Source organism: Pseudomonas sp. Pseusp11 (assembly GCF_047304405.1).
Classification (GTDB): Bacteria; Pseudomonadota; Gammaproteobacteria; order Pseudomonadales; family Pseudomonadaceae; genus Aquipseudomonas.
The window spans coordinates 115343-284560 of sequence record NZ_JBGLZF010000003.1; the positions used below are offsets into that span (position 1 = coordinate 115343).

Genomic DNA, 169218 nt, shown 5'->3' on the forward strand with positions numbered 1-169218 from the left:
CGTCGACTCGATGCCCTGCTGCAGGTTGGCCCACTGCCATTCCTGATTGGAGTCGACGCGGGAGAAGTCCTTCAGGTCCTTGACGATCTGCCCGACCCGATTGATCCCGTCCTTGGATTCCTTGATCAGCAGCGGAATGTCTTCGCGCAGAAACTCCAGCTCGACCTTTTCACGGAGCTGGCCGAGACGTTCGAGAACCTCGCTTGAGGTAATGGCCGCCTCCGCCTCCCGATAGGCATCAAGCATGGCCTGCAGTTGTTTGAAATAGCCATCGAGGGTGCCGAGGTTGGAGGAAATGAAACCGATGGGGTTATTGATTTCATGGGCGACCCCCGCCGCCAGTTGCCCCAGCGAGGCGAGTTTTTCCGACTGCACCAGTTGGCTTTCCAGTTGTTTGCGCTCGTCGATTTCCCGCTGCAATGCTTCGCTGGCCTGCTTGAACTGGGCCGTGCGCTGGTCCACCAGATGCTCCAGATGGCTCATCTGGATAGACGCTCGTTCGGTCATGTCCCATTTGGTGAGCAGGGTGTTGGCCATCTGCTGGACTTCAATGTTGTCGAACGGTTTTTTCAGAATCAGCAGGCGGTCGTGGGCGTGCAGGCGCTCCAGCAGTTCATCCCACGAATAGTCGGAATAGGCGGTACACACCACCACTTGCAGGCTCGGGTCTTCCTGCCACAGGTGTTCGATCGTCTGTGCACCGTCCCAGCCCTCGGGCATGCGCATGTCGACGAAGGCCAGGGCGTAGGGGCGGTTTTCCTGTAAGGCCTGGACGAGTTTGCCCAGGCCCTCCTGACCGCCATAGGCTGAATCCAGCTCGAACAGAAGCTGGGTGGATTTCACTTCGCTGCCGAACAGCGCGGCCTCCATTTCGTCCAGTTCCGCATGTTTGGCCGATGTCGGGGTGAGGATCTTGCGAAAGTCATCATGGATGGACGGGGTGTCGTCGATCAGCAGAATGCGGCGGTTCGAAAGGTCGCTCATGCTTCCTCCATGACGGGTTTCAACGGGATCTGCAAGGTGAACAGGGCGCCCTTGCCCGGTCCGTCGCTGTGGGCGGTGAGATGGCCGTTCATTTCGATCGCGGCCAGCGCGCAGCTGTGCAGGCCGAAGCCGTGGCCTTCCTTGCGGGTGGTGAAACCGTGGGCAAAGATCCGCGTCATGTTTTCCGGCGCAATGCCTTCGCCGTCATCCTTGACGCTGATTTGCAGGATCGTGTCCTCGACGACTTTTACCCCAAGGGTGATCTGTCGGGCTCGGTTGCTGAGGTCGGACATGGCGTATTTGGCGTTGCTGATCAGGTTGATCAGGATCAGCAACAAGCGGTGCTTGTCGCCCATCACTTGCGGTACGTCGCCGTACTCCTTGACCACTGTGACGTGATGCCGGGTCAAGGCGCCTGCGTTCATGCGCAGGGCGTCCTCGAGTAGTTCGCTGATGTACAGCGGTTCCACCAGGTTGTTGGCCCCCGCGTAGGACTGCTGGGTGGCGACGATGTCTTTGATGTGATCGACGCTTTTGCTCAGCTGCGCGAGTTCCTCGGTCATGCCTTGCTGTTCGAGGGCAATCGCCTCCACCAGTTGATTCAAATAGCCGGGCAGTAATTTTCCTTTCTCGTTCTGGGTCAGAAAGGTCCCGAGGTCGCTTTGATGCTCGTTGATCAGCTGCATCGCCTTGCCCAGCCCCTGGGCCTTGCTGCTACGCAGCCGGCGGCTGACCAGATCGGCCGAGATGTTCACGCTGTTGAGCACGTTGCCGACGTTGTGCAGCACGTTGGTGGCGATTTCGGCCATGCCGGCCTGACGCGCGGTGTCGAGCAATTCGCTCTGGGTATCCTTGAGTTCGCGGGTGCGCTCTTCGACCCGTTGTTCGAGGACTTCGTTGGCGTTTTGCAGTTCCTTGTTGACCCGCTGAGTCTCCCCGAAGCTGCGCATCAGGCGAATTGCCAGGTACACCAGCACCAGCACCAGCAGCGTCGAAAACACCAACATGTAGAAGTGGTAGCGCTGGTCGATGGCATCGGATTGCTGCTGGTCTTTGTTCAGCAGGCCGGTAATGTCGTCCAGTCGTTCGGCCACGGGAATGGCCTCGATGTTTTCCAGTAACCGATTGACCACCGGTTGTTCACGCAGGATCAGCGCGATGTGGTTGCTCAAAATATCGATCGGGCTGTGAAACTGCTCCGGCAATCGCTGCTTGTTCACCCCCAGTTTGTTCAGCCCCAGCAGAATATCCGCCGCTCTATCGTCGGAGGTGACCTGGGCGAACTCCAGGCTGCTGAGCAGCAAGTCGTAGGTGTCGGTGGCAATGTTCTGCAGTTGCAGTTTGTCTTCATCGGGCAGTCGGGTAAGCGGTTGCTGGATGTCGTCTTCGGCCGTGGGCAGGAACGCCAGTGAGTTGCGCAGCACCGCGTTGTGGGATTTGAACTGCTCCACCAAGCGGGTTTTTTCCTGGATGGCGGCAAGGTATGCCTCATGACTGGCACGCCAGGTCGGCGTGTCGTTGCGGCCGTGACTGGACTCCATGCTCTCGAACCGCTGCCACAGGCGCGTCATCTCGCTCAACGGTGTCACCAGTGGATCGTAGTTGTGACTGATGGCGATCCTGGCCTTGAGAATCTCGGTTTCCCATTGCGCGTTCAACTGTTTGATCCGGCCGATCAAGTCCCGGGACTCGGCGTAGGTCGACGTCTCGCTCGAACTGGATTTGAGGTACAGGAACAACAGCGTCGAGGCCAGCAGCACGGCCACGGCACCGAGCAGTGCCAGGTTGCGGCGGGGGAACGTTTTCATAAAGGTTTGCCTCCCCATTCACCGGTCAGGGTCTTGAGGAATTTGATGATCAGGTCCTTGTCCTTGTCGGAGGGCACACGGCCGAGCTGGAACTTGAACATCACGTCTACCGCCTCTTCGAGGGTTTTAGCCGAGCCGTCGTGAAAGTACGGCGCGGTCACCGCGACATTGCGCAGGCTCGGCACCTTGAACACGTTGCGGTCCTCTTCGGCCTTGGTGACCAGATAGCGGCCCAGATCGGCTTCGGTGGGGTTGCCACGAGCCTGAAAGTAATCACCCATGACCCCGAATTTCTGGAACATGTTGCCGCCGATGTTCACCCCCTGATGGCAGGCAATGCAGCCGTAGTCCTTGAAGCGTTGGTAACCGTACTTCTCGTCAGTCGTGAGAATGTCGGTATTGCCCGACAGGTATTGGTCGAAACGCGAGTTGGCGCTGATCAGCGTGCGCTCATAGGTGGCCAGGGCACTTTGCACATTGTTCATGGTGACGCCGTCCGGGTAGGCCTTGGTGAAAGCGCTTTTGTAATCCGGGTCGGCGGACAGCATCTGGACCACATGCTCCCAATGACTGCCCATTTCACTGGGGCTCTGCACCACTTCGTGGGCTTGGGTTTCCAGAGAATCGGCGCGGCCATTCCAGAATTGCCGGAAGTTCAGGCTGGCGTTGAACACGCTCGGGGTATTGATCGTCAAGGGATCGCCCTTGAAGCCAGTGGACAATGCCTTGTCGTCGGCGCCGCCGATTTCCAGGCGATGGCAACTGGCGCAGGACAGGCTGTTGTTGACCGACAGCCGTGGTTCGTTGAACAACCGGCGACCGAGTTCGACTTGCAAGGGATTCTGCTCGGGCACTGCGGGCAAGGGTTTGAGCGGTTCGTCCAGCGGTGCGCCACTGGCTATCAGACAACAACCGAGTAGAGGCGCAAGGAGCAAGTAGCAGAAGGAACGTGACATCTTATGATTCCTTGGCTCAGGGTCTGTGTGTCGTTGCACATCGTTCAGGAGATTGGCTTTACGGAGGTCAGGTATTGCACGAAGGCGTCCGGCTCCACGGCTTTGCTGAAGTAGTAGCCCTGGCCTTCCTCGCAATGGAGCGCCTTGAGAAAATTCAGTTGTTCGAGGGTTTCCACCCCTTCGGCAATGACCGTCAGATTGAGGCTTTTGCCCAGGCTGATGATGGCGCCGACCAGGGCCGCGTCGTTGCTGTCACGGCCCAGGCCACGAATGAACGATTGGTCGATTTTCAGTACATCGATGGGAAACCGTTGCAAGTAACTCAGGCTGGAGTAGCCGGTGCCGAAGTCATCGATGGCCAGCCGTACGCCCAAAGCCTTGAGCCGATTCAGCGCGACCATCGTGGCATCGACGTTCTGCATCAATACGCCCTCGGTGATCTCCAGCTCCAGCAACGCGGGGTCCATACCGGTTTGCTGGAGTATCTGTTCGATGCCTTCGACAAAATCCCGCTGGCGGAAATCAATGGCCGACACGTTCACCGACATGCACAGATTCGGCAGGCCATTTGCCTGCCAGGTACGGGCTTGCCGACAGGCCTGGGCCAGCACCCATTTGCTCAATGGCACGATCAAGCCGCTGTCTTCGGCCACACCGATGAAGTCTGTCGGGTAGATCCAGCCTTGCCCCGGTTTTTGCCAGCGGATCAACGCCTCGGCGCCGACCACCTTGCCGCTGCCCAGGTCGAGTTTCGGTTGGTAGTGCAGGACAAACTCGTTCCGCTCCAGTGCCAGGCGAATCCCCGACTCGATGGTCTGCTGTTCCCGCGCGCGCTGGTTCATCTCATCGATGAAAAAGCTGAAATCGTTGGGGCCGCTTTCCTTGACGTTGCGCATCGCGGTTTCGGCTTTCTTGATCAGAGCGATGGCATCGAAACCGTCATCGGGATAGATGCTGATGCCCAGGCTGGCCGTCACGCTCAGGTCATGTCCGGCGACGTGCTGGGGCGCACGTATGGCGTTCAACAGTTTTTCGGCGATGCCCTTGGTCTGTTGGGGGTGGTGGATGTCGGCCAGGATCACCACAAATTCGTCGGAGCCGTAGCGAAACACCGAGTCGGAGGCGCGCACGCAGGCCACCAGGCTTTGCCCGACACGCTTGAGCATCTCGTCACCGGTCGGGTGACCCAACGCATTGTTGATCCGCTTGAAGCGGTCGAGCCCCAGAAACATCACCGCCAGTTGTTTGTCATGGCGCCTGGACAAGGCCAGGGACTGGTTCAGCCGGTCACCCAGCAAGGTGCTGTTGGGCAGCTCGGTCAACACGTCGTACTGCAACAGATGAGACACCTTGAGCAGTTCGTGGACCCGGGCTTCGATGGTTTGCTCCAGGCTCAGCACTTTCATCGCCGCATCCTGCGCCATCTGCCACTTCCAGGTCAGGGCGCTAGCCATCTGGCGGATTTCCAGGCTGTCGAAAGGTTTTTTCAACACCAGCAATTGATCGCCGAACTCCAGCCGTTCGGCCATGGCTTCCCAGGTGTAGTCGGAGAACGCCGTGCACAGCGCGATTTGCAGGTTAGGATCGGCTTTCCAGAGCCGTTCGATGGTTTCCAGGCCATCCCAGCCAGGCGGCATGCGCATGTCGGTGAACGCCATGGCGTAAGGGCGACCTTCTGCCTGGGCCCGCTTGACCAGTTTGAGTGCTTCCTGGCCTTGATAGGCGGAGTCGAGCTGGAAGACCAGCCGAGTCGTTTGTGGGGTGTCGAACAGCGCGGCTTCAGTGCCGGCGAGGGTGAGTTCATCGTCGGTATCGGCGCCCAGAATCTTGCGGAAGTCCTCATGGATCGAGGGCGTGTCATCGATGATCAGAATGCGCCGGTTGGCCTGGATGAACGAAGTTTTCATTCCTTGTCCTCCGTGGCACGTTGCGAATCGCCCGGCATTGCTCCGGGATTTTGATTCGCGTGCACGATGCTCCCGGCCTTCAACAGTTCGGCGGCCTGCTGGCTGCTGACCGCTTTGCTGAAGTAGTAGCCCTGGGCATTCATCGGTGAACCGGTGGCCATCAGCGAAGTACGTTGCTCCTGGGTTTCGACACCTTCGGCGATGATGCCGATCCCGACGTCGCGGGCGAAATTGATAATGGCCCGCAAGGTGGTGGCGCTGGCCGCGTCGTGGGCGGCAGTGTCGATGAACGCCTGAGCGAGTTTCAGGTGATTGACCTGGTAAGTCCTGAGGTAGTCGAACGAAGAGTATTCGGTGCCGAAGTCATCGATGGCGATCTTCACCCCCAGCTCATGCAGGCGCGGCAGGATATCGTTGTGCGTCCACTTGGTCTGGGCAAGGGTCGCTTCGGTGACGTCGAAACGCAGGTCCCACGGGCACAAATCCCAGCGGGCAGTGGTGCGCAACACGTCATAGATCAGCTCGGGACCACTCTTGAGCTGGGCCAGGGACAGTTTTATCGCCACCACCGGTGGTGCCATGCCTTCGTCGCGCCACTGGTGCATTTGCCGACAGGCGCGCTCCAGCACCCAGTGACCGAGGGCGATGATGATGCCGGTCTTTTCCGCCGCGGGCAGGAATGCCGGGGCTTCCAGTAAACCGCGTATGGGGTGATTCCAGCTGACCTGCGCTTCCATGCCGAGGATCTTGCCACTGCTCAGGTCTACTTCCGGCCAGTAACGCAGTTCGAGCTCGTCGCGTTCGATGGCGGTTTTCAAGTCGTTGGCGATGGTCATGCGCTCGACCACTTCCTGATTGATTTCCTCGGAGTGGAAGTGGTACTGGTTGCGGCCCTTTTCCTTGGAGCGATACAGCGCCATGTCGGCCTGGGTCAACAGGCTGTCGGCGCTGAGGCTGACCTGGGTGTAGCTGCTGATACCGATACTGACCGAGACCCGCACGTCGTTGCCGGCCAGGGAGTAGGGCAGCACCAGTGCATCGCGGACCTTGGCGGCCAGGGCCGCTGACTGGGTCGGATCGCCGACGTCCAGTTGCAGGATCGCGAACTCGTCGCCCCCCAGGCGGGCGACCACGTCGTTTTCCCGCACGCAGGTTTTGATCCGTCGGGCGACTTCCTGCAGCAACAGGTCACCTACCGGGTGGCCCAAGGTATCGTTGATGCGCTTGAAGTGATCCAGGTCCAGGTAAAACATGGCGAACGGGGTGGCCCCTCGCCGGGCGGCGGCGAACGCCTGATGCAGGCGCTCGATCAGCGTCGCGCGGTTGGCCAGCCCGGTCAGCCCGTCGGTGCGGGCCAGCAGGGCAATCTTTTCCTCGGCCAGTTTGCGTTCGGTGATGTCGATGATGATGCCTTCGACTTCCAGCAAGCGGCCTTCATCGTCGCGCACCGGGATGTAGCGGTTTTCGACCCAGCGCCAGTCACCGTCGCCGGTGCGCATCCGGAATTCGATGGAAGCACCGGCTGCATGGCGGTCCAGCACCCGCGCCATGGCGGTGTCGACTTTCTCTTGATCGTCGGGATGGATCAGCTCCTGAGCCCAGTTGGACGAAGCCACCAGGGCCGCCGCGATGTGGCCGTATTTGGTGATGTTGTGGGAGATATACATCAACGGAAACGACGGTTCGCCCCGCAGCCGATACAGAATGGTCGGGCTGTTCTGCACAATGATGTTGGCGTCGGACAGCTCTCGGGTGCGCTCCTCGACCGCTTGCTCCAGCAGGGACATCTTCAGCGCCGCGTCTTCGGTCATTTGCCACTTGGCGGTCAATGCGCTGGCCATCTGGCGGATTTCGATGGCATCGAACGGTTTTTTCAGGATCAGCAGGCGATCGCCCAGATCCAGGCGCTCGTCGATGTCTTCCCAGGAATAGTCGGAATACGCGGTGCAGAGCGCCACTTGCAGCTTGGGATCGACCTGCCACAGGCGCTCGATGGTTTCCAGGCCGTCCCAGCCCGGCGGCATGCGCATGTCGATGAAGGCCATCGCGTAGGGCGAGTCATTCGCCAGCGCGGTCTCGACCTTGTCCAGCGCCTCACGGCCCTGAAACGCGGATTCGATGATAAAACCTTGCGACGATACCGACACGGGGGTGCCGAACAGGGCGTTTTCAGCGCTGGCCAGACTGTCGTCTTCGATCGATGACGGGCTGAGAATCTTGGCGAAATCCTCGTGGATCGACGCGGTGTCGTCGACGATGAGGATCCGACGATTAGTCCGCGCAAGCAGCGTATTCACTGACATGCGCCTGTACCGACAGCAGTTTGGTGCGATGAGCTCATAGAGGGTATCCCTTCCCTGAGTGCTGGACGGAGCGGGCATCGTTTGGATCCGAGTGACCTGAGCATAGTCGTCCGGTCGGATATTCGCCCGGTTGACTGAAACGAATCATTTGCGGAGTCGGTCGGAAAATCATCTAGCCTGTAGCTCAGGCTCGGGAAAGTCAGAGGAAGTTTTTTCGCGCCTGACATAAAGAGGCTGGTTTCACTTGAGGTATCGCCATGGAAGAGCAGCTCCCCACGACTGTGACCGATAAACCCACGTTACTGCTGGTCGACGATGAGGAGTCGATTCTCAACAGCCTGCGCCGCCTGCTGCGCAGCCAGCCCTACGAGGTGCTGCTGGCCACCAGCGGTGCCCAGGCCCTGGAAATCATGGAGCAGCGGTCGGTCGATCTGGTGATGAGTGACGCGCGAATGCCCAATATGGACGGCGCCACGCTGCTGGCCCACGTCCATCAGCGCTACCCCGACACCACCCGGATCATGTTGACCGGTTATGCCGACCCCTCGGCTATTATCAAAGCCATCAATGAAGGGCAGATCCATCGTTACATCAGCAAGCCCTGGCACGACGAGGAAATGCTGCTGACGTTGCGACAATCGCTGGCCTATCAGTATTCCGAGCGTGAGCGGTTGCGTCTGGTGCAGGAAACGTGGGACCAGAACGAAAAACTGAAGCTGCTCAACAGCACCCTGGAAAAACACGTCGCGGCCCGCACCTCTGAGCTTCAGCAAACCGCTGACATGCTGGACCTGGCTTACGAAGAGCTCAAACGCAGCTATGTCACCGGCACGGAAGTGTTTTCGTTGCTGGCCAACCTGCGCCTGCCACCCGCCAAACAGACCAACCGGCAGATCATCGAACTGGTGCGGGTGTACTGCAAACTCCATCGCCTGGACGAAGGCACCAGTCGAGACCTGACCATGGCGGCGGCGCTCTACAACATCGGTAAATTGAGCTGGACCGACAGCATGATGAGCACGCCTTCGGATCTGCTGCATCACAATGACCGCGAGCGCTATCGGGGTTATCCGAAGCAGAGTGAGTCGCTGCTGATGACGCTCGACCCGATGAAAGATGCCGCGCGGCTGATCCTGCACCACCAGGAGCGTTGGGACGGCAGCGGTTTTCCCGATCGGCTCAAGGGCGAGGCCATTCCGCTCGGTTCGCGGTTGCTGAAACTGGCGGTGGATTTCATCGAGTTGCAGCGCGGGCTGATCCTTGAACGGCAGATGAACAGCGATGAAGCCCTGGTGTATATCCGCCAGTACGCCGGCCGGCTCTATGACCCGGAACTGGTGGAGGATTTCATTCAGGTCTGCGCGGCTTACCTGAGCGATGTGACGCTGGCCGACCCGACGATCAAGGTGCTGACCACCCGGGATCTGGCGGCGGGCATGATCCTGGCGCGCAACCTGAATGCCGACAACGGCATGCTGCTGCTCAACGCCGGCAAGGTGTTGAACGGGCCGCTGGTGGAGAAACTGATCGCGTTCGAGGCGATGGAAGGTGCCAAGTACAGCATTTTTGTGAAAGTGCCGGAGGAAGTGGCGATTCTCGAGACGAGTTGAGACGCATAACCTCGCTCCTACAGGGCAATGCTGTTCACTTAAGGGAGTCTTGAGTCAGAGAAACCTGTGGCGAGGGAGCTTGCTCCCGCTTGAGTGCGTAGCACTCACAAAAATCGGCAATGGTTGTCAGATTTCTGGGGCCGCTACGCAGCCCAGCGCGAGCAAGCTCGCTCGCCACAAAGGTAGGCATGACTGAAGAGTGTGTTTAAGTGAACAGCATTGCGCTCCTACAGGGAGGGCTGCGGAGATTTTTTCGACGTGACGCAGAACCGGCGCTCATGTGATCCTTGCGCCTTTTACCCAAGGCCGATCCTGATCCATGACGCTTTCATCCACCGCTTCGCCCCGCATCATCCACATTGCCGCTGCCCTGTTGATCGGCCCCGACGGTCGCACCTTGCTGGTGCGCAAGCGCGGCACCCAGGCGTTCATGCAGCCGGGGGGCAAGATCGAGGCTCATGAGCAACCGGTCCACGCCCTCGCCCGTGAGCTGGAGGAGGAGCTGGGACTGGTCATCGATCCGGCGCACGCCACCTACCTGGGGCCATTCTCGGCACCGGCCGCCAACGAGCCGGGTTTTGTCGTACAGGCCGAACTGTTTCAGCTGACTATCGATTCTGACGTTTGCCCGGCGGCGGAAATCGAAGAGGTGCGCTGGATCGACCCGGCTACCGACGGCGATCTCACCCTGGCGCCATTGACACGCGACCTGATCTTGCCGTTTTATCGAGCTTCACTGATCGAAACCGCCTGATTACCCAGACGGTCTGACTTCAAGGACAGGATGCCCATGATCCCACTTCAAGACTTGCTGATTTTTGCCGCCGCGGCGTTGCTGATGGTACTCACGCCGGGGCCGAACATGATCTACCTGATCTCCCGTTCCATCTGCCAGGGACGCAAGGCCGGGGTGACGTCATTGCTGGGCGTGGTCGCGGGATTTCTGGTGCACCTGTTCGCCGCCGCAGCGGGTTTGACCGCGGTGTTCATGGCCGTGCCGGTGGCTTACGAGGTGCTGAAGTGGGCCGGTGCTTTGTACCTGCTGTGGCTGGCCTGGCAGGCGGTCAAGCCCGGTGCGCGTTCGCCGTTCGAGGCGCAGCAGTTGCCAGCGGACTCGTCACGCAAATTGATCACCATGGGTTTTCTCACCAGCGCTCTGAACCCGAAGATCGCGGTGTTTTATCTGTCGGTGTTTCCGCAGTTCATTTCCCCTGAGCACGGTTCGGTGTTCAACCAGAGCATCATCCTCGGCCTGACCCAGATCAGCGTGAGCTTCAGCGTCAACCTGCTGATCGCGCTGTTCGCCGCAGGCATCGCCTCCTGGTTCGTCAACAACCCGAACTGGCTGGCGATGCAGCGCTATTTCATGGGCTTCGTCCTGTCCGGGCTGGCGGTGCGGTTGATGTTTGAGCAGCGGCGAGTGGCCTGAACATGTGGATTCAGCGGCTTGATGCCAGTCATGCCCTGGATTATCGGGCGCTGATGCTCGAAGCCTACGACTCGCATCCCCAGGCGTTCACTTCCAGCGTGCGCGAGCGCGCCACGATGCCGCTGGGGTGGTGGGAGTCGCGCCTGACCAGCAAGCTGGACCGGGTGCTCGGGGCGTTCGAGGAAGGGGAACTGGCAGGCATCGTCGGCCTGGCCTTCGAGTCTCGGGAAAAGGCCCGGCACAAGGCGACGCTGTTTGGCATGTACGTGACCGGCAAAGTGCGCCAGCGCGGGCTCGGTTATCAACTGGTACAGGCCGCATTGGCTGAAGCGCAGGCCCATGAGGGCCTGAGGCTGATCCAGCTGACCGTCACCGCCGGCAACGAAGCCGCCTTCAGGCTGTATCAGCGCTGCGGCTTCATGCAGTTTGGCCTGGAACCGTTGGCGGTGCGGGTCGGCGAAGACTACTTCGACAAGATCCACATGTGGCGCGAGCTCACCCCAAAACTTGAAGCGTAGGTTTCTTGTGGCGAGGGAGCTTGCTCCCGCTGGGCTGCGAAGCGGCCCCAAAACCATTCAACCCGGTTGTATCTGAATAAACCGCAGTTCGGCAGCTTCTACAGGAAATCGGTCGCTCTATCGCACCGCACTAACGCCATCCAGCGTCGAAAACGACGTGTCCTTGGCCGTCAGCAAAAAGTCGCGCATGTACGGCGCATCCAGCATGTCGGCGCGGATCCCGGCATACAACGTCGCGAACAAGCCTTTCTCCCCCAGTCGCTTGGCCTTCACATAACCCCGTGAACTATACTCATGCAGCGCCCAATGGGGCATGCCGCAGACACCGCGACCGCTGGCCACCAGTTGCATCATCATCACCGTCAGTTCCGAGGTGCGCACCTGCGCCGGTTCGATGTCGGCCGGCTCCAGGAAGCGGGTGAAGATGTCCAGCCGATCGCGTTCCACCGGGTAGGTGATCAAGGTTTCCGTGAGCAGGTCTTCGGGCACGATGTACGGCTTGCTCGCCAAGCGGTGTTGGTTCGCCACCGCGAGCATGGCTTCGTAGGTGAACAACGGCACGTAAGTGATGCCCACCAGTTCCAGCGGATCGGAGGTCACCACCAGGTCCAGGTCGCCTCGGGCCAGCGCCGGCAGCGGGGCGAAGGAGAAACCCGAGGCCAGGTCCAGCTCGACTTCCGGCCAGGCATCGCGGAACTGGTCGATGGTCGGCATCAGCCACTGGAAGCAACTGTGGCACTCGATCGCCATGTGCAGACGCCCCGCCGTGCCACCGGCCAGCCGTGCAATGTCGCGCTCGGCACTGCGCAGCAACGGCAGGGTGGCGTCGGCCAGCTGCAGCAGGCGCAAGCCGGCACTGGTGAAGCGCACCGGTTTGGTCTTGCGCACGAACAGCGGCATGCCCATGCGTTCTTCCAGCTCCTTGAACTGGTGGGACAGCGCCGATTGGGTCAGGTGCAGGCGGTCGGCTGCATCCACCAGGCTGTCGGCTTCGCGCAGGGCGTGGAGGGTTTTCAGGTGACGGATTTCAAGCACCGAGGGCTCCATGAGGAAAACTTGTGATCAACACGAAAAGGTTGAGTTTGTCTCATGTTGGCTGAGCTGTCGACAATAGCAGCATGTTTTACAGCATCCTTTATAGAGAGAAATTCACCATGGCCCTGGCCCACACACTTGGTTTTCCGCGCATCGGTGCCGACCGCGAACTGAAAAAAGCCCTCGAATCCTACTGGAAGGGCGACCTCGACCAGGACGCATTGAAAAGCGTCGGCCGCCAATTGCGCGCCACCCACTGGCAATTGCAGAAAGACGCTGGCATCGACCTGCTGCCCGTGGGCGACTTCGCCTGGTACGACCAGGTGCTGACTCACTCGTTGACCTTCGGCGTGATCCCCGAGCGTTTCGACAGCGCCAAGGATGAACGCGGCCTGCCGACCCTCGACACCTTGTTCGCCATGGCGCGTGGTGCCACCGCGACCTGCTGCGGCGGCGAACATGCCAAGGCGCAATACGCCCAGGAACTGACCAAGTGGTTCGACACCAACTACCACTACCTGGTCCCGGAGTTCAGCGCCGACCAAGAGTTCAAACTGAGCTGGGAACAGTTGTTCGATGAAGTCGAAGAAGCCAAGGCCCTCGGCCACAACGTCAAACCGGTGATCATTGGCCCGCTGACTTACTTGTGGCTGGGCAAAGCCAAAGGCAACGACTTCGACAAGCTCGACCTGCTGGAACGCCTGCTGCCGATCTACGGCGAAATCCTCGGCCGCCTCGCCGCCCAAGGCGTGGAGTGGGTGCAGATTGATGAGCCGATCCTGACCCTCGACCTGCCGCAGGCCTGGAAAAACGCCTTCGAGCGCGCTTACCACATCCTTCAATACTCGCCGCTGAAAAAGCTCGTGGCCACCTACTTCAGTGGCCTGGAAGACAACCTCGGGCTGGCCGTCGGCCTGCCTGTACAAGGTTTGCACATTGACGCGGTGCGTTCGCCGGATCAGCTCGGGCAGGTGCTGGATCGACTGCCGACCTACAAGGTTCTCTCGGTGGGGCTGGTCAACGGCCGCAACGTCTGGCGCTGCGAACTGGAGCAAGCCCTGGCACAACTGCAATTTGCTCAGGAGCGCTTCGGCGATAACTTGTGGGTCAGCAGTTCTTGCTCGCTGCTGCACAGCCCGGTGGACCTTGCGCGTGAAGACAAGCTCGATCCCGAACTGAAAAGCTGGCTGGCGTTTGCCGTGCAGAAGTGCGGTGAGATCGCCGTGCTGCGCGATGCCCTGAACGATCCACAAGCGCCTAAGGTGCAAGCCGCCCTGGCCGAAAGCCGTACGATCCAGGCCAGCCGCGCCCAATCGCCGCGTATCCACAAGGCGGCTGTTCAGGCCCGAATCAACGCCATCGGTGCGGCGGACAGCCAACGCCGCTCGCCGTTTGCCAAGCGCATCGAGCAACAACGGGCGCGGCTGCAACTGCCAGCGTTCCCGACCACCACCATCGGCTCGTTCCCGCAAACCGGTTCGATCCGCCTGGCTCGTCAGGCCTTCAAGCAAGGCAAGCTCTCGGCCAACGATTACACCGATGCCATGCACAGCGAAATCCGCCACGCCGTGAAAATCCAGGAACGCCTGGGGCTGGATGTGCTGGTGCACGGCGAAGCCGAGCGCAACGACATGGTCGAGTACTTCGCCGAACAGCTTGAGGGGTATGCCTTCACCCGGTTCGGCTGGGTCCAGAGCTACGGTTCGCGTTGCGTCAAACCGGCGATCATCTACGGCGACCTGAGCCGCCCAAACGCCATGACCGTCGACTGGATCACCTATGCCCAGAGCCAGACCGACAAGGTCATGAAAGGCATGCTTACCGGGCCCGTGACCATGCTGATGTGGTCGTTTCCGCGCGAAGACGTCTCGCGCAAAGTCCAGGCGCAGCAGTTGGCGTTGGCCCTGCGAGACGAAGTGGTCGACCTGGAAACCGCCGGCATCAAGATCGTGCAGATCGACGAAGCTGCGTTCCGCGAAGGTCTGCCGCTGCGTCGGGCACAGTGGCAGGAGTATCTGGACTGGGCGGTGGAAGCGTTCCGCCTGAGTGCATCGGGTGTGCGTGACGAAACCCAGATCCACACCCACATGTGCTACAGCGAATTCAACGACGTAATCGAGTCCATCGCCGCCATGGACGCCGACGTGATCACCATCGAAACTTCGCGTTCGGACATGGAATTGCTGGAGGCCTTCGAAGCCTTCGACTACCCGAACGATATCGGCCCGGGTGTCTACGACATCCACTCGCCACGGGTGCCGGACACGGCCGAGATGGTCAAGTTGATGAGCAAAGCGGTGAAGCGCATTCCGGCCGAGCGGCTGTGGGTGAACCCCGATTGCGGGCTGAAGACCCGGGCGTGGCCGGAGACCGAGGCGGCGTTGGTCAACATGGTGGCGGCGGCGCGGCAGTTGCGCAGTCAGTTGGCTTAAGGACGCAGCAGGCTCTCTCCAACATTAAACGGGGCCGTGCGCAGTGATATTCGCTGGGCACGGCCCTACTGTTTTGGTGAGACTTCGGTCTAGCCATAGGTCACCGACTGAGTGAAGACTTTTGAGATTGGATAATTCCCGTATATCCCTTGAACACTGATTTGGTATACGCCCGAACCCACTCCAAATAGTCCCGACTGCCAGAATCCATTTGCACCTACGTAAATTCGGTCTAGAACGATCCCTCCATTAAGCAGTACCCGCACCTGGGTGCCGGGGGCGGCAACGCCATTGACACGGAGGCCATAGGTAGTCGTGTGCTCGTTGTCATACAGGTTCTGACCTATGGCATTAAGTGCCAGCAAGATATGGGGTGTGACGGGCTGAGGTTGAGGCGCCAGGACACTGAACGTCCATAGGTTCGAGGACTTCCCGTCAGGTTGCACTTGAACGGTCAGCCGATGAAACGACGAGGCCGTCACGGTGAAGGTGTAACTCCAGTTGCCGCTGGCGGGCACTTTGAATGTGCCGATGGGTTTCGGGACATTATCGTTTTGGAACAGCGTAAGTGTGCTACCCGGTTTACCCGTGCCGGACAACGTCACACGATTGGTTTTGGTGCTGCCGCCGTTGAGAATCCGAGCGCCTGTGTTGGCGTCGATCGCTTTATTGATGCGCAGCCTCCATGTCTTGTTCAGGATGGTCAAATAACGAACAGGGAGAAACGAGTCGACGCCACCCTTGTCACTGAAGTTCGCAATCGACAATCCCATCGCCTGCGAGCCATCCTTGAACAGCTCCAGTTGTTGACGGTTAATGACACCGCTCAACCCACTTTTCACATGATCCGCAGTAATCACGCCATCGAACAACATGATGAGGTGGTCAGTCTCGGCCGCATTGCTTCCACCCAAGGCTACGCGCATTCGCGTCCCGACAGCGATAAACAGCCAGGGCGCCAGACTCCAGCGCGCATCGCCTTCAAACGTGCTGAGGTCCAGTGTCTTGTGATCCGGCGCTTCTGCAATGCTCAGGCTCGGAAAGACGATGGCTTCATCGGGTACGGCGGTGACTTCATAGGTGGTGACGCCGGAGAATTGGTCAGGTAGCCCAGGCTGCGAAACACGGTAGTAGAGCTTCATACTGTGGCGGAGGTTGGCGGGTACGGTCGTCAGTCGTAAGCTGATTCGCAGCGTGCCGCTGGCATTCCCTTGTTGTGTTGGCACGACCGGGCTACCAAAGCCTGGGCGCCCAACGACGATTAAGGTGACTTTATGGACGGTGGACATGCCCTCGTAGGCGATCTCGACAGTCGTGCTTTTTTCGGTGTCCCGCGGATTGATTCGGGTACCGGCAGGTACTTCAACAAGTCTCGGAGGTGCAAGTCCCAGAGCCACATTCCCAATGCGCAATTCCAATTCGGGTGCCGTCAGCGGCAGTGCCCGGTTGCGTTCAATGTGCCAGTCGATACGGATGACCTGGTGGTTCAGCGAGTTGATCAGTTCGAATGTCAATCTGAACTCAATGTCTTTACCGATGTGAGCGGCGGTAATCGGTAGCGAGTCGACCCAGACAAGTCTGTCATCAGCGGTCCACACCTGAAGGTAAACCGTGTCGCCAACCTGGGTATGGGCTTTTGCCGGGCAAATGGCCGGCGTGCCGAAAGGAATGTCCTTGGGATCGAGTACACCGTTTTCGTCCTTGCCGACATCGACGACGCCCAAGGTGTTTTTGACGGGGCCGATGTGCAAAAGCAACGCATGAGATTCCAGAGGGGCGAGGTGATTTCCCCCGGTTACAGTGTAGGTAACCCGGAATGAGCCACTCCGGTACGTGTCAAAGTGCCTCGTGTCGATCTCGAACGGCACGACGGTTCCCACTCCTGGGATCACCATCGATCGCGTGACAAATCGCTCACAGGTTTGCAGGCGATTGGTGCCGCCTGCGCTCGTGCTCAGGCAGGTCAACGTTACCTTATCGCCAATTTCCAGCCCCTCGATCCCCGGGCCGACATACACCACTGTCTCTGCAAGGTCTGGCGATAGCACGCCGCCTCGGGCTTGCGGTGCAGTAGGTGCTGGAGCACGGTATTTTTCGCCGACCAGCTCCAGAAAATAGGAGAAGGACGGGGTGCGCTCCTCTACGCCCGACACCTTTCTTATACGTTCGTAGTAGAGCTCTATAGTTGCCGGTGCCAGATTTTTCACCGTTTCGTAAGGTACCTCGATCACGAGGGTGCCTCTTTTGTAATCAAACGGACCATAGGATCGGGTGACTCCGGTCGTGGGGTCGTAGAGAAAGCATTCCACTTTATCTCCAGCGACGGCGTCGGCGCGTTCCACGAAGATTTCGACTTTCATGGGGGCCTGGTCGAGGTGGTCGATGTGGAGAACATCTTTTATTGAACCAGGCACTGAAGGTGCTTCTAGATAGGTAACTTCCGGAATCAGCGTTCCTTTACCTGTTTCGGACGTGAGGCTGCTGTTGTGTACCTGGTCACGGATTTTGTAACGCACCAACAACGGGTCAGCGGGACCGATCCGCTTGAGGATGGCAGACGACACGAACATCACAACGTTCTGGCCCACCTCATCATTCTTGAGGGTGTATTCGACGATTTGATTGCCGATCGTCAGGGTAATAACGTCACCGACGGTCATGATTGGCCAGGCAGGAACAATGACTTTAATCCCAGCCTCTACCATCGCCTGATCGATAATCGATGGGAACTCAGGGGCTTGCAAAGGCACTCGTTCGCTGGAGTTGCCCGTCGGATCGAGGCTGTCCGGAAAGGTTGTCTTGAACCATACGACGATTCCGTCCGAGGGTTCGGGACCATTGCCACTGGTGCGCTCGACGGTGTACCACATCCAGTGGATGCCCGGTCTTTCAACGGCGGCTCTGGGAATGAAACCGACTATGTCCTGGCTGTCGTGATCGGAAGGGACCACGACTGTCTTGATCAGGGTTCCTTCCTCTGTCGGATCCGGGACCTGGCCCGGCTCAAGGCGTTTGCCCATGTACAGCCGTATCGTGTCTTGCGCCGCCATCAATTCGTAGGAGAGGAAGAGAATCAGCCAGCCAATTCCGGCGCCAGCCGTTTCGTCAGCGTTGACCCCGTACGATGCCACGGGATAGTCGACCTTGTGCCAGCCAGGAATCAGGGCAGGAAACAGATTGAGTATTCCATCCAGCGTAAATACCCCCTCTGACTTGATCTCGGCGAACGGATCGACCCGTTTCTGTGAGCCTTCCTTATTCACATAGGTCATCAGTTCTACTGGATAAATAAAAGCGCTCATGGCGTGCCCCGATTTTGAGATGGTGCCTGAACAGCTGCGGCATTGGTGCGTCAGAGGATTGAAGTCTCTAAGCTGGAGGCTGGCTACTGTCAGAAATAACAGGTACGGGGTGTTTTCCGATGAGTGGTAGATTTCTCATGCTCCACGACCGCTCGGCACTCTTCATCAAACTGTCACGTAACTGTGGCAGCGCGCTTGAACAAACTTCATCAGACTCGCGCTCTACTGGAGTTCTGCGTTTCGGTGTTTTTCATGCGTGCACGATTTTTATCCACAGCGGTCTTTCTGATCGCTGTGTTGTTCAATTTCCCGTCTTTGGCGGCGTCTCGTTGCGATGTCAATGTTCCGACCGAACGGGTCGATCTGGATCAGGTGAGTCTGGCGTACCAGAGCATCGGCCGTGCGTCCGACCCTGCGTTGTTGCTGGTGATGGGCCTGGGCGGGCAGTTGATTCACTGGCCGGACGAAGTGGTGGTCGCGTTGTGTCAGCAGGGTTTCCGGGTGATTCGTTATGACAATCGTGATGTCGGCCTGTCCACTTGGCGCCAGGCGCCGGTTGAGGCCAACCTGACGTTCGAAGTGCTGCGCTACAAGCTCGGTTTGCCGGTGGCCGCACCTTATACGCTGACGGACATGGCCGATGATGCACTGGGGTTGATGGACGCGTTGCACGTCGAGCAATTCCACGTTTTGGGCGCGAGTATGGGTGGCATGATTGCCCAGCATATGGCAGCGATGGCGCCGCAGCGGGTCGAGAGCCTGACGCTGTTGATGACCAGTTCGGGGGCCGAAGGCTTGCCGGCGCCGAGTGCGGCGCTGGTGCAGTTGCTCGCGCGACGCGGCGCGCCGAATCGTGAAGTGGCGCTGGAGCAACAGGCTGATTTGCTGGCGGCGTTGGGCAGTCCTTCGGTCACTGATGATCGGCAGGCGTTGCTGCATCAAGCGGCGCTGTCTTATGACCGGGCGTTTAACCCTGAAGGCGTGAAGCGCCAGATCATGGCGATCCTTGCCGAGCGCAGTCGTGTGGATCTGCTCAACCAACTGCGCGTGCCGACGCTGGTGGTTCACGGCACCGCCGATCCATTGTTGCCGGTGATGCATGGCGTACACCTGGCGGCACACATTCGTGGCAGTCAGTTGAAGTTGATTCCGGGGCTGGCCCATCGTTTTCAAGAGGCGTTCAAGGCGCCGTTGCTGGCGGCGGTGTTGCCGTATTTGCAGGCCCATCGCGAAGATACTTCGCACTGGGCGCAGATCGATCCGGTGGCAACTCCCAATCTTCTGTAGTTCCCCATCCAAATATGGGAGCGGGCTCTTGTGGCGAGGAAGCTTGCTCCCGCTGGGCTGCGAAGCAGCCCCAATAACAGCGACTGTTTCCGTCAGAGATACCAGGTACACCGGTTTTGCGGCTGCTGCGCACCCGAGCGGGAGCAAGCTCCCTCGCCACAGTTCACAGTTCACAAGTCACAGATTTCAAGGAAAGGGGGTTAGCCGTGCAGGCGCACCCACACGCTGACCAGCACCGTCGCCGCCATCAACCACGCCACCGCCGCCACCGCCAACGAAGCCTCCAGCCGCATCCGGTCGACCATCACATACAGGGTCGCCAGGTAGACGAAGTACGGAATGATCGACCACATGCCAAACACGATGGTGGTCTTCAGATCATCCAGTGAACGTCCTTTGCCGACAATGTAGTGAGCGATCAGCGCAAAGGTCGGAAACAGCGGCACCAGGCCTGCGATGTAATAGTTTTTGGTCTTGGCCAGCATGGCGAGGATCACCACTACCGCCGCGCCCAGGGTTGCTTTGAAAATCAGGTCCATCAGTGGCTCAGCCCGTATTTCTTCACTTTGTCGAACAGCGTGGTCTTGGCCATTCCCAGCTCCTGGCTGGCTTGGGTCAGGTTGCCGCCGCTGCGCTGCAAGGCATCGCTGAGCAGGTTGCGTTCGAAAGCTTCCACCGCTTCGGCGAAGGCCAGGCCCTGATTGCTGCCGCTGGCGCCGGTCTTCTTGAAGGCCGGCAGGCCGAGGGCGAAGCGTTCGGCGACGTTGCGCAGTTCGCGCACGTTGCCTGGCCAGTCGTGGCTCATCAGAATCGACACGGTCTGGTTGTCCAGTTCAGGCAGCGAGCGGTCGAAGCGCAGGGATGACTGCTGCAAAAAGTGCTCGAACAATTGCAGGATGTCTTCGCGGCGTTCGCGCAGCGGTGGCAGTTCCAGGGTGACCACGTTCAGGCGGTAATACAGGTCGCTGCGAAACTCGCCAGCCTTGCTCGACTCATCCAGATCGGACTTGGTCGCGGCGATCACCCGGCAATCCACCGCCACGCTCTGGTTCGAACCCAGGCGTTCGAGGGTGCGTTCCTGCAGCACCCGCAGCAGCTTGATCTGCAACGGCAGCGGCATGCTTTCCACTTCGTCGAGGAACAGCGTGCCGCCATCGGCATGTTCGATCTTGCCGATCCGCCGTTTGCCGGCACCGGTGAAAGCGTTGGCCTCGTGGCCGAAGATTTCGCTTTCGAACAGATTCTCCGGCAGGCCACCGCAGTTCAGCGCGACGAACTGTTTGCTGTGCCGGCGGCTGAAGTCGTGCAGGCAGCGCGCAACCAGTTCCTTGCCGGTGCCGGTCTCGCCTTCAATCAGCACGTTGGCCGACGTATCGGCGACGTTGGCGATCAGTTCCCGCAGGTTTTGCATGGCCGGCGAGCGACCGATGATCCGGCCTTCGAGGGAATCGCGTTCCGCCAATTGCCGGCGCAACGAAGATACTTCCCGCGCCAGGCTGCGTTGCTCCAGCGCGCGGCGGGCGACGTCCACCAGGCGTTCGGGGGAGAAAGGTTTCTCCATGAAATCGTAGGCGCCTTTCTGCATCGCGCCGACGGCCATCGAGATGTCGCCGTGGCCGGTAATCAGCACCACCGGCAGGCTGCGATCACGGGCCTTGAGCCGGGTCAGCAGTTCCAGGCCATCGATGCCCGGCAGGCGGATGTCGCTGATGACGATGCCGGCGAAGTTATCGCCCACCCGCTCCAGCGCTTCTTCGGCGCTGCCGACGCCGATGCAGGGAATGTCTTCGAGCGTCAGTGCCTGTTGGCAACCGAGCAGCACATGGGGGTCGTCTTCGACGATCAGCACACTAAGGTCGTTGTTCATATTGGCTCGGCGGGAGTGGGGCTTACCAACGGTAAACTGAGGACGAAGGTGGTGCCACCGCTGGCCGGGTGTTCGACACCCAGATGCCCGCCCGTGGCGGCTGCCAGGCTCGCCGACAGGGTCAGGCCGAGGCCCAGGCCCTGTTCGCCGGGCTTGGTGGTGAAGAACGGTTCGAACAGATGCTTGCGTGCTTCGGCATCGATGCCGTGGCCGTTGTCGCGCACCCGCAGGCGATACTTGCCGTCGTATTCCTCGCCTTCGAGCCACAACGTCGGTTGGGGCTGCGACTGCATGGCATCGAGCGCGTTGCCGATCAGGTTGACCAGGATCTGCTCCAGACGGGTCTGGTCGATCTGCACCTGCACGTCGGCAAAGTCGCGATGCAATTGCAACGGCACGTTCTCCATCCGGCTGCCCAGCAATTGCAGGGCGGCGTCCACGCCTTTGCCGAGGCTGGCCTGGCCTTGGTCATCGCCACGCCGGGCGAAAGAACGCAGGCTGGCGGTAATCCGGCCCATGCGGTCGATCAGTTCATTGATGGTCTTGAGATTGGTGCTGGCCACATCCAGCTGACCGCGCTCCAGAAAGCGCACGGTATTGCCGGACAAGGTCCGCAAGGCTGCCAGCGGTTGGTTCAATTCGTGGGCGATGCTGGTGGACATCTGGCCGATGGCCGCCAGTTTGCCGGCCTGGACCAGTTCATCCTGAGCGCGGCGCAAGGTTTCTTCAGCCTGTCGACGCTCACGAATCTGCCCCTTGAGCCGTTCGTTGCTGGCACGCAGGTCAGTGGTGCGTTCGGTAATCCGACGCTCCAGTTGATTGTTGGCTTCCTGCAAGGCTTCCCGCGCCGCGAGGCGGGTGGCGATCACTTTGCGCCGCTCGTTCCAGGCGATCAGCAGGAAGGCCACCAGGGCAAACGCCACCGCCACCAGAATCCCCTGATTGATCGCTTCACGCCGCAGGTCTTGCAGGGGCGTGAGCAGGGTGAAATTCCACGGGGTGTCGCTCAGCGGCCGGGTTTGCGACAGGTAGCTGATGTTCTCTTCATCGGACACCAGTTCGCTGTTGGCGGGGAAGGTCAGTTTTTCCTCGCCTTCAGCCAGTTTCTCTCGGGCCAGCGGTTGCAGTTCATTCAGCGGATACCAGTAGTACTGAAGGCTGCGGGCCAGGCGTTCCTTGGTGTCGTCACTCAACGGCAGCACCGACTTGAGCCGCCGCGCCGGATCGCTGGAGAGAATGATGATGCCGTTCTCGTCGCTGACGAACGCTTCCAGGCGCGCGCGCTGCCAGCGTTCTTCCATGGCTTCGAGGCGCACCTTGACCACCGCGACGCCGGTGATCTTGCCGTGCTCTTCCAGGCCATGAGCCAGGTAATAGCCGGGTTCGCCGCTGGTGCTGCCGATGCCGTAGAACCGCCCCGGCTGGCCGCGCACGGCGTTCTGGAAGTAGGCACGGAAGGACAGGTCTTCGCCCAGATAACTGTCGACATCGCGCCAGTTGCTGGTGGCCAGTACGCGACCTGTGGTGTCCATCACATAAATGGCCCGACTGCGGCTGCGCCGGTTCAGGCCTTCGAGGTATTCGTTGACCGTCTGCCGGTGTTCCGGCGACGGGTCTGCCAGCAGCTTGGAAACACTCGATTCGAGTTCCAGCAGGCTGGGCAGGTAGGTGTATTTGCTGATCTCGCTTTCGACGGCGCGCGCGTGCAGTTCCAGCTGACGCTGGCCGTTCTCGCTGAGGCTGCGAATGCCGTAGTGTTCACTGACCCAGAAGCCGATGTAACCCAATCCGATCATCAGGGCGATGATCAGCGGCGGCAGGAACAGATGGCGAATCAAACGGGGTTTCACGGCGAGTGATGGCGGCGCGGCGCGATAGAGAGTGGAGTCGCATTTCATCACAGATGCCTTGGGTCAACCACAACACAAATATCCATATCCCCACGGGTTCTGTGGGAGTTGCTGTGTGGCGAGGGGGCTTTTGTGGCGAGGGGGCTTGCCCCCGTTGGGTCGCGAAGCGGCCCCAATATCTGGATTCGGGTTGTATCTGACAATCCGAGTATTCAGGTATTGGGACGGCTACGCAGTCCAACGGGGGCAAGCACCCTCGCCACAGCAGCCCCCTCGCCACAAAAGCCCGCTCCCACAGGGGGAGCGGTGTCTTCCTTCTTAGTGCTGCAGAATCTTCTCGAGGAAATGCTGTGCACGCTCGGAGCGGGCGCTGATATCACCGAAGAATTCTTCTTTCTTGCAGTCTTCGATAATCTTGCCGGCGTCCATGAAGATCACCCGGTCCGCGACCTTGCGGGCGAAGCCCATTTCGTGGGTCACGCACATCATGGTCATGCCTTCGTGGGCCAGTTGCACCATCACGTCGAGTACTTCGTTGACCATTTCCGGATCCAGCGCCGAGGTCGGTTCGTCGAACAGCATGACGATCGGGTCCATCGCCAGCGCACGGGCAATCGCCACACGCTGTTGCTGGCCACCGGAAAGCTGGCCAGGATGCTTATGCGCATGGGCAGACAGCCCGACGCGCTCAAGCAGTTGCAGGCCTTTCTTGGTGGCTTCTTCCTTGCTGCGGCCCAACACCTTGATCTGTGCGATGGTCAGGTTTTCGGTGATGGTCAGGTGCGGGAACAGTTCGAAATGCTGGAACACCATGCCCACGCGCGAGCGCAGTTTCGGCAGATTGGTCTTCGGGTCGGCGATGGAGGTGCCGTCGACCACGATGTCACCTTTCTGGAACGGTTCCAGGGCGTTGACGCACTTGATCAGGGTGGATTTGCCGGAACCGGACGGCCCGCACACCACAATCACTTCGCCTTTTTTGACCTCGGTGCTGCAATCAGTCAGTACCTGGAAGTCCCCATACCACTTGTTGACGTTCTTGATAGAGATCATACGGCGAACCTTTTTTGCAGACGCTTGACCAGCTGCGAGGCGGCAAAGCTGATGATGAAGTACGTGAGACCTGCGAAGATCAGGAACTCATTGGAGCGGCCGATGATGTCACCACTGGCACGCGAGGCATTGAGGAAGTCCACCAGGCCAACCGCGTAGACCAGCGAGGTGTCCTGAAACAGGATGATGCTCTGTTGCAACAGCAGCGGGGTCATCTTGCGGAACGCTTGCGGCAGGATGATCAACCGCATCATCTGGCCATACGTCATGCCCAGGGCCTGGGCAGCGCCCATCTGGCCCTTGGGAATCGACTGCACACCAGCCCGGACGATTTCGCAGAAGTACGCGGCTTCGAACATCATGAACGCCACGATGCATGAGGCAAACGCGCCGATCGGGGTGTCTTCGCCGGTGATCCAGCGCAGTACGAACGGCACCGCCAGGTAGAACCAGGTGATGACCAGCAGCAGCGGAATCGAGCGGAAATAGTTAACGTAGGCGCCGGCAATGTTCGACAGCAGTTTACTGTGGGACAGGCGCATCAACGCCAGGATCGTGCCGAGGATGATCCCGCCGCTCACGCCCAGGGCCATCAGCTGGAGGGTCATGACCATGCCGTTCCACATGCCCGGCAGGGACGGAATGATGCCCGAGAAGTCGAATTCCATCATTTACCCCCTACGGAAATCAGGCCCGGTACGGCGACTTTTTTCTCGACCGCGCGCATCAGCAGCATCAGGCTCATGTTCAGCGTGAAGTAGATCAGCGTGGCCAGGGTGAAGGCTTCGAACAGGTTGGCGGAGAACTCGGCGGTCTGTTTGGTCTGCGCGAGCAGCTCCATCAGGCCAATCAGCGACGCGACGGAGGAGTTCTTGAACACGTTCAGGAATTCCGAGGTAAGCGGCGGAATGATGATGCGATAAGCCTGGGGCAGCAGCACGTTCCAGTAGATCTGCGGCAGCTTGAAACCCATGGCGCGGGCAGCGGATTCCTGGCCGCGGGGCAGCGCCTGGATACCGGTGCGCACTTGTTCACAAACGCGAGCCGTGGTGAACAGGCCCAGGCACACGACGACGCTGAGGAAGGCCGAGGTGGTCGGGTTCAGGTCCTGCTTGTACCAGTCCTGCAGGTTTTGCGGCAGCAGGTCGGGCACCAGGAAGTACCAGATGAACAGCTGAACCAGCAGCGGCACGTTACGGAAAAGTTCGACGTAGCAGGTCGCGATGCCCGATACGATGCGATTCGGCACCGTGCGCATGACGCCCAGGATCGAGCCCAGCAGCAGCGCGATGATCCAGGCGGCGACGGCGATGGCGATGGTCCAGCCCAAACCGGAGAGGTACCAGTCGAAATAAATTTCGCTACCCACGCCGGTGGACTTGAAGAACACGCCCCAGTCCCAGTTGTAATTCATTAGGGTCTCCCCTCGGATTCGATCGATGTACAAGTGCCCGCCTGGGGAAGCTCCGTTCCCGCCTGAGCATGACGCACAGGCACACGCGAACGGCTCGACAGCCACCGGTTCGAGTGTTTCCAAAAATGCCAGCAGGGAGTGACAACCCCTGAAAGGGCAGAGGCCTTTTCAGGGGATAAGGTTAGTCAGAAATCAGGATTTCTTTTCGTCAGCCGCTTTGTCGGTCGGATTGGCGAACAGGGCCTTGAGCTCGGGGCTCATCGGGAACATCAGGTTCAGGCCTTTTGGTGGAATCGGCGACTGGAACCATCTGTCGTAGATCTTGTTGATCTCGCCCGACTTGTAGGTCGCGATGATTGCGTCGTCGACGGCTTTCTTGAATGGCGCGTCGCCCTTGCGAACCATGCAGCCGTAGATTTCGAAGGACTGTGGTGTGCCGGTCACGGCCCAGTCATCCGGCTTCTTGGCCTTGGCCATTTCACCGGCCAGCAAGGCGTCGTCCATCATGAAGGCCACGGCACGGCCGGTTTCCAGCATCTGGAAGGATTCGCCATGGTCTTTGGCGGAGATCACGTTCATGCCCATCTGCTTGTCGGCGTTCATCGACTTGAGGATGCGCTCGGACGTGGTGCCGGCGGTGGTCACGACGTTCTTGCCTTTCAGATCGGCGAAGTCTTTGTAAGGCGAGTCTTTCTTGGCCAGCAGCTTGGTGCCGATTTCGAAGATGCCGACGGAGAAGTCAACTTGTTGCTGACGCTCGACGTTGTTGGTGGTGGAACCGCACTCGACGTCCACGGTGCCGTTCTGCACCAGCGGGATACGGGTTTGCGAGGTCACCAGGTTGTATTTGACCTGGAGGTTGGGCATGTCCAGGTCTTTCTTGATGGCTTCGACGATTTTCAGCTGGATATCGTGGGAGTAGCCAACCGGTTTGCCGGAAGCGTCCGCGATGTAGGAAAACGGAATGGAAGCGTCACGATGCCCGAGGGTGATGGTGCCGGACTCTTTGATCTTCTTCAGTGTGCCGGTGAGTTCGGCGGCGAAAACTGGAGTGCTAATCAGAGCGGCAGCAATGGCTGCGCCCAGGAGATGGGGAACGATGCGCATCAAATTTTCCTCGACATTGTTTTTATATGGAGCCAGTTCATCGGCCCTTTTTGGTGCTTCGAATGCCTGACGGCTCTTGAAGGAGTAGCACAACAAACATTCGTCCGAGAGTGTAGAGCATGACTCGTGCCAGACCGGGCGATATGGAACAAGTTGTTGATTTTTAAGGGTATTAAATATTTATGGCGTAGAAATTGTTGTCGGGCGATCCGGTTTACCGAACCGACCGACAAGTCGCGTTCGGAAAACCGAATGGATCACGGGGTATGAAAAAGCCCCTGAATCGTGAGATTCAGGGGCTTTGGTTTAACCGGATATCCGATCAGGCCGCTTCGATCTTGCTGCGGTTCTGTTCGAGCTTGTTCAGGTAATCCTTGAGCTTCTGCTGTTCCGCCGCAGTGGTGAACAGCCCAAGCTTGCTGCGGCGCCACAGGATGTCATCGGCGGTGGTCGCCCATTCTTCGCTGCACAGGTAGTCGACTTCGCGGGTGTAGAGGCCGCCGCCGATGTGTTCACCCAGGTCACCGAGGTTTTCCACGCCTTCGAGCATGCGCCAGGTGCGGTTGCCATAAGTGGTGGACCAGCGACGGGCGATTTCGGTGGGGATCCAGTCGAACTTGTCGCGGATCCGCGAACTCAATGCCTGCGGAGTCGTCATGTCTTCGCCACCGGGCAGGGGCGCGGTGGCGGTCCAGCTTGGCTTGATGTGCGTGAAGTACGGGGCCAGTTGCGCCAGCGCCGACTCGGCCAGTTTGCGGTAGGTCGTCAGCTTGCCGCCGAATACCGACAGCAACGGCGCTTCTTCGCCAGAGCCCGACAATGCCAGGGTGTAGTCGCGGGTGACGGCCGACGGGTTGTCGGATTCGTCGTTGCACAGCGGACGAACGCCGGAGTAGCTGTGCAGGATGTCCGCGCGGCTGAGTTGTTTCTTGAAGTGGGCATTGACCACTTTGAGCAGATAATCGGTTTCGCCTTCAGTGATCGCCACTTTTGCCGGGTCGCCGGTGTACTCGCGGTCGGTGGTGCCGATCAGGGTGAAGTGGTTCAGGTACGGAATGGTGAAGACGATGCGCTGATCTTCGTTTTGCAGAATGTGCGCGTGTTCGCCTTCGTACAGTTTTGGCACGATCAGGTGACTGCCCTGGATCAGACGGATGCCGTACGGTGATTCCATCTTCAGGTCGTCACGAATGAACTGGGCGACCCATGGGCCGGCAGCGTTCACCAGTGCCTTGGCGCGGATCGAAAACAGGCTGCCATCGGCGCGTTCCAGGTTCATGTGCCACAGGCCCTTGGTGCGACGAGCGCTGACGCAGCGGGTTTGCGTATGAACGTGGGCACCTTTCTCGCGGGCGGCCATGGCGTTCAGTACGACGAGGCGTGCGTCATCGACCCAGCAATCGGAATATTCGAAGCCTTTGGTGATTTCGCTTTTCAGCGGGCTGTCCGGGCCGAACTTCAGGCTTTTCGAGCCTTCGAGTTTTTCCCGTTTGCCGAGGTGGTCATAAAGGAACAGGCCGGCGCGGATCATCCAGGCCGGACGCAGGTGCGGGCGGTGGGGCAGCACGAAGCGCATCTGTTTGACGATGTGCGGCGCCTTGGCCAGCAGCACTTCGCGCTCGGCCAGGGCTTCGCGCACCAGGCGGAATTCATAATGCTCCAGGTAGCGCAGGCCACCGTGGATCAGCTTGCTGCTGGCTGACGAGGTGTGGCTGGCCAGATCATCCTTTTCGCAAAGGAACACCGAAAGGCCGCGACCGGCGGCATCCGCTGCGATCCCCACGCCATTGATCCCACCACCAATGACGGCGATATCGTAGACCTCGGCGAGAGGGGGCGTAGGCAAGGTAGAAGTGGGCATCGGCTGGCCTCGGTTTTTTTGGATTTCTATATTTGAATTCGAACATTAATGTTCATTTGCGAAAATACTAGCCCATAAAGACGCCCACGACCAGTCAGCTTCGATTGAAAATACTGATCGAAGGGCGGTTAAAGGAAAATTTTCGAACATTGAATGATGGTGGGGAGTGCTTTTGTGGCGAGGGAGCTTGCTCCCGCTGGGCTGCGAAACAGCCCTAAAACCGGCAACCGCAGTATTTCAGGACGAACATGTTGTCTGATTGGCGTCTGCTGTGCAGCCGAACGGGGGCAAGCCCCCTCGCCACAGGGGGGATGTGCTTACACGACCTCCAGCCGGATCTTGTGCTGGCTCAACAACTGCGCCAGGGCCGGCGAAGGCGGTTGGTCGGTGACCAGGCAATCGATCAGGCTGATCGGCCCCAGGCGAATCATGGCGTTGCGCCCGAATTTGCTGGAGTCCGCCGCGAGAATCACCTGTCGGGCGTTGGCGATGATCGCCTGGGATACCCGCACTTCCTGATAGTCGAAATCCAGCAAGCTGCCGTCTTCATCGATACCACTGATGCCGACCAGGGCGAAGTCGACCTTGAACTGGTTAATGAAGTCGACGCTGGCCTGACCGACCACACCACCGTCACGCCGTACGTTGCCACCGGTCAGCAGCACGTCGAAGTCGTCCTTGGCGCTGAGCATCGAGGCCACATGCAGGTTGTTGGTGATGATTTTCAGGTGGCTGTGGTTGAGCAGCGCCCGGGCAATGGATTCGGTGGTGGTGCCGATATTGATGAACAGCGAGGCGTGATCGGGAATCTGCGCCGCAATGGCTTCGCCGATACGCTGCTTTTCATCGCGCATCTGATCGGCGCGCATGGCGTAGGCGGTGTTTTCGACGCTGGAGTCGTAGGCTGCGCCACCGTGATAGCGACGCAACAGATTCACTTCCGCCAGTTGATTGATATCGCGGCGGATGGTTTGCGGTGTAACGACGAACAGCTGGGCCATTTCCTCGATGCTGACATAGCCGCGTTCGCGGACCAGTTCAAGGATTTGCTGCTGACGGGGAGGCAGATTCATGGGGCTTCCTTTGGGCTGCCGTGCAAAATTTGCCCATGATGCCGCAGGAATCCGCTCCCTACCAGTTACAACCGGATACGAGTCCGGTCCGTGGCTTATTCAGCGCCTTCGTGCGGTTCCCAATCGCGAGTGCGGCTGACGGCTTTTTTCCAGCCGGCGTAGAGTTTTTCCTTCGCGGTTTCGTCCAGCGCCGGTTCGAACTCGCGCTCGATCACCGCCTTGCCGCGCAACTCGTCCAGGCTGCCCCAGAAACCGCAGGCCAAGCCTGCCAGGTAAGCAGCGCCCAACGCAGTGGTTTCGCGCATTTTCGGACGCTCGACTTGAGTACCGAGGATGTCGGCCTGGAACTGCATCAGGAAATTGTTCGCCACTGCGCCGCCGTCCACGCGCAGGGCTTTCAGGCGTTCGCCGGAATCCTGCTGCATGGCGTCCAGAACATCGCGGGTCTGGTAGGCAATCGACTCAAGCGCGGCACGAATGATGTGATCCACGCGTACGCCACGGGTCAGGCCGAACAACGCGCCACGGGCATACGGGTCCCAATACGGAGCACCCAGGCCGGTGAAGGCTGGCACCAGGTACACGCCGTTGCTGTCCTTGACCTTGTTGGCGAAGTATTCGGTGTCGTGGGCGTCGTTGATGATTTTCAACTCGTCACGCAGCCACTGCACGGTGGAGCCACCGTTGAACACCGCGCCTTCCAGCGCATAGGCCACTTCGCCACGCGGGCCGCAAGCGATGGTGGTCAGCATGCCGTGTTTGGACTTCACTGCTTTGTCGCCGGTGTTCATCAGCAGGAAGCAGCCGGTGCCGTAGGTGTTTTTCGCCTGGCCTGGCTCGACGCACATTTGGCCGAACAGGGCGGCCTGTTGGTCGCCGGCGATACCGCCAATGGCGATGCCGCTTTTGGTGTGGCCGTAGATTTCGGACGAGGACTTAACTTCCGGCAGCATCTCGCGCGGGATGTCGAGGACGTCCAGCATCTTCGCGTCCCACTCCAGCGTGTGGATGTTGAAGAGCATGGTGCGCGAGGCGTTGGTGTAGTCGGTGACGTGCACCTTGCCGCCGGTAAATTTCCAGATCAGCCAGCTGTCGACGGTGCCGAACAGCAGTTCACCCTTGCGCGCCCGCTCACGGCTGCCTTCGACATTGTCGAGGATCCACTTGAGCTTGGTGCCGGAGAAGTACGGGTCGGTGACCAGGCCCGTGGTGTCGCTGATGTATTGCTCGTGGCCATCGCGCTTGAGCTGCTGGCAGATTTCGGTGCTGCGGCGGCACTGCCAGACGATCGCGTTGTAGATCGGGCGGCCAGTGGTCTTGTCCCAGACCACGGTGGTTTCGCGCTGGTTGGTGATGCCGATGGCCGCGACCTGGTCGTGATGCAGGCCGGCTTGAGCCAGGGCCTCGACCATCACGGCGCTTTGGGTGGCGAAGATTTCCATCGGGTCATGTTCGACCCAGCCGGCTTGCGGGTAATGCTGTGCGAATTCACGCTGGGCGGTGCAGACCACGTTCGCGTCGCGGTCGAAAATGATCGCGCGGGAGCTGGTCGTACCCTGATCGAGGGCAATGATGTAGTTCTTATTCTGAATGTCGGTCATGTCGATTGCCTTGGACGAAATAAGGAAGTGAAGTCAGGCGCGGGACCAAAATGGGCAGGATCACGCGCCAACGGTTTCAAGACGTTCTTGGTTTGCCGTCAATGGCCAGTGTTGCGTCCTTTGTAGCAGGTATGGCGCCGGGCAGATGACGGGCAATCAGCCCGCGATAAGCCGCAGCACCGAGACAGGCACCGACAATCGGTGCAAAAACCGGAATCAGGAAGTACGGGATATCGCGTCCGCCAGTGAAGGAAATTTCACCCCAGCCTGCGAAGAAAGTCATCAGTTTAGGACCGAAGTCGCGGGCCGGGTTCATCGCGAAACCGGTCAGCGGCCCCATCGAGCTGCCGATCACGGCAATCAGCAGGCCGATCAACAACGGCGCCAGCGGTCCTTTGGGCAGGCCATTGTTGTCGTCGGTAAGCGACATGATCACGCCCATCAGAATGGCGGTGATGATCACTTCAACCAGAAAGGCCTGGCCCGTGGACAGGGCAGGGTTCGGGAAGGTGGAGAACACCGAGGCCAATTCAAGGCTGGCTTCGGTGCCACGAACCATTTGGTGAGTTTGTTCGAAATCGAAGAACAGGTTGCTGTACAGCGTGTAAACCAACAATGCCCCGCAGAAGGCACCGGCGACCTGGGAGAAGATATAGAAAGGCAGTTTGCGCTTTTCGAAGTCAGCGAAAATGCTCAGCGCGATACTCACGGCAGGGTTGAGGTGCGCACCGGAAACGCCGGCGGTGAGGTAGATCGCCATGCTGACGCCAACCCCCCAGATGATGCTGATTTCCCACAAACCGAAGCTGGCACCCGCCACCTTGAGCGCGGCAACGCAGCCGGTACCGAAAAAGATCAGCAGTGCAGTACCCAGAAACTCGGCCATGCATTGGCTCGAGAGCGACGGTTGTTGTAACGCAGTTGTCATTGAAAACCTCGTTTTTGTTGTTGTCTGGCGCTTTTCCATCGAGGTCAAAGCGCGATTTTCACCGAGGCAGGATCCCCATCCTGTGCTCGGCTTACTGCCGGGTGCTGCGGTGAGACGTTCGTGCTGTGTTCACATTCGAAAAAATATAGACAAGAAGCACTGCTGTCAAAGGTCGAAAGTGAACCATCAGTCATATTTAAACTATTAGTCCTGTGAATGATCGCATCGTTCATCTGGCGAGAGGCGTGTGGACGAACGACCGAAAGCCCGGCCAATCCTTGGAAATAGCAGCGCAATAGAGCCTTTTATCGATCAATGACCTAGAATCCTGCGCAGTATTTTTCTTCTGCCGCCAAGTCTGGAGCTGTCATGACCCCCGCATTGGATTTGTTGAAAAAAGTTCGTGCCGAACATCGCGTGCACAGTTACGAACATGATCCGAAGGCAGCGTCCTATGGTCTGGAGGCCGCGGAAAAACTGGGCCTGGATCCCGCGCAGGTGTTCAAGACGTTGCTGGCGGCCAGCGAGAAGGGGGAGTTATTGGTAGCGGTGGTGCCGGTCGTCGGAAGTCTGGACTTGAAAGCGCTGGCGCAGGCTGCAGGCGTGAAAAAAGTTGAAATGGCCGATCCTGCCGCCGCGCAGCGTTCGACGGGGTATCTGTTGGGCGGTATCAGCCCGCTCGGGCAGAAGAAGCGCCTGCGCACGTTTATCGATCATTCGGCCCAGCCGTTTTCCAGCATCTTCGTCAGCGCCGGGCGGCGCGGTCTGGAAGTCGAACTGGCGCCTGCCGTGTTGGCCGAACACACCCAGGCGAAGTTCGCCGATATCGGTCGTGCCTGAGCAAAAGGTCTTGGGCTTACAACCCGGCGCTGTATGGTGGAAATTGGTTCGTTCTGTCACTGGTGAAGGGCTATGCCAGACTTCATGCTCGGCGACCTGAAGAAAGGGAGAAGTGCCATGCAGCTTGAGTTTCATCAGATCGATGCGTTCAGTGATCGGCTGTTCAGTGGCAACCCGGCGATGGTTTACCGGCTCGACAGCTGGCTCGATGATGAGCTGATGCAAAAAATCGCCGCCGAACACAACCTCGCCGAAACCGCGTTCCTGGTGCGTGAAGGTTATGTCTGGCGCATCCGCTGGTTTACCCCGACCACTGAAGTCCCATTATGTGGCCATGCGACCCTGGCCAGTGCCTACGTGCTGTTTGAACTCTATAAAGAACCGGTCGAGCGACTGGACTTCATCTGCAAGTCCGGCCCGTTGAGTGTCACCCGAGAGGGTGGGCGCTTGTGGCTGGATTTCCCGGCAGTCGTGCCGTCGGAAGTGGGCGTGACCCGGGATGTCGAGCGCGCCTTGGGCGTCGAGGCGGTCGATGTGCTGGGCTCGAAGGAATTGTTCGTGGTGCTGGAGTCCGAGCAGGCGGTGCTCGATTGTCAGCCGGACATGATCGCCCTGGCGAAACTGCCGTGGCCGGGCGCCATCGTGACAGCCAAAGGCAACAAGCATGACTTTGTGTCGCGCTACTTTGCCCCGGCGATCGGCATCAACGAAGACCCGGTGACCGGTTCAACCCATTGCAGCCTGATTCCGTACTGGTCGAAACGCTTGAGCAAGTCGAGTCTGACGGCTTATCAGTGCTCGGCGCGGGGCGGGGAGTTGTTCTGCCGGCTGGAAGGGGATCGGGTGAGTATTGGCGGGAATGCGACGCTGGTCGCGAGCGGAACGCTAATGCTGGGTTAAACGAAAATCCAATAGGTGGGAGCGAGCTCCCACCTATGTCCGCATTGTTCAGCTGGCGGCGCTGTAGCGCCGAACCCCGGACTCGATCGTCGGAATCTGCGCCGCTGTGCTGCCGGAGGCCTGGAACAGCACCAGATGTTCCGCCGCCACCCGAATGCCGACTTCAGCACCGACCAGATGATCGGCATGACTCGGGAAAATCGACTCCAGCTGTGCGCCCGTAGGCAACTGCAAGCGGTACAGCGTTGATGCACCCTGGAAGCTCTTGCCGACAATCTGCGCCCTCAGTGGGCTGGACGGTGCATAGACGATATCGTCCGGACGCAGCAATACGTCCACGGCGCCACCGATCGGCCAGGTGTAGGCACGATTGCCGCGCAATTCCCCCAACTCGGTCTGCACCGACTCCGGGCTGCTCAACTGACCGCGAATGAAGTAACCCTGGCCAATGAAACTGGCCACATATGGTGTCAGCGGTTCGTGATAGAGGTTGTAGGGCGTGTCCCACTGCTCCAGGCGACCTTCCTTGAAAACACCGACATGGTCGCTGACCGCGAAGGCTTCTTCCTGGTCGTGGGTCACCAGAATCGCACTGGTGCCGCGAGCCTTGAGAATGTCGCGTACTTCATGGCTGAGCTTGCGTCGCAGTTCACCGTCGAGGTTGGAGAACGGTTCATCGAGCAACAACAGTTGCGGCTCCGGCGCCAGGGCGCGGGCCAGTGCAACCCGCTGCTGCTGGCCACCGGACAGCTCATGGGGAAAGCGCTTGCCGAGGTTTTTCAGGTTGACCAGTTCGAGCAATTCTTCAGTGACGCGATCCTTTTGCGGATGCTTGCGGATCCCGAAGGCGATGTTCTCGGCCACGCTCAAATGCGGAAACAGCGCGTAATCCTGGAACACCATGCCGATCCGGCGTTTTTCCGGGGCGAGGGTGAAACCGGCGCTGGAGATGGTCTCGCCCGCCAACTGGATCTCACCCTCGTGCACCGGTTCGAAACCGGCAATGGCCCGCAGAGTGGTGGTTTTGCCGCAGCCCGAAGAGCCCAGCAGGCAACCGATATCGCCGGCATTCAAATGCAGGTTGAGGTTCTGCACAACCCGCTGGTTTTGATAACCACAGGCCAGATTGCGCAGGTTCAGCAGTAATGGCTGGCTCATGCGTGATGGTACGAAGGTGGGACGAGAAACTCGAGCAGGGCCTTTTGTGCATGCAGACGGTTTTCGGCTTGATCCCAGGCCACCGAGCGCGGGTCGTCGAGCAGGTCGAGGCTGATTTCCTCGCCACGGTGGGCCGGCAGGCAATGCATGAACAGCACGTCCGGTGCGGCCAGGTCGAGCAGGGCACGGTTGACCTGGAACGGTGCGAACAGCTTCAGGCGCTTGGCGGTTTCCTCTTCCTGGCCCATGGAGGTCCAGACGTCGGTGCTCACCAGATGCGCGCCGCGCACGGCTTCCTGAGGATCGCGGACGATGCTTACCCGATCGCCGGCCTTGGCCACGAATTCAGGGTTGGGTTCGTAACCCTCCGGGCAGGCGATGCGCAGCTGGAAGTCGAACTGGATCGCCGCTTCTATATAGCTGTTGCACATGTTGTTGCCGTCGCCGATCCAGGCCACGGTCTTGCCTTGGATCGAACCGCGGTGTTCGAGGAAGGTTTGCATGTCGGCCAGCAACTGGCACGGGTGCAGATCATCGGACAGGCCGTTGATCAGCGGGACTCGCGAATTGGCGGCGAATTCGGTCAGAGTGCTGTGCGAAAACGTACGGATCATCACTGCATCGAGCATGCTCGACATGACAATGGCGGCGTCGCCGATCGGTTCGCCACGGCCCAGCTGAGTGTCGCGCGGCGACAGGAAGATCGCCTGGCCACCGAGCTGGATCATGCCGGCTTCGAACGAAATACGGGTACGGGTCGAGGACTTCTCGAAAATCATCCCCAGGACGCGGTTTTTCAAAGGCTCGAACAGTACGCCGCGGTTACGCAGGTCCTTGAGCTCAACGCCTCGACGGATCACGCTGACCAGCTCTTCGGGCGTGCAATCCATCAGGGAGAGAAAGTGCCTTGCGCTCATCATTGACTACCTTTTTGCAACAGACCGCAGATACTCAAAGCCTTGTTTAACTGAAAAACGGGCGAGACCTGCGGCGTAAGCCGCACGGGGCGACGAAATAGGGGAAGGCGCGATATTGACATTAAATGTCGCGTTTTTCCAATAGGCTACGGTGTTTAGAGGATTTCAGAGAGGCTACGGGGTGACTGAGGTAGCGCTTTTGAAGCCTGTTTCCTGACAGCAGCTGAGCATTTGTACACTGGGCTCGCCGGGCTTGGCAATCAGACAGGGCGCGGGCGACATATTGGCAGTCGGTTTTTGACCTGTCATTCGAGCCTTTGGCGGGCAATGTGTCTGCTCTGAAACATTTGCTAATGCAAAGTGCTGGGTTATAACTAAAGCACGAGCGACGCAGGAAGCCTCAGGAATGGAATCGAAAGAACAGTTATTGATGGAGCTACTCGGCCTCACGGCTCGCTCTCTGACCCACCTCACTGCTTCCATGACCTCGATGTCTTTCGAGTTGTTACGCAGTGAAGACGAAGTCACCAAGGCGGCTGGCCGTCGCATGATCGACCGCATGGCCACCATCAGTGCCGGGCTCGACGAGCATTGGCGGCTGATCGGCGAGCTCACCGGCGTGCATGTCGCCCACGAGCAGATCGAAACCATCGAGGAAATCCAGCTGCAGGCGCCGCCGAGTCAGCCGCCGAACTGATCCCCTTGCTGCCATCGGCCGGCCTGATGGTCGTCGATTCACAAGACGAACGTCGCTGGCGCGGTGGCAAGTCACGCGCCATAGTTTTGTTCCCGCGGCCGACATTGCCCGCCCAGAACAAAACAGAGACTGGCCATGACCAAGACTCTCCATCACCGTGCGTGCCACCTGTGTGAAGCCATCTGCGGCCTGACCATCGAAACCACCGAGGTCGAAGGCAGCGGCGTGCAGATCACCTCGATCAAGGGCGACCCTCAGGACAGCTTCAGCCGTGGGCATATCTGCCCCAAGGCGGTGGCCCTGCAAGACATTCAGAACGATCCGGACCGCCTGCGTCAGCCGATGCAGCGAGTGGGTAGCGAGTGGCAGCCTATCGAGTGGGAAGATGCGTTCAGCCTTGTAGCCGAACGCCTGGCGGCGATTCAGGAGCGTCACGGGCAGAACGCGGTGGCGGTCTATCAGGGCAACCCCAGCGTGCACAACTACGGGTTAATGACCCACAGCAATTATTTCCTCGGCCTGTTGAAAACCCGTAACCGGTTTTCCGCGACGTCGGTCGATCAGTTGCCCCACCACCTGACCAGTCATTTGATGTACGGCCACGGCTTGCTGTTGCCGATCCCGGACATCGATCACACCGATTTCATGTTGATCCTGGGCGGCAATCCACTGGCCTCCAACGGCAGCATCATGACCGTGCCGGATGTGGAGAAGCGCCTCAAGGCGATTCAGGCCCGGGGCGGCAAAGTGGTGGTGGTCGATCCGCGCCGCAGCGAAACGGCGGCGATTGCCGATCAGCATCTGTTCGTGCGCCCTGGTGGCGATGCGGCGCTGCTGTTCGGGCTGCTCAACACGTTATTCGCTGAAGGCCTGACCCGCGACAGTCATTTGCCGGTCGATGGTCTGGATGAAGTGCGTAAGGCGATCGCAGGTTTCACTGCCGAGGCCATGAGCCCGCTGTGCGCAGTACCCGCCGAACAGATCCGTCAACTGGCGCGGGACTTCGCGGCAGCCCCGACGGCGGTCTGCTATGGCCGCATGGGCGTCTCGACCCAGGCCTTCGGCACTCTGTGCCATTGGCTGGTGCAATTGATCAATCTGGTGACCGGCAACCTTGATCGTGTCGGCGGTGCGTTGTGCACCGAACCGGCGGTGGACCTGGTGGCGTCCACGTCGGGCGGCCATTTCAATCTGTGGCAAAGCCGCGTGTCCGGGCGTCCTGAATACGGCGGCGAGTTGCCGGTGTCGGCGCTGGCCGAGGAGATGCTCACCGAAGGGGAAGGGCAGGTCCGTGCGCTGATTACCGTGGCGGGTAATCCGGTGCTGTCCACGCCCAATGGCCGACAGCTGGAGCAGGCGCTGGACGGACTGGAGTTCATGGTCAGCGTCGACCTGTACATCAATGAAACCACGCGTTATGCCGACCTGATCCTGCCGTCGACTTCGGCGCTGGAAAACGATCATTACGACACCACGTTCAATATGTTCGCGGTGCGCAACGTCACCCGTTTCAACCGGGCGATTCTCGCCAAACCACAAGGCGCGTTGCATGACTGGGAGATCTTCGTGGGGCTGGCCAAGGCCTTTGCGGTGAAGACCGGCAAGGAGCTGAAACCGACCATTGCGCCGGCGCAGATGATCGACCGGGGGCTGCGGATGGGCCTGTATGGCGATGCTTCAGAGCACAAACTGTCGCTGGCAACCTTGTTCGATCACCCTCACGGTGTCGATCTCGGCGCGCTCAAGCCCAATTTGACGCCTCGTCTGAAGACGGCCAATCAGCGCGTCCAGGCGGCGCCTGTGGAGATCCTCGCCGATCTGGCGCGCTTTGCGGCGTTGCAAGCACCAGCCGCCGATGAGTTGCTGATGATCGGTCGCCGCCATGTGCGCAGCAACAACTCGTGGATGCACAACTATCACCGCCTGGTGAAGGGCAAGCCGCGCCATCAACTGCTGATGCACCCGGACGACCTGGCCAGCCGCGGGCTCAGCGATGGGCAGCGGGTACGCGTCAGTTCGCGGGTCGGCGTGATCGAGGTTGAAGTGGTCGCCAGCCTCGATATGATGAAAGGAGTGGTCAGCCTGCCCCACGGTTGGGGCCATGCGCGACCGGGCGTGCAGATGACGATTGCCAGTGGCCAGCCAGGTTCCAGCGCCAATGACCTGACTGACGAATGTCAGCTCGATGAGTTGTCGGGCAACGCGGCATTGAACGGCGTTCCGGTGACCGTGGCGGCGGCGTGAACATGTCTGTCGGGGAGGCCGAGCATGGCGCTCGGGTTTCCGTTACAATGCGCCACCGTGCCGACCACTGAGTCGGAAAGTTCAGCCGAGGTGCTCCATGGATATCATCGAAACGATTAAAGAGCAGATTGCCAACAACACCATTCTGCTTTACATGAAAGGCTCGCCGAATGCCCCGCAGTGTGGGTTCTCCGCGAAAGCCGCCCAAGCCGTCATGGCCTGTGGTGAAAAGTTTGCCTATGTGGATATCCTGCAGAACCCGGAAATCCGCGCCAACCTGCCAAAGTACGCCAACTGGCCAACCTTCCCACAACTGTGGGTTGCCGGTGAGCTGGTTGGTGGTAGCGACATCATGACTGAAATGTCTGCCGACGGTTCGTTGCAGGCACTGATCAAAGACGCCGCCGCCAAAGCCGCCGCTGCCAAGACCGAAGCCTGATTCGGTTCCCGCAGGAGCTGCCGCAGGCTGCGATCTTTTGATCTTCAGCATGTAAAAAGCCCCGCCTCTATAAAGAGAGCGGGGCTTTTTATTGCGTCGGGGTTAGCGGCGTAGAGCTTACTCTTCGCCCATCTGCGATTGCAGATAGTTCTCAAGACCGACTTTATCGATCAGGCCCAGTTGGGTTTCCAGCCAGTCGATATGTTCTTCTTCGGATTCAAGAATGTCTTCGAGCAGTTCACGGCTGCCGAAGTCGCCGACGGTTTCGCAATGAGCGATAGCGACTTTCAGGTCGGCATGGCCGTCGCGCTCAATCTTCAAGTCGCACTCAAGCATTTCCTTGGTGTGTTCGCCGATGTGCAGCTTGCCCAGGTCCTGGACATTCGGCAGGCCTTCAAGGAACAGGATGCGCTTGATCAGCTTGTCAGCGTGCTTCATCTCGTCGATGGATTCGTGGTACTCGTGCTTGCCGAGCTTGTTCAGGCCCCAATCCTCATACATGCGCGCATGCAGGAAGTACTGATTGATCGCGACCAGTTCATTGGCAAGGATTTTGTTGAGATGCTGGATGACTGTAACGTCGCCTTTCATGGTGGGAGTCCTGCCCTGTATTAGCTGTATATAAGGCAGAGTTTGAGCCGCGTAATTAACAGTGTCAAACCTAAGTTATTGAAACTTAAATGAAAATTAATCGGAATAAGAATGTTTGTGTTCCGCGTCTAGGGCCTAAGCGATTGATTTTCAGACATAAAAAAACCGGACATCAAGTCCGGTTCTTCGAAATACGGTAGTTATGCGGCTGTAAATTCTACGGGGTAGGGGATCGCCGCCTGGGCCGTTTGCAGTTTGCCCAGTGTTTCACGCACTACTTCCTTGGCCAGGCAAGCGCATTTGCCGCATTGGCTGGCTACGCCGGTAGCCTGACGGACTTCTTTGTAGCTGCAGCAACCTTCATAGATTGCATCGCGGATTTGACCGTCGGTGACGCCGGTGCAGAGGCAGACATACATAAGTGAGAACCGTCGCTGGTTGTGACTCAATTGCGATGGATCTTAATGTTAACGAGAATGATTGTCAAAGTGGTTTCTGAAGGGTTTTTGTCATGAGGGCCTTTGACTGACGAACGGTTTCCTCTCGCGCCTTGTGAAAAAAATATAGCAGCGGCCATTTTGCCCGTCAGAAAAAAACCGCTAAGGACAGGCGAAAAACGCGGTGTATGATGGTCGGCCTTTTGCGAAGGAGGTTCGTGTCACAGGGCTGTCGCCTGAGGGTGACAGGCTGGCATGAGCCCTGTTCTTCAACGTTATTACACCAGGAGATATCCAATGAGCGTACTCGTAGGCAAACAAGCCCCTGACTTCACCGTACCGGCCGTACTCGGCAATGGCGAAATCGTAGACAGCTTCACCCTGTCCTCGGCCATCAAAGGCAAATACGGCCTGGTGTTCTTCTACCCACTGGACTTCACCTTCGTTTGCCCGTCCGAGCTGATCGCTCTGGACAACCGCATGGCTGACTTCAAGGCACGCAATGTTGAAGTGGTCGCCGTTTCGATCGACTCGCACTTCACCCACAACGCATGGCGCAACACCCCGGTGAACAATGGCGGTATCGGCCAGGTTCGTTACACCATGGCTGCTGACATCAAGCAGGAAATCATGAAGGCTTACGACGTTCAGTCCGCTGACGGCGTGGCTTTCCGTGGTGCGTTCCTGATCGACGACAAAGGCGTTGTCCGCTCGCAGATCATCAACGACCTGCCGCTGGGCCGTAACATGGAAGAGCTGATCCGTCTGGTCGACGCTCTGCAATTCCACGAAGAGCACGGCGAAGTTTGCCCTGCCAACTGGAAAAAAGGCGACAAAGGCATGAACGCTTCGCCAGAAGGCGTTGCGGCATACCTGACCGAGCACGCTGCTGCGCTGTAAGCCAGGCGTCCGGCAATAAAAAACCGGCCTCACTGAGGCCGGTTTTTTTATGGGCGGGATAAACCGGCGACCAGACTCAGTCGTTGTAGTCTTCCCAGCCGCCCATCTGTTTCCAGCGATTGACGATGCCGCAGAACAGCTCAGCGGTCTTCTCGGTATCGTAGCGAGCCGAATGAGCCTCGCGACCGTCGAAGTCGATGTCCGCTGCCTGACAGGCCTTGGCCAGTACGGTTTGGCCATAGGCCAGACCGGCAAGGGTCGCGGTGTCGAAGCTGGAGAACGGATGAAACGGGTTACGTTTCATGTCCAGGCGCGCGACTGCCGCGTTGAGGAAACCCAGGTCGAAGCTGCTGTTGTGGCCGACCAGAATCGCCCGTTTGCAACCGTTGGCCTTCAGGGCCTTGCGAATGCCACGGAAGATATCGGTCAGCGCCGCTTCTTCACTCACTGCCATGCGCAACGGGTGATCGAGCTTGATCCCGGTGAACTCCAGGGCTGCTGCTTCGATGTTGGCGCCTTCGAATGGCTCGACCCGGAAGAAGTAGGTGTGATCGGGGTACACAAACCCTTTTTCATCCATGGCGATGGTGGTTGCAGCAATTTCCAGCAGGGCGTCGGTGGCCGAGTTGAAGCCACCGGTTTCTACGTCGACGACAACCGGCAGGTAACCACGGAATCTGGCAGCCATTGGATGACGAGGACCACCTCCACCGCCTTGACCGTCCTGTTCGTCGTCGAAATGGTCTTCACTCACGCGTGTTCCTCCAGCAGGCGCCAGCGCAGTTTTTCACCGGCGCGCAGCGGGATAACGGTCAGCTCGCCAAATGGCAGGCTGGTTGGGGCGGTCCACTCTTCGCGGACCAGGGTGATGCGATCGGTGTTCGCCGGCAGACCGTAGAAACGCGGGCCATTGAGGCTGGCGAAGGCTTCGAGCTTGTCCAGCGCATTACGCTGTTCGAAGGCTTCGGCATACATCTCGATCGCGGCATAAGCGGTGTAGCAACCGGCACAACCGCAAGCCGCTTCTTTGGCGTGCTGGGCATGGGGAGCCGAGTCGGTGCCGAGGAAGAACTTGTCGCTGCCACTGGTGGCGGCGTCGAGCAGGGCTTCCTGGTGGGTATTGCGCTTGAGGATCGGCAGGCAGTAGAAGTGCGGCCGAATCCCGCCTACCAGCATGTGGTTGCGGTTGTACAGCAGGTGATGCGCGGTGATGGTGGCGCCAACGTTGGCCGAAGCCGCGTTGACGAACTGCACGGCATCGGCGGTGGTGATGTGTTCGAACACCACTTTGAGCGTCGGGAAACGCTCGACCACGCGACGCATGTGCTCATCGATGAAGATTTTTTCCCGATCGAAAACGTCGACATCGCCACGGGTGACTTCACCGTGAACCAGCAAGGGCATCCCGACTTCGGCCATGGCCTCCAGTGCAGGGAAAATCTTGTCGATGCTGGTGACGCCAGAGTCCGAGTTGGTGGTCGCGCCGGCCGGGTACAGCTTGGCGGCGTGAATGAAACCGCTGGCCTTGGCCTCACGAATTTCTTCGGGCTGGGTGCGGTCGGTCAGGTACAGAACCATCAGCGGTTCGAAACGGCTGCCGGCCGGACGTGCGGCGAGAATCCGCTGGCGATAGCCATCGGCTTCAGCAGCGTTGCGCACCGGAGGTACCAGGTTGGGCATGATGATGGCGCGACCAAAGGTGCGCGCGACATCCGCGACGGTATTGGTCAACACGGCACCATCGCGAAGATGAATGTGCCAGTCGTCGGGACGCAGCAGGGTCAGGCGGTCGGACATGAGGGAATTCCAGGCGGGTCAAACTCAGGGGAATGCTACCGGAAAAGACTCTTCCAGGCACTCGCTATCAAGTTTTACGACAAGCTTCCGATACCCAACAGGCAGGCCGTGAATATGTGTGTCGGTCTTTTTGTCGTAGAAGCCAGTGGAGCCTCCCGTGCGCCAGCGTTATTTAGCCTTGCTCAGTGTGTTTGCCAGCCTTCCCGCGATGGCGCTCACTTTCCAGACTCGCCTGGAGAGCATCGAGTGGACGGTCGAAGGTGACAAATTCGAATGCCGCCTGACTCAACCGATCACCGATTTCGGTTCGGGTGAGTTTGTGCGTCGCGCCGGCGAGCAGGCGACATTTCGTCTGAAGGCCTACAACTCAATGATCGGTGGGGGTTCCGCGACCTTGCTGGCGGCGGCTGCGCCATGGCAGCCGGGGCGTGGCGACATAAACCTGGGGTCGGTGAGAATCGGTAGTGGCAACGTACTGTTCAACAGCTCGCAAGTGCAGGCCGGGCGCCTGATCAGCGGGTTGATGGAGGGGCGCAGCCCGGTCGTTCGACACTCATCGGGCGACGGTCGGGTGTCTGAAGTGCGTCTGCTGCCGGTCAAGTTCAACAAGGCCTACGGTGACTATCAGGGTTGCGTGGCCAAGTTGTTGCCACAGAATTTCGAGCAAGTGAAGCAATCCGAGGTCGGCTTTCCGGGGGAGGGTATCGATCTCGATGCCAGGGCCAAGGCCCAGTTGCAGGTCATGCTGGAGTTCATGAAGGCCGATCCGACGGTCAACCACATTGAACTCGACGGCCATTCCGACAACAGTGGCAACCGCCTGACCAACCGTGAACTGTCACGACGCCGGGCGCTGGCGGTGATGGATTTCTTCAAGGCCAATGGTGTGCAGGAATCGCAGATCACCCTGCGTTTTCACGGTGAGCGCTATCCGCTGGCGCCCAACAACAATGCCGCCAACCGGGCTAAGAATCGCCGGGTTGCCGTACGCCTCGAACGGGTCGCACCGACCGAAAAACCGGCGCCTCAAGCCACCGCCGCCGCGAGCAGCGCGACGACCTCCTGAACCTGCTGAATTCGTCGCTCGCTCGACATAATCTGTCGCTTCGTCGTCATAAGCTGTCGCGCCTCTGTAAATTATCCTGCATGAGCGGTAGACTTGACAGCTTTCCGTAGAACCCCGTGGAGTGATGGCATGGCGGACGTAAACAAGGTCGTTCTGGCGTATTCCGGCGGCCTGGACACTTCGGTGATCCTCAAGTGGCTGCAGGATACATATAACTGTGAAGTAGTGACCTTCACCGCTGACCTGGGTCAGGGCGAAGAGGTCGAACCGGCCCGCGCCAAGGCACAGGCCATGGGCGTAAAAGAAATCTATATCGACGATCTGCGCGAAGAATTCGTGCGTGATTTCGTATTCCCGATGTTCCGCGCCAACACCGTTTACGAAGGCGAGTACCTGCTGGGTACTTCCATCGCTCGTCCGTTGATCGCCAAACGCCTGATCGAAATCGCCAACGAAACCGGTGCTGACGCCATTTCCCACGGCGCGACCGGCAAGGGCAACGACCAGGTTCGTTTCGAACTGGGCGCCTACGCCTTGAAGCCAGGCGTAAAAGTGATCGCTCCATGGCGCGAATGGGACCTGCTGTCCCGTGAGAAGCTGATGGACTACGCCGAGAAGCACGCGATTCCGATCGAGCGTCACGGCAAGAAAAAATCCCCGTACTCGATGGATGCCAACCTGCTGCACATCTCCTATGAAGGCGGCGTGCTGGAAGACACCTGGACCGAGCACGAAGAAGACATGTGGCGCTGGACCGTCTCCCCGGAGAACGCTCCCGACAAACCGCAGTACCTGGAACTGACCTACCGCAACGGCGACATCGTTGCACTGGACGGCGTCGAAATGACCCCGGCCACCGTGCTGGCGACCTTGAACCGTATCGGTGGCGAACACGGTATCGGCCGTCTGGACATCGTCGAAAACCGCTATGTGGGCATGAAGTCCCGTGGCTGCTACGAGACGCCTGGCGGCACCATCATGCTGCGCGCTCACCGTGCGATCGAATCGATCACGCTGGACCGCGAAGTGGCTCACCTCAAAGACGAGCTGATGCCTAAATACGCCAGCCTGATCTACACCGGTTACTGGTGGAGCCCAGAGCGTCTGATGCTGCAACAGATGATCGATGCTTCCCAGGCCCACGTGAACGGCGTAGTGCGCCTGAAACTGTACAAGGGCAACGTGATCGTCACCGGACGCAAGTCCGACGAGTCGTTGTTCGACGCCAATATCGCGACCTTCGAGGAAGATGGCGGCGCCTACAACCAGGCCGATGCGGCGGGCTTCATCAAGCTCAATGCCTTGCGCATGCGTATCGCGGCGAACAAAGGCCGCAAGCTGTTCTGAGACCTTTGATGCGGTAATGGAGCTGTGGCCTTGTCGATGACAAGGCCACAGTTCTGAAAAAGGGCTGCTGCATATTACGTTTCGCTTTCTGCTTGTTTCTTCCAACCGTTCCTTCTGCTGCCTGCCTTTGATCTCACTTCAAGGGCTGCCTTGCTCTGTGCGACGGGTCAAAACCTAGCCCATGATCGTCACGTCATGTGAGCTCAAATTGTAAGAAATACAGAACGTTGCGTTGCTGCGTTTCTTTAGTTGTTTCCAATGTTTGGGTGCGCTGTCCTTCAGCACTACCTCCGAATCGGCGCATGTGAGAAATACGATCACTTGTGCAGGATTATCCGGAGCGTGCTGGATACTCTCCATCAGGGCGCTGAACGCCATATTTTTGGTTATCCAGCGTGCATCAATGATGTGCAGATCCTTTAGCGGTGCGGGCAGCTGCACATGGTGTTGGGCCGAGCGTTCAGGCGATACTCTGGAAGTGCTGTTTCCCGACTGATCAGCGTTGTCCAGGACTTTTATAAAATGCTTTCCCTTCTCGAAATCGGAGGGCGCGTAAAGCGACCGATAATTGAAGTTAAGTGTGGCGAAGAAAAGAAAAAGCAAATAAAAGGGAAAGCTGATTAGAAACCAGACATAGAGCTCTCTCTCCTTGTTGTCAAGAAAGGGCAGTGATACAGCGGCTGATGTTTCGGACAGTGCTGCAAATATTGCAATTATTGTCATGGGGTTGGTGATTCTTTTTTTGAGTTTTATCATGTTTTTTACTCATTGGATATTATCTTTTTCTCTGTTGGTTTATAGAGCGTGTTTTGCTGGTGTGTGTATGAGTGTTTTTTTTGTTTTTATTATTTTAAGTTTCTTTCTGTTGTGTGGTTGAGATTGATATAGTAACTGCATTGTTCTGGAGCTGTGTATGGCTGTTTATTTGTTTTGAAGTTGTGTGGGTTTGTTTTACTTGTGAAGTGTTGCTGTGTGTAAGGATTTTTCCAGCAGTTTGGGCCGGGCTATGTAAGACTCTGCAAGATACTCGTTACCTTTAAGGGTAGCTTAATAGTCGCGGTCTGTCGGACCAAGGGCGTTGAACCCTGTTTTTTTGGGTGTGAATTGTTACAAAGAAACTGTCGAAGCGTTTAGCAGTGTTCGGCCAATAAAGTCACTGGCTCATCGTGTGCAATGATTTCTTGTAGGAATAATCCGTGTTGTTTGTAGGTGATGTCTCTCGGTGCGAGTGGTCGAGGGGGACGGCATGCCATGGGTGAAACGACTAGGCTATGGTGCGGGCTCTAAAAATTCGAACAGCGAAAATTGGACTTGCCCATGAATAAAGTGCTGATCGTGGATGATCACCCCGTCATTCGTCTTGCGGTACGTATGCTAATGGAGCGTCATGGCTACGAAGTCATTGCAGAAACAGATAATGGCGTGGATGCATTACAAATTGCCCGTGAACTTATGCCGGATATTGTCATCCTGGATATTGGAATACCAAAACTGGATGGGCTGGAAGTTATCGCGCGCCTGACATCGGCGGCGATGCCTCTTAAAGTGCTGATATTGACGTCCCAGGCTCCAGGGCATTTTTCCATGCGTTGTATGCAATCGGGTGCCGCCGGATATGTCTGTAAACAACAGGATCTTACTGAGTTGCTCAGTGCAATAAAGGCCGTACTGTCAGGTTATAGCTACTTTCCTAATCAGGCGCTGCATACTGTGCGCTCCAGTCTTGGGAATGCCAGTGAAGCCGACATGGTAGATCGGTTGTCCGGGCGGGAAATGATGGTCCTGCAGCAGTTGGCCCGAGGAAAGACAAACAAGGAAATCGCCGATGGAATGTTCCTCAGCAATAAAACCGTCAGTACTTACAAGACTCGCCTGTTGCTGAAGCTCAATGCTCGCTCACTGGTCGATCTTATTGAATTGGCTCAACGTAATGGCCTGGTATGAGTACGCCAGCGTTTGACGAGGGGCGATGAGCGGGCGTTTGTCGGGGATGGGCACTTAGTAAAAAGCCTCCGTTTCGGGAGGCTTTTAGGTGTCATAGGTCAAAATCGTAATCGGCCAATTGCTTTTGCAGTCGGCGCTCCTCCAGCAGATTGTCGATGGTGCGGCGTTTGCTCAGGTTGGTCTTCGCTACTTCCACCACCGGTTCTGCGTCATCGGCCTCAACGGGGGTGAAGTCGTCTTCTACGTCCAATTGCTCTTTGCCAGTGCTCATAAGGTTAACTCCAGGCTAAGACTGCCTTTGGCGCTCCTTATATCGACAATTTCCCGGCGGGTAAAAAAGATTTTTTCAATCGGCTAATCAAGAAAACTAATAGAGCCTCAATCGTCCGAGGTCTTTTGCTTGTATTCGCATAAGTCCTCGATCCGGCAGCTGCCACAACGTGGCTTGCGGGACAGGCAAACGTAGCGTCCATGGAGAATCAGCCAGTGATGGGCGTCGAGCAGATACTCCTTCGGCACGAATTTCATCAGTTTCTGCTCCACCTCGACCACATTCTTGCCCGGAGCAATGCCGGTACGGTTGCTGACCCGGAAAATGTGGGTGTCCACGGCCATGGTCAACTGACGAAAGGCGGTATTGAGCACCACATTGGCGGTCTTGCGGCCGACGCCGGGCAACGCTTCCAGCGCTTCGCGGGTCTGCGGTACTTCACCGCCATGGCGCTCTACCAGCAAGCGACAGGTTTCGATCACGTTTTTTGCTTTGCTGTTATACAGGCCGATGGTCTTGATGTACTCCGATAATCCTTCAACGCCCAAGGCATGAATCGCCGCCGGCGTATTGGCCACCGGAAACAGTTTGGCGGTGGCCTTGTTGACGCCGACATCGGTCGATTGCGCCGAGAGAATCACGGCAATCAGCAGTTCGAACGGCGAGGAATAGGCCAGCTCGGTCTTCGGTTCAGGATTGTCTTCGTGAAACCTGCGGAAAATTTCCAGACGTTTTGCGGCATTCATGGGCGATGCGTTTCCTCGAAGGAGGTCAATGTGGGGGAGGGGCGGGTCCAGGCCTGACGTGCGGCGATCAGCAGCCCCAGCAGAATAAACCCGCCGGGGGCCAGCGTGGCCAAGCGCAAGCCACCGTCAGCGGTGAGCACCCAACCTTGCCAGTCCGGTTGCATGGCACCGGTCAGCCAGGGCAGATGGCTACCCAGTGTCCCGTTGCCGATGAGCTCGCGCAGCAGGCCCAGGCCAATCATCAAGGCGCCGAACAGGCCGCACAGGCGCAGGCGGTCACGCCTTGTGCCCTGGAAAAAACCGTTATGTTCCAGCACCACGCATTGCAAGGCGATCAATCCGGTATAGAACCCCAGATGCTGGTGCCATTGAAGCGACCAGGCTTGTGTGGCGAGTTCTACACAACTGGTCAGTGTGGCAGCCAGCAGGAGGCAGGCCAGTAAATGGGTTGCCGGAATCAGTCGTGAGCGCAAGATACCCATGCTCACGTCATAAACACTGAGCACCAGAGCGAACGTCAGCCACAGGCCCAGGGCCGTTACCAACGAATCAGTGACGCCGATCAGCGGCGCAAGCATCAGCGAGTTCTGCAGGGTTGATGACTTATTCATGGGCACTGCTCCCGATCAGCGATTGCCGGTGTTCGTCGAAGTAGCGCAATGCATCGTGAGTGGCATTGATCACCGCTCTTGAGGTGATGGTCGCGCCGGCGATCTGATCGAATTGCCCTTGGTCCTTTTTCAAGGCCCAGCCCGTGTCGCCTGGTTCGCCTAGAGACTTGCCGGTAAACACTTGCAGCCAGGCATTGGGCCAGTCGGCGAGCTTGCCGCCCAGCCCCGGGGTTTCCGATTGCTTGAGGGTTTTGACCCCCAGCAACTTGCCATGCGGGTCGATGGCGATCAGCAAATCGATGGCGCCGGCGTAGCCCAGTGTCTGGCTGCGCAGCAACACGGCGCTCGGTTGGCCGGCCTTGGACGCCAGGTAGCCACTCAGCAGCATGCTGTTGGGCAGGCGAGTGTTTTCGACGCTGAGGGGGTGTTCCAGTGGCTGATTGTCGTAGCTGTCGGGCGCTAGCAGATCCAGCAAATTGCGGCTGTCGATCAGGCGTTGCTCGGCGGCAATGCGTGCGGCGCTGGTGTGCTGCACGAGGTAAGTCGCGCCTGTCCCCAGGACTGCCAGTACTACCAGGGTCACAACGCTTGTCGCTCGGTTCATGGGCTAACCTGCGCTTGCCTGGAGGCGGCAAACCGCTCCAGCGCCGGTACACAGAGGTTCATCAGCAGGACGGCAAAGGCCACCCCGTCGGGATAGCCGCCCCACGTGCGGATCAGGTAAGTCAGCAGCCCCACTCCGGCGCCGAACAGCAACCGGGCCGTGGGGTTTTTCGCGCCGGATACCGGTTCCGTCACGATGAAGAAGGCACCCAGCATGCTCGCGCCGGTGAGCAGATGGAAGAGTGGCGAGCCATGGGAATCGGAGCCCGAACCGTTCCAGCACAACAGGCTGATGACGAACAGGCTGGCGAGCATGCCGACCGGCGCATGCCAGCTGAACACTCTCCGTTGCAGCAGAAATGCGCCTCCGGCCAGGAAGGCCAGGTTGACCCATTCCACGCCCCGGCCGCCGAAATGGCCGAATGCCGGGTTGCCGGCAAACAGTTCGTCCATGGTCAGGCTTTTGTTGATTCGCAGGCTGTCCAGCGCGGTGGCCTGGGCCCACGCGTCTGGCGTCTGGCCGAGACTGAAGCCGAACACTTGTTGCAGGCCTGCGAGCAAGTCCATGCCATGGGACGACGGCCAATGGGTCATTTGCTGGGGAAATGTCACTAAAACCAGGGCGAAACCGAGCATCGCCGGGTTGAACGGATTCCTGCCGACGCCGCCATACAGGTGCTTGCCGAAAAAAAGTCCGAATGCCGCAGCGCTGACCGTCAGCCACCACGGGCAATAAGGCGGCAAGGCCAGGGCCAACAGGGTCGCGCTGACCAGCGCACTGCCATCGCTCACTGTCGGTTTTACAGGTTGCTTGCGCAGCTGCAACACCGCTGCTTCGACGGCCAGTGCGGTAGCTGCCGTCAGAATCAGGTTGATCAACACGCCCCAACCGTACAGCCAGAACAACATCAGCATTCCCGGCAGGGTGGCCAGCAACACCAGCTTCATGGCCTGCTGAAGGCGTTCGTCCACCGATTCAAGGGGCGGCATAGGCATCCACCTGCCGCTCGGCTTCGCTGAGCGCATGTTGCAACGCTGCGATCTGTTCGGCCGACGCTTCGCTTGTTTGAGCCTTTTTCAGTTCGGCGCGGCGCATGGCCAACTGGATCTTCGCCCTTTTCAGCTCGGCATCGTTCGCCGGAGTCGGTGTCGCAGCGACTTGCGGCGCACTGCTTTCCAGCAGCAACAGCGCCTGTTCGGCGGCTTCGAACTGTTGTTGCAACACGATCAGTTGCGATTGCTGTTCGAAGGTCGGTGGATGCCCGAAGGCCTTGAGCGATTTGTTCAGCTGCGCCCGACTCATCGCCAGATCGACCTTGGCCTTTTTCAGCGCCGCATCGGCATTGGCGGCCTTCTGTGCGCGCACGCGTTCCAGCGCGGCCTGAACCGGGTCGAGCGTCACTTCACTGTGCTGCACGGCACGTTGGGCGCGGGCCTGGCGTTCGGCGAGTTTCTGTTGCTCTTCGCGGTGTAAGCGGGCATTGCGCTGTTCGAAGCGACGGCGCGCACGATTGCGCTTGGCGGCCCGGGCCTGTTGCTCCTCCAGGCTGAACGCCAGGCCACCGACAATCGGCAGCGTGGCCAGCGGTAGCGGATGCATCTCGATGCAATCCACCGGGCAGGGCGCCACGCAGAGGTCGCAACCGGTGCATTCGTCGACGATGACCGTGTGCATGAATTTCGCCGCGCCGACAATCGCGTCGACCGGGCAGGCCTGAATGCATTTGGTGCAGCCGATGCATTCAGCCTCGCGGATGTACGCGATTTGCGCTGGTGCCGAGCCGCGACTGACGTCCAGTTCCAGCACCGGCACTTTCAGCAGCTCGGCGAGGGCCGCGATGGTTTCGCTGCCGCCCGGTGGGCACTTGTTGATCGGCTCGCCGCTGGCGATGCCTTCGGCGTACGGTTTGCATCCAGGGTGGCCACACTTGCCGCATTGGGTCTGCGGCAAGAGGGCATCGATGCGTTGAATCAGACTCATGTTTTGATCAGCCCGCTGAATCCGAGAAAAACCACCGCGATCAATCCGGCGCCGATCAATTCGATCGGCAGGCCGCGAAAGGGCAGGGGGACATCGTTATCGAGTGTGCGTTGGCGCAAGTCGCTGAACAGGCTCAGCACCAGCCAGAAACCCAGCCCGGCACCGAGGCTCAGGGCTATGGCGTGGAAAAGTCCCTTGTCGTCCTGAGTATTGAGCAACGTCAGCCCAAGCACGCCGGCATTGCCCAGCAGCAGAGGCCAGAGACCCTCGAATGAAAGCTTGGCGAATAACCGTGGAAGCAGCTTCAGCAGTGGGCCGATCAGCAGAACGCTCAGCGGCAGGAATGCGAACAGTCGCAGCGACGTCAGCCCCAGCGGCACCAGCAGCCAGTAGTAGAGCGCATGGCCGAGCGTGCCGACGATCAGCATCAGGCACGTCGTCGCGATGCCCAATGCATGCACCTGTCGCCGCTCGCTGCCCAGTACCGGATCGACGCCCAGCGGCCAGTGCAACACGAGGTTGTTGATCAGGGCAGCGCTGATAAGCGTAAGAAGCAGTTCGGTCATGATCGTGCCGGTAAGAACAGGGCTTTCTTAAGGGGCTCTCTAGAAAGGGCTCTCTAAAAAGAACTCTCTAAAAAGAGATTAGGCATTATCCGGCAAGGAAGGAGGGTGGGCCAGATATGAAAATCCCACAGTCGCGCCGGGCACGACTGTGGGATCGGTTTAGCGCAGGACCTTACTTGATGCGCTGACCTGGCTTGGCGCCACTGTCGGGGCTCAGCAGGTAGATTTCTTCGCCACCAGGTCCGGCTGCCATCACCATGCCTTCGGAGACGCCGAATTTCATTTTGCGCGGCTTGAGGTTGGCAATCATCATGGTCAGGCGACCTTCAAGCTTGGCCGGGTCCGGGTAGGCGCTCTTGATGCCGGAGAGCACGTTGCGTTGCTCGTCACCGATGTCCAGGGTCAGGCGCAGCAGTTTGTCGGCCCCTTCGACGGCTTCGGCCTTGAGGATCAGGGCGACGCGCAGGTCGACCGCGGCAAAGGTATCGAATTCGATCTCCGGCGACAGCGGATCCTTGGCCAGTTCGCCGTTGCCTTGAGGCGCGGCAGCTTCGCCGGTGTCGGTCTGGCTGGCGGTCAGGTCTTCTTTCGAGGCGTCGGTCATGGCTTGCACTTTTACCGGGTCGATGCGGGTCATCAACGGTTTGAACTCGTTCAGCTGATGGTTGCTGAGCAAGGTGGCGTGGTCGTTCCAGGTCAGCGGTGCGACGTTCAGGAACGCCTCGGCATCGGCGGCCAGCAGCGGCAGCACCGGCTTGAGGAAAATCACCAGTTGGCGGAACAGGTTGATGCCCAAGGCGCAGATGGCCTGGACTTCATCCTGCTTGCCTTCCTGTTTGTTCAGCGACCACGGTGCCTTGTCGGCGATCCAGGCGTTGGCACGGTCGGCCAGGCCCATGATTTCGCGCATGGCCCGGGCGAAGTCGCGCGCCTCGTAAGCTTCGGCGATGCTCGGTGCTGCGGCCAGGAACGCTTCGGTCAGCTCCGGCGCGGCGTTGCCGGCCACCAGCACGCCAGCGTTGCCTTTGTTGATGAACCCGGCGCAACGGCTGGCGATGTTGACGACTTTGCCGACCAGGTCGGAGTTGACCTTCTGCACGAAGTCTTCGAGGTTCAGGTCCAGGTCATCGACGCCACGGCTCAGCTTGGCCGCGTAGTAGTAGCGCAGGTATTCCGGCGACAGGTGATCCAGATAGGTCCGGGCCTTGATGAAGGTGCCACGGGACTTGGACATCTTCTGACCGTTGACGGTCAGGTAGCCGTGCACATTGATGCCGGTCGGTTTACGGAAACCGGCGCCTTCGAGCATCGCTGGCCAGAACAGGGCGTGGAAGTTGACGATGTCCTTGCCGATGAAGTGGTACAGCTCGGCGGTGGAGTCCTTGCCCCAGAACGCGTCGAAATCAAGTGCAGGCGTACGGTTGCACAGGTTCTTGAAGCTGGCCATGTAGCCGATCGGCGCGTCCAGCCACACGTAGAAGTACTTGCCTGGCTCATCAGGAATTTCGAAGCCGAAGTACGGCGCATCGCGGGAGATGTCCCACTGCTGCAGGCCGGCGTCCAGCCATTCAGCGATCTTGTTGGCCACGGCCTCTTGCAACGTGCCGCTGCGGGTCCAGGCTTGCAGCATTTCCTGGAAGTCCGGCAGCTTGAAGAAGAAGTGCTGGGAATCCTTGAGCACCGGCGTGGCGCCGGAGATTGCCGACTTCGGATCTTTGAGGTCGGTCGGCGCGTAGGTTGCACCGCATTTTTCGCAGTTGTCGCCGTACTGGTCTTCGGTGCCGCATTTCGGGCAAGTGCCCTTGATGAAGCGGTCGGCCAGGAACATTTTCTTTTCCGGGTCGAAATACTGCGTGATCGAGCGCGTGGCGATGTGCCCGGCGTCGCGCAGCTTCAGGTAGATCTGGCTCGACAGCTCACGGTTTTCTTCGGCGTGAGTGGAGTGGAAGTTGTCGAAGTCCACCAGGAACTCGGCAAAGTCGGCGCTGTGTTCAGCCTGGACGTTGGCGATCAGTTGTTCCGGGGTGATGCCTTCCTTTTCTGCGCGCAGCATGATGGCCGAACCGTGGGCGTCGTCGGCGCAGACATAAATGCATTGGTTACCGCGATGCTTCTGGAAGCGCACCCACATATCGGTCTGGATGTATTCCAGCATATGGCCGAGGTGGATCGAACCATTGGCATAGGGCAGGGCGCTGGTGACGAGGATCTTGCGTGGCTCGGACATGGGGCTCGGCTACTTGATGAAACGGAGGTCGGCCACTATAAAGCGCCGGCGCATATTTTTCACCCCCACGGCCAGCCTCCACGGACCTTTGTACCCGCCGGCCATAAGATATTTGTCATATTCTGAAAGCATCCCGTCCAGGCGACAGAACGGTTAGGATACCCGCCTGATTTTCCAGTCTTGCTATCGGAGTTGCCCATGAGCGCCGTCAATCGCGCAGCGGTGGAAGCCGTCCTTCGCCAATATACCGACCCTTATCTGAACCAGGACCCGGTCAGCGCCGGGTGCGTGCGCAGCATCGATATCCAGGGCGATCGCGTCAGCGTCCAGCTGGAGCTGGGTTACGCCGCCGGTCTGTTCAAGAGTGGCTGGGCGCAGTTGTTGCAGCTGGCCATCGAGGGCCTGGACGGCGTGGTCACTGCCCGCGTCGAGATCACCAGCGTGATTGCCGCACACAAGGCCCAGGCACAGATTCCGGGGTTAGCCAACGTCAAGAACGTTGTAGCCGTGGCGTCTGGCAAGGGCGGTGTGGGCAAGTCCACCACGGCCGCCAACCTGGCGCTGGCGCTGGCTCGTGAAGGCGCCAAGGTGGGGATTCTCGACGCGGACATTTACGGTCCGAGCCAGGGCATCATGTTCGGCATCCCTGAAGGCACCCGCCCTCAGGTCAAGGATCAGAAATGGTTCATTCCGATCGAGTCCCATGGCGTCGAAGTGATGTCCATGGCGTTCCTGACCGACGACAACACGCCGATGGTCTGGCGTGGGCCGATGGTGTCCGGCGCCTTGTTGCAACTGGTCACGCAAACGGCCTGGGGCGACCTGGATTACCTGGTCATCGACATGCCGCCAGGCACCGGCGACATCCAGTTGACCCTGGCGCAAAAAGTCCCGGTGGCCGGTGCGGTGATCGTGACCACCCCGCAGGATCTGGCATTGCTGGATGCGCGCAAGGGCGTGGAAATGTTCCGCAAGGTCAACATCCCGGTGCTGGGCGTGGTCGAAAACATGGCCGTGCACATCTGCTCCAACTGCGGGCATGCCGAGCATTTGTTCGGTGAGGGCGGTGGTGTGAAGCTGGCCAACCAGTACGGTGTCGAACTGTTGGCTTCGTTGCCGCTGTCGATGCTGATCCGCGAACAGGCCGATGGCGGCAAGCCAACGGTGATCGCCGAGCCCGACAGCCAGATTGCGATGGTTTATCAGGAACTGGCCCGCCATGTCGGCGCGCGGATCGTGTTGCAGGAAGCTGCGACGCCGGCGATGCCGAACATCACCGTCAGCGACGATTAAATCGCTGAAAAGAGATCGCAGCCTCGCTTCGCTCGACAGCTCCTACAGGTGTAAGCCAATCCATTTGTAGGAGCTGTCGAGCGAAGCGAGGCTGCGATCTTTTGATCTTGCTTTAGATACGCAACCCGCCATCCAGCTCCAGAATCCGACCGGTGTAGTAGTCATTCTCGAAAATGTAGGCCGCCGACTGGGCGATCTCTTCGGGTTTGCCCATGCGTTTGAGCGGGATCCCGGAGGTCATTTTCTCCAGCGCTTCAGGTTTCATGCTCAGGGTCATTTCAGTTTCGATGAAGCCCGGCGCAATGCCCGCCACGCGAATCCCGTAGCGCGCCAGTTCCTTGGCCCAGGTCACGGTCGCCGCAGCGACACCGGCCTTGGCGGCGGAGTAGTTGGTCTGGCCGATATTGCCGGCGCGTGAGATCGACGAGATATTGATGATCGCGCCGCTGTTGTTCAGCTCGACCATTTTTGCCGCGACTTCACGGGTGCACAGGAACACGCCGGTCAGGTTGACGTCGATTACCGCCTGCCATTGGGCCAGGCTCATCTTGGTCATTTCGCCGTCCTTGACCTTCAGCAACAGGCCGTCGCGCAAAATGCCGGCGTTGTTGATCAGGCCATGGATCGCGCCGAAATCGTCGGCCACTTGGCTGACCATGTGGGTCACTTGCTCTTCATCGGCGACGTTGCACAGGTAGGCGCGAGCCTCGACACCCTTGGCCTTGCAAGCGGCGACGGCGGCGTCGAGTTTTTCCTGGTTCAGGTCCACCAGGGCCAGCTTGGCGCCACGACCTGCAAGATACTCGGCCATGGAACGGCCTAAACCCTGGCAACCGCCGGTGATAATGATTACTTTGTCAGTGAGTTGCATTCGCATAGCCCCATAGCCGATCGGAGTGTTTCTCCTTCTAGAGGGCCTCTCGATCTGAGCCTGATGTGGCCTGGCTGCACATGAGAACTGCCCCTGTGGCGTACTGGAACTTTCACCCAGACGCCTGTCCGTTTTTTCGACGGAATCTATATAAGGAGTCATAAATTGAGCGTTGTAGTGGCTAAGCATGCCCGAGAATTGCTTCTCAAGGAATACCGTGGAGTGCTCTCGACGCACTCCAAAGCGATGCCCGGTTTCCCGTTTGGCTCCGTGGTTCCGTACTGTCTGGACGAACAGGGCCGGCCGCTGATCCTTATCAGCCGCATCGCTCAGCACACTCACAACCTGCTGAAGGATCCGAAATGCTCGCTGCTGGTGGGTGAACGCGAGGCCGAAGACGTGCAAGCCGTTGGTCGGCTGACCTACCTGGCCGAAGGGGAAAAGCTTGCGGACGCCGCAGCCATCGAAGCGGCAGCCGAGCGTTACTACCGCTATTTCCCGGATTCGCAGAACTATCACAAGGCCCACGATTTCGATTTCTGGGTGCTCAAACCGGTACGCCACCGTTACATCGGCGGCTTCGGCGCGATTCACTGGGTCGACCAACTGACCCTCGCCAACCCGTTCGCCGGCAAGGCCGAAGTGAGCATGGTCGAGCACATGAATGCCGATCACGCCAAAGCCATCGCCCACTATGTCGACTTGGCGGGCCTGCCGAAAACCGTGCCGGCGCAATTGGTCGGCATCGACAGCGAAGGCATGCACTTGCGCATCGGTCAGGGGCTCTACTGGCTGCCGTTTCAAGTGCCTTGTAATACGCCGACACAAGTCCGGGAAGCCTTGGTTTTCCTGGCTCACGCCGAGCATTGGCCGAAAAATCAAGTGGCCGACGCTTGAATTCACGAAACGGCGACGTCATCTAAGGAACACTGGCAAGGCTTACTTGCGTTGAGGAACCATTTGATGCGCCCTTTTTTGTTGCTCTTTGTACTGTTTCCGGTGTTGGAGCTGTTCGTATTCGTCAAGGTCAGCGGGGCGATCGGGTTTTTCCCGGCCCTGCTGCTGATCATTCTCGGCTCGATGCTCGGCGTATTCGTGCTGCGTATCGCCGGTCTGGCTACTGCGCTGCGCGCTCGTGAAAGCCTGAGCCGCGGCGAGTTGCCGGCCCAGACCATGCTCGAAGGCCTGATGCTGGCCCTGGCGGGTGGTCTGTTGATTCTGCCGGGCTTCGTCACCGACGTACTGGGTCTGATTATGTTGCTGCCGATCTCTCGTCGACTGCTGGCCAATAAAATGCGCCAGCGCGCCGAGGAACAAGCGATGCGCCAGCGTGCGTTTGCCGATGACCTTCAGCCGCGGGGCGGTCCTGCGCCACGTCAGCCGTTGGGCCGTGAGCCCAACGTGATCGAAGGCGAGTTCGAACACCGCGACTCCAAGTAACATGTCCATCGACACGGCACCTTCGGGTGCCGTGTTCGTTTTCAGGGGATCGACGTAAAAATTTCGCTCACGGCCCTTGAAATAGGCTCGCGCGCCCTTATGTAACGGTCACCGCAAGGTTTCTGGCAATTGCGCCAGACAGACTTCCGCGGTTCGCTCGACGAACCGCACCCGGCGCCGCCGGATTTGTTAAACCCGCCGGGACTACACCGGCCGATGAAAACCACAATTAGGAGAGATCGACAATGAAGCTTCGTCCTCTGCATGACCGCGTCGTTATCCGTCGCAGCGAAGAAGAAAAGAAAACCGCTGGCGGTATCGTCCTGCCAGGTTCGGCTGCTGAGAAGCCAAACCAGGGTGAAGTCCTAGCTGTAGGCCCAGGCAAAGTGCTGGACAACGGCGAAGTGCGTGCACTGTCCGTGAAAGTGGGTGACAAGGTGGTGTTCGGCCCGTACTCCGGCAGCAACACTGTGAAAGTCGATGGCGAAGACCTGGTGATCATGGCTGAGAACGAGATTCTCGCTGTTGTCGAAGGCTGATTCCCCGCTCATTTTCCCGCTACTACAAAGTATTTAAGGAATATCGATCATGGCTGCTAAAGAAGTTAAATTCGGCGACTCCGCCCGCAAGAAAATGCTCACCGGTGTCAACGTTCTGGCTGACGCAGTAAAAGCGACCCTGGGCCCGAAAGGCCGTAACGTGATCATCGAGAAGAGCTTCGGCGCTCCGACCATCACCAAGGACGGCGTTTCCGTAGCCAAAGAAATCGAACTCGAAGACCGCTTCGAAAACATGGGCGCGCAGCTGGTCAAAGACGTTGCCTCCCGTGCCAACGATGACGCAGGCGATGGCACCACCACCGCTACCGTTCTGGCTCAGTCGATCGTCAACGAAGGCCTGAAAGCCGTCGCTGCCGGCATGAACCCGATGGACCTGAAGCGCGGTATCGACAAAGCGACCATCGCTATCGTCAAAGAGCTGAAGAACCTGTCCAAGCCTTGCGCTGACACCAAGGCAATCGCTCAGGTAGGTACCATCTCGGCCAACTCCGACAACTCCATCGGCGACATCATTGCCGAAGCCATGGAAAAAGTCGGTAAAGAAGGCGTGATCACCGTTGAAGAAGGCTCGGGCCTGGAAAACGAACTGTCGGTTGTTGAAGGCATGCAGTTCGACCGTGGCTACCTGTCCCCGTACTTCGTCAACAAGCCAGAGACCATGACTGCCGAGCTGGACGGTCCGCTGATCCTGCTGGTCGACAAAAAGATCTCGAACATCCGCGAAATGCTGCCAGTACTGGAAGCCGTTGCCAAAGCCGGCCGTCCACTGCTGATCGTGGCCGAAGACGTTGAAGGCGAAGCCTTGGCGACTCTGGTTGTGAACAACATGCGTGGCATCGTTAAAGTCGCAGCCGTCAAGGCTCCAGGCTTCGGCGACCGTCGCAAGGCCATGCTGCAGGACATCGCTGTTCTGACCGGCGGTACCGTGATCTCCGAAGAGATCGGTCTGAGCCTGGAAAGCACTACCCTGGAACACCTGGGTAATGCCAAGCGCGTGATCCTGTCCAAAGAAAACACCACCGTGATCGACGGCGCCGGCGTTGAGGCTGACATCCAGGCTCGCGTGACCCAGATCCGTCAGCAAGTGGCCGACACTTCGTCCGACTACGATCGTGAAAAGCTGCAAGAGCGCCTGGCCAAACTGTCCGGCGGCGTTGCAGTGATCAAGGTTGGCGCTGGCTCCGAAGTTGAAATGAAAGAGAAGAAAGCCCGCGTTGAAGACGCCCTGCACGCTACCCGTGCAGCCGTTGAAGAAGGCGTGGTACCTGGCGGCGGCGTGGCACTGATCCGTGCCCTGCAAGCCATCAGCGAACTGAAAGGCGACAACGCCGATCAGGACGTCGGTATCGCAGTTCTGCGTCGTGCAGTCGAAGCGCCACTGCGTCAGATCGTTGCCAACTCCGGCGACGAGCCAAGCGTGGTTGTCGACAAGGTCAAGCAGGGTGCAGGTAACTTCGGTTACAACGCTGCCACCAGCGAATACGGCGACATGATCGAAATGGGCATCCTGGACCCAACCAAGGTAACCCGTTCGGCTCTGCAAGCTGCATCCTCGATTGGCGGTCTGATCCTGACCACCGAGGCCGCTGTTGCCGAAGCACCGAAGAAAGACGGCGCAGCTGGCGGCGGTATGCCAGACATGGGCGGTATGGGCGGCATGGGCGGCATGATGTAAGCCAGCCTTACCCCTATAAAAAAGCCCCGCCTGCGTTGAGCAGGCGGGGCTTTTTATTGCCCTTCAAAAGATCGCAGACTGCGGCAGCTCCTACAGAGGAACTCGACCCCGCGTAGGAGCTGGCGAAGCCTGCGATCTTTTGATCTTTGTTCAGGCGCTGACCGGTTTTGCCTCGTTTGCCTGTTCAATCTTGGAGGCTGGCCGGTACAGGATGTAGTAGTACGCCCCCAGGCAAAACAGCCAGCAGAAAACCGCCGTCCACACGTTGTGCGAGAAGAAGTGCGCGCCCTGCATCATCCGGCCGATGGAAAACACCGAGCCCAACGTGAAAGCGAAGATAAACGCATAGCGTGCCAGCCGTGGGCGTCGGTCACGCAACACAAAGAACAACGCAAACAGGGTGAAACCGGTCGCCGCATGACCACCTGGCCAGCAGCGGCCTGGCTTGTCGGTATGCGGGCGAGGGCTCAGCAGTTCGCTGTAGGTTTCGTGCCCGCCAAATTGTTCCAGGCTCCATGGGCATTGCACCGCCGTTGCCGCTTTGAGCGGAGTGACAAAGGAGGTTGACAGCGCCAGAGACAACACCAGGCAACCCATTTCACGTTTGAACGGTTTGAGCCTTTCAATGAAAAAGGAGCCGACAAAGCCCAGGATCGAGAACACCGAAAAGGCAATGACCACTTGCTTTGCCCGGTCATGCAGGATGTCTTCCAGGAAATAACTGTGGCGCCCGATGAATGCACCGGCGACCGGATCATAGAACAGCTTGGCAAGGTCCATGTCCAGGGACGTCAATTCGAGCAGCAGCAGGGTGATCGCCGCAATGGCGGGCACTCCCAGATACAGCCAGAAGTTGAGCGGGCGGGAGATGGGACGGACAGCGGTTGATGACATGGTGGATCCTGATGAATGGAAAAACCCCGGGGCATCAGCCCGGGGCCATTCGGTTAACGGTCGCTGACTTGGCGGCTGCCCTCCGTGGGCGCTTTCCAGCCGAGCAGCTGTTGCTTGAAGCCATGACTGGCAGTTTGGTAATAAGTGATTGCGCGGGTGATCAACGGATCAACGGTGGTGGCCCGTGATTCGCGACTGTCGGTCAGTGCATCGTCGTGGCGACGCAGACCCTCACGCGGGCTCAGGATCGCTAAATCCTTGCCGTCGAACAAGCCCAGATGTTGATAGTTGCCAACCACCACTCGCGGCGGCAGTGGATTGTCCTGCAACAGGTTGCGACCGAAGAACGTCGACTGGTAATCCAGGTTCAGCAGCCCGAGCAACGTTGGCGCAAGGTCGATCTGACTGGCCAGCTGTGCGGTTTCCCGAGCGTCGATCAGCTTCGGTGCATAGATGAACAGCGGAATCTGATAGTTGCTGATCGGCAAGTCTTCTTTGCCAGCGCTGCCAGCCGTGTGATCGGCAACGAAGACGAAGATTGTATTATCGAACCAGGGTTTTTTGCGCGCCTGATCAAGGAACTGACCAATGGCGAAGTCGGTGTACTTCACCGCACCGTCGCGTCCGTTACCGGATTTGATATCGATCCGGTTATCCGGGTAGGTGTAGGGGCGATGGTTGGAGGTGGTCATCAACTGCAGCAGAAACGGCTGTTGCCTGGCGTAGTCGGCGTCGGCCAGTTTCAGGGTCTGGTTATAGAGGTCTTCGTCAGCCATTCCCCAGGCGTTCTTGAAGTGAATCTCTGATTCATCGACGCTGCTCTGGTCGACGACGCGATAGCCGTTGCCGCTGAAGAACGCGTTCATGTTGTCGAAGTAACCGCGCCCGCCATACACGAATACGCTGTCGTAACCCACGGCGCTGAGTTGCTGGCCGAGACTGGCGAAACCGCTTTCACGACCCACGCGCTTGACGATCGAGCGCCCCGGCGTCGGTGGAATGGCCAGGGTGATGGCCTCCAGGCCGCGATCGGTGCGGGTGCCGGTGGCGTAGAAATTATTGAAGTACAGGCTTTGTTTGCGCAAGGCATCGAGGTTTGGTGTCAGGTTGCGATCGTCGCCATTGCTGCCCATGTACTTGGCACTGAAGCTTTCGATGGTGACCAGCACAATGTTGGGTTTTCGTTCGGTGCCGGGATTATCGATCATCCGGCGGATGTCCTGTGGATCCTCGCCGATAAAGCGAGCATTGGGCTCGGTCAGTTCAGCGCGAATCTGTTGCGCGACGACGGAGGTCGGCAGGGTGCTGTAGAACTGCGGGTAATCCAGTTCGTTATTGCGAAAGGCGGCGAAGAACTGGTACGGGCCATTGCTCGCCAGTTCGTTCTGATAGGCATTGCCGCCCTGAGCGCGTGGCGCATCCTGGCTGAGCAGTTGCGCGCTCAGGCCCGCGACGATCAGCAGGCCGAGCGCATTCAGCAGACGCCCGCGCATGGCAGGCAATGGTGCATCCAGCGCAGCGTTGAAGTATTTGCGCAGCGCAAAGCTCAGGACTACGGCCAGCACCGCGAGCAGGCTCAGCAGCTTGCCGATCGGGTACGACTCCAGCAGGTTATTCAGCACTTCGTCGGAGTAGACCAGGTAATCGACGGCGATGAAGTTGAAACGCACACCGAACTCATCCCAGAACAGCCATTCGGCCGCCGACGTGAACAGCATGGCGAACAGGCTGACGGTCAGCAGGCCCCGGAGGAACCAGCGATGGCCACGGCGGCGCCACAAGGCCGGCGGGCATAGCAGCAGATAGAGGCCCATGGGCAGCGCCGCGTAGGCAATGAAACCCAGGTCATAAAGCAGGCCGATGCCAAACACGGACAGGAGCCCGCTGCCGGCCTCATCCAGGTGAGTGAGGAGCAGAACGCTTCGGGTCAGGAGAAAAATTACCAGCCAGGAACCGGTTACCAGCAGCAGAAGGCGCATTGGCGCCGTCTTCAAACAATCCATTATCTACATTCCCTATTTCAATCGCGCGAAAGTTTCTCTTGAACGCTGTAGTCAGGTTGTGAACCGACAGTGAAAAACTTGTTAGCACCATTATTTGGTTGAGCGCATCGATTCTACGACCGGCCGCCCTAGCCCTGAGTCACACTTGGCCTTAAGCTGCGCGGGCCAAGACGGCCGTTACTGTATACGGAGGAGGTGCCGATGCGAATTCTATTGGTTGAAGACAACCGCGATATCCTGGCCAACCTGGCCGATTATCTGGGGCTCAAAGGTTACACCGTGGATTGCGCGCAGGACGGTTTATCTGGCTTGCACCTGGCGGCCACCGAGCATTACGACTTGATCGTACTCGACATCATGCTGCCTGGCATCGATGGCTACACCCTGTGCAAGCGCCTGCGCGAAGACGCCCGCCGTGATACGCCGGTGATCATGCTCACTGCGCGCGATCAACTGGACGACCGTCTGCAAGGCTTCAAATCCGGTGCCGACGATTACCTGATCAAACCCTTTGCCCTGTCCGAACTGGCGGCGCGCATCGAGGCGGTCATGCGCCGTGCCCAGGGTGGCGGTCGCCGTGCCTTGCAGGTCGGCGATCTGAGCTACGACCTCGATACCCTGGAGGTAACGCGCGAAGGCCGTCTGCTGAAACTCAACCCGGTGGGCCTGAAGCTGCTGGCAGTATTGATGCAGAAAAGCCCGCACGTGCTGCGTCGGGAAATTCTCGAAGAGGCCCTGTGGGGCGACGACTGCCCGGACAGCGACAGCCTGCGCAGCCACGTCCATCAATTGCGCCAGGTGATCGACAAGCCGTTCGCCAAACCCTTGCTGCACACGGTGCACGGCGTCGGTTACCGCTTGGCCGAGGGCCGTGATGGAGTTTAAGCAGAGCCTTTCGCAACGGATCATCATCGCCTTTGCGTTGATGAGCGCATTGGTCGCGGGAGCCTTCGCGATAGGCATCATCGCGACCGTGCACCTGGTGGAGGAGAAACTGATTTCGTCAGGCCTGGGTGGCGATTTGCAACGCCTGTTGCTGATGGACAGCGTGACGGACTGGAGCCACCGCCCAGAGCCGGACCAGTTGTTCTATTTCAGCGGCGGGCCGGGCGACTTTGAGTTACCCAAGGATTTGCGGCACCTGGACTCGGGTTTTCATGAAGTCTTTCGCGACCATCTGTCGTATCACGCCATGGTCGAAATCGTCGACGGACGGCGCTACGTGCTGTTGCAGGACCAGAGCGATTTTGAAGAGCGTGAACGGGTGCTGTTTGCCGTAGTGCTGGTGGGGTTCGTGCTGAGCCTGGCGCTGGCGGTATTTCTGGGCTGGGTGCTGGCGCGCAAGGTGATGGCGCCGGTGGTACGACTGGCCCGCCAGGTGCGCCATCGCGATCAGCTGTTGGGCCTGGCACCGCCACTGGCGCCGGATTATGCCGCCGATGAAGTGGGCGAGCTGGCCGTGGCCTTCGACGCCACCCTCGGGCGCTTGCGTCAGGCGTTGACCCGTGAGCGATTGTTCACCAGTGACGTCAGCCACGAACTGCGCACGCCATTGATGGTGTTGGCCAGTTCCTGTGAATTGTTGCTGGAAAACCCCGGCATCGATCAGCGCGGGCGTGCCCAGGTCGAGCGGATCGCCCGGGCTTGCGCAGAGATGCGCGAGTTGGTGCAGACCTTCCTCATGCTGGCCCGCGCTCAGCATGAAGACGCCAGCATGGGCCCCCAGCAAAGCCTCAGTCAGGTGGCCGACGGGTTGCTTTGCCAATGGCGCGAACCGATCGAAGCCAAGGGCCTGACGTTGAATGTCGAGTTGGGCAACCCGCCGGACACTCGCTATAACGCGACGCTTCTGCACGCGGTGATGGGTAACCTGTTGCGCAATGCGCTGCATTACACCGAGCATGGGTTTATCCGCCTGGCCCTGACGGATACGGGGTTCGTGGTCGAGGACAGTGGTGTAGGCATTCCCGAAGAAAAACGCGAGGCGATGTTCGAGCCTTTCGTGCGCGGCAGCGAAAAGCGTGGCGAGGGCTTGGGGCTGGGGCTGTCGCTGGTGCAACGGATCTGCGAGAACCAGGGCTGGAGTGTCAGCCTGACGAACATGGAGCCCAACGGTTGTCGCTTCCAGGTGGAGTTGAGTCAGAGAAAGCGATGAATGGGTTGAAAAATAAATCGGCTCCGTAAAACCCTGAAATGATTCCGGGTTTTACCTGACGAAATTTTCACCAAGGCATGACCTGACGCTGACACCCCGCAACTTAAGGTGGTTGTCATCAGAAGCTCAGGAGATTGCAGTCATGGCTGGCCCGATAAAGCTCGGCTTCTCCGAAAAATACGACGATCAACCCGCACAGAAAAATGTGCGCAAGCACCAGGTGGGGCTCGGTCGCCGGCTGTCCCAATGGCGCGATGAACACCTGGCGCGAAAGGCCCTGGCGTTGGCCGGTGAACCTGGCCTGGTCCTCGATTTGCCCTGCGGTGCCGGGCGTTTCTGGCCGTTGCTCGCGGAAAAGCACAACCGTGTCATCATCGGGGCCGACAACTCGGTGTCCATGCTCAAGACTGCCATGCGCACGCAACCCGCCGATGTGGTCAAAAGGGTACAACCCTTGCACACGTCTGCATTCGACATTGCTTTGCCCGATAACGCGGTCGACAGCATTTTCTGCATGCGTCTGCTCCATCACATCGGTGAAGCCGAGCAACGACTGACCATCCTGCGTGAATTCGAGCGTGTCACCCGCGACAGCGTGATTGTTTCGTTGTGGGTAGACGGCAATTTCAAGGCCTGGAAACGCAAGCGCGCCGAGAGGCTGCGTGGGCAGGAAGGTTACCAGACTCGATTTGTGTTACCGGCTGCTACGATTGAAAAGGAGTTCGAGCAGGCGGGTTTCCATATTCAGGGGCAAATGGATTTTTTACCGCTCTATGCCATGTGGCGGGTCTATGTATTACGCAAGAGGTAACAGAATGACAGTGCACTATGCAGCTGCGCCCCATGACCTGAAGCAAGGGCGTCGCCACTCGTCGTTCAGCGATACAGACTGGAAAAAACTCGTCTACTTTTATAACAAGGCGTTTGGCAGCGCTATCAAAGGCTTATTGCAATGAAACTCGAAATTGCACGAGGTTTGTTTTTAGCCGGAGCCTTGGCAGTTGCTTCTTTGGCGGTGGCTGCCTGGGAGCAGCCCCGCACGCAGGTCCTCAGTTCCGTGCACGGCGACGCACATTGTCCGTTGCCCCGGGTAGCCAAAGCACCCGTGGCCACTCAACCCGATCATGACTTGTTACTGTTCATGTTCGGACTTTCTCAGGGACTGAGGCCACAGAGTTGAACAGATTGAAGCCCAAATAAAAGGCCTCGCAGTTGCGAGGCCTTTTGCTTTTTGACGTTAAGGTTTATCGGGTTTGGCCAGCAATGTGTAAATACACGGCAGCACAAACAAGGTGAACAGCGTCCCGATCGACATCCCCGTTGCGATCACCGTGCCGATGTCGAACCGGCTGACGGCCCCCGCGCCCGTGGCGATGATCAACGGCACCATGCCGAACACCATTGCCGCCGTGGTCATCAATACCGGGCGCAGGCGAATGGCCGCCGCTTCCTCCACCGCTTCGCGAGGTGTCAGGCCTTTCTCCTTGCGTAACTGGTTGGCGAACTCGACGATCAGGATCCCATGCTTGCTGATCAGTCCGATCAACGTCACCAGCCCCACCTGGGTATAGATGTTCATGCTCGACCAGCCGAGGAACAACGGGATCAATGCGCCACAGATCGACAGCGGCACAGTCACCAGGATCACCAGCGGATCGCGGAAGCTTTCGAACTGGGCCGCCAGCACCAGGAAGATGATAGCCAAGGCCAGGGCGAAGGTGACCCACAGCGCGCTGCCTTCCTGAACGTATTGCCGTGAGACACCGGCATAGTCGACGGCGTAACCCGTCGGTGCCTCTTCCCGGGCGATCTGGCGCACGGTGTCGATGGCTTCCCCCATGCTGACCAGCGGAACCCCGGAAAGAATCGCCGAGTTGAGTTGCTGGAACTGGTTCAACTGACGCGGCCGCGCGCGGTCGGTCACGGTGATCAGGGTCGACAGGGGCAGCAGTTCGCCCTTGGTGTTCCTGACGTAATAATGGTTCAGCCAGTCAGGGTTATCGCGGTAGGGCCGTTCCACCTGAGCGATGACTTTGTAGCTGCGACCTTCGATGGTGAACCGGTTGATTTCCGCCTCACCCAGCAACGTCGCCAGCGTCCCGCCCAGATCCTGCATGGACACACCCATCTGCGCGGCCTTGGCGCGATCGATATCCACCACCACTTCGGGTTTGTCGAAAGCCAGGTCGACGTCGACGAAAGCGAATTTGCCGGATTCCATCGCCCTTTTTTTCACCCGGTCCGTCACCTCCAACAACGATTCGTAGGTATTGGCCGAGTTGATCACGAATTGAAACGGCAAGCCTTCGCCGGTGCCCGGCAGGGACGGCAGGTTGAAGCCGAAGATTTGCAGCCCGGGAATGCTTTCCAGCTTGCTCTGGACCTCGGGCAGGATCTGCATCTGGGTCCGGTGGCGTTCGTTCCAGGGTTTGAGCAGGAAGCCGCCGATCCCTGATTGCACGCCGTTGAAGCCGTTGATCTGGAACGAGGAGTAGTACTCGGGGAACGCCTTGAATATCGCGACGAACTCGTCTGTGTAGGCGTTCAGGTAGTCGAGGTTGGCCGTCTGCGGGGAGTTGGCCATCATGAAGATCACGCCTTGGTCTTCGTCCGGCGCCAGTTCCGACTTGGTGAACTTGAGCAACACCGGAATCAGGCACAGCACGATCACCGCAAACACCAGCACTACCGGCCGGGTGTTGAGGGTGCCGTGAAGCACGCTCTGGTAGCGGCGCTTGAGGCCTTCGAAGATCACGTCCAGGCGATGGGCCAGGCCGCTGGGGTTTTCATCGTGGCGCAGCAACAAGGCGCACATCATCGGCGACAGCGTCAGGGCGACAATGCCGGAGATCACTACCGCCCCGGCCAGGGTCAGGGCGAACTCCTTGAACAGCGCCCCCGTCAGGCCGGTCAGGAAACCGATCGGCGCATAAACCGCCGCCAGAGTAATGGTCATCGACACCACCGGCATGGCGATTTCCCGGGCACCCTCGATGGCCGCATCTAGTGGCGTCTTGCCTTCTTCGATGTGGCGGTGGATGTTTTCCACCACCACAATGGCGTCGTCCACCACCAGCCCGATGGCCAATACCATCGCCAGCAAGGTCAGCAGGTTGATCGAGTAGCCCATCATCTGCATGAAGAACATCACGCCGATCATCGACAGCGGAATGGTGACCACCGGGATCACCACCGAACGCAGGGCGCCGAGGAACAGGAACACCACCACGATCACGATCAGCACTGCTTCAAACAGGGTTTTCAACACTTCGTCGATGGAGGCCTGGATGAACAGCGTGGCGTCGTAGGCGATTTCGCCTTTGAGGTTCGGCGGCAGCTGGGCCTCCAGGTCCGGCATGATCTTGCGCACTTCCTTGATCACGTCCAGCGGGTTGGCGCCAGGTGTGGCCTTGATGCCGATGTACACCGAGGGCGTGCCGCCGAAGGAACTGACGGAGTTGTAGTTTTCCGCGCCCATCTCGACCCGTGCCACGTCCCGCAGCAGCACACGACTGTCGCCGCTGACCTTGAGCGGGATCGCGGCAAAGGCCTCGGCGGATTTGAGTTCGGTGTTGGCGTTGATGCTGGTGACCACGTACTCGCCTTTCACTTCGCCGGCGGCGGAGAGGAAGTTGTACTGGCGCACGGCGTTGGTCACATCGCTGGCGCTCAGGCCGAAACCGGCGAGCTTCACCGGGTCCAGCCACAGGCGCATGGCGAACACCTGGTTGCCGAGAATCTCGGCTTCGGCCATGCCCGGCAGGGTCGCCAGTTTCGGCTGGATAACCCGGGACAGGTAGTCGGTGATCTGCGGGTTACTCAGCTCGTTGCTGAAGAAACTGATGTACATCAGCGCCGAGGCGCCGGCGGCTTCCTTGCTCAGCACCGGGTCCTCGGCGTCCTGGGGCAGCTGGTTCTTGACCTCGTTGGCCTTGGCCAGCAGTTCGGTGAACAGGCGGTCGGTGTTGGAGCCAATGCGCGCGTAGATCGAGATCACCGAGAAGTTCTGGCGACTGACCGAGGTCATGTAGTCGATGCCCTCGGCGCTGGCCAGGCTCTGCTGCATCGGTTGGGTGATATAGCCCTGGATGGTCTCGGCGTTGGCCCCGGGATAAGCGGTGGTCACCGTGATCAGAGCGTTTTCCATTTGCGGGTATTGGCGCAGCGGCAACTTGCTCCAGGCCTGGAAGCCCAGCAGTACAATCAACAGGCTGACCACGGTGGCGAGCACCGGGCGGCGGATGAACGGATCGGTAAAAGCCATGGGGATTCCTTGATCAGTCAGCGCGCGGCTGACTGCTCTTCTCGGCTAGGGTCTTGTCGTCGCTGATGGCGATGTGCGCGCCGTGGTCCAGTTTCATCTGGCCGCCGGTGACCACTTTTTCGCCGTTCTGCAAGCCTTTGATGATCATGACCATCCCGTCGCGGCGCTCGCCGGTTTCGACAAAGCGTCGTTCGGCGATCAGAACCGGTTCGCCCTTGTCGTTTTTTTCGAGGCTGCCGTCTTCGGCCTTTTTCTGCGCGACGACGTACAGCGAGTTGCCATAAAGGGTGTAGGTGATCGCGCTCTCAGGCACGACGATGTGCGGCTGCGGGTCGGGCAACATCACTTGCAGGCTGGCGAACATCCCCGGCAGGAGTTTGCCATCGGGGTTGGCCAGGGTCGCGCGCACCAGCACGTTGCGGGTGCTGCTTTCTACCTTCGGGTTGATGGCGCTGACGGTGCCGGGGAAAGTCTCCGTCGGGTAGGCCGAGACAATGACCTGTACCGATTGGCCGAGGGTGATCTTCGGCACGTCCTGCTCGGGTACAAAGAAGTCAACGTAGAGGCTGCTGAGGTCTTGCAGGGTGGCGATCATCGTGCCGCTGGCCACGTAGTCGCCGACGTCTACCCGACGAATACCGATGGTCCCGCTGAACGGTGCGAGGATTCGTTTTTTCTCCAGCGCCGCCTTGAGCTGATTGACCGTGGCCCGGCTCTTTTGCAATACCGCCGAGAGTCGGTCGAACTCGCCTTTGGAAATAGCCCGGCTGCCCACCAGTTGGCTACCGCGACCGTAATCCAGTTGCGCCAGTCCCAGGTCGGCCTGGGCGGTTGCCAACAGGGCGGTTTCCACGGCGCTGTCGAGTTGCAGCAGCGGCTGACCGGCCTTGACCTTCTGTCCCGACTCGAACTGAACTTCCTTGACGGTGCCGTCGACCTCCAGGCTCAGATCGACCCCTTGCAGCGCCGTAAGGGTGCCGACCGTTGGCAAACGGCTTTGCCACAGACGTTCGGTGGCGGTGGCCACGGCGACATTGATCGGCGGTTTCGGCACGGAGAAGCCTTGCATCATCGTGTAGATGGAGAAGGCTTTGTAACCGGCCAGGACCAGCACGATTAGCAGGACAACACCCAACATGATCAGCATGCGGCGGCGCAGCATATTTCCATTTCCTTGGAGAAAATCAGGTGAGACTGTCGGGAACATTACTCCCACTGAGAAGGGGATTCCAACTGTAGCAGCTGCCGAAGGCTGCGTTCGGCTGCGCAGCAGTCGTAATCCAGACACCGCGGTTTGTCTGATACAACTCGGTGTCTGATTTCACGACTGCTGCGCAGTCGAACGCAGGCTGCGCCAGCTGCTACAGGTTGCGTGTTCAGATCAGGTGAAGGTGGTTGTCCCAGAGCCCCGCAGGCAATTCCAGAGGTTTTGCAACGAGGTTTGTCTGGCGGCAATCGTAGAACCGGCAACGGCCTTGACCCGAGGTCACGACAAAACCGTCGGCCACGGCCCCGACACCGGCGCAATCGGGAAGCGGTGCATCCAGGCGTACTTCACCGCTGTCCAGGTCCCAGATAAAAAAGCGGTTGCCCCGCGGCGCGGTCAGGGCGACGAGGCGCAGTTCGCTGTGCACGGCCACGCTGGCGGTGTAATGCCCCATGGCCTGCAACTGATGCTCGGGCACCGGGAACGCCACGAACGGTTGGCCGGGACGCTTGATCGCCAGTAGCTCCGAGGACTCGTGAGCATCGCCCATGAACTGCTGACCGGCGACGATGGTGCCGTCACTGGCGATACCCAAATGCCGCACGCTGTTCATCTGTTGAGCCAGTGTTTCCTTGCTCAACAGTGTGCCGTCGCGCTTCATCAGCACCAGGCTCGGTTCCATGGCATTGAGGTTCATCTCGACCCGGCTTTCGGCCTCGGTGCGAATACCGCCGTTGGCCACCACCAGCGTCTCGCCATCGGGCATCCACGACACCTGATGCGGGCCGACGCCGTGGGTGGAAATTTCGCCGCTGTGCACCAGTCGCTCACCTTCGAACTTATACACACCGAGCAGACCTCGGCCCGGATCGGAGGTGTCGTTCTCGGTGGCGTACAACCAGTCACCGCTCCGGTGAATCACCGCGTGACCGTAGAAGTGCCGGTTCGGCTGCGACACCAAGGTTTGCAATAGCGTGCCGTCGCGCAGGTCGATCAGGTAGCTCTCGGTGCCCGGACGCCGAGCGACGAATAGCGCAATCGGCAATGTCGGGTGGTTGATGATGTCATGGCAGCGCTGACCGACCTGGGTCGCAAACACCTGGGTGCCGTCCAGCCGATAACCGACGGCATAGTGCTTGCCGTCACCGTCGTCCCGCGCCGAGAGCAGCAGCGGGCTTTTGTCCTTTTGCTTGAACAGCGTCCAGCCGCCCAGTGTCACCGCACCCAGCAGCAAACTCCCTAACGTCAGAGCCTGGCGTCGCAGCATGGCACTTGCCCTCATCAGTCGCCGTCGTTGGCGTTGAAGCCCAATTGGATGCCCAGCGCCTTGGCCAGTTCGCCTTCGTGCAAGCGGTGGACAACGTTGAGGCTGTCATAGATGTCGTTCAGCTGCTGGCGACCGGCATCGTCGGTGAGCATGTCGGTCAGCGAGCGCTGGTTGCCGGCAAGCAGTTTCAGGGACGCTGCGTAGGCCGCGTCGATCTTGTCGGCCAACGGTTTTTGCTCGCTCGGCAACAGACCGCGCAGGCCTTTGTTGTCGACACCCACCCAGACGGTTTGCGCAGCAGTCAGGCTTGCTTCCATGCCTTTGAGCGACGATTGGCTGCGCCAGGCATCGGCCTGGAATGGCTGTGGCGTACCCTTGCTCTGACGGCCCATCGGCGTGCCGAGTTTTTTCTTCAGGGTGTCCAGCGCAGTCACTTGCACACGCAGCAGATCGGCGATCGCTTCGTGGGAATCGGCGTAGCGCTGGTTGGGGAATTTGCTCATCTGCGCGAGCATGCCGTCGTTGGTGTTCCAGCGCGACAGGATCTCTTCGGCCAGTTGCTTCTGACGCTCGCCAATGGCGGTCAGCAGCGGGCAGTATTTGGCTTTCTGAGCGCTGTCGGCCATGTCGATCTTGCTGTCGAACAGGATGTATTCATAAGCCGAGAGGCCTTGCACCACGACGCTGGACTTGGCCAGGGAGGCAGCATCGATCTGCGGCTGCGCAGTGACCAGTTGCTCGACTTGACGGCCGACGAGGTTTTTCTTGTCCGGCCAGAACTGCACCTGCCACGAACGGTTGCCCTCGGCCAACGGCCCGATCAGCAGCGGTTGCAACTCGGCCCAGGCTTTCTGCGCGTGCAGGAAGTCGGCACGAGCGGTGTCCAGGGTTTCCTTGCCTTGGCAGAACGCCAGGGCGCTGACCGCCAATTGCCGGTCGGCTTCCACCCAACGACTGTAGCTCGGCAGGATCACTTGCTTGGCGATGGCCGCCGAGGTGACCGCTTGCGGATCCTGGGGCGAACAGGCGCCCAGGGCGAGGGCGGCAAGGCTGGTGAACAACAATTTGGGACGGAACATGTCGGGCTCCCGCTGAAGGAATACGTATTAAAGGGAATTCAAAAACGCCAGCAACGCCGCGCTCTGCTCGGCGTTGAAAGACAAAACCTGTTGCTGCGCCGCTTTTGCCTCGCCGCCATGCCAGAGCACGGCTTCGAGCAGGTTGCGGGCGCGGCCGTCATGCAAAAACTGGGTGTGGCCGCTGACCGTCTGCGTCAGGCCGATGCCCCACAACGGCGGCGTCCGCCAGTCGCGGCCACTGGCCTGGAACTCGGTGCGGTTGTCGGCCAGACCGTCGCCCATGTCGTGCAGCAGCAGATCGCTGTAAGGGCGAATCACTTGATTGGCCAATTCAGGTTCCGCGGCGTTGGCGGCGGTGGTGTATTGAGGGGTGTGACAGGACTGGCATCCGGCCTGGAAAAACAGATTCTTGCCGGCCAGCACCTCAGGTGCGCCAACATCGCGACGGGCCGGCACGGCGAGGTTACGGCTGTAGAACAGCACCAGACGCAAAATGTTGTCGCTGACTTCCGGCTCGCCATCGGGGCCATTGCCGTTGGGCGCCTGTTTGCAAGCGGTTTGGGCGTCGGTGCAGTCATCAATGGGTTTCAGGCTGGTCGTGAGGCCCATATCACCAGAGAACGCATGAACATTCTGCTGATTGAGGTTCGGTTGCCCGGCTTTCCAGCCAAATCGTCCGAGAACAGTCTTCTGCTGCGCGTCGTCCCAGACCCGGTTCGGCCGCCCGGCAATGCCGTTTTTTTCCCGGGCCTGGGCTTCGGCGTTGGCCAGGATGGCCTCGTCGGGAATCGCTTCAAGCAAGCCCAGGCCAATCATTGGCGGTGCAATGCGCGCCGAGAAACGTGTGTCGGGGTGCATCGGGCCGTAGCCGAGTTGGGTCATCTGCAAGATTGGTTTACGCAACTCGATTTCGCTGCCGTCCCTGAAGCGTACCGGGACTGGCGTGTAATCGACGCGCACCTTGCCTTCCGGGGCGACGCCGGGCACCGCCATGTCCTGGAACTGGCCGCCGTAGACCGGCTCCGGCACCACGCCCATTTGCTCGATGACTTTGGCGTAGGCCGGCGCATTGGGGATCGACAGGCGTACCAGCATCGACACCGCATTCGGCGCATCGGGCGTTGGCGGATGACCGCGTCCGTCCTTGATGTGGCAGTTCTGGCAGCCGTTGGTATTGAACAACGGGCCGAGACCATCGCGGGCGGTGGTGGTCGACGGCGCGATCACCCAAGGGCTACGAAAGAAACTGTTGCCGACGCTGAAGTCGACGCGCCGTGACGGCGGCAGATTGGCGGACGGCAGGGAGAATGCGTTCTGATCGGTCTTGCGCACTGTCGCGCTGCCACCGGACCGGGCTTCACCGGGTTCGGCCTGGGTAAAACGCGGGGCGTCATCGCAGGCACTCAGGCCCAGGGCCAGCAACAGTGCAGACAAGCGAAGAGGCAGCGAGGGCATCGGACATCCTGCAAGACGAGCAAAACAAGGGCGCAAAGTCTAACAGGGCAGGGGAGTTTGAATAAGAGGAATTATCGTTTGGTTGATGTGAGGCAGGGTTTGACGTCAGACCGCGTCGCCCCCATCGCGGGCAAGCCACGCTCCCACAGGGTTTTGCGCTGACCCCGTGGGAGCGTGGCTTGCCCGCGATGAGGCCATCAGCATCACCCAAAAGACAGGCATGAAAAAGGCGACCCGAAGGTCGCCTTTTTATTCGCTCAGCCAGCGTTGATCAGAACTCGTGATCAGCGTTGTCCGGGTTCAGGTCGCTGATGCCCAGTTTGCCAGCAGCGGCTTCGATCGAACCGGTCTGCTTGACCAGGGAAGCAATGGCGTCGCGCACGATCTGATTGCCTGCGGTGTTGCCGGCAGCGATCAGTTGGTCGTAGTGCTCACCCTTGTTGGCGTGATCGACCATGATCTGGATCTTGGCTTCAGTCGCAGCCAGGTCGGCTTTCAGCGCGGTGTCGGCAGCCGGGTCGGCCTTGGCCACCAGGGACGACAGGCTGGCGCCGGTCATTTTGGTGCCGTCGACACGGGTGTATTCGCCCAGGTACACGTTACGAATGCCTTTGGCATCGTAGAAGTGCGAGTTGTGGGTGTTGTCGCTGAAGCAATCCTGTTCGTCTTCCGGGGAGTTGGCTTCCAGGGAAACCTTCATGCGCTCGCCCGCCAGTTCGCCCAAGGACAGGCTGCCCATGCCAAACAGCATTTTGCGCAGGCCGGATTCAGCCGGTTCCGCTTCCAGGGTGGCGCGGTAGTTGTCGGCCACGTTGGGCTTCCAGTTACCGACCATTTCTTCCAGGTCGTTGACCAGCAGTTGGGTCACGGATTTCAGGTAAGCGCGACGACGATCATTGTGACCGCCGGTAGCGCCTTTGCCTTCCAGGTAGTCGGAGGCTGGGCGGTTGCCGGCGCCAGGGCCGGTGCCGTTCAAGTCCTGGCCCCAGAGCAGGAATTCGATGGCGTGGTAGCCGGTGGCGACGTTGGCCTCGGAACCGCCCAGCTCGTTCAGGCTGGCGAGTTTTTCCGGGGTGATGTCTTTCACGTCGACCTTGTCTTCGCCAATCTGAATCTGGGTGTTGGCGATGATGTTGGCGGTGGCGCCCGGGTTACCCAGTGCGTGTTCGTAGGATTTGTCGACGTAGTCGATCAGGCCTTCGTCCAGTGGCCAGGAGTTCACTTGGCCTTCCCAGTCGTCGATGATGGTGTTGCCGAAGCGGAACACTTCGCTCTGCAGGTAAGGCACGCGGGCCGCGACCCAGGCAGCCCTGGCGGCTTTGAGGGTGTCGGCGTCCGGCTTGGCGAGGAACGCGTCGACGGCGGTTTGCAGGGTTTTCGCGGTGGATTCGGCATCGCTGTAAACGGCAAAGACCATGTCGGCGTAATGCGCAACCACAGCCTTGGCGGCGGCTTCATCGACTTTAGCAGTGGCAGCAGGCGCCGCTGTGCTGGCAGCCGGGGTCGGCGCTTGTGGGGCGGCAGCCTTGTCTTTGCCTTCGCCGCAACCGGCGAGGGAAATAGCGATGGCCAGCAGACTGGCGGTGGCCAGAGGCATACGAATCATGGCGAACATCCTGCTTCGGTGATGGAGTGGGCGCGCACGGGCGGCGCGCAAAAGTGCGACATAATGCAAATCTTTCGCATTCTGTGTAAAGGGTTGTACCTGTAAATATTTCTTATTCACCTGTGGCGAGGGAGCTTGCTTCCGCTGGACAGCGAAGCTGTCCCAAATTCTGCAACCCGGTTCTTCCAGAAGGATCGCGTCAACCTGGTGGCGACTGCTGCGCAGCCGAGCGGGAGCAAGCTCCCTCGCCACAGGGCTCCGTCAACTGCTACAAAGGTTGTTTCAGAGGATGGCCGCGTTACTGCGCTGGGCCTGCTTGAGGTAGACGCTCAATTCCCGCGCCGGCAGCGGTTTGCTGTAGTGATAGCCCTGACCTTCGTGGCAGCCTTCGGAGATGATGTAGGCCTCTTGTTCGGCGGTTTCCACGCCTTCGGCAATCACCTGCATGCCCAGGCTTTTGCCCAGCTGGATGATGGCCCGGACGATGGTCGCGTCGTCGTCGTCATCGAGCAGGTCCTGAACGAAGCTCTTGTCGATCTTGATCTTGTCCAGCGGCAGGCTTTTCAGATAACTCAATGACGAATAACCGGTGCCGAAGTCGTCAATGGCGATCAGCGCGCCGGAGCGACGCAGGCTCAGCAAGTGCTGGGCGGCGGTGCTGATGTCTTCCATCAGGCCGGTTTCGGTGACTTCCAGCTCCAGGCTGCGCGGTGGCAGTCGGTAGATCTGCAGCAGGTTATTGACCACCCGCGGCAACTCGGCGTGGTGCAATTGCACGGTGGACAGGTTCACCGCCATGCGCAGGTCGACGAAGCCCTGATCGTGCCACTCGCGCAGTTGTTTGCAGGCCTGGTCCAGCACCCATTCGCCAATGGCGATGATGGTGCCGTTCTGCTCGGCCAGCGGGATGAACAGGTCCGGCGGCACCAGCCCATGCTCGGGATGCTGCCAGCGAATCAACGCCTCGACACCCACCACGCGATGATCGCGGTAGCTGATCTGCGGCTGGTAGACGAGGTAGAACTGGTCGCGGATCAAGGCGTCACGCAGGTCTTTTTCCAGCTCGCGACGCCGACGCATTTCCGTGTCGACGCTGGCGATATAGAACTGATAGCGGTTGCGCGAGCGCGTCTTGGCCAGGGTCATTGTCTGCTCGGCTTTTTGCAGCAGCTTCTCGGTGCTGTCACCGTCCTCGGGGAACAGGGTGATGCCGATGGTGGCGCGCAGGCGGATTTCCTGATGATCGAGGGCGAACGCCGCTTCCAGATCATCGAGAATGCTTTGGGCCAGTTCGGCGGCTTCGTAGGGTTGTTCGATGTCGGCCTGGACCAGCGCGAACTGGTCGCCACCCAAGCGGGCGAGGGCGCCGAGGCGGCCGCTGTGAGCCCGCAGGCGATCGGCCAGGGCCAGCAGCAGCTGGTCGCCGGTCTGGTAGCTGAACTGTTCGTTGACGCCTTTGAAGTCATCGAGCCCGACACACAACACCGCGACCCGACGCTGCAGTTTGCCGGCGTCGACAAGGATCTTGTCCAGCTGTTGCTGCAATTGCTGGCGGTTCGGCAGACCGGTGAGAAAATCGTACTGGGCCATGCGCAGCAGGCTGTTTTCCGCTTCATGGCGCAGGTGAGTGTTGCGCTCGATGGATTCGAGCAGTTGGTTGGCGGTATTGATCCAGACCCCCAGCTCGTTTCTTTCATGACCCTTGAGCTGTGGGATCTTGTGGGCGCTGGGCCGGTCCGGGTTGATCTCAGTCAGATGTTCGATGATCCGCGACAATGGTTTGGTCAGCAGCCAATGGTAAACCAGATACAACACCAGGCTCATGGCCAGGGCGCGCAAGACGCCAGAGATGAAGATGATCACCGAGCTGACGATGAAGCTCTGGCCGTAGGTGGCGGTGTCGAGGGTAATGCTCAGGTCGCCGTAGTACTCGCTGTAGGGACCGCGACCCACCAGTTGGGTGGTGAACGTGCGTTCCTTGCCGAGGATCAGGTCAGTCAGCCAGCGGCTGTGGGACTGCTGCAGCTCGCGGGATTTTTGCGCGAGCATGGCTTCGTGGGGGTGGCCGATGGAGGCCATGCGCACGGCGTCATCCTGGAACAGGCCTTCGATCACCTGCATGCCCATTTCCCGGTCCAGGCTGTAGACCGCCTGGGTGGAGGGGTCGCGGAACATGTCGAGGATGCGCTGGGCATCGTTGGCAACCGCCTGACGTGTTTTATAGGCATCGAAAACAATCTGTGCGCAGCTCAAGACCACGCCGACGATCAATGCCGACAGGAGCACGACCCGGAGTAACTTCACCGACAAGCTGTTCTTGAGTTCCAGCTTCAAAGGGTTATTCCTTGTTCCGTGCGGGTAGCGTCAAGTTGCCATGAGTATTGGCAATCCCGTGATGGCAGTCAAAGGGACAATCCAACCCGGGGGATATTGCCGGTAGCTTGGCCGATATGCTGCTGTTTGGAGTATTTGCCCTATTAACACTGTGTCGGTTGTCGAGGCCTTCAACTTGAGGAGGTTGAGGCAATTTTTCCTTGTGTTGATGTTAGACCGCTGTGTTGTGGGGGCAAGAGGGCGGATGCGGCTTGCGTTGTGGGAAAACACACCCCCCACGTACGGATTCTCGAGGGCATAAAAAAACCCGGCATAAAAGCCGGGTTTCTTGACTGGCGCGAAGCTTAGGCGGTGAAGGTTTTGCCTTCGAACTGCTCAGCCACGAATTTCCAGTTGACCAGGTTCCAGAATGCTTCGACGTACTTCGGACGAAGGTTGCGGTAGTCGATGTAGTAAGCGTGTTCCCAGACGTCGCAGGTCAGCAGCGGGGTGTCGCCGCTGGTCAGCGGGTTGCCGGCGCCGATGGTGCTGGCCAGGGCCAGGGAACCGTCAGCCTTTTTCACCAGCCAGCCCCAACCGGAACCGAAGGTGCCGATGGACGTTTTGCTGAACTCTTCCTTGAACTTGTCGAACGAACCGAAAGCAGCGTTGATGGCATCAGCCAGAGCGCCGGTTGGTTGACCGCCGGCGTTTGGCGCCAGGCAGTTCCAGTAGAAAGTGTGGTTCCAGACCTGAGCGGCGTTGTTGAAGATACCGCCCGAGGAAGTCTTGACGATTTCTTCCAGGGTCTTGCCTTCGAACTCGGTGCCTGGCACCAGGTTGTTCAGGTTCACGACATAGGTGTTGTGGTGCTTGTCGTGGTGGTATTGCAGAGTTTCCTCTGAAATGTGCGGCTGCAGGGCATTGTGCGCGTAAGGCAGCGGCGGCAATTCGAAAGCCATGATAATTCTCCTAATCAGGTCAGTTGCGGTGAGCGCAAGGCCGATCACGGGCGGCCAGACATGCGCCGGGGAGTTTGTACTCTTTGCGGCGCAGGGATCGGATCATAGCACCGGGGGTGCGGCATAACCACGCAACAACTGTGTGGAATAGAGGTTCCAGAGCCTTTTGGAATAATTCACCCGGCGATGACTAGTTGAATCGCTACGGTGAACATCATCACGGCGACCAACAAGTCGAGAATTCGCCAGGTACTGGGGCGTGCCAACCACGGTGCCAACCATGCTGCGCCGAAGGCCAGGGTGAAAAACCACAGCAACGATGCACTGGCCGCGCCCACGACATAAGCACCGGGCTCGGTCTGTTGTGCGCCGAGAGAGCCGATCAGCAACACGGTGTCCAGGTAGACGTGTGGGTTAAGCAGGGTCACCGCCAAAGCGCTGAGCAGCACCGCCCGCAATGAGCGCACGGTCTGGTTCTCACCTTGTTGCAGGCTCTGTTTCGAGCACGCCCGACGTAGCGCCAGGCTGCCATACCACAGCAGAAACGCCGCGCCACCCCAACGAGCGATGGCCAACAGAGTCGGGTTCTGCGCCAGCAACGTCGCCAGGCCGAACACCCCGGCGGCTACCAGCAACGCATCGCAGGTTACGCAGAGCGCCGCCACCGGCAGGTGATGTTCACGTCGAAGGCTCTGCGCCAACACAAACGCATTCTGAGTGCCGATCGCCATGATCAGCCCGGCGGCCACCAACAGGCCGTTCACATAGCTTTGCCACATAAGATTTTTACTCCGCGTTGGCCGCCAGATCCCGCAGTACCTGCAGGGCGCGTTCGGCATCGGCCTGGCCGACGAACAAATGGTCGTGGTAGTAGCCGGCAATCACGTTGCAACTGATGCCGGCCTGGCCCAGTGCCGTGGCGAACGCGGCGGTCAGGCCGACGGCTTCAAGGGCTGAGTGCACGTTCAAGGTGATCCAGGCAGCGATGTAGTCGAAGCTGAAACCGGCCTTCTCGGCGTGGGAACGTTGCAGAATCACCGTCAGCCCTTCCTGTTCGCGGAAGCTGCCGACAATCTCAAGGCCTGCGGGCAGCTTGCCGTCAGGCAACGTGCAGAACACGTATTCGCCGTCGTTGAGTTGCGGGCTCATGCTGCGCAGCAGGGTTGCCAATGAGGTTTCGCCAGCCATGTCGGTGATCCTTGTTCAAGAGTTCTTGCTGGCCATTCTCCGGTGGGAAGTTGTATAAGAAAAACCAATAGTGCTGATCGCTCATTAGGAAAACTGATGTTCGACTACAAATTACTGTCCGCGCTCGCCGCCGTGATCGAGCAGGCCGGATTCGAACGCGCCGCGCAGGTCTTGGGCTTGTCCCAATCGGCCATCTCCCAGCGCATCAAACTGCTCGAGGCGCGGGTCGGCCAACCGGTGTTGGTGCGGGTCACGCCTCCGGCCCCGACGGAGATCGGCCGGCGATTGCTCAACCATGTGCAGCAGGTGCGGTTGCTGGAGCGCGATCTGCAAAGCCTGGTGCCGGCGCTGGACGAAGAAGGCCTGCCGGAACGCCTGCGTATCGCGCTGAACGCTGACAGCCTGGCCACCTGGTGGGCTGCGGCGGTGGGGGATTTTTGCGCGCAGGAGCATCTGTTGCTCGACCTGGTGGTGGAAGACCAGACCGTCGGCCTCAAACGCATGCGTGCAGGCGAAGTGGCGGGGTGTCTGTGCGCCAGTGAGCGGCCGGTGGCCGGTGCGCGCAGCGTTTTGTTGGGGGCGATGCGCTACCGTGCGTTGGCCAGCCCGGCATTCATTGCCCGGCATTTCCCTGAAGGCGTGCGCGCCGATCAGTTGGCCAAAACGCCAGCCCTGGTGTTTGGTCCGGACGATTTCCTGCAGCATCGATACCTTGCGTCAGTTGGCGTGAATGGCGGTTTCGAACACCATTTATGCCCGTCTTCCGAAGGGTTTCTTCGTCTCACGGAAGCAGGGCTTGGCTGGGGGCTGGTGCCTGAATTGCAGGTGCGCGAGCAGCTGGCGCGCGGCCAATTGGTGGAGCTTTTGCCAGATAAGCCGATCGATGTGCCGCTGTACTGGCATCATTGGCGCAATGGCGGTCAGCTGTTGGGGTTACTCACCGATCAATTGGTGCGCTCGTCGAAGCAATGGCTGGTGCCGTTGGACTGACGGCTGGCGTCAAGACCTCACGCCCTACGCAATATGCAAAACGCAAAACGAAATATTCGGAGCAATACATGAAGATTCTGGTCACCGGCGCAAGCGGCTTCATTGGCGGACGCTTTGCGCGTTTCGCCCTGGAGCAGGGCCTGGACGTGCGGGTCAACGGTCGCCGGGCCGAGAGCGTCGAGCATTTGGTGCGCCGTGGTGCCGAGTTCATCCAGGGCGACTTGAGCGACCCGCAACTGGCGCGCGACCTGTGTTCCGACGTCGAAGCCGTGGTCCATTGCGCCGGCGCTGTCGGTTTGTGGGGGCGCTATCAGGACTTCCATCAAGGCAACGTCGAGGTCACCGAGAACGTGGTCGAGGCCTGCCTGAAACAACGGGTACGGCGCCTGGTGCACTTGTCGTCGCCATCGATTTACTTCGATGGTCGCGATCATCTGGGGTTGACCGAAGACCAGGTGCCCAAGCGCTTCAAGCATCCTTACGCCGCAACCAAATACCTGGCCGAGCAAAAAGTTTTCGGTGCGCAGGAGTTCGGCCTCGAAACCCTGGCCCTGCGCCCGCGTTTCGTAACGGGCGCAGGCGACATGAGCATTTTCCCCAGGTTGCTGAAGATGCAACGCAAAGGGCGGCTGGCGATTATCGGCAATGGCCTGAACAAGGTTGACTTCACCAGTGTGCAAAACCTCAATGAGGCGTTGTTCAGCAGCTTGCTGGCCAGCGGTTCGGCCTTGGGCAAGGCCTACAACATCAGCAACGGAGCGCCGGTGCCGTTGTGGGATGTGGTCAATTACGTGATGCGCAAAATGGATGTCCCACAGGTGACCCGTTACCGTTCCTACGGCTTGGCCTACAGCCTTGCCGCGCTCAACGAGGGTGTTTGCAAGTTGTGGCCGGGGCGTCCGGAGCCGACCCTGTCGCGACTGGGCATGCAGGTAATGAACAAAAATTTCACCCTGGACATCAGTCGCGCCCGGCATTATCTGGACTACGATCCGAAAGTCAGCCTCTGGACCGCCCTCGATGAATTTTGCGCCTGGTGGAAGGCTCAGGACATTCGCTGACACATAAGGGCTGCCCCCTACTGAACCGAGTTCGGGGTTCAGGGTCAACCGGTGCGGCAGCGAGGGTTATACTTCGCCGCATCAAGCCATCACCGCGTTTTACAAAGGTTGACTCAATGTCCATGCGTAACGATGCCAACGACGACTTCGACGATGTACCGAGCCTGCGTGCCGACAGCCTCGACGACGATGATTTTCCGACCACCGCGCGCACTTCCGTGCATTCGCGCACCACACCGGTAGTCAAGGTCAAAAGCCCGAGCACCGGCCCGCTGTGGGCGTTGGTCGGCGCGTTGTTCTTTGCCTTCGCCGGCCTTGCCTGGTGGAGTTTTCAGCAGATTTCGCTGATGGAACAACAACTGGTGGCGACCCAGGAAAGTTTCGCGCGCATCAGTGAGGAAGCGGCGGGGCGCTTGCAGGACATTTCCGGCAAGGTCGTGGCCAGCCAGTCCACGGTCAACACCGGCAGTGAAGCGTTGAAGCTGCAAATAAAACAACTGGAAGGCAAGCTCCAGGACCAGAGCAAACAGCTGGAAAGCAAACTCCAGGATCAGAGCAAACAGCAGCAAGGCGTGCTCGGCCAGACCTCCGATCTGGACAAGCGCCTGGCGCAAATGACCACGCAGGCCAGCGAACAACAAGCCGCCAATGCCCAGTTGCAGGCCCAGGTCAAAGCCTTGAGCGGCGAACTGGCCGCGTTGAAGAGCGCACCGGCCGATACCAGCAAGGTCGACGCCCAACTCAAAAGCCTTGGCGCCGACATCGCCGCGCTGAAGCGGCAAGGTAACCCGAGTGCCGCCGTCGAGCGCCTGGAGCAAGACATGATCGTGCTCAAAAGCCAACAGGACAACCGCCCGGCCGCAGCGCAAGGTGGCAACAATACCGCCGAGTTCGATGCCTTCCGCGGCCAGGTCACCCGCAACATCAACACCCTGCAGGCGCAGATCCAGAACCTGCAACAACAGCTGCACGCCCGGACTCAATAGCCCGATGCAGTGATGTTGTGTGGAGTGGGCCTGTGGAGTGGGGCTTTTGTGGCGAGGGAGCTTGCTCCCGCTCGACTGCGCAGCAGTCGCAAATCAGGCACCGCAGGTTATCTGAATAGCGGTGGTGAATGGGTTTGGGGCGGCTACGCCACCCAACGGGAGCAAGCTCCCTCGCCACAAAAAGCAACACAACGCCAGGTCGTTAGTGGTGTCCGGGCTGACGTCTTCGCGGGCAAGCCTCGGCCTTTCTATCGAACCTTGTCTTCCCGCCCGCGCAACATCCTGTTTGGCATGGCAATCGCCGCCGCCAGCCCCAGCAGCGACACCGCCGCGCTGACTATCAGCAAATGCCTGAAGGTCAGCAGCAACTCGGCGCGCAAGGCGTTTTGCGCGTCACCCGGTGCGGCGTTCAAACCATCGAGCAAGACATTCCCCGAACGGCCCTCGGCGATCAGCGACGAGCCGGCCAGGTGCGCGAAACTGGAGTCCTGCAACAACGCCAACAACAGTGCCGACATCAACGCCACCCCCACTGCACCGCCCAGAGCGCGGAACAGATTGGTGGTGCTGGTGGCAACGCCGATGTCCCGTTGCTCCACCGAGTTTTGCGTGCCCACCAACGACGTCGGGAACTGCATGCCGCTGGCGATGCCGCTGAGCAACATGAACAGGCTACTGAGCAGAAACGCCTGCGGCGCACTGAATGCCATCCCCAGAATCGAGAATGGCATGAGCAGGGCACCGGTCAAAATCATCGGTTTGTAACGACCGGTCACCGAGGTCCGGCGCCCGGCGAAATAGGCGCCTATCGGTAAACCCATGGCCAGCGGCAACAGGTGCAGTGCCGCGCTGTCGGCCCCGGCGCCGGTGACGCTCTGGAAGCGCAACGGCATCAGCACGATCAGGGAGATCGCCTGGAAACTGGTGAAGAAAATCGTGCACCAGCAAAGGATCGCATTGCGGTTGGCGAACAAATGCATCGGCAGCAACGGTTCCCGCGCCCGCCGTTCGTGCCAGACGAACACCGCCAGCACCATCACCGCACAACCGAGCAAACCCGCCACTTCGGCACTGCGCCACGAATGCCCCTGGCCAACCTGAGTGATGCCCAGCAACAACGCCGTCAGGCCAATGATCATCAGCAACGTACCGAGGTAGTCGATGATCGGCTTGCGCTGCGGAACCGGCAGCCCCACCAGCGTGTGGTAGGCCACCAGCCAGGCACCCAGGCCCAACGGCAGGTTGATCAAAAACACCCAGCGCCAGGACAGGTATTCGGTCATGTAGCCACCGAGTACCGGGCCGGCCACGCTGGCCACCGCGTACATGCTGCTGAAGTAACCCTGATAACGACCGCGTTCGCGCGGTGGAACGATGTCGCCGATGATCGCCTGGCTCACCGAAATCATTCCGCCGGCACCGATGCCTTGAAAGATCCGCGCCAGCACCAGTTGCTCCATGCTTTGCGCCATGCCACAGAACAATGAAGCCAGGGTGAACAAGCCCATGCCGAACAGCATCAACCGGCGGCGGCCATACAGATCGCCGAGCTTGCCGTAGATCGGCACCGCCACGGTCATCGCCACCATGTAGCCGGAAATGACCCAGGCCAGCAGGCTGACGTCCTTGAACTGCGCGGAAATCGCCGGCATCGACACAGCGACGATGGTCTGGTCCAGCGCACCCAGAAAGATCGCCAGCATCAGGGCGATCAGCACGCTGCGAATGGCCGGTTTGGGCGTTTCAGGCCGGTTGAGATTGGTCACGGTAAAACCTGCGGGCAGTGATGGACCCGCAAGAGGCAAGGCGAGCGGGAGTGCTCGCCAGTGTAAGTCGATAGGAGCCTATTCGATAGCCTCGTATGGAAGGCCGACGTAGTTTTCCGCGATGGTTTTTCGGCCCGCCTCGGAGTCAACGAAATAGGCCAGCTCCGATTCGCTGATGCGCTGACTGAACGCGTCGTGCTCGTCGAAGCGATGTAACATCGAGGTCATCCACCAGGAAAACCGTTCGGCTTTCCACACCCGCCGCAGGCAGATTTCGGAATACTTCTCCAGCAAATCAACACGGCCTTCGCGGTAAACCTTCAGCAGAATATTGAACAATGTACTGACATCACTGGCCGCCAGGTTCAAGCCTTTGGCCCCGGTGGGCGGGACGATGTGCGCGGCGTCGCCGACCAGGAACATCCGCCCGTACTGCATCGGCTCGACCACGAAACTGCGCAGCGGCGCAATGCTTTTCTCGATCGACGGGCCGGTCACCAGCACATCGGCGAGGGCGGCCGGCAGACGGGATTTGAGTTCGTCCCAGAAGCGTTGGTCGGACCAGTCATCGACCTGATCCTGGGCCGGTACCTGAAGGTAATAACGGGTGCGCGTCGGCGAACGCATGCTGCACAACGCAAAGCCTCGTTCATGCCGCGCGTAGACCAACTCTTCGTGGACCGGCGGGGTGTCGGCAAGAATCCCCAGCCAGCCGAACGGATACACCCGCTCGAACACCTTCAGGCAGTCGGCAGGGATCGACTGCCGCGCCACGCCATGGAAACCGTCGCAACCGGCGATGTAGTCACAATCGAGTCGATACGTTTCGCCGTCCTTGTCGAAGGTGACAAAGGGTTCAGCGGTTTTCATGCCGTGGGGGACGACGTTGCCGGCTGCATAAATGGTCTGCGCGCCAGCGTCCCGACGAGCGGCCATCAGGTCGCGAGTGACCTCGGTCTGGCCATACACCATCACGGTATTGCCACCAGTGAGCGCCTGCAGATCGATGTGTACCCGGCGCCCGTCCAGGGCCAGTTCGAAGCCTGTGTGGACCAGCCCTTCGGCGTCCATGCGCTGGCCCACTCCGGCCTGACGCAACAGCTCTACCATGCCTTGTTCGAGGACTCCGGCACGGATGCGTCCCAGCACATAGTCCGGGGTCTGGCGTTCGAGAATCAGGGTGTCGATGCCGGCGTTATGCAGCAATTGGCCGAGTAGCAAACCAGAGGGGCCGGCGCCGATGATGGCGATTTGGGTTCTTAGTGTTTTCATTGTTTTTATGACTCGCAAGCTCCACGCGACCAACGCCGGTGGATGATTTTTATGGATCGAGTGCTTGCATTTTTCACTTGCGGGTCTGTCAATTGAAGGTGAAAACTGAGCCGATACCTGTACATTCTGCCAATCGGTGCGATTATCGCCCCGTTACCTTCGAGGCCTGGATTGAAGTGATGAACAAGCCCGCCCTGCCATCGATTCCGGTGTTCAAACTCTACGGTGAAAGCCTGGATTGGCCGACCCCCGATTTGCTCCACTGTGAAACCATTTCAAAACGCAGCCGCGAACATCAATGGGAAATAAAACCCCATCGCCACGCTGATTTGTGTCAGTTGCTCTTCGTCTTCAAAGGTCAGGCAGAGCTTGAGATCGAAGGGAAACGCTCACAATTGGCTGAGCCGGCAATCATCATTCTGCCGCCGTTATCGGTGCATGGTTATCGGTTTTCCGAGGACGTCGAAGGGTTCGTCGTCACCCTGGCCGCGCCGCTGGTCGCCCATCTTCAGGCGCAGTTGGGCAATTCGGTAAATGCCCTGGCCCAAGCCGAAAGCTACCCGGCGGGCAAGGACAGCGAGTACCTCAACAGCCTGTTTTCAGCGCTGCAAAGCGAATACACCGGCCATCAACCGGCGCGGGAAATGCTCATGCATTCGCTGGTCAGCGTGATCATGGTGTGGGTCAGCCGTCAGGTGATCCAGCGCCGTGCTGCCAATCAGCGTCCGCAGCGTGCCCGGGAATACCTCAACGGTTTTATCCAGCTGGTGGAGGAGACCTATCGCCAGCACGTCAAGGTCGAGGATCTGGCCCATCGGCTGGGGATTTCCGTGTCCCACCTCAACGGCACGTGCCGTGAACTGGCGGGGCAACCGGCGTTGCAGATCATGCACGAGCGTCAGTTGCTGGAGGCCAAGCGCTTGCTGACCTACACCAGCATGACCATTTATGAAATGTCCGATGTGCTGGGGTTTTCCGATCCGACCAACTTCACACGCTTGTTCCGACGTCGGGTGGGGATCTCGCCCAAGGCTTTTCGCGACCGCTTGAAGGCCGATCAGGACGCTGCCGATCAGAAGAGCGACGCCTGACCCCTGTGGCGAGGGGGCTTGCCCCCGTTCGGCTGCGCAGCAGTCGTAATTCGGTGAATGCGGTGTTCTCATTGAAATGCTGGGGCCGCTTCGCGACCCAACGGGGGCAAGCCCCCTCGCCACAGGGTGTTCGTCAGCGGAGGGCGTTGAGGCTTGCGCTGTGGGGGATGCAGCGCTCGAAGTTGCAGCTCGCGAAGTCACGGGGCACTTTTCGCAACTGTTCGACACGCCAGGCGGCCGTGCCATACAGCGCCAGCGTCGCCGCGCAAGTGATGAAAATAGCGAGGTATCTTCTTGTTTTGATGTTCATGGCGTTGACCTCTGAACGAATACCCTTGGGTACTGTTTTGAGCATAGGTCAGCGCCGGTGAGTTGCCATCAAAACCGCCCCACATTCGCTCCGGTTAAAGGCCCACATCCCACGCCGGTTCTTCGGGGAATCTGAGCACCAGAAAATCCAGCATGCTGCGCAACGCCACCGGCATGTGCTTGCGTGAGGCATACACCGCATAGATGTTCATCTGCCGGGGCTCGGCCTGGGGCAGCAGGCGGATCAGTTCGCCGCTGTGGATATGCACGCCGGCCTGGTAACTGGGCAGCATCGCCACGCCGGCCCCGGCCATCGCCGCGCGCAACAGCGTGCTGGCTTCGTTGGCGCTGATGTTGCCCTGCACCGGCACCGAGACCGGTTCGCCATCCTGCTCGAAATGCCAGAGGCTTTTGCCGAAGTAAGAGTGAGTCAGGCAATTGTGCAGGCTCAGGTCTTCGACCCGTTGCGGCGCCGGGTGCTCGCGCAGGTAATCGGGGGAGGCGCAGATCACCGAGCGGCAGACCGTCAGCCGCCGGGCGATCAGGTTCGGGTCCAGGTCGTTGCTGGTGCGGATGGCCAGGTCGATGCGCTCATCCACCAGGTTCACCGTGCGGTCGAGCATTTGCAGATCGATACTTACACCGGGGTAACGTTTGACGTAGGCGGCCATGGCATCGGCCAGTTGCGCCTGGCCGAACGAGGTGCTGACACTGATCCGCAGCAGGCCGCGCGGTGCGTCGTCCGGCTCGCTGACGGCGGCTTGCATGTCGCTGGATAAATCGAGCATCTGCCGGCACCGGGGCAGGATTTCACTGCCAGCGGCGGTCAGGCTCAATTTGCGCGTGGTGCGGTGCATCAGGCGTGCGCCGACCCAATCTTCCAGCTCCGCCAGATACCGTGAAACCACCGGCCGCGACAGGTCCAGATGATCGGCGGCGGCCGATTGGCTGCCCAGATCCACCACCGTAACGAACACCCGCATTGCTTGTAGACGATCCATGATTTGCCCGCTTTCAGAAACAAACTATGTTCAAGCATCGCATTTTTTGTATCGAACCAGGCAACTAAGCTCTGTCCCATCGCCAAGCACGGCATTCGGACAACGGAGCAACACATGATCGGCTTCACTTCAATCAAACGCATTCTTCTGGCAACCGCCACACTGGGCTTCGCGGCCCACGCCGCTGCGGCGTCGACCCTGACCCTGGACGTCTACAACCCTGGCACCAACGCAATCTTCCCGGTGACCTCGGTACTGGTCAGCGGCGAGAAGGAAGCGATTCTGGTGGACGCACAATTCGGCAAATCCCAGGCCGAACAAGTGGTGGAAAAAATCCGCGCCAGCGGCAAGCAACTGACCACCATCTACATCAGCCACGGTGACCCGGATTACTACTTCGGCCTCGACACCATCACCCAAGCGTTCCCGAAGGCCAAAGTATTGGCCTCGCGACCGACCGTTGATCACATCAAGAAAACTGTCGACGGCAAACTGGCGTTCTGGGGTCCGAAAATGGGCGCCGATGTGCCGAACAAAACCATCGTGCCGCACGTGCTCAAGGGCGACAGCCTGATGTTGGAAGGGCAGAAACTGCAGGTGCTCGGCCTGGATGGCAAGCAGCCGGATCGCAGCTTTGTGTGGATCCCGTCGATCAAGGCAGTGGTCGGTGGCGTGGTTGTCGCCGAAAACATTCACGTTTGGATGGCTGACACCCAGACCCCGCAGTCCCATGCCGATTGGCTGACGACGCTGCACATGATCGAAGCCTTGAAGCCGAACACCATCGTGCCGGGTCACTACCTCGGTGAGAGCGCTCGCTCTCTGGCAGCTGTGCAGTTCACCGCTGATTACATCAAGGCTTTCGACGAAGAAACCGCCAAGGCGAAAGACGCTGCCGAACTGATCGGCGCGATGAAAAAACGCTACCCGACCCTGGGCGAAGAAAGCTCGCTCGAGCTGAGCGCCAAAGTCGCCAAGGGCGAGATGAAGTGGTAATCCGGCGGACCTGAAACTGAACAAGCCTTTGTGGCGAGGGAGCTTGCTCCCGCTGGAGTGCGAAGCACTCCCCGCATTTCTTCAGGCTAACCGCATTCGAAGGTTTTACGACTGCTTCGCAGCCGAGCGGGAGCAAGCTCCCTCGCCACAAAGGTTGTGCTGATTACACACACGCTATACATCACAATTACATCAACTGGAGAACGTCATGAGCAAAATCGCAATCATCGGTGCCACCGGTCGTGCCGGTAGCCAATTGTTGGAAGAAGCCCTGCGTCGCGGTCACAGCGTCACCGCCATCGCTCGCGATACCTCGAAAATCGGCCAGCGTGCCGGTGTCGTCAGCAAAAACGTCGACGTGCTCGATGCCGCTGCTTTGCAAGCCGCCGTCGCTGGCCATGATGCTGTAATCAGTGCTGCACATTTCTCCACCATCCCCGCCAGCGCCGTCATCGAGCCGGTGAAGCAGGCCGGGGTCAAGCGTCTGCTGGTGGTGGGCGGTGCCGGTTCGCTGTTGCTGCCGGGCGGCAGCCGGGTGATCGACAGCGAAGGTTTTCCGCCGGAGTACAAGGCCGAGGCCAGCGCCGGTGCCGAGTTCCTCAATACCTTGCGTCAGGAAAAAGACCTGGACTGGACCTTCCTGTCGCCGTCGGCGGAGTTTGTCGAAGGTGAGCGTACGGGCACGTTTCGAGTCGGCAAGGATGACTTGCTGGTGAGTGCCCAGGGCCGCAGCTGGATTACCTTTGCCGATTACGCGATCGCATTGCTGGATGAAGTGGAAACACCGAAGCATTCCCGCCAGCGGTTTACGGTCGGGTATTAACTTCGCAACACCACATCCCTTGTAGCAGCTGGCGCAGCCTGCGTTCGGCTGCGCAGCAGTCGCAAAACCATACACTGCGGTGTGTCAGAATAACCGTGGATACAGGGTTTACGACTGCTGCACAGCCGAACGCAGGCTGCGCCAGCTGCTACAGGGCGATTTCGGTTCAGCGTGCCTGCGCCTGCTCCACCAACCACCCCATCAATTCGCGCAACTTCGGCGAAGGCGCAGGTTTTTCGGGGAACACCAGGTAATACGCCAATCCGGTTTTCACCTTCAAATCAAAGGGCATGACCAGCCGCCCGGCGCTCAGGTCATCGCCGATCAACGACCAATCGCCAATCGCCACGCCCGTCCCCTGGGACGCCATCGACATCGCCAGGTCCAGGGTTTCGAAGTGCTGGCCCTTGCCGACATTGCTCAGATGAATATCCGCCGCTTTCAACCAGGCTTTCCAGTCCCGCTCATCCCGGGTCGGATGCAGCAACAAGTGTTGTTGCAGGTCTGCCGGTGTCTGCAAGGCCTGTGGCCCTTCAAGCATCGGTCGGGAACACACAGGCGTCAGTTGCTCATCGAACAAATGATGGGAGGCCAGTGAGCTCTCCGGCGGCGGGCCATACATCACCGCCGCGTCGAATTGTTCACGATGAAAATCCACGCCGTGTTTCACCGTGGTGGTCAATTCCACCGGCACATCCGGGCGTTCCTTTTGCCACTGCAACAGGCGCGGCAACAGCCAGCGCATCACGCAGGTCGGCGCTTTCAGTTGCAAGGTTTCGCGCTTCTCGCCGATCTGCTCCACGGCCTCGTCGATCAGGCCGAAAATCTGCTGCACCCGTGGCAACCACTCACGTCCTTCGGCGGTCAGGCTCAAGCCCCGCGCCTGGCGAATGAAGAGCTCATAACCCAGATGATCTTCCAGCCCGGCGATCTGCCGACTCACCGCGCCTTGGGTGATGTGCAGCTGTTCGGCGGCCCGGGTGAAGTTGCAGCACTGCGCGGTGATCAGAAAAGTGTGCAACGCCGGCAGGGGAGGCAGTCGTTTCATTGGGATCCAAGGTATGACGTGAGGACATGGCTAGTATGACTTTTTATCCATTGTTGCGGCTACGTGTCGCCCGTTCCAATGAGGCCATTCCCGGGCCTGCCAATCCATCATAAACACTGCGCAGGCCCGGCGTCTCAAACGAACAAAAAGGGCAAACACATGGCGACGTGCGGCGAAGTATTGGTCAAGTTACTCGAAGATTACGGGGTCGAGCAGGTGTTCGGCATTCCCGGGGTGCATACCGTGGAGCTGTATCGCGGGCTGGCCCGTTCGAGCATCAACCACGTCACTCCACGTCACGAACAGGGCGCCGGGTTCATGGCCGACGGCTATGCCCGCACCAGCGGCAAACCGGGCGTGTGCTTCATCATCACCGGCCCTGGCATGACCAACATCACCACCGCCATGGGCCAGGCTTACGCCGACTCGATCCCGATGCTGGTGATCTCCAGCGTGCAATCGCGCAGCCAATTGGGCGGTGGGCGCGGCAAGCTGCATGAGCTGCCGAACCAGAGCGCACTGGTCGGCGGCGTGGCGGCGTTCTCCCATACCTTGATGTCGGCGGCGGAATTGCCGGGCGTGTTGGCGCGGGCCTTCGCGCTGTTCCAGGCCGGTCGCCCGCGTCCGGTGCACATCGAAATCCCGTTGGACGTGCTGGTCGAAGAGGCCGATGACTTGCTCGCCAGCGTGCCGGTGAACATCGATCGTGCCGGTGCTTCGCCCAGCGCGATCAGCCGCATGACCGACCTGCTGGCCGGTGCCAAACGCCCATTGATTCTCGCTGGTGGCGGCGCCATCGATGCGGCGGCCGAGCTGACTGAACTGGCCGAGCTGCTGGATGCGCCAGTGGCCTTGACCATCAATGCCAAAGGCATGCTCGAATCCAGCCACCCATTGCTGATCGGTTCGACCCAAAGCCTGGTGGCCACCCGTGCGCTGGTGGCCGAGGCCGACGTGGTGCTGGCCATCGGTACCGAACTGGCCGAAACCGATTACGACGTCACCTTCGCCGGCGGCTTCGAAATCCCGGGCGTGCTGCTGCGCGTGGACATCGACCCAGACCAGACCGTGCGTAATTACCCGCCGAAGGTCGCGTTGGTGGCCGACTCGCGCAATGCCGCCCAGGCCCTGCTGAGCGCGCTGTCCCACAAGTCGCTGGCCGAGCGCCGCAACGACTGGGGCCAAGTGCGCGCCGCTCGCTTGCGAGAAGAGCTCGCCGCGACCTGGGACGCCCCGACCCTGGCCCAGACCCGCTTCCTGGAAACCGTGCTGTACGAATTGCCGAACGCGGTGTTCGTCGGCGATTCGACCCAACCGGTGTACACCGGCAACCTGACCTTCAACCCGGAGCGTCCGCGTCGCTGGTTCAACTCGTCCACCGGCTACGGCACCCTCGGTTACGCCTTGCCGGCGGCAATTGGCGCCTGGCTCGGTGGCAGCGTCGAAGGCGGCGCACGCCCTCCAGTGGTGTGCCTGATCGGCGACGGAGGCCTGCAATTCACCCTGCCGGAACTGGCCAGCGCGGTGGAAGCCCGCACGCCGGTGATCGTGTTGCTGTGGAATAACCAGGGCTACGAAGAGATCAAGAAATACATGGTCAACCGCGCCATCGAGCCGGTGGGCGTGGACATCTACACCCCCGATTTCATTGGTGTGGCCAAAGCGCTGGGCTGCGCGGCCGAAGCGGTCAGCAGTGTTGACGGATTGCGTGATGCGTTGCGCCTGGCCACCGATCGTCAGGGCCCGACCCTGATTGAAATCGACCAGACCCAGTGGATGAAGGCGGTGTCGCAATGAGTGTTCCCATGACCTTTCCGACGACCCTTGACGGCCTGTTCATCGATGGCCAATGGTCCGCTGGCAATGAACATCTGCGCGTGATCAACCCGGCGACCGAAGCCCTGCTGACCACCGTTAACGGCGGCGATGCACAGGCTGTCGATCAGGCCGTCACCGCTGCGGCCAACGCTTTTCAGCAATGGTCGAAAACCACCGGTGCCGAGCGCGGGGCGATCCTGCGCAGAATCGCCGCAGGCGTGCAGGCCGGGCGCGAACAGTTGATGAAGTTGCAGTCGAGCAACAACGGCAAACCGCTGTTCGAAGCGGCCATCGACGTCGACGACGTGATCGCCACCTTCGAGTATTACGCCGGGCTGGCCGAAGGGCTCGATGCCAGGCAAGACAGCAAAGTGGAACTGCCGAGCGACGATTTCAGCGCCCGTTTGCGCCGCGAACCGTGCGGTGTGGTGGGGCTGATCGTGCCGTGGAATTTCCCGATGGTCACCACCGCCTGGAAACTCGCCCCGGCCCTGGCCGCCGGTTGCTGCGTGGTGCTCAAACCGTCTGAAGTGACGCCGCTGCCGGAGCTGGAACTGGCGACGATCATTGCCGAGGCCGGTGTGCCAAACGGTGTGTTCAACCTGGTCTGCGGCACCGGCCTTGCCGTTGGCGCACCGCTGTCGGCTGACCCGCGCATCGCCAAGATTTCCTTCACCGGCAGCAACGCGGTGGGCGTGCAGGTGATGCAGCGGGCGGCGGAAACGGTGAAAGGCGTGAGCCTGGAACTGGGCGGCAAATCCTCACTGCTGGTGCTCGCCGATGCCGACATCGAGCTGGCGGTGGAAGTGGCCTGTGGCGGCGGTTTCTTCAACGCCGGGCAGATGTGTTCCGCAACCAGTCGCGTGCTGGTCGCCGATGAGTTGGCGGATGAATTTGTCGCGCGATTGAAGGCCCGTGCCGAGGCCATTCGCGTGGCCGACCCGTTTGACCCGAACGTGGAAATGGGCGCACTGGTCAATCAGGCGCAATACCAGCGGGTGCTGGGCCACATCGATCGCGGTTTGAGCGCTGGCGCGAAGTTGATCTGCGGCGGCAATCGTCCGGCGGACCTGTCGCGCGGCTATTTTTTGCAGCCGACTATTTTCATCGACGCGCCCCTCGACAGTGCGTTGTGGTGCGAAGAGATTTTCGGCCCGGTGATCTGTGTGCGCAGTTTCATCTCTGAAGCCGAGGCGATTGCCCTGGCCAACGACAGCCAGTTCGGCCTGGTCGCCAGTGTGGTTACGCGCGACAGCGAGGCCGCCGATCGGGTCGCCAACGCTTTGCAGGCGGGGCTTGTGTGGATCAACGCGCCGCAGGTGATCTTTCCGCAGACCGCTTGGGGTGGCTACAAACAGAGCAGCATCGGCCGCGAATTGGGGCCGTGGGGTTTGCAGGCGTTCCAGGAAATCAAGCACGTGATTCGGGCCGTCTGACAGCACGAAAACAGTGAGCGCATGCCTCTTGATGAGGCATGCGCCAGCGTCATGGCTTCAATGAGTTTTTATCGATAGTCAGGTGTTTTGCACGACCTCAGGATGAACCCGCCGGTCAAGCTCAAGTCCTTTGAAACCGGGGACTTCAAGCCGAACTGGCCGCGCGGATGCAACGGTTGCGACCAACCTCATACTTAAAAAAACAAAGGGAGTCCTTCATGGGCGAGCACGATCTGAACAGACGTCAATTCATCAAAACCGTGGGCGTGGCCTCGGTTGCCGCGGCAGCCATGAGCATGCCGTTCATCAAGGCCAACGCCAGCGACACGCGCTTTGCAGGCAAGACCCTGCGCCTGCTGACCTGGTCCGATGACACTGGCCTTGCAGCACTGCGCAATATCGCGGCCACCTTCGAAGACAAGTACGGCTGCAAGGTCATCGCTGACCGCACCGGCAGCACCTCGGAAATGGTCGCCAAACTCAAGGCCGGCGGTGATCGTCCGCAGTACGACATCATCACCCTGGCCGGCGTCGGCGCCGAAGGTCTGGCCGCCGCCAACCTGCTGGAAAAACCCGACCTCAACCGCATCCCCAACCTGGTGGATGTACCGGAGAAATACCGCACCGGCGCCAACGGCCACGGTATCGGTTACCTGCTGTGGTGCAACAGCCTCGTCTACAGCACCCGTACCCAGAAAGAAGCTCCGGACAGCTACGCCGCGATGTGGGACGCCGACCTGGCCCCGAACATTTTCCTGCCGCCGCCGAACTGGACCGAGGCCATGGACCTGATCATCATCGCCGCCAAACTGGCCGGTGGTGACGAACACAACATCGAGCCAGGCTTCAAGAAACTCGCCGAGCTCAAGAGCCGCGTGGTGACCCTGGGTGAAAACCCGAACCAGATCGCCGAGCTGTTCCGCACCGGGTCCCTGGACATGGGCGGCTTGTACGCGCCGGCGTTTTTCCCGAAACAGATCCGCGACCCGGCCTACGGTCTGGGCGCCACGTTCGGCATGAAGGAAGGTTTCTACACCGACCTGATGCTCTCGGTGATGCCGAAGAATCGTCCGGGCGATACCGACCTGGCCTACGCCTTCATCAACCACTCTCTGGACCCGCTGGTGCAGGGCAAGATGGCCGAAGACATCTACAACGGTCCGGTCAACGCCAAGGCGATCATCTCCGCCGAAGCCCGCAAGAGCCCGTACATCCTTACGCCGGAGCAGATTGCCGAGAAGGCGATCATGCACGACAACGCCTTCCTGGCCACCGTGCATGACCAATGGATTCGTCGTTACACGGAAATCTTTTCTTCCTGATTTCTGCGGTTTGAAGATTCATTGTGGCGAGGGAGCTTGCTCCCGCTCGGCTGCGTAGCAGCCGCAAAACCAGGCACCGCGTTCTATCTGAAAGGGCGCGGTGATTGATTGGGGGCGCTGCGCAACCCAGCGGGACGGTGCGGCGATCCGACAAGCTCCCTCGCCACAGGTTTTGCCGAATCTCAGTCTTGCTGCTTTCCATTGACGAGACCCTTGCTATGGAACACCAACCTCTGACCCATCCGGTAAGCGTCGCACCCACGCGCGCTAATCGGGGTGTCTCACCGACAGTGCGTGCGTGGTTTTTCCTCTCGCCGTCGATGCTGTTTCTCGGCGTGCTGATTGCCGCCAGCCTCCTGGTGCTGCGCATGAGCGTGGGCACCAAAGGTGCGGAGTGGTCCGGCTTCAGCCTGGCCAGTTACGCGCAATTGCTGGAACCGTACTACCTCAAATCCTTGCTGCTGACCTTGCGCCTGGCGCTGATCAGTGCGGTGATCGCGGTGCTGCTGGCGATCCCGGTGGCCTACACCATGTCGCGGCTGACCTCACCGTTTGTGCGGCGGATTTTCCTTGCGGCGGTGCTGCTGCCGTTGCTGGTCAACCTGTTACTGCAAAGCTACGGCTGGCTGGTGATTCTCGGCCCGGGCGGGATGCTCAATCAGGCGCTGATGGGGCTGGGCCTGATCAAGCGGCCGATCATGCTGCTGTACAACCAGAACGGCGTATTGATGGGCCTGGTGCAAACCGCGTTCCCGCTAGCCGTGTTGCCGATTGCCAGCGCCATGCGCGGTGTCGCCCGCACTTACGAAGAAGCCGCTGCCACCCTGGGCGCCAGTCGCTTTCAGGTGTTTCGCCAAGTGGTGTTGCCGATGAGCTTTCCGGGGATCATCACCGGCGCGACGCTGGTGTTCGCCTACAACGCCAGCAGCTTCGTGGTGCCTTTGCTGCTCGGCGGTCGGCGCGTGCCGATGCTGGCGGTGATGGTCCATGACCAGATCGCCCCACTGATGAACTGGCCTGCCGCGTCCGCTGCCGGCGTGGTGCTGATCGTCACCACTCTGGCCATCATGACCTTGTCCGAATACATCACTGGCCGTCGTCGGCGCATGCTGGAGGCTTCCCAATGAGCACCTTGATCAAGAAGCGTCAGTCGTTGTTGCCGGGCGATACCGGCAAGTTCGCCGGCATCCTCTCGGGCTTCATTTTGCTGCTGGCGGTACTGCCGATTCTGACCATGATCGTCATGTCGTTCAGCGGTGCGTCAAACCTCGACTTTCCGCCCAGCAGTTACAGCCTTCAATGGTACAAGGCCGCCTGGCACACCTTCGTCTCGCCGGACGCCAGCGACGTGCTGAGCCTGGGCAAAGCCATGAGCACCAGTTTGCTGGTGGCCTGCCTGACCATGATCTTCGCCACGATCATCGCGGTGCCGGCGGCTTACGCGCTGACCCGTTGCGAGTTCCGTGGCAAGGCCGTGGCGCTGCAATTGATGTCGCTGCCACTGGTGTTTCCGATGGTGGTGTTGGGCCTGGCCTTGCTGTTGGTGTTCGACAGCCTGCCGTTCCAGATCACCACTTCGCGGCTGGTGATCGCCCATGTGATTCTGGCGCTGCCGTTCGTGGTGAAAAACTGCACCGCAGCAATGCTCTCCATCGGCAGCGAAGTCGAAGAGGCCGCGCAAATGCTCGGTGCTTCACCGCTGCGGGCGATTGTCGATGTGGTGGTGCCGTTGATGAAGTCGGGGATTCTGGCGGGCATGCTGCTGGCGTTCATCGTTTCGTTCAACGAATTCACCGTGACCTATTTCCTCTACACCATCGACGTCATGACCGTGCCGATCTGGATGTACAGCCGCACCGTGTCATCGCTCGACCCTACCGTTTTCTCGTTTGCCGTGCTGATCGTGCTGATCGACTTCGTGCTCATTTGGGCGCTGGAAAAGTTGGTTGGCGAAGGCGGCGTTTCGTTCTGATTTCTTGAGGTGATTCAAATGACTGGTCTGATTCTGGAAAACGTTGAGAAACATTACGGCTCGGCCTGCGCGGTAAAGGATGTGAACCTGCATTTGCCCGAGGGCAAACTGGTGTGTTTTCTCGGCCCATCGGGCTGCGGTAAAACCACCTTGCTGCGGATGATCGCCGGGCTCGAAACCCTGACCGGCGGCGAGATTCGCCTGGACGGTGAAGACATCGGCCATACCCCTGCGCATCAGCGCAATTTCGGCATGGTGTTTCAATCGCTGGCACTGTTTCCGCACATGACGGTGGGGGAGAACATTGCCTATCCGCTGAAACTGCGTGGGGTCAGCAAGGCTGATCAGCAGGCGCGGGTGGTGGAGTTGCTTGAGCTGATTCAACTGCAGGAAATGATCGATCGCCCGGTGGCAAAACTCTCCGGCGGTCAGCGTCAGCGGGTGGCGATTGCCCGGGCGATTGCCAACCACCCGAAAATCCTCCTGCTCGACGAACCACTGTCGGCGCTGGACGCCAAGCTGCGCGAGTCGATGCAGGTGGAAATCCGTCAGCTGCAACAGCGCTTGAACATCACCACCATCATGGTCACCCATGATCAGCGCGAAGCCATGACCATGGCCGACATCGTGGTGGTGCTGGGTGAACATCGGGTGCAGCAAGTGGGCACGCCGATTGAGATTTATCGGCACCCGGCCAATGAATTCGTCGCGGACTTCATCGGTTCGGGGAATATTTTCCCGGCCACGGCGTTGGGCAACGGCAAGGTCAGCCTGCCCGGCGGTGATGCGCTGCAAGTGCCGATCTGCAGCAGCATTGTGGTGGGGGAGAAGGTGAAAATGCTGATTCGCCCCGAAGACCTGCAACTGTCGCAACCGCAGGCCACGGCGGGGAATCGCTTGCTGGGTAAGGTGACGTTTGTGCGGGATATCGGCGCGACCATCGAAACCACCGTCGAGTGTTCCGGGGTTTCGTTTACCGCGTTGAGCACGCCGTGCCAGGGCATTGGGTTGAGCATTGGCAACCCTGTGTCGGTGACCTTGCCGGCTGAGGCGTGCCGAGTACTGAGCGCCTAAACAACGCCATCCCCCCGTAGGAGCAGCCTTCGGCAGCTCCTACGGGTTGTGTGTGAATTTGATTACACGGTCAACCGCAACCGCGCCAAATCCCGCAGCGGCGGTGCCCCGAATAGTCGGCTGTACTCCCGGCTGAACTGCGAAGGGCTTTCATACCCCACCCGATACCCCGCCGCCGACGCTTCCAGCCCTTCGGCCAGCATCAACCGTCGTGCTTCTTGCAGGCGCAGCTGTTTCTGATACTGCAGCGGACTCATTGCCGTCATCGCCTTGAAGCGGTGATGCAGTGTCGACACACTCAGGTTCACTTCCCGCGCCAGATCATCGATGCGCAGCGGTTGCTCATAATTGCCGTTGAGCCATTTGATCGCCTGGCTGATGCGATGGCTCTGACTGTTGGCAATGGCAATCTCATACAGCCGATGCCCCTGCTGGCTGCGCAACAGCCGATACAGAATCTCCCGGCGAATCAGCGGCGCCAGCATGGCGATGTCTTTCGGTGTGTCCAGCAAACGCACCAGGCGCAGCACGGCGTCGAGCATGGCCGCGTCGATCCGCTCGACATACAGGCCGCGACCGGTGGGCCGTGTGGGCACGCCGATGGGGCCGGCGTCGGCAATCAGCGCGGTGATTTCCGCCGGGTCGATGTCCAGCCGAACGGCGAGAATCGGTTCTTCGGGCGAGGCATTCACCACCCGTCCGCTCAAGGGCATCGAGACTGACACCACCAGGTAATTCAGCGGGTCGTAATTGAAGTGCTCGTCCGCCAGCCGAACTTCCTTGCGCCCCTGGGCCATGATGCACAGGGCCGGTTGGGCCAGCCCCGGGGCGAAATCATGGGATTTGCTGTGACGCGACATGAACAGCGAACCGACGGCGGTGGCGTAGGAGCCATCGTCCAGCGTGTTGCGGCGGATCAGGTCGGCCAGTTCCGCGCGCTGTTTCTCCATGTCGGCGGGAAGCGGAGCCTGAAAGTGATCGAGCGACGACATGCAGGGAATCCTCCGTGAAGTGTTGGTCATGGGCCGAGCTTAAATTTGTGCAAGGGACAGCGGTAGACACATCCTGCCAAAAGCTTGCCTGATTCTGCACGGGGTGAATACGCGGCGCTGTTATGGCAGGACAATGCCGGTGAAACTTGCTTGAAAGTCATGTGGCAGTGGTGTGACAGGGTTTTACACATTGTTACAGGCGTTTGCTGCAGTCGCGCAGAATTGTGCAATAAGCCGGCAGAAATCGACTAACGGTGACGGTGATGCGCCGCCTAATCTTGGATCCTGTCGCAGCCCGTCCCACGGCTGCCACTCGACTCCCTGGGAGGGTTGAACATGTCTACGCAGATCCCCGTCAGTCATATGGCCTTCGTTCGCGCCCGCGCCGGGCGTTCGGCAGAACTCGGTGCGCGCCTGAGCGCCTTGATCGAGCCGTCGCGCAACGCGCCGGGTTGCCTGAGCTTCGCCCTGCAGCACTCACAATGTGATCCCGAGCTGTGGCTGGTGTCCGGTTTCTGGGCCAGCCAACAGGCGATGACTGCTTACTTCGGTAGCCCGGCGATGCAGATTTTTGCCGAGCTGGTGCAGGATATGGTGGTCAACAGCCTGGATTTCCATACCTTCAAGGATGTCTCGGCGACCCAGGCCCTCGGCCAGTCCCAGGCAGCGGTACACAAACTGGCCGGTTGAGGGTTTAATGGCGCAACTCTCCATTAGCCAGGATCCGCGACATGGCACGTAAAGCCTTTGAACACTTCGAAGCCGTTTCAGCAGTAGTACCGGGCGAGGGCGGTTACCACGCCGCGATTGCCGTCAAAGCCCTCGGTGGTTCCGGTGCCCCGGTTTTTCACAAAGTGCTGGAAGGCCAGACTTTCAAGACCGCTCATGAAGCCGACGAGGCCGCAGCCAAAGAGCTGACCCGCCTCAAAGACGTCAAACAAGACGCCGACCTGCTCTGGTAATCACTTGACCGCTCCCGGGCGGAACATCTTGAACAGTGCCTCTGGCCCCAGCTGAAAATAATCCGCTGGCCCGCCGCCGCGCAGAATCGGTTCTGCCGCGGCGGTGTCGTACACCCCATCCTTCAACAGCCATTTGGCGATATGCACGGCGACCACTTCGCCGAGAATCAGCCAGCTCGGTACCACTTCCTTGTTGGCGCGCTGCAACTGAATGATCTGCGTGACCTTGCACTCGAAGGACACCGGGCTTTCGGCGACCCGTGGCACCTGAATGATTTTCGACGCGGCGGAGGTCAGCCCGGACAGTTCGAACTCGTTGACCTGCGGCCCGACCATGGCGCAGCTCTGGTTCATCTGCTCGGCCAGCGGACGCGTCGCCAGGTTCCAGGCGAATTCACCGGTCTGCTCGATGTTGTTCAGGCTGTCTTTGCGCCCGACGCTGGAAAACCCGATGATCGGCGGAATGTAGTTGAAGGCATTGAAGAAGCTGTAGGGCGCCAGGTTCAGGTGACCGTTGGCGTCCTGGGAGGAAATCCAGCCAATGGGACGCGGGCCGACGATGGCGTTGAACGGGTCATGGGGCAGGCCGTGGCCGTTGGCGGGTTCGTAGAAATGGATATCGTCGGGCATGGAGTGAATCCTGAGGCGTTCGGGAGGTGAGCATGGTGCAAGGGCCAGCGGCAGATTTCAATCAGTGGGAGTGGGGCTTCTGTGGCGAGGGGGCTTGCCCCCGTTGGGGCGCGAAGCACCCCTAGAACCAGTCACCGCGATCTTGAATTAGAAAGCGATGACCGGTTTACGACTGCTCCGCAGTCGAACGGGGGCAAGCCCCCTCGCCACAGAAGCCCCACTCCCACAGGGCTTTGTGGCGATCACTGGGTTTTGCTTTCCCCAGAAATGACTAAGCCCGGCCAAAGCCGGGCTGTAGTGAAGCATTCAGGGATCAGTTGGTGCGGGCAGCGTCGGTGCGATCGACGCTGTCGGTAGCGACTTTGGCTGCGTCGGTGCGGCTGTCGTCAGCGGTGTTGCTTTGCGCAGTGAAGACGGCGGAACCGGTGCGGTCGTAACCATCGGCGGCGAAGGTATTGGCTGCCAGCACGGAGAGGGTCAGGGCGAGCATCAGTTTGGTTTTCATGGGTAACTCCAGTTTGCACATTGCAATGAATTGATCGACGGGGGGCAGGATGCGTGCTGGGCATTAACCAGCGATTAATCGCGCTCTTTTGCCCGAGTGACAGAATTTTCATCCTGCACTTACCTATTTTTCACTGCTCCACCGCCAGTCTGCGCACCGGTCAATAACCCGAAGAAACGACCGTCACGAACACTGGAGTTCTCCTTGAATGAATAAGCTTCCTCAGATCACCCTTGCGTTCTGGGTGATGAAAATCTGCGCGACGACCCTGGGGGAAACCGCGGGGGATTTGTTGTCGATGACCCTTAATGTTGGTTACGCCATCAGCTCGCTGATCCTGATCAGCGTCTTTGTGCTGACGCTGGTCACGCAGTTGATGTCCAAAACCTACAAGCCGGTGCTGTACTGGATCGTGATTCTGTCGACCAGCACCGCTGGCACCACCATGTCCGACTTCATGGACCGCACCCTTGAATTGGGCTACGCCACCGGTTCGATGATCCTGATTGCGATTCTGCTGGGGATTTTCGCGGCCTGGCGCTTGAGCGGCGATTCGCTGAACGTCACCAAGGTCCAGACCTTCCGTGGCGAGATGTTCTATTGGATGGCGATTCTGTTTTCCAACACCTTGGGCACCGCACTCGGCGATTACCTGGCCGACGACTCGGGCCTGGGTTTTGCCGGTGGCGCACTGTTGATCGGTTCGACCATTGCGCTGGTGGTGCTGTTGAAATACTTCACGAAGATTTCGTCGGTGCTGCTGTTCTGGGTGGCGTTCGTGCTGACTCGACCATTCGGCGCAACCTTGGGTGACTTCCTGACCAAACCCCATGCAAAGGGCGGCCTGGATTTCGGCACCATCGGTTCGTCGCTGGTGTTGGCGGGGATTCTGGTGGTGATGATTGCGGGGGCGTCTTACGTGCAGGGCAAGTACGCGAAGCAGACGGCGGCCGAGTTGACTTGAGACTGAGTCGTCCTCTTCACGGGCTTGCCTGCGAAGAGGACGGTACAGCCACTATCAATATTGCTGTCAGTCGGTCTCGATCCGCGAATGCTTGCGGGTGTCTTTCATGGTTACGTACACCAGCAACGACACCGCGATGCACGCCGTGACATACCAGTAGTAACCGGTTTCCATGCCGATGCTCTTGAACCACAGGGCGATGTATTCAGCGGTGCCGCCGAAGATCGACACGGTCAGTGCGTACGGCAGGCCAACGCCCAGGGCGCGGATTTCGGTGGGGAACAGTTCGGCTTTGACCACCGCGTTGATCGAGGTGTAGCCGCTGACGATGATCAGCGCCGCCATGATCAGGAAGAACGCGCCCCACCAGCTCTGGATGGTGTGCAGGGTGGTCAGGATCGGTACGGTGAACAGCGTCCCGAGAATGCCGAAGGCAATCAGGATCGGCCGACGACCGACTTTATCCGACAGCCCGCCGATGATCGGTTGCAGGCACATGAACAGGAACAGCGTGGCCGCGGAAATCGTGGTGGAGTCGGAAATGCTCATGCCGACGGTGTTCACCAGGTATTTCTGCATGTACGTGGTGTAGGTGTAGAACGCCAGCGTGCCGCCCATGGTCAGGCCGACCACGGTCAGCAGTTCCTTGGGATGGCGCAGCAAGGTGCGCATCGCGCTTTCTCGGGCTTTCTCTTTCTTGGTGAACGACTCGGTTTCTTCCATGCCACGACGCAGATACAGCGCGACCACGGCACACAGCGCGCCGATGGCGAACGGAATGCGCCAGCCCCAGGCGTACAGCTCTTCGGTGGTCAGGAAGTTTTGCAGCACGATTAGCACACCCAGAGCGATGAGCTGGCCGGAGATCAGCGTCACGTACTGGAAACTCGAGTAGAAGCCGCGACGTTCCTTGGTCGCCATCTCGCTGAGGTACGTCGCCGAGGTGCCGTACTCACCACCCACCGACAAACCTTGTAGCAGGCGGGCGAACACCAGCAGGATCGGCGCGCCGATACCGATGGTCTCATAGCCTGGGCTCAGGGCGATCAGCAGCGAGCCGAAGCACATCAGGTAGACCGACGCCATGAGCGCGGCTTTACGGCCGGCCTTGTCGGCGTAGAGGCCCATCAGCCAACCGCCGATCGGGCGCATCAAAAAGCCCACGGCGAAGATTGCGGCGGTGTTGAGCAGTTGGGCGGTGGTGTCGCCTTTGGGGAAGAAGACTTTGGCGAAGTACAGGGAGAAGGCGGCGTAGACGTACCAGTCGTACCACTCGACCATATTGCCGACAGAGCCGCTGAAGATCGATTTGATCCGGCTGGCGGTGCTTCTTTCTTTAGCCGGCACGGCAGCCGACCCAAGGGGCAGGGCGTTGGAGTTATCCATTGAAGGATCCTTCGTTTAATTGTTTTTGTGGAGCGCGTGTAAACGCAGCCTGCAGGGGCTATAGCAGGAGCTGTGCCAAGGGGAGGAGGGCCGGTTTAGAGGGGATGGCGGGTTTTGTTGAGCGGAAATCCGCTTATCTATTGGAGGGTGGTGAGCGGGAAACCGCCGAAAAGATCGCAGCCTTCGGCAGCTCCTACATGGGATTGGCGTACACCCGTAGGAGCTGGCGAAGCCTGCGATCTTTTGATCTTAATGGTCATTCGCCGAGAAACATCTCCCGGCTCAACCCATGCCGCTGCATCTTTTCATTGAAGGTACGGCGCGGCAGTTGCAGTTCTTCAAGCACCGCTTTCACATCGCCCTTGTGCCGGGTCAGTGCCGCGCGCAAGCAATGCGCTTCGAAGGCTTCCTGCTGCGCCGCCAGTGACTGGCCGGGATCGATCCCCACCGGTTCCGGTTCGCCGAGGCCCAGCACCTGGCGCTCGGCGACGTTCGCCAGCTCGCGCACATTGCCCGGCCAGTCGTGGCTCAGCAGATGGCTCAATTGCGGCCCGCTCAACGGTGGAAAGGTACGGCCAAGGCGTTCGGCGGCACTCTGCGCGAAGAACTCGAACAGCAGTGGAATGTCTTCACGCCGATCACGCAACGGCGGCAGCCGCAGCTCGGCGACGTTCAAGCGATACGCCAGGTCCTCGCGAAAACGCCCGGCCCGGGCTTCATCCAGCAAGTCGGGTTTGGTCGCGGCGATGATGCGCAAATCCACGCGGATGCTCTGATTGGAACCCAATCGCTCAAGCTTTTGTTCTTGCAACACCCGCAGCAGTTTCACTTGCTGCGCCAGCGGCATGCTTTCGATTTCATCGAGAAACAGCGTGCCGCCGTCGGCGTATTCGAGCTTGCCGATGCGCTTGCCCTGGGCGCCGGTGAACGCGCCGCTCTCATGGCCGAACAGTTCGGCCTCGAACAACTGCTCGGGAATCGCCGCGCAGTTCAAGGCGACGAAGGGCTTGTCGGCGCGGGGGCCGAAGTCGTGCAGGCAGCGGGCAACCAGTTCCTTGCCGCTGCCGGTTTCGCCACGGATCAGCACATTGACCGGCAGCGTCGCCAGATCCAGCACCTGCCGGCGCAGCGTCTGCAAACCACGGGACACTCCCAGCAGGGTGGCATCGAGTTTGGCGCGATTGTCGGCCTGTTCGTGCAGGGCACGGTTTTCCAACACCAGCCGGCGCTTGTCCAGCGCCCGACGCAGGCTGCTCAGCAGGGTTTCCGGGCTGAAGGGTTTTTCGAGGAAATCGTAGGCGCCATCGCGCATCGCTTCGACGGCCATTGGCACATCACCGTGACCGGTCAGCAGGATCACCGGCAAATCGGCGTCGCGGCGCTGCACTTCGGCCAGCAGCTCCAGCCCGCTCATGCCGGGCATGCGCACATCGCTGAGAATCACCCCGGGGAAGTGTTTCGGCAGTTGCGCCAGGCACTCATCGGCGCGGCTGAACAGCTGCACCTCGAACCCCGACAGGCTCAGCCACTGTTCGACGGCGCTGCGGATGCTGCTTTCGTCATCGACCACCATCACCGAATTGAGCATCAGGCAGCTACCTCCAGATCAATGGGCAACGTCAGGGTGAACACCGCGCCTTTTTCGCCATTATCGGCGCTCAGGCGTCCGCCCGCTTCGTGGACGATGGCAAAGGACACGGCCAGCCCCAGGCCCAGGCCATCACCCACTGGTTTAGTGGTGAAAAACGGATCGAACACCTGGCTCAAATGTTCTTCGGCAATGCCACCGCCATTGTCGATGACACTCAGGCGCCACAGCTGTTCATCGGCTTCGAGGCGAATCTCCAGACGCTTGCAGGTTTTGCCCTGCATGGCGTCCAGGGCGTTGCGCAGCAGGTTGATCAGCACCTGCTCCAGACGAATCGCATCGCCACGTACCCACGCCGGGCGGGTCAGATGCAGCACCAGGCTGACCTGCTCATCGCGCAGGCGCGCGTCGAGCAATTGCAGGGCCTGATCCACTACCGCCGCCAGATCCAGCCGTTCGCGCAAACCGCTGGGGCTTTTGCGCGCGAAGGTTTTCAGGTGGCCGGTGAGGGCGGCCATGCGCGTGAGCATGTCGTCCACCGGTTTGAGCGCCTTGTAGGCGTCGTCGACCCGGCCGTGATCGAGTAGCAACCTCAGCGTAGCAAGTTGCATGCGCTGGGCGGTCAGCGGCTGATTGATTTCATGGGCCAGCGCTGCGGACATTTGCCCAAGGGCCGCGAGTTTGGCCGATTGCACCAGACCGTCCTGAGCGGTGCGCAGGTCACGGGTGCGTTCTTCTACCAGTTGTTCGAGTTCTTCACGGCTGCGCTGACGCAATTTCGCCAGCCGCCAACGTTGATTAAGGAACAACAACAGAAATACCAGCGTCAACCAGGCGCCGGCAGCGGCGAGCCCGGCGTTGCGGCGGTCTTCGAAGGCGATTTGCGGGCGACGCAACAGGTGCAGCGTCCAGCCTTCGGCGGCCAGCGGCAGCGATTCCCAGAGGTAATCCGCCGTTCCATCGGGGCCATCGACCCGGGTCAGCGCACTGTTGTCGTCGAAGCGTCGCACCGCTTGATACTCAAGCGGGGTTAGCGGTTGTTTGTCGTATTGCCGGGTGGCTTTGAGCTCGGCGCGGTCGCTGTCGCTCAGCGGTTTCAATTGGCGATAGCGCCAGCCCGGCTGGTTGGCAATGAAGATGATCCCGCGTGCATCGCTGACCAGCAACGTGTCGCTGCCCTGACGCCATTCGCGCTCAAGTTCCGGGAATTCCAGTTTCACCACCATGGCGCCGAGGAACTCGCCGCTGTCGCGGGTCACCGCACTGGAGAGAAAGTAACCGGGAATGCCACTGGTGACTCCTACCGCATAAAAGCGCCCGGCGCCCTGTGTGCGGGTCTGGCTGAAGTAGGGGCGGAAACCGTAGTTGTGGCCGACGTAACTGCTGGGCAAACGCCAATTGCTGGCGGCCACGGCCAGGCCGGTGTGGTCGAGCAGTTCCAGGGTCGAGGACTGCGCGGCACCGTTGATTTTTTCCAGTTTGCGGTTCAGTGCGTCCTGTTGCTCAGGCGTTACCGGGCCATCGAGTGCGGCGCGCAACTCCGGGTCCAGCGCCAGCACGGCGGGCAGCGCACGGTAGCGGTCAATCAGGGTGTGCAGGGAATTGGCGTACAGCGCCAGTTGCTGGTTGGCGCGGGCGGCGTCTTCTTCCAGCGCCTGGCGTTCGGCGTGGCGGATGGCCAGGGAGGCGGCGAGGACGGCACCGGCGACGATCAGCAGGGAGTACAACGACAGACGCAGGGTACGGGAGGTCGGCAGCATGCTGGCGCAAACAGAGAGTAGGTCGGGCGGGCACCATACCATGCAGGTGGTCGGCTCGGCGTCCTGTTCGCGCACTCACCGATCGTTCGGGCGACTGACAGTCTTGAGAGTTGCCAAAGTACCAGGTTTTTCTATCGCGAACGGTTTGGACACTGGATAAAAAAACGGCCGGGTCATCCATAACGATGAGCCGGCCGTACGGGCAGACTGAAGCGCTTACTGCACTTCTACCGCCAGGCTTTCGCTGATCTTCTGCTGCCAGATCGCAGGGCCGGTGATGTGTACCGACTCACCCTTGCTGTCCACCGCAACGGTGACCGGCATGTCTTTCACGTCGAACTCGTAGATCGCTTCCATCCCTAGTTCGGCGAACGCCACCACGCGGGATTTCTTGATCGCTTGCGCCACCAAGTAAGCCGCGCCGCCGACTGCCATCAGGTAAACGGCTTTGTGGTCCTTGATCGCTTCGATCGCGGTCGGGCCGCGCTCGGATTTGCCGATCATGCCCAACAGGCCGGTTTGCTCGAGGATCTGACGGGTGAACTTGTCCATCCGCGTGGCGGTAGTCGGGCCAGCCGGGCCAACCACTTCTTCGCGCACCGGATCAACCGGGCCGACGTAGTAGATGAAGCGACCTTTCAGGTCCACCGGCAGGGTTTCACCCTTGTTCAGCATCTCGACCATGCGCTTGTGCGCAGCGTCGCGACCGGTGAGCATCTTGCCGTTGAGCAGGACGGTTTCGCCCGGCTTCCAGCTCTGCACTTCTTCCGGCGTCAGGGTGTCGAGGTTGACGCGACGGGCCGACGGGCCGGCTTCCCAGACGATTTCCGGGTAGGCGTCCAACGGTGGCGCTTCCAGGGAGGCCGGGCCGGAGCCGTCGAGCACGAAATGCGCGTGACGGGTGGCAGCGCAGTTCGGGATCATGCACACCGGCAGGGAGGCGGCGTGGGTCGGGTAATCCATGATCTTCACGTCGAGCACGGTGGTCAGGCCACCCAGGCCCTGGGCACCGATGCCCAGTTGGTTGACCTTCTCGAACAGCTCCAGGCGCATCTCTTCGATACGGTTCTGCGGTCCGCGCGCTTTCAGCTCGTGAATGTCGATGGATTCCATCAACACTTCCTTGGCCATCACGGCAGCTTTCTCGGCGGTGCCGCCGATGCCGATGCCGAGCATGCCCGGTGGGCACCAGCCGGCGCCCATGGTCGGAACGGTTTTCAAAACCCAGTCGACGATCGAGTCGGACGGGTTGAGCATGGCCATTTTCGACTTGTTCTCGGAGCCGCCGCCCTTGGCCGCCACGTCCACTTCCACGGTGTTACCCGGAACGATGGAGTAGTGGATAACGGCCGGGGTGTTGTCCTTGGTGTTTTTACGAGCACCCGCCGGGTCGGCGAGGATCGAGGCACGCAGGACGTTTTCCGGCAGGTTGTAAGCCCGGCGCACGCCTTCGTTGATCATGTCGTCCAGGCCCATGGTGGCGCCATCCCAACGTACGTCCATGCCCACGCGCACGAACACGGTCACGATGCCGGTGTCCTGGCAGATCGGGCGGTGGCCGGTGGCGCACATGCGCGAGTTGATCAGGATTTGCGCGATGGAATCGCGGGCTGCCGGCGATTCTTCACGCAGGTAGGCCTCGTGCATCGCCTGGATGAAATCCACGGGGTGGTAGTAGGAAATGAATTGCAGGGCGTCGGCAACGCTCTGAATCAGGTCGTCTTGCTTGATCACGGTCATCGAGTCGCGCTCCTCTAAAAGACGGGAACATTCAATAAGGTGCCTGCGGCTTGGGTGCATCGGTCGGTCGCAGACACCTTTCAAGGCACGCCGGGCATGCTGGCGCGACGCTAAAAAGGCGCGGCAGTATACCGCGCATCAAAGGCGGGTACATCCGTTGACAGTCAAACGTTGGTCGCATACCGCCCACACATGGATAGAAGGGCTTTTGTGGCGAGGGGGCTTGTCGGATCGCCGCACCGTCCTGTTCGGCTGCGAAGCAGTCGTAAACCCTGCAATCGCGATCTATCGAAAGAATGCAGGGGGCCGTTGCGCAGCCCAGCGGGAGCAAGCTCCCTCGCCACAGGTTATCCAGAGCCCAAGTCATGGGTTTGACGCCAGATTTTCGCCCCAAAAATTGAATGGTCATTTATCAGACTCGCCACTAAAGTGGCATCCGGCCTGTAGAGTAGGACACTCGATCAGCCTCCTTTCGCACGGTGAATCAACGATTGACCCATAACGCCATCCAGCGGCTTTTGCTCAAACGCTTTGCCCTCGCGGCCGGCACCTATGCCCTGGCCTTGCTGCTGGTGTGGCTGGCGTTTTTTACCGGCCATTACGACGACTCCCTTGCCGGCATGGTGATCGGCAGCGTGTTGACGGTGTTCAGCCAGGCCGTGTTGTTCGCGGTGTTTTACAGCGGCACGAACCTGCGCTGTTCCGACCCCAGCCTGACCGAAGTGCAGATACTGCTGGGGCTTGGATGGCAAACCTGGCTGATCGCCCATCTGGACGAGGCCCGTGGTGCGTTTCTGGTGTTTTACCTGCTGATTCTGTTGTTTGGGTTGTTTCATTTATCGCGCGTGGCTTTTGTGCGTTGCGCGTTGTTGGTGTTTTTCAGTTTCAGCGCCGTCACGTTATGGGAGCTCTACCACTTCCAGCTGCACGACCCGACGCAGGCCCTGTTGCAGGTGTGCGTGCTGTTTGTGGTGCTCGGCTGGCTAGTGCTCTATGCCCGCTACGTCCAACTGTCGCGCCAGCGTATGCGTCAGCGGCGGTTCGCCTTGCAGGCGCATCAGGACACCCTGCGCGGAATGATGCGCCAGCTCGAAGGCCTGGTGGCGACCGACGAACTCACCGGGCTGTTCAACCGCCGGCATTTCCTGCGCCTGGCCTCCCGCGAGTTGAGCGCCATGGAAGTCGGTGTCGTGCACGGTTTGGCGCTGATCGACCTCGACCACTTCAAACGCATCAACGATGTTCACGGCCACGCCGCCGGCGATCAGGTGTTGCAAGCATTCGCCGGGGTGGCCACGGCCTGCCTGCGCGATGGCGATATTCTGGCCCGCTATGGCGGCGAAGAATTCGTGGTGCTGTTGCCCGATTGCGATGCCGAGCGCCTGACGGCGTGTTGCGAGCGCTTGCGCATTGCCTTCATGGATGTCGAATTGGTCGGCCTGGAGGTCGCCCACCTCAGCCTGTCGGCGGGCATGACCTTATTGGAACTGGGCGACGATCTGGATCACGCCTTGCACCGCGCCGATCAGGCGCTGTACCGCGCCAAGCGTGACGGCCGTAACCGTTGCGCGGCCGCCTGGGAGAATGTCGATGCCTGAGTTACGGGTCGGCGAGCGCCAATGGGCAGTGGCGGTAGGCAGTAACCTGCTCGATGCCCTCAATCAAAACGGTGTGCCGGTGCCCTATAGCTGCCGCGCCGGCAGTTGCCATGCGTGCTTGGTCAAATGTGTCGAGGGCCTGCCCAGCGACAGCCGTCCCGATGCCTTGAGCAATGAACAGCGCCAGCAGGGTTGGCGGTTGGCCTGTCAGTGCCAGGTGGTTGACGATCTGCAAGTCGAAACCTTTGACCCGCTGCGCGATGGTCTTGCCGCGCAAGTGGTCGCCAGCGATTGGCTGAGCGCCAGCGTGTTGCGCTTGCGCCTGACCAGCGAGCGACCGTTGCGCTATCAGGCGGGGCAGCATCTGGTGTTGTGGGCGGGGCAGGTGGCGCGGCCATATTCTCTGGCCAGCCTGCCGGAAGAAGACCGCTTTCTGGAATTCCACCTCGATTGCCGTCAACCGGGGGAATTCAGTGACGCGGCGCGTCGCTTGAAAATCGGCGATCCGATTCGCCTCGGCGAGTTGCGCGGCGGGGCGCTGCATTACGATCCGGACTGGCACACCCGACCGCTGTGGTTGCTGGCGGCCGGCACCGGTCTGGGGCCGTTGTTCGGCATCTTGCGCGAAGCGTTGCGTCAGCATCACCAGGGCGCCATCCGCGTCATTCACCTGGCCCATGATGCCAGTGAGCATTATCTGGCCAAACCCCTGCAAGCCATGGCCGAGGGCCGTGAAAACCTTAATGTCGAGCTGTGGACGGCGGCCGAGTTGCCCGCGGCTTTGGCGCAACTGCGCCTTGTTTCCCGGCAAACCCTGGCCTTAGTCTGCGGAGCACCCGACAGCGTCGACGCCTTTGCCCGGCGCCTGTACCTGGCGGGTTTGCCGCGCAATCAACTGCTGGCGGATGTCTTTGTCCCCCATGGTTGAACGCTGATTTTTGTGGCGAGGGAGCTTGCTCCCGCTGGGCTGCGTAGCGGCCCCAAAAGTTTGTGAGCGCTGCGCACTGGAGCGCCAGCCCGGTCAAGCGGGAGCAAGCTCCCTCGCCACAGTGGATCCTCTCAGATCAGGACTCGCCATGCCCGACGCCATCCAGTTTGAACGTGAGCGCGGTTTACTGACCCTGCGCCTCAACCGCCCGGAAAAGAAAAACGCCCTGACCCGCGCCATGTACAGCCAACTGGCGGAGGGCTTGCGGCTTGCCGACAGCAATCCCGACATCAACGCCGTGCTGATCATCGGCAGCGCCGAGTGCTTCACGGCTGGCAACGACATCGCCGACTTCATCCAGCAACCGCCGGGCAATCTCGACAGCCCGGTGTTTCACTTCATGCTCGGCCTTCTTGAGTGCCGCAAGCCAGTGATCGCTGCGGTCGCAGGCGCGGCGGTGGGGATCGGCACGACGATGCTGCTACATTGCGATCTGGTTTATGTCAGTGCGGATGCGAGGTTGCGCATGCCATTCGTCAATCTGGGGTTATGCCCGGAGTTCGGCTCCAGCCTGATCCTGCCGCGTTTGCTCGGCCATGCCAAAGCGGCGGAGTTGTTGTTGCTCGGCGAAGGTTTCAGTGGTGAACAGGCTGCCGCGTGGGGGATAGCGACTGAGGCCTTGGGCAGTGGCGAAGCGGCATTGGCCAAGGCGCGGGAGATGGCGTTGCGTTTCGAGTCGTTGCCGCCGGAGGCGGTGCGCATCAGCAAGCAATTGATGAAAGCGCCGGGTCGGGAACAGCTGCGCCAAGCCATAGAAGAAGAGGGTGCGTTATTCACCCAACGGCTGCGTTCGCCGGAGGCGTTGGCGGCGTTGTCGGGGTTTATCAACAGGCATTGAATTTGCGGTGAGCCCGAAAAGATCGCAGCCTTCGGCAGCTCCTACAATGGATCGGCGTTCACCCTGTAGGAGCTGCCGAAGGCTGCGATCTTTTGATCTTGAAAACCAAAAAGCCCCGCCATTCACATGGCGGGGCTTTTGTTTTTCAGCGAGCGGTCACTCAGACCATCGGGTCGCCAACGTGCAGGATTTTCATCCCGTTGGTGCCGCCGGTGGTGTGGTAGCTGTCGCCCTTGGTCAGGATGACCCAGTCACCTTTCTGCACGACGCCGCGCTTGAGCAACTCGTCGATCGCGGCCTGGCTGACTTGCTCGGCCGGCAAGGATGCCGGGTCGAACGGTACGGTGTAGACGCCACGGAACATCGCCGCGCGGGCCTGGGCTTCGCGGTGCGGGGTGAACGCGTAGATCGGCACCGAGGAACGGATGCGCGACATGATCAACGGCGTGTAGCCACTTTCGGTCAGGGCGATGATCGCCTTCACACCCGGGAAGTGGTTGGCGGTGTACATCGTGGCCAGGGCGATGCTCTCGTCGCAACGTTCGAACGTCTTGCCGATGCGGTGGCTGGAGGTCTTGCTGGTCGGGTGCTTTTCCGCGCCGATGCAGATGCGTGCCATGGCTTGCACCGCTTCCAGCGGGTACAGGCCGGCGGCACTTTCCGCCGAGAGCATCACGGCGTCGGTGTAGTCGAGCACGGCGTTGGCTACGTCGGACACTTCGGCGCGGGTCGGCATCGGGTTCTGGATCATCGACTCCATCATCTGGGTCGCGACGATCACGGCCTTGTTGTGGCGACGTGCGTGCAGAATGATTTTCTTCTGAATGCCCACAAGCTCAGCGTCGCCGATTTCCACACCCAGGTCACCACGGGCAACCATCACCGCGTCGGAGGCCTTGATCAGGCCGTCGAGGGTTTCGTCGTCGGCCACGGCTTCGGCGCGTTCGATCTTCGCCACCAGCCAGGCAGTGCCGCCGGCTTCGTCGCGCAGTTGACGGGCGTATTCCATGTCGGCGGCGTCACGCGGGAAGGACACCGCGAGGTAGTCGACTTCCATTTCGGCGGCGAGCTTGATGTCGGCCTTGTCTTTCTCGGTCAGGGCCGGCGCCGTCAGGCCACCGCCGCGACGGTTGATGCCTTTATGGTCGGACAGCGGGCCGCCGATGGTCACGGTGCAATTCAGTTCGGTGGCGGTGGCGGTATCGACGCGCATCACCACGCGGCCGTCGTCGAGCAGCAGCTCGTCGCCCACGCCGCAGTCTTTCACCAGGTCCGGGTAGTCGATGCCGACCACTTGCTGGTTGCCTTCGGTCAGCGGATGGCTGGTGGAGAAGGTGAACTGATCACCGATCTTCAGCTCGATCCGCTTGTTGGCGAATTTGGCGATACGAATTTTCGGGCCTTGCAGGTCACCCAGCAGGGCGACGAAGCGGCCGTGCTTGGCTGCGAGGTCACGCACCAGCTTCGCGCGAGCCTTGTGCTCGTCGGGGGTGCCGTGGGAGAAGTTCAGGCGGGCGACGTCCAGGCCAGCCAGAATCAACTGTTCAAGAACTTCCGGCGAGTTACTGGCCGGGCCAAGGGTAGCGACGATTTTGGTACGACGGACGGACATGCAAAGACTCCTGAGTTCAAGCGCAAGCAGAGGCTACTATGGTCCTGAGGTGTAGTCATTGTTCGTTTGCACTACTTTTTTGCGAAGAACTTGGTTATTGCCTTCTTTATTGAACCCCGCAACTTTGCCGCACGCCAGCCTGAAGATTTCCGACAACGGGTCGATACAGAGCGCAAGACAGGAGATCCCCCTATGCGATTCGTGCTCATTGCCGTCCTTGCCCTCAGTGCTGCGGGCTGCACCCGTTGGTCGATGGACCATCATTTGAATAATGCCTACAGCGCCTACGAACGCGGCAACTGCGAGCAGGTGATGCTCGAACTGTCCAAGGTCGATCGCGAAAGCCGTTCCCGTCGTTACGTGCAGCCGGAAGTGACGATGATGCGCGGCCAGTGCCTGGAACGGCAGAAGCTGTTTATCGATGCGGCCCAGACTTACCAGTTCATCATCGCGGCCTACCCGCAAAGCGAGTATGCCTACCGCGCCCGTGCCCGGCTGGAAACCCTGGAGAGCCTGGGGCATTACCCGACCCGTAGCGCTACGCAGGTACGCCCGACCCGGTTCTGATTGAGGTTGTCCTACAAAGGCTGGCTGACCGGCGGTGGTGAGCTATAGTCGAATAGATCGATTTAGAGCCTTGCCTCTAATCGAGGTTACACCTGTGATCGGCAGCAGTAAGCGGCAGCGGAAGGGTGGACTGTCGCACCAGGATCGGGGAGAGCGCGCCCATGCCTCTATCAATAGAAGCAGGCCCGTTCCGAAGCATTAGTGCGGCCCTGCTTAAGGGCCTTGCATGGCGAATGACCCATGTTCACCGACCGCCGGATCGAGCGGCATCAACTGCCGTATTTTCTGAGAGTGTTCAACAGCGTCACCGACAAACCCATCGGCTTTCTGGGCAACTTGTCCAGCGACGGGCTGATGCTCATCAGCCAGTTGCCGATGATGGTGGGCGTCGACTTTGACCTTCGAATAAAAATCCCCGCCAGCGACGGCTGCCAGCAGGTCATTGACCTGACGGCGTGTTGCCTGTGGTGCCACGAAGATGCCACGCCACACCATTACGACGCCGGGTTCAGCCTGCAACGGGCACCGCCGGAGTATGGGCAGCTGATGGAGGCGTTGACGCAATATTTCAGCTTTCAGCCGTTGCCAGCCTCTGCCTGAAAAGCCCGCAGCCTTGTAGCAGCTGGCGCAGCCTGCGTTCGGCTGCGCAGCAGTCGTAAAATCAGCACTCGCGGTGAATCAGGTAGACCGTGCACCTCGGTTTTACGACTGCTATGCAGCCGAGCGCAGGCTGCGCCAGCTGCTACAGGGATTTGTCGCTACGTCGTTTTTATCGCCTTCTCGTTATCCAGCGATCGCTCCACCAGCATCAACCCCAACTCACTCATCCGATAAATCGCCATGGCCAGATGTCGCTGCTTGTCGTTCAGGCTTTCAGCCAGATCGAGCAGCAGAATGCTGACCGTCGAAAAGGTTTCGTAGGTCTCGATGTTCAAGGCTTCGGGATTGGCATCGGGGACAACGGTGAACATTTTCATGGATCGTTCCTCGGTGGGGCGCTCGTTGGCAAAACACGGCTCAGTGTTTTCCTGTTTTAGATAGTGATCTAGAGCCCTGTTGGCAGCTTCTTGGAGTTTTCTTGAGTCGAGGGTTCCGTAGGGGGAACGCGGGATGGTATTGCGTGGATTGGGTCGAGGCATTAACACGGTTAACTCCTTGTTGGAGCTACCGCCGATTCGGAGGTAGACGAATGGACGGCAGCGAGGGAAGGAGAACCTTATGTCGGGACGGACAGCACCCACAATCAGCCCGGGTCGCTGACACTTGTAGGCAGATGCGCTTCATTCTGTAGCCGTTAGCGCTGCTATTCGAGAAGTCGGGAGGAGGACAACAAGCAGATTACTGACCATGAGCGTCAGTTGTTACCCGATGAGAGGCATCGGGTAACAACCGAGGAGAATTGCGACTCTTGATGGTTAGCTAGTCATTAGGGTCATTCTTTTTTGGAACCTGTGATTCTTTAAAATCGGTGGAGATAGAAATAAGTGCCAAAGAGATGAATTCTTGGTTTCGATCTATCGTTTGCATTGCACATCGGATGTTATCCGCTACTTCGGTACCCCCTCGTTGCGCCACCCAATTCGATAGTTCTTCTATAGCGGCGCCCAAAGCCAGTTGGTTCTCATTGATCTGCGTTAGCACTGAAGCAAATAGGTTTGTCTCGTCCATGATTGATTCCTTGTGATAGAGCTTTCAGGGGATTGGTTTTCGTAAGTACCCGGATTGAAGGCCTGTCGTACGTGCTCGCACGTCATATTCATGTAGACATCGTGATATGACGATTTTATATACGATGCGACGTTACATCGTCCCAGCTTTTTTCCACCCCAAATACGCCGTCACCAACTCGGCCCCCAACTCCCCAGGCCGAGCATCCACCACCGGCACTCCATGAGCACTCAACCGCTCATGGAGTTGCGCCCGGTCATTCAAATAATCCACCGTCCCGCAATAGGCCAGCGCCTCTGGCAAGGTCTGCACCGGGGCGTGCCGTAGATTGTCGAGCAAGTCTTCACGCAGGCTCGCCACTAGCACCCGATGCAGTTTGCTCAGGCGCTTGACGGCGGTCAGTAGTTCTTCATCGTCTTCATCCCGCAAGTTGGTCACCAGCACCACCAGTGCCCGGCGTTTTTGTCGGGCCAGTAGTTGCGTGACGGCAGCCTGGTAGTCGGCCGGGCGTTGGGTGCTGTCGAGGTCGTAGACGGTGTTGAGCAACACGTTGAGCTGGCCTGTGCCCTTGACCGGGGCAAGGTAGTGCGGATGGTTGCTGGCGAAGGTGCTCAAGCCCACCGCGTCGCCCTGGCGCAACGCGATGTAGCTGAGCAACAGGCAGGCATTGAGAGCGTGATCGAAATGCGCGAGCTCGCCGTCCTGGCTGCGCATGCGGCGGCCGCAGTCGAGCATGAAGATGATTTGCTGGTCGCGCTCGTCCTGGTACTCGCGGGCGATGGGGGTGCGTTGGCGGGCGGTGGCTTTCCAGTCGATCTGGCGCAGGCTGTCGCCTTCGCGGAATTCGCGCAGTTGATGGAACTCCAGGCCCAGGCCGCGACGTTGGCGCTGGCGTACGCCGAGTTGGCTGAGCCAATTGTCCACCGCCAGCAACTGGCCGCCGTAGAGGCGGGCGAAATCGGGGTAGACGCGGGTGGTGTCGGGTATGTTGAGCAGGCGTTTGTCGGACCACAAACCCATGGGGCTCGGCAGGTTGATTTCGCAGTATTCGAAGCTGAAATGACCGCGCATGAGCGGGCGCAGGCGGTAGCTGATCTGGCTCTGTTGGCCGGGTTGCAGTTCGACCGACAGGGGCAGGTTTTCGAAGCTCAGGCCGTCGGGTACGTGGTCGAAGATCTGAATGTTCAGTGGCTGGGTAAAATTATGCTCGGCCTCCAGTCGCACTTCGCTCCATCGACCGAGCGCCAGGCTGCCGGGCATTTGTCGCTGGAGGCGCGGTGAGGGCAAACGCTTGAGGCGAATGGCGTCGAGTATCGCCAGGGCCAACAGGGCTAGCAGTAATCCCCAGTTGATCGATAAAAGGCTTGAAGGAACGGCGATGTCCAGCGCCCGTAAGGCGCCCAGCACGATGCTGATGGCCAGCAAGGCCGCAAGCCAGGCCAGTAGAAGCCGGGATGGTTTCATCGGCACACAGTTCCTGTGGCGAGGGAGCTTGCTCCCGCTCCAGTGCGCAGCGCTGGCAAGTTCTTCGCCCTATCAGAAATGTTGGGGCCGCTTCGCAGCCCAGCGGGAGCAAGCTCCCTCGCCACAGGGGTGGTCCGCATGGCCATGTTCACAGGCGTGGCGCCGGCACTTGGTCGAGCAGTTGCTTGAGCACCTGATCGACGTCCAGCCCTTCGATGTCCAGCTCCGGGGCAATCCGCACGCGGTGACGCAGTACCGCCAGGGCGCAACCTTTGATGTCGTCGGGAATCACGAACTCGCCTCCTCGCAACAAGGCGCGGGCACGGGCGCACCGTGCCAGGGCGATGGAGGCGCGAGGCCCGGCGCCGAGAGTCAGGCCTGGCCAGGTGCGGGTGGTGCGGGCCAGGCGCACGGCGTAATCGAGGACCTGATCGTCCAGCGGCAGATCGCTGGCAATGCGCTGCAAGGCCAGCACGTCCTTGGCTTGCAACACGGTGCGCAGCGGTTGTACATCGAGCATGTCGGCGCGGGTCGAGCGGCTGACCTGACGCACCATGTCCAGTTCCTGATCAGCCTCTGGGTAGTCCATGCGTACCTTGAGCATGAAGCGGTCGAGTTCGGCTTCGGGTAACGGGTAAGTGCCTTCCTGTTCGATCGGGTTTTGCGTGGCCAGCACCATGAACGGTTGGGCGATGGGCAGGGCGCGGCCTTCGAGGGTGACCTGGCGTTCCTGCATGGCTTCGAGCAACGCGGCTTGGGTTTTTGCCGGTGCGCGGTTGATTTCATCGGCCAGCAGCAGGTTGGTGAACAACGGGCCTTTGCGTAGTTTGAATTGCTCGGTCTGCAGGTCGTACACCGCGTGCCCGGTGACGTCGCTGGGCATCAGGTCCGGGGTGAACTGGATGCGGGCGTATTCGCCACCGAAGCAACGGGCGAGGGCGCGCACCAGCAACGTCTTGCCCAACCCCGGCACGCCTTCGAGCAGCACATGGCCGCCGGCGATCAGGGCGGTGAGCACATCGTCGATCACGGTGTTCTGGCCGATCACCGCTTTTTGCAGTTCCGTCCTTACCGCCTGGGCCAACTGGCTGGCGCGCTGGCGCTGCTGGGCGGCATGGGTCTGGGTGCCGGGCTCGATCTGTTCACTCATGATAAGGCGTTCCTCAAGGTTTGCAGGTGGGCGACCTGACGGCTGAATTCAGCGCTGGACAGCCGCTGTTTCGGTCGCGGGCTCATGGCCTGGCTGATGGCGCGTGTGGGTTGGCCGGTCAGGCGTGCGAGCACCAGCCATTGTTCGGCGACGCCGAGTTGTTCAAAACCGGGATGACGGTGGCGGACACGACGCAGGATGTCTTGCTGCAAGGCGTGCAACAGGCTGTGCTGACCGCTGCGGCGCAGCATGAAATCGGCACTGGCTCGCAGGTGTTCCTGAAGATGCCGACGCGCCCTTGGGGCCGGCTCCAGCAACGGGCCGCTGCGCACGCCAACGTGCCAGAAACCCAAAGCGATCAAGGCGATCAGGGCCACCAGGGCTTGGGGAAAGTAACGCCACAACAAGGTCAGCAGACTGTCGTGCTCGGTATTGAACAGCAGGGTCACATCGGTGTCGGCCGTCAGGTACCACAGCAACCAGGCGTTGTCGTACTGGTTGATGGCTGGGGTTTTCCAGAGGTCGGCGTCGGTGACCACGGTGATCGAACCCAGCCCGTGGCTCAGCTGCATCATGTGCGTGGCCTTGCCACTGTTGGCCCAGGCCTGGGCGAGGTTTTTCGGGTCGTCGAGGTGGAACGCGGTATCGAAGCTGAAGTAGGCCGGCGCCTCTTCGTTTTCCAGATAGAGCTTGGTCAGTTTGGGGTAGGGATCATCGCGCAGATCGGGAGGCGAGTCCTTGAGGTCTTTGCTCAGGAACTGGTGCAACTGCACCCGGTCGAGCAGCAGGTCATTGCTTTGGCCGGTTTTCTCATCCCACAGGGCTTCGGCGACGAATACCAGGCGCCCACCGGCCCGGGTCCAGTTCAACACCTGATCGACCTGGCGCGGCGACATGTTCGACCGGTCGCCGAGCAACAACAGGCTGTGCTGACGTGGTTCGAGGGTCGGCAGGATGTCGAGACTGTTGGCGTGGCTGACGGTCAGGCCCTGTTTGCGCAGAAAATGCTCGGCGGCCAGATAGGGATTGGCCTGGGCTTCAGGGGACGGGCCGTGTTCGATTTGTACCTGATAGGGCGTGGCCTTGAAATACAGGTAAACACCCAACGCGCCCAGAAGCACGACGATGAACACGCCGACCGCCAGCCATGCCCTGCGGTTCAACGGACCGCTCCGGGGCCGAACAACGCACGCCAGCCGTCACACAGTTCCTGTTGCAAATGCGCCGGTGGCAGGCGATGCCCGTAGGCCATGTTCTGCCAGTGTGCGGTCAGGTTTTTACTGAAGGCCAGCAACGCCGGTTGTTTCAACTGTTCAACGCGCTGAAGCACTTCGCCTTCGGTGTCGGCGGGTTTGAGCGTCATATTGAAGTCGTTCAGCAAGTGGCTGAGCAAGGCGCGATAGAGCAAGCCAAGGGCTTCACGCGGGTTGGTTTGCCAGAGGCTTTCGGCGCTGGCCGCGATATCGGCGGGCAGGGTTTCGCGGTTGAGGTCCAGGCCGAACGCCTGCTGCGGCAATGGTCGCGTCACTTTATGGTTCAACGCCGGCCGGCGGCTGACGAACGCCTGCAACCAGTCGCGGTAACGCCAGATCAACAGGCCGATGGCGCCGATCACCGCGCCCCACAGCAACACTTCGATCAGGTTGGCCAATGCGCCGAAACGTTGGCTGTCGAGCAAACTGAACAGCGCTTTCAGCCAGGCGGGTGTTTGACCACCGTGCGCGGTATCGTCGGCGGGCTTGTCTTCGCCAAACCGATAGCGGGTCACCGTTTCCTTGTTCTTGAACGGTGGCTGTTCGAGGATGGCCTTGATGCTGTTTCGGGATGCCTGACTGGTCAGCGGTTGCTCCAACAGGCGCGGGCTGTCCGGTGACATGTCCGGTTCGGCGGCCCAGACGCTTTGCCCCGTCGGCACCAGCACAAACGCCGCCAGCAGTAGCGTGATGACTGCGCTGCTCAGGCGTTGGCGCAAGCGGCGGAACACCAGTTCGATGTCCCAGGCTTCCAGCCGTGTGCGCCGGTTCAGGTAAAGGCTGAAACCACAGGCGACATAAATCGGTTCCCAGACCACCAGCACCAGGGCGTAAAAAGCATTGGTCAGGTGTTCCAGCCAGCGCCAGTCTTGTGTGGCGGCGGCAATCAAGGTCTGCCAGCCCCAGTCGATTTCGACCTGCAGTGGCAGGAGCATGTAGAACAGCACCATCAGGCCGATCCACAACGCGGTTTCCAGGTGCACGCCGATGATCGTCAGCCATTGCGCGGCACCGGCATTACGCTGCAACAGCACGCGTAAACGCTGTTGTCGTGCTTCGCCCTCCAGGCCTTCGAGTTGCACCACCGGCATCAGAAAGCTGCGGCTCAGGCTCAGGCGGCGCCAGGTCAGGCTGGCTAGTAGTTGCGGCGGGAGCAGGCGCGGCCATTGGCGCAGGGCCTGTTTCAGTGTGGGTGTTTCGCCGAACATGGCTTTGGACAGGATGTACAGCGGTAGCCGGTCGAACGCCGGTTTGAGCCACCAGAACAGGAACAGGGCGAGGGAGGGCGACTCCCACAGCATGAGGCTGAGCAAGGTAAAAATCGGTAGGGTCACGATCGCCCAACTGGTCATCAACAGGCGTCGATGGCGCTGACTCAGCAGCACCCCCAGGTCCATGGCTTCCCAGTTTGTGCGTGGGCGAATCACTGCACTGGCGTCACTCAGGCGCATGGCGGGTCCGTCCGGCAAACAGCAGATAAGTCGCGACCAACACCCAGAGCGCTGCGCCGACCAGGTATTTGGTCAGCGGCGTGACTCCGGTCCGCGACGACCAGTAGGCTTCTATAAACGCTGCAATCAACAAAAGCAGCATGACTCCGCAAATCAGCAACACACTCTTGCTCGCCGCCACTCGCAGGGCTTCGGCACGGGGCAAACGTCCCGGCGCGATCAACGCCCAGCCCAGTTGCAGGCCGGCGGCACCGGCCAGGGCAATGGCGCTCAGTTCGAAGGCGCCGTGACCGATCACGAATGACCAGAAGGTTTGCCCGTAGCCGATGTGCGTCAGGTGCCCGGCCACCGCACCGATCATCAAGCCGTTGAAGAACAGGAAAAACGCGCTGCCCAGGCCAAACAGCAAACCGCTGGCGAAGGTCTGAAACGCGATGCCGATGTTGTGCATGATGTAGTAACCGAACATCTCCCAGTCTTCACTGGCCGCCCGTTCTGCCAAGCGCCCCAGATGACCGGCGACGGGGTCGTACATGCTTTGCATCTCACTGACCTGCTCGGCCGGGATCAGGTTGTAGACCAGTTCCGGGAACAGATACACCAGCAGCCCGATGCCAATCAGGCTGCCAAAAAATATCAGGCTGGCGGCAAGCACGAAACGCCACTGTTCGCGCACCAAGCGCGGGAAATCGGCAAGGATGAAGCTCAGCACGTTGGCCCTCAGCCAACTGCGATGCCGATAAAGCTGTTGATGCCCGCGCAGCACTTGTTGCTGTAGCGAGTCGACCAAAAAGCTGCTGTAGCCACGCTCCTGAGCCAGGGCCAGGTGTTGGCAGAGCCGTCGATAATCGCTGGGGAAGCTGGCGACTCGCGAGGTTTCCTTGCCGCGTTCCAGCCGTTCGAGCATGAGTGCAAACTGCTCCCATTCGGTCTTGTGGCGGCTTTCGAATAGGCTTTGCTTCATGTCGGGCCCAACAGGCCGCGGGCGATGCCGTTGAGTTCGGCCACGGCCTGCGGCGCTGAAACGTGCAGCGGTTGCGCGAGTATCGAGGCGAGTTCGCTTGCCCGCGCCTCGGAGAGTTCACCCTGACGCTCGGCAAACCCGAGGATGGCGCGTTGCTCGGTCAGCGTCAGCGCGAAAGCGGCACGGCGCGGCGGGGCATCGGGTAACTGCGGTCGGGTGAGCGGTTGTTCGCGGTAGATCACCAGCGTGCCGGCGGCCAGATCGCCGAGGCGTTTGAAGGTGGGATGTTGCAGGCAACTGATGGCCCCGAGGAAGTAGCCGAACGGCAACATGTCGACAAATCGCAACAGGTTACGCAGCAAGGACGCGGACCAGCCGATGGGGGTGCCATCGTCGTGCACCACGCGCAACCCCATCCATTGCTTGCCCGGCGAGCGCCCCTGATTGAGCACCTCGAACAGCACCATGTACCACCAGCTCACCACGAACAGCAAAATCGAGCCAAGCCCGGCGCCGAGTTTGCCGAGGAACGCCAGCACCATGAACAGCAGGCCCAGGATCAACCCGCGCAGGCCCAGGTCGATGGTGAACGCCAGCGCACGGACCATCAACCCGGCCGGGCGCAGTGGCAAGTCGATGCCTTCGGGCGTTTCGACCTGATACCGCGTGTCCAGTGGCGGGGCCAGCGTTGCTTTCCGTGGCAGTGCTGTGGTCTCGAGCATGGGAAACCTTGATGGGCCTGGTACGTCCGATGCTAGCAGCCTCTCGGGGGAAAACGACATAACTATGTATTGCACGGTGCGTGACCAGAGGTGATTGAATGACAACATTTCTGGTCGAGGCAGCCTGTGTGCGCCTAGACTTCGCCGGTCTTCTGTTCAGGAACAACCCGTGACCTCGATCTTCTGGTACGACTACGAAACCACTGGCATCAACCCCCGTTGCGACCGTCCGTTGCAAGTGGCGGGGATTCGCACCGACTTCGATCTCAATGAAATAGACGAGCCGGTCAATCTCTACTGCCAGCCCAGTGACGACATCCTGCCGCATCCGGCAGCCTGCGCGATCACGGGTATCACGCCTGGCCTTCTGGCCGAGCAAGGTTTGAGCGAAGCCGATTTCATGACACGGGTGCATGCCCAGCTCGCTATGCCCGGCACTTGTGGCGCGGGGTACAACACGCTGCGTTTCGACGACGAGATGACCCGTTATAGCCTGTATCGAAACTTTTTCGACCCCTATGCGCGGGAGTGGCAGGGCGGCAACAGCCGCTGGGACCTGATCGACATTGTGCGCGCGGCTTATGCGTTGCGTCCCGATGGCTTCGTCTGGCCCAAGGATGACGAAGGGCGGGTGACGCTCAAGCTCGAACGCCTGACCGCCGCCAATGGCATCGATCACGGGAATGCCCACGAGGCACTGTCGGATGTTCGCGCGACCATCGCCCTGGCGCGTCTGATTCGTGAAAAGCAGCCGAAGTTGTATGACTGGCTGTTTCAGTTGCGCAGCAAACAAAAGGTGATGGACCAGATTCGGCTGTTGCAGCCGATGGTGCACATTTCCGGACGCTTTTCGGCGGCACGCCATTATGTCGGCGTGGTACTGCCACTGGCCTGGCATCCACGCAATCGCAACGCGTTGATTGTCTGTGACCTGCACCTGGACCCTCAGGGGCTGCTCGATCTGGATACCGAAACCTTGCGTCAGCGGCTTTATACCCGTCGTGACGATCTGGCCGAAGGCGAATTGCCGGTGCCGCTCAAGCTTATCCACATCAACAAGTGCCCGGTCGTGGCGCCGTTATCGGTACTTCGTCCCGAAGATCAGCAACGCTTGGGGCTGGACATGGCGCTCTATCTGGAACGGGCGCTGCGGCTAAGTGCCGCACAACAACTTTGGCAAGATAAAGTCTCGGGAATTTATGCCCGCGAGGATTTCGCCGCGAGCCTGGACCCCGAGCAACAGTTATACGACGGTTTTATCGGCGATCGGGACCGGCGTCTATGTGAGCAAGTCAGAGCGGCCGATCCTGCGCAATTAGCACAAGAGCAGTGGCCTTTCGATGATGAACGCTTGCCCGAATTATTGTTTCGTTATCGCGCACGCAACTTTCCGGATACGTTGAGCCCGGAAGAGCAAGAGCGCTGGCGAATATTCTGTCAGCAACGTTTGTCCTCACCGGAGTGGGGCGCGCCCAATACGCTGGAAAGTTTTCTGACAGCTGCCGCCCAATTGACGATTAGTCCTACATCGTTTCAGCAAGAGGTTCTGGATGAATGGCAGATTCATGTCCAGGCATTACGCAAACGTTTGAATATTTGAAAACGAAAATGACTTGCGCTTGAATTCCAGGCATAAAAAAACGCCAGCATTTGCTGGCGTTCTTTTGGTCGCGGATCAGTCTGCGACGCGCTTGCGGCTTAGCCCAGCAGGGTAGCCCAGCCTTCAACCACGTCACCGCCCCACTTGGCTTTCCACTCTTTCAGAGTTTTGTGGTTGCCACCTTTGGTTTCGATGACTTCGCCGTTGTGCGGGTTTTTGTATTGTTTAACTTTGCGAGCACGCTTGGTGCCGGTAGTTTTTACTGCGCCGCCACGTGGAGCCTTGGTTTTGGACTCTGGATCCAATAGGGCAATGATGTCACGCAGGGATTTGGAGTATTCGCCCATCAGGGTGCGCAATTTGCCTTCGAATTCCAGCTCGGTTTGCAGTTTGTCGTCTTGGGACAGGTTCTTCAAACGGGCTTGCAGCTCTTTGATAGCTTCTTCGGTGGCGCGATATTCGTTGATCAAGGACATGGGGACTACCTTATGTTGGCGCTGGATGACAGGGTGACAGTGCGACAATAATAGTCAGGGTGTTTCATCAAGTAAACATTTAACCGAAGTTTTACTTAATTTAGTTGCGATGAATAGGACACTCATTGGAGAGACAGTTAAATAGCGTCACAAATATTCACAGTTGACCTCTTGAAGACTGGCCACTAGAGCACCATGTACTGGCGTATGGCACCGCCGGAACCTGTGCCGATGACCGCAATCCGCGGCCGCGCGTCATCAATACTGCAGTTTTGCTGCGCAATCGCTAGAATGGCGGCCTTTGCGAAGTTCTGGAGTTTCCCCCTCATGCGCACTTTTCGGCTGGTGATTGCTTGCCCGGACCGCGTCGGCATCGTTGCTAAAGTCAGTAACTTTCTGGCGTCACATAACGGCTGGATCACTGAAGCGAGCCATCACTCGGACAATCTCAGTGGCTGGTTCTTCATGCGTCACGAAATTCGTGCCGATTCGCTGCCTTTCGGTATCGAAGCCTTTCGCGAAGCGTTTGCACCGATTGCCCAAGAGTTCTCGATGGACTGGCGCATCACCGACACCGAGCAGAAGAAGCGCGTGGTGTTGATGGCCAGCCGTGAGTCCCATTGCCTGGCTGACTTGTTGCACCGCTGGCACAGCGACGAACTGGACTGCGAAATCGCCTGCGTGATTTCCAACCATGACGATTTGCGCAGCATGGTCGAGTGGCACGGTATTCCTTACTACCATGTACCGGTCAACCCGCAGAACAAGGAACCGGCTTTCGCCGAAGTCTCGCGCCTGGTCAAACAGCACGACGCCGAAGTGGTGGTACTCGCCCGTTACATGCAGATTCTGCCGCCCGACTTGTGCAGCGAATATGCCCACAAAGTCATCAACATTCACCACAGCTTCCTGCCGTCGTTCGTTGGCGCCAAGCCGTATCATCAGGCTTCGATGCGCGGTGTGAAGTTGATCGGCGCCACTTGCCACTATGTAACCGAAGAGCTGGACGCCGGTCCGATCATCGAGCAGGACGTGGTGCGTGTCAGTCACAGCGACAGTATTGAAGACATGGTGCGCTTCGGTCGTGACGTCGAGAAAATGGTGCTGGCTCGTGGTCTGCGTTATCACCTGGAAGACCGGGTGTTGGTGCACGGCAACAAAACCGTCGTGTTCTGACAGCCATACGGTTGAAATCCGAAGGGCCTGGGCGTTCAATCGCTTCAGGCCCTTCGCCGTTTCTACACTGAGGACATGACCATGGCCGATCCGCTGGATAAAGCTGTTTCCAAGGCGCCCGCCACATTGGGCGAGGGCTGTTTGAGCCGCTACGATCCGGACGACCTGAGCCCCGAAGACGGCACGGAGTTTCCCGGCGCCGCCGAGTTGTGGGAACAGTTGCAGGACGATTCCGACGATACAGCCGGGGGCGCCTGAAAAGATCTTTTAGGCTTGCTTGAACTTCATCAACTTCTTCAGCAATGGCCGCCCGAGCATTAGCAGAAACACCGGGCCACCGACCACCAGATAGAAGTAATAAGTCACTGTCCGCCAGATCAGAATCGCCGCCGCCGCGGTGGATTTCCCCACCATGGGCGCCAGCAGCGCTGCCGACGTCAGTTCCGCCGCCCCGGCACCGCCCGGCAACAGACTGAATTGCCCCGCACTCAATGACAGCATCTGGATCAGAAAGCACCAGGCCCATTGCAAGTCCACGCCCAGCCCGCGTAACGCCAGATACAGCACGCTATACCGCAAGACCCAATGCAGGCAGGTCAGGGCAAACACCGTGATCAATGTTTGAAAGGGTAACTTCAGTGTGTCGGTGAACGCCGCCAGGAAGTGCAGGAGCTTTCGCGCCCAGCGAAGCCGAGTCGCTTCTTTGACATTGAGACGGGCGAGCAACCGACCGCTCAGGCGAATCAGCGAACGGTGGTAGCGAGCCACCACCGCGCAACTGAACAACCCGCCGAACATCGAGATGGCGCTGACGGTCAGCAGCCATTCCATGCGCTGACTGAGGTGCTGGAACAGGGCATAAATCAGAATCCCGCACAGCGCGCAGAGAAAAAACAGCAGGTCGCTCAACTGGTCCATGGCGAACACGGCGCTGCCCCTGGCCGGCCGTACACCGTGGCGCGCCAGCAGGGCCATGATGGTCAGCGGTCCGCCGCTGCCGCCGGGGGTGGCGCAGTAGGCGAACTCGGCGGACATCACCACCCCGAGGCTTTTGAGGCGGCTCACCTTGTCACGCTGATCGCCCAGCAACAGGCGCAAGCGCAGGGTGTTGAGCAGCCAGCACAACAGGATCATGCCGAACATGATCAGCAGCCATTCCAGCGGGAAGCGTTGCAGCCGCGACCATGTCTCGCCGCCGCCCAGCAACGACGGGATGAGCACTGCAGCGAGCAGCGCGATGACCAGCAGAATTCCCCGGCTCATGCTGCGCGACCGATGGGGTCGCGTTGCAGTTTCAACCAACCGGCCTTGGTCATCGGCACACGGCCCTCGTCGAGCAAGCGCTTGAGAGTTTGCAGCCAATACTGACGCGAGAACTCATGGCGCATGTCCACCGGGTGCAGGCCGAGACGAATCACCGGCGCCTGGCGCCAGTGCTGTTCGCGTTGATCGCTGACGATTTTCGACAGGCCACGGCGCCAGGCGCTGCGTGCGCTCCAGACCAGGCCTGGGGCATCGATCGCAGTGAAATCCGGCAGACGAATCAGGTGCTGCGAATCGCTGGTGTAGCGCAGCGGTAACTGGCGCAAGGCTTGACGGGTGCCTTCGCTCATCAGCCAGGCGGGGGCGACGAAGCCTTCGAGCGGCCAGTTGTAGCGATGGAATACCTCGATTCCGGCGCGCAGACGGGCGAGGGCGGCTTCCAGGGGCAGGTTGTAGAACTCGCCTTCGTGGGTGTAGATCCGGCGCATGAACCAGTCTCGGGGAGTGGTGGGAATCGGCCCTTCATCGCAATGATAGTAACCGTGCAGTACCAGTTCATCACCGCGAGCGACACGACGGCTCAGCACACGTCGAAATGCCGGATAGGCGTCCAGGTCGTTATGTTTATGGAAGTTCGGCACCACCAGCCAGGTCATCGGCACTTCAGCCAGCGCGTCGACAGCTTCGACGAAGGCCTGGTAATCGGGCCAGGTCTGCGGTGCAACGTCGTGTAGCACCAACAACAGGCTGGGTGTGTTCATGGGCTCAGCCATTGGCGATCAGCGGCCATTGCGTGCCGAGTACGGCGTGATAGTGCCCCAGCAGGCTGTGGACCACGGTGTCCCAGGCGTAATGTTGCTCGACATGTCGGCGGGCCTGTTTGCCCAACGCGGCGCTGCCTTGGCTGAACAGTTCGCGAACGGTGTTGGCCATCGCCACTGGATTGTTCGGCGCGCAGAGCAGGCCGCATTGATCGGTGACAATCTCCTGAAAAGCCCCGGCCGCCACGGCCACCACGGGAATGCCACTGGCCATGGCTTCGAGAACCACCAGACCAAAGGTTTCTTGATCGCCGGCATGCACCAGCGCGTCGGCGCTGGCCATCAGGCGCGCGACTTGCGCTGCCGGGCAGAACTCATCGAGAACTGTGACATTGCGCGGCACCAGGGTCGGCATCGACGAGCCCACCAGCAACAGGTGGTAACGACGGCCCAGGCGTTTCATGCAGTTGAGCAGCACCGGCAGGTTTTTTTCCTTGGAGCCACGCCCGGCGAAGATCAGCAGGTGAGTAGTTTCATCGATGCCCAATTCGGCCCGCAGGCCTGGATCCCGAACGCTGGGGTTGAACATTTGCAGGTCGACGCCCAGGGGCTGTACGAAAACGTTCTTCACCCCCAACCCGATCAGTTTGTCGGCCATGACCTGGCTTGGCGCCAGAACCCGGTCGAAGTTGCCATAGAGCTTGCTGACATACGCTTCGACATTGGGCGTAACCCAGTTGCCCATGCGATTGCTGACCAGCAACGGCAGGTCGGAGTGATAAAAACCGATTACCGGCACATCGAGCTGTCGCTTGGCGTCCAAAGCCGCCCAGGCAGTCAGGTAAGGGTCGCCGACTTCGATCAAGTCAGGCTGTAAATCCTGTAGAACATTGCGCCACGGCGCGAGACGGAGGGGGAAACGATAACCCTTGCCGAACGGCAGGGGCGGGGCCGGAACCGTGTAAACGCCATCCTGTTCACTCAAATGAGCCCCGGGGATCAACAGGCTGTGACAAATGCCCGGCTTGCTGCCCAGGCGACGGTGCTTGGCATCCAGATACGTGCGCACGCCACCGCTGGCAGGGGCGTAGAACATGGTTATGTCAGCGATATGCACGATGAACATCCCTCCGGGTCCGTTGTTCTCCCTTTGGTTGACCTATATGAAGGATAGATGTTCGGTTGGGGTTTTGCGGTGAAGCCAAGGGCTTTAGACCGTTGTGTGGCGAGGGAGCTTGTCGGAACGCCGCACCGTCCCGCTCGGCTGCGAAGCAGTCGTAAAATCAGCCGGTGTGTTCAAACTGGCACACCTTTGATCCCGATTTTGGGGTTGCTTCGCGACCCAGCGGGAGCAAGCTCCCTCGCCACAGTGTCTGTGATCAGACGTTAGATACGGAAACTGCCTACCAATTGCTTCAATCGCGAAGCCTGTTGCTCGAGGTCCGAGCACGCCCGCAGGGTCGATTGCAGGTTTTCCACGCCTTCCTGGTTCAGCGTGTTGATCTCGGTGATGTCCACGTTGATCGACTCCACCACCGCCGTCTGTTCCTCGGTCGCCGTGGCCACCGACTGGTTCATGCCGTCGATTTCGCCGATGCGCAACGTCACGCTGTTCAGGCGCTCGCCGGCCAGGTTGGCGATTTCCACGCTGTCCTGGCTGTGGCGTTGGCTGTCGCTCATGGTGCTGACGGATTCGCGGGCGCCGACTTGCAGCTCCTCGATCATAGTCTGCACCTGTTGCGCCGACTCCTGCGTGCGGTGCGCCAGGTTGCGCACCTCGTCGGCCACCACGGCAAAACCGCGCCCGGCTTCACCGGCCCGCGCCGCTTCGATGGCGGCGTTGAGCGCCAGCAGGTTGGTTTGCTGGGAGATGCTGGTGATCACTTCGAGAATCTGCCCGATGTTCACGGTTTTGCTGTTCAGCGATTCGATGTTGGTGCTCGAAGCGCTGAGCATGCTCGACAACTGATTCATCGCAGCAATGCTGCGATCCACCACTTGCTGGCCGTCTTCGGCCAGGCTGCGGGCATCGCTGGCCTGATTCGATGCCTGGGCGGCGTTACGGGCGATTTCCTGAGCCGCGGCGCCGAGCTGGTTGATGGCCGCGGCGACGCTGCTGGTACGCGAGGCTTGCTGGTCGGAATTGAACATCGACGAGTTCGAGGCCGCCACCACCCGCAAGGCCACTTCGTTGACCTGGCCGGTGGCCGAGGACACTTCGCGGATCGACGTATGAATCCGTTCCACGAAACGGTTGAACGCCGTGCCAAGGATGCCGAATTCGTCCTGATTCTGGATGGTCAGGCGTTTGGTCAGGTCGCCTTCACCGTCGGCGATGTCTTCCATGGCGCGGGTCATCACATGCAGCGGCTGGATCAGCAGGCGGATCAACATGCCGAGCAAGCCAATGATGATGGCCACGGCAATCAGGGTCGCGATGATCGCCGAGGCGCGGAACTCGCTGAGCGTGGAGAAGGCTTTGTCCTTGTCCACAGAGAGACCGATGTACCAGTTGACCGAGGACAGTCCCTTGATCGGGGTGAAGGTCACGATGCGGGTTTTGCCGTCGACTTTGATCTCGCTCGGCTGATTACCGATGACGGGCGTGTCTTGCGGGTAGACGTCCTTGAGGTTTTTCATCGCCAGCGCTTTGTCCGGGTGAACCAGGATCTTGCCATCGGCGCTGACCAGGAACGCATAGCCCATGCCGTTGAAGTCCAGCGCGTTGAGGCTGTCGGTGATCACTTGCAGACTCAGGTCGCCACCGACCACGCCGATGTTCTGACCGTCCTTGAGGACGCTGTCGACGATGGAAATCACCAACTGGCCAGACGCCAGGTCGATGTAAGGTTCGGTCAAGGCAGGCCCGCTGGTGCTTTGCGCGCTCTTGTACCAAGGGCGGACGCGAGGGTCATAGCCGTCGGGCATCTTGCTGTCCGGACGGATAATGAAGGTGCCATCCTTGTTGCCCAGGTAGGCACCCATGAAGGTCGATGTGACGGCCTTCTGTTCCAGCAGTTTGGCGACGTTATCCGTCTCGGCGTTCAGGGCAACAGTTTGTGAGAGGTTTTCGATCAACAGGCTACGACCCGCCAGCCAAGTCTGAATGTTTTTGGCGGTGACGTTACCCATTTCCTGCAGGTAATTGTCCAGATCGCGGCGTATCGCATTGCGCTGCAAATAGTCGTTGTACAGCGTGAAGGAGGCGAATGCGGCGATAACGATCAGGGCGGCGGCAAGCAGTATTTTATGGCTGAAGCGCAGGTTTTTATTCATGGCTTGTGGGTCCGCTAAGGTCTTATTGTCCAGGGCGTGCTTTTATAAAGGCACGCAAAATGGGCAGGGTTGAAAGTAAGCTGATATTTCCGTCTCTCCTTAGGGAATTACCGACGCTATTTTCAGTCTGGTCTCTCGGTTGTTATCGGCCATGAAGGATCAAAGATTAACCAGGGGTGACAAAATGCCTGACTCATCGCAACTCGTTATCGGCGCTGACCTCGCGGGCCAGCCAATCGCCCAGGCCATGCGCCTGGCGAACCGTCACGGTTTGGTAGCGGGCGCTACCGGGACCGGTAAAACCGTCACGTTGCAGCGCCTGGCCGAAGCGTTCAGCGATGCAGGCGTGGCGGTGTTCGCGGCGGACATCAAGGGCGATCTGTGCGGCCTGGGCGCCGCCGGTAACCCTCAAGGCAAGGTCGCGGAGCGGATCGCCGGTATGCCCTGGCTGAACCATAAACCTCAGGCGTATCCGGTTACCCTGTGGGACATTCACGGTCAGTCCGGTCATCCATTGCGCACCACCTTGAGCGAAATGGGGCCGTTGCTGCTCGGCAGCCTGCTGGAGCTGACCGACAGTCAGCAGTCGGCACTTTATGCAGCGTTCAAGGTGGCGGACCGCGAAGGGCTGTTGCTGCTGGATTTGAAAGATTTGAAGGCGCTGCTCAATCACCTGCGTGATAACCCTGAATTGCTGGGGGATGACGCGGCGCTGATGACCACCGGTTCCAGCCAGGCACTGTTGCGCCGTTTGGCGACGTTGGAACAGCAGGGCGCCGAAGCATTGTTCGGCGAGCCGGCGCTGCAACTGGAAGATATTTTGCAGCCGGCGATGGACGGTCGCGGGCGCATCCATTTGCTCGACGCCAGCCGTCTGGTGCACGAAGCGCCGAAGGTCTACGCGACGTTCCTGCTGTGGTTGCTGGCTGAATTGTTCGAGCAACTGCCGGAACGCGGCGATGCCGATAAACCGCTGCTGGCGTTGTTTTTCGACGAGGCGCACTTGTTGTTCGCCGGTACGCCCAAGGCGTTGCAGGATCGTCTGGAACAAGTGGTGCGGCTGATCCGTTCGAAAGGCGTGGGCGTGTATTTCGTCACCCAATCGCCGGGGGACTTGCCGGATGATGTGCTGGCTCAGTTGGGCCTGCGTGTTCAGCATGGCTTGCGTGCGTTCACCACCAAAGAACAGAAATCCCTGCGTGCGGTGGCCGAGGGCTTCCGGCCGAACCCGGCATTTGACGCCTTGTCGGTGTTGACTGAGCTGGGCATCGGCGAGGCGTTGGTCGGCACCTTGCAGGACAAGGGCACGCCGGAGATGGTCCAGCGTGTACTGGTCGCACCGCCGCAATCGCGGATCGGGCCACTGACCGAGACTGAACGCACCGTGCTGATTGCCGGTTCGCCGTTTAAAGGGCGATATGACAAACCGGTCGATCGCGAATCGGCCTATGAAGTGCTGATGGGGCGCAAGGGGTTGGCGCCGGAGCCTGAAACCGCGCCGGGCAAACCTGCACCCGAAGAGCCGAGTTTCACCGAGCAGGCCGGAGAATTCCTCGGTACCGCGGCAGGACAGGCGCTTAAATCGGCGATGCGACAGGCGGCCAATCAATTGGGCCGACAATTGGTACGCGGGTTGATGGGGTCATTGCTTGGCGGTAGCAAACGCCGATAAGCCGATAGGCCGATAAAAAGCAAAAGATCGCAGCCTTCGGCGGCGCCCACAGGCGCGTAGGAGCTGCCGTAGGCTGCGATCCTTTGATCTTTGCTTTTAAATGATCTTGCTTTTAAACCTTGGGCTTGGCGTGCGCCGCCAACCGCTCCAGCGCTGCCCTTAGATTCGGGTCGGTAATCCCGTCAGCCGTCGCCTGAATGGTCGCCGCGGCATCCGTCGACAAATCCATGGTATGCCCAGCCGCTCCTTGCTGAACGGTCGGTGGCTGCACCTTGAACAGGATCCGCGTCAGGCTGGCGAACTCGTCGAACAGCTGTAACTGGCGTTGCAGACGCTTTTGTTGATAACGCAGGCGGGTGGCCCAGTGACCGTCGGTGACAATCAGCAATAAACTGCCTTCGCGCCACGACGCCACATGGCAATGCTCGCGGGCGGCCGGTTGCAGCTGGCTTTCCACCAGGCGTTGCAAATGACCCAGGCGTTGAGCGTGGCCAAAGATGGCTTTCAGCGGTTTGGCTTCGCGAAGCAGAACGGCGGGTGCTCTGGCCGTGAGAGGGCGAAATGCCATGATCGAACACCTGAAGTAACAGAATGGCCATGGTAACAGAAAGCACCCGCTGGTCCTGACCCATTGCTTTACGAGCGCTTTACCCATTAAATCAACGAGTAACTTGTACCCTCAATGGGTTGAAGTTCAGCAAAAAGCCCTTATTTTAAGTGAGCCCCGTCACAGCGCAGTGCATGCATCGTGGAATAACGCCACTTTCCTCACCATCGTTTCCGGGTAGAATGCTCGTTCGCATGCGGCCATGAGGGCTGCACGGGCGACTCACGGGGCCGCCCTCCATCCCTTTAGTGTGGAAGATCCTGCCGATATGTTTGCGCCTTTGTTAAAGAAACTTTTTGGAAGCAAGAACGAGCGTGAAGTCAAACGCATGCTCAAGACGGTGCAGCTCGTCAATGCCTTCGAAGAGCAAATGGTGGCCCTTTCGGACGATCAATTGCGTGCCAAGACCAACGAGTTCAAGGCCCGCCTCGCCAAAGGGGAAACCCTCGACAAGCTGCTGCCAGAAGCCTTTGCGGTCGCCCGCGAAGCCGGTAAGCGCGTCATGGGTATGCGCCACTTCGATGTCCAGCTGATCGGCGGCATGACCTTGCATGAAGGCATGATCGCGGAAATGCGTACCGGTGAAGGCAAGACCCTGGTGGCAACACTGGGCGTTTACCTCAACGCGCTGTCCGGCAAGGGCGTGCACGTTGTGACGGTGAACGACTACCTGGCCCGTCGTGACGCCAACTGGATGCGTCCGCTCTACGAATTCCTCGGTATGACGGTCGGCGTGGTCACGCCATTCCAGCCGCCGGAAGAGAAGCGCGCCGCTTACGCCGCCGACATCACCTACGGCACCAACAACGAATTCGGTTTCGACTACCTGCGCGACAACATGGCGTTCAGCATGGAAGAAAAATTCCAGCGCGAACTCAATTTTGCCGTGATCGACGAAGTCGACTCCATCCTCATCGACGAAGCCCGTACCCCGCTGATCATCTCCGGTCAGGCCGAGGACAGCTCCAAGCTGTATATCGAGATCAACAAACTGATCCCGCAGCTTGAATTGCACGTCGAAGAAGTCGAAGGCGAAGTCACCAAGGCCGGCCACTACACCGTCGACGAGAAGACCCGTCAGGTCGAACTCAACGAAGCCGGTCACCAGTTCATCGAAGACATGCTCACCCGCGTCGGCCTGCTGGCTGAAGGCGAGAGCCTGTACTCGGCGCATAACCTGGGCCTGCTGACTCACGTCTATGCCGGCCTGCGTGCGCACAAACTGTTCAATCGCAACGTCGAATACATCGTGCAGGACGGTCAGGTTGTACTGGTCGACGAACACACCGGTCGTACCATGCCGGGTCGCCGTTTGTCCGAAGGTCTGCACCAGGCCATCGAAGCCAAGGAAAACCTGAACATCCAGGCCGAGAGCCAGACCCTGGCATCGACCACGTTCCAGAACTACTTCCGTCTGTACAACAAGCTGTCCGGCATGACCGGTACCGCGGACACCGAAGCGTTCGAATTCCATCAGATCTATGGCCTGCAGGTCATGGTCATCCCGCCGAACAAGCCGTTGGCGCGTAAAGACTACAACGACCTGGTGTTCCTGACCGCCGAAGAGAAATACGCGGCGATCATCGGCGACATCAAGGAGTGCATGGCTCAGGGCCGTCCGGTGCTGGTGGGTACCGCCACCATCGAAACGTCCGAGCACATGTCCGGTCTGCTCCAGAAGGAAGGCATCGAACACAAGGTTCTGAACGCCAAGTTCCACGAAAAAGAAGCCGAAATCATCGCTCAGGCCGGTCGTCCGGGTGCACTGACCATCGCCACCAACATGGCCGGTCGTGGTACCGACATCCTGTTGGGCGGTAACTGGGAAGTGGAAGTGGCTTCGCTGGAAGACCCGACCCCTGAGCAGATTGCCCAGATCAAGGCCGACTGGCAGAAACGTCACCAGCAAGTGCTGGAGTCGGGCGGCTTGCAGGTGATCGCTTCCGAGCGTCACGAATCGCGCCGTATCGACAACCAGTTGCGCGGTCGTGCCGGTCGTCAGGGCGACGCCGGTTCCAGCCGTTTCTACCTGTCGCTGGAAGACAGCCTGATGCGCATCTTTGCCTCTGACCGGGTGAAGAACTTCATGAAGGCGCTGGGCATGCAGTCCGGTGAAGCGATTGAACACCGCATGGTGACCAACGCCATCGAGAAGGCTCAGCGCAAGGTTGAAGGCCGCAACTTCGATATCCGTAAGCAACTGCTTGAGTTCGACGACGTCAACAACGAACAACGTAAAGTGATCTATCACATGCGTAACAGTTTGTTGGCCGCTGACAACATTGGCGAAACCATTGCCGATTTCCGTCAGGACGTGCTCAACGCGACCGTCAGCGCACACATTCCGCCACAATCGCTGCCTGAGCAGTGGGACGTGTCCGGTCTGGAAGCGGCGTTGCAGAGCGACTTCGGTGTGGCGCTGCCGATCCAGCAATGGCTCGACGAAGACGACCACCTGTACGAAGAAACCCTGCGCGAGAAGCTGCTGAACGAACTGATCGCCGCGTACAACGAGAAAGAAGACCAGGCCGGTGCCGAAGCACTGCGCTCCTTCGAGAAGCAAATCGTACTGCGCGTGCTCGACGACCTGTGGAAAGACCACCTGTCGACCATGGATCACCTGCGTCACGGCATCCACTTGCGTGGTTATGCGCAGAAGAACCCGAAGCAAGAGTACAAGCGCGAGTCCTTCACCTTGTTCTCCGAGCTGCTGGATTCGATCAAGCGCGACTCGATTCGTGTGCTGTCGCACGTTCAGGTGCGCCGCGAAGATCCGGAAGCCGAAGAGCAACGTCTGCGTCAGGAAGCCGAGGCGCTGGCTGCGCGCATGCAGTTCCAGCACGACGAAGCGCCTGGCCTGGAGCAACCGGAAGTGTTGGGTGAAGAGATCGATGTTGCTCTCGCCACCGCACCGGTACGCAACGAGCAGAAGCTGGGCCGCAACGAGCTGTGCTACTGCGGCTCGGGCAAGAAGTTCAAGCATTGCCACGGGCAGATCCAGTAAAACCCGTTTCAAACGCTGAAATACCCGCGCCGCGACCGGCTTCTGCCGTCGCGGCGTTTTGCCATTCAAACCACCGTCTATCGCAATGACGGTGCAGACAACATTTTTTAAGGAGCGCATTCATGGCTGTTGGTCTTGGTCCTTTGCCAACGTTGCACCCGGTTGCCGGTTTTGAACTCGGTATCGCCTCGGCCGGTATCAAGCGCCCGGGGCGCAAGGATGTCGTGGTCATGCGCTGTGCCGAAGGTTCCACAGTGGCGGGCGTGTTCACCCTGAACGCCTTTTGCGCCGCTCCCGTGATCCTGGCCAAGCAACGCGTGCAAGGCCCGGTACGTTACCTGCTGACCAACACCGGCAATGCCAACGCCGGCACCGGCGAACCAGGCCTGGCCGCCGCCGAGCGCACCTGCGCCAAGCTGGCCGAGCTGACCGGCGTCGATGCCAGCCTGGTGCTGCCGTATTCCACCGGCGTGATCGGCGAACCGCTGCCGGTCGAGAAAATCGAAGGCGCGTTGCAAGCCGCCCTCGATGACTTGTCGGAAAACAACTGGGAAGCTGCCGCCACCGGCATCATGACCACCGACACCCTGCCCAAGGGCGCGAGCCGCCAGTTCCAGCATGACGGCGTGACCATCACCGTCACCGGCATCAGCAAAGGCGCGGGCATGATTCGCCCGAACATGGCGACCATGCTCGGTTACATCGCCACCGACGCCAAAGTCTCCCGCGAGGTGCTGCAAAACCTGCTGCTGGACGGTGCCAACAAGTCGTTCAACCGCATCACCATCGACGGCGACACCTCGACCAATGACTGCTGCATGCTGATCGCCACCGGCAAGGCCGCACTGCCGGAAATCACCCGTGCCGAAGGCGAGCTGTTCGCCAAGTTGAAACAAGCGGTATTCGAAGTGTGCATGGACGTGGCCCAGGCCATCGTGCGTGACGGCGAAGGCGCGACCAAGTTCGTCACCGTTGAAGTCAACGGCGGCGGCAATCACCAGGAATGCCTGGACGTCGGTTACACCGTAGCCCACTCGCCGCTGATCAAGACTGCGCTGTTCGCCTCCGATCCGAACTGGGGCCGCATCTTGGCCGCTGTAGGCCGTGCCGGTGTACCGAACCTGGACGTGAGCAAGATCGACGTATTCCTTGGCGAGGTGTGCATCGCCAGCCGTGGCGCGCGTTCTGCCACCTACACCGAAGCCCAGGGCGCGGCGGTGATGCAGCAGGAAGAAATCACCATCCGCATCGAGCTGGGTCGCGGCGATTGCAGCGAAACCATCTGGACCACCGACCTGTCCCACGAATACGTGAAGATCAACGCCGAATACCGTACGTAAGATCGAATTGCTCCCATCGCGGGCAAGGCTTGCCCGCGATGTCGGACAACCAGACGCTAGAGATTCTGGTCTGTACCCCTCATCTAAAGGTCCCGAACATGAGCCTTCACCTGATCATCGGCGACAAACTGTATTCTTCCTGGTCCCTGCGCGCCGCGCTGGCCCTCGACCTGACCGGCGCGTCCCACACCGAAGAACTGATCAAGCTGAACCAGCCGGATACCCGCGCACGCGTGCTCAAGCATTCGCCGACCGGGAAAGTCCCGCTGCTGAAAAGCGAACACGGCACCATCGCCGATTCGCTGGCGATTGCCGAGTACCTGGCCGAGCAATTCCCCGATGCCGGCCTCTGGCCCAAAGACACCGCCGCCCGAGCCCAGGCGCGTTCGGCTTGCGCGCAGATGCACAGCGGTTTCTTCGCCATGCGCGGCAACATGCCGTTCGACCTGAGCCACAATGCGCCTCTGTCGCCGACTCCGCCTGACGTTCAGGCCGAGATCGAGCGCATGCTGGCGTTGTGGGCTGAATGTCGTGCGGCCGCGACTGAAGCCGGCCCGTTCCTGTTTGGTGGCGCGACCCTGGCCGATGCGTTTTTCGCACCGATCGCCGTCCGCCTGCGCACCTATCAAGTGAAGCTGCCCGAGGTCGATGCAGCCTATGTCGAAACCATTTACCAATGGCCAGCTTTCAAGGCCTGGCAGAAGGCAGGTCTGGAGGAGGTCGGGCAGTGAAACGAGTACACGTGGCCGCGGCGGTTATCCGCGATAGCAACGGCAAGATCCTCATCGCTCGGCGTGCCGACACCCAGCATCAGGGCGGCTTGTGGGAGTTCCCCGGTGGCAAGGTCGAGGATAACGAATCCGTCGAAATCGCCCTGGCCCGCGAGCTTCACGAAGAGTTGGGCATCGTGGTCAATACCGCGCGACCGTTGATCAAGGTTCGCCACGACTACCCGGACAAGCAGGTGTTGCTGGATGTCTGGGAAGTCTCGGCATTTACCGGCGAACCCCATGGTGCCGAAGGCCAGCCTTTGGCCTGGGTGACTGCGCGGGAACTGCTGGACTACGAGTTTCCGGCGGCCAACCAGCCGATCGTCGCGGCTGCACGCTTGCCCGGCGAATACCTGATCACCCCGGATGGCCTGGAAACCCCGGCCTTGCTGCGCGGTATCCAGAAAGCCATCGCTGGCGGCATCAAGCTGATTCAGTTGCGTGCGCCCAATGGTTACGACCCGCAATACCGCGATCTGGCGGTGGACGCGGCGGGGCTGTGTGCCGGCAAGGCGCAGTTGATGATCAAGGGGGCGTTTGAATGGCTGGGGGACTTCCCGTCTGCCGGTTGGCACATCACTGCCGCGCAGTTGCGCAAGTACGCGGCGGCCGGCCGACCGCTACCGGCGTCACGCTGGTTGGCGGCGTCCTGCCACAACGCTGAAGAACTGGCGTTGGCCGAGCAGATGGGCGTGGACTTTGTGACCCTGTCGCCGGTGCAACCGACCCAGACGCACCCGGATGCTCAGCCATTGGGTTGGGAGCAGGCGTCGACCCTGATCGAAGGCTTCAGCAAACCGGTGTTTTTGCTGGGTGGGGTTGGCCCGGTAGAGCGGCAGAAAGCCTGGGAAGCGGGCGCGCAGGGTGTGGCGGGAATTCGGGCGTTCTGGCCTGAGGCTTGATTTGCAGTGCTGTGATCATTCCCACGCTCCGCGTGGGAATGATCAGTCGATCAGTTTGAAGGTTTCGCCGCAGGCTGCCATAAAATCTCGGCAATCCCCTGGCGCTTGGCAATCAACCGTGCCGCCACAAACAACAAATCCGACAACCGATTGATATACGCCAGGCCCACCCCGGCCAACGGTTCGATCGCATTCAACTGCTGACAACGGCGTTCGGCACTACGCGCCAGGCTGCGGCACACGTGGGCCTGGGCAATCAGCGCCGAACCGCCGGGCAGAATGAAATTCTCCAGCGGCCCCAGTTCTTCATTCCACACATCAATGGCCGCTTCCAGTCGTTCGATTTCTGCCGTGTTCAGTGCCTGATACACCGGCATGGCCAGTTCGCCACCGAGGTCGAACAACCGATGCTGGCAGGGCGCCAATACCTCGATCACTTCGCCAAGCCCGGGAAACTCGCCACTTTGCGCCGCCAATCCGGCCAACAGCACGCCCACCTGGCTGTTTAGCGTATCGACCTCGCCAATGGCCTCGATTCGCGGATGGTCCTTGGGCACCCGGCGGCCGTCGCCAAGCCCGGTTTCGCCTTTGTCGCCGGTGCGGGTGTAAATCTTCGACAAACGAAAGCCCATGGTTACCTCGACAGCTGATTGAGTTCTTGAGAGTTCACCGCAGTGCCCGACAAAGGCAGGCGCAAGGTGAAACAGGTGCCTTGGCCCAGCGTCGATTGCACTTCCATCTGGCCTTTATGGTTGTTGGTGATGATGAAATACGAGACCGAGAGCCCAAGGCCGGTGCCCTGACCGATTTCCTTGGTGGTGAAGAACGGTTCGAACGTGCGTTTGCGCACGCTTTCGCTCATGCCGATGCCGTTGTCCTCGACCTGGATTTCCGCCCACGGCGGATTCAGTTTTGTACGCAGAATGATCCGCCCCGGTTCGCGGTCGTCTGTACGCTGGTGAATGGCTTGCGCGGCGTTTTTCAGCAGGTTGAGCAGCACCTGCTCCAGTTCGTTGGCGGTGCCGGGTACCGGGCCCAGCGCCGGATCGAACTGGCGAATGATCGCCTGGCCCTTGAAGTCGAAGCCAATGGCCAGGTCGAAGTCGTTGCCGGCGATTTCCACCGCTTGATCGATCAGTGCCGGCAGGTCGCATGGCGCCATTTGCCGAGTGCTGCGGCGGCTGAAGCTGAGCATGTGGGTCACGATCTTCGCCGCCCGCGCGCCAGCCTGCTGAATGCCATCGAGCAGCTGCGGTACTTCACGCGCTTTCAGGTACTTATTGACCGTTTCCAGTTCGATGCCCATTTGCTCGGCCTGTTCGAGGTTCTTCGGCAGGTCGGGGGACAGACGTCGACGAATGTTCTGCACGTTGTGCAGGATTGCGCCCAGCGGGTTGTTGATCTCATGGGCCATACCGGCGGCGAGGCCGCCGACCGAGAGCATTTTTTCCGACTGCACCATCATCTCTTCCAGGGACAGACGCTGGGTGATGTCGTCGATCCGGATGACCACGCCACGTCCGGCACCGCCCATCAACGGGTAGAACGTCAGGGCGTAATGCCGGGGTTCGTCGTCCTTGGGCCAGGTAACGCGTTCGATCTTGGCCACCGTATGCTGCTCGACGGTTTGCTTGAGCTGCGGCAGGAATGGCTTGAGGGGTTTGAAGGCGAGAAAGATCGGCTGGTTCAAGGCTTCGTCCAGGCGCGTGCCGGACAGGGCGCTGGCCTCCTGATTCCATTGGGTCACGTAAAGCTGCTCGTCGAGGGCGATCAGTGCCGACGGCATGGAGTCGATGATGCTGTTGAGGTAGTTCTGAAAACCGGTGAGTTTTTTCTCGATCTTGCTCCGCACCTGAACTTCCAGTTCCAGCTTGCGGTTGGTGTGACGGGTTTCTTCGGCCAGCCCTTGGGCCTGGTCGTAAGCCGCCTGGGAATCGTCGCGGGCACGCTTGAGCTGCTGCTCTCGGGCCTCGATGCGCGAGAGCATGGTGTTGAACGCTTCGGCGAGGCTGCCGATTTCATCGTGGTTGCCGCGAGAGGCGCGCAGGGCGTAGTTCTCTTCCCGGGTGACTTGCCGGGACAGCTCTTCGAGCTGATGGATGGGGCGGGTAATCAGGCGTTTGATCTGCCGGGCGATCACCAGCCACAACAGCACGCTGAAGATCAGAATCCCCAGGCTGGCGGTCAGGGTCCCGGTGTAGAACGCCATCGGCAATTCGCTGCTGGCCACCAGCAGCAAATGCCCGGGAGCGGTGCCGGGGCGGGGCAGGGTGATCACTTGATTGCTGCGAAACTCCGTGGCTTGCCAGGCTTCGAGGTGTCGGTAGTGTTCTGGCAGGTTCAGCGTGTCGCCGTGTTGCAGCTGCGCCAGACGCGTACCCGTGCCGTCGTAAAGGGCTGCCGCACGCAATGGTGAATAACTGTTGAGTTCGTTGAGCAGGCGTTCGGCGTTTTGCGGCGACTTCAGGGCGTCGGACACCAGGCTCGGGTTGGACACCAGTCGGCCGATGGTCTGCAGGGCCTGGGGGGCCATGCTTTCCTGGGAGATGTAATACGCGGCACTGATAAAGGTCAGGTTGGCGACCAGCAAAACGGTGGTCAACAGCACCAGCAGGGCGGCCAGCAGTTTCTGGCCGACCGGAAGGTTTTCAAGGCGCTGGCGCAATGGCATCAGGTTCATCGCTGAAAAGGAACAAGTGGCCAGCGTAGCCGCTGCTCAGTCGCTGGGCAATCCAAGGCTGTGCAGATGAGCGATCAAGCGCTGCTGCAATTGATTGAGGTGGGGCAGGTTCAACTGATGCCGCGACGCAACTTTGCAGGCATGGCCCAACAGGTAGCTGATTTCGGTGCGGCGTTGATTGGCGACATCCTGGTACATCGAGGAGAAATTGGTCGCGGTCGCCTTGATCACCCGTTCGACTTCCTCCCGGAGGTTTTCGGCTGCCGCCGGCTGGCCGCAGCGCTCCAGCAGTTCGGTGAGTTCGGCGCACAGGGTGGCCACTTCGCACTGATGTTGCTGCAAACCGCCGTTGCGGCATTCGTGCAGGACGGTCAACGGGTTGATCGCACAATTGAGCGCCAGCTTGCGCCACAGCCTGGTGAGAATGTCGGTGCTCCACTCATGGGGGATGCCGGCGTCGCTCAAGTCCTCCAGCCAGAACGGTGCCACCGGATGGCCGGCATCTCCCAGCCAGGTGTAACCATGACCGGCAAACACCACGCGCCAGTCGCCATCGCGAAACGCGCCTTCGGTACTGGAAGCGAAGATGCAGCGGGCATGCGGGACTTGCGCGGCGACGGCGTCCTGGCTGCCAAGGCCGTTTTGCAAAAGGATCAGTTCGGCGTCCGGTGTCAGGCGGTGGGCGAGCTGGGCCACGGCTGTTACGGCGTCATAGGCTTTACAGGCCACCAGCAGACGGCTGATCGGCCCGTCGCTGTCGGCTGTTTCGCCGGGCACCGGGTACAGCTGCGCTTCGCCGTGCTCGACCAGCGTCAGCCCGCCCGCCGCCTGATAGGCCTGCAGGCGGGCCGCGTCCCGTACGATCAGCCTGACCGGCACTGAGGCCCGTGCCAGACGGGTGGCCCACAACGTGCCGAGGCTGCCGGCACCCAGAACGTGCCAAGGGGTCGACATCAGCTTTTTGCTCGGTTTGATGCTGGCATGTGAGGCTCGCAGTATCGGTTGGAAAAGACCCGTTATAATGAGCCCGATTTTAACCGCAAGCCAAGCGCGCTCCATCGTTATCGAGCGCGCCTTTTTATTGGAGAAATTACATGCCGTCGTTCGACGTGGTATCCGAACTGGACAAACACGAAGTCACCAACGCGGTCGAGAACGCCGTCAAGGAACTCGATCGTCGTTATGACCTGAAAGGCAAGGGCAGCTTCGAGTTCAAGGAAAAAGACCTGACCGTCAACCTGACCGCTGAAGCCGATTTCCAGCTCGAAGCGATGATCGAGATCCTCAAGCTGGCCCTGGTCAAGCGCAAGATCGACGTGCAATGCCTTGAAGTCAAGGATGCCTATGCGTCGGGCAAGCTGATGAAGCAGGAAGCGGTCCTCAAGGAAGGCATCGACAAAGAGCTGGCGAAGAAAATTGTCGCCCACGTCAAAGATGCCAAGCTCAAGGTCCAGGCTGCCATTCAGGGTGAGCAGGTGCGCATCACCGGTAAAAAGCGTGACGATCTGCAGGAAGCCATCGCCGCCCTGCGTGCCAAGACTTTCGACATGCCGCTGCAGTTCAATAACTTTCGCGACTGATCTTTCAAGCGGGAACCTCTCGGCGATTTCGACGTCCGAGGCCCAAGCAACGGCAGAAACGACCGAGCCTTATGGGTTCGGTCTTTCTGCCGCTCATTTTTTGCGTGCCGGGTAGCCGGAAATCAGGAGAAAGTAGATGGATTTGAATACTGAAGTGGACAACCTGGTCAAGGCGTCTCAAGCCTGGATTCCGATGATCATGGAATATGGCAGCCGCGTGTTGCTGGCGGTGATCACCCTGGCCATTGGCTGGTGGCTGATCAACAAAGTCACGCAAAAACTGGGCGGCCTGTTGGCGTTGCGCAACGCCGACCTGGCGCTGCAAGGCTTCATCAGCAGCCTGGCGAACATCATCCTCAAGGTGCTGTTGATCGTCAGCGTGGCGTCGATGATCGGTGTGGAAACCACCTCCTTCGTCGCGGCTATCGGTGCGGCCGGCCTGGCCATCGGTCTGGCCTTGCAGGGCAGCCTGGCGAACTTCGCCGGCGGCGTGCTGATTCTGTTGTTCCGTCCGTTCCGTATCGGTGACTGGATCGAAGCCCAAGGTGTTGCCGGTACTGTCGACAGCATCCAGATCTTCCACACCGTACTGCGCACTGGCGATAACAAAACCATCATCGTGCCTAACGGTAATCTGTCGAACGGCATCATCACCAACACCAACCGTCAACCGACCCGCAAAGTAGTATTTGATGTGGGTGTGGCTTACGAGGCGGACTTGCAGAAGGCCCGTGAAGTGTTGCTGGAGCTGGCCAAGGATCCGCGAGTATTGGCTGAGCCGGCACCGGAAGCGGTGATTTCCACACTGGGCGACAGTTCGATTACTGTTTCCCTGCGCGTGTGGGTGAAAACCGCTGACTATTGGAATGTGATGTTCATGTTTAATGAGCATTCGCGCGATCGCTTGAAGACTGCCGGCATCGATATTCCATTTCCGCAGCGGGTTATTCGCGTGGTGCAGGAATCGGCGGCGGTATAAGGATCAGTCGATCAACTAATGTCTGACCTTTTGGTCAAATATTTTGTGAGCCCCGATCCTTTAAACACAATGCTGTAGCCAATAAAAAAGGCCCATCCGAAGATGGGCCTTTTTTTGATTACCGCGAACTAACTTTCTGCAATTACAGAATGTTGAGCGGGTAGTCGGTGATCAGGCGGAACTCAGAGATATCGCCTTCGCCTTCGTCTGCGTTGGCGGTGTGCCATGCTTGACGGATGCGGAACGACAGATCTTTAGCTGGGCCGGACTGAATTACGTATTTAACTTCCACGTTGGTTTCGTGATGTTTACCGTCTGCACCGTACAGGCCAGCGTAAGGGCTGCCTGCTGGAGTGTTGGTGCCGTCGATGTCCCAACCTTTCACGTAACGGGTCATGAAGCTCAGACCAGGTACGCCGTATTCGGCCATTTTCAGGTCGTAACGGGCCTGTACCGATTTCTCGCCAGGGGCGTTGAAGTCGGAGTACTGGATGGAGTTGGCGAGGAAGATCGAGTCGCCACCGCGGTTGTTTTTACCCACGCCGATATAGTCGAACGGAGTATCGCCATTCACTTTCTGGAAGCCCAGGGTGATGGTGTGAGCCTTCAGGAACGAGAAAGCAGCAGCGAGGGAGTAGGCGGTGTTATTGATTTCGCCTGCTTTAGCGCTACCAGTGTCCCTGGTGTTGTAGATGTTACCGTCGAAGTTGATCGACTGATCGCCACCCAATGCGAGGGTGTAGTTCGCGTTGGCGTAGTACTGGTTCCAGATGTCTTCGAGCTTGGCACCGTAGAGCGACACGCTCAGGTCTGGGGTAATGCCGTACTTGCCACCGAAGTAGTCGATGGAGTTGGCTTTCACGCCAGCGTAGGTTGCCCACAGGTCGCCATCACGGGCATTTCGGTCCTGGCTGGTCGCCGAGTAGAAGTGACCGGCTTCGAGGTCAAGGTCTTTGACTTCGCTGCTCTGCAGTTGGAGACCGCTGGCGGTTTGGTGAAGGATGCGGGAACCGCCTACAGCGAACACCGGAGAGGTGCTTGGCTGCATGTCGCCGATTTTCAGCTCGGTCTTGGAGATGCGGAACTTGGCGGCAGCGCCGGCTTTGCCCTGGTTGTTTTCGACCTCGCCATCATTGCCCACGGGCATGTTGCCGGTACCCGAATACTTGTCGGAACCGTCCAGCTTAATGGCCAGTTGGCCCCAAGCTTCAACGCCAACACCGACAGTACCTTGGGTGTAGCCCGAGCTGTACATGCCCTGGATGCCCTGGGTCCAGTCTTTGTCATCGACGGCGCCGTCTTTCTTGTTACGGTTGTAGTAGTAGTTGCGAACCAGCAAGTCGAGCTTGCTGTCTTCAACAAAACCTTTGGCTTCTGCCTGGTCGCTTACGAAAGGTGCGGCTACTGCCAACTGAGTACTGGCTGCTGCTGCAACTGCCAGTGCGATCATGCTCCACTTCATCACGCGCATCGTGATTTGCTCCTTTGGTTTTTAGAAGAGTACTGCCGTCCCACCTGTTTTATTATCTGGGCGGCTCTTTCTTTTTGTGTCGGCGCAAACTTATATCACGCCGACCCTATTGGCGATACTTGCGCATCTAACCTTTCAGCTTCTTTACGACCCTGTCGCAAATGGCTTGATCAATGTCGCAAATTCACAATCCCGACACAATCGGACTGACAACTTCAGCGCTGTTTTCCAGGGCTTGAGCATCGGTAAAAAAGAGTCCTTGGTCCTGCACTTGAATCTCCATCGGGCAACCCTGCCACTGTTTTTATTGGTCTTCAGGCTTCCACTTCCAGCGGAGCGCTTATAGACGATACGGGTGTTAATGCAACAAGCGTGCACAAACCAGAATTCTGTTGCTGTTTTTTTCTGAAAGCCTGCCTGTTGCTGTTAAAGCCTCATAAAACCGGGGGGTTCAAGCTCGTTTTTCTTAGGCTTGACGCCATGCTTTGCATCGTGGTTACCACATCGGCGTTGCGGGGGTGACAACCAAAAACGTTACCGGTTCACCCCGCCAGTGAGTAATTGGCGGATGCTGACGCACTGAGCGTAGACGCGTTGTGCGGTTTTGGTGCAAAAAATTTTATTTTCTGTACTGAATTCACACATTGTCGCTTTGCCGTGGGTTCGATCCGCTCGTTATCTATGGGGCATTTCGGCTTTTTTTCTGTGGTGGCCGGGGCCGTCATGGTGCGTCCCGGATCAAAATGGCTCATGTCGGGGCGCCCGGAGGGCGGTGCCGGCGGCAGTTCATCGTGAAGCGTGTGGCGTTCGCAGGTATGCTGCCGTCCTGTCGCTTGGTGCGCCGTCTTTCGGTAGGGGCACTAAGCTGAAAAAAGATGACCAGAGGGGAGTGTGCGCTGTGTTCGCTTTAGATCCACGACTTCAACAAGACACGTTGCCAATCGGCGATTTCCCGCTCTGCCGGTTACTGTTGTCCAATGATTCGAATTACCCCTGGTTCATCCTCGTGCCACGCCGCGAGGATATCAGTGAAATATTTCAGCTGGATGGCGCAGATCAACAGCAGCTGTGGCGCGAAACGACTGAGCTGGCGGAAATCCTCAAGGACTCGTTCGACGCGGACAAGTTGAACGTCGCGGCCCTGGGTAACGTCGTCAATCAGTTGCACATGCATGTGATTGTGCGCAAGCGCGAGGACGCCGCCTGGCCAGCCCCGATCTGGGGCAAACAGGAGGCCAAGCCATACAGTCCAGAGCAGATCGCGACGATTCGCGAACGACTGCGTCTGGTGTTGACCGACGATTTCAAGTTTCTGGAGGGCTGAATCATGAGCCTGGACGAACGCGTTACCGATCTGGAAAGCCGGCTGGCGTTTCAGGATGACACCATCCAGTCATTGAATGATGTGCTGGTGGCGCAGCAGCGTGTGGTCGAGCGTCTGCAGCTGCAAATGACAGCGATGCTCAAGCGGCAGGAGGAAATGGTCGGCCAGTTCGAGTCCTTCGAAGAAGAGGCTCCACCGCCGCATTACTGAAATGCAGGGCATAAAAAAACCGCGAACAGCCTGGCTGCTCGCGGTTTTTTTTAGCCTTGAATCAGCGGCGCGGCAGTGCGGCGATCACATCTTCGGCTTGCAGGCCTTTGTCACGATTCATGACAGAGAACTCCACGCGCTGGCCTTCTACCAGAACACGGTGGCCTTCACCGCGAATCGCCCGGAAATGCACGAAAATATCATCGCCGGAGTCACGGGAAATAAAGCCGAAGCCTTTGGAGGTGTTGAACCATTTGACGGTGCCAGTATCGCGGTTGCTCATGTCATAGCTTGGCGCGGCGGCGGCCGGTGAAGATTTGTAGAAACTGATGGCCAGGTGCAGGAATACGGCGATCAGGGCAGCGACCAGGCTGAACAGAACGGCAGGTTGACCGGCGATGACAGGCATCGGGGCGATCAGCGTCAGGGTTTGCAGTACGACAGCCAGAACCAGCAAGGCGCTGACCAGGTTTTGCAATTGATGACGCGGGCCTTTGTTCCAGTAAGGGATAACAGGCGCAAGGGTGAGGTTGAGCAGGCCGAAAAAGGCCAGGTAAAGCGCATCGGGTTGTTGCAGGTAAGGTACCGCTTCGGATCGCAGGCTAGGGATGAAGGACAGCAGCAGGGCTGCTGCGCCCATTAGCAGGTGGACGATTTTCAACATTTTGATTAACTCACGTTAAGACGGATCACAAGGAAGAGCTGATAGAGCACGGTTCGCTTCAGAACAATAAGAGGCGTTGGGCACGTACCTGATATCAGCCTATGCGCAGCCCCCGGAAAATAGGTGGTAGCGACACACTGCCTATTTAACAGCAAAGCCTGCGGCTACTCAAATCAGGCGGTCCGGCGGCGCTTCCATTGGCATGGCGCGCGGATGACGCTGCCGAGTGTTATTCGTGCGCTGTGTTTCTCGGATCTTTCGCCTTTTCGTTGAGTGATGTTGCGTCAGTTTTCGTAGGAAATCGTCCGGCCTAGGACGAGCTCCATGATCGCCCCTCCGTTGTTGGCTTATCCTACGTTGATGGTCATAAAGTCATCTGGATATACCGTAGCGCCTGCGCTTTTATAAGGAAACGGAATATGGCCTTTACAAGCAGCAAGGATGACAAAGGAGTGTCAACGGTATGGTTCATGAAGACAGGCAAGGCGAGGGGAGGAACGGTCCACTCAAGGATATAAGGATTGATTCACTTGTCGGCGAATTCGATATGGGGCTGGCCCAGCCCTTATCCCGGTCGGTGCGTTTGAATGGTTTTGCGACCTGTTTGCGGCTTGAACAGGTCTATTGGGATATTTTGGGCGACATGGCCAAGGTCAATTGCTGTTCGGTCAGTGCGCTGTTGTCCCATGTGGACCGCGAAGTGCACTTGCGCCATGGCGGGGTGAAAAACTTCACCGGGCTGGTGCGGGTTGTCTGCGTCGTGCACAGCCTGAAGGAGGGCAGTTGCCCCGTCATGGCTTAGCGAGAGCAACTGAATGAGTCGAGTGTCGGTCTGTGCAGTCTTACGGCTGCACAGGCTGCATTTAATGGATATAATCCCGCTCTTTGCCGCAAAGCCCTGCATGCGCGGTAGCAATCTGATCGCCGAGACAACCCCCATGCCGATGTACGATTACCAATGTGCTTCCTGTGGTCATCAGTTGGAAGCCATTCAAAAGATCAGCGCAGCACCGCTGGTCGACTGCCCTGCCTGCCAGGCACCAGAGCTTAAAAAGATGCTGTCCATGCCCGGTTTCCGCCTCAGTGGCACCGGCTGGTACGAAACCGACTTCAAGACCGGTTCCAAGAAAAATCTGGCCGGTGGCGACAAAGCTGACTAGGGTCTAGCGCCCGGGTTGAACGACACGCGCGAGCTCTTGCATCATCTGGCACCTTATTCAAGTGCGGTGGTGCGGCAAGACCTCCACCCGAATTTCGAATTACGAGAAGTGAAACCACTACCATGATGCGCAGCCATTATTGCGGCCAACTGAACGAAAGCCTGGAAGGCCAGGAAATTACCCTTTGCGGATGGGTTCACCGTCGCCGTGACCACGGCGGGGTGATTTTCCTCGATATCCGTGATCGTGACGGTCTGGCCCAGGTGGTGTTCGATCCGGACCGTGCCGAGAGCTTCGCCGCCGCCGATCGCGTGCGCAGCGAGTACGTCGTGAAGATCACCGGCAAGGTTCGCCTGCGTCCGGTCGGTGCAACCAACGCCAACATGGCGTCGGGCATGATCGAGGTCCTGGGCTACGAGCTGGAAGTGCTGAACGAATCGGAAACCCCGCCGTTCCCGCTGAACGAGTTCTCCGACGTTGGCGAAGAAACCCGCCTGCGTTATCGCTTCCTTGACCTGCGTCGCCCTGAAATGGCCGAGAAGCTGCGTCTGCGTTCGCGCATGACGACCAGCATCCGCCGCTATCTGGACGAGAACGGTTTCCTCGACGTCGAGACGCCGATCCTGACCCGTGCGACGCCGGAAGGCGCGCGTGACTATCTGGTGCCGAGCCGTACTCACGCCGGTTCGTTCTTCGCCTTGCCGCAATCGCCGCAACTGTTCAAGCAACTGCTGATGGTGGCCGGCTTCGATCGCTACTACCAGATCGCCAAGTGCTTCCGCGACGAAGACCTGCGGGCTGATCGCCAGCCGGAATTCACCCAGATCGACATCGAGACCAGCTTCCTCGATGAAAAAGACATCATGGGCCTGACCGAAGGCATGATCCGCAACCTGTTCAAGGAAGTGCTGGACCTGGAATTCGGCGAATTCCCGCACATGACCTTCGAAGAAGCCATGCGCCGCTACGGTTCCGACAAGCCAGACCTGCGTAACCCGCTGGAACTGGTGGATGTTGCCGACCAGCTCAAGGAAGTCGATTTCAAGGTGTTCAGTGGCCCGGCCAATGACCCGAAATGCCGTATCGCCGCCTTGCGCGTTCCAGGCGGGGCGAGCATGCCGCGCAAACAGATCGACGATTACACCAAGTTCGTCGGCATCTACGGTGCCAAGGGCCTGGCGTACATCAAGGTCAACGAGCGTGCTGCCGGTGTTGAAGGTCTGCAGTCGCCGATCGTGAAAAACATCCCGGAAGCCAACCTGAACGTGATCCTCGATCGCGTCGGTGCGGTCGATGGCGACATCGTGTTCTTCGGTGCCGACAAAGCCAAGATCGTCAGCGAAGCCCTCGGCGCGCTGCGGATCAAGCTGGGTCATGACCTCGAGCTGCTGACCTGCAAGTGGGCGCCAATGTGGGTCGTCGACTTCCCAATGTTCGAAGAGAACGACGACGGCAGCTTCAGCGCCTTGCACCACCCGTTCACCGCGCCGAAGTGCACTCCTGAAGAGCTGGAAGCCAACCCGGCCGGCGCTTTGTCCCGTGCCTACGACATGGTTTTGAACGGCACCGAGCTGGGTGGCGGTTCGATCCGTATCCACCGCAAGGAAATGCAACAGTCGGTCTTCCGTCTGCTGGGTATCAACGAAGCGGAACAGGAAGAGAAATTCGGCTTCCTGCTCGATGCCCTGAAATATGGCGCGCCGCCGCACGGTGGTCTGGCCTTCGGTCTGGACCGTCTGGTAATGCTGATGACCGGCGCCCAGTCGATCCGTGAAGTGATCGCCTTCCCGAAAACCCAGAGTGCTGCGGACGTGATGACGCAGGCTCCTGGCGTGGTAGATGCCAAGGCGTTGCGCGAACTGCACATTCGTCTGCGCGAAACGCCAAAGGCAGAGTAAGGCTGACCGCAAAGGCGCATCCTGTGGGATGCGCCTTTTCTTTAGGTCGAGATTTTTTTGTTGCTGGCTGACACTCCCTGTGTGGCGGGCGATGTTACAAAGAGAAATTCGGAGCGAGTTATGGCGGGTCATTCCAAGTGGGCGAACATCAAGCACCGCAAAGAACGTCAGGATGCCAAGAAGGGCAAGATTTTCACCAAGTGGATTCGTGAACTGACGGTCGCTGCCCGTCAGGGCGGCGCTGATCCGGGCTCCAACCCGCGTCTGCGTCTGGCGCTGGATAAGGCGCTGGGCGCGAACATGAGCCGTGACATCATCGACCGCGCGGTGGCCCGTGGTGCCGGCGCTGCCGATACCGATGACATGGTCGAGCTGACCTACGAAGGCTATGGCCCGGGCGGCGTGGCAGTGATGGTCGAATGCATGACCGACAACCGCAACCGCACCGCAGCCGCTGTTCGTCACGCGTTCAGCAAGTGCGGCGGTAACCTCGGTACCGACGGTTCGGTGGCTTATCTGTTCGAACGCAAAGGGCAGATTTCCTTCGCGCCGGGGGTTGATGAAGACGCGCTGATGGAAGCAGCAATGGAAGCCGACGCCGATGACGTGGTGACCAACGAGGACGGCTCCATCGACGTGTTCACCTCGTTCGCCGGCTTCTATTCCGTGCGTAACGCCTTGGAGGCCGCAGGCTTCAAGGGCAGCGATGCGGAAATCGTCATGTTGCCGACCACCAGTGCCGAACTGGATCTGGAAGGCGCCGAGAAGGTTCTCAAGCTGATCGACATGCTCGAAGACCTGGATGACGTGCAGAACGTGTATTCCAACGCGGACATTCCAGAGGCGGTGGCCGCGCAGCTCGGTTGATGCATCGATAAAGATCGCAGCCTTCACCCGGCCCCTACGCTGTACCCGTAGGAGCTGCCGAAGGCTGCTATCTTTTGATTTTCAGCTTTTTAATTAAAAGATCGCAGCCTTCGGCAGCTCCTACACAGTTATCCTCAGCCAACCGCGATCTCTTTCTGCAGGCGTTATGACTTTAATTCTTGGTATCGACCCCGGCTCGCGTATCACCGGTTACGGCATTGTTCGCGATACTGGCCGTGGTTGTGTTTACGTGGCATCGGGCTGTATCCGCACCGGTGCTGGCGAGTTGCATGAGCGTCTGCAGATCGTCTATCGCGGCGTGCGTGAAATCATTCAGACTTATGGCCCGGTCACCATGGGCATCGAAAAGGTGTTCATGGCGCGCAATGCCGACTCCGCGCTGAAACTGGGGCAGGCCCGTGGCGCGGCGATTGTCGCCGGCGCCGAAGAGAGCCTGGAAATTGCCGAGTACACCGCAACCCAGGTCAAGCAGGCCGTGGTCGGCACCGGCGCCGCCAATAAAGAACAAGTGCAAATGATGGTCATGCACATGCTGAAACTGACCAGCAAGCCGCAAATCGATGCCTCGGATGCCCTGGCCATCGCGATTTGCCACGCTCACACCCGTTCCAGCCTGTTGCCCCATGGCTTGGGCGCGGCACGCAGTCGTGGCGGGCGCCTGCGTCTCTGATAGCATCAGCAATCATTTTTTGTGGGATGAGGGTTTTGCGCCTGTGTTGTCGGCGCAAAACCCTTGTTCTGTCAGTCGCCAGCACTGATCTGGCCAACGCTCAAGGATCTGAAACGTGATTGGACGCTTGCGCGGCACTTTGGCTGAGAAACAGCCGCCGCACCTGATTCTGGATGTAAACGGTCTGGGGTATGAGCTGGAAGTGCCCATGACCACGCTTTATCGCTTGCCGTCGGTCGGTGAACCGCTGACCTTGCACACCCATTTGGTCGTACGCGAAGACGCGCAGTTACTCTATGGCTTCTTCGGCAAGCGTGAGCGAGACTTTTTTCGCGAACTGATCCGTCTCAATGGGGTAGGGCCGAAACTGGCGCTGGCCCTGATGTCGAGTCTGGAAGTCGACGAGTTGATCCGTTGCGTGCAGTCCCAGGACACGTCGGCACTGACCAAGGTGCCGGGCGTCGGCAAGAAGACTGCCGAGCGTTTGCTGGTGGAGCTCAAGGATCGCTTCAAGGCCTGGGAAACCGTGCCGGCGATGTTCGCGCTGGTGCCAAACCAGCCAGGCGGGCCAGACGCGCCGGCTCCGGTGGCCACCGCCGAAAACGACGCGGTCAGCGCGCTGATTTCCCTAGGCTACAAGCCGCAGGAAGCCAGCAAGGCGATTTCCGCGATCAAGGAGAAAGGTTTGAGCAGTGAAGACATGATTCGTCGTGCCCTGAAGGGAATGATCTAAGTGATTGAAGCTGATCGTCTGATCGCCGCTACGGGTGGCCCCCGTGAGCGCGAAGAAGTCCAGGACCGGGCGATTCGTCCCGTCAGCCTGGCCGAATACATTGGCCAGCCGACCGTTCGCGAGCAAATGGAGTTGTTCATCCAGGCCGCGCGCGGGCGCAATGAATCGCTGGATCACACCCTGATTTTCGGCCCGCCGGGCCTGGGTAAAACCACCCTGGCCAACATCATTGCCCAGGAAATGGGCGTGTCGATCAAAAGCACCTCGGGGCCGGTCCTCGAGCGTCCTGGTGATCTGGCTGCATTGCTGACCAATCTTGAGCCCCATGACGTGCTGTTCATCGACGAGATCCATCGGTTGTCGCCGATCGTCGAAGAAGTGCTGTACCCGGCCATGGAAGATTTCCAGCTCGACATCATGATCGGCGAAGGGCCGGCCGCGCGCTCGATCAAGCTCGATCTGCCACCGTTTACCCTGGTTGGCGCAACGACCCGTGCCGGTATGCTGACCAACCCGTTGCGCGACCGTTTCGGGATCGTCCAGCGCCTGGAGTTCTACAGCACCGCCGACCTGGCAACGATTGTCAGCCGTTCGGCGAACATTCTCGGTTTGCCGCTGGACCCGGAAGGCGCCTTTGAAATCGCCCGGCGTGCCCGTGGCACACCGCGAATCGCCAACCGCTTGCTGCGCCGGGTCCGGGATTTTGCCGAGGTTCGTGCCAAGGGCCACATCACCAAACCGATCGCCGACCTGGCCTTGAACCTGCTGGATGTCGATGAGCGTGGCTTCGACCATCAGGACCGACGCCTGCTGTTGACCATGATCGAGAAGTTCGACGGTGGGCCGGTGGGGGTGGACAGTCTGGCCGCTGCGATCAGCGAAGAACGCCACACCATTGAAGATGTGCTGGAGCCGTACTTGATCCAGCAGGGCTATATCATGCGCACGCCGCGGGGGCGGGTAGTGACCCGGCATGCGTATTTGCACTTTGGCTTAAACATTCCGTCACGATTGGGCGAGATGCCCGTGGTAGACGAGTTCCTCGATGCCGTGGACGATTAATCACCTTTGCGCGCTGATTTATTCGGGGTTTGTGCTGTCCCAGGACGGTACTTTCGCCAGAAAGCCGCGAATCAATGAAAAACAGTTGCCTGGCCGGATTGGCAACCTGAGGAGTAAGCACTAGAGTATGCGCGCGCAAAACGGGCTTGAGCCGTTCGCACATCGTTGTCGCGTTTATTACGAGGACACCGATGCCGGCGGCATCGTGTATTACGTCAATTACCTCAAGTTTATGGAACGGGCTCGAACCGAGCGGCTCCGAGAGCTGGGCTTTGCCCAGTCGGCGCTGGCAGGGGAGGACCTGTTGTTCGTCGTGCATTCCAGCGAAGCGCGTTACCACGCGCCGGCGCGACTGGACGACGAGCTGCTGGTAAGCGCCGAAGTAATTGAATTGAACCGGGTCAGCCTGCGCTTCAAGCAGCAGGTCAGGCGGGCTACGGATAACGTGCTGCTCTGCGAAGGGCAGTTTCTGGTGGCCTGTGTGCGCACTAACAGTTTGAAACCCCGGGCCATTCCCGAAGCTCTACGTGCGGCCTTTGCCGACGTGAGCGGCGCGGGTACACACTCAAAGCAGGAGATAAAGCGTGGAAGCTAACGTCGTCGACCATTCCTCCATGTGGAGCCTGGTCAGCAATGCCAGTGTCGTGGTGCAACTGGTAATGCTGATCCTGGTAGCCGCATCGGTGACCTCGTGGATCATGATCTTTCAGCGCAGCAACTTGCTGCGCGCCGGTCGACGTGCCCTGGAGAGCTTTGAAGAGCGCTTCTGGTCCGGTATCGACCTGTCCAAACTCTACCGTCAGGCCGGCAGCAACCCTGATCCGGATTCCGGCGTCGAGCAGATCTTCCGTGCCGGCTTCAAGGAATTCTCCCGTCTGCGCCAGCAGTCGGGCGTTGATCCGGAAGCGGTCATGGAAGGCGTGGCGCGTGCCATGCGCGTAGCCATCTCCCGTGAGGAAGAGAAGCTCGAGCAGAGCCTGCCGTTCCTCGCCACCGTCGGTTCCGTCAGCCCGTACATCGGTCTGTTCGGTACAGTCTGGGGCATCATGAACTCCTTCCGTGGTCTGGCGACCGCCCAGCAAGCGACCCTGGCCACTGTGGCTCCAGGTATCGCCGAAGCACTGGTTGCTACTGCGATCGGTCTGTTCGCCGCTATCCCGGCCGTTATCGCCTACAACCGTTTTGCTGCCCGCAGCGAAACCCTGCTGGGCCGCTATTACACCTTCGCCGACGAATTCCAGGCGATCCTGCACCGCAAAGTGCACACCAGCGAAGAATAAGCAGGTAATTTCCAATGGCTTTAATCGCTCGAGCTCGCAAAAAGCGCAAGCCGGTTGCCGAGATGAACGTGGTGCCTTACATCGACGTGATGCTGGTACTGCTGGTCATCTTCATGGTGACCGCGCCGATGCTCAATCAGGGCGTGAAAGTTGATCTGCCCAAGGTTTCCAGCGAAGCCTTGCCGCAGGACAACAACACTCAGGTCCTGACCATTTCGATCAAGGCTGACAAGACCTACTACTGGAACCTTGGCAGCGAAGTCGACACCGAAAAGCAGCAGGACAAGGCCATGACCTTGCCGCAAATGACCGACGCCGTGACCAAGATCATTCGCGTTGGCAACGGTAACGGCAAGCGCACGCAGGTGTTCATTCGTGGCGACAAAACCGTCGATTATGGCGCCGTCATGGGCGCCATGGGCGGGTTGCAGAAGGCCGGGGTCGGTAATGTTGGCTTGATTACCGAGGCGCCCTGATGCAGCAACTGCGAGAGCCGTCCGCCTCGGAAAGCTACTTCTGGCCTAGTGTCTGGGCGATTGTCTTGCACGTGCTGGTGTTCGGCATGCTGTTCGTCAGTTTCGCCTTCACACCGGAGCTGCCGCCGGCCAAGCCGATTGTCCAGGCAACCCTGTACCAGCTGAAATCGAAAAGTCGGGCGACCACCCAGACCAATCAGAAGATCGCGGGTGAGGCGCAGAAATCTGCTGCGCGTCAGACCGAAGTCGAGCAGATGGAACAGAAGAAGGTCGAGCAGGAAGCGGTGAAGGCTGCGGAACAAAAGAAAGAAGAAGCGGCTCAAAAGGCCGAGGAAGCCAAGAAGGCCGACGAGTCGAAGAAAGCGGAAGAGGCGAAAAAGGCTGATGAAGCCAAGAAAGCCGACGAAGCGAAGAAGACCGCCGAAGCCAAAAAGGCCGAAGAGAAACAATTGGCTGATATAGCCAAGAAGAAAGCCGAAGAAGAAGCCAAAAAAGCTGCTGAAGAAGAGGCCAAGAAAGCGGCCGCTGAAGAAGCGAAGAAAAAGATCGTCGAAGACGCGAAGAAGAAAGCTGCGGAAGACGCCAAGAAGAAAGCTGAAGCGGAAGAGGCGAAGAAGAAAATCGCCGAAGACGCGAAGAAGAAAGCGACTGCCGATGCTGCGAAGAAGAAAGCGCAGGATGCGGCTCGCAAGTCGGTAGAGGACAAGAAGGCTCAGGCTCTGGCTGACTTGCTGTCCGATAAGACCGAGCGTCAGCAGGCTTTGGCGGATGAGCAAGGCGATGAAACCGCGGGCAACTTTGATGATCTGATTCGTTCGCGAGCATCTGAAGGTTGGGCGCAGCCACCGTCGGCCCGCAAGGGCATGAAGGTGATTCTGCAAATCAACATGCTCCCTGACGGAACGATCTCCGGTGTTTCGGTTGCTCATTCCAGCGGTGACGCGCCGTTCGACAGTTCTGCAGTCGCGGCTGTAAAAAATATTGGTCGATTGACCGAAATGCAGGGTCTGAAGCCAGCTGATTTCGCACCCTATCGTTCATTCAAGATGACATTCACACCTGAGGATCTAGCCTTGTGAGAAACCTTCTTCGAGGACTGCTTGTAGTCATGTTCTGCTTTGCAGGACTGGCCACGGCAGATGAAAAAAATATCCTGGTCAGCAGTGGCAGCTCCCAGGCAACTCCAATTGCCGTTGTGCCTTTCGGCTTCCAGGGCGGTAGCGTGCTGCCGGACGACATGGCTGAGATTATCGGTAACGACCTGCGCAATTCGGGTTACTACGCGCCGATTCCAAAGCAGAACATGATCAGCCAGCCAAGCCAGGCCAGCGAAATCATCTACCGTGACTTCAAGGCGGTGGGTGCCCAGTACGTCATGGTCGGCAGCATTGTTCCGGCGGGCGGTCGCCTGCAGGTGCAGTACGCACTGTTCAACGTCGCCACCGAGCAGCAAGTGCTGACCGGCAGTGTGTCGGGCGGCGTCGATCAACTGCGCGACATGGCGCACTACATCTCCGACCAGTCGTTCGAAAAACTCACCGGTATCAAAGGTGCGTTCTCGACGCGTCTGCTGTACGTGACGGCCGAGCGTTTCTCCGAGAAGAACACTCGCTACACACTGCAACGTTCGGACTACGACGGTGCCCGCGCCGTGACGCTGCTGCAATCGCGCGAGCCAATCCTGTCGCCGCGTTTCGCACCGGATGGCAAGCGCATTGCCTACGTGTCGTTCGAGCAGAAGCGTCCGCGCATTTTCATGCAGAACATCGACACTGGTCGCCGTGAGCAGATCACCAACTTCGAAGGCCTGAATGGCGCGCCAGCCTGGTCGCCGGATGGCAATCGCCTGGCATTCGTGTTGTCGAAAGACGGTAACCCGGACATCTACGTGATGAACCTGGGTTCGCGTCAGATCACCCGTGTCACCAATGGTCCTGGCATCAACACCGAACCGTTCTGGGGTAAGGATGGTTCGACCATCTACTTCACCTCCGATCGTGGCGGCAAGCCTCAGATCTATAAAACCAGCGCAGGCGGTGGTGGTGCGGAGCGTGTGACCTTCATCGGTAACTACAACGCTAACCCTAAACTGTCGGCCGATGAAAAGACCCTGGTGATGATTCACCGCCAGGACGGTTTCACCAACTTCAAGGTGGCGGCCCAGGATTTGCAGCGCGGTAGTGTAAAGATCCTCACTGATAGCACTCTGGACGAGTCTCCTACTGTTGCGCCCAACGGCACCATGGTAATCTACGCCACCCGCCAGCAGGGCCGGGGAGTCTTGATGCTCGTGTCCATTAATGGACGCGTGAGGCTCCCGCTTCCTACCGCACAAGGCGAAGTCAGAGAACCGTCCTGGTCCCCTTACCTGAACTGACGCGGCGCTATACGTTTTACTTAACACACTGGGGTTCATTAGGAGTTTCACGATGGAAATGCTGAAGTTTGGTAAATTTGCTGCGCTGGCTCTGGCCATGGCTGTAGCTGTAGGTTGCTCGTCCAAAGGCGGCGACAACGCCGGTGAAGGCGCTGTAGATCCAAACGCTGGTTACGGCGCTAACACTGGTGCAGTTGACGGCTCCCTGAGCGAAGAAGCTGCTCTGCGCGCAATCACCACCTTCTACTTCGAATACGACAGCTCGGACCTGAAGCCAGAAGCCATGCGCGCTCTGGACGTTCACGCCAAAGACCTGAAAGCAAACGGCGCTCGCGTTGTTCTGGAAGGCAACACCGACGAACGTGGTACTCGTGAGTACAACATGGCACTGGGCGAGCGTCGTGCGAAAGCCGTTCAGCGCTACCTGGTACTGCAAGGTGTTTCCCCAGCTCAGCTGGAACTGGTTTCCTACGGCGAAGAGCGTCCAGTTGCTACCGGCAACGACGAGCAGTCCTGGGCTCAAAACCGTCGCGTCGAACTGCGTAAGTAATTCGTCATGCGAACGTGCCGTCGTGCTGTAACTGTTTTGGCTCTCAGTCTCGCACCGCTTGCGGTGTGGGCTGCGGTTCCTGTGGTCGAGGACAACTCCGGCTATAACAATAGCGGGAGCAGTTATCCGCCTGCGGGTTACGGTACGAACGGCGCCTATGCCGGGGGAGGGGTTTCGGCCCCTGTCTCGGCACAGGGCGAGCTGTTCAACCAACTGCAATCGATGCAGGAGCAGATCTCGCGCCAACAAGGCATCATCGAGGTTCTGCAAAATGATGTAGCGCGCATGAAGCAAGAGAACCTGGAGCGATATCAGGATCTTGATCGGCGCATAGGAACCGGCGTTGCACCAGCCGCGACTCCTGATAATTCTTCCACCGGTGGCAATTTGAATGCCCCCGGTGCAGCAGCCGGCGCAGGTGCGGGAGCGGCTGCCGCTCAAGCCCCGGCCGCGGGTGGCGAACCGGCTGACCCGGCGAAGGAAAAACTGTATTACGATGCAGCCTTCGACCTGATCAAAGCCAAGGATTTCGACAAGGCCAGCCAGGCTTTCGCCGCATTCCTGCGCAAATACCCGAACAGCCAATACGCGGGCAATGCCCAGTACTGGTTGGGTGAAGTGAACCTGGCCAAAGGCGATCTGCAAGGTGCAGGTCAGGCATTTGCCAAGGTTTCGCAGTTGTACCCCAAGCACCCCAAAGTGCCTGATTCGCTATACAAGCTCGCTGATGTAGAGCGTCGTCTCGGTCATACCGACCGGGTCAAAGGCATTCTGCAACAGGTCGTGTCCCAATATCCGGGCACTTCCGCCGCTCAGCTGGCGCAACGGGACTTGCAGCGCATGTAAGCCTGTTTAGCCCGTTTTGAAGAAACCCGCGCTTGTCGCGGGTTTTTTCGTTAGAATTCATGCCCTTTTTATGAAACACGCTTTTTGGGATCTGCGCGTTGGCGGGGTTCCTTGAAGTGCCTGACGGAGGCGGACAGCCTGTTTAGCTGTTACGCCCGTGGCGACTATGCAAGACACATTGAGAATCACCGAAGTTTTCTACTCGTTGCAGGGTGAAACGCGGACTGCCGGGCTGCCCACTGTTTTTGTGCGCCTGACCGGTTGCCCATTGCGTTGCCAATACTGCGACAGCGTCTACGCGTTCACTGGCGGCACCATCCGCACGCTCGACGACATCCTCGAGCAAGTGGCCGGTTTTCGCCCGCGTTACGTCTGTGTCACGGGCGGTGAGCCCCTGGCGCAACCTAATGCCATTCCCTTGCTCAAGCAGTTGTGTGACGCCGGTTACGAAGTGTCGCTGGAAACCAGTGGTGCTCTGGACATCTCGGCGGTCGATCCACGGGTCAGTCGCGTCGTCGACCTGAAAACCCCGGGTTCGAAAGAAGCCCACCGCAACCGCTACGAGAACATAGAACTGCTCACGCCCAACGATCAGGTGAAGTTTGTCATCTGCTCGCGGGAAGACTATGACTGGGCCGTGTCCAAGCTGATTCAGTACGGTTTGAACGAGCGTGCCGGCGAAGTCCTGTTCTCGCCGAGCCACCATGACCTGAATGCACGTGATCTGGCGGACTGGGTGGTGGCGGACAATCTGCCTGTGCGTCTGCAATTGCAGCTGCATAAATATCTTTGGAATGACGAGCCGGGGCGCTGAAATGACTGAACCACTGAACACTGCTGAAAAACGTGCGGTCATCCTGCTGTCCGGTGGCCTCGACTCGGCGACGGTCGTGGCCATGGCCCGTGCCGAAGGCTATAGCTGCTACACCATGAGCTTCGATTACGGTCAGCGCCACCGCGCTGAACTGCATGCCGCCGAGCGTGTTGCCCGCGACCTGGGTGTGGTCGAGCACAAAGTGATCGGCCTGAACCTGAATGGCATCGGTGGCTCGGCCCTGACCGACAGTTCCATCGACGTACCGGAAGCGCCGAGCGAAGGCATTCCGGTGACTTATGTGCCGGCGCGCAACACGGTGTTTCTGTCCCTGGCGTTGGGGTGGGCCGAAGTGCTGGGTGCGCGTGACATCTTTATCGGTGTAAACGCGGTGGATTATTCCGGTTACCCGGATTGCCGTCCCGAGTTCATCGAAGCCTTCGAGCGCATGGCTAATCTGGCGACCAAGGCCGGTGTAGAAGGGAATGGCTTCCGTATCCAGGCGCCCCTGCAGAACCTGAGCAAGGCGCAGATCGTTCAGGCGGGCTTGAAGCTTGGCGTCGATTACGGGCTGACCGTTTCCTGCTATCAGGCGGACGATAACGGCCGTGCTTGCGGTAAATGCGACAGCTGCCGTCTGCGTGCAGAAGGCTTTGCGGCGGCCGGAATCAGCGACCCGACACCTTATTTTTGATTTATTTCAAATTAGGTGTTGAATAGTCCTTAAAAATCAGTATTATACGCGCCACCACACAGCGGGTCGTTAGCTCAGTTGGTAGAGCAGTTGGCTTTTAACCAATTGGTCGTAGGTTCGAATCCCACACGACCCACCATTTTAAAAAATCTGGAAGGCCCACGTAAGTGAGGATTTCCGGGTTTTTTTTTGCCCGCGATTTGAGGTTGTCCTGATCCGGGATCGCACCGAGTGACGCAGGTCAGAATCATCTTTTGCATCCGCCGGATATTCTGTAGCCTTGCGCAGCTTCAACGCTGTCCATGCCTGATGAATACTCACTCTCCCGGCGGTACCCCGAAGGGTCCGGAGCCGGGTGTATACTCGACTTTCGCGCGAAAGCGCCTGCAGGTCTTGCGAACATGACGCAGATTTCCGAACGCCTTCTGGTTCAAGCCCACCTCGACGCCAAGCAGCCCAAGCCGCTGACGGCCGAGGAAGAGGCTTATTACCGCACAGCCATCGCAGCCGAGCTCAAGGCTCAGGACGCGGTGCTGGTTGCCCACTTCTATTGCGATCCAGTCATTCAGGCCCTGGCCGAAGAAACCGGTGGCTGCGTCTCCGACTCTCTGGAGATGGCTCGCTTCGGCAATGCCCATCCGGCCAAGACCGTAGTGGTTGCCGGTGTGAAATTCATGGGCGAAACCGCGAAAATCCTCAACCCTGAAAAACGTGTGCTGATGCCGACTCTGGAAGCGACCTGCTCGCTGGACCTGGGTTGCCCGGTGGACGAGTTCTCGGCGTTCTGCGATCAGCACCCGGAACGCACGGTGGTGGTGTATGCCAACACCTCGGCGGCAGTCAAAGCCCGAGCGGATTGGGTGGTGACTTCCAGCTGCGCGCTGGAAATCGTCGAAAGCCTGATGGATAACGGCGAGACCATTATCTGGGGGCCGGACAAGCACCTGGGCACTTACATCCAGCGCAAGACCGGCGCCGACATGCTGCTGTGGGACGGTGCCTGCATCGTTCACGAAGAGTTCAAGGCCAAGCAGCTCGAAGACATGAAGGCGCTGTACCCGGACGCGGCCATTCTGGTGCATCCGGAGTCGCCGACCGCGGTGATCGAATTGGCCGATGCGGTGGGTTCCACCAGTCAGCTGATCGCTGCCGCACAAAGCCTGCCGAACAAGACCCTGATCGTCGCCACCGACCGCGGCATTTTCTACAAGATGCAGCAGCTGTGCCCGGACAAGGTCTTTATCGAAGCGCCAACGGCTGGTAACGGCGCGGCTTGCCGCAGTTGCGCGCATTGTCCGTGGATGGCGATGAACACCCTTGAGCGCACGCTGAAGAGCTTGAAGGAGGGGACCAACGAGATCTTCGTCGACCCGGCGTTGATTCCGCAGGCGATTCGGCCGTTGAAGCGGATGCTCGATTTCACGCAGGCGGCACGGATGAAGCTGGCCGGCAACGCCTGACACTTACTGTGGCAAGAGCTGTTGTGGCGAGGGAGCTTGCTCCCGTTCGGTTGCGCAGCAGCCGCATTTAGGGGCGCTTCGCACCCCAGCGGGAGCAAGCTCCCTCGCCACAGTTATTTTGTCTTCTTTGGAATGCGCACGAGCTGGGTGCTGGAGTAGATGTCGTGCCAGCTGCGCTTCTGCTTGTCGAACAGCGACCAGAAGAACCCCAGCCCGAGGCATAACCAGGACGCGATCGACACCACAAAGCGCAGCAGCGCCTGCCACAGGCTGATGGATGAGCCGTCCGCGTTTTGTACGCGGATGCACCACACCTGCATGCCCAGGGTCTGGCCCGACCAGGTCCAGAATTTGGCGAAGAAGCCGAACAGCACGAACAGCAGCACCGTTGACAGCAGTGGGTCACCGTCCAGCGCGCCGGCCTCGGTCAGGGTACGCATCCGGTCTTCGCCGATGATCGCCATCTGGATCATCTTGTAAATGCCGCTGGTGACGATCAGCAGCGCGGTGCACAGCAGGAAGTCGTAGAACATCGCTGCCAGGCGACGACCCAGGCCGACGGCGGGAAAGTCGCCTTGGGGGTTGAGCAGGTGTTTCGACATGGCTGCCTCTGAACGGAAAAAAGAAGCCATTTTACGGATTTGCGCGCACAAAAAAGCCCCTGATGTCAGCATCAGGGGCTTTTTCGTAACAGAAGATTAGCCTTCTGCTTGTACTTCGTCAGCCTGCATGCCTTTCTGGCCTTGCACAGCAACGAACGTCACTTTCTGGCCTTCTTTCAGGCTCTTGAAGCCGTTGCCCTGAATAGCGCGGAAATGCACGAACAGATCCGGACCGCTTTCTGGAGTGATAAAACCAAAACCTTTCTCGTCGTTAAACCACTTGACGGTACCGCTCTGACGTTGGGACATTTCTTATTTCCTTTGACGCAAAAATGAATGACAGTCTCCTTCTCATGAAAGAGTACTGGGGCTGGTTGCAGGAGAGTAAGAAGACGTCGAACGGGATGTAGCTAACTTGTAGGCTACTGCCCAGGTCACGATTTCCAAGCGACCCATGCAAACACAGTGAACAAACTCTACGCCAACTACGGGAGAAAAAACAAGCCCCGCGAAGGCCCGTATTTCCTCAGGTTGATGGCAATTAGAGCGGCCACTAGTACGGGCTTATTCGATCGAGTTGTTCATTGCTTTTCGATTGTTATAAGTAACGTTCATAAACGAAACGTATGCACTATTTTATGGCGGTTGCGTTACAGATTAGTGCACTGTTAACGCAACCGCGTTACTTATAGAAACAGTCAATCAGCCACGATAGTAGCGTTGTGGAACAAATGGCATTTTGCTTACAAGCAAAGGCACCTTTTTCCCACGCACAATGGCCCAAACTGGTGTTTCCAAAACGATATAAGCGCTGTCGAGGTAACCCATGGCCAAAGGACCGCCCAAGGTCGGACCGAAGCCGCCGCTGCAAACGCTGCCGATGATTTCGCCAGCTTCGTTGACGAGCTCTGCACCTTCACGCACCGGTGTACGTTCCTGCGGCAGCAGGCCAACGCGCTTGCGGCTGACACCGGTTTGCTGTTGGGCGAACACGGTTTTGGCGCCAGGGAAGCCGCCGGCCCGCGCGCCATCGGCACGTCGAGGCTTGGAGATGGCCCACAGCAGGCTTGCTTCGATCGGCGTGGTTTCGGTGTTCATGTCGTGGCCGTACAGGCACAGGCCGGCTTCCAGGCGCAGGGAATCGCGGGCGCCGAGGCCGATGGCCGCGACTTCCGGTTCGGCCAGCAGGGCGCGAGCCAGCGCTTCGGCGTTGGCCGCCGGCACGGAGATTTCGTAACCGTCTTCACCGGTGTAGCCCGAACGGCTGACAAAGCAGTCCACGCCCAACAGTTTCACGCGGGTGAACTGCATGAAGGTCATCTTCGCAACTTCCGGTGCCAGGCGTGCGAGCACGGTGACGGCGGCCGGACCTTGCAGAGCGAGCAGGGCACGCTCTTCGAACAGCGGTTCAATGGTGCACTGGTCGCCGATGTGCTTGCGCAGGTGCGCCAGGTCCTGGTCCTTGCAGGCGGCGTTGACCACCAGGAACAGCTCGTCATTACCGAGGTTGGCGACCATCAGGTCGTCGAGGATGCCACCGGCCTCGTTGGTGAACATCGCGTAGCGCTGCATGCCCACCGGCAGGTCGATGATGTCCACCGGTACCAGGGTTTCCAGGGCTTTGGCGGCGTTGGCGCCGGTCAGGCGGATCTGGCCCATGTGCGACACATCGAACAGCCCGGCCTGATCACGGGTGTGCTGGTGTTCTTTCATCACGCCCAACGGGTATTGCACCGGCATGTCATAACCGGCGAACGGCACCATGCGGGCGCCGAGTTCGAGGTGCAGTGCGTGCAACGGGGTCTTCAACAGTTGTTCGGTGGACATATACAGCTCCTGAAAATAGTGCAGATGCGCGCATCAGCACTCGATAATGTTGACCGCCAAACCGCCACGGGCGGTTTCCTTGTATTTGCTTTTCATGTCGGCGCCGGTCTGGCGCATGGTGCGGATGACCTTGTCGAGGGAGACAAAGTGCTGACCGTCGCCACGCAGGGCCATGCGCACTGCATTGATGGCCTTGACCGAACCCATGGCGTTGCGCTCGATGCAAGGCACTTGCACCAGTCCGCCAATCGGGTCGCAGGTCAGGCCGAGGTTGTGTTCCATGCCGATTTCGGCCGCGTTTTCCACCTGCTGCACCGTACCGCCGAGCACTTCGCACAAGGCGCCGGCCGCCATGGAACAGGCAACGCCAACCTCGCCCTGACAGCCGACTTCGGCGCCGGAGATCGAGGCGTTTTCCTTGTACAGAATGCCGATTGCAGCGGCCGTCAGTAGAAAACGCACCACGCCGTCTTCGTTGGCACCGGGGATGAAGCGCATGTAGTAATGCAGCACCGCCGGGATAATGCCGGCTGCACCATTGGTGGGCGCAGTGACCACGCGTCCGCCGTTGGCGTTTTCTTCGTTGACCGCCAGGGCGTACAGGTTGACCCAGTCCAGCACCGACAGTGGATCGCGCAGCGATGATTCCGGGTTTTTGCACAGTTGCCGATGCAGCGCTGCGGCCCGACGTTTGACCTTCAGCCCACCGGGCAGGATGCCTTCGTTGCGGCAACCGGCGGCGACGCAGTCTTGCATCACTTGCCAGATCTTCAGCAGGCCGGCGCGGGTTTCCGCTTCCGGGCGCCAGGCGCTTTCGTTGGTCAGCATCACCTGACTGATCGATAAACCGTAGGTGCTGCAGTGACCAAGCAGGTCCTTGGCGCTTTTGAACGGGAAGGTCAGCGGCGTGGCGTCTTCAACGATGCGGTCGGCGCCGGCCGCGTCTTCATCGACGACGAACCCGCCACCGACCGAGTAATACTCGCGGCTGCGCACTTGCAGGCCGGCTGCGTCGAACGCGCGAAAGATCATGCCGTTGGGGTGATAGGCCAACGGTTTACGAATCATTGCCAGGTGTTCTTTCTCGTTGAACGCGACGCTGTGTTCACCGAGCAGGTTCAAGCGACCGCTGCTGCGAATCTCTTGCAGGCGGGCGGTGACGGTTTCGGTGTCCACGGTGTCCGGGTGTTCGCCTTCCAGGCCCAGCAATATGGCCTTGTCACTGCCGTGGCCTTTGCCGGTGGCGCCGAGCGAGCCGTAGAGCTCGACTTTGACGCAGGTGGTTGCTGCCAGCAGTCCTTCACGGCGCAACCCTTCGGCGAAGCGCGCAGCGGCACGCATCGGGCCGACGGTGTGGGAGCTGGAGGGGCCGATGCCAATCTTGAACAGGTCGAACACGCTTAACGACATGGTTGTTCTCCGGTTTCTTGTTATAGGCGAAATATCACGAGATATGCACCCTGTAGGAGCTGCCGCAGGCTGCGATTTTTTGATCTTGCTCTTGATACAGAAAGATCAAA

Annotated in this window: 155 protein-coding genes and 1 tRNA gene (1 of these 156 running past the window's edge); 74 read left to right on the plus strand and 82 right to left on the minus strand. The window is 59.6% G+C overall.

The features are described from left to right. The 5 genes in view from ACCC96_RS03280 to ACCC96_RS03300 are tightly spaced (at most 44 nt apart) and all read right to left on the minus strand, a layout consistent with a single transcriptional unit that may run on beyond the window. A protein-coding gene (locus ACCC96_RS03280) for an ATP-binding protein (protein WP_258672489.1) crosses the window boundary here: on the minus strand, positions 1-984 show its 5' portion. The gene continues 423 nt to the left of window position 1, outside the view; only the first 984 of its 1407 coding nucleotides appear in the window; the start codon lies at positions 982-984; its stop codon lies off the left edge, out of view. Continuing rightward, positions 981-2792: a DAHL domain-containing protein gene (locus tag ACCC96_RS03285; protein WP_258672490.1), complete on the minus strand. Its 1812-nt coding sequence runs from the start codon at positions 2790-2792 to the stop codon at positions 981-983. The genes ACCC96_RS03280 and ACCC96_RS03285 overlap by 4 nt, the downstream gene beginning before the upstream one ends. Further along, entirely contained in the window at positions 2789-3748 is a 960-nt protein-coding gene (locus ACCC96_RS03290) for a cytochrome-c peroxidase (protein WP_230175096.1), read from the minus strand. The genes ACCC96_RS03285 and ACCC96_RS03290 overlap by 4 nt, the downstream gene beginning before the upstream one ends. Before the next feature lie 44 nt (positions 3749-3792). Further along, on the minus strand, positions 3793-5655 hold the full coding sequence (locus tag ACCC96_RS03295) for a putative bifunctional diguanylate cyclase/phosphodiesterase (protein ID WP_258672492.1): 1863 nt from the start codon (positions 5653-5655) through the stop codon (positions 3793-3795). Continuing rightward, positions 5652-7958, minus strand: coding sequence for an EAL domain-containing protein (locus ACCC96_RS03300; RefSeq protein WP_413694993.1), 2307 nt, complete (start codon positions 7956-7958; stop codon positions 5652-5654). The genes ACCC96_RS03295 and ACCC96_RS03300 overlap by 4 nt, the downstream gene beginning before the upstream one ends. Before the next feature lie 257 nt (positions 7959-8215). Between ACCC96_RS03300 and ACCC96_RS03305 the strand changes: the two genes are divergently transcribed. The 4 genes from ACCC96_RS03305 to ACCC96_RS03320 all read left to right on the plus strand — a co-directional run bounded on the left by ACCC96_RS03305 (position 8216) and on the right by ACCC96_RS03320 (position 11515). Beyond that, the gene (locus tag ACCC96_RS03305) at positions 8216-9568 is read left to right on the plus strand and encodes an HD domain-containing phosphohydrolase (RefSeq protein WP_413694994.1); all 1353 of its coding nucleotides are present in this window, start codon (positions 8216-8218) and stop codon (positions 9566-9568) included. 319 nt (positions 9569-9887) lie between these two features. Continuing rightward, positions 9888-10322, plus strand: coding sequence for an NUDIX hydrolase (locus ACCC96_RS03310; protein WP_019581570.1), 435 nt, complete (start codon positions 9888-9890; stop codon positions 10320-10322). 36 nt (positions 10323-10358) lie between these two features. Beyond that, positions 10359-10997, plus strand: a complete 639-nt coding sequence (locus tag ACCC96_RS03315) for a LysE family translocator (protein ID WP_019581569.1) — start codon at positions 10359-10361, stop codon at positions 10995-10997. A 2-nt stretch (positions 10998-10999) separates the two neighbouring features. Further along, a complete protein-coding gene (locus tag ACCC96_RS03320; RefSeq protein ID WP_413694995.1) occupies positions 11000-11515 on the plus strand; it encodes an N-acetyltransferase family protein in 516 nt (171 codons plus the stop codon). A 117-nt stretch (positions 11516-11632) separates the two neighbouring features. Here ACCC96_RS03320 and metR read toward each other — a convergent pair whose 3' ends face one another. Next, complete coding sequence (gene metR, locus ACCC96_RS03325) at positions 11633-12550, minus strand: transcriptional regulator MetR (RefSeq protein ID WP_018926627.1); 918 nt, start codon at positions 12548-12550, stop codon at positions 11633-11635. Between the two features lie 119 nt (positions 12551-12669). Between metR and metE the strand changes: the two genes are divergently transcribed. Then, positions 12670-14982 carry a 5-methyltetrahydropteroyltriglutamate--homocysteine S-methyltransferase gene (metE, locus tag ACCC96_RS03330; RefSeq protein WP_413695059.1) on the plus strand — a complete coding sequence of 771 codons (2313 nt, stop codon included), beginning with the start codon at positions 12670-12672 and terminating at the stop codon, positions 14980-14982. 89 nt (positions 14983-15071) lie between these two features. On the opposite strand, the gene ACCC96_RS03335 is transcribed toward metE, so the two are convergent. Beyond that, positions 15072-18284 carry a hypothetical protein gene (locus ACCC96_RS03335; protein ID WP_413694996.1) on the minus strand — a complete coding sequence of 1071 codons (3213 nt, stop codon included), beginning with the start codon at positions 18282-18284 and terminating at the stop codon, positions 15072-15074. A 252-nt stretch (positions 18285-18536) separates the two neighbouring features. Between ACCC96_RS03335 and ACCC96_RS03340 the strand changes: the two genes are divergently transcribed. Next, positions 18537-19571, plus strand: coding sequence for an alpha/beta fold hydrolase (locus ACCC96_RS03340; protein ID WP_413694997.1), 1035 nt, complete (start codon positions 18537-18539; stop codon positions 19569-19571). 200 nt (positions 19572-19771) lie between these two features. On the opposite strand, the gene ACCC96_RS03345 is transcribed toward ACCC96_RS03340, so the two are convergent. From ACCC96_RS03345 to ACCC96_RS03395, 11 genes are all read right to left on the minus strand, one after another. Continuing rightward, complete coding sequence (locus tag ACCC96_RS03345) at positions 19772-20101, minus strand: GlpM family protein (protein ID WP_176466865.1); 330 nt, start codon at positions 20099-20101, stop codon at positions 19772-19774. 8 nt (positions 20102-20109) lie between these two features. Beyond that, complete coding sequence (locus tag ACCC96_RS03350) at positions 20110-21438, minus strand: sigma-54-dependent transcriptional regulator (protein WP_413694998.1); 1329 nt, start codon at positions 21436-21438, stop codon at positions 20110-20112. Beyond that, on the minus strand, positions 21435-23336 hold the full coding sequence (locus ACCC96_RS03355) for a sensor histidine kinase (protein ID WP_258672501.1): 1902 nt from the start codon (positions 23334-23336) through the stop codon (positions 21435-21437). Before ACCC96_RS03355 ends, ACCC96_RS03350 begins: the two co-directional genes overlap by 4 nt. Before the next feature lie 270 nt (positions 23337-23606). After that, positions 23607-24341 carry an amino acid ABC transporter ATP-binding protein gene (locus ACCC96_RS03360; protein WP_413694999.1) on the minus strand — a complete coding sequence of 245 codons (735 nt, stop codon included), beginning with the start codon at positions 24339-24341 and terminating at the stop codon, positions 23607-23609. After that, positions 24338-25009, minus strand: coding sequence for an amino acid ABC transporter permease (locus ACCC96_RS03365; protein ID WP_258672503.1), 672 nt, complete (start codon positions 25007-25009; stop codon positions 24338-24340). The genes ACCC96_RS03360 and ACCC96_RS03365 overlap by 4 nt, the downstream gene beginning before the upstream one ends. Next, the gene (locus ACCC96_RS03370) at positions 25009-25755 is read right to left on the minus strand and encodes an amino acid ABC transporter permease (RefSeq protein ID WP_018926619.1); all 747 of its coding nucleotides are present in this window, start codon (positions 25753-25755) and stop codon (positions 25009-25011) included. Before ACCC96_RS03370 ends, ACCC96_RS03365 begins: the two co-directional genes overlap by 1 nt. 192 nt (positions 25756-25947) lie before the next feature. Next, on the minus strand, positions 25948-26862 hold the full coding sequence (locus ACCC96_RS03375; RefSeq protein ID WP_019651351.1) for a glutamate/aspartate ABC transporter substrate-binding protein: 915 nt from the start codon (positions 26860-26862) through the stop codon (positions 25948-25950). 322 nt (positions 26863-27184) lie between these two features. After that, positions 27185-28723: a glycerol-3-phosphate dehydrogenase gene (gene glpD / locus ACCC96_RS03380; RefSeq protein ID WP_413695000.1), complete on the minus strand. Its 1539-nt coding sequence runs from the start codon at positions 28721-28723 to the stop codon at positions 27185-27187. A 317-nt stretch (positions 28724-29040) separates the two neighbouring features. Further along, positions 29041-29796, minus strand: a complete 756-nt coding sequence (locus ACCC96_RS03385) for a DeoR/GlpR family transcriptional regulator (protein ID WP_007938932.1) — start codon at positions 29794-29796, stop codon at positions 29041-29043. Between the two features lie 95 nt (positions 29797-29891). Then, positions 29892-31397: a glycerol kinase GlpK gene (gene glpK, locus ACCC96_RS03390; RefSeq protein ID WP_018926616.1), complete on the minus strand. Its 1506-nt coding sequence runs from the start codon at positions 31395-31397 to the stop codon at positions 29892-29894. A gap of 76 nt (positions 31398-31473) precedes the next feature. Beyond that, a complete protein-coding gene (locus ACCC96_RS03395) occupies positions 31474-32325 on the minus strand; it encodes an MIP/aquaporin family protein (protein ID WP_413695001.1) in 852 nt (283 codons plus the stop codon). Between the two features lie 369 nt (positions 32326-32694). On the opposite strand from ACCC96_RS03395, the gene ybaK reads away from it, so the two are divergent. Next, complete coding sequence (ybaK, locus tag ACCC96_RS03400) at positions 32695-33165, plus strand: Cys-tRNA(Pro) deacylase (RefSeq protein ID WP_007938929.1); 471 nt, start codon at positions 32695-32697, stop codon at positions 33163-33165. 117 nt (positions 33166-33282) lie between these two features. Beyond that, the gene (locus ACCC96_RS03405; protein ID WP_413695002.1) at positions 33283-34065 is read left to right on the plus strand and encodes a PhzF family phenazine biosynthesis protein; all 783 of its coding nucleotides are present in this window, start codon (positions 33283-33285) and stop codon (positions 34063-34065) included. Between the two features lie 48 nt (positions 34066-34113). Here the strand turns inward: ACCC96_RS03405 and ACCC96_RS03410 are convergent, their stop codons facing one another. Together ACCC96_RS03410 and argF are read right to left on the minus strand one after the other, a co-directional pair. Further along, positions 34114-35223, minus strand: coding sequence for an ABC transporter ATP-binding protein (locus ACCC96_RS03410; protein WP_086946086.1), 1110 nt, complete (start codon positions 35221-35223; stop codon positions 34114-34116). Further along, positions 35220-36140, minus strand: coding sequence for an ornithine carbamoyltransferase (argF, locus tag ACCC96_RS03415; RefSeq protein ID WP_019581556.1), 921 nt, complete (start codon positions 36138-36140; stop codon positions 35220-35222). The genes ACCC96_RS03410 and argF overlap by 4 nt, the downstream gene beginning before the upstream one ends. Before the next feature lie 406 nt (positions 36141-36546). Between argF and ACCC96_RS03420 the strand changes: the two genes are divergently transcribed. From ACCC96_RS03420 to grxD, 3 genes are all read left to right on the plus strand, one after another. After that, positions 36547-36837, plus strand: a complete 291-nt coding sequence (locus ACCC96_RS03420; protein ID WP_019651357.1) for a hypothetical protein — start codon at positions 36547-36549, stop codon at positions 36835-36837. Between the two features lie 135 nt (positions 36838-36972). Next, positions 36973-39081 carry a molybdopterin oxidoreductase family protein gene (locus tag ACCC96_RS03425; protein ID WP_413695003.1) on the plus strand — a complete coding sequence of 703 codons (2109 nt, stop codon included), beginning with the start codon at positions 36973-36975 and terminating at the stop codon, positions 39079-39081. 97 nt (positions 39082-39178) lie between these two features. Next, positions 39179-39520: a Grx4 family monothiol glutaredoxin gene (grxD, locus tag ACCC96_RS03430; RefSeq protein ID WP_007938922.1), complete on the plus strand. Its 342-nt coding sequence runs from the start codon at positions 39179-39181 to the stop codon at positions 39518-39520. Between the two features lie 117 nt (positions 39521-39637). Here grxD and bfr read toward each other — a convergent pair whose 3' ends face one another. Both bfr and ACCC96_RS03440 read right to left on the minus strand, forming a co-directional pair. Further along, positions 39638-40111: a bacterioferritin gene (bfr, locus tag ACCC96_RS03435; RefSeq protein ID WP_007898512.1), complete on the minus strand. Its 474-nt coding sequence runs from the start codon at positions 40109-40111 to the stop codon at positions 39638-39640. A gap of 200 nt (positions 40112-40311) precedes the next feature. Then, positions 40312-40530: a bacterioferritin-associated ferredoxin gene (locus tag ACCC96_RS03440; RefSeq protein ID WP_007938921.1), complete on the minus strand. Its 219-nt coding sequence runs from the start codon at positions 40528-40530 to the stop codon at positions 40312-40314. A gap of 315 nt (positions 40531-40845) precedes the next feature. On the opposite strand from ACCC96_RS03440, the gene ACCC96_RS03445 reads away from it, so the two are divergent. Beyond that, entirely contained in the window at positions 40846-41448 is a 603-nt protein-coding gene (locus ACCC96_RS03445) for a peroxiredoxin (RefSeq protein WP_007938920.1), read from the plus strand. A 76-nt stretch (positions 41449-41524) separates the two neighbouring features. Here the strand turns inward: ACCC96_RS03445 and rnt are convergent, their stop codons facing one another. Together rnt and pyrC are read right to left on the minus strand one after the other, a co-directional pair. Beyond that, positions 41525-42202 (minus strand): ribonuclease T, encoded by a 678-nt coding sequence (gene rnt / locus ACCC96_RS03450; RefSeq protein ID WP_007938919.1) that lies wholly within the window; start codon positions 42200-42202, stop codon positions 41525-41527. Beyond that, a complete protein-coding gene (gene pyrC, locus ACCC96_RS03455) occupies positions 42199-43245 on the minus strand; it encodes a dihydroorotase (protein WP_413695004.1) in 1047 nt (348 codons plus the stop codon). Before pyrC ends, rnt begins: the two co-directional genes overlap by 4 nt. 157 nt (positions 43246-43402) lie before the next feature. Here pyrC and ACCC96_RS03460 point away from each other — a divergent pair, with 157 nt between their 5' ends. Then, on the plus strand, positions 43403-44311 hold the full coding sequence (locus tag ACCC96_RS03460; protein WP_413695005.1) for a flagellar protein MotY: 909 nt from the start codon (positions 43403-43405) through the stop codon (positions 44309-44311). A 129-nt stretch (positions 44312-44440) separates the two neighbouring features. Then, a complete protein-coding gene (locus tag ACCC96_RS03465; RefSeq protein ID WP_007938916.1) occupies positions 44441-45658 on the plus strand; it encodes an argininosuccinate synthase in 1218 nt (405 codons plus the stop codon). Positions 45659-45832: 174 nt separating this feature from the next. Here the strand turns inward: ACCC96_RS03465 and ACCC96_RS03470 are convergent, their stop codons facing one another. Continuing rightward, positions 45833-46414, minus strand: coding sequence for a hypothetical protein (locus ACCC96_RS03470; protein ID WP_413695006.1), 582 nt, complete (start codon positions 46412-46414; stop codon positions 45833-45835). A 561-nt stretch (positions 46415-46975) separates the two neighbouring features. Here ACCC96_RS03470 and ACCC96_RS03475 point away from each other — a divergent pair. Continuing rightward, on the plus strand, positions 46976-47602 hold the full coding sequence (locus ACCC96_RS03475; protein WP_007938913.1) for a response regulator transcription factor: 627 nt from the start codon (positions 46976-46978) through the stop codon (positions 47600-47602). A gap of 91 nt (positions 47603-47693) precedes the next feature. On the opposite strand, the gene ACCC96_RS03480 is transcribed toward ACCC96_RS03475, so the two are convergent. The 8 genes from ACCC96_RS03480 to metG form a co-directional block, all read right to left on the minus strand. Then, the gene (locus ACCC96_RS03480; RefSeq protein ID WP_007898493.1) at positions 47694-47873 is read right to left on the minus strand and encodes a PA3496 family putative envelope integrity protein; all 180 of its coding nucleotides are present in this window, start codon (positions 47871-47873) and stop codon (positions 47694-47696) included. 107 nt (positions 47874-47980) lie between these two features. Further along, positions 47981-48619 carry an endonuclease III gene (gene nth / locus ACCC96_RS03485; protein ID WP_258672517.1) on the minus strand — a complete coding sequence of 213 codons (639 nt, stop codon included), beginning with the start codon at positions 48617-48619 and terminating at the stop codon, positions 47981-47983. Then, positions 48616-49230, minus strand: coding sequence for an Rnf-Nqr domain containing protein (locus ACCC96_RS03490; RefSeq protein ID WP_258672518.1), 615 nt, complete (start codon positions 49228-49230; stop codon positions 48616-48618). Before ACCC96_RS03490 ends, nth begins: the two co-directional genes overlap by 4 nt. Beyond that, positions 49223-49834, minus strand: coding sequence for an RnfABCDGE type electron transport complex subunit G (locus ACCC96_RS03495; RefSeq protein WP_413695007.1), 612 nt, complete (start codon positions 49832-49834; stop codon positions 49223-49225). Before ACCC96_RS03495 ends, ACCC96_RS03490 begins: the two co-directional genes overlap by 8 nt. Then, entirely contained in the window at positions 49831-50823 is a 993-nt protein-coding gene (locus ACCC96_RS03500) for an RnfABCDGE type electron transport complex subunit D (protein ID WP_413695008.1), read from the minus strand. The genes ACCC96_RS03495 and ACCC96_RS03500 overlap by 4 nt, the downstream gene beginning before the upstream one ends. Then, the gene (gene rsxB, locus ACCC96_RS03505; protein ID WP_019651365.1) at positions 50810-51814 is read right to left on the minus strand and encodes an electron transport complex subunit RsxB; all 1005 of its coding nucleotides are present in this window, start codon (positions 51812-51814) and stop codon (positions 50810-50812) included. The genes ACCC96_RS03500 and rsxB overlap by 14 nt, the downstream gene beginning before the upstream one ends. Continuing rightward, positions 51811-52380: an Rnf-Nqr domain containing protein gene (locus ACCC96_RS03510; protein ID WP_413695009.1), complete on the minus strand. Its 570-nt coding sequence runs from the start codon at positions 52378-52380 to the stop codon at positions 51811-51813. Before ACCC96_RS03510 ends, rsxB begins: the two co-directional genes overlap by 4 nt. 172 nt (positions 52381-52552) lie before the next feature. Then, entirely contained in the window at positions 52553-54607 is a 2055-nt protein-coding gene (gene metG, locus ACCC96_RS03515; RefSeq protein ID WP_019651367.1) for a methionine--tRNA ligase, read from the minus strand. 198 nt (positions 54608-54805) lie between these two features. On the opposite strand from metG, the gene apbC reads away from it, so the two are divergent. Next, on the plus strand, positions 54806-55900 hold the full coding sequence (apbC, locus tag ACCC96_RS03520; protein WP_019581546.1) for an iron-sulfur cluster carrier protein ApbC: 1095 nt from the start codon (positions 54806-54808) through the stop codon (positions 55898-55900). A 112-nt stretch (positions 55901-56012) separates the two neighbouring features. On the opposite strand, the gene ACCC96_RS03525 is transcribed toward apbC, so the two are convergent. Next, complete coding sequence (locus tag ACCC96_RS03525; protein WP_018926591.1) at positions 56013-56771, minus strand: SDR family oxidoreductase; 759 nt, start codon at positions 56769-56771, stop codon at positions 56013-56015. A 165-nt stretch (positions 56772-56936) separates the two neighbouring features. Between ACCC96_RS03525 and ACCC96_RS03530 the strand changes: the two genes are divergently transcribed. The 4 genes from ACCC96_RS03530 (at position 56937) to groL (ending at position 60446) form a co-directional block, all read left to right on the plus strand. Beyond that, on the plus strand, positions 56937-57668 hold the full coding sequence (locus ACCC96_RS03530; RefSeq protein WP_413695010.1) for a HugZ family protein: 732 nt from the start codon (positions 56937-56939) through the stop codon (positions 57666-57668). A gap of 66 nt (positions 57669-57734) precedes the next feature. Further along, positions 57735-58211, plus strand: coding sequence for an FxsA family protein (locus ACCC96_RS03535; protein ID WP_019651370.1), 477 nt, complete (start codon positions 57735-57737; stop codon positions 58209-58211). 245 nt (positions 58212-58456) lie between these two features. Continuing rightward, the gene (locus ACCC96_RS03540; protein WP_018926588.1) at positions 58457-58750 is read left to right on the plus strand and encodes a co-chaperone GroES; all 294 of its coding nucleotides are present in this window, start codon (positions 58457-58459) and stop codon (positions 58748-58750) included. 49 nt (positions 58751-58799) lie between these two features. Beyond that, positions 58800-60446, plus strand: coding sequence for a chaperonin GroEL (gene groL, locus ACCC96_RS03545; RefSeq protein WP_019651371.1), 1647 nt, complete (start codon positions 58800-58802; stop codon positions 60444-60446). 150 nt (positions 60447-60596) lie between these two features. Here the strand turns inward: groL and ACCC96_RS03550 are convergent, their stop codons facing one another. Together ACCC96_RS03550 and ACCC96_RS03555 are read right to left on the minus strand one after the other, a co-directional pair. Continuing rightward, on the minus strand, positions 60597-61340 hold the full coding sequence (locus ACCC96_RS03550) for a phosphatase PAP2 family protein (protein ID WP_019651372.1): 744 nt from the start codon (positions 61338-61340) through the stop codon (positions 60597-60599). 53 nt (positions 61341-61393) lie between these two features. Further along, a complete protein-coding gene (locus ACCC96_RS03555) occupies positions 61394-63343 on the minus strand; it encodes an LTA synthase family protein (RefSeq protein WP_413695011.1) in 1950 nt (649 codons plus the stop codon). Positions 63344-63544: 201 nt separating this feature from the next. Here ACCC96_RS03555 and colR point away from each other — a divergent pair, with 201 nt between their 5' ends. From colR to ACCC96_RS03575, 4 genes are all read left to right on the plus strand, one after another. Continuing rightward, positions 63545-64228, plus strand: a complete 684-nt coding sequence (gene colR, locus ACCC96_RS03560; RefSeq protein WP_007938890.1) for a two-component system response regulator ColR — start codon at positions 63545-63547, stop codon at positions 64226-64228. Continuing rightward, the gene (locus tag ACCC96_RS03565) at positions 64218-65498 is read left to right on the plus strand and encodes a sensor histidine kinase (protein WP_019651374.1); all 1281 of its coding nucleotides are present in this window, start codon (positions 64218-64220) and stop codon (positions 65496-65498) included. The genes colR and ACCC96_RS03565 overlap by 11 nt, the downstream gene beginning before the upstream one ends. A 142-nt stretch (positions 65499-65640) precedes the next feature. Further along, complete coding sequence (locus ACCC96_RS03570; protein WP_018926583.1) at positions 65641-66309, plus strand: class I SAM-dependent methyltransferase; 669 nt, start codon at positions 65641-65643, stop codon at positions 66307-66309. Positions 66310-66450: 141 nt separating this feature from the next. Beyond that, complete coding sequence (locus tag ACCC96_RS03575; protein WP_026331876.1) at positions 66451-66678, plus strand: hypothetical protein; 228 nt, start codon at positions 66451-66453, stop codon at positions 66676-66678. A gap of 57 nt (positions 66679-66735) precedes the next feature. Here ACCC96_RS03575 and ACCC96_RS03580 read toward each other — a convergent pair whose 3' ends face one another. The 10 genes from ACCC96_RS03580 to ACCC96_RS03625 form a co-directional block, all read right to left on the minus strand. Next, entirely contained in the window at positions 66736-69762 is a 3027-nt protein-coding gene (locus ACCC96_RS03580; RefSeq protein WP_019651377.1) for a multidrug efflux RND transporter permease subunit, read from the minus strand. A gap of 13 nt (positions 69763-69775) precedes the next feature. Then, complete coding sequence (locus ACCC96_RS03585; RefSeq protein WP_413695012.1) at positions 69776-70924, minus strand: efflux RND transporter periplasmic adaptor subunit; 1149 nt, start codon at positions 70922-70924, stop codon at positions 69776-69778. 214 nt (positions 70925-71138) lie between these two features. Next, complete coding sequence (locus ACCC96_RS03590; RefSeq protein WP_413695013.1) at positions 71139-72236, minus strand: DUF1513 domain-containing protein; 1098 nt, start codon at positions 72234-72236, stop codon at positions 71139-71141. Between the two features lie 14 nt (positions 72237-72250). Further along, positions 72251-73315, minus strand: a complete 1065-nt coding sequence (locus ACCC96_RS03595) for an imelysin family protein (protein ID WP_413695014.1) — start codon at positions 73313-73315, stop codon at positions 72251-72253. A gap of 27 nt (positions 73316-73342) precedes the next feature. Then, entirely contained in the window at positions 73343-74770 is a 1428-nt protein-coding gene (locus ACCC96_RS03600; RefSeq protein ID WP_413695015.1) for a di-heme oxidoredictase family protein, read from the minus strand. Between the two features lie 271 nt (positions 74771-75041). Next, the gene (locus ACCC96_RS03605; RefSeq protein ID WP_019581535.1) at positions 75042-76376 is read right to left on the minus strand and encodes an imelysin family protein; all 1335 of its coding nucleotides are present in this window, start codon (positions 76374-76376) and stop codon (positions 75042-75044) included. A gap of 282 nt (positions 76377-76658) precedes the next feature. Next, positions 76659-78710 (minus strand): bifunctional diguanylate cyclase/phosphodiesterase, encoded by a 2052-nt coding sequence (locus ACCC96_RS03610; RefSeq protein WP_019651383.1) that lies wholly within the window; start codon positions 78708-78710, stop codon positions 76659-76661. Positions 78711-79054: 344 nt separating this feature from the next. After that, positions 79055-79651, minus strand: coding sequence for a superoxide dismutase (locus tag ACCC96_RS03615; RefSeq protein ID WP_007938876.1), 597 nt, complete (start codon positions 79649-79651; stop codon positions 79055-79057). Between the two features lie 176 nt (positions 79652-79827). Beyond that, positions 79828-80430: a LysE/ArgO family amino acid transporter gene (locus ACCC96_RS03620; RefSeq protein ID WP_007938875.1), complete on the minus strand. Its 603-nt coding sequence runs from the start codon at positions 80428-80430 to the stop codon at positions 79828-79830. Between the two features lie 7 nt (positions 80431-80437). Next, on the minus strand, positions 80438-80839 hold the full coding sequence (locus ACCC96_RS03625) for an ACT domain-containing protein (protein ID WP_018926573.1): 402 nt from the start codon (positions 80837-80839) through the stop codon (positions 80438-80440). Between the two features lie 96 nt (positions 80840-80935). On the opposite strand from ACCC96_RS03625, the gene ACCC96_RS03630 reads away from it, so the two are divergent. The 3 genes from ACCC96_RS03630 to ACCC96_RS03640 all read left to right on the plus strand — a co-directional run bounded on the left by ACCC96_RS03630 (position 80936) and on the right by ACCC96_RS03640 (position 83876). Then, positions 80936-81829 carry a LysR family transcriptional regulator ArgP gene (locus tag ACCC96_RS03630; RefSeq protein ID WP_258672543.1) on the plus strand — a complete coding sequence of 298 codons (894 nt, stop codon included), beginning with the start codon at positions 80936-80938 and terminating at the stop codon, positions 81827-81829. 68 nt (positions 81830-81897) lie between these two features. Further along, positions 81898-82890: an NAD-dependent epimerase/dehydratase family protein gene (locus tag ACCC96_RS03635; RefSeq protein WP_230174919.1), complete on the plus strand. Its 993-nt coding sequence runs from the start codon at positions 81898-81900 to the stop codon at positions 82888-82890. Between the two features lie 116 nt (positions 82891-83006). Next, entirely contained in the window at positions 83007-83876 is an 870-nt protein-coding gene (locus ACCC96_RS03640) for an ATPase (protein WP_258672544.1), read from the plus strand. Between the two features lie 248 nt (positions 83877-84124). Here ACCC96_RS03640 and ACCC96_RS03645 read toward each other — a convergent pair whose 3' ends face one another. Together ACCC96_RS03645 and pobA are read right to left on the minus strand one after the other, a co-directional pair. Next, positions 84125-85642, minus strand: coding sequence for an MDR family MFS transporter (locus tag ACCC96_RS03645; RefSeq protein ID WP_413695016.1), 1518 nt, complete (start codon positions 85640-85642; stop codon positions 84125-84127). A gap of 78 nt (positions 85643-85720) precedes the next feature. Then, positions 85721-86914 carry a 4-hydroxybenzoate 3-monooxygenase gene (gene pobA, locus ACCC96_RS03650; protein WP_413695017.1) on the minus strand — a complete coding sequence of 398 codons (1194 nt, stop codon included), beginning with the start codon at positions 86912-86914 and terminating at the stop codon, positions 85721-85723. Positions 86915-87093: 179 nt separating this feature from the next. On the opposite strand from pobA, the gene ACCC96_RS03655 reads away from it, so the two are divergent. After that, complete coding sequence (locus ACCC96_RS03655; RefSeq protein ID WP_413695018.1) at positions 87094-88005, plus strand: helix-turn-helix domain-containing protein; 912 nt, start codon at positions 87094-87096, stop codon at positions 88003-88005. 133 nt (positions 88006-88138) lie between these two features. Here ACCC96_RS03655 and ACCC96_RS03660 read toward each other — a convergent pair whose 3' ends face one another. Further along, positions 88139-88360, minus strand: a complete 222-nt coding sequence (locus tag ACCC96_RS03660; protein WP_019651388.1) for a hypothetical protein — start codon at positions 88358-88360, stop codon at positions 88139-88141. Between the two features lie 49 nt (positions 88361-88409). Continuing rightward, the gene (locus ACCC96_RS03665; protein WP_413695019.1) at positions 88410-89315 is read right to left on the minus strand and encodes a LysR family transcriptional regulator; all 906 of its coding nucleotides are present in this window, start codon (positions 89313-89315) and stop codon (positions 88410-88412) included. A gap of 114 nt (positions 89316-89429) precedes the next feature. Between ACCC96_RS03665 and ACCC96_RS03670 the strand changes: the two genes are divergently transcribed. Next, a complete protein-coding gene (locus tag ACCC96_RS03670; RefSeq protein WP_413695020.1) occupies positions 89430-90311 on the plus strand; it encodes an MBL fold metallo-hydrolase in 882 nt (293 codons plus the stop codon). Positions 90312-90519: 208 nt separating this feature from the next. Then, positions 90520-91134 carry an NAD(P)-dependent oxidoreductase gene (locus tag ACCC96_RS03675; RefSeq protein ID WP_258672549.1) on the plus strand — a complete coding sequence of 205 codons (615 nt, stop codon included), beginning with the start codon at positions 90520-90522 and terminating at the stop codon, positions 91132-91134. A gap of 166 nt (positions 91135-91300) precedes the next feature. Here the strand turns inward: ACCC96_RS03675 and ACCC96_RS03680 are convergent, their stop codons facing one another. Continuing rightward, positions 91301-92182: a LysR substrate-binding domain-containing protein gene (locus tag ACCC96_RS03680; RefSeq protein ID WP_413695021.1), complete on the minus strand. Its 882-nt coding sequence runs from the start codon at positions 92180-92182 to the stop codon at positions 91301-91303. A 159-nt stretch (positions 92183-92341) separates the two neighbouring features. Between ACCC96_RS03680 and ACCC96_RS03685 the strand changes: the two genes are divergently transcribed. The 6 genes from ACCC96_RS03685 to ACCC96_RS03710 all read left to right on the plus strand — a co-directional run bounded on the left by ACCC96_RS03685 (position 92342) and on the right by ACCC96_RS03710 (position 99804). Next, positions 92342-93979, plus strand: coding sequence for a 5-guanidino-2-oxopentanoate decarboxylase (locus tag ACCC96_RS03685; protein ID WP_413695022.1), 1638 nt, complete (start codon positions 92342-92344; stop codon positions 93977-93979). A gap of 8 nt (positions 93980-93987) precedes the next feature. Next, positions 93988-95436, plus strand: a complete 1449-nt coding sequence (locus tag ACCC96_RS03690; RefSeq protein WP_413695023.1) for an aldehyde dehydrogenase family protein — start codon at positions 93988-93990, stop codon at positions 95434-95436. 218 nt (positions 95437-95654) lie between these two features. Beyond that, entirely contained in the window at positions 95655-96758 is a 1104-nt protein-coding gene (locus ACCC96_RS03695; protein ID WP_258672554.1) for an extracellular solute-binding protein, read from the plus strand. A 218-nt stretch (positions 96759-96976) separates the two neighbouring features. Beyond that, the gene (locus tag ACCC96_RS03700) at positions 96977-97885 is read left to right on the plus strand and encodes an ABC transporter permease (protein WP_413695024.1); all 909 of its coding nucleotides are present in this window, start codon (positions 96977-96979) and stop codon (positions 97883-97885) included. Then, positions 97882-98730, plus strand: coding sequence for an ABC transporter permease (locus ACCC96_RS03705; protein WP_019581521.1), 849 nt, complete (start codon positions 97882-97884; stop codon positions 98728-98730). The genes ACCC96_RS03700 and ACCC96_RS03705 overlap by 4 nt, the downstream gene beginning before the upstream one ends. Positions 98731-98748: 18 nt before the next feature. Next, positions 98749-99804 (plus strand): ABC transporter ATP-binding protein, encoded by a 1056-nt coding sequence (locus ACCC96_RS03710; RefSeq protein ID WP_413695025.1) that lies wholly within the window; start codon positions 98749-98751, stop codon positions 99802-99804. A 62-nt stretch (positions 99805-99866) separates the two neighbouring features. Here the strand turns inward: ACCC96_RS03710 and ACCC96_RS03715 are convergent, their stop codons facing one another. Further along, complete coding sequence (locus tag ACCC96_RS03715) at positions 99867-100796, minus strand: AraC family transcriptional regulator (protein WP_019651397.1); 930 nt, start codon at positions 100794-100796, stop codon at positions 99867-99869. Positions 100797-101132: 336 nt separating this feature from the next. Between ACCC96_RS03715 and ACCC96_RS03720 the strand changes: the two genes are divergently transcribed. After that, positions 101133-101486 (plus strand): putative quinol monooxygenase, encoded by a 354-nt coding sequence (locus tag ACCC96_RS03720; protein ID WP_230174931.1) that lies wholly within the window; start codon positions 101133-101135, stop codon positions 101484-101486. A gap of 41 nt (positions 101487-101527) precedes the next feature. After that, the gene (locus ACCC96_RS03725) at positions 101528-101758 is read left to right on the plus strand and encodes a hypothetical protein (protein ID WP_205889518.1); all 231 of its coding nucleotides are present in this window, start codon (positions 101528-101530) and stop codon (positions 101756-101758) included. On the opposite strand, the gene ACCC96_RS03730 is transcribed toward ACCC96_RS03725, so the two are convergent. After that, positions 101759-102388, minus strand: a complete 630-nt coding sequence (locus ACCC96_RS03730; RefSeq protein WP_413695026.1) for a flavin reductase family protein — start codon at positions 102386-102388, stop codon at positions 101759-101761. Between the two features lie 313 nt (positions 102389-102701). Continuing rightward, positions 102702-102893, minus strand: coding sequence for a hypothetical protein (locus ACCC96_RS03735; RefSeq protein ID WP_018926551.1), 192 nt, complete (start codon positions 102891-102893; stop codon positions 102702-102704). Between the two features lie 208 nt (positions 102894-103101). On the opposite strand from ACCC96_RS03735, the gene ACCC96_RS03740 reads away from it, so the two are divergent. Beyond that, positions 103102-103857, plus strand: a complete 756-nt coding sequence (locus ACCC96_RS03740; RefSeq protein ID WP_019581516.1) for a membrane protein — start codon at positions 103102-103104, stop codon at positions 103855-103857. A 66-nt stretch (positions 103858-103923) separates the two neighbouring features. Here ACCC96_RS03740 and ACCC96_RS03745 read toward each other — a convergent pair whose 3' ends face one another. From ACCC96_RS03745 to ACCC96_RS03760, 4 genes are all read right to left on the minus strand, one after another. Then, positions 103924-105243, minus strand: a complete 1320-nt coding sequence (locus tag ACCC96_RS03745; protein ID WP_413695027.1) for an MFS transporter — start codon at positions 105241-105243, stop codon at positions 103924-103926. Positions 105244-105499: 256 nt separating this feature from the next. Beyond that, positions 105500-106831: a sigma-54-dependent transcriptional regulator gene (locus ACCC96_RS03750; RefSeq protein ID WP_413695028.1), complete on the minus strand. Its 1332-nt coding sequence runs from the start codon at positions 106829-106831 to the stop codon at positions 105500-105502. Next, a complete protein-coding gene (locus ACCC96_RS03755; protein WP_413695060.1) occupies positions 106831-108591 on the minus strand; it encodes a sensor histidine kinase in 1761 nt (586 codons plus the stop codon). The genes ACCC96_RS03750 and ACCC96_RS03755 overlap by 1 nt, the downstream gene beginning before the upstream one ends. A 216-nt stretch (positions 108592-108807) precedes the next feature. Then, a complete protein-coding gene (locus ACCC96_RS03760) occupies positions 108808-110331 on the minus strand; it encodes a fumarate hydratase (RefSeq protein WP_007938826.1) in 1524 nt (507 codons plus the stop codon). 491 nt (positions 110332-110822) lie between these two features. Between ACCC96_RS03760 and ACCC96_RS03765 the strand changes: the two genes are divergently transcribed. From ACCC96_RS03765 to ACCC96_RS03775, 3 genes are all read left to right on the plus strand, one after another. Then, complete coding sequence (locus ACCC96_RS03765; RefSeq protein ID WP_413695029.1) at positions 110823-111929, plus strand: diguanylate cyclase domain-containing protein; 1107 nt, start codon at positions 110823-110825, stop codon at positions 111927-111929. Then, positions 111922-112857 (plus strand): iron-sulfur-binding ferredoxin reductase, encoded by a 936-nt coding sequence (locus tag ACCC96_RS03770; protein ID WP_413695030.1) that lies wholly within the window; start codon positions 111922-111924, stop codon positions 112855-112857. Before ACCC96_RS03765 ends, ACCC96_RS03770 begins: the two co-directional genes overlap by 8 nt. A gap of 148 nt (positions 112858-113005) precedes the next feature. Beyond that, positions 113006-113755, plus strand: a complete 750-nt coding sequence (locus ACCC96_RS03775) for an enoyl-CoA hydratase-related protein (protein WP_413695031.1) — start codon at positions 113006-113008, stop codon at positions 113753-113755. Between the two features lie 160 nt (positions 113756-113915). On the opposite strand, the gene pyk is transcribed toward ACCC96_RS03775, so the two are convergent. Further along, a complete protein-coding gene (gene pyk / locus ACCC96_RS03780) occupies positions 113916-115367 on the minus strand; it encodes a pyruvate kinase (RefSeq protein ID WP_019651405.1) in 1452 nt (483 codons plus the stop codon). Between the two features lie 192 nt (positions 115368-115559). Here pyk and ACCC96_RS03785 point away from each other — a divergent pair, with 192 nt between their 5' ends. Together ACCC96_RS03785 and ACCC96_RS03790 are read left to right on the plus strand one after the other, a co-directional pair. Then, a complete protein-coding gene (locus ACCC96_RS03785; RefSeq protein ID WP_413695032.1) occupies positions 115560-115934 on the plus strand; it encodes a tetratricopeptide repeat protein in 375 nt (124 codons plus the stop codon). 240 nt (positions 115935-116174) lie between these two features. Next, positions 116175-116534, plus strand: coding sequence for a PilZ domain-containing protein (locus ACCC96_RS03790; protein ID WP_413695033.1), 360 nt, complete (start codon positions 116175-116177; stop codon positions 116532-116534). A 158-nt stretch (positions 116535-116692) separates the two neighbouring features. On the opposite strand, the gene ACCC96_RS03795 is transcribed toward ACCC96_RS03790, so the two are convergent. The 8 genes from ACCC96_RS03795 to ACCC96_RS03830 all read right to left on the minus strand — a co-directional run bounded on the left by ACCC96_RS03795 (position 116693) and on the right by ACCC96_RS03830 (position 124606). Then, the gene (locus ACCC96_RS03795) at positions 116693-117073 is read right to left on the minus strand and encodes a DUF6124 family protein (RefSeq protein ID WP_413695034.1); all 381 of its coding nucleotides are present in this window, start codon (positions 117071-117073) and stop codon (positions 116693-116695) included. A gap of 280 nt (positions 117074-117353) precedes the next feature. Further along, the gene (locus ACCC96_RS03800; RefSeq protein ID WP_019651409.1) at positions 117354-117602 is read right to left on the minus strand and encodes a hypothetical protein; all 249 of its coding nucleotides are present in this window, start codon (positions 117600-117602) and stop codon (positions 117354-117356) included. A gap of 132 nt (positions 117603-117734) precedes the next feature. Further along, complete coding sequence (locus tag ACCC96_RS03805; protein WP_413695035.1) at positions 117735-119066, minus strand: DUF58 domain-containing protein; 1332 nt, start codon at positions 119064-119066, stop codon at positions 117735-117737. A gap of 148 nt (positions 119067-119214) precedes the next feature. Continuing rightward, positions 119215-120216 carry an AAA family ATPase gene (locus ACCC96_RS03810; protein WP_019651411.1) on the minus strand — a complete coding sequence of 334 codons (1002 nt, stop codon included), beginning with the start codon at positions 120214-120216 and terminating at the stop codon, positions 119215-119217. Further along, positions 120213-121379: a DUF4350 domain-containing protein gene (locus ACCC96_RS03815; protein ID WP_413695036.1), complete on the minus strand. Its 1167-nt coding sequence runs from the start codon at positions 121377-121379 to the stop codon at positions 120213-120215. The genes ACCC96_RS03810 and ACCC96_RS03815 overlap by 4 nt, the downstream gene beginning before the upstream one ends. Next, the gene (locus ACCC96_RS03820) at positions 121376-122920 is read right to left on the minus strand and encodes a DUF4129 domain-containing protein (protein ID WP_413695037.1); all 1545 of its coding nucleotides are present in this window, start codon (positions 122918-122920) and stop codon (positions 121376-121378) included. The genes ACCC96_RS03815 and ACCC96_RS03820 overlap by 4 nt, the downstream gene beginning before the upstream one ends. After that, complete coding sequence (locus ACCC96_RS03825) at positions 122907-123884, minus strand: stage II sporulation protein M (protein ID WP_413695038.1); 978 nt, start codon at positions 123882-123884, stop codon at positions 122907-122909. Before ACCC96_RS03825 ends, ACCC96_RS03820 begins: the two co-directional genes overlap by 14 nt. Then, the gene (locus ACCC96_RS03830; protein WP_019651415.1) at positions 123881-124606 is read right to left on the minus strand and encodes an RDD family protein; all 726 of its coding nucleotides are present in this window, start codon (positions 124604-124606) and stop codon (positions 123881-123883) included. The genes ACCC96_RS03825 and ACCC96_RS03830 overlap by 4 nt, the downstream gene beginning before the upstream one ends. A 169-nt stretch (positions 124607-124775) precedes the next feature. On the opposite strand from ACCC96_RS03830, the gene sbcB reads away from it, so the two are divergent. Further along, the gene (gene sbcB, locus ACCC96_RS03835; protein ID WP_413695039.1) at positions 124776-126206 is read left to right on the plus strand and encodes an exodeoxyribonuclease I; all 1431 of its coding nucleotides are present in this window, start codon (positions 124776-124778) and stop codon (positions 126204-126206) included. Positions 126207-126304: 98 nt separating this feature from the next. Here the strand turns inward: sbcB and mvaT are convergent, their stop codons facing one another. Further along, positions 126305-126682: a histone-like nucleoid-structuring protein MvaT gene (gene mvaT / locus ACCC96_RS03840; RefSeq protein ID WP_007933316.1), complete on the minus strand. Its 378-nt coding sequence runs from the start codon at positions 126680-126682 to the stop codon at positions 126305-126307. 327 nt (positions 126683-127009) lie between these two features. On the opposite strand from mvaT, the gene purU reads away from it, so the two are divergent. Further along, entirely contained in the window at positions 127010-127858 is an 849-nt protein-coding gene (purU, locus tag ACCC96_RS03845; protein ID WP_007933315.1) for a formyltetrahydrofolate deformylase, read from the plus strand. 81 nt (positions 127859-127939) lie between these two features. Next, positions 127940-128116: a hypothetical protein gene (locus ACCC96_RS03850; RefSeq protein WP_019651418.1), complete on the plus strand. Its 177-nt coding sequence runs from the start codon at positions 127940-127942 to the stop codon at positions 128114-128116. A gap of 9 nt (positions 128117-128125) precedes the next feature. Here the strand turns inward: ACCC96_RS03850 and ACCC96_RS03855 are convergent, their stop codons facing one another. From ACCC96_RS03855 to ACCC96_RS03870, 4 genes are all read right to left on the minus strand, one after another. Next, complete coding sequence (locus tag ACCC96_RS03855; protein ID WP_413695040.1) at positions 128126-129121, minus strand: lysylphosphatidylglycerol synthase transmembrane domain-containing protein; 996 nt, start codon at positions 129119-129121, stop codon at positions 128126-128128. Continuing rightward, complete coding sequence (locus ACCC96_RS03860; RefSeq protein ID WP_413695041.1) at positions 129118-129894, minus strand: DUF2334 domain-containing protein; 777 nt, start codon at positions 129892-129894, stop codon at positions 129118-129120. Before ACCC96_RS03860 ends, ACCC96_RS03855 begins: the two co-directional genes overlap by 4 nt. Continuing rightward, positions 129887-131008: a glycosyltransferase family 4 protein gene (locus ACCC96_RS03865; protein ID WP_413695042.1), complete on the minus strand. Its 1122-nt coding sequence runs from the start codon at positions 131006-131008 to the stop codon at positions 129887-129889. The genes ACCC96_RS03860 and ACCC96_RS03865 overlap by 8 nt, the downstream gene beginning before the upstream one ends. Before the next feature lie 260 nt (positions 131009-131268). Beyond that, positions 131269-133158: a methyl-accepting chemotaxis protein gene (locus ACCC96_RS03870; RefSeq protein ID WP_413695043.1), complete on the minus strand. Its 1890-nt coding sequence runs from the start codon at positions 133156-133158 to the stop codon at positions 131269-131271. Between the two features lie 184 nt (positions 133159-133342). Between ACCC96_RS03870 and ACCC96_RS03875 the strand changes: the two genes are divergently transcribed. After that, entirely contained in the window at positions 133343-134830 is a 1488-nt protein-coding gene (locus tag ACCC96_RS03875) for a helicase HerA-like domain-containing protein (RefSeq protein WP_413695044.1), read from the plus strand. Positions 134831-134942: 112 nt separating this feature from the next. Here ACCC96_RS03875 and ACCC96_RS03880 read toward each other — a convergent pair whose 3' ends face one another. Then, complete coding sequence (locus ACCC96_RS03880; RefSeq protein WP_258672576.1) at positions 134943-135398, minus strand: DUF721 domain-containing protein; 456 nt, start codon at positions 135396-135398, stop codon at positions 134943-134945. 307 nt (positions 135399-135705) lie between these two features. On the opposite strand from ACCC96_RS03880, the gene secA reads away from it, so the two are divergent. The 4 genes from secA to ACCC96_RS03900 all read left to right on the plus strand — a co-directional run bounded on the left by secA (position 135706) and on the right by ACCC96_RS03900 (position 141453). Further along, positions 135706-138441, plus strand: coding sequence for a preprotein translocase subunit SecA (secA, locus tag ACCC96_RS03885; RefSeq protein WP_413695045.1), 2736 nt, complete (start codon positions 135706-135708; stop codon positions 138439-138441). A 122-nt stretch (positions 138442-138563) separates the two neighbouring features. Further along, positions 138564-139781 carry a bifunctional glutamate N-acetyltransferase/amino-acid acetyltransferase ArgJ gene (gene argJ, locus ACCC96_RS03890; RefSeq protein WP_019581492.1) on the plus strand — a complete coding sequence of 406 codons (1218 nt, stop codon included), beginning with the start codon at positions 138564-138566 and terminating at the stop codon, positions 139779-139781. Between the two features lie 98 nt (positions 139782-139879). Continuing rightward, positions 139880-140512, plus strand: coding sequence for a glutathione S-transferase family protein (locus ACCC96_RS03895; protein WP_413695046.1), 633 nt, complete (start codon positions 139880-139882; stop codon positions 140510-140512). Then, entirely contained in the window at positions 140509-141453 is a 945-nt protein-coding gene (locus ACCC96_RS03900; RefSeq protein ID WP_413695047.1) for a Nudix family hydrolase, read from the plus strand. The genes ACCC96_RS03895 and ACCC96_RS03900 overlap by 4 nt, the downstream gene beginning before the upstream one ends. A 50-nt stretch (positions 141454-141503) precedes the next feature. Here the strand turns inward: ACCC96_RS03900 and ACCC96_RS03905 are convergent, their stop codons facing one another. From ACCC96_RS03905 to ACCC96_RS03915, 3 genes are read right to left on the minus strand one after another with little or no spacing between them, the layout of a single operon-like run. Further along, the gene (locus ACCC96_RS03905; protein ID WP_019581489.1) at positions 141504-142085 is read right to left on the minus strand and encodes a cob(I)yrinic acid a,c-diamide adenosyltransferase; all 582 of its coding nucleotides are present in this window, start codon (positions 142083-142085) and stop codon (positions 141504-141506) included. A 2-nt stretch (positions 142086-142087) separates the two neighbouring features. Next, positions 142088-144124, minus strand: coding sequence for an ATP-binding protein (locus ACCC96_RS03910; protein WP_026346057.1), 2037 nt, complete (start codon positions 144122-144124; stop codon positions 142088-142090). Positions 144125-144169: 45 nt separating this feature from the next. Continuing rightward, the gene (locus ACCC96_RS03915) at positions 144170-145087 is read right to left on the minus strand and encodes a putative 2-dehydropantoate 2-reductase (RefSeq protein WP_026346058.1); all 918 of its coding nucleotides are present in this window, start codon (positions 145085-145087) and stop codon (positions 144170-144172) included. A 140-nt stretch (positions 145088-145227) separates the two neighbouring features. Here ACCC96_RS03915 and ACCC96_RS03920 point away from each other — a divergent pair, with 140 nt between their 5' ends. Together ACCC96_RS03920 and ACCC96_RS03925 are read left to right on the plus strand one after the other, a co-directional pair. After that, on the plus strand, positions 145228-145713 hold the full coding sequence (locus tag ACCC96_RS03920) for a YajQ family cyclic di-GMP-binding protein (protein WP_018926510.1): 486 nt from the start codon (positions 145228-145230) through the stop codon (positions 145711-145713). Between the two features lie 136 nt (positions 145714-145849). Continuing rightward, entirely contained in the window at positions 145850-146692 is an 843-nt protein-coding gene (locus ACCC96_RS03925; protein WP_019651431.1) for a mechanosensitive ion channel family protein, read from the plus strand. A 142-nt stretch (positions 146693-146834) separates the two neighbouring features. On the opposite strand, the gene ACCC96_RS03930 is transcribed toward ACCC96_RS03925, so the two are convergent. Beyond that, positions 146835-148163 (minus strand): OprD family porin, encoded by a 1329-nt coding sequence (locus ACCC96_RS03930; RefSeq protein ID WP_413695048.1) that lies wholly within the window; start codon positions 148161-148163, stop codon positions 146835-146837. 898 nt (positions 148164-149061) lie between these two features. Between ACCC96_RS03930 and ACCC96_RS03935 the strand changes: the two genes are divergently transcribed. Together ACCC96_RS03935 and ACCC96_RS03940 are read left to right on the plus strand one after the other, a co-directional pair. Beyond that, on the plus strand, positions 149062-149487 hold the full coding sequence (locus ACCC96_RS03935) for an HIT family protein (protein ID WP_018926507.1): 426 nt from the start codon (positions 149062-149064) through the stop codon (positions 149485-149487). A 3-nt stretch (positions 149488-149490) separates the two neighbouring features. Then, the gene (locus ACCC96_RS03940) at positions 149491-149697 is read left to right on the plus strand and encodes a SlyX family protein (RefSeq protein ID WP_413695049.1); all 207 of its coding nucleotides are present in this window, start codon (positions 149491-149493) and stop codon (positions 149695-149697) included. Between the two features lie 61 nt (positions 149698-149758). Here the strand turns inward: ACCC96_RS03940 and ACCC96_RS03945 are convergent, their stop codons facing one another. Continuing rightward, positions 149759-150361, minus strand: a complete 603-nt coding sequence (locus ACCC96_RS03945; RefSeq protein WP_019651434.1) for a cold-shock protein — start codon at positions 150359-150361, stop codon at positions 149759-149761. A 463-nt stretch (positions 150362-150824) separates the two neighbouring features. Here ACCC96_RS03945 and ACCC96_RS03950 point away from each other — a divergent pair, with 463 nt between their 5' ends. The 18 genes from ACCC96_RS03950 to nadA all read left to right on the plus strand — a co-directional run bounded on the left by ACCC96_RS03950 (position 150825) and on the right by nadA (position 165269). Next, entirely contained in the window at positions 150825-151163 is a 339-nt protein-coding gene (locus ACCC96_RS03950) for a ribbon-helix-helix domain-containing protein (RefSeq protein WP_111454753.1), read from the plus strand. A gap of 136 nt (positions 151164-151299) precedes the next feature. Further along, positions 151300-151521 (plus strand): FmdB family zinc ribbon protein, encoded by a 222-nt coding sequence (locus ACCC96_RS03955; protein ID WP_010457489.1) that lies wholly within the window; start codon positions 151300-151302, stop codon positions 151519-151521. 122 nt (positions 151522-151643) lie between these two features. Then, positions 151644-153419, plus strand: coding sequence for an aspartate--tRNA ligase (gene aspS / locus ACCC96_RS03960; protein ID WP_413695050.1), 1776 nt, complete (start codon positions 151644-151646; stop codon positions 153417-153419). Positions 153420-153539: 120 nt separating this feature from the next. Further along, positions 153540-154286 carry a YebC/PmpR family DNA-binding transcriptional regulator gene (locus tag ACCC96_RS03965; RefSeq protein ID WP_018926501.1) on the plus strand — a complete coding sequence of 249 codons (747 nt, stop codon included), beginning with the start codon at positions 153540-153542 and terminating at the stop codon, positions 154284-154286. Between the two features lie 166 nt (positions 154287-154452). Then, positions 154453-154977, plus strand: a complete 525-nt coding sequence (ruvC, locus tag ACCC96_RS03970) for a crossover junction endodeoxyribonuclease RuvC (RefSeq protein WP_018926500.1) — start codon at positions 154453-154455, stop codon at positions 154975-154977. 115 nt (positions 154978-155092) lie between these two features. After that, positions 155093-155710 carry a Holliday junction branch migration protein RuvA gene (ruvA, locus tag ACCC96_RS03975; protein ID WP_019651438.1) on the plus strand — a complete coding sequence of 206 codons (618 nt, stop codon included), beginning with the start codon at positions 155093-155095 and terminating at the stop codon, positions 155708-155710. Then, positions 155711-156772, plus strand: coding sequence for a Holliday junction branch migration DNA helicase RuvB (gene ruvB / locus ACCC96_RS03980; protein ID WP_018926499.1), 1062 nt, complete (start codon positions 155711-155713; stop codon positions 156770-156772). It begins immediately after the preceding gene. Between the two features lie 127 nt (positions 156773-156899). Beyond that, a complete protein-coding gene (gene ybgC / locus ACCC96_RS03985) occupies positions 156900-157367 on the plus strand; it encodes a tol-pal system-associated acyl-CoA thioesterase (RefSeq protein ID WP_007933231.1) in 468 nt (155 codons plus the stop codon). After that, positions 157357-158052 carry a protein TolQ gene (tolQ, locus tag ACCC96_RS03990; RefSeq protein WP_018926498.1) on the plus strand — a complete coding sequence of 232 codons (696 nt, stop codon included), beginning with the start codon at positions 157357-157359 and terminating at the stop codon, positions 158050-158052. Before ybgC ends, tolQ begins: the two co-directional genes overlap by 11 nt. 23 nt (positions 158053-158075) lie before the next feature. Continuing rightward, positions 158076-158528, plus strand: coding sequence for a protein TolR (gene tolR, locus ACCC96_RS03995; protein ID WP_169342487.1), 453 nt, complete (start codon positions 158076-158078; stop codon positions 158526-158528). Then, positions 158528-159607: a cell envelope integrity protein TolA gene (tolA, locus tag ACCC96_RS04000; protein WP_018926496.1), complete on the plus strand. Its 1080-nt coding sequence runs from the start codon at positions 158528-158530 to the stop codon at positions 159605-159607. Before tolR ends, tolA begins: the two co-directional genes overlap by 1 nt. Before the next feature lie 29 nt (positions 159608-159636). After that, entirely contained in the window at positions 159637-160905 is a 1269-nt protein-coding gene (gene tolB / locus ACCC96_RS04005; protein WP_018926495.1) for a Tol-Pal system beta propeller repeat protein TolB, read from the plus strand. Positions 160906-160957: 52 nt separating this feature from the next. Further along, positions 160958-161455, plus strand: coding sequence for a peptidoglycan-associated lipoprotein Pal (gene pal / locus ACCC96_RS04010; protein ID WP_003178634.1), 498 nt, complete (start codon positions 160958-160960; stop codon positions 161453-161455). Positions 161456-161461: 6 nt separating this feature from the next. Continuing rightward, complete coding sequence (gene ybgF / locus ACCC96_RS04015) at positions 161462-162301, plus strand: tol-pal system protein YbgF (protein ID WP_026331869.1); 840 nt, start codon at positions 161462-161464, stop codon at positions 162299-162301. A gap of 166 nt (positions 162302-162467) precedes the next feature. Next, the gene (gene queE / locus ACCC96_RS04020; protein WP_413695051.1) at positions 162468-163115 is read left to right on the plus strand and encodes a 7-carboxy-7-deazaguanine synthase QueE; all 648 of its coding nucleotides are present in this window, start codon (positions 162468-162470) and stop codon (positions 163113-163115) included. 1 nt (position 163116) lies between these two features. Beyond that, on the plus strand, positions 163117-163809 hold the full coding sequence (gene queC, locus ACCC96_RS04025) for a 7-cyano-7-deazaguanine synthase QueC (RefSeq protein WP_413695052.1): 693 nt from the start codon (positions 163117-163119) through the stop codon (positions 163807-163809). Between the two features lie 63 nt (positions 163810-163872). Further along, positions 163873-163948: transfer RNA gene (locus ACCC96_RS04030), tRNA-Lys, on the plus strand. 262 nt (positions 163949-164210) lie between these two features. Next, positions 164211-165269 carry a quinolinate synthase NadA gene (gene nadA, locus ACCC96_RS04035; protein ID WP_413695053.1) on the plus strand — a complete coding sequence of 353 codons (1059 nt, stop codon included), beginning with the start codon at positions 164211-164213 and terminating at the stop codon, positions 165267-165269. A gap of 113 nt (positions 165270-165382) precedes the next feature. Here the strand turns inward: nadA and ACCC96_RS04040 are convergent, their stop codons facing one another. From ACCC96_RS04040 to ACCC96_RS04055, 4 genes are all read right to left on the minus strand, one after another. Next, complete coding sequence (locus tag ACCC96_RS04040; protein WP_413695054.1) at positions 165383-165871, minus strand: RDD family protein; 489 nt, start codon at positions 165869-165871, stop codon at positions 165383-165385. 96 nt (positions 165872-165967) lie between these two features. After that, entirely contained in the window at positions 165968-166180 is a 213-nt protein-coding gene (locus tag ACCC96_RS04045) for a cold-shock protein (RefSeq protein ID WP_007934683.1), read from the minus strand. A 393-nt stretch (positions 166181-166573) separates the two neighbouring features. Then, positions 166574-167698, minus strand: coding sequence for a glycine cleavage system aminomethyltransferase GcvT (gene gcvT / locus ACCC96_RS04050; RefSeq protein WP_413695055.1), 1125 nt, complete (start codon positions 167696-167698; stop codon positions 166574-166576). Positions 167699-167731: 33 nt separating this feature from the next. Beyond that, on the minus strand, positions 167732-169108 hold the full coding sequence (locus ACCC96_RS04055) for an L-serine ammonia-lyase (protein WP_413695056.1): 1377 nt from the start codon (positions 169106-169108) through the stop codon (positions 167732-167734). Positions 169109-169218: the final 110 nt, after the last annotated feature.

What these genes read in the sequence shown, in the direction of transcription:
- ACCC96_RS03475 (WP_007938913.1), top strand. Translation starts at nt 46,976, where the DNA reads ATGAATAAAGTGCTGATCGTGGATGATCACCCCGTCATTCGTCTTGCG.
- ACCC96_RS03565 (WP_019651374.1), top strand. Translation starts at nt 64,218, where the DNA reads ATGGAGTTTAAGCAGAGCCTTTCGCAACGGATCATCATCGCCTTTGCG.
- ACCC96_RS03300 (WP_413694993.1), bottom strand. Translation starts at nt 7,958, where the DNA reads ATGTCAGTGAATACGCTGCTTGCGCGGACTAATCGTCGGATCCTCATC.
- ACCC96_RS03320 (WP_413694995.1), top strand. Translation starts at nt 11,000, where the DNA reads ATGTGGATTCAGCGGCTTGATGCCAGTCATGCCCTGGATTATCGGGCG.
- ACCC96_RS04040 (WP_413695054.1), bottom strand. Translation starts at nt 165,871, where the DNA reads ATGTCGAAACACCTGCTCAACCCCCAAGGCGACTTTCCCGCCGTCGGC.
- ACCC96_RS03335 (WP_413694996.1), bottom strand. Translation starts at nt 18,284, where the DNA reads ATGAGCGCTTTTATTTATCCAGTAGAACTGATGACCTATGTGAATAAG.
- ACCC96_RS03375 (WP_019651351.1), bottom strand. Translation starts at nt 26,862, where the DNA reads ATGCGCATCGTTCCCCATCTCCTGGGCGCAGCCATTGCTGCCGCTCTG.
- ACCC96_RS03355 (WP_258672501.1), bottom strand. Translation starts at nt 23,336, where the DNA reads ATGAAATGCGACTCCACTCTCTATCGCGCCGCGCCGCCATCACTCGCC.
- ACCC96_RS04055 (WP_413695056.1), bottom strand. Translation starts at nt 169,108, where the DNA reads ATGTCGTTAAGCGTGTTCGACCTGTTCAAGATTGGCATCGGCCCCTCC.
- ACCC96_RS03820 (WP_413695037.1), bottom strand. Translation starts at nt 122,920, where the DNA reads ATGCGCCTGAGTGACGCCAGTGCAGTGATTCGCCCACGCACAAACTGG.
- ACCC96_RS03360 (WP_413694999.1), bottom strand. Translation starts at nt 24,341, where the DNA reads ATGATCTCTATCAAGAACGTCAACAAGTGGTATGGGGACTTCCAGGTA.
- secA (WP_413695045.1), top strand. Translation starts at nt 135,706, where the DNA reads ATGTTTGCGCCTTTGTTAAAGAAACTTTTTGGAAGCAAGAACGAGCGT.
- ACCC96_RS03905 (WP_019581489.1), bottom strand. Translation starts at nt 142,085, where the DNA reads ATGGGCTTTCGTTTGTCGAAGATTTACACCCGCACCGGCGACAAAGGC.
- ACCC96_RS03550 (WP_019651372.1), bottom strand. Translation starts at nt 61,340, where the DNA reads ATGTCATCAACCGCTGTCCGTCCCATCTCCCGCCCGCTCAACTTCTGG.
- pal (WP_003178634.1), top strand. Translation starts at nt 160,958, where the DNA reads ATGGAAATGCTGAAGTTTGGTAAATTTGCTGCGCTGGCTCTGGCCATG.
- ACCC96_RS03290 (WP_230175096.1), bottom strand. Translation starts at nt 3,748, where the DNA reads ATGTCACGTTCCTTCTGCTACTTGCTCCTTGCGCCTCTACTCGGTTGT.
- ACCC96_RS03600 (WP_413695015.1), bottom strand. Translation starts at nt 74,770, where the DNA reads ATGCCCTCGCTGCCTCTTCGCTTGTCTGCACTGTTGCTGGCCCTGGGC.
- ACCC96_RS03755 (WP_413695060.1), bottom strand. Translation starts at nt 108,591, where the DNA reads ATGCTGCCGACCTCCCGTACCCTGCGTCTGTCGTTGTACTCCCTGCTG.
- ACCC96_RS03720 (WP_230174931.1), top strand. Translation starts at nt 101,133, where the DNA reads ATGTCTACGCAGATCCCCGTCAGTCATATGGCCTTCGTTCGCGCCCGC.
- nadA (WP_413695053.1), top strand. Translation starts at nt 164,211, where the DNA reads ATGACGCAGATTTCCGAACGCCTTCTGGTTCAAGCCCACCTCGACGCC.
- metE (WP_413695059.1), top strand. Translation starts at nt 12,670, where the DNA reads ATGGCCCTGGCCCACACACTTGGTTTTCCGCGCATCGGTGCCGACCGC.
- ACCC96_RS03760 (WP_007938826.1), bottom strand. Translation starts at nt 110,331, where the DNA reads ATGACCGTGATCAAGCAAGACGACCTGATTCAGAGCGTTGCCGACGCC.
- ACCC96_RS03590 (WP_413695013.1), bottom strand. Translation starts at nt 72,236, where the DNA reads ATGCTGCGACGCCAGGCTCTGACGTTAGGGAGTTTGCTGCTGGGTGCG.
- ACCC96_RS03495 (WP_413695007.1), bottom strand. Translation starts at nt 49,834, where the DNA reads ATGAACCGAGCGACAAGCGTTGTGACCCTGGTAGTACTGGCAGTCCTG.
- rsxB (WP_019651365.1), bottom strand. Translation starts at nt 51,814, where the DNA reads ATGAGTCTGATTCAACGCATCGATGCCCTCTTGCCGCAGACCCAATGC.
- ACCC96_RS03860 (WP_413695041.1), bottom strand. Translation starts at nt 129,894, where the DNA reads ATGGCTGAGCCCATGAACACACCCAGCCTGTTGTTGGTGCTACACGAC.
- ACCC96_RS03570 (WP_018926583.1), top strand. Translation starts at nt 65,641, where the DNA reads ATGGCTGGCCCGATAAAGCTCGGCTTCTCCGAAAAATACGACGATCAA.
- ACCC96_RS03490 (WP_258672518.1), bottom strand. Translation starts at nt 49,230, where the DNA reads ATGAATAAGTCATCAACCCTGCAGAACTCGCTGATGCTTGCGCCGCTG.
- ACCC96_RS03685 (WP_413695022.1), top strand. Translation starts at nt 92,342, where the DNA reads ATGGCGACGTGCGGCGAAGTATTGGTCAAGTTACTCGAAGATTACGGG.
- pyrC (WP_413695004.1), bottom strand. Translation starts at nt 43,245, where the DNA reads ATGTCCGACCGCCTGACCCTGCTGCGTCCCGACGACTGGCACATTCAT.
- purU (WP_007933315.1), top strand. Translation starts at nt 127,010, where the DNA reads ATGCGCACTTTTCGGCTGGTGATTGCTTGCCCGGACCGCGTCGGCATC.
- ACCC96_RS03350 (WP_413694998.1), bottom strand. Translation starts at nt 21,438, where the DNA reads ATGAACAACGACCTTAGTGTGCTGATCGTCGAAGACGACCCCCATGTG.
- groL (WP_019651371.1), top strand. Translation starts at nt 58,800, where the DNA reads ATGGCTGCTAAAGAAGTTAAATTCGGCGACTCCGCCCGCAAGAAAATG.
- ACCC96_RS03735 (WP_018926551.1), bottom strand. Translation starts at nt 102,893, where the DNA reads ATGAAAACCAAACTGATGCTCGCCCTGACCCTCTCCGTGCTGGCAGCC.
- apbC (WP_019581546.1), top strand. Translation starts at nt 54,806, where the DNA reads ATGAGCGCCGTCAATCGCGCAGCGGTGGAAGCCGTCCTTCGCCAATAT.
- ACCC96_RS03830 (WP_019651415.1), bottom strand. Translation starts at nt 124,606, where the DNA reads ATGCTCGAGACCACAGCACTGCCACGGAAAGCAACGCTGGCCCCGCCA.
- ACCC96_RS03285 (WP_258672490.1), bottom strand. Translation starts at nt 2,792, where the DNA reads ATGAAAACGTTCCCCCGCCGCAACCTGGCACTGCTCGGTGCCGTGGCC.
- ybgC (WP_007933231.1), top strand. Translation starts at nt 156,900, where the DNA reads ATGCGCGCGCAAAACGGGCTTGAGCCGTTCGCACATCGTTGTCGCGTT.
- queC (WP_413695052.1), top strand. Translation starts at nt 163,117, where the DNA reads ATGACTGAACCACTGAACACTGCTGAAAAACGTGCGGTCATCCTGCTG.
- ACCC96_RS03725 (WP_205889518.1), top strand. Translation starts at nt 101,528, where the DNA reads ATGGCACGTAAAGCCTTTGAACACTTCGAAGCCGTTTCAGCAGTAGTA.
- ACCC96_RS03740 (WP_019581516.1), top strand. Translation starts at nt 103,102, where the DNA reads ATGAATAAGCTTCCTCAGATCACCCTTGCGTTCTGGGTGATGAAAATC.
- ACCC96_RS03865 (WP_413695042.1), bottom strand. Translation starts at nt 131,008, where the DNA reads ATGTTCATCGTGCATATCGCTGACATAACCATGTTCTACGCCCCTGCC.
- pobA (WP_413695017.1), bottom strand. Translation starts at nt 86,914, where the DNA reads ATGAAAACACTAAGAACCCAAATCGCCATCATCGGCGCCGGCCCCTCT.
- ACCC96_RS03420 (WP_019651357.1), top strand. Translation starts at nt 36,547, where the DNA reads ATGGAATCGAAAGAACAGTTATTGATGGAGCTACTCGGCCTCACGGCT.
- ACCC96_RS03940 (WP_413695049.1), top strand. Translation starts at nt 149,491, where the DNA reads ATGAGCCTGGACGAACGCGTTACCGATCTGGAAAGCCGGCTGGCGTTT.
- ACCC96_RS03630 (WP_258672543.1), top strand. Translation starts at nt 80,936, where the DNA reads ATGTTCGACTACAAATTACTGTCCGCGCTCGCCGCCGTGATCGAGCAG.
- glpK (WP_018926616.1), bottom strand. Translation starts at nt 31,397, where the DNA reads ATGACCGACATTCAGAATAAGAACTACATCATTGCCCTCGATCAGGGT.
- ACCC96_RS03315 (WP_019581569.1), top strand. Translation starts at nt 10,359, where the DNA reads ATGATCCCACTTCAAGACTTGCTGATTTTTGCCGCCGCGGCGTTGCTG.
- ACCC96_RS03800 (WP_019651409.1), bottom strand. Translation starts at nt 117,602, where the DNA reads ATGGACGAGACAAACCTATTTGCTTCAGTGCTAACGCAGATCAATGAG.
- ACCC96_RS03950 (WP_111454753.1), top strand. Translation starts at nt 150,825, where the DNA reads ATGGTTCATGAAGACAGGCAAGGCGAGGGGAGGAACGGTCCACTCAAG.
- ACCC96_RS03775 (WP_413695031.1), top strand. Translation starts at nt 113,006, where the DNA reads ATGCCCGACGCCATCCAGTTTGAACGTGAGCGCGGTTTACTGACCCTG.
- argF (WP_019581556.1), bottom strand. Translation starts at nt 36,140, where the DNA reads ATGAGCGCAAGGCACTTTCTCTCCCTGATGGATTGCACGCCCGAAGAG.
- ACCC96_RS03620 (WP_007938875.1), bottom strand. Translation starts at nt 80,430, where the DNA reads ATGTGGCAAAGCTATGTGAACGGCCTGTTGGTGGCCGCCGGGCTGATC.
- ACCC96_RS03365 (WP_258672503.1), bottom strand. Translation starts at nt 25,009, where the DNA reads ATGGAATTCGACTTCTCGGGCATCATTCCGTCCCTGCCGGGCATGTGG.
- ACCC96_RS03535 (WP_019651370.1), top strand. Translation starts at nt 57,735, where the DNA reads ATGCGCCCTTTTTTGTTGCTCTTTGTACTGTTTCCGGTGTTGGAGCTG.
- metG (WP_019651367.1), bottom strand. Translation starts at nt 54,607, where the DNA reads ATGTCCGAGCCACGCAAGATCCTCGTCACCAGCGCCCTGCCCTATGCC.
- ACCC96_RS03680 (WP_413695021.1), bottom strand. Translation starts at nt 92,182, where the DNA reads ATGAAACGACTGCCTCCCCTGCCGGCGTTGCACACTTTTCTGATCACC.
- ACCC96_RS03395 (WP_413695001.1), bottom strand. Translation starts at nt 32,325, where the DNA reads ATGACAACTGCGTTACAACAACCGTCGCTCTCGAGCCAATGCATGGCC.
- ACCC96_RS03870 (WP_413695043.1), bottom strand. Translation starts at nt 133,158, where the DNA reads ATGAATAAAAACCTGCGCTTCAGCCATAAAATACTGCTTGCCGCCGCC.
- ybgF (WP_026331869.1), top strand. Translation starts at nt 161,462, where the DNA reads ATGCGAACGTGCCGTCGTGCTGTAACTGTTTTGGCTCTCAGTCTCGCA.
- ACCC96_RS03445 (WP_007938920.1), top strand. Translation starts at nt 40,846, where the DNA reads ATGAGCGTACTCGTAGGCAAACAAGCCCCTGACTTCACCGTACCGGCC.
- ACCC96_RS03930 (WP_413695048.1), bottom strand. Translation starts at nt 148,163, where the DNA reads ATGCGCGTGATGAAGTGGAGCATGATCGCACTGGCAGTTGCAGCAGCA.
- ACCC96_RS03715 (WP_019651397.1), bottom strand. Translation starts at nt 100,796, where the DNA reads ATGTCGTCGCTCGATCACTTTCAGGCTCCGCTTCCCGCCGACATGGAG.
- bfr (WP_007898512.1), bottom strand. Translation starts at nt 40,111, where the DNA reads ATGAAAGGCGACGTTACAGTCATCCAGCATCTCAACAAAATCCTTGCC.
- ACCC96_RS03690 (WP_413695023.1), top strand. Translation starts at nt 93,988, where the DNA reads ATGACCTTTCCGACGACCCTTGACGGCCTGTTCATCGATGGCCAATGG.
- ACCC96_RS03555 (WP_413695011.1), bottom strand. Translation starts at nt 63,343, where the DNA reads ATGGATTGTTTGAAGACGGCGCCAATGCGCCTTCTGCTGCTGGTAACC.
- ACCC96_RS03525 (WP_018926591.1), bottom strand. Translation starts at nt 56,771, where the DNA reads ATGCAACTCACTGACAAAGTAATCATTATCACCGGCGGTTGCCAGGGT.
- ACCC96_RS03410 (WP_086946086.1), bottom strand. Translation starts at nt 35,223, where the DNA reads ATGAGCCAGCCATTACTGCTGAACCTGCGCAATCTGGCCTGTGGTTAT.
- ACCC96_RS03895 (WP_413695046.1), top strand. Translation starts at nt 139,880, where the DNA reads ATGAGCCTTCACCTGATCATCGGCGACAAACTGTATTCTTCCTGGTCC.
- ACCC96_RS03675 (WP_258672549.1), top strand. Translation starts at nt 90,520, where the DNA reads ATGAGCAAAATCGCAATCATCGGTGCCACCGGTCGTGCCGGTAGCCAA.
- ACCC96_RS03305 (WP_413694994.1), top strand. Translation starts at nt 8,216, where the DNA reads ATGGAAGAGCAGCTCCCCACGACTGTGACCGATAAACCCACGTTACTG.
- ACCC96_RS03575 (WP_026331876.1), top strand. Translation starts at nt 66,451, where the DNA reads ATGAAACTCGAAATTGCACGAGGTTTGTTTTTAGCCGGAGCCTTGGCA.
- ACCC96_RS03615 (WP_007938876.1), bottom strand. Translation starts at nt 79,651, where the DNA reads ATGGCTTTCGAATTGCCGCCGCTGCCTTACGCGCACAATGCCCTGCAG.
- ACCC96_RS03825 (WP_413695038.1), bottom strand. Translation starts at nt 123,884, where the DNA reads ATGAAGCAAAGCCTATTCGAAAGCCGCCACAAGACCGAATGGGAGCAG.
- ACCC96_RS03665 (WP_413695019.1), bottom strand. Translation starts at nt 89,315, where the DNA reads ATGGATCGTCTACAAGCAATGCGGGTGTTCGTTACGGTGGTGGATCTG.
- ACCC96_RS03540 (WP_018926588.1), top strand. Translation starts at nt 58,457, where the DNA reads ATGAAGCTTCGTCCTCTGCATGACCGCGTCGTTATCCGTCGCAGCGAA.
- ACCC96_RS03635 (WP_230174919.1), top strand. Translation starts at nt 81,898, where the DNA reads ATGAAGATTCTGGTCACCGGCGCAAGCGGCTTCATTGGCGGACGCTTT.
- ACCC96_RS03510 (WP_413695009.1), bottom strand. Translation starts at nt 52,380, where the DNA reads ATGACCGAACTGCTTCTTACGCTTATCAGCGCTGCCCTGATCAACAAC.
- grxD (WP_007938922.1), top strand. Translation starts at nt 39,179, where the DNA reads ATGGATATCATCGAAACGATTAAAGAGCAGATTGCCAACAACACCATT.
- ACCC96_RS03850 (WP_019651418.1), top strand. Translation starts at nt 127,940, where the DNA reads ATGGCCGATCCGCTGGATAAAGCTGTTTCCAAGGCGCCCGCCACATTG.
- ACCC96_RS03655 (WP_413695018.1), top strand. Translation starts at nt 87,094, where the DNA reads ATGAACAAGCCCGCCCTGCCATCGATTCCGGTGTTCAAACTCTACGGT.
- ACCC96_RS03440 (WP_007938921.1), bottom strand. Translation starts at nt 40,530, where the DNA reads ATGTATGTCTGCCTCTGCACCGGCGTCACCGACGGTCAAATCCGCGAT.
- ACCC96_RS03875 (WP_413695044.1), top strand. Translation starts at nt 133,343, where the DNA reads ATGCCTGACTCATCGCAACTCGTTATCGGCGCTGACCTCGCGGGCCAG.
- ACCC96_RS03700 (WP_413695024.1), top strand. Translation starts at nt 96,977, where the DNA reads ATGGAACACCAACCTCTGACCCATCCGGTAAGCGTCGCACCCACGCGC.
- ACCC96_RS03405 (WP_413695002.1), top strand. Translation starts at nt 33,283, where the DNA reads ATGCAGCTTGAGTTTCATCAGATCGATGCGTTCAGTGATCGGCTGTTC.
- ACCC96_RS03670 (WP_413695020.1), top strand. Translation starts at nt 89,430, where the DNA reads ATGATCGGCTTCACTTCAATCAAACGCATTCTTCTGGCAACCGCCACA.
- queE (WP_413695051.1), top strand. Translation starts at nt 162,468, where the DNA reads ATGCAAGACACATTGAGAATCACCGAAGTTTTCTACTCGTTGCAGGGT.
- ACCC96_RS03880 (WP_258672576.1), bottom strand. Translation starts at nt 135,398, where the DNA reads ATGGCATTTCGCCCTCTCACGGCCAGAGCACCCGCCGTTCTGCTTCGC.
- ACCC96_RS03790 (WP_413695033.1), top strand. Translation starts at nt 116,175, where the DNA reads ATGTTCACCGACCGCCGGATCGAGCGGCATCAACTGCCGTATTTTCTG.
- ACCC96_RS03640 (WP_258672544.1), top strand. Translation starts at nt 83,007, where the DNA reads ATGTCCATGCGTAACGATGCCAACGACGACTTCGACGATGTACCGAGC.
- ACCC96_RS03785 (WP_413695032.1), top strand. Translation starts at nt 115,560, where the DNA reads ATGCGATTCGTGCTCATTGCCGTCCTTGCCCTCAGTGCTGCGGGCTGC.
- ACCC96_RS03710 (WP_413695025.1), top strand. Translation starts at nt 98,749, where the DNA reads ATGACTGGTCTGATTCTGGAAAACGTTGAGAAACATTACGGCTCGGCC.
- argJ (WP_019581492.1), top strand. Translation starts at nt 138,564, where the DNA reads ATGGCTGTTGGTCTTGGTCCTTTGCCAACGTTGCACCCGGTTGCCGGT.
- aspS (WP_413695050.1), top strand. Translation starts at nt 151,644, where the DNA reads ATGATGCGCAGCCATTATTGCGGCCAACTGAACGAAAGCCTGGAAGGC.
- ACCC96_RS03585 (WP_413695012.1), bottom strand. Translation starts at nt 70,924, where the DNA reads ATGCTGCGCCGCCGCATGCTGATCATGTTGGGTGTTGTCCTGCTAATC.
- ACCC96_RS03625 (WP_018926573.1), bottom strand. Translation starts at nt 80,839, where the DNA reads ATGGCTGGCGAAACCTCATTGGCAACCCTGCTGCGCAGCATGAGCCCG.
- ruvC (WP_018926500.1), top strand. Translation starts at nt 154,453, where the DNA reads ATGACTTTAATTCTTGGTATCGACCCCGGCTCGCGTATCACCGGTTAC.
- ACCC96_RS03310 (WP_019581570.1), top strand. Translation starts at nt 9,888, where the DNA reads ATGACGCTTTCATCCACCGCTTCGCCCCGCATCATCCACATTGCCGCT.
- ACCC96_RS03695 (WP_258672554.1), top strand. Translation starts at nt 95,655, where the DNA reads ATGGGCGAGCACGATCTGAACAGACGTCAATTCATCAAAACCGTGGGC.
- ACCC96_RS03795 (WP_413695034.1), bottom strand. Translation starts at nt 117,073, where the DNA reads ATGCCTCGACCCAATCCACGCAATACCATCCCGCGTTCCCCCTACGGA.
- ACCC96_RS03500 (WP_413695008.1), bottom strand. Translation starts at nt 50,823, where the DNA reads ATGCCGCCCCTTGAATCGGTGGACGAACGCCTTCAGCAGGCCATGAAG.
- glpD (WP_413695000.1), bottom strand. Translation starts at nt 28,723, where the DNA reads ATGCCCACTTCTACCTTGCCTACGCCCCCTCTCGCCGAGGTCTACGAT.
- ACCC96_RS03705 (WP_019581521.1), top strand. Translation starts at nt 97,882, where the DNA reads ATGAGCACCTTGATCAAGAAGCGTCAGTCGTTGTTGCCGGGCGATACC.
- ACCC96_RS03965 (WP_018926501.1), top strand. Translation starts at nt 153,540, where the DNA reads ATGGCGGGTCATTCCAAGTGGGCGAACATCAAGCACCGCAAAGAACGT.
- ACCC96_RS03425 (WP_413695003.1), top strand. Translation starts at nt 36,973, where the DNA reads ATGACCAAGACTCTCCATCACCGTGCGTGCCACCTGTGTGAAGCCATC.
- ybaK (WP_007938929.1), top strand. Translation starts at nt 32,695, where the DNA reads ATGACCCCCGCATTGGATTTGTTGAAAAAAGTTCGTGCCGAACATCGC.
- ACCC96_RS03385 (WP_007938932.1), bottom strand. Translation starts at nt 29,796, where the DNA reads ATGAATCTGCCTCCCCGTCAGCAGCAAATCCTTGAACTGGTCCGCGAA.
- ACCC96_RS03915 (WP_026346058.1), bottom strand. Translation starts at nt 145,087, where the DNA reads ATGTCGACCCCTTGGCACGTTCTGGGTGCCGGCAGCCTCGGCACGTTG.
- ACCC96_RS03295 (WP_258672492.1), bottom strand. Translation starts at nt 5,655, where the DNA reads ATGAAAACTTCGTTCATCCAGGCCAACCGGCGCATTCTGATCATCGAT.
- mvaT (WP_007933316.1), bottom strand. Translation starts at nt 126,682, where the DNA reads ATGTCCTTGATCAACGAATATCGCGCCACCGAAGAAGCTATCAAAGAG.
- ACCC96_RS03340 (WP_413694997.1), top strand. Translation starts at nt 18,537, where the DNA reads ATGCGTGCACGATTTTTATCCACAGCGGTCTTTCTGATCGCTGTGTTG.
- ACCC96_RS03910 (WP_026346057.1), bottom strand. Translation starts at nt 144,124, where the DNA reads ATGCCATTGCGCCAGCGCCTTGAAAACCTTCCGGTCGGCCAGAAACTG.
- ACCC96_RS03770 (WP_413695030.1), top strand. Translation starts at nt 111,922, where the DNA reads ATGCCTGAGTTACGGGTCGGCGAGCGCCAATGGGCAGTGGCGGTAGGC.
- tolB (WP_018926495.1), top strand. Translation starts at nt 159,637, where the DNA reads ATGTTCTGCTTTGCAGGACTGGCCACGGCAGATGAAAAAAATATCCTG.
- ACCC96_RS03580 (WP_019651377.1), bottom strand. Translation starts at nt 69,762, where the DNA reads ATGGCTTTTACCGATCCGTTCATCCGCCGCCCGGTGCTCGCCACCGTG.
- gcvT (WP_413695055.1), bottom strand. Translation starts at nt 167,698, where the DNA reads ATGTCCACCGAACAACTGTTGAAGACCCCGTTGCACGCACTGCACCTC.
- ACCC96_RS03730 (WP_413695026.1), bottom strand. Translation starts at nt 102,388, where the DNA reads ATGCCCGACGATATCCATTTCTACGAACCCGCCAACGGCCACGGCCTG.
- ACCC96_RS03745 (WP_413695027.1), bottom strand. Translation starts at nt 105,243, where the DNA reads ATGGATAACTCCAACGCCCTGCCCCTTGGGTCGGCTGCCGTGCCGGCT.
- ACCC96_RS03660 (WP_019651388.1), bottom strand. Translation starts at nt 88,360, where the DNA reads ATGCTCAAAACAGTACCCAAGGGTATTCGTTCAGAGGTCAACGCCATG.
- ACCC96_RS03805 (WP_413695035.1), bottom strand. Translation starts at nt 119,066, where the DNA reads ATGAAACCATCCCGGCTTCTACTGGCCTGGCTTGCGGCCTTGCTGGCC.
- ACCC96_RS03945 (WP_019651434.1), bottom strand. Translation starts at nt 150,361, where the DNA reads ATGTTGAAAATCGTCCACCTGCTAATGGGCGCAGCAGCCCTGCTGCTG.
- nth (WP_258672517.1), bottom strand. Translation starts at nt 48,619, where the DNA reads ATGAATGCCGCAAAACGTCTGGAAATTTTCCGCAGGTTTCACGAAGAC.
- ACCC96_RS03370 (WP_018926619.1), bottom strand. Translation starts at nt 25,755, where the DNA reads ATGAATTACAACTGGGACTGGGGCGTGTTCTTCAAGTCCACCGGCGTG.
- ACCC96_RS03480 (WP_007898493.1), bottom strand. Translation starts at nt 47,873, where the DNA reads ATGAGCACTGGCAAAGAGCAATTGGACGTAGAAGACGACTTCACCCCC.
- ACCC96_RS03595 (WP_413695014.1), bottom strand. Translation starts at nt 73,315, where the DNA reads ATGTTCCGTCCCAAATTGTTGTTCACCAGCCTTGCCGCCCTCGCCCTG.
- ACCC96_RS03855 (WP_413695040.1), bottom strand. Translation starts at nt 129,121, where the DNA reads ATGAGCCGGGGAATTCTGCTGGTCATCGCGCTGCTCGCTGCAGTGCTC.
- ACCC96_RS04045 (WP_007934683.1), bottom strand. Translation starts at nt 166,180, where the DNA reads ATGTCCCAACGTCAGAGCGGTACCGTCAAGTGGTTTAACGACGAGAAA.
- ACCC96_RS03470 (WP_413695006.1), bottom strand. Translation starts at nt 46,414, where the DNA reads ATGATAAAACTCAAAAAAAGAATCACCAACCCCATGACAATAATTGCA.
- colR (WP_007938890.1), top strand. Translation starts at nt 63,545, where the DNA reads ATGCGAATTCTATTGGTTGAAGACAACCGCGATATCCTGGCCAACCTG.
- ACCC96_RS03920 (WP_018926510.1), top strand. Translation starts at nt 145,228, where the DNA reads ATGCCGTCGTTCGACGTGGTATCCGAACTGGACAAACACGAAGTCACC.
- ACCC96_RS03925 (WP_019651431.1), top strand. Translation starts at nt 145,850, where the DNA reads ATGGATTTGAATACTGAAGTGGACAACCTGGTCAAGGCGTCTCAAGCC.
- ACCC96_RS03605 (WP_019581535.1), bottom strand. Translation starts at nt 76,376, where the DNA reads ATGATTCGTATGCCTCTGGCCACCGCCAGTCTGCTGGCCATCGCTATT.
- ACCC96_RS03955 (WP_010457489.1), top strand. Translation starts at nt 151,300, where the DNA reads ATGCCGATGTACGATTACCAATGTGCTTCCTGTGGTCATCAGTTGGAA.
- tolA (WP_018926496.1), top strand. Translation starts at nt 158,528, where the DNA reads ATGCAGCAACTGCGAGAGCCGTCCGCCTCGGAAAGCTACTTCTGGCCT.
- ACCC96_RS03465 (WP_007938916.1), top strand. Translation starts at nt 44,441, where the DNA reads ATGGCGGACGTAAACAAGGTCGTTCTGGCGTATTCCGGCGGCCTGGAC.
- ACCC96_RS03810 (WP_019651411.1), bottom strand. Translation starts at nt 120,216, where the DNA reads ATGAGTGAACAGATCGAGCCCGGCACCCAGACCCATGCCGCCCAGCAG.
- pyk (WP_019651405.1), bottom strand. Translation starts at nt 115,367, where the DNA reads ATGTCCGTCCGTCGTACCAAAATCGTCGCTACCCTTGGCCCGGCCAGT.
- ACCC96_RS03750 (WP_413695028.1), bottom strand. Translation starts at nt 106,831, where the DNA reads ATGCTCAATTCGGTGATGGTGGTCGATGACGAAAGCAGCATCCGCAGC.